Below are 230,686 nucleotides of genomic sequence, written 5' to 3' on the forward strand. Positions count from 1 at the left end.
CGGCCGCCCGGATCGCCGGGGGCACGGTGGGCGAAGTGGAGGAGCAGTCCCGTCCCCGCTCCTTCCACCTCGGGTCGGTCCTCGACCGCGCGGGCGAGACCGTCGTCCTGTGCCACGCCCACCACCCGTGGATCGCGTTCGCCCCGGAGCGCCGGAACTGGTACGACGAGGAGTTCCTGACCCCACCCCCGTGGGCCCACGCCTTCACCGACGCGGGACTCACGGTGCTCGACCGCGAGCGGCTCACCACACCGCTGTCCGCCGTGGACACCTCGGCACTGACCCGGGACGAGTGGCGCCGGATCCGCCTCTACCACCTCACCACGCTGGGCGGAGTGCTCTTCAACGCCTTCGACTGACCCGGCGCGACCGCCCCGGTCACCCCTGCGCCTCCAGCGCGCGGCTCACCGTCGCCGCCGTCCGGCACACGGCCGGGGCGAGGCGCGGGGAGCGGGCGGTCGTCGGGGCGGTCAGGGAGACGGCCGCCACGGGGGTGCCGGACCGGAACACCGGCGCCGCGAAGGACAGTTCGCCCAGGCGGTGCTCCTCGTGGGCCTCGGCCAGGCCGGTCGCGCGGACCCGGGCCAGATGGGCGGCGAGCCGGCCCGGGGCGGTGAGGGTGCGGGGGGTGTGCCGCTCGGCGGCGGCCGGGGCCGTGAGCAGGCCGTGGGCCAGCAGGACCTTGCCCGCGGCCGTGGCGTGCGGGGGCAGCCGTTGGCCGGTGACCAGGCACAGGGCCGTACCGCCGGCCGGGATCACCACGTCCGCGTGCCCGCCGGTGTGCGCGGTGAGGGCGCGCAGCGCCGGCAGGGCCGAGTCCAGCAGGCCGCGCGGGCAGGGGGCGGCGGCGCCGAGGGCACGGATCCGGGTGCCGAGGCGGTAGGAGCCGTCCGAGGCCCGCTCCAGCCCGCCCCAGGCCACCAGTTCCCGCACCATGCGCAGCGCGGTCGGCACGGGCAGCCCCGTGCGGCGGGCGATCTCCGTCAGGCGCAGCGTGACCGGCGCGTCCACGAACGCGTCCAGCACGGAGAAGACCCGCCCCGCGACGCTCTCCGCCATCCGCCCCTCCGTCCGCCCCGCCCGCGTTTTCGCCCAGTGAAAGCCGGGCGTTGCCGCCGGCCGGCCCCGCCCGCGAGGGTCAACGCATGACTCTCGCTCTCTCTTCCGACCAGCTGCTGTCCACCACCCGCGCCGTCCGCCACCGCCTGGATCTCAGCCGTCCGGTGCCGCGCCGGCTGCTGGAGGAGTGCGTGGACCTGGCCGTCCAGGCGCCGAGCGGACGCAACCGGCAGCGCTGGCACTTCGTCATCGTCACCGACCCCGAGCGGCGGGCCGCCCTGGCCGACGTGTGGCGGGCCGGGGTGGCCACGCCCGGGGCCAGTGAGCCGCTCCCGGAGCGGGACGTGCGGCGGGCGTCCGTGGCCCGGATGGACCGGGTGTACTCCGGCACCGCGCACCTGTACGCGCATCTGCACGAGGTCCCGGCGCTCGTCGTGCCGTGCGTGGAAGGGCGTACCGACCACGCCCCGGTGCTGCGCCAGGCCGGCACCTGGGGTTCCATCCTGCCGGCCGCCTGGAGCTTCATGCTCGCCGCCCGCGCCCGGGGCCTGGGCACCTGCTGGACCACCGGGAACCTGGTGGACGAGCGGGAGTCGGCCCGAGTGCTCGGCATTCCGTACGACGACGTGATGCAGGCGGCGCTGATCCCGGTCGCCTACACCCTCGGTACCGACTTCCGGCCGGCACCCCGCATCTCCCGGGACCGGGTGCTGCACTGGGACCAGTTTTGAACACGTTCAATTCCAGGCGTACGCTCCTTCCATGAGCGACAGAGCCGCCCTGCTCAAGGGCATCCGCGCCTGGTTGGTCCTCTTCGTCGTGTGCCTCGTCCTCAGCGGGGCCACCGCCTTCCCGCTGGTGCACGAACTGCGCTGGACCGAGAGCGCGTTGCGCGCACTGTCCGTGCCGGAGCACCTGCCCGGCCTGATGGCGTGGATCGTCCGGGTGCGCGAGGGCCTGGACACCGTCGACGCCGAGTACCCCTTCGTCCTGTACGGCACCGACTGGCTGGCCTTCGCCCACCTCGTCATCGCGGTCGCGTTCTACGGCCCGTACCGCGACCCCGTCCGCAACATCTGGGTGATCGAGTTCGGGATGATCGCCTGTGCCGGGATCATCCCGCTCGCCCTCGCCTGCGGACCCGTCCGCGGAATCCCCTTCTGGTGGAGCCTGATCGACATGTCCTTCGGGGTGTTCGGCGTCGTCCCGCTCCACGTCGTGCGGAAGAAGATCAAGCGGCTGGAGGCGCTCGGCACCCCGCCCGCGCCCCCGGCCGCCGCGCCCGTCAGCGGTTGAACGCGGGGAACGCGAGGCGCTGGGCGGCGGCCTGCTGGCCGTCGCCCTTGGCGTCCGTGGAGTTCGCCGAGTAGACGAGGGTGCGGGACAGGTCGCGGGTCGCGGCGATCCCCGCCGTGTAACCCGGCCGCGAACCGCCCTTGCCCCAGACCACCTTGCCGTTCACCTCGATCCGCTCCAGCGCCGCGCCGTAGTGCGGGTCGGGCACGTCGGGCAGGGTGAACATCTCGCGCAGCTGCGGCTCGGGCACCACCCGGCCGCGGAACAGCCCGACCAGGAACCGCTCCAGGTCGGCGGTGGTCGAGATGAGGTCACCGGCCGCGAAACGGTCGGTCATGTTCCACTCGGTCACATCGACCAGCTTGCCGTCGATCCAGTCGTAGCCCCGGTTGTGCGGCCCGTGGATCCCGGTGTCCCCGGCGGCGGGGAAGGAGCTGTGCCGCATGCCGAGCGGCCGGAAGATCCGCACCTGCGCCTGGTGGGCGTACGAGTCACCGGTCACCTTCTCGATGAGCAGGCCGAGCACGGTGTAGTGGATGTTGCCGTAGGTCTGCCGGGTGCCCGGGCTGTACGCCGGTCCCTGGGCGACGGACGCCGCGACGACCTGCTGGGGCGTCAGCGTCTCGAAGCGGTGCGGGTAGCCCGCCTCGACGGTGTCACCGAGGGAAGCCCCCGGCTTCAGGCCGCTGGTGTAGTTCAGCAACTGCCGTACGGTGATGGGCTCCTTGAAGTCCTCGGTGAGCAGGCCCGGCAGATACCGCTGCACGGAGCCGTCGAGGTCGATCCGGCCCTCCGCGGCCAGTTGCAGCACGATCGCGGCGGTGACCACCTTCGTCACCGAACCGGCCCGGAACCGCGCGTTCTCCAGGGCCGGCGCCCCCGTGCGGACGTCCCGCACACCCGCCGTGCCCCGCCAGTTGCCGTGGCCGCCGACCCGGACCAGCGCGGCCGTGATGTCGTGGTCGGGCAGCCCGGCGAGCGCGGCGGCCAGGGCCTCGGCGTCCGGACCGTACGTGCCCTTGGCGGACGCGGACGCGTGGGGCGCGGACGCCGGTGCGGCGAACGCCGGCGCGGCGGCCGAACCGGCGGCCAGCGCGGCGACGAGTCCGGCGGCCACGAGGGCGGTACGGCGGCGGGTACGGCTGGACGTGCTGGTACCGCGGGTGCGGCGCATGACGGGCTCCTCGAGGAGATCGGGTGCGGCTTCCTGATCATCCTCGGACGGCGGCCCGCCGCCCGGATCCTCTCCGAGGAGGGGGCGCGACCCTTGCGCGACCCCGAACAACCACCGGGGCGCGTACGGGCGTTGTCAGGGATGGCCCCTACGGGAGCGGGTCCCGGCCGTCACCGGCGTAACGCTCCTGAGCCGCCATGACCTCGTCGCCGTGCTCGAAGGCCCACGCCCCGAACGCGTCGATCGGTCCGAGCAACGTCCGCCCCAGAGAGGTGAGTTCATACTCCACGCGGGGCGGCGCGCCGCCGTACGCCCGGCGGGTCACCAGCCCGTTGAACTCCAGCCGCCGCAGCGTCTCGGTCAGCACCTTCGGACTGATCCCGCCGATACGCCCGCGCAGCGCGCCCGGCCGGCACGGGCAAGGACAGGCGGGCCCGGCAGTCGGCGAGGAAGGGCTGGTCATGGCTCACGTACCGAATGGTGCCCGAGCGGCTTCCTAATGTCGTGCCCGAATCCGAACGGACAGGCAACGGGAGGCAGTCGTGCGCATCGGAATACTCGGTACCGGAGCCATGGCACGGGCGCTGGGCGAACAGTGGGAACGCGCCGGACACGACGTGGTCGCGGGCGGCCGGACACGGGGCGGCCTGCGTGCGGCGGCGGAGCACGGCACGGACGCGGTGCTGCTCGCCGTGCCGTACGCGGCGGTCGTGGACGTCGTCGCCGGACTCGCCGGCACCCTGGCCGGACGGGTGCTGATCGACTGCACCAACCCCGTCGGCCCGGACTTCGGGCTGCTCACGGCCGGCGGCCCGGCCGCGGCCGAGCGGATCGCCGCCGCCGCGCCCGCCGCCCGGGTGGTCAAGGCGTTCAACCTGTGCCACGAGAGCGTCTGGCGGCTGACCCCGCCGGTCTTCGCCGGCCGCCCGCTCGCCGTCCCCCTGTGCGGGGACGACGCGGACGCGCTCGCCGTCGTCCGGCGGCTCGTCCGCGACCTGGGCTGCACGCCCCTGCACGCCGGCGGGCTGGACCGGGCCGGGCTGGTGGAGGCGACGGCCGCGCTGCTGATCCGGCTGTGGGTGGGCGAGGGCGCGGACGCGCAGGCGATCGCGCCGCCGCTGGAGTTCGCCGGGGTCAGCGGGAGCGCAGCGCGTGCAGGACGTCGATCCGGTTCGTCGTGATCGAGTCCACGCCCAGTTCCAGCAGCCTGCTCATGGAGCGGCGGGTGTCCGGGGTCCACACGGACAGCAGACAGCCGTCGCGGTGCACCCGGGCGGCCAGCTCCCGGCCGACCAGGGAGAAACGGTAGTTGAGCCAGCGCGGGCGCACGGCGGCGAGCAGCGCCGGGCGGGGCGGGGCCAGGGTCGTCCAGGTCATGGCGATCTCGGCGGCCGGGTCGGCGGCCCTGACGGCGAGCATCGCCTCGGCGCCCGCGCTGTAGTAGACGCGGTCCCGCGCGCCGCTCTGCCGGATCACGTCCAGTGTCCGCTCGACCGTACGGCGGCCGACCGGACCGCACAGGTCCACCATCACCCGGCTGTCACCGGTCGCGGCCAGCGCCTCGGCCAGCGTCGGCACCCCGCCCCCCGTCAGCCCGCGCAGCTCCTCGGCGGACAGCGCGGCCAGCGGCCGGTCCACCTCCCACAGCCGGCGCAGCGTCCCGTCGTGCAGCAGCACGGGCACGCCGTCCCGGGTGAGCCGTACGTCGATCTCGACGGCGTCCGCGCCCTGCCCGAGCGCGGAACGCAGCGAGGCGAGGGTGTTCTCACGGAAACGGTAGGGGTCGCCGCGGTGGGCCACGGCGGTCACGGTCTGCATGCGCCCCATTGTGGCCGTGCGGTGCCCGGGATCCGGGGGCGGGGGCGGTGGGTGAGGGGCGGGGGTTCGGCGCGGTGGCTCAGCCGGCGAGCCAGGCGCTGGTGTAGTCGTCGATCTCCCGGGTGATCCTGGCCTTGCCCGCCGCGTCCAGGAAGGAGACCTCGACGGCGTCCTTCGCGAGCGCGGCGAGGCCCCGCTCGTCCAGTTCCAGGAGCCGGGCGGCCACCGCGTACTCGTTGTTCAGGTCGGTGCCGAACATCGGCGGGTCGTCGGAGTTGATCGTCACCAGCACCCCGGCCCGCGTGAACTCCTTGATCGGGTGCTCCTCCAGGGAGCGGACCGCGCGGGTGGCGATGTTGGAGGTCGGGCAGACCTCCAGCGGGATACGGTGCTCCGCGAGGTACGCCAGCAGCTCCGGGTCCCGCGCGGAACTGGTGCCGTGCCCGATGCGCTCGGCGCGCAGGTCGCGCAGCGCGTCCCACACCGTCTCCGGGCCGGTCGTCTCCCCGGCGTGCGGGACGGAGCGCAGACCGGCGGCGACGGCCCGGTCGAAGTACGGCTTGAACTGCGGCCGGGGCACGCCGATCTCCGGCCCGCCGAGCCCGAACGACACCAGGCCCTCCGGGCGGATCCGGTCCTCGGTGGCCAGCCGCGTCGTCACCTCGGCCGCCTCCAGACCGGCCTCGCCGGGAATGTCGAAGCACCAGCGCAGCACGGTGCCGAACTCCGCCTCGGCGGCCTTGCGGGCGTCCTCGATCGCGTCCATGAAGGCCCGCTCGTCGATGCCCCGCCGGGTGGACGAGAAGGGGGTGATGGTCAGCTCCGCGTACCGCACCTGCTGCCGGGCCAGGTCGCGGGCCACCTCGTAGGTGAGCAGCCGGACGTCCTCCGGGGTGCGGATGAGGTCCACGACCGACAGATAGACCTCGATGAAGTGCGCGAAGTCCGTGAAGGTGAAGTACTCGGCGAGGGCCTCGGGGTCGGCGGGGACCTTGGAGCCGGGGTGGCGGGCGGCCAGCTCCGAGACGATGCGGGGGGAGGCGGAGCCGACGTGGTGGACGTGCAGTTCGGCCTTGGGCAGTCCCGCGATGAAGGAGCGAAGGTCGCGGTCGGCGGTGCCGGTGGCGGGTACGGCGGTGTCGGTCAAGGGGTCCTCCCCGGGAACGGCGCCCGTGGACCGCGGCGGGCGGCCCGGGCGCGGTGATCGGCTGATCGGTGGCGCGGGTTCATCGTAGGCCCCGGGGCCGCGGTGTCCCGTGCGGCCCGTAGCATGACGGGACCGTCCAGGAGAGGGGTCCCTTCACCATGTCCGACGAGGCGCCGCAGTCCACGCCGGGGGAGCGCACCGCACCCGACCGCGGGCCGGCGGAACCGGCTCCGACGTCCGGGCAGGGGGCCTCGGCAGCCCGGGCTTCCCAGGACGACGCGACACCCTTCGTCTCCCTGGACAAGGGGCCGGCACCGACGGCACCCTCTGCGGACCGGATACCGGGGCCGGTGGATCCCGGGGCGGACCGGATACCGGGAGTGGCGGAGCCCGGGGTGGACCGGATACCGGGCGCGGTGGACCCCCGGGCGGACCAGGCAGCGGCGCTCGCAGCGTCCGGAGCGGACCGGGCGCCGGCGCCTGCGGAATCCGGAGCGGACCAGGTACCGGTGTCCCAGACCTCCGGAGCTGAGGCGGCATCGGCGTCTGCGGCGTCCGGAGCTGACGCGGCGTCGGCGTCTGCGGCACCCGTAGCTGACGCCACGTCGGCATCCGTGGCTCCCGGAGCCGACCCGGCCTCCGTCCAGGACGCGCCCCCGGCCCCCGCCCCCGCCTCGGTTCACGACCGGCAGACCCTGGCCTCGCTGCCGACGGCCCCGGAGCCGACCGCCCCCGCCGACAGGACGCTCGCCGACGCCCCGCCCGCGTCCTGGGCCGGCCCCGCCGGCGGAACCGGGGCCCCGGCCCCCGCGTCACCCCTGCCCACCGCCCCGGCCCCCGCCCCGCAGCCCAACCCGTTCGCGCCGCCCGCGCCCACCCCTCAGCCGGAGTCCTTCTCCGCGCCCGCCCCGGTCCCGAACCCCTTCGCGCCGCCCGCGCCCACCCCTCAGCCGGAGTCCTTGTCCGCACCCGCGCCGGTCCCGAACCCCTTCGCGCCGCCCGCCGCCGGACCGGCGGCCCACGCCGCCTACCCCTTCCCCCACTCCGGCCCCGCCCCGGCCCCGAACCCCTACGCGCCCCCCACCTCCGGCCCGGCGGCCCAGGCCCACCCCTTCGCCCCGCCCGCGGGACCGGAACCCGTGCCTCCGCCGCCCATCGCCCCCGACGGTCCCGGGCAGGTGCCGTACGGCTACCCGGGCACCCTGCCGGCCTACGGCTACCCGGGCCCGGCGCACGCCCCGTACGGCGCCGCCCCCAATCCCGTCGGCAACGGCTACGGCTGGCCCGGCATGCAGGCGGCCCCGAGCAACGGCATGGGTACGGCCTCCCTCGTGCTCGGCATCCTCTCGGACATCGGCTTCCTGGCCTGGCCGCTCGCCCTGGTGCTGGGCATCCTGGCGATCATCTTCGGCGCGCTCGGCCGGGGGAAGGCGAAGCGGGGCGAGGCCACGAACCCCGGGGTGGCCCTGGCCGGCCTGATCTGCGGCGCGACGGGCGTCGTCCTCGTACTGATCGTGTTCGCCGTCATCATCGCGGCGTTCGGCTGACCCACGCGCCGCCACCCGCGGGCGCCGGCCCCTGCCGGCCGTCGGCGCCCGTCAGCCGGCGGCGGCCCACCCCAGCCGGCGCGCCCGCCCCCTCAGGCCCCCGCCCCCGCCAACCGCTCCCGCGCCTCCATCAGGGCGAAGCCCAGCAGGTTCAGTCCCCGCCACCGCCGCGGGTCCGACGCCGCCTCGTCGTCGGCCGCGAGGCCTATGCCCCAGACGCGGTCCACGGGGCTCGCCTCCACCAGTACCCGGTCCCCGGTGTTCAGAAGGAACTGCCGGAGGTCGTCGTCGGCGGCGAACTTGTGCACGCTGCCCTCGGTCACGATCCGGAACCGCTCCCGCTGCCAGGTCTCCTCGTCGAAGCCCCGGACCAGCCGCCCGGCCTTCTTCGCGGCGGCGGGATGCGCCGCGGCCAGCACCCGGCGCTCCGCCTCCGCGTCCCCGAACAGGCGGGCCTTGCCGGCCATCATCCAGTGCTCCGCCGTCGCGTACTCCACCCCGTCCACCACGAACGGTGACGGCCACCACTGGCTCAGACAGCTCGCGCCGATCCGCCCGTCCGGCCGCGGCCGGTGACCCCAGAAATGCAGGTACTTCACCCGGGTCCCCGCCCGGACCTCCCTGATCAGGGATTCCACCCCGTCGATCTTTCCCATGCACGCGAGTCTGGCAGGCACCACTGACAATCCGTCCGCCCTTTTGCCCCCCGACTCGACATCTGGTCGACAGATTCCGTCGCGTAACCAAAAGGCAACAACGGAATCACTTGTTGGTGCCCTATGGCTCTGTCAGGATCGGCACTCAAATCGAGCTGGAGCTACGCCACCCACCCCCGGGACGGGGCGTACGGCGGAGGAGAGCGACATGCACAACCCGGGCACCGCCACCCCGGAACGATTCCCCGCCCAGGACCGGTTCGCGGACGGCGCGCAGTTCATCGCCGGCCGGCCGGCCAAGGGCACCTCGGGCCGCCACCACGCCGTGGTCGACCCCGCCACCGGCCGGGAGGTGTACCGCTACGAACTGGCCGGTCCCGACGACGTGGACGCGGCCGTCGCCGCCGCGCGGGAGGCGTTCCCGGGCTGGGCCGCCGCCACCCCGGGCGAACGCGCGGAGGCCCTGCACCGGTTCGCCGGTGTGCTCGCCGAGCGCGCCGAGGACCTGGCCCGCGCCGAGTCCCTCCAGTGCGGCAAGCCGCTCAAGCTCACGCGCGAGTTCGACGTGCCGGGCACCGTCGACAACACCGCCTTCTTCGCGGGCGCCGCCCGGCACCTCCAGGGGCAGTCCGCCGGTGAGTACTCCGGGGACCACACGTCGTACGTCCGGCGCGAGCCCATCGGGGTGGTCGGGTCCATCGCGCCCTGGAACTACCCGCTCCAGATGGCCGCCTGGAAGATCCTCCCGGCGATCGCCGCGGGCAACACCATCGTGCTGAAGCCCGCCGAGATCACCCCGCTGACCTCGCTGATGTTCGCGCGGGCGGCCACGGACGCGGGCATCCCGGCCGGGGTCGTCAACATCGTCACCGGGACCGGGAAGGAGGCCGGCGAGCACCTGGTCGGACACCCGGACGTCGCCATGACCTCCTTCACCGGGTCCACCGCCGTCGGCCGGCGCGTCGCCGAGATCGCCACCGCCACCGTCAAGCGGCTGCACCTGGAGCTGGGCGGCAAGGCGCCGTTCGTCGTGTTCGACGACGCCGATCTGGAGGCCGCCGTGCACGGCGCGGTCGCGGGCGCGCTCATCAACAGCGGCCAGGACTGCACGGCCGCCACGCGTGCGTACGTGCAGCGTCCGCTGTACGAGGCGTTCGTGGAGCGGACGGCGGCGCTGATGGAGACCGTCCGGCTCGGCGACCCGTTCGCGCCCGGCACCGACCTCGGGCCGCTGATCTCGCACGCCCAGCGCGACCGGGTGGCCGCCTTCGTGGACCGGGCGCGCGGCTACGCACGCGTGGTCACCGGCGGCGAGGCACCCCAGGGCGAGCTGAAGGACGGCGCCTACTACCGGCCCACCCTGATCACCGGCGCGGCCCAGGACAGCGAGATCGTCCAGTCGGAGATCTTCGGCCCCGTCCTCGTCGTCCTGCCCTTCGACAGCGACGACGAGGGCCTGCGGCTGGCCAACGACACGCCGTACGGCCTGGCCGCCTCCGCGTGGACGGGCGACGTCTACCGTGCGAACCGGGCCACCCGCGAGATCAAGGCGGGCTGCGTCTGGGTCAACGACCACATTCCGATCATCAGCGAGATGCCGCACGGCGGCTACAAGGCATCGGGCTTCGGCAAGGACATGTCGGCGTACTCCTTCGAGGAGTACACGCAGATCAAGCACGTCATGTTCGACAACACCGCGGTGGCCGCCAAGGACTGGCACCGCACCGTCTTCGGGGACCGCTAGAGACCGACCAGGCCACCGACCAGGCCGATCCCTCCCGAAAGGGCACCACGCGCATGGAGCAGTACGAGCCCGAACGCCTGACCCCGCCCCAGGCGGCCGCCCTGCGGCGCGGCCTCCGCGGCGGCAGGGCCGCCCTGACCCGCCGGTCGCTGCTGCGGGCCGCCACCGGCGGCGCGCTCGCGGCCGGCGGCCTCGGGACGCTCGCCGCCTGCGGGATCCCCGCGGCGGGCAGGAACCCGGGCGGCACCTCCGCCCAGGACCACTCGGCCACGGAGAAGGTGGTCAACTTCTCCAACTGGACCGAGTACCTCGACGTCGACGACAGCGGCAAGCACCACCCCACCCTGGAGACCTTCCGAGAGCGGACCGGGATCACGGTCCACTACACCGAGGACATCAACGACAACAACGAGTTCTTCGGCAAGATCAAGCCCCAGCTCGCCGCGGGCCAGGACACCGGCCGGGACCTCATCGTCCTCACCGACTGGCTGGCCGCCCGGATGATCCGCCTCGGCTGGGTGCAGAAGCTGGACCCGTCCCACCTGCCGCACGCCTACACCAACCTCTCGGCCCAGTTCCGCGACCCGGACTGGGACCCCGGGCGGGCGTACTCGTACCCCTGGCAGGGCATCTCCACCGTCATCGCCTTCAACAGGAAGGCGCTGGACGGCATCGAGGTGCGCTCGGTCTCCGACCTGCTGGACAACCCGAAGCTCAAGGGACGCGTCGGCTTCCTGTCGGAGATGCGCGACAGCGTGGGCATGACCCTGCTCGACATGGGCAAGGACCCGGCGCGGTTCACCGACGACGACTACGACGCGGCGATCGCCCGCCTCCAGAAGGCCGTCGACAAGGGCCAGATCCGCCGCTTCACCGGCAACGACTACACCTCCGACCTGTCCAAGGGCGACTTCGCCGCCTGTATCGCCTGGGCCGGAGACGTCGTCCAGCTCAAATCGGACAACCCGCACATCGACTTCGTCATCCCCGACAGCGGCTATGTGACGTCGACCGACAACCTGTGCGTCCCCAACAAGGCCCGCCACAAGACGAACGCCGAACGGCTGATCGACTTCTACTACGAGCCCGCGCAGGCCGCCGCGCTCGCCGCGTACATCAACTACGTGACACCGGTCGACGGGGTGAAGCCCTACCTTGCGAAGATCGACCAGGACGCGGCGGACAATCCGCTGATCGTCCCCGACAAGGCCATGCAGGCGAAGTCCCATGCCTTCCGCTCCCTGAGCCAGAAGGAAGAGACGGCCTACGAAGGAAAGTTCGCGAAGCTCACAGGGGCGTGACGACGATGAAGACGACACCAGACAACAGCGGCGACGTCCGCCTCTCCGGAATCTCCAAGACCTACGGCTCCTTCACCGCCGTACACCCGCTGGACCTGACCGTGCCCGAGGGCTCCTTCTTCGCCCTGCTCGGCGCCTCCGGCTGCGGCAAGACCACCACCCTGCGCATGATCGCCGGCCTGGAGGAGCCCACCACGGGCACGGTCCGGCTCGGTGACCAGGACGTCACCCACCTGCCGCCGTACAAGCGCCCGGTCAACACGGTCTTCCAGTCCTACGCCCTCTTCCCGCACCTCGACATCTTCGAGAACGTCGCCTTCGGCCTGCGCCGGCGGGGCATCAAGAGCGTGAAGAAGCAGGTCGAGGAAATGCTGGAGCTGGTCCAGCTCGGCGAGCAGGCGCGCAAGAAGCCGCACCAGCTCTCCGGCGGCCAGCAGCAGCGGGTCGCCGTGGCCCGCGCCCTGATCAACCACCCCAGGGTGCTGCTGCTGGACGAGCCGCTCGGCGCCCTCGACCTGAAGCTGCGCCGCCAGATGCAGCTGGAGCTCAAGCGCATCCAGACCGAGGTCGGCATCACCTTCGTCCATGTCACGCACGACCAGGAGGAGGCCATGACCATGGCCGACACGGTCGCCGTGATGAACGGCGGCCGGGTCGAGCAGCTCGGCGCGCCGGCCGACCTGTACGAGAACCCGCGGACCACGTTCGTCGCGAACTTCCTCGGCACCTCCAACCTGATCGAGGCCGAGGTCGGCACCCGCAGCGGCGACGACATCGTGCTGAAGGCGGGCGACGGCAAGCTGGTGCTGCCCGGCGCCCGGTGCGCCGCCCCGACGACGGCCGGCGGCAAGGTGCTGGTGGGCATCCGCCCGGAGAAGATCGCGCTCACGCACGCCGACGACGCGGGGGAGATCCCGGCCGGCCGCAACCGCCTCACCGGGAAGATCGCCGACGCCAGCTTCATCGGCGTCTCCACGCAGTACGTCATCGACAGCCCGGTCTGCGCCGGCCTGTCGGTGTACGTGCAGAACGTCGAGCGCGACGGCCGGCTGGTGCCCGGCGCCGACGTGGTCCTGCACTGGAGCCCGGCCCACACCTTCGCCCTGGACGCGGCCCAGGCCATCGACGCGGGCACCGGGGAAGAGGTCGCCGCCTGATGTCCACGCTCACCGAGGCGCCCCCGCCGCTCGGCCCCGCCGCACCCGAGGAGAAGCCCCCGCGCCGGCGCGGCCGGTTCACCCCGTACTGGCTGCTGCTGCCCGGCATGCTGTGGCTGATCGTCTTCTTCGCGCTGCCGATGGTCTACCAGGCCTCCACCTCCGTGCAGCAGGGCTCCCTGGAGCAGGGCTACAAGGTCACCTGGCACTTCGCGACCTACTGGGACGCGCTGCACGCGTACTGGCCGCAGTTCCTGCGCTCCGTGTGCTACGCCGCCGCCGCGACCGTGCTGTGCCTGCTGCTCGGCTACCCGCTGGCGTACCTCATCGCCTTCCGCGCCGGCCGCTGGCGCAACCTGATCATGATCCTGGTGATCGCGCCGTTCTTCACCAGCTTCCTGATCCGCACCCTGGCCTGGAAGACGATCCTCGCCGACAACGGCCCCGTCGTGCACGCCCTGAACACGCTGCACGTCCTGGACGTGACCGGCTGGCTCGGCTGGACGGCCGGCGACCGGGTGCTGGCCACCCCGCTGGCCGTGGTGTGCGGACTGACGTACAACTTCCTGCCGTTCATGATCCTGCCGCTGTACACCTCGCTGGAGCGGATCGACGGGCGGCTGCACGAGGCGGCCGGCGATCTGTACGCCCGGCCCTGGACCACCTTCCGCAAGGTCACCTTCCCGCTGTCCATGCCGGGTGTGGTCTCCGGGACGCTGCTGACCTTCATCCCGGCCGCCGGCGACTACGTCAACGCCGAACTCCTCGGCTCCACCGACACCCGCATGATCGGCAATGTCATCCAGACGCAGTTCCTGCGCGTCCTGGACTATCCGACGGCCGCCGCGCTCTCCTTCATCCTCATGGCCGCCATCCTGGCCATGGTCACCCTCTACATCCGCCGGTCGGGGACGGAGGACCTGGTCTAAATGCCCTTCCTGAACTGGCTCAAGCGCCGGCTCGTCGTCATCGCCGGCCTGCTGACGCTCGCCTATCTGCTGCTGCCGAACATCATCGTCACGGTGTTCTCCTTCAACAAACCGAAGGGGCGCTTCAATTACGAATGGCAGCGGTTCTCCGCGGACGCGTGGAAGGACCCGTGCGGGGTCGCCGACATGTGCGGCTCGCTCTCCCTCAGCCTCCAGATCGCCGTCTGGGCGACGGTCGGCGCCACCGTCCTCGGCACGATGATCTCCTTCGCGCTGGTCCGCTACCGCTTCCGCGCGCGCGGCGCCGTCAACTCGCTGATCTTCCTGCCGATGGCCATGCCCGAGGTGGTCATGGCCGCCTCGCTGCTCACCCTGTTCCTCAACATGGGCGCACAGCTGGGCTTCTGGACGATTCTGATCGCCCACATCATGTTCTGCCTGAGTTTCGTCGTCACCGCCGTCAAGGCGCGCGTGATGTCGATGGACCCGCGTCTGGAGGAGGCCGCCCGGGACCTGTACGCCGGTCCCGTGCAGACCTTCCTTCGGGTCACCCTGCCCATCGCGGCACCCGGAATCGCCGCGGGCGCGCTGCTGTCGTTCGCGCTCTCCTTCGACGATTTCATCATCACCAATTTCAACGCCGGCTCGACGGTCACCTTCCCGATGTTCGTATGGGGCTCGGCGCAGCGCGGAACGCCCGTGCAGATCAATGTGATCGGCACCGCCATGTTCCTCCTCGCCGTCCTGTTCGTCCTCGTCGCGATGGTCCTCGGAAACCGCCGGAACAAGCAGAAGGCATAGGCCTTTTCACGGGCCTTGCCGGACATCCTCTGTAGGGAGTTGAAATCATGGCCCCAAGCGCCATGAGCCGTGGGAAAGACAACTGGATCGCCTCTCTCTCCGAAGCCCAGCCGGTCCCGTACTGGCTGGAAGACCCCGGCAAGCCGGCCGCCGAGCCCGCCCTCACCACCGCCGAGACCTGCGACCTGCTGGTGGTCGGCGGCGGCTACAGCGGGCTGTGGACCGCGCTGAACGCCAAGGAGCGCGACCCCGGGCGCGACGTCGTCCTGCTGGAAGGCCGCGAGGTGGGCTGGGCCGCCTCCGGCCGCAACGGCGGCTTCTGCGCCGCCTCCCTCACGCACGGCCTGCCCAACGGCCTCACCCGCTGGCCCGGCGAGATCCACACGCTGGAGGAGCTGGGCCGGCGCAACCTCGACGAGATCGAGGCCGCGATCGCCCGGCACGGCATCGACTGCGACTTCGAACGCACCGGCGAGATCGACGTGGCCACCGAGACCTACCAGGCCTGGGAGCTGAAGGACTGGCACCGGGAACTCCAGGAGAAGGGCCTCGCCGACGGCATCGAGTACCTGGACGCCGACGCCGTGCGCGCCGAAGTCGACTCGCCCACCTTCCAGGCGGGCCTGTGGGACCGCCGGGGCGTGGCCATGCTGCACCCGGCCAAGCTCGCCTGGGGCCTGAAGCGGGCCTGCCTCCGGCTCGGGGTGCGGGTGTACGAGCGCACGCCCGCCCTCACCCTGAGGACCTACGGCGCCGGGATGGCCGTACGCACCCCCTACGGCGCCGTCCGCGCCCGCAAGGTCGCGCTCGGCACCAACATCTTCCCCAGCCTCGTGCGGCGCGTGCGGTCGTACACCGTCCCGGTCTACGACTACGCCCTGATGACCGAGCCGCTGACCGCCGATCAGCTCGCGTCCATCGGCTGGAAGAACAGACAGGGACTGGGGGATTCGGCGAACCAGTTCCACTACTTCCGGCTCTCCGCCGACAACCGCGTGCTGTGGGGCGGCTACGACGCGATCTACCCCTACGGCGGCCGGGTGCGCGCCGAGTACGACGACCGGCCCGAGACGTACGCCAAGCTCGCCGGCCACTTCTTCACCTGCTTCCCGCAGCTGGAGGGCGTCCGCTTCACCCACGCCTGGGGCGGCGCGATCGACACCTGCTCCCGGTTCTCCGCGTTCTTCGGCACCGCCCACCAGGGCCGGGTGGCCTACGCGGCCGGCTACACGGGCCTCGGGGTCGGCGCCACCCGGTTCGGCGCGGACGTGATGCTGGACCTGCTGGACGGGGAGCGCACCGAGCGGACCGAGCTGGAGATGGTCCGCAAGAAGCCGCTGCCGTTCCCGCCGGAGCCGTTCGCCTGGACCGGCATCGCCCTCACCAAGTGGTCCCTGGCCCGCGCCGACGCGCACGGCGGCCGGCGGAACCTGTGGCTGCGGACGATGGACCGGCTGGGACTGGGCTTCGACAGCTGAGGTGACCCACCTCACCCCACGGGCTTCGTGAAGTCGCGTAATGCCCCGGGGCCGCCTCCCTCTCACCTCTCGACGCATCCGCGTCCATGACCGAGAGGGAGGCTTTTTCGATGACTGGGACGAAGACGGCCGTCGCGTGGCTGGCATCCGTCGCACCGGACCCCGAGGCCTGCCGCCGGGAGTGGGAGCGCAACCCCCACGGGGTCGCCCTGCTGCCCGCCGGCAAGGCCTGGGACGTCCTGATCCTGCCGGGTGACCTCGGCCACCCGACCCTGGACGTGCTCACCCGCCTGCTCGACCGGCCCGGCCCGGTGCTCGCCGGCTTCGGCGACAGCCGGATCGGGTTCCTCGTGCCCGCGGGCACCGCGGCCCGCTGGGTCGGCACCGGCGTCCGCACCGCGGGGGCCGGCACCTGGATCGTCGTGCCGTATCCGGGCCGGGTGGCCCGGGGCGTGCGCTGGCTGGTGCCGCCGGACGGCTCCGGCACGCTGACCGACCCGGCGCTGCTGGAACTGGCGATGCACGAGGCGGCGGCGGAGCGGGCCCGGCGCGGTGATGCGGACCGGTAACGCCCGGACACCTTGACAGCGGGATTGGTCTGGACCAAATTGTGTGCGCTCCGCTCCTCCAACTCCCCCGGCCCCGGAGGCCCTCGTGGAACGCACCAGACGTCGCAGATCCGTCCTCGCCGCGCTCACGGCCGTAGCCCTGGCCGTGCCCGGCATCACCGCGCTCTCGTCGGCCGCCCGTGCGGCCGACGCGGACGTCGCCGTCAACGGCGGGTTCGAGTCCGGCCTGACCAGCTGGACCTGCACCGCCGGAACGACGGTCAACTCACCCGTGCACAGCGGAAGTTCGGCACTCCAGGCCACCCCGGCCGGCGGCGACAACGCCCAGTGCGCCCAGACGGTGACCGTCCAGCCCAATGCCCAGTACACCCTGTCCGGATACGTCCGCGGCTCCTACGTCTACCTCGGCGCGAGCGGCACCGGCACCACCGACGTCTCCGCCTGGACCCAGTCCGCCCCCGACTGGCAGAAACTGAGCACCACCTTCCGCACCGGGGCCGCCACCACCAAGGTCACGATCTACACCCACGGCTGGTACGGCACCGGCGCCTACCAGGCCGACGACATCACCCTCGTCGGCCCCGGCGGCAGCGGCACCACCCAGCCGCCCGCCGCCCCGGCCGGCCTGAAGACCACCACCGTGACCTCCTCCTCCGTCGGACTGTCCTGGTCGGCGGTGACCGGCGCGACGGGTTACGCGGTCTACCGTGACGGCGTCAAGGTGCAGACGGTGACCGGGACTTCGGCGACCGTCTCCGGACTCGCCGCCTCCACGGCGTACGGCTTCCAGGTCACCGCGGTCAACGAGGCCGGCGAGTCCGCGAAGTCCGCGGTCGTCACCGCCACGACCAGCCCCGGCACGGGTGGCGGGGGCGGCGGAGGCTCGTCCGACCTGCCCGCCCACGCCCTCGTCGGCTATCTGCACGCCAGCTTCGCCAACGGCGCCAGCTACACCCGGCTCGCTGACGTCCCCGACAGCTGGGACGTCATCGACCTGGCCTTCGGCGAGCCCACCTCGGTCACCTCCGGGGACATCCGCTTCAACCGCTGCCCCGTCACCGAGTGCCCGAACGTGGAGAGCGACGCCGAGTTCAAGGCGGCGATCAAGGCCAAGCAGGCGGCCGGCAAGAAGGTGCTCATCTCCATCGGCGGCCAGAACGGCCAGGTCCAGCTGACCACGACCGCGGCCCGCGACACCTTCGTCTCCTCGGTCTCGAACATCATCGACACCTACGGCCTGGACGGCCTCGACATCGACTTCGAGGGCCACTCGCTGTCGCTGAACGCGGGCGACACGGACTTCAAGAACCCGACCACACCCGTGATCGTCAACCTGATCTCGGCGCTGAAGACCCTGAAGGCCAAGTACGGCGCCAAGTTCGTCCTCACCATGGCCCCGGAGACGTTCTTCGTGCAGAACGGCTACCAATTCTACGGCTCCGGCAAGTGGGGCGGCCAGGACCCGCGCTGCGGCGCCTACCTCCCGGTGATCCACGCCCTGCGCGACGACCTGACCCTGCTGCACGTCCAGGACTACAACTCGGGTCCGATCATGGGCCTGGACAACCAGTACCACTCCATGGGCGGCGCCGACTTCCACATCGCCATGACCGACATGCTCCTGACCGGCTTCCCGGTCGCCGGCGACCAGAACAACGTCTTCCCGCCGCTGCGCCCCGACCAGGTCGCCATCGGCATGCCGGCGTCCACGAACGCGGGCAACGGCCATGTCTCCCCGGCCGAGGTCACCAAGACCCTGGACTGCCTCACGAAGAAGACGAACTGCGGCTCCTACACCACCCACGGGACCTGGCCGGCCCTGCGCGGCCTGATGACCTGGTCGGTGAACTGGGACCGGTACGCGAACTGGGAGTTCCAGAAGACGTTCGACGCCTACTTCGGCTGACCGCCTCTACTTCGGCTGATCCGCCTGCTTCGGCTGACCGTGCCCGCTCCGGCTGGTGACGCGGGCGAGGAGGGCCAGCGGCACGGCGCCCAGGCACCAGCCGGCCAGCACGTCCAGCGGCCAGTGGTAGCCGTGCCGGACCAGGCCGTAGGACACCCCGAGGACCAGGACCCCGCAGCCGGCCGCCAGCGCGCGGCGGGCGGCGGGGGAGCGGAGCCAGGGCAGCAGGAGCAGGGCCGCCGAGCCGTAGGCCACCACCGCCGTCGCGGTGTGACCGGACGGGAAGTAGCCCGTCGCCGGGGGCACCACCGGTGTCCCCGGCCGGTCGGTCCACTCCTTCAGCGGTACGACGACCGCCGGGACCAGCGCCATCAGCACGACGGCGGTCAGTGGCGGCAGCCACCAGCGGGGGGCGCCCCGGACCCGGCCGAGCCACAGGGCGGCGGCGAGGGCGAGGGCCAGCACCGGGACGGCGACCTGGACGTTGCCGAGGTCGGAGAGGAACTGGGAGAACCCGTCCGGATGGGCCAGGGCCCGGCTCGCCTCGGCGTCCGGCCGCAGCAGCGGCCCGTCGGTGAGCACCTGCCAGGTGATCAGGGCGAGGAGGACCACCGGAAGGACCAGGAGCAGCATGGGCCCAGCTTGGCAGGTCGAATCCGGCGGGGCGGAAGGAGGTCGGCCGCCCCGGAACAGGGGGGATGGTTCCGAGGCGGCCGTCCGGACCGGTGTGCCGCGCGCCCCGGGGGGTTTGGGGCGGCGACCGTCCGATCGGTGAGGAGATCCCGGAGCCGGGAGGCACCGGATGTGTGCGCGAGGGCACGACCGGATCGAAGCTGGGGAGGCCTCGGCCCGGATCCGTCCACGGTCCCCCGTGGGCGGGGTGTATCTCTCATCGGGAGAGAACCTACGGCAGGCGGGGGCGGTTGGGCAGACGGAATCCCTTCCTCTCATCCACCCCGCACACCTTCTTCACACGGCCTGCCGCAGGCACCTCCACAGGTCCGGACCTCTCGGCCCGACGCGCGGGTCAGATGCGCGCGAAGGCCTGCTCGATGATGTCGAGGCCCTCGTTCAGCAGGTCCTCGCCGATGACCAGCGGGGGCAGGAAACGCAGCACGTTGCCGTAGGTGCCGCAGGTCAGGACCAGCAGGCCCTCGGCGTGGCAGGCCTTGGCGAGCGCGGCGGTGGCCTCCGGGTTCGGCTCCTTGGTGGTGCGGTCCTTGACCAGCTCGATGGCGATCATCGCGCCGCGCCCGCGCACGTCGCCGATGATGTCGAACTTCTCGGCCATGGCGGTGAGGCGGCCCTTCATGACCTCCTCGATGCGCTTGGCCTTGCCGTTGAGGTCCAGCTCCTTCATCGTCTCGATCGCGCCGAGCGCACCGGCGCAGGCGACGGGGTTGCCGCCGTAGGTGCCACCGAGGCCACCGGCGTGCGCGGCGTCCATGATCTCCGCGCGCCCGGTCACGGCGGCGAGCGGCAGACCGCCGGCGATGCCCTTGGCGGTCGTGATCAGGTCCGGGACGATGCCCTCGTCCTCACACGCGAACCACTGGCCGGTCCGGCAGAAACCGCTCTGGATCTCGTCGGCGACGAAGACGATGCCGTTGTCGGCGGCGAACTGGCGGATCGCGGGCAGGAAGCCCTTGGCGGGCTCGATGAAGCCGCCCTCGCCCAGCACCGGCTCGATGATGATCGCGGCGACGTTGTCCGGGCCGACCTGCTTGGTGATCTGCTCGATGGCCTGCTTGGCGGCCTCCGGGCCGGCGTTCTCCGGGCCGGTCGGCCAGCGGTAGCCGTACGCCACCGGCACGCGGTAGACCTCGGGGGCGAACGGACCGAAGCCGTGCTTGTACGGCATGTTCTTCGCGGTCAGCGCCATCGTCAGGTTGGTCCGGCCGTGGTAACCGTGGTCGAACACGACGACGGCCTGCCGCTTGGTGTAGGCGCGGGCGATCTTGACGGCGTTCTCGACGGCCTCCGCGCCGGAGTTGAACAGCGCGGACTTCTTGGCGTGGTCGCCCGGGGTCAGCTCGGCGAGGGCCTCCGCGACCGCCACGTAGCCCTCGTAGGGGGTGACCATGAAACAGGTGTGGGTGAAGTCGGCGAGCTGGGCGCTCGCGCGGCGCACCACGGCCTCGGCGGAGGCGCCGACGGAGGTCACGGCGATACCGGAGCCGAAGTCGATGAGGCTGTTGCCGTCCACGTCCTCGATGACACCGCCGCCGGCGCGGGTGACGAAGACCGGCAGCGTGGAACCCACACCCTGGGCGACCACGGCGGTACGGCGGGCCTGAAGCTCCTGCGACTTCGGGCCGGGGATGGCGGTGACGACGCGGCGCTCCTGCGGAAGTGCGGTCATGGGGGCTCCCTGATGATCTTGCGTACCGGGCGGTCCCGGGCGGTTCCGGGCGGTGCGTTTACGGACGCATACCTTCTTTTCTCGCAGGCTAAGACCGGTTCCGGGGGGTGGGCATGCTCCATGTGGGCGTTGTCGGCGCGTCCCCTTGTCCGCGGTGGACATAGCCCGCCCGGACGGCTGTGGCCCGCTTCCGCCGTGTAAGCGGTGAACTCCCCTTGCCGGGGCGTTAGATTGGCTCGCTGATGGCGGACGGAACGGCTGGTCAGGGGGCAGGGTCGATGGACACCGACGGCACACGGGACGCACGCGAAACGCCTGCGACACCGGTACCGCACCCACCGGCACCACGGGAGGCGCCCGCGACACCGCTGGTGGGGGCGGGGGTGCCGCCCATGCCGCCAGGGCTGCCGCCGGCGCCCCTCGTGCCCCCCGGCGCGCCTCCGAAGCCGGAGACCTCTCCCTTTCTGACCTGGCTGCGGACCCCCCGCCCGGAGGCGGCGCCCGGCATCTGGCGCTTCGGGCACCGGCCACGGCCCCAACAGGAGCCCGAGCAGATTTCGACCCGGCAGCTGCTCAGCGGAGCCCTGATCTCCTTCCTCGTGGGCTGGCTGGTGTGGTCCCTGCTGTGGAACGGCTACTTCGGCACCTGGTGGGTGCTGCCGCTGGACCTGTTCACCCCCGACTCCTGGCGCCGGAGCAACGACCGCGTCGGCAACGCGATCCTCTGGTACTCGTACTACGCCGTCATCGCCCTCGCCATCCTGCTGGTGGTCGGCCGGCTCGGCCGGTGGGGTGAGGTCTGGCGCCGTTTCGGACCGCGCACCTGGGGTGCCACCGCCCAGGCGGCCGCGCCCCCGCCCGCCCCCGACCAGGATCCCGCCGAATGGCCCCAGCTCCGGCAGGCCGGGGCCTACGAGGCCGCGGAGCGGCTTGCCGCCGAGGCGAAGGCCGGGCTCATGCGGGACGTGGACCATGCCCGGCTCAGCCGTGCCTGGCAGGGCGTACGGACCGGCCGGCACAGCCTCGCCACCTTCACCGGTGCCGTGCTGAAGGACGGCGCCGCCGCCTGCCCGCACCCCTCGGGCGCCCGCGACCTGCCCGCCCGGTACGCCCGGCACGACCTGCTCACCGGCCAGGTCCGGCTCGGCACCACGGCCGACGACCCCCGCAACCCGTACCACTACCGCGGCGCCGGCCTCGCCCTCGGCCCGGACCTGCTGGGCACCTCCCTGCTCGCCGTCGGCCCGGCCGGCTCCGGCAAGACCGGCGCCCTGGTGCGCCCGCTCGCCGAGTCGCTGTGCCTGCAGGCCCTGGCCGGCCGGGCGTCCGTCGTGGTGGTCGGCGCGGCGGGCGCCGGACTCGGCCCGGCGGAGTCCTATGACGTCGTCGTACGCATCGGCCACCCCGACTCCGTGTACGACCTCGATCTCTACGGCGGTACCACCGACCCCGACGAGGCCGCCGCCATACTCGCCGAGGCCCTCGTCGGTGACCTCGCCGACCCGCACCCCGGCAGCGACAGCCGCCGCTCCACCACCGTCCTCGCCCAGCTGCTCGGCCCCTTCCGCGCAGTCCACGGCCGCTTCCCCTCCGTGCCGGAGCTGCGGCAGCTGCTCGACGGTGCCCCGGGGCCGCTGGCCGCGCTGCGCAAGGCGCTGACCGACGCCGGACACGCCTCCCTGCTCAGGGAACTCGACGCCCGGGAGCGGCAGCTGGCCCACCCGGGGGACGTCGGCTCGGTCCTGGCCGACCGGATCGCCCTGCTCGACCGACCCGCCTTCGCCTCCTTCTTCGACACCTCCGGCCAGAGCCGGCCGTTCTCGCTGCGGTCCCTCGACCACCCGGTCCGGGTCCGCATCGACCTGCCCCAGCGCGGCCACGCCGACGCCTCCCGGATCCTGTCCCGGCTGGTGCTCGCCCAGTTCACCGCCTCCGTGACGGTGCGGGAGGACCGCTCGCTCTTCGCCTGCCTGTTGCTCGACGACGCCTCGGGGGTCGTCACCCCGGAGGCCGTACGCGGCATCCAGCGGCTGCGCAGCGCCAACGCCGGTACCGTGCTCACCCTGCGCACCCTGGACGACGTACCCCGGCCGCTGCGCGGCCCGCTGCTCGGCGCCACGGGCTGCAGGATGGCGCTGTCCGGGCTCACCCCCTGGGACGGTCAGGACTTCGCCGAGGTGTGGGGCAAGGAGTGGATCGAGGCCCGGGACGTCACCGACCGCCAGATCATCGCCGAGACCCCGGCCGGCAAGGCCGTGCACATGCTGCGCCGGGTCATCACCGGCCAGGCGCCCACCGCTCGTGCCGTCACCGTCCGTCAAGTAGAGCGGGAGCGCTGGTCCGCGTCCGAGTTGGCTCATGGGGTGCCGCCGGGGCACGCGGTGTTGTCGTTGACCACCGTGCAGGGCGAGCACGCGCCGCCGTTGCTGGTCGATCTGCGGGGGTGAGCGGTCGTACGGTGAGGCAGAATCGGGATGGGCCGTTCATACACCGCGGCCAAAAGATCACCGGATCCCTCACCGTGAAGGCCCCATGCCCCCGACTCTTGCCTCGCTCGTCAACCACTCCGCGCTCAAGCTGACCGTGCGCGCGGGCGAGGACCACCTCGACGTGCCCGTCCGCTGGGCGCACGTCAGCGAGCTGGCCGACCCCGTGCCCTACATGGAGGGCGGCGAGCTGCTGCTGATCACCGCGCTCAAGCTGGACGCCGAGGACCGGGAGGCCATGCGGCGCTACGTGCGCCGGCTGGTCGGCGCCGGCGTCGTCGGGCTCGGGTTCGCCGTCGGCGTGAACTACGACGAGACGCCCGAGCCGCTCGTCGACGCCTGCGCGCAGGAGGGCCTGCCGCTGCTGGAGGTGCCCCGCCGCACCCCGTTCCTCGCCATCAGCAAGGCCGTCTCCGCGGCCATCGCCGCCGACCAGTACCGCGCCGTGACGGCCGGTTTCGCCGCCCAGCGGGAGCTGACCAAGCAAGCCCTCGGCGCCGGCCCCGAGGGCGTCCTCGGGGCGCTCGCCGCCCAGGTCGACGGCTGGGCGGCGCTGTACGACGCCTCGGGCGCCGTCGTCGCCGCCGCCCCGGACTGGGCCGGCCGCCGCGCCGCCCGGCTCACCGCCGAGGTGGAGCGGCTGCGCGAACGCCCCGCCCCCGCCTCCTCCGTGGTCGGCGGACCGGACCACGAGGACCGGGTGGAGCTGCACAGCCTCGGCACCGGCCGCCGCCCCCGCGCCGCGCTCGCCGTCGGCACCGCCGCCGCCCTCGGCACCGCCGAACGGTACGCCGTCCACTCCGCCATCGCCCTGCTCACCCTCACCACCGAGCGCTCCCGCTCCCTGCACGCGGCCGAGCAGCGCGTGGGCACGGCGGTGCTGCGCATGCTGCTCGCCGGGGAGCCGGACCACGCCCGGGCCGTCGCCGGCGACCTGTACGGCGCGCTGCTGGACGCCCCGTTCCGGATGATCGTCGCCGAGTCCGCGTCCGGCCCGGCGGGCGAACACCTCGACGAGCTCGCGGAGACCGTGGAGTCCGCCGCGGCCCGGGCCGGGGAGGCCGTACTGGTGGTGCCCGAGGGGGAGCGGCTGGTGGTGCTGGCCGCCGACGAGGGCGCGGCGGTGGCCGCGTGCACCGCCTACGCCGCCGCGCGCGAGACCGAGCGGGCGCGGCCCGAGCAGGGGCGGGCGGACGAGGACGGCCTGGTCGTGGGCCTGTCCGCGCCCACCGGGCCCACCGCGGCGTCGGCCGCGTACAAGCAGGCCGAACAGGCGCTGTCGGTGGCGCGGCGGCGGGGCCGGGTGTTCGTGGAGCACGAGCAGCTGGCGGCCGGGTCCGTGCTGCCGCTGCTGGCCGACGACGCGGTGAAGGCGTTCGCCGACGGGCTGCTGCGGGCGCTGCACGAGCACGACGCCACCGGGCGGGGGGACCTGGTCGCCTCGCTGCGGGCGTGGCTGTCCCGGCACGGGCAGTGGGACGCCGCCGCGGCCGACCTGGGGGTCCACCGGCACACCCTGCGGTACCGGATGCGGCGGGTCGAGGAGATCCTCGGGCGCAGCCTGGACGATCCCGACGTCCGCATGGAGCTGTGGCTGGCGCTGAAGGCGACGGCGACGGAGTGACCGAGGGGGCCCTGTCCCGCCGCCCCCGCGCCGATTACCTCGCCAAACCGGCGTACCCCTCGCATCGACTGCTACGACTCGGACAAACGACCCCCGGCCGCCCCCGCCCTACCGTGGACCTCGCAAGCCAAGCACACCCCCAACGCGGAAGGGCCGGGACTCGTACATGACTTCCACCCATGCCTTCTGGCTCGCCGGCCGCCAGGTCACCGGCGAGGACAGCTTCGACGTCACCTCCCCGTGGGACGGCCGGCTCGTCGGCTCGGTCAGCGTGCCGAGCGAGGCCCAGGTCGAGGAGGCCGTGGCCGCCGCGTACGCCGTGCGGGACGAGTTCGCCGCCACCCCGGCGCACGTACGCGCCGCCGCCCTGGACCACGTCAGCAAGCGGCTGGCCGAGCGCACCGAGGAGATCGCCCAGCTGATCTCCGCCGAGAACGGCAAGCCGATCAAGTGGGCCCGGGGCGAGGTCGGCCGCGCGGTCTCGGTGTTCCGGTTCGCCGCCGAGGAGGCCCGCCGGTTCAACGGCGGCGAGGCCCAGCGGCTCGACACGGACGCCGGCGGCCAGGGCCGGCTCGCGCTCACCCGCCGCTTCCCCAAGGGTGTCGTGCTCGGCATCGCGCCGTTCAACTTCCCGCTGAACCTGTGCGCCCACAAGGTCGCCCCGGCCATCGCCGCCGGCGCCCCGATCATCCTGAAGCCGGCCCCGGCCACCCCGCTGTCCGGCCTGATCCTCGGTGATCTGCTCGCCGAGACCGAGCTGCCGGCCGGCTCCTGGTCGATCCTGCCGGTCCCGAACGACCGCATGCCCGCCCTGGTCCAGGACGAGCGCCTGCCGGTCATCTCCTTCACCGGGTCCGACAAGGTCGGCTACGCGATCATGGACTCGGTGCCGCGCAAGCACTGCACGCTGGAACTGGGCGGCAACGGCGCCGCGGTCGTCCTCGGCGACTTCTCCTCCGACGCCGACCTGGACTGGGCCGCGACCCGCATCGCGACCTTCTCCAACTACCAGGGCGGCCAGTCCTGCATCTCGGTGCAGCGGGTGATCGCCGACGCGTCGGTGTACGACCGGCTGCTGCCGCGCATCGTCGCCGCCGTGGAGGCCCAGGTCACCGGCGACCCGTCCGACCCCAAGACCGATGTCGGCCCGCTGGTCAGCGAGGACGCCGCCAAGCGCGTGGAGTCCTGGGTGGACGAGGCGGTCGCGGCCGGCGCCACGCTGCTCACCGGCGGCAAGCGGGACGGTGCCTCCTACGCGCCGACCGTCCTCGCCGACGTGCCGGCGGACGTCACGATCGCCTGCGAGGAGGTCTTCGGCCCCGTCCTCACCGTGCACAAGGTGAACGGCGAGGAGGAGGCGTTCGCCGCGGTCAACGACTCCAAGTTCGGCCTCCAGGCGGGCGTGTTCACCCACGACCTCCAGGTCGCCTTCCGTGCCCACCGCGCCCTCGAGGTCGGCGGTGTGGTGATCGGCGACGTCCCGTCCTACCGCGCCGACCAGATGCCGTACGGCGGCGCCAAGCAGTCCGGCGTGGGCCGCGAGGGCGTCCGGTACGCGATGGAGGACTACACCTACGAGCGCGTACTGGTCCTGACCGGTCTCGCGCTCTGACCTGCCACGGACAGGTCGGAAAACCGAACGGCCGCAGCCCACTGTGCGGGGGCTGCGGCCGTTCGTCTGATGGGCCGGCTTCGCCTGGAGCGTGTGGAACTGCTGGACATCGGGGACGACGCATGGCCTTCGGTGATTACGGACATGTGACCCCGTCCACCAGCAACTTCGCGTCTGACTGCCTTCGGAAGAACAGGTTGTCCCGCCGCGAGGCGACAGCACTTCCCGAGTAGGGTGATCGATGTGCGGTGAGCCGATCGTGATGGCGCCTTCGGGGTGGAACGGCTGAAGACGAACTCTGCGCATTACAGCTTCCACACGGGCCGATACTGGCTCCGGCCTGTTCGTGTCACGCCTCGCGCGCCGCGCGATCGGCTTCCAGCCGCACCGCGATGCCCTCGAGGACGCTGTCCAGCCCGATTTCGAACTGCCACTGGATGTCGTCTTTGCGGGCGGCCTCGCGCAGATAGCGCTCGTACATCGGGTAACGCCCCGTCTTGATCAGCCACTGCATCTGGGGGGCCAGCTCCAGGCGCGCCTCCTCGTGGCTGGACCAGCCCCTCGTCCTCAGCATCTGCTTCAGGCCGGTCTCGGAGTCGACAGCGCCTCGTACGTAGGACGTGACGGTGCTGTACATCGACATGGAGGTGTCGGCATCGAGCCGGTTGTCGGCGAGCGCCGCCAGCGCGTTCTCCAGCAGGGCGAGCTGATTCGGCGTCGGCCCGCACCAATCGGCCCGGGAAACCCACGGGTGCCGCAGCAGCATGTCCCGCAGTCGCAGGGCGAGGACCCGGGTGATCTGCCGCCAATCGGCAGCCTCCATGGCGGGGAGCTCCAGCTCCCCGTACACGTGGTCGACCATCAGCTCCAGAAGCTCGTCCTTGCCGTTGACGTAACGGTATGCGGCCATGGGTGCGACGCCCAGCGCGGAGGCCAGGCGCCGCATGGTGACGGCGTCGAGGCCCTCGGTGTCGGCGATCCGCACGGCGGCCTCGGCGATTCTCTCGGGACTCAGTGGCGTGCGAGGAGCCCGCGCCGGGCGCTCGAGTCTCTGCCACAGGGGCGTGCTGTCCTGCTCCTCGCTCCTGTCCCGCCTGTCCTGAACGGCCATCGGTTGGACTCCTTCTGCTGCGTGTACAACGTACGCTAGTGTACGACGTACTGTCAGTGGACGGCGTACAGCCATCTGTGTACATTGTACGCGCCCAGGGTGCCGCGCGTACCTCAACGGAGGTTTCCCGTAATGACCGATCCCGAGAACGCACGCCTGCAGGTCGCCGTGATCATCGGAAGCATCAGGAACGGCAGGTTCGGCCCGGTGGTCGCGGACTGGGTCATCTCCCACATCGCCCAGCGCGAGGACATGGCGGTGGACCGGGTCGACCTGCTGGAGACGCCTCTGCCCGTGCACATGCCGGCTTTCGGTGAGGTGCCGTCCGACGAGGTCCGGGAAAAGGTCGGCGCCCTGTCGTCCCGGCTCGCCGCGGCCGACGCGTTCGTCATCGTCACGCCGGAGTACAACCACAGTTATCCCGCTTCGCTCAAGAACGCCATCGACTGGCACAACGAGCAGTGGCACGCCAAGCCGGTCGGCTTCGTCTCCTACGGGGGTGTGTCCGGCGGCCTGCGGGCCGTCGAGCATCTGCGGGTCGTACTCGCCGAGGTGCACGCCGTGACGGTCCGTAACACTGTCAGCTTCGCCAACTACGGTCAGCTCTTCGACGCCGAGGGCAAGACGACCGATCCCGCGTCCGACGTCGCGGCCAAGGCCATGCTCGACCAATTGGCGTGGTGGGGCCAGGCGCTGCGGGATGCCAAGAAGACCCGCCCGTACACCGTCTGACCTTCCGCCGAGCGCGCCCCGGAGGCAGCCATGAACGACCCGACAGCCGAGACACCCGCACCCGCCCGTCCGCCCTTACCACGCTTGGGCGTCTTCGGGCTGATGCTCGGCATCGTGCTGGCGACTCTCGATGGACAGATCATCAGCACCGCACTCCCCACGGTCGTCGGCGATCTCGGCGGCATGGACCACTTCTCGTGGGTGGTGACGGTGTATCTCCTGGCGATGTCGGCCACTACACCGATCTGGGGGAAAACAGGGGACCTGTACGGCCGTAAGGGCGCCTACATGTCCTCCATCGGGCTCTTCCTCGCCGGGTCGGTCCTGTGCGGCCTGGCACAGAACATGGTTCAGCTCATCACGTTCCGCGCTCTCCAGGGCCTCGGTGCCGGCGGTCTGATGGTGGGGGCGCTGTCGGTCCTCGGAGTGCTGGTCGCCCCGCAGGACAGGGGCCGCGTTCAGTCGGTCGTCGGTGTGATGCTCCCGGTGGCTTTCGTCGGCGGGCCCCTGCTCGGCGGGTTCATCACCGACTACATGAACTGGCGCTGGACCTTCTATGTGAACGTCCCGGTGGGCATCGTCGCGCTGGTGGCCGTAGCGCGCGGGGTGAAGCTGCACACCGAACGTGTCAAGGGCCGGATCGACTACCTTGGCGCGCTGCTGCTCACCGTGGCCGTCATGGCCCTGACCCTGATGGCCACCTGGGCGGGGAACAGGTACTCCTGGCTGTCCCAGCCGATCACCGGACTCGGCTTGGTCGCCGTCGTGTCGCTGGCCTGGTTCGTCCGGGTGGAACGGCGGGCCCAGGAACCCGTCATGCCGCCGGGGTTGTTCCGCAGCCGGGAATTCTCCCTCGCCCAGGTACTCAGTTTTCTGGCCGGCGCCGTCATGGTCTCCACCATCAACTATCTGCCGCAGTACATGCAGTTCGTCCAGGGCGCTTCGTCCACGGTCAGCGGCATGCTGATCCTGCCGATGATGCTCGGGATGCTCACGGCGCAACTGACCGCGGGGCGCTTGACGGACCGGGGCGGACTGGACCGCGTCATGCCCATCAGCGGCAGCGCCGTCATGGTGGTCGGCGCGTTGGTCCTCCTCCTTCTCGGCACGGGCACTCCCGTGGCCCTGGCCTCGGCGCTCACCGTGGTCATGGGGCTCGGCGTCGGCATCCTGATGCAGAGCACCCTGCTCACCACGTTGAACAACGCCACGCACAAGGACATGGGCGCCGCGTCCGGAACGGTGACCCTGACCCGCACCATCGGCGGCTCCCTGGGTGTCGCCGTCCTCGGAGCCGTACAGAGCGGCCGCATGCACGAGACGCTGGTGGGGCGGCTCGGCTCGGGGACCGAGGAACGCCTCACGGCCGGCGGCGAGTTCACTCCCGCCGTGCTCAAGAACATGCCTCCTGCCGTCCGCGACGCCGCCGAGGCGGCGGTGACCAGCGGTCTGCGCGGGGTCGTCATCGGCGCCACCTTCCTGTCCGCCGTCGCATTCGTCACCACCTGGTTCATCCGGGCGGCCCCCCGGGCCGGGTCCCCGCTCGCCGACGGCGCGGCCGGCGGGGAGGGCGGCGGTTCGGACGCCACCTACACCGACCACAGCCGAACGGAAGGCGAGGACAGGCCGGCCACGCCATCGCTTCGGGCAACCGAGCAGAAGCAGCCCGGTGCCGGGGCCCACGCCACCTTCCCCCGCGAACCCTCTCAGTACTCCCCGGTACCCGATGCCGGGGCGCCGGACCCTGGCTAATGGCAACCGTTTTCAGATAACCTGGGGACGGACCGCCGATCCGAAGGGGCCCGGCACCGCTGCCTTCCGGTGCCGGGCCCCTTCCTGGTGCCGGGCTTCTCCGGACCCTCAACCGGAGAAGCCGACGTGCGCGAGCCGGACGGGGCCGCGCAGTCCGAGGCGGACGTCGTGGACGCCCTCGGCGGTGAGGCCGGCCGAGAGGGTGGTGTAGGTGTACGGGCCCGCCGTGGGGGACTCCAGGGTGAGCGCCGCCAGGGCCGGGCCGCCGTCCAGGGAGATCTCCACCGTGCCCCGGCCCGCCACCCGCACGGTCACCTCGCGCACACCGGTGCCGAAGTCGCAGTCCTGGTAGACCAGTTCGGCCGTCGTGCCGTGGGCCGGGGTCACCGCGTCGCCCGCCGTCTTCGTACGGTCCACGATCGCGGCGCCGGACTGCTCGTCGAAGTCCGCGGCCGGCAGGCCGTGTTCGCGTACCGTGCGCGGGGCCGGCGGCTCGCCGTCGAGGTGCACGGTCGTCCGCAGCCGCACATCCTCGCTGGACGCGCCCAGCAGCAGTTCGTACGGGCCCTCCTCCAGCCGCCACGCGCCCCGCCGGACGTCCCAGAACCCCAGTTCCTCCAGCGGGACTTCGAAGGAGACGGCGGCCGTCTCGCCGGGGGTGAGCGTGATCCTGCGGTGCGCCAGCAGCTCGCGGCGCGGGCGCGGCACCGACGCCTGGACCGCCCGGCCGTAGAGCTGGACCACCTCGTCCGCCGCACGGTCCCCGGTGTTGGTGACCACGCACTCCACCAGCACCGCGCCGGCCGTCACCCGGGCGGCCGGGCCGGCGTAGGCGAAGGACGCGTACGACAGGCCGTGGCCGAAGGGGAAGAGCGGGGTGCCCTCGAAGTACAGGTAGGTCTGGCGGCTGCCGATCACGTCGTAGTCGAGCAGGTCGGGCAGGTCGGCGTCGGCCGCGTACCAGGTCTGGGGCAGCCGGCCGGCCGGACTGACGTCACCGGCCAGCACCCGGGCCAGCGCCGTGCCCGCCGCCTGCCCGCCGTGCGCCGTCCAGAGCGCGGCCGGCAGCCGGGTGGTGTCCACCGCGTACGGGTACGCCGACACCAGCGCCAGCACCGTGCGCGGGTTGGCGGCGCGGGCCGCGTCCAGCAGCCGCCGCTGGTGCTCCGGCAGCAGCAGGGTCGTACGGTCCTCCGTCTCCCGGCCGTTGATGTGCGGGTCGTTGCCCGCCACCACCACGACGACGTCCGCCCCGGCCGCCACCCTGGCCACGGCCTCCTCGCCCCGCTCGACCGTGACCACCTCGAAGACATCGCCCTCGTCGGCAACCTTCACCCCGTCGGCGGCGACCCGTACCCGGCGGCCCGTGCCCAGATGCTCGAGGAGGTGACCACCGGCGTGCGGTTCCAGGCGGAACGTCTCCTGCACGACCCAGCCGCCGGGCTGGTCGGCGGAGGCGCGCACGAAGCCGTCCTCGGCGACCGAGAGGTAGCGGCCGTCGGGGGCGCGCAGGGTCAGCACCCCCTCGCCCCAGTCGACCAGCGCGAACTCGCTGCCGGTCGCGTCGGTGGTGAGCGGCGGCAGATCGGTGCGCCCGGACAGCTGTGCCGGGTCCAGCGCGCCCTCGGCGCCGCGCGCCCGGTCCGGGGCGTCCGCAGCCGGCACCGCCAGGTACGCGCCGGACGCCGTCCGCAGCCGGACGCGGTCCACGCCCTCCGCGAACTCCACCCGCTGCGCCCCGAACCGCTCGTACAGGCCCTCCAGCGGGGTGGAGCGGCGCAGCAGACTGCCGCTGTACCAGTCGAGCTTGCACTCGTCGGCGAGCGGCCCGACGACCGCGATCCGGGTGTCCGGGGCCAGCGGCAGCAGGCCGCCGTCGTTCTTCAGCAGGACGATCGCCTGCTCGGCGGCCTCCTGGGCGAGCGCCCGGTGCTCCGGGGTGTCGAACGCGCCGGTGGCCGCGTGCGGATCACGGTCCGGGTCGAACTCGCCGAGCCGGAACCGGACGGACAGCTGGCGGCGCACGGCGGCGTCGATGTCCGCCTCGGTCAGCAGACCTCGTTCCACGGCCCCCTTGACCCGGGCCGTGATCAGCGAGCCGTCCGTGCCGTGGTCGGTGAAGCTGTCCACCCCGGCCAGCAGGGCCGCCGCGGTGGCCTCCTCGTGGGTGTCGAAGTAGTGCTCGGCGTCGACCAGGTTGGACGGCGCGCCCGCGTCCGAGCAGACCAGCAGCTCCTCGTCGGTCCAGGTGCGCAGGTGTTCGCGCAGATACGGGGAGACGTGGTTGGGGCGGCCGTTGACCAGGTTGTAGGCGGGCATCACCCCGGCCACCGCGCCCGCCTCCACCGTCCCCCGGAAGGCGCGCAGGTCGTACTCGTGCAGCACCCGCGGGCGCACGGAGGCCGACGAAGTGGCCCGGTCCGTCTCGTTGTTGTGCGCCAGCCAGTGCTTGAGCACGGGTGCGGTGCGCCAGTACAGGGGGTGGTCGCCGCGCAGGCCCCGGGTGTACGCCGTGGCGATGGCGCTGGTCAGCTTCGGATCCTCCGCGTAGCCCTCCTCGTTGCGGCCCCACAACGGGTGGCGCAGCAGGTTGACCGTCGGGGCCCAGACGTTCAGGCCGACGCGGTCGTCCCGGGCGCGCATCGCGCGGATCTCCTTGCCGACGGCCTCGCCGACCCGCCGGACCAGCTCCGGGTTCCAGGTCGCGCCGAGGCCGACGGCCTGCGGGAACACGGTCGCCGGGCCCATCCACGCCACCCCGTGCAGGGCCTCCTGACCGGTGCGCCAGGCGGCGACGCCGAGGCGCTCCACGGCGGGCACGAACTGGTGCAGGAAGGAGATCTTCTCATCCAGGGTGAGCCGCCCCAGCAGGTCGTCGACGCGCTTCGCGAACGGCAGCCGCGGATCGCGGAAAGGCGGTGTGGACGGCGAGTCAACGGTCACGAGTGGTTCCCCTTGCGCATGGAGCGGCTGACGCTTTCGAAGCGCTTCGATGCTCAGTGTGCGGGAGCCGGAGTGTCAAGGTGCCGGTCCGAAACAGGGCCGACAACTCTCCGACTGTGCAAGGAGCTACGCGGGCCCGGAGGCCCCCCGCGCATCCGAGGAAACTTGGGATCGACCCTTGTGCGCCCCCAGGTGTTCACTTAACCTCGCAGCAACATCGAAGCGCTTCGACTGCTGCCCACGCACCCCCAGCGCTTCCGCTCAGCCGATCCACTGAAGACACCGCAACCGACGGCCCACCGCCGGGTGTCTGGTGCGCCATGAAGGGTTGACGCAATGACGCCGAACGCCGCCCCCTCCGCCCCCAGCAGGAGAAGCTTCCTCGCCTCCACCGCGGTCGCCGCCGCGGCGGTGGCCGGCGGACTCCCGCTGCTCACCGCCTGCGGCGGCGGGCAGGAGGGCCGCAAGGAAGGCACCACCTCCGGCAAGGCGGCCCGGAAGATCCTCCCCGCGTACGTGGCATCGAGCGTCGTCGCCCCCGACATCCCCGCGAAGAACGGCTCCTCCGCCGGCTTCACCAAGGCCATCGCCCTCGACCGGCTCAAGACCTCCGTGCCGAAGAAGCTCGGCAGCGGCGGCGAGCTGACGATCATGGCACCGCTGTGGGGCACCCCGCCGGACAACGACAACCCGTACTACAAGGCCATGAACGAGGCCATCGGCGTCCGGACCAGGTGGCAGAACCAGGACGGCAACACCTACGACGAGAAGCTCGGCGCGATCCTCGCCTCCAGCGACATCCCGGACGTCGTGGTCGTCCCCGGCTGGAACCTGAACGGCAAGATCCCCAACGCCGTCAACGCCAAGTTCGCCGACCTCGGCCCCTACCTGTCCGGCGACAAGGTCAAGGACTACCCCAACCTCGCCGCCGTCCCCACCGACGCCTGGCAGCGCTGCATCTTCGGCGGTCAGCTGCGCGCGATCCCGCTGCCCGGCTCGTACGTCCCCAACATCGCGCCCTTCTACCGCAAGGACGTCTTCGACGAGCGCGGCTGGCAACCGCCCAAGAGCACCGACGAGTTCCTCGCCTGGGCGAAGGAGGCCACCGACGCCAAGGGCGGGGTGTGGGCCTGCTCCGACATGAAGTGGACCGCGTTCAACGCCTTCGGCGTCCTCAACGGCGGCGACAAGGCGCTGTGGTGGAACCTCCAGGGCGGCAAGCTGATCAACCGCATCGAGACCGAGGAGTACCTCGAAGCCCTCGAGTGGGCCCGCAAGCTGTTCGCCGCCGGAGTGGTCCACCCCGACGACAAGGCAGGCAAGACGACCAACCCGGCCGGCACCCGCTTCACCGCGGGCAAGCTCCTCGTCTACAACAACGACCTGTCCGACTGGTTCGGCAAGACCTCCGAACAGCACGCCCAGAACCCGGACTTCGAGATGGCCGCGATGGACATCTTCACCCACGACGGCGGCGACCCCGTGCTGTGGGCGGGCCAGCCCTGCAACATCTTCACCTTCGTCAACAGGAAGGCGTCCGAGCAGAAGATCAAGGACTTCCTCGCCATCGCCAACTTCTGCGCCGCCCCCTACGGCACGAAGGAGCGCCTGCTCGCCGAGTACGGCGTCGAGGGCACCGACTTCACCCTGGACAAGAAGGGCGTGCCCACCAAGACCACGAAGGGCGTCAACGAGGTCCTCGGCGCCTTCGACTACACCGGCAAGCCCGCCGCCTACGTCGCCCACCCCGACTTCCCCGAGGTCACCCGGGGCATGATCGAGTGGCAGCAGCGCATGGGCGCCTTCACCAAGAAGTCCTCCTTCTACGGACTGACGATCACCGAACCCGGCCGCTGGTCCAACCTCGCCGACGACTTCGAGCAGCTCGAGGACGACGTCGTCCGCGGCCGGAAGAAGATCGGCGACGTGCAGCAGGCGGTCTCCGAGTGGAGGAAGCAGGGCGGCGACGACCTGCGCGACTGGTACCGCAAGCTGCTCGACACCACCGGTTCGGCGCGGTGACCAGCACGGTGCCCCGCAGCAGCGCCGGGGCGAAGCGGAAACCGGCGGCGTCCGGCGGCGCCACCGGCCGCCGGGAGCGCGCCCGGGGGCACGGCCTGCGCACCAGGTTCCGGCGCGACCGCACCCTGATCCTGATGACCCTGCCCGTGGTGCTGCTGCTCCTGGTCTTCAACTACGTCCCGATCCTCGGCAACGTCGTCGCCTTCCAGGACTACGACCCCTACCTCAGCGACAACGGCTTCATCGCCGTCTTCCAGAGCCCCTGGGTCGGCCTGGAGCAGTTCCAGCGGGTCTTCGAGGACGCCGGGTTCTGGCACGCCGTGCAGAACACGTTCGTCCTGTTCCTGCTCCAGCTGGTGCTGTTCTTCCCGATCCCGATCGCGCTGGCCCTGCTCATCAACAGCGTGATCCGGCCCCGGGTCCGCGCCGTCGCCCAGGCGGTCATGTACCTGCCGCACTTCTTCTCCTGGGTGCTGGTCGTCACCGTCTTCCAGCAGATCTTCGGCGGCGCCGGCGTCCTCGCGCAGACCCTGCGCGAGCACGGTCACCCGGGCTTCGACATCATGACCGACCCGGCGGTCTTCAAGTACCTGGTGACCGCCGAGATGGTCTGGAAGGACGCGGGCTGGGGCATCATCGTCTTCCTCGCGGCCCTCGCCGCCGTCCCCCACGACCTGTACGAGGCCGCCGCGATGGACGGCGCCGGGCGCTGGCGCCGCATGTGGCACATCACGCTGCCCGCGCTGCGGCCGGTGATCGCCCTGCTGCTCGTGCTGCGCGTCGGTGACGCCCTGACCGTCGGCTTCGAGCAGTTCCTGCTCCAGCGGCAGGCGGTCGGCCCCGACGCCTCCGAGGTGCTCGACACCTACGTGTGGTGGAACGGCATCCGCAACCAGGACTTCAGCTACGCGGCGGCGGCCGGCCTGATCAAGGGCGTCGTCGGACTGTCCCTCGTCCTCGTGGCGAACAAGGCGGCCCACCTGATGGGCGAGCAGGGGGTGTACAAGAAGTGAGCGCCGTGGTCGACCGGCCGGTGCCGGAGGGCGTGCGCGAGCGGAGCCGGTGGGCCGCGCCGCCCCGGCCGGTCTGGGAGGAGGAGCCGGCGAAGGCCGGGCTCGCCGCGAAGGGACTGGTCCTCGGGATCGCGTGCTTCGCCGTGCTCTTCCCGCTGTGGATCGTGATCGTCACCAGCCTGTCCCCGAAGAAGGTCATCGACGACACCGGCGGGCTGGTGGTGATCCCCAAGGGCATCACGTTCGTCGCCTACCAGGAGCTGCTCGGCGGCGGCCAGGTCCAGCGGGCCGCGCTGGTCAGCCTCGGGGTGACCCTCGTGGGCACGCTGTTCAGCATGACGGTGTCGGTGCTGTGCGCCTACGGCCTGTCCCGCCGGGACTCGCTGGGCCACCGCTGGATCCTGATGACGCTGCTCGCCACGATGTTCTTCGGCGCCGGGCTCATCCCTACGTACCTGCTGGTGCAGGCGCTCGGCCTCACCGACACCTACCTGGCGCTGATCCTGCCGAGCGCGGTGAGCGTGTTCAACATCCTCGTGCTGCGCGGGTTCTTCATGGGCATCTCGCCCGAACTCGTCGACAGCGCGCGGATCGACGGGGCGGGGGACTGGCGGATCCTGTGGCGGATCGTGCTGCCGCTGTCCCGGGCCGTGCTCGCGGTGATCACGCTGTTCTACGCGGTCGGGTACTGGAGCGCGTGGTTCAACGCGTCGATCTATCTGACCGACCAGAAGATGATGCCGTTGCAGAACGTGATGATCCAGTTGGTGCAGAAGCAGGAACGGCCGGTGGGGCTGGCGGCCCAGATCAACACCGGGCAACTGTCGCCGCTGGCCGTCCAGATGGCCGTGATGGTCCTGGCCCTGCTGCCGGTCGCCGTCCTCTCGCCGTTCGTCCAGAAGCATTTCCGCAAGGGGATGCTGACGGGAGCGGTGAAGGGGTGACGGGGGCGCCTGATCAAAGGGGCGGTGCGGATCGTCGGCGACTGCGGCCCTGAGCGGGTTGCTCGCGCAGTTCCCCGCGCCCCTTTCGGGGCGCTGCCCCCGCCGCCGCGCCCTGCGGGCCGCCGTACCCACTTAGCTGCGGGCAGTCGTGCCGCTAGGGGCGGCACGGGTGGGCGCAGCGGCACCCTGCCAGCGCGGGTGAGCGTCCCCACCCCCACCCCGGCCCCCGTACCGGACCACCCACCAAGACTCCCCAGCCGAGGTACCCCATGCCCACCCGCAGAACCGTTCTCGCAGGAACCGTAGCCGCCGCCGCACTGGCCACCCTGCCCACCCAAGTACACGCTGCCGAACCCAAGAGGCACACATACCGCTGGCGCACCGTCGTCATCGGCGGTACCGGATTCGTCACCGGTCTCCTCTTCCACCCCACCACCCCCGGCCTGGCCTACGCCCGCACCGACATCGGCGGCGCCTACCGCTGGGACCGGGACACCGACCGCTGGACCCCGCTGACCGACCACCTCGGCTGGGACGACTGGAACCTGCTCGGCGTGGAGGCCCTGGCGGTCGACCCGGCCCACCCCGGCCGGCTGTACCTGGCGCTCGGCACGTACACCCAGCCCTGGGCCGGCAACGGAGCCCTCCTGCGCTCGGAGGACCGCGGCCGCACCTGGCAGCGCACCGACCTCCCCGTGCCGCTCGGCGCCAACGAGGACGGCCGCGGCACCGGCGAACGGCTCCTCGTGGACCCCCGCGACAGCGACACCCTGTGGCTGGGCACCCGCCACGACGGGCTGCTCAAGTCCACGGACAGGGGCAGCACTTGGCAGAGGCAGACCGGGTTCCCGGGCACCCCGGGCGGCACCGGCCAAGGCGTCACCCTGCTCGTCGCCGCCGGCCGTACGCTCTACGCCGGCTGGGGCGACGGCGACGGCACGGGCGCGCACCCGAACCTGTACCGCACCACCGACGGCACCACCTGGGAGGCGGTCCCGGGACAGCCGGCCGGCGCCTCCGCCAGGGTTCCGATACGGGCCGCCCACGACCCCCGCGCCCACGCGCTGTACGTCACGTACGCCGACGCGCCCGGCCCGAACGGGCAGAGCACCGGCAGCGTGCACAAGCTGGACACGGTCACCGGTGCCTGGAGTGAGGTCACCCCGGTCGTCCCGGGCGGCGCCGACACCTTCGGGTACGGCGGGGTCGCCGTGGCCGCCCGCCGTCCGGGCACGGTCGTGGTGTCCACCAACAACCGCTGGTCGGCGGTCGACACCCTGTACCGCAGCACCGACGGCGGCCGCAGCTGGGTCTCCCTGAAGGACACCGCCGTCCTCGACGTGTCCGAGACGCCATACCTCAACTGGGGCGCGGAGACGCCCAAGTTCGGCTGGTGGATCCAGGCCGTCGCCGTGGACCCGTACGACAGCGCGCACATCCTCTACGGCACCGGCGCCACCGTCTACGGCACCCGCGACCTCGTCCACTGGGCGCCCCGGGTCCGCGGCCTGGAGGAGACCTCGGTCCGGCAGCTGATCTCACCGCCCGCCGGACAGGCCCACCTGATCAGCGCCAACGGGGACATCGGCGTGCTGTACCACGAGCGGCTGACGGCCTCCCCGAAGCCCGGCATGGCCGCGAACCCCGTCTTCGGCACGGCGACCGGTCTGGCGCTGGCCGCGGCGAAACCGTCGTACGTCGTGCGCACCGGCTGGGGCGACCACGGCAACGGCGCCTTCTCCACCGACGGCGGACGCACCTGGACGCCCTTCCCGGCCCAGCCGGCCCTCGCCGAGGACGCCCCCGGACCCATCGCCGTCAGCGCCGACGGCAGCGTGCTGCTGTGGACGTTCACGCACTGGGACGGCACCGAATACCCCGCCCACCGCTCGGCGGACGGCGGGCGCACCTGGGCCGAGGTGCCGTCCTTCCCCAAGGGCGCCACCCCGGTCGCCGACCCCGTCGACCCGGCGGTCTTCTACGCCTACGACACCGGCACCGGGACCCTGTACGGCAGTACCGACCACGGCCGTACCTTCGCCGCCCGGTTCTCCCGACTGCCGTCCGGTGACGGCCAGTTCCAGCTGGCCGCGGCCCCGGGGCGGACGGGTGACCTGTGGGTGAGCGCCAAGGAGAACGGGCTGTACCGGTCCACTGACGCGGGGGCGGGGTTCACCAGGGCCGACGGAATCCGGGCCTCGTACACCGTCGGGTTCGGCAAGGCCGCTCCCGGCGCCCGCTACCCGGCCGTCTACCACGTGGGCGCGCTCACCGGCTCCGGCGTGGCCGTCCTGCGCTCCGACGACGGTGGCCGCACCTGGGTCCGCATCAACGACGACGCCCACCAGTGGGGCTGGACCGGGCAGACCGTCACCGGCGACCCGCGCCGGTACGGCCGCGTCTACCTCGGCACCAACGGGCGGGGCATCCAGTACGGGGAGCCCGCATGAGCCCGGCCCTCGACGATGTCACCCGGGGCCGCATCCTCTTCGGCGGCGACTACAACCCCGAGCAGTGGCCGGAGGAGACCTGGCACGAGGACGTCCGGCTGATGCGGGAGGCCGGGGTCAACTCCGTGACGCTCGGCGTCTTCTCCTGGTCCCGGCTCGAACCGGAGCCGGGCGCGAGGGATTTCGGCTGGCTGGACCGGCTGATGGACCTGCTGCACGAGCACGGCGTCGGGGTCGTCCTGGCCACGCCCACCTCCTCCCCGCCGCCCTGGATGGGCCGCCTGCACCCGGACACCCTGCCCCGGGACGCCGACGGGCGGATCGAGTGGTGGGGCGGGCGGCAGCACTTCTCGCACTCCAGCGCCACCTACCGCCGCTACGCCGCCGCCATCACCGAGGACCTGGCCGCCCGTTACGCCGGCCACCCGGCGCTGACCATGTGGCACATCAACAACGAGTACTGCACCTTCGACTACGGCGACGAGGCCGCAGCCGCCTTCCGCCGCTGGCTGCGGGAGAAGTACGGCACCCTGGACGCCCTCAACTCCGCCTGGGGGACGGCCTTCTGGAGCCAGGGGTACGACACCTGGGACGGCATCCTGCCGCCGCGCCGCCCGCACTACATGAGGAACCCCGGCCAGGTGCTGGACTTCCGCCGGTTCAGCTCCGACATGCTCCTGGAGTGCTGCACCGCCGAACGGGACATCGTCCGACGGCACACCCCGCACCTGCCGGTGACCACCAACTTCATGCCGCTGTGGACCGGGCAGGACGGCTGGCGCTGGGCCCGCGAGGAGGACGTCGTCTCCGTCGACCTGTATCCCGACCCGCGCGACCCGCTCGGCGGACAGCGCGGCGCGCTGGTGCAGGACCTCACCCGGTCGCAGGCGCGCGGGCCGTGGATGCTGATGGAACAGGCGGCCGGCCCGGTCAACTGGCGCGGGGTGAACCACCCCAAGCCGCGCGGACTGAACCGGCTGTGGTCCCTCCAGGCCGTCGCCCGCGGCGCCGACGCCGTCTGCTACTTCCAGTGGCGCCAGTCCCGGCAGGGCGCCGAGAAGTTCCACTCCGGGATGGTCAGCCACGCGGGACCCGAGGGGCGCACGTTCCAGGAGGTCAAGCGGCTCGGCGCCGACCTCGCCCGGATCGCGGACCAGGTGTCCGGCACCCGGATCACCGCCGATGTGGCCATCCTGCACGACTGGCACTCCTGGTGGGCCGGGGACCACGAAGGGCGCCCGTCGACGCTGGTCGACTACCCCGAGGTGCTCACCGCCTGGCACCGCGCCCTGTGGGAGGCCCACCTCACCGCCGACTTCGCCCACCCGGAGGACGACCTGTCCGGCTACCGGCTCGTCGTCGCCCCGCAGCTGTACCTCCTCACCGACTCCGCCGCCGCCAATCTCCTCGCGTACACCCGTAAGGGCGGCACCCTCGTCTGCGGCTTCCTCACCGGCGTCGTCGACGAGGACGACCGGGTCCGCCCCGGCGGCATGGACGCCCGGCTGCGCGAGCTGTTCGGCATCCGCACCCTGCACGAGTGGTGGCCGCTGGACGCGGGGGAGACCGTCGACTGCGAGGGGTTCCGCGGCACGCTGTGGTCGGAGGAGATCGAGCCGGAGCCCGGGGCCGCCGAGACCGTGCCCTACCGGGGCGGGGAACTGGACGGGCTGCCCGCCGTACTGCGCCGGGACCGCGCCTGGTACCTGTCCACGCTGCCCGAACCGGACGCGCTGCGCTCCCTGCTGGCAGGCATCGCCGCCGGGGCCGGGATCCGGCCGGTGCTGGACGGGCTGCCCCAGACGGTGGAGGCGGTGCGCCGGGGCGACCTGCTGTTCCTGTTGAACCACGGGCGGGAGCCGGTCACCGTCCCCGTCCCGGGCACCCACCGCGAGCTGCTCGGCGGCGCGGACGTCACGGACACGGTCACCCTCGGCCGCCACGGCGTGGCGGTGCTGCGGTCATGAGCGCCACGCCGGTCCACGGCACCTGGGAGCCGGCCCCGGCCGCGCGCTGGGAGGACGCCTTCCTGAGCGGCAACGGCCACCATGGCGCCCTCGTGTTCGGTGACCCGGACGACGAGCGGGTCATCGTCACCCAGCACACCCTCGTCCGGCCCAACGGCGCCGAACACGCCCGGCCGCCCCGGCTGGCCGCCGCCCTGCCCCAGGTCCAGGACCGGCTGCTCGCCGGCGACCTCACCGCCGCCGAGCGCTTCACCGACGGCCGCCCGCTCCAGTGGGTGCAGCCCTTCCACCCCGCCTTCCAGGTCCGGGTGCGCCGGCCGGCGGGCGGCGGGCGGGAGGTGCGCCGGGCCGTCGACTTCACCAGCGGCGAGGTCACCGTGGCCGGCCGCGGCGCCGCCGGCCGGGTGTTCGTCTCCCGCGCGGACGACGTGATCGCGCACGAGGTCACCGCCGGCGACCTGGCCGTCACCCTGGACCACCGGCTGCCCGGCGCCCCGGCCGGGCTGCGCGTCGGACACGGCGCGCTCCTCACCTCCGAGGGCGCCCTGCTGAGCCTGCGCGTGCGCTACCCGGACAGCGACCGCGCCTACACCGGCGTCACCCTCGTCGCCGTCACCGGCGGCCGGACGGAACTCACCCCGCCGGGCGTCCGCGTCACAGGCTGCCGCTCGGCGCTGCTGCTCACCCGGGTGCTGAGGCACACCGGCGAGGCGGATGTCATCGCCGAGTCCCGGCACCTCCAGAACCTGCTCGACGGCACCGAACGCCCCTACGACAGCCTGCTCGCCCGCCACCTCGACCAGCACCGCCCCGCCTATCTGCGGGTCACCCTCGACCTCGGCGCCGACCCGGCCGAGCGCGCCCTGCCCGGCTCCGAGCTGCTCAACCGCCCGCACAGCCCGGCCCTGCTGGAACGGCTGTTCGCGGCCGGCCGCTACCACCTGCTCTCCAGCAGCGGCCACCACCCGCCCCGGCTCACCGGACTGTGGACCGGCGACTGGGACACCGCCTGGTCCGGGGCGTTCACCACCAACGCCAACCTCAACCTCCAGACCGCCGCCGCGCCCGCCGCCGCCCTGCCCGAGGTCACCGAGGCGCTGGCCGGCTTCGTCACCCGGCAGCTGCCGCACTGGCGGGCCAACGCCCGCGCGGTCTTCGGCACCCGGGGCGCGGTCGCGCCCTCGCACAGCGACGGCGAGTCCGGACTGACGTACCACTTCAGCCGCGAGTACCCGCTGCACCTGTGGACCGCGGGCGCCGACTGGTTGCTCAAACCGCTCGTCGACCACGACGAGATCCGCGGCGAGCAGGACCCGCGCACCGCCGCCGCCCTCACCGAAGCGGCCCTCTTCTACGAGGACTTCCTCACCCGCACCGACGCCGACGGCCACCTCGTGGTCGTGCCCTCCTACTCCCCGGAGAACCGCCCCGCGAACGGCAGCTGGGGAGCGCTCAACGCGGCCATGGACCTCTCCGCCGCCCGGCACACCCTGCTCACCGCCGCCCGCTACCACCCCGAACACGCCGACAAGTGGCGCGCGTTGGCCGAGCGGCTGCCCCCGCACCGGATCAACTCCGACGGCGCCCTCGCCGAATGGGCCTGGCCCGGCCTCCACGACACCTACGACCACCGCCACCTCAGCCACCTCTACGGCGTCTGGCCCCTGGAGGAGATCACTCCGTACGACACCCCGCGCCTGGCCGCCGCCGCCCACCGGGCTCTGGAACTGCGCGGCGCCGAGAACGACTCCGCCCACGGCCATCTGCACCACGCCCTGATCGCCGCCCGGCTCGGCGACGGGGACCGGGCCGGGCGTGCCCTGCGCCGGGTCCTCGACGGCGACTTCTTCCACACCTCCCTGATGAGCGCCCACTACCCCCACCGCGACGTCTACAACGCGGACGCCGCGCACACCCTCCCCGGCGTGCTCATCGAGACGCTCCTCCAGTCCACCCCGGACCGCCTGGTCCTGCTCCCCGCCGTCCCGGACGCCTGCCCGCGCGGCGAACTGCGCGGCATCCGCACCCGGTTCGGCTCCGAGGTCGACCTCGCCTGGGGCCCGGACGGCGCCCGGGCGGTCGTACGACCCGGCCGCACCCACCGCGTCGAACTGCGGACTTCCTCCGGCACCGAACCCCTCGAACTGGTCGCCGGGGAAGACCGCGTCCTCACCCTGAGGGCGCGGTGAACACTCCCCACCACCCCCACCCATGGAAGGGACGCCATGGCAACGAGCACCATCAGCAGGGTCGCCAAGGCCCTGCTCGCCCCCGCACTGGCCCTCGGCGCCACCGTCGGCCTCGCCTCGGCACCGGCCTCCGCCGCCGTCTGGAGCACCTGCGACCAGTGGGGCAACACCACCCTGAACGGCTACACCCTCTACAACAACATCTGGGGCTCCGGCGCCGGCAGCCAGTGCGTCTGGGCCAACTCCGGCACCAACTGGGGCGTGCACGCCGACCACCCCAACACCGGCGGCATCAAGTCCTACCCCGACGCCAAGAAGGTGATCAACAAGCCGATCACCTCCCTGACCTCGCTCACCAGCAACTACAACGTCACCGTCCCGTCGTCCGGCGCGTACAACACGTCGTACGACATCTGGGACACGGACTACGACTACGAGATCATGCTCTGGGTCAACAAGACCGGACCCGTCGGACCGCTCGGCACCTCGCAGGGCAACGTCACCCTGGGCGGGCACACCTGGACCGTCTACAAGGGCAGCAACGGCGCCAACGAGGTCTTCTCCTTCATCCGCACCTCCAACTCCACTTCCGGCACGGTGAACATCCTGCCGATCCTGAAGTGGATCAAGGACACCAAGCACTGGTTCGGCAACGAGACCATCGGCGACGTCCAGTTCGGCTACGAGATCACGTCCTCGTCCGGCGGCCTGGACTTCACCACCAACAACCTGACCGTCAGCAGTAGCTGACCGACCGGGACCGGCCCCGCGCCGTCAGGAGGCGGCCGGCGCCGGTCCCGAACTCGCCCGCCGGGTCAGCCCGGGCGCGAGCAGGACGACCTCGTCGCCGCCGCGGCCGTCCAGCTTGGCCACCAGGCGCTCCACGGCCCGCCGGCCCATCTCCTGGGCCGGGATGGCGACCGAGGTCAGCCGCACCGAGGCCTGCACGGCGACCTGGTCCGGGCAGATCGCGACCACGGAGACGTCCTCGGGCACCGCCCGGCCCTGCTGGCGCAGCAGCGCGAGCAGCGGCTCCACCGCCGACTCGTTCTGCACCACGAACCCGGTCGTCGCCGGGCGCTCGTCGAAGACCCGGGCCAGGGTGAGGGCCATCGCGTCGTACCCGCCCTCGCACGGCCGGTGCAGCAGCCGCACACCGGTCTCGCGGGCCGCGGAGCGCAGCCCGTCCAGGGTGCGCTCGGCGAAGCCGGTGTGCCGTTCGTAGACCGCGGGGGCCTCGCCGATGACGGCGATGTCGCGGTGTCCGAGCCCGGCCAGATGCTCCACGCACAGCGCGCCGGTCGCGCTCCAGTCCAGGTCCACGCAGGTCAGTCCGTCGGTGTCGGCGGGCAGCCCGATCAGTACGGAGGGCTGGTCGGTGCCCCGCAGCAGCGGCAGCCGCTCGTCCTCCAGCTCGACGTCCATCAGGATCATCGCGTCGGCCAGCCCGCTGCCGGTGACCCGGCGCACCGCGTCGGGCCCCTCCTCGCCGGTGAGCAGCAGCACGTCGTAGCCGTGCGTGCGGGCGGTGGTGGCCACGGCGATGGCGATCTCCATCATCACCGGCACGTACAGGTCGGTGCGCAGCGGGATCATCAGCGCGATGATGTTCGACCGTTTGCCGGCCAGGGCGCGGGCGCCCGCGTTCGGGTGATAGCCCAGTTCCCGGATGCTCTGCTCGACCCGCTGCCGGGTGCCGGCGGAGATGGACCGCTTGCCGCTGAGGACATAGCTCACCGTGCTCGCCGAGACTCCGGCGTGCTGGGCGACCTCGGCGAGGGTGACCATCCAGCTCTCCAAGCTTTGTGAAGCGCTTCGACACTGCGCGTTTCCGACAGGGTGGGGTGAGGGTGAAAATGACCCTAACTCCAAGGGAGGCGGGGTGTCCATAGGCTGTCGAAGCGCTTCGACAGTGAATTCCCCGCACGGCACGGCAACTCCGCGTCGGACGGCCGCCACGGGGCTCCACGCTAGACCCGGCCGGCTCCGCCCGGGTGGTGGGCCCCGCCCGTTTCGGGTACCAACGATCCAGTAGCACCGGTCGGTGCCGATCGGTCCCGGTCGTCCTTACTCAGTGGCGAGGTGAGCCTCGATGTCCGCCACCACCACCCCACGCACCGCCGTCACCGAGCGCGAGGCCCGCCGGGTGGCGGAGGCCGCGCGGCAGCGGGACTGGCACAAGCCGAGCTTCGCCAAGGAGCTGTTCCTCGGACGCTTCCGGCTCGACCTCATCCACCCGCACCCGCTGCCCGACGAGGAGTCCGTCCGGCGCGGCGAGGAGTTCCTGGCGAAGCTGCGCGCCTTCTGCGAGACGGAGATCGACCCCGCCCGCATCGAGCGCGAGGCCCGCATCCCCGACGAGGTGGTGGCGGGCCTGAAGGAACTGGGTGCCCTCGGCATGAAGATCGACCCCCGGTACGGCGGCCTCGGCCTCACCCAGCTCTACTACAACAAGGCCCTCGCCCTGGTCGGCTCCGTCAGCCCCGCCGTCGGCGCGCTGCTCTCCGCCCACCAGTCGATCGGCGTGCCACAGCCGCTGAAGCTGTTCGGCACCCAGGAGCAGAAGGACGCCTTCCTGCCCCGCTGTGCCCGCACCGACATCTCCGCGTTCCTGCTCACCGAGCCGGACGTGGGCTCCGACCCCGCCCGGCTGGCCACCACGGCCGTGCCCGAGGGCGACGAGTACGTCCTGGACGGGGTGAAGCTGTGGACCACCAACGGCGTGGTCGCCGACCTGCTGGTGGTCATGGCGCGGGTGCCGGAGTCCGAGGGGCACCCGGGCGGCATCACCGCGTTCGTGGTGGAGGCCGCCTCCGAGGGCATCACCGTGGAGAACCGCAACGCCTTCATGGGCCTGCGCGGCATCGAGAACGGCGTCACCCGCTTCCACCGGGTCAGGGTCCCGGCGGCGAACCGGATCGGCCCCGAGGGCGCCGGCCTGAAGATCGCGCTCACCACGCTGAACACCGGCCGGCTGTCGCTGCCCGCGATGTGCGCGGGCGCCGGCAAATGGTGTCTGAAAATCGCCCGCGAGTGGGCGGCGGAGCGCGAGCAGTGGGGCAAGCCGGTCGCGCTGCACGAGGCCGTCGGCTCGAAGATCGCGTTCATCGCGGCGACGACCTTCGCCCTGGAGGCCGTGCTCGACCTGTCCTCCCAGATGGCCGACGAGGACCGCCACGACATCCGCATCGAGGCCGCCCTCGCCAAGCTCTACGGCTCGGAGATGGCCTGGAAGATGGCCGACGAGCTGGTCCAGATCCGCGGCGGACGCGGCTACGAGACGGCCGAGTCCCTCCGGGCCCGCGGCGAACGCCCGGTCCCGGCCGAGCAGATCCTGCGCGACCTGCGCATCAACCGCATCTTCGAGGGCTCGACGGAGATCATGCACCTGCTGATCGCCCGGGAGGCCGTGGACGCCCACCTGTCGGTCGCCGGCGATCTGATCGACCCCGACAAGTCCCTGGCCGACAAGGCGAGGGCGGGCGCGAACGCGGGCGTCTTCTACGCCAAGTGGCTCCCGAAACTCCTCGCGGGCCCCGGCCAGATCCCCACGTCGTACGGCGAGTTCCGGCACGGCACCGACCTCTCCGGGCACCTGCGCTACGTCGAGCGCACCTCCCGCAGACTCGCCCGCTGCACCTTCTACGCCATGTCCCGCTGGCAGGGCCGGATGGAGTCCAAGCAGGGCTTCCTCGGCCGGGTCGTGGACATCGGCGCGGAACTGTTCGCGATGAGCGCGGCCTGCGTACGCGCCGAGCGGCTGCGTGCCGAGGGCCGCCACGGCCGCGAGGCCTACCAGCTCGCCGACGCCTTCTGCCGCCAGGCCCGCATCCGCGCGGACGAACTGTTCGCGCGCCTGTGGACCAACACCGACGACCTGGACCGGCGGCTGGTCAAGGCGGTCCTGGCCGGCTCCCACACCTGGCTGGAGGAGGGCGTCCTCGACCCGTCGGGGCAGGGCCCGTGGATCGCCGACGCGACCCCCGGACCCTCGGCGTGCGAGAACGCCCGCCGTCCCTACGGGAGTTACTAGCAGTACTTGTCGCTCGGGTCCCGCGTCGTCCAGGAGCAGGAGGCGACCTTGCCGCCGCCCGCCTTGGTCAGGGTGGCCGTGTCCTTGTCGTTGTTCCAGACGTAGGCGCGGCGGCCCTGGTAACGGTCGGAGGCGGTGTTCGTGCCGCTGCCGGTGTGGATCTTGAGGTACTTCCCGGCGCCGATCTTGATGTTCGGGAAGACGTACTTGTGGTTGGAGGCGTCCTTCAGCACCCAGCCCTTGAGCGAGACGGCCTGGCTACTGGTGTTCTTCAGCTGGACCCACTCGCCGTTCAGGCTCTTGTTGGAGCGGTTGTCCGTGCCGGGGCTGTCGAACCACACGTGGTGGATCTTCACACCGCCGGCGGCCTGGGCCGGGGTGCTGAGCAGGGTGCCGGTGAGCAGGGCCGCACCCGCGAGCGCGGGCAGGGCGGCGCGGAGGCGCACAGGGCGCATGGAGATATCCCCCCAGGATGTCGTCCGTGAATCATGCGGAACGAAGTGTTTATCACAAGATCTTCATGCCGGTTTCACAGGAGGAATTCCGGCCACCGCACCCACCCGGGGGACGCACTGTCCGGCCCGCCGCCGCTTGCCGCAACAATGGGAGGATGACCGACAGTCCCGCCCATCCGGCACCCCTCGCCGATCCGCACCTCGTCTACGACCCCGTCGCCGCCGACGGACCCAAGGACGTGGTGATCCTCGGCTCCACCGGATCCATCGGCACCCAGGCCATCGACCTCGTGCTGCGCAACCCCGACCGCTTCCGGGTCACCGCCCTGTCCGCGAACGGCGGCCGGGTGGCCCTCCTCGCCGAGCAGGCCCACCGGCTGCGGGTGCGGACCGTGGCGGTCGCCCGCGAGGACGTCGTACCCGCGCTGCGCGAGGCGCTCGCCGCCGCGTACGGCACCGAGCCGCTGCCCGAGATCCTCGCCGGGCCCGACGCGGCCACCCAGGTCGCCGCCTCCGACTGCCACACCGTCCTGAACGGCATCACCGGCTCCATCGGCCTCGCCCCGACCCTGGCCGCCCTGGAGGCGGGCCGCACCCTCGCGCTCGCCAACAAGGAGTCGCTGATCGTCGGCGGCCCGCTGGTCACCGCGCTCGCCAAGCCCGGCCAGATCATCCCGGTGGACTCCGAGCACGCGGCCCTCTTCCAGGCCCTCGCCGCCGGCACCCGCGCCGATGTGCGCAAGCTCGTCGTCACCGCCTCCGGCGGCCCCTTCCGCGGCCGGACCAAGGCCGAGCTGGCCGGCGTCACCGTCCAGGACGCCCTCGCCCACCCCACCTGGGCGATGGGCCCGGTGATCACGGTGAACTCCGCGACGCTGGTCAACAAGGGACTGGAGGTCATCGAGGCACACCTGCTGTACGACATCCCGTTCGACCGCATCGAGGTCGTCGTGCACCCCCAGTCGTACGTCCACTCGATGGTCGAGTTCACCGACGGCTCCACGATCGCCCAGGCGACGCCCCCCGACATGCGCGGGCCCATCGCCATCGGCCTCGGCTGGCCCGAACGCGTCCCCGACGCCGCGCCCGCCTTCGACTGGAGCAAGGCGTCCACCTGGGAATTCTTCCCGCTGGACAACGAGGCCTTCCCCTCCGTGAACCTCGCCCGGCACGTGGGGCGGCTCGCGGGCACGGCCCCGGCGGTGTTCAATGCGGCCAACGAGGAGTGCGTCGCGGCCTTCCTGGACGGCGCGCTGCCCTTCAACGGGATCATGGAGACCGTCACCCGGGTGGTCGAGGAGCACGGCACCCCGGCCACGGGAACCTCACTCACCGTGTCGGACGTCCTCGAAGCGGAGACCTGGGCCCGCGCCCGGGCCCGCGAACTCACAGCCACGACGGCGACCGCGGAGGCGCGTGCATGACGACCTTGATGTTCATCCTCGGCATAGTGGTCTTCGTGATCGGCCTGCTCGTCTCCATCGCCTGGCACGAGCTGGGACACCTGTCCACGGCCAAGCTCTTCGGCATCCGCGTGCCCCAGTACATGGTCGGCTTCGGCCCGACCATCTGGTCACGCAAGAAGGGCGAGACCGAGTACGGCATCAAGGCCATCCCGGCCGGCGGCTACATCCGCATGATCGGCATGTTCCCGCCCGACAACCAGGGCCGGGTCGCCGCCCGCTCCACCTCACCGTGGCGCGGCATGATCGAGGACGCCCGCTCGGCGGCCTTCGAGGAACTCCAGCCCGGCGACGAGACGCGCATGTTCTACACGCGCAAACCGTGGAAACGGGTCATCGTCATGTTCGCCGGGCCCTTCATGAACCTGGTCCTCGCGATCGGCCTGTTCTTCTCCGTGCTCATGGGCTTCGGCGTCCAGCAGCAGACCACCACCGTCGCCTCCGTCTCGCCCTGCGTCATCGCCCAGAGCGAGAACCGCGACACCTGCGAGAAGACCGACAAGCCCTCCCCGGCCCAGGCCGCGGGCATCCACACCCGCGACAAGATCGTCTCCTTCGACGGCAAGCCCACCAAGGACTGGGACACCCTCTCGGACCTCATCCGGGACAGCGCCGGCAAGGACGTGCCGATCGTCGTGGAGCGCGACGGCAAGCGGCTGACCCTGCACGCCAAGATCGCCACCAACCTGGTCGCCAAGAAGGACTCCAACGGCGGCTACGTCCAGGGCAAGTACGTCGAAGCGGGCTTCCTCGGCTTCGGTGCCGCCACCGGCGTGGTCAAGATGGACTTCGACGACTCCGTGTCGTGGATGACCGACCGGGTCGGCGACGCCGTCGACTCCCTCGCCGCCCTGCCCGGCAAGATCCCCGCGCTGTGGGACGCCGCCTTCGGTGACGGCCCGCGCGAACCGGACTCCCCGGTCGGCATCGTCGGCGCCGCCCGCATCACCGGCGACATCGCCACCCTGGACATCCCCGCCTCCCAGCAGGTGGCGATGTTCGTGATGATGCTCGGGATGTTCAACCTCTCCCTGTTCCTGTTCAACATGCTCCCGCTGCTCCCGCTGGACGGCGGGCACATCGCGGGCGCCCTGTGGGAGGCCCTCAGGCGCAACCTGGCCAGGGTGCTGCGCCGCCCGGACCCGGGCCCGTTCGACGTCGCCAAGCTGATGCCGGTGGCGTACGTGGTGGCCGGGATCTTCGTCTGCTTCACCGTCCTGGTGCTCATCGCGGACGTCGTCAACCCGGTGAAGATCTCCTAGCCACCCGGTGTTCACGCGGCCCGGAACCCCCGGGGTTCCGGGCCGCGCGGGAGCGCGCCGGATTCACGGGTGTGATGTGTGGCGCGCGGCCCGGTGCCGTAATCTCGGACCCTGGAGCCCGCCGTTCACGGGACCCGGATCCTGAACCACGACTTGGGGTTGCACAGCAGATGACTGCGATTTCTCTCGGCATGCCGTCCGTTCCGACCAGGCTCGCCGAGCGCCGGAAGAGCCGGCAGATCCAGGTCGGAAGCGTGGCGGTCGGCGGGGACGCGCCGGTGTCGGTCCAGTCGATGACCACGACCCGTACGTCCGACATCGGCGCCACGCTCCAGCAGATCGCCGAGCTGACCGCCTCCGGCTGCCAGATCGTGCGTGTGGCGTGCCCCACGCAGGACGACGCGGACGCGCTGGCGACCATCGCGAAGAAGTCGCAGATCCCGGTCATCGCCGACATCCACTTCCAGCCCAAGTACGTCTTCGCCGCCATCGAGGCCGGCTGCGCCGCGGTCCGCGTCAACCCCGGCAACATCAAGCAGTTCGACGACAAGGTCAAGGAGATCGCCAAGGCCGCCAAGGACCACGGCACCCCGATCCGGATCGGCGTCAACGCCGGCTCCCTGGACCGGCGCCTGCTCCAGAAGTACGGCAAGGCGACCCCCGAGGCGCTGGTCGAGTCCGCCCTGTGGGAGGCGTCCCTCTTCGAGGAGCACGACTTCCGGGACATCAAGATCTCCGTCAAGCACAACGACCCGGTCGTCATGATCGAGGCCTACCGCCAGCTCGCCGAGCAGTGCGACTACCCGCTGCACCTCGGCGTGACCGAGGCCGGCCCCGCCTTCCAGGGCACGATCAAGTCGGCGGTCGCCTTCGGCGCGCTGCTCAGCCAGGGCATCGGCGACACCATCCGCGTGTCCCTCTCCGCCCCGCCCGTGGAGGAGATCAAGGTCGGCATCCAGATCCTGGAGTCCCTGAACCTGCGCCAGCGCGGCCTGGAGATCGTCTCCTGCCCGTCCTGCGGCCGGGCCCAGGTGGACGTCTACAAGCTGGCCGAAGAGGTCACCGCCGGCCTGACCGGCATGGAGGTCCCGCTCCGCGTCGCCGTCATGGGCTGCGTCGTCAACGGCCCCGGCGAGGCCCGCGAGGCCGACCTCGGCGTGGCCTCCGGCAACGGCAAGGGCCAGATCTTCGTCAAGGGCGAGGTCATCAAGACCGTCCCCGAGTCCAAGATCGTGGAGACCCTCATCGAGGAGGCCATGAAGCTGGCCGAGCAGATGGAGAAGGACGGCGTGACCTCCGGCGAGCCGTCGGTGTCGGTCGCGGGCTGACCGACCCCGTACGCGCCCCTGTTCCTGTGAGTCCCGTCACCGCTGGGTGGCGGGACTCAGCCATACCTCGGCCCATACGGTCTTGCCCGGCTGCCTAGGCGCGACGCCCCACTTGTCGGCGAGCGCCCCGACCAGCATCAGCCCACGCCCGGACTCGCCGGACGGCTCCCGCACCTCCGGCAGCCGCTCGCTCCGCGTGTCCGACACCTCCAGCCGCAGCGCGTCGTCCGACGAGGTGAGCCGGAGCAGGAAGTCCCGCCCGGGTACGTGCCCGTGCCGGACCGCGTTCGACGCCAGCTCGGCCGCGATCAGCGTCACGGCTTCATTGGCGGGACTGTCGTACGGGTGCCCCCACTCGTCCAGCCGCTGCGAGACGAGCCGCCGGGCGAGCCGTGCGCCGCGCGGGGTGGAGGTGAACCGCATCGAGAATTCCTGGGTGGAGATTTCCGACTTCATACCGCTAACGCTCCCGCACGCTCAGTAACGTTGAACAGCGGCCGCACCATGACTGTTCAGCGTTGTACGAGGGTGTGCCGCCGCTGTACGCGGGCGCGCCGTGACCGCGGTGGCGCCGGAACAATGGGGTGCACATGAGCGAGGAAGTACAGGAACTGGACGACCAGCCCCAGCCGGACTCGGTCGTCCCACTCATCTTCGGACGGCTGTTGAAGCGGCTACGGGCACAGGCGGGCGTCGAGCGTGCCGAACTGGGCCGCGTCACCGGCTACTCGGCGGCGACCATCGCGTCGTTCGAACAGGGGAGGCGCATCCCGAACGCGAAGTTCATCATGCAGGCCGACGAGACGCTGGACGCGAAGGGGGCGCTGACCGACTTCGTAGAGGAGATGGAGAAGGCTCAGTATCCGGCGTTCTTCCAGGACGCGGCGGCGTTGGAGAAGAAGGCGGTCGCGGTGCACTTCTTCGGCGTGCAGACGGTGCCTGGTCTGCTCCAGACGGAGGACTACGCGCGGGCGGTGTTCGCCATGCGTCGTCCTCCGCTGGACGTGGCGACGATCGAGCAGCGCGTGGCGGCCCGACTGGCTCGTCAGGAGATCTTCGAGCGAAAACCGGCCCCCACGGTGACCTTCGTGATGGAGGAAGCGATTTTACGGCAGCGGCTGGGCGGACCGGCAGTCATGCGGGGCCAGTTGGAGCAGATCCTGCTCGTCGGCCAGCGGCCCAATGTGCAGATCCAAGTCATGCCGCACGAGGCTGAGGAGCACCCGGCGCTGTCCGGCCGTTTCACCTTGATCGAGACGATGCAGGGGCGCAGGATGGCCTACGTGGAGGCGTACAAGAACAGTCGCCTCTTCACCGATCGTTCGACTGTCAGGGAACTCGAAGAGCGATACGGTCTCGTACGTGCTGAGGCATTGTCGTCACGGGAGTCGCTGGCCCTCGTAGAGAAAATGCTGGGAGAGGTATGAACGAGTTGACGTGGTTCAAGGCCAGTTACAGCGATGGCGAGGGCGGCGAGTGCGTAGAGGTAGCCCTCAACTGGCGCAAGTCCAGCTACAGCAGTGGCGAGGGCGGCGAATGTGTAGAGGTAGCCGCCTGCCCCACCACCATCCACGTCCGTGACTCCAAGCAGAACCCCGCCACCGCCCCCACCCTCGCCGTGCCCGCGACCGCATGGCACGCCTTCCTCGGGCTTGCGCGATCCTGAACGGATCTTTACCAGCCCTTGGGTGCCGCTCCCGATAGCGAACTCGTCTTGATCACTGGCGTTTTCCAGCCGGTGTACAGAAGGACGAGGAGGGGCGCGGCACCATGGGTGACCAGGGCGGCAGCGGCGACGGCAAGATACTCGACATCAAGATCGCCGACCTGAAGCAGACGGCTCCGCGTTTCCACACGCACAGCCAGGACCTCACCAAGGCGCTCACCAAGCTCAAGACGGCGCTCGCCGCGGCCGGTTCACCCTGGGGTGACGACAAGCAGGGCAAGGAGTTCCACCAGGCGTACGGTCCGAACGTCACGAAGATCGAGAACGCGGCGAAGATCCTCGCCGAGGGCTTGGCCAGCATCCACGTGGCGATGAGCGACATGGCGGACGGCCACGTCGACAACGAGCAGCTCGTCCGGTCGATGTTCAGCAAGATCCGGGTGCCGGGCCACGACAAGGGCGAGGGCGCCAAGTGAGCGCGGCCGACAAGGCGAAGGAGATCGTCCAGGACCTCACCGGCATGTGGTGGCCGGACGCCGACGAGGACGGGCTGCGGGACGCGGCCAAGGCGTGGCGGGACTTCGCCGACGACGTCGAGGAGGTGATGGTCGCCGCCAACAAGACGGCGCGCGGCATCATCGAGGACAACAAGGGCGAGGCGATCTCCGCCTTCGACGACCCGTTCTGGCGCCGCTACTACCACGACGGCCACGGCTGGCTGAAGGACATGGCCGACGCCGCCCGGGACATGGCGAAGGCGCTCGACAAGTACGCCGACGCCGTGCACAAGGTGGTCAAGAGCCTGGAACACGAGCTGGAGATCGTCGGCGCGGGCACGGCGCTGGCCATCTTCACGGCCGGTATCTCCGAGGCCGCCGCGGCCGCCGCCACCGCGAGCATCGTGGAGCTGGCCGGCAGCCTGGGCATCACGGTGTCCACGGAGATCGCGACGATCGCGGGCACCACCCTGGCCACGGCCGCGATCGGCGGCGTCGAGTCGGTCACCGTCGACCTGGCCGTCACCCAGCCTGTCGCCATGGTCACCGGCGAGAGCAAGGGCCTCAGCCTGGACGAGGCGAGCGACGCGGCGCTGTACGGGATGGCGTTCGGCGGCGCCTTCGGCGGCGGTGGCGCGATGGCCAAGGCGGCGGGGGAGGCGGGCGGTCTCGGCGCGCTCTTCGACGGAATCTCCCTCCCCGGCGTCCGCAGCCTGCCAGGCGAGCTCGACGGTCTGGGCGGCGCGGCCTCGAACGACACCCGGAGCGCGGCCCGCCGGGCGGCCGCCGAGGACCCGCAGGGCACCGCGGAGAACCCGAAGAACAAGGTCCAGGACGACAACACGGACCCGGTCGACCTGGTCACCGGCAAGATGTACCTGCCGCAGACCGATGTCGTCCTCCCCGGCACGCTGCCCCTGGTCTTCACCCGCCGCGTCGAGTCCGGCTACCGCCTGGGCCACTGGTTCGGCCCGTCCTGGTCCTCCACGGTCGACCAGCACCTGGCCATCGACGCCGAGGGCGTCGTCTTCGTCACCGAGGACGGCCTGCTCCTGACCTACCCCCACCCGCGGCCGGACGCCCCGACCCTCCCCACCCACGGCAGCAACCGGTGGCCGCTGGCCCGCGTGGACGGTGGCTACACGATCACCGACCCCCGCTCCGGCCGCGTCCGGCACTTCGCCGACGGGCCCGGGGGCCGGGCCCTGCTGGAACAGATCGACGACCGCAACGGCAACTGGCTGACCTTCGAGTACGACACCGAAGGCACCCCGCTGGCGATCACCTCCTCGGCCGGTCACCGGCTGAGGATCACGACGGCCGGCGACCGGATCACGGCCCTCCACCTCGCGGGCGCGGCCCCCGACGGCACCGACGTCGAGATCAAGCGGTACGGCTACTCACCCGAGGGCAACCTGACCGAGGTCTTCAACTCCTCGGGTCTGCCCCTCCGCTTCGGCTACGACAACCGGGGCCGCGTGACGTCCTGGACGGATACGAACGACCGCGGCTACACCTACGAGTACGACGACCGGGACCGCTGCATCGCCGAGAGCGGCTCGCACGGACACATGGCGCTGCGCCTGTCGTACGACGACACGGACCCGGCGACCGGCCACCGCGTCACCACCACGGTCACCGGCGAGGGCCACACCCGCCGCTACCTGATCAACGCGGACAGCCAGGTCGTCACGGAGATCGACCCGCTGGGCGCCGCGACCCACTTCACCCGCGACCGCCACAACCGCCCGTTGTCCGTCACCGACCCCCTGGGCCGCACGACGACGTTCCGCTACGACGACGACGGCAACCTCGTCTCGGTCGTCCGCCCCGACGGCCGCGAGACGACGGCGGAGTACGGCGCCCCGGGCCTGCCGGTCAAGGTGACCGGCACGGACGGCAACACCCACCGGATCACCTACGACGACCGGGGCAACCGCACGTCGGTAACAGATCCGGCCGGCCAGACGACCCGCTTCACCTACACGGAGGCCGGCCACCTGACCTCCGTGACGGACCCCCTGGGCCACACGTCCAGGGTGACCTGCGACCGCGCGGGCCTTCCGGTCGAGGTCACCGACCCCCTCGGCGCGGTCACCCGCTACACCAGGGACGCCTTCGGCCGCCCGATCGCGATCACGGACCCCACCGGCGCGACGACCCGCCTGGAATGGACGGTGGAAGGCCACCTGGCCCGCCGTACCGCCCCCGACGGCACGACGGAGTCCTGGACGTACGACGGCGAGGGCAACTGCACCACCCACACCGACCCCCTCGGCGGCGTCACCCGCTTCGAGTACACCCACTTCGACCTGCTGTCGGCCCGCACGGGCCCCGACGGCGTCCGCTACGAATTCACCCACGACACCGAACTGCGCCTGACCAAGGTCACCAACCCACAGGGCCTGACGTGGGAGTACACCTACGACCCGGTGGGCCGTCTGCTCTCCGAGACGGACTTCGACGGCCGCACCCTGACGTACGAGCACGACGCGGCCGGCCGTCTGACCGCCCGCCGCAACGCCCTCGGCGAGGTGACGACGTTCGAGCGTGACGCGCAGGACCAGGTGATCCGCAAGACCGTGGCGGGCCGTGTCACGACGTACGCCTACGACCTGACCGACCAACTCGCCCACGCGGTAGGCCCGGACGGCACGACTCTCACCCTGCTCCGCGACCGCCACGGCAACCTGCGCTCGGAGACCGTGAACGACCGCACGGTGAGGTACACCTACGACACCCTGGGCCGCCGCACGAGCCGGGTGACCCCGACCGGGGCGAAGACCACCTGGTCCTACGACGAGGCGGGCCGCGTCACGGGCATGGTCGCGTCCGGCCGCGCGATCGACTTCACGTACGACGAGACGGGCCGTGAACGGACCCGCCACATCGGCGGGGCGGTCACCCTGGAGCACGCCTTCGACGCGCTGGGCCGCCTGACGACCCAGTCGGTGACCAGCGCTGGCGGTCAGAGGGTCCAGCACCGGACGTACACCTACCGGGCCGACGGCAACGTGACCGCCATCGAGGACCACCTGTCGGGCCCCCGCCGCTTCGACCTGGACGCCACGGGCCGCGTGACGGCGGTCCACGCGGCAGGCTGGACGGAACGCTACGCCTACGACGAGGCAGGCAACCAAACCCAGGCGTCTTGGCCGACGACCCACCCGGGAGCGGAGTCGACGGGCCCCCGCACCTACACCGGCACCCGCATCACCCGGGCCGGCAACGTCCGCTACGAACACGACGCCCTGGGCCGCATCACCCTCCGGCAGAAGACCCGCCTGTCGAGGAAGCCGGACACCTGGCACTACGAATGGGACGCCGAAGACCGCCTGACCTCAGTGGTCACCCCCGACGGCACCCGCTGGCGCTACACCTACGACCCCCTGGGCCGCCGCACCGCCAAACTCCGCCTGGCCGAAGACGGCGAAACGGTCATGGAACGGGTGGACTTCACCTGGGACGGCACAACCCTCTGCGAACAGACAACAACATCCGAAGCCTTCCCCCACCCGGTCACCCTCACCTGGGACCACCAGGGCCTACGCCCCCTCGCCCAAACAGAACGCATCACGGCAGCCGAAGCGTCCCAGGAGGAGATCGACTCCCGCTTCTTCGCCATCATCACCGACCTGGTCGGCACCCCGAGCGAACTGATCGACGCCCAGGGCGACATCGCCTGGCACACCCGCAGCACCCTCTGGGGCACAACGGCCTGGTCGACAAACAGCACCACCTACACCCCCCTACGCTTCCCAGGCCAGTACTACGACCCGGAAACCGGCCTCCACTACAACTACTTCCGCCACTACGACCCGGAAACGGCCCGCTACCTCACACCCGACCCGCTCGGACTGGCACCTGCTCCCAACCCGGCCACTTACGTATCCAATCCCGGGGTGTGGGTCGACCCGTACGGACTGTCTCCCTGCCCGCCGGGACAGGATCGACGGGCGCAGCCCACCTTCGGTCAAGGAGAGGGGCACGAGTGGGCGAAGAGTGTGACCCAGAAGGGGCGGACGGACAACTCCAAGGTCATCTCCGGGCACGGGTATTACGAATTCGGTGCGGGCGATATGACCGTGCCGGGTGGAACGTGGCTCAAGTTCTACGTGGAAGACGGTAAACGCCTGAAAGACGCTCTCGCGTACGAAATCGAAACCGGTGCGAACCATCCGCCCGTGGAAACCTTCGGCCCCGGAAAGCAAGTGCTCGACTATACTGTCGACACGCCGAAGAATCTGATGATCAGCAGCAAGTCCATCACCGTGAACGCTCCGACGAAGCTCAGTGAGATCGTCACTGAAGGCATGGGCGCGGTCCATGTGCTGGTCTGCCGCGAACACGTGAAACCCTGGTGATGCAATGGCGTACTACCCTGACCTCAGCCCCTATTCCTACGATGCCGACGACCGGGAAATGCTCAATGTGGGCTGGCTTTCCCGGGATCACCCGTACGCCACGGGGGTTGCGCCGGAGGGTCTGGTCGAGGCCCTCGAGGAACTGGCTCGCCGCGCGGAGAACGTCCAGCGAGGAATGCATTTCTGTGAGCTCTGCCCTGACTTTCCGACGGCCAGGCAGAATACGTCCAGGGGGAACATCTTCATCGGCAGCGGAGAGATCTACGTGCCGAACGGCGAGGGAATCACGTATGCGTCTCCCGCCATGATTGTCCATTATGTGGCAGATCATTCATATCTGCCCCCGGAAGACTATTGCAGGTCCGTCCTGGACAAATCCTCCTGAGAGCGGTCGCAGACCGGTGGGGAGCGCTTCACGGGCACCCGGGGTACAGTGCCGGGACCAGCAGAACCCCACCGTGAGGCCCCGTAGTGTTGACCCAGACCACCACCCGGGTCCTGGAACCGAACGACCTGGACGCGGCGCTCGCCGTGCTCGACCGTGAGCCGGTCGCCAATGCCTTCGTGACGTCCAGGGTCCGGGTCGCAGGACTGGACCCCTGGCGGCTCGGCGGCGAGATGTGGGGCTGGTACGAGGACGGCATGCTCACGTCCCTCTGCTACGCGGGCGCGAACCTCGTCCCCATCTGCGCCACCCCGCGCGCCGTGCGCGCCTTCGCCGACCGCGCCCGCCGGGCCGGCCGCCGCTGTTCCTCCATCGTCGGCCCCGCCGAGGCCACCGCGGAGCTGTGGCGGCTGCTGGAGCCGCACTGGGGCCCGGCCCGCGACGTCCGCGCCCACCAGCCGCTGATGGTCACCGACCGCATGCCCGACGACATCGCCCCGGACCCCTACGTCCGCCGCGTCCGCAAGGACGAGATGGAAACGATCATGCCGGCGTGCGTGGCGATGTTCACCGAGGAGGTCGGCGTCTCCCCGCTGTCCGGCGACGGCGGCCTGCTCTACCAGGCCCGCGTCGCCGAACTCGTCGGCTCCGGCCGCTCCTTCGCCCGCGTCGACGAACACGGCCGCGTCGTGTTCAAGGCGGAGATCGGCGCCGCCACCCCGCAGGCCTGCCAGATCCAGGGCGTATGGGTGGCCCCCGAGTACCGGGGGAGGGGCCTGGCGGCGCCCGGCATGGCCGCCGTGCTGCGCTACGCCCTCGCCGACTTCGCCCCCGTCGCGAGCCTCTACGTCAACGACTTCAACACCGCGGCGAGAAGGACGTACCGGCGGGTGGGGTTCGAAGAGGTCGGCGCCTTCATGAGTGTGCTCTTCTGACCGCCCTGTACGCTCCCCGCATGGACCCAGAGATCGGCCCCCTGGACCTCACCGCCCACGTGGACGAGGCGTTGGCTGTCCAAGCCGTCGCCTTCGGCCTGGGCCCCGAGGAGGTCGCCGTACGCCGGCAGATCGTCCAGCGCCACATGCAGTACCAGGGCGCCCGGGCCTACGGCGCGACCGCCGGCGGCCGGCTCGTCGGCTTCGTGTACGGCATGCCCAACAGCCGCACCCACTGGTGGTCCACCGTCGTGGAGCCCTACCTGCGCGCGAACGGCAACGACTCCTGGCTGGACGACTCCTTCGTCATCACCGAGCTGCACGTCCACCCCGACCACCAGAACCGTGGCCTCGGCCGGAAGCTGATCACCACCATCACCGACACCGCCGACGAACCCCGCTCGATCCTCTCCGCGATCGACATCGACAGCCCCGCCCGCGGCCTGTACCGCTCCCTCGGCTACACCGACCTCGCCCGCCAGGTGCACTTCCCGAGCGCGCCCCGCCCCTACGCCGTGATGGGCGCCCCGCTGCCACTGCGTCGGCGTTAACCGATTTCCGCCGGTGCGGGCGGCCCGGATAACCTCCATGCCACCACCTTTACCCGGCAGGAGTACGAGAACCATGGCCAAGGCACCGGTCCAGCGCATGTCCCAGTTGATGGCGAAGACGCTGCGCGACGACCCGGCGGACGCCGAGGTCCTCAGCCACAAGCTCCTCGTCCGCGCCGGCTACGTCCGCCGCACGGCGGCCGGCATCTGGAGCTGGCTGCCCCTCGGCAAGAAGGTCCTCGCCAACGTCGAGCGCGTCGTCCGCGAGGAGATGGACGCCATCGGCGCCCAGGAGGTCACCCTCCCCGCCCTGCTGCCCCGCGAGCCGTACGAGGCGACCGGCCGCTGGGACGAGTACGGCCAGGAGCTGTTCCGGCTCAAGGACCGCAAGGGCGGCGACTACCTCCTCGGCCCCACCCACGAGGAGATCTTCACCCTCCTGGTCAAGGACCAGTGCACGTCCTACAAGGACCTGCCGGTGATCCTGTACCAGATCCAGACCAAGTTCCGCGACGAGGCCCGCCCCCGCGCCGGCATCCTGCGCGGCCGCGAGTTCCTCATGAAGGACTCGTACTCCTTCGACCTGGACGACGAGGGCCTGGGCGCCTCCTACGCCCTGCACCGCGAGGCATACCAGCGGATCTTCGCCCGCCTCGGCCTCGACTACCGCATCTGCGCGGCCACCGCCGGCGCCATGGGCGGCTCCAAGTCCGAGGAGTTCCTCGCCCCGGCCGAGGCCGGCGAGGACACCTTCGCCGACTGCCCGAACTGCGACTTCGCCGCCAACACCGAGGCGATCACCTACCAGCTCACGCCGGTCGACGGCTCCGCCGTGCCCGCTCTGGAGGAGATCCCCACCCCCGACACCCCGACCATCGAGACGCTGGCCGCCTCGCTCGGCGTCCCCGCCTCCGCCACGCTGAAGAACCTGCTGGTCAAGGTGGACGGCGAGATCGTCGCCGTGGGCGTGCCCGGCGACCGCGAGGTGGACCTGGACAAGGTCGAGGCGCACTTCGCCCCGGCCGCCGTCGAGATGGTCACCGAGACCGACTTCGCCGCCCACCCCGAGCTGGTCCGCGGCTACGTCGGCCCGCAGGGGCTGGGCGAGAAGGTGAAGTACATCGCCGACCCGCGTGTCGCCCCCGGCACCGCCTGGATCACCGGCGCCAACAAGGAGCACACGCACGCGAAGAACGTCGTCGCCGGCCGTGACTTCGAGGTCGACGAGTACGTGGACGTCGTCGTGGTCCAGGACGGCGACCCCTGCCCGAAGTGCGGCACCGGCCTGCAGCTGGACCGCGCCATCGAGATCGGCCACATCTTCCAGCTGGGCCGCAAGTACGCCGACGCCCTCAAGCTGGACGTCCTCGGCCAGAACGGCAAGCCGGTCCGCGTCACCATGGGCTCCTACGGCATCGGCGTCTCCCGCGCCGTCGCCGCGCTCGCCGAGCAGACCGCCGACGACAAGGGCCTGGTGTGGCCCAAGGAGGTCGCCCCGGCCGACGTACACGTGGTCGCCGCCGGCAAGGCGCTCCAGACCGAGCTGGCGCTGGACGTCGCCGGGAAGCTCGCCGACGCGGGCGTCCGCGTCCTGGTGGACGACCGGGCCGGGGTCTCCCCGGGCGTGAAGTTCACCGACTCCGAGCTGATCGGCATCCCCCAGATCCTGGTCGCCGGCCGCCGCGCCGCCGAGGGCGTCCTGGAACTGAAGGACCGCAAGACCGGGGAACGCGAGGAACTCACGGTCGAGGAAGCCCTCGCCCGCCTGACGGCCTGACCCCAGGCCCACCGCCGACGCCCCCGGGGACTTCCCCGGGGGCGTCGTCACAGCCGGCCCCCGCTAAAGCCAGCCCGCGAACTCGAGCAACAGCTCCGCGTCTGTCGGGCGGCCCACGCGGAGGGCTCGGGCGCCGGACTCCACCGCGCGGAACAGGGTCCAGCCGCGCAGGCGGTCCTGGTCGACTTCGAGGGACTCCGCGAGCCGCTTGATCCGGCGGCGGGTGGTGGCCGGGCCGGACGGCTGGGCGATCAGGTCCTCCACCCGGTCCCGGACCAGCCGCGCCAGGTCGAAGGCGCTCTCGCCGACCACCGGGTCCGGGCCCACCGCGAGCCACGGCATCCGCTCGCCCGACAGCACCTTGCTCTGCCGGAACGTGCCGTGCAGCAGCCGCTCCTCGGGCGGCGCGGCCAGCAGCTCCTCGCGGGCGGCCAACGCCGACTCCACCAGCGGGGCCACCTCGGGGTCGGTCCCGGCGCCGGCCCGCATGGCCGCCGCCTGCCGCCCGGTGCGCTCGGCGACGGTCTCGAAGGCGTGCCCGGCCGGCGGTTCCACCCACAACCTGCGCAGCGTCCCCGCCGCCTCCAGCAGCGCCTTGGCCTCCGGCAGCGAACGCACCGACACATCCGGGTGCAGTCGCTCCAGCAGCAGCGCCCCGTCCTGCGCGCCGTCCTCCAGCAGCTGTACGGCGCCCAGCCCGGCCCAGTGCGCCAGCGCGGCCCGCTCGCTCTCCGGGCGGGCCCGGGGCGGCGCGAGCTTCAGTACGGCGGGGGTGCCGTCCGGCAGCCGTACCAGCAGCACCAGGCTGCTGCGCCCGCCGGGCACCTGCACCCGCTCCACGGTCAACCCGCGCCGGGCGACGGCCTCCTCGGCCGCCGCGGGCAGCCGCGCCAGCCAGTCGTCCCCGGCCGGTGCCGTCTCACCGAGCGCCCGTACCAGGCGCGGCGGCGCTTCCCAAGCCATGCGCGAGTCGTTCCCTTCCTGTGGGTCCTTGTCGGCTCCCGGTCCGTCCTCCGACGGGCGTACGGGCCTCCTGCCGGTGCCTCAGCGCCTCGCCGGAGCCGTGGCGGACGTGGCGGACGCGGTGGCCGTCGCAGTCGTGCCGGCCGCGCCGGTCCGCTCGTCGGTCCGGTCGCCGGACCGCTCGGCGAGCCCAGGGAAGGCTACGCTCTGCCCGCTCCAGCGCACCGCCCGCACCGCGGTCTCCCGCAGCGCCCCGGCCGCGTCGGCCCGCCGATCCCCGGTCGCCGCCCGCACCAGGTCCGAGTAGACCCCGGCCAGCCGCTCCTCCAGCCGCGCGGCCAGCCGCACCGCCGCCGCCCCGTCCCCGACCGGGAACGGAAGCTCGTACGCGGCGCTCGCGGCGACCGGGGCGGCGCCCAGGTCACGCACCGCGCGCACCAGCGCGTCCCGGCGCGCCCGGTGGGCGTCGTACGCCGCCCGCGCCTCCCCCCGGCGCCGCTCGCCGATCCGCCCGCCGACGACCCCGTAGCCGTACACCGCCGCGTGCTCCGCCGCCAGTGCCGCCTGGAGCGCGGTCACCTCGGCCTGCCGTGCCTCCTCGCTCACTTGGCCACCTCCGTCAGCAGGTACGCGTGCGCGGCCCCGGCCGCCGCGACCGACGCCAGCAGCCGCGCCAGCTCGCCCGGCACCTGGAGCAGCTCCTTGGCCCGCCGGTCGGCCAGCGCGCGCTCGGCGGCGGCCAGCTGGGCCACGGCGTCCTTCTCGGCGGCGGGCACGGGCGCGGGCGCGGCGGCGGACTTCGACGCCGCCGGCGAGGGCTTCGTACCGTCCTCGAACACCGCCGCGTGCGCCGCGACCTGGGCGCGCAGCGGGCGCAGCCGGTCCGTCAGGGCGGGATGCGCGGCCAGCACGGCGTCGTAGCGCGCCAGCAGCCCCCGGCTGTCCCGCGCCGCACGCGCGCGTGCCCGCGCGTCGGCCGACGGGCCGTCGTCGCCGGAGTCCGCTCCGGCCGAGCAGCCCGCCAGCAGGGCGGCGCCGGCGGCCGAGGCCAGCAGGGTTCTTCTGCGCGGCCCCGAGGGGGTGCGCGACGGCGGGGGGTACGGCACGGCTGACGTCCTCGGGGGGCTCGTACGAACACACGGGCGGGACGGCGCCCGCCGTTGATCACGGTACCCGCGCATCCGCCCCCCGCATGTCACCGGCTCAGCGGTGCCACCCGTGGGCACGCGGCCGTACCGGCACGCGGCCCCGGGCTCCGCTGCGAAGCACCCCCCGCCGGAGGCAGTACCCTTTGACCAGACACGCGACCCATCCCACAACAGCACACGCGGCCGAGGAGTCACCCGGATGAGCACCACCCAGAGCGAGAGGCTGCGAGAGCTGCTGGAACCGCTCGTCACCTCCCATGGGCTGGATCTCGAAGAGATCGCCGTGGACTCCGTAGGACGCAAGCGGGTGCTGCGCGTCGTGGTCGACTCCGACACCGGAGCGGACCTGGACCGGATCGCCGATGTGAGCCGCGCGCTCTCGGCGCGGCTGGACGAGACGAACGCGATGGGCGAGGGCGCGTACGACCTGGAGGTCGGAACCCCCGGCGCGGAGCGCCTCCTCACCGAGCACCGGCACTTCGTGCGCGCCGTCGACCGGCTCGTGAAGTTCCAGCTCACGGAGGGCGGCGAGCTGGTCGCGCGGATCCTGGACGTCGACGACGAGGGCATCGACGTGGAGGTGCCCGGGGTGAAGGGCCGCAAGGCCACCACCCGCAGACTCGGCTTCCCCGAGATCGCCAAGGCGCGCGTGCAGGTCGAGTTCAACCGCAAGGACAGCAAGAAGGACATGAAGGAAGAGGAGGAGGCGTAGCCGTGGACATCGACATGAGCGCCCTGCGGGGTTTGGTCCGGGAGAAGGAGATCTCCTTCGACCTGCTGGTCGAGGCGATCGAGTCGGCCCTCCTCATCGCCTACCACCGCACCGAGGGAAGCCGCCGACACGCGCGCGTGGAGCTCAACCGGGAGACCGGGCATGTGACCGTGTGGGCGAAGGAGGACCCCGAGGACCTCGCCGAGGGCCAGGCGCCCCGTGAGTTCGACGACACCCCGTCCGGTTTCGGCCGTATCGCCGCCACCACCGCCAAGCAGGTGATCCTGCAGCGGCTGCGCGACGCCGAGGACGACGCGACGCTCGGCGAGTACGCCGGCCGCGAGGGCGACATCGTCACCGGCGTGGTCCAGCAGGGCCGCGACCCGAAGAACGTGCTCGTGGACATCGGCAAGCTGGAGGCCATCCTGCCGGTGCAGGAGCAGGTGCCCGGCGAGACCTACCCGCACGGCATGCGCCTGCGGTCGTACGTGGTCCGCGTGGCCAAGGGCGTGCGCGGCCCGTCCGTGACGCTCTCCCGCACCCACCCGAACCTGGTGAAGAAGCTCTTCGCCCTGGAGGTGCCGGAGATCGCCGACGGCTCGGTGGAGATCGCCGCGATCGCCCGTGAGGCCGGTCACCGCACCAAGATCGCCGTACGGTCCACCCGTTCGGGCCTGAACGCCAAGGGTGCCTGCATCGGCCCCATGGGCGGCCGGGTGCGCAACGTGATGGGCGAGCTGAACGGCGAGAAGATCGACATCGTCGACTGGTCGGACGATCCGGCGGAGATGGTCGCGAACGCCCTGTCACCCGCCCGGGTGAGCAAGGTGGAGGTCGTGGACATGGCCGCCCGCTCCGCACGGGTGACCGTGCCGGACTACCAGCTGTCGCTGGCGATCGGCAAGGAGGGCCAGAACGCCCGCCTCGCCGCCCGCCTCACCGGCTGGAGGATCGATATCCGGCCAGACACCGAGCAGGCCGGCGCGTAGCCGCGACACGCACCGAGGGCGCCCGGACCAGCCCTGGAGCCGCACGGCGGCCCCGGGGCCGGGGAATAGATCCCGGCCGCCCGACGCTGAGATCACGACAACAGCCGTTCGATTCTTGCCCCAAAGGGGTGAGGTCGGTACGGGGAGGTAGACTTAACTGTGTCTGGCCGGACGCACACCCGAGCATGCCCTGAACGCACCTGTGTGGGGTGCCGGGAGCGGGCGGCCAAGAACGATCTCCTGCGGATCGTGGGAATCGAGGATGCATGCGTCCCCGATCCTCGCGGTACGCTGCCCGGCCGGGGTGTCTATGTGCACCCCGCCCTGGTCTGTCTCGACCAGGCGGTACGCCGCCGGGCGTTCCCGCGGGCACTGCGCGTCCCGGGACCGCTCGACACAAAGGCGTTGCGTCGATACGTCGAGCAGACAACAGTTGCCGAGCAGGCAACGCCGTAAGACGTGCCGTACGGAACCCCGTACGGCCTGGTACCTCGCGAGTCGAAAGCAGGTCGAGATTGCGATGAGCACTCGATGAGTACGCGATGAGTACGCCCATGAACTAGCGACGGTCCGGCTTCAACCCGGACCTCAAAGGAGCGAAGTGGCTAAGGTCCGGGTATACGAACTCGCCAAGGAGTTCGGTGTCGAGAGCAAGGTCGTCATGGCCAAGCTCCAGGAACTCGGTGAATTCGTCCGTTCGGCGTCTTCGACCATCGAAGCGCCGGTTGTACGTAAGCTGACCGACGCCTTCCAGGGCGGTGGCAGCGGCAAGTCCGCGAAGCCCGCCCCGCGCAAGGCCTCCCCCAAGCCCGCCGCGCCCTCTCCGGCGCAGGCGGCACGTCCCGCTGCCCCGGCCCCGCGGCCGGCTGCGGCTCCCAAGCCCCCGACGGCGCCCGCTGCCCAGCAGCCGGCCGCCCCGTCGGCTCCCGCGGCGCCCGCGCCGGCTCCGGGTCCGCGCCCGGTGCCCGGTCCCAAGCCCGCGCCGCGCCCGGCCCCGGCCGCCCCGGAGTTCACCGCTCCGCCGGCCGCTCCGGCCGCGCAGACCCCGCAGGCCCCGGCCGCCCAGGGTCCGCGTCCCGGCGGCGCCCGTCCCGGCGCCCCGAAGCCCGGCGGTGCCCGTCCCGCTTCCGGCCAGGGCCAGGCGCCCCGTCCGGGCCAGGGCGGTCAGCGTCCCGGCGGCCAGGCCCCGCGTCCGGGTGCCCGTCCGTCCGGTCCGCGCCCGGGCAACAACCCCTTCACGTCCGGCGGCAACGCCGGCATGGCCCGCCCGCAGGCCCCGCGCCCGCAGGGCGGCCCGCGTCCCGGCCCCGGCGGTCCCGGCGGCGCCCCCCGTCCCCAGGCGCCCGGCGCCCAGGGCGGCGGTCCGCGTCCGCAGGCTCCCGGCGGTCCCCGGCCGACCCCGGCCGGCATGCCCCGCCCGCAGGGCGGCCCGCGTCCCGGCCCGGCCGGTCCGCGCCCGAACCCGGGCATGATGCCGCAGCGTCCCGCTGCCGGCCCGCGTCCCGGCCCCGGTGGCGGCGGTCGCGGTCCCGGTGCCGGTGGTCGTCCCGGTGGCGGCGGCTGTCGGCCCGGCGGCGGCTTCGCCGGTCGTCCCGGTGGTGGCGGCGGCTTCGCCGGCCGTCCGGCCGGGCCCGGTGGCGGCGGCGGTGGCTTCGCCGGCCGTCCGGGTGGTCCCGGCGGTGGCGGCGGTGGCCGTCCCGGCTTCGGCGGTCGTCCCGGCGGTCCCGGTGGCCGTGGTGGCACGCAGGGCGCCTTCGGCCGTCCCGGCGGTCCGGCGCGTCGTGGCCGCAAGTCGAAGCGGCAGCGGCGCCAGGAGTACGAGGCCATGCAGGCCCCGAGCGTCGGCGGCGTGATGCTGCCGCGCGGCAACGGCGAGACCATCCGTCTCTCCCGCGGCGCGTCGCTCACCGACTTCGCGGAGAAGATCAACGCCAACCCGGCGTCCCTCGTCGCGGTCATGATGAACCTCGGCGAGATGGTCACCGCGACCCAGTCCGTCTCCGACGAGACCCTCCAGCTCCTCGCCGACGAGATGAACTACTCGGTTCAGATCGTCAGCCCGGAGGAGGAGGACCGCGAGCTGCTCGAGTCCTTCGACATCGAGTTCGGCGAGGACGAGGGCTCCGAGGAGGACCTGGTCGTCCGTCCGCCGGTGGTGACCGTCATGGGTCACGTCGACCACGGTAAGACCCGACTGCTCGACGCGATCCGCAAGACGAACGTCATCGCGGGCGAGGCCGGCGGCATCACCCAGCACATCGGTGCCTACCAGGTCGCGACCGAGGTCAACGGCGAAGAGCGCAAGATCACCTTCATCGACACCCCGGGTCACGAGGCGTTCACCGCCATGCGTGCCCGTGGTGCGAAGTCGACCGACATCGCGATCCTGGTCGTCGCGGCCAACGACGGCGTCATGCCGCAGACGGTCGAGGCGCTCAACCACGCCAAGGCGGCCGACGTGCCGATCGTGGTCGCGGTCAACAAGATCGACGTCGAGGGTGCCGACCCGACCAAGGTGCGCGGTCAGCTGACCGAGTACGGCCTCGTGGCCGAGGAGTACGGCGGCGACACCATGTTCGTCGACATCTCCGCCAAGCAGGGTCTGCACATCGACTCGCTGCTGGAGGCCGTGATCCTCACGGCCGACGCCTCGCTCGACCTGCGGGCCAACCCGAACCAGGACGCGCAGGGCATCTCGATCGAGTCCCGTCTCGACCGCGGCCGCGGTGCCGTGGCGACGGTCCTCGTCCAGCGAGGCACGCTGCGGGTCGGCGACACGATGGTGGTCGGCGACGCCTACGGCCGAGTCCGCGCCATGCTCGACGACAACGGCAACAACGTCGCCGAAGCCGGCCCGTCGACGCCGGTCCAGGTCCTCGGCCTGACCAACGTCCCGGGTGCGGGCGACAACTTCCTGGTGGTCGACGAGGACCGTACGGCCCGTCAGATCGCCGAGAAGCGCGCCGCCCGCGAGCGCAACGCGGCCTTCGCCAAGCGCACGCGCCGTGTGTCGCTGGAGGACCTGGACAAGGTGCTCAAGGCCGGCGAGGTCCAGCAGCTGAACCTGATCATCAAGGGTGACGCCTCTGGTTCCGTCGAGGCCCTGGAGTCCTCCCTGCTCCAGCTGGACGTCGGCGAAGAGGTCGACATCCGCGTCCTGCACCGCGGCGTCGGTGCGGTCACGGAGTCCGACATCGACCTGGCGATGGGCTCCGACGCCATCGTCATCGGCTTCAACGTCCGTGCGGCCGGCCGTGCCGCGCAGATGGCCGAGCGCGAGGGCGTGGACGTCCGGTACTACTCGGTCATCTACCAGGCGATCGAGGAGATCGAGGCGGCCCTCAAGGGCATGCTCAAGCCGGAGTACGAAGAGGTCGAGCTCGGTACGGCGGAGATCCGCGAGGTCTTCAAGTCGTCCAAGCTGGGCAACATCGCCGGTGTGCTCATCCGGTCGGGCGAGGTGCGCCGCAACACCAAGGCCCGCCTCATCCGCGACGGCAAGGTCGTCGCGGAGAACCTCAACATCGAGGGCCTGCGTCGCTTCAAGGACGACGTCACCGAGATCCGCGAAGGCTACGAGGGTGGTATCAACCTCGGAAACTTCAACGACATCAAGGTCGACGACGTCATCGCGACGTACGAGATGCGCGAGAAGCCGCGGGCGTAACGGCCCACGGCATCCGAAGCTGGCCGGCGGGATCTCGGTCCCGCCGGCCAGCGCGCCGTTTTCCGGGCGGCACGGCGGCTCCGGGCGCCGGAAAACCCGGTCGAGCCGTCGCCGGGCACGGGGTAACGTGGCTCCAGGCCATCGATCCCGTACCGGCGGGTAAACCCGGAACGAACATGTACGTGGGGACTCTGTCCTTCGACCTCCTCCTCGGCGACGTCCACTCGCTGAAGGAGAAGCGCTCCGTCGTCCGCCCGATCGTCGCCGAGCTCCAGCGGAAGTACGCCGTGAGCGCGGCCGAGGTGGACCACATGAACCTCCATCGGCGGGCGGTCATCGGCCTCGCCCTGGTCTCCGGCGACGCGGCGCACCTCACCGACGTACTGGACCGGTGCGAACGGCTGGTCGCCGCCCGCCCCGAGGTGGAGCTGCTGTCGGTCCGACGCCGCTTCCACGGCGAAGACGACTGACGACGACCAGACCACAGAACGCAAGCAAGAAGAAAGAACGGGAGACGGACCAGTGGCCGACAACGCGCGGGCGAAAAGGCTGGCGGACCTCATCCGGGAGGTGGTGGCCCAGAAGCTGCAGCGCGGGATCAAGGACCCGCGGCTCGGCTCGCACGTCACCATCACGGACACCCGGGTCACGGGTGACCTGCGGGAGGCGACCGTCTTCTACACGGTCTACGGCGACGACGAGGAGCGGAAGGCCGCCGCGGCGGGCCTGGAGAGCGCCAAGGGCATCCTGCGCTCCGAGGTGGGCCGGGCGGCCCAGGTGAAGTTCACCCCCACCCTGACCTTCGTGGCGGACGCCCTGCCGGACACCGCCCGGACCATCGAGGACCTCCTCGACAAGGCCCGGCAGTCCGACCAGAAGGTGCGCGAGACGGCCACCGGCGCGACGTACGCCGCCGGTGCCGACCCCTACCGCAAGCCGGCGGACGACGAGACCGACACGGACGGCGACGCCACCGAATGACCCAGAAGCACACCACGCCCGACGGCCTCGTCATCGTCGACAAGCCGTCGGGCTTCACTTCGCACGACGTGGTCGCCAAGATGCGCGGGATCGCCAGGACCCGACGCGTCGGCCACGCCGGCACCCTCGACCCCATGGCGACCGGCGTCCTGGTCCTCGGGGTCGAGCGCGCCACCAAGCTCCTCGGGCACCTCGCGCTCACCGAGAAGGAGTACCTGGGCACCATCCGCCTGGGCCAGACCACCCTCACCGACGACGCCGAGGGCGAGATCACCTCGTCCACCGACGCCTCCAAGGTGACCCGGGACGCCATCGACGCCGGCATCGCCAAGCTCACCGGCGACATCATGCAGGTGCCGTCCAAGGTCAGCGCCATCAAGATCAACGGCGTACGGTCCTACAAGCGGGCCCGCGAGGGCGAGGAGTTCGAGATCCCCGCCCGGCCGGTGACCATCTCCTCCTTCGCGGTCTACGACGTCCGGGACGCGGTCGCCGAGGACGGCACCCCGGTGCTCGACCTGGTCGTGTCGGTGGTCTGCTCCTCCGGCACCTACATCCGTGCCCTCGCCCGCGACCTGGGCGCCGGTCTCGGCGTCGGCGGCCACCTCACCGCGCTGCGCCGCACCCGGGTCGGCCCCTACAAGCTGGACGCGGCCAAGACGCTGGACCAGCTCCAGCAGGAGCTGACCGTGATGCCGATCGCCGAGGCCGCCACCGCCGCGTTCCCGCGCTGGCAGGTCGACGCCAAGCGGGCCCGGCTGCTGCTCAACGGCGTCCGGCTGGAGATCCCCGAGGAGTACGCGGGCGCCGGTCCGGTGGCCGTGTTCGACCACGAGGGCCGTTTCCTCGCGCTCGTCGAAGAGCAGCGGGGCAAGGCCAAGAGCCTGGCCGTCTTCGGCTGAGGGGGGGCGGGACGCCGTAGCGGCCCTGCCCTGGCAGCGTGCCGTGGCCGTCTTCCGCGGCCGTCTGCCGTGGAGCGGCGGCCCGCCCGGGCCGGGCCCTGCCGCCGCTCCACGGTCCCCCCTCTTCCCCCTCCCTAAGGTTCTCCAACAGCCCCCGCGTATTCACCCGACCGGCCGGGCGCTCGGAGCGAACCGGGGGAGCGGAAGGGGGCGCGTTCAGGCGAGAACAGCCCCGCCGTGCCGCGCGTGCCTACCGTCGGGTCAGGGCACAGGGACGGGCGGGGAGGTACGGCCATGGCGGAACGGGGCCCGCGCACCGAAGGCGGGCGCCGGGAGCGGGAGGGACACGGGCGGCCGGAACCCGGCGCACCGGCCCGGACGGGCGGCTTGCCCGACGTCGTCCGGCCCACCGGCACCGACCCCGCCCTCGTACGCATCCACGACCCGGCCGGCCGCCCCCTCGGCCTCGGCTTCCTCGCCGACCACGAGGGCACCCTCCTCACCAGCCACGAGACCGTCGACGGCCGCCCCCGGCTGCTGCTGCACGCCCCTGGGGAGCGCACCCGCACGGTCACCGCCGACGCGGTCACCCCGCTGCCCCGCCTGGGCCTCGCCCTGATCCGCACCGAGGGCCTCGGCGCGGACCCGCTGCCGCTGACCGTACGGGACCGGATCGACGCGGGCACCTACGTACAGGTCGCCGCCGGCTGCTGGCGCCAGGCGCGGGTGCTGGCCGCCACCCGGGCCACGTACACCGCCGGGGACGGCCCTCACCTTCTCGAGGACGTACTGGAGCTGGCCATCGGCACGGCCGGCCGGGACGCGCTCAGGCCCGGTGGCGGCGCGGCCGGGGGACCGGTGTGCGACGCCCGCACCGGCGCGGTCGTCGGCGTCCTCGGCACCACCCTGAGCGCCGGCGGACGCGAGGCGGGCTTCGCCGTCCCGCTGCGGCCCGCCGCCGACGCCCTGGCCGCGCTCCTCGCCCGCAACGCGGCCACCGTGCCCGCCTACGGCGCCGACCTCAACCTCGCCGGCATCCTCCAGCTGACCACGACCTCCGTGGGCCAGGACGGCCCCCCGGGCGCCGCCGACCCGGTGGAGCGTCCCGGCATCGCGCGGGAGCTGACCGCCTTCACCGCCGGCGACCGGCCCGTACTCGGCCTGGTCGGCGCCCCGGGCAGCGGCAGTACGACGCAGCTCGCGGCCCTCGCCGCCCGCCGTGCCCGGGGTGAGCGGCCCGCGCCCACCCTGTGGCTGCGCGGCGCCGACCTGGCGGCCACCGACGGCTCGGTGGCCGACGCCGCGCGCCGCGCCCTGGCCCGCGCCACCCGGATCGTCGCCGCGTCCCGCGCCGTCCGCCCCGAGGACCTGGGCGACGTCACCCCGGAGCACCTGGCCCGGCTCGCCGCCCGGGCCGGCCGCCCGCTGCTGCTCCTCCTCGACGGCCCCGAGGAGATGCCCCCGGCCCTCGCCCACCGCCTGCCCGAGTGGACCCGCGGCACGGCCGACTGGCTCCACGACACCGGGGCCCGCCTGCTGGTCGCCTGCCGCGAGGAACACTGGGAACGCGCGGGGCGGGCGTTCCCCGAAGACCTGCTCCACACGCCCACGCTCGAGGAAGGCCCCGCTCCCGCCGCCCCCTTGCCCCCCTGCCTCCCCATCGGCGACTTCACCGCCGACGAGGCGCGCCGGGCCCGCGCCCGGTACCTCCTCGCGGACGGCGTCCTCGCCGAGCGGGACGCCCGGCATCCGCTCACCCTCCGGCTGCTGTCCGAGGTCCGGGCCGCCGCCCCGGCCGCCCCGCTCGCCGGGCCCCTGGACCGCTACGACGTCTTCGCCGCCTACCTCGACCTGGTGTGCCTGCGCGTCGCGGTCCGGCTCGCCGTCGCCGGCGGGCTGCGCGGTACGGCCGTACGACGGCTCGCCGCGCGGGTGGCCGGGCAGGTGCACGAGGCGGCCCGGCGCAGCCTCGGCCCGGGGCAGGGCGAACTGGACCGGGAGTCGTTCGAGGCCGTGTTCCCCTGGGGACCCGCCCCGGCCCGCCTCGGCGCGGGCACCGGCTGGGCCTCCGCCGTCCTCGCCGAGGGCCTCCTCGTGCCGGCCGGCGGCGGCTACCGCTTCGCCCACGAGGACCTGGCCGACTGGCTGCACGGCATGCACCTGGACCTCGACGAGGCCCTGCGCGCCCTGGTGCACTCACCCGGCGAGCGGCCCGAGGGGGCTCGCCCGGTCCCGGTGCCGCACCACCGTACCGGCCCCGTCGTCCAGGCTCTGCTGCTCCTCGCCCGCCAGCACGGCAGCCGCCAATTGGGCGCGCGGTTACGGGAGTTGGCGGACGCCTTGGAGTACGACACCGGCTCCTGGTGGGCCGCCCGGCTGCTCGCCCGTACCCTGCTCCAGGTCCCGGACGCGACGCCGTACACCGACGTGCTGCGGCTGCTCGCCGACCGGGTCGCCGCCTGGCGCCAGGACCGGCGGCCGGCACCGGCCGAGTTCGGCCCCGCCTTCTGGACCGCGCTGCCCCTCCCCGGCACCGAGCGCCTGGACCTGCTGCGCCGTCTCCTGCCGGCCGACCCCGCACCGTCCGCGTCGGCCCCCCGCTACCTGGACGCCGTCGCCGGACTCCTCGCCGCCGCACCGGAGGCCGTACAACCCCTGCTGACCCGCTGGTTCACCGACGAGCGCCCGCTGCCCGCGACCCCGCACGCCACCGTGGCCACGGCCGCGCAGGCGCTGCTGCACACCCACCGGCACCGCGCCCCGGACGACCTCACCGAGGTCCTGGTGGACTGCCCCCACCCCCGCGCGGAGGAACTGCTCGGCGCCCTCGCCGAGGACGAGCCGTCGGCCGTCTGCCGGGCCGTGGACCGCTGGGCGCACGACGAGCGCCCCGCCCGCCGGGCCGCGGCCGTCACCCACGGACTGCGCCCCGCCCCCCACGTCCGTACGGCGGCGGACCGCGCGCTGCTCGGCCGCGCCGCCCTCGCCGTGCTCGCCCGCCCCGCCGACCACGCCCTGCACGGCGCCGCCCGCGCCGTCCTGGTCCACGACCCGGACACCCGCGACCGCCATCTGCCCGCGGCCCTGCGCCACTTCGCCGACGGCGACCCGCGCATCCCGCCCGGCGCCCTCCTCCCGGCCCTGACCACCCACCCCGAACCGGTCCTGGACGCCTTCCGCGCCCGGCTGCGCGCCCCCGAGGACGCCGACCTGCGCACCCTCACCGAGATCACCTCCCCGGCCCTCGCCCGGCCGGTCGCCGCGCTGCTCCAGGAGGCGGTGCGGCTGCGCCCGGAGACCGCCGGGCGCCTCGCCCGCCCCGTCGACCCCCGGCTCGGCCTCGGCGCCGCCGCGCGCCCCGTCCTGCTGCCGCTGGTCACCGCCCTGCTCGACGGCGGCCCGGAACCCCTCCGGGCCTGCGTCGCCACCGTCCTGGCCGGCGCCGGCACGCCCGCCTCCCGTCCGCTCCGCCGCGAGCTGCTGGAGTTCCTGCTCGAGCGGGAGCGGGACCCGGCCGTCCTGGACGCCGTCCTGCGCGCGGCGGTGGCCCGGGACGACGCCGGGGCGGGGCCGGGGGAGGAGGCCCGGGACCTGGTCCACCGCATCGGCCTGCTCCTCGTCCGCACGCCCGAGGGTGCCGCCCGCTGCGACCGGGGCCTGTCCGACCTCGTCCGGCACGTGCCCGGCTTCGCCACCCGCCTGGCCCGCTGGCTGACCGACGCCCCGGACGACTGGGCCGCGCTGACCGGCCCCGGCACCCGCCGCATGATCGAGAACCTGGCGGGCGTGCGCGTACCGGCGTGAGGAGCGAACCCGTACCGGCCTGGGCGGATACGGGGCATACGCGCACCGCCCGGGCGCCGCCGCGACGTGCGCCCCGTCACAGCCCCCATGCCGATGCTGGCGCGGAGCACCCGGCATGGCACCCTTAGACCTGCACAACGAGGTCAGGACAGACACGGACAAGGGTTCGAGGAGCGGTCACAGTGCAGCGCTGGCGTGGCTTGGAGGACATCCCCCAGGACTGGGGGCGCAGCGTCGTCACCATCGGTTCCTACGACGGCGTCCACCGCGGCCACCAGCTGATCATCAAGCACGCCGTCGACCGCGCCCGCGAACTGGGCGTGCCCGCCGTCGTCGTCACCTTCGACCCGCACCCCAGCGAGGTGGTCCGCCCCGGCAGCCACCCCCCGCTGCTCGCCCCGCACCACCGCCGCGCCGAGCTGATGGCCGAGCTGGGCGTCGACGCGGTCCTCGTCCTGCCGTTCACCACCGAGTTCTCCAAGCTGTCGCCCGCCGACTTCGTGGTGAAGGTGCTGGTGGACAAGCTGCACGCCAAGGCGGTCGTGGAGGGCCCCAACTTCCGCTTCGGCCACAAGGCCGCCGGCAACGTCGAGTTCCTCACCGAGCAGGGCAAGACCTACGACTTCGAGGTGGACGTCGTCGACCTCTACGTCACCGGCGAGGCGGGCGGCGGCGAGCCGTTCTCCTCCACGCTGACCCGCCGCCTGGTCGCCGAGGGCGATGTGGCGGGCGCCCGCGAGATCCTGGGCCGCCCGCACCGCGTGGAGGGCGTCGTCGTCCGCGGCGCCCAGCGCGGCCGCGAACTGGGCTTCCCGACGGCCAACGTCGAGACGCTCCCGCACACCGCCATCCCCGCCGACGGCGTGTACGCGGGCTTCCTGCACGCCCAGGGCGAGGCCATGCCGGCCGCCGTCTCCGTGGGCACCAACCCGCAGTTCGACGGCACCGAGCGCACGGTGGAGGCGTACGCCATCGACCGCGTCGGCCTCGATCTGTACGGGCTGCACGTCGCCGTCGACTTCCTCGCCTATGTGCGCGGCCAGGCGAAGTTCGAGTCGCTGGAGGCCCTGCTGGAGCAGATGGCCGTGGACGTGCAGCGCTGCCGGGAGATCGTGGCGGCGGAGCGGTAGTCCGCCGGCTCGCCGACGGTTCCGGCGACGGTTCTACGGCGCGAAAGGGCGGCCGGTGCGATGCGCACCGGCCGCCCTTTCACTTGCCCCTGCCCGCTACTGCTGGGGCGGAGCCTGCGGCGGCTGCTGGCCCTGGCCCGGGGCCTGGCCCGGGTACGGCTGAGGCTGGGCCTGCGGCTGCGGCTGCGGCTGTCCGGGCTGCGGGTAGCCGCCCGGCTGGGGCTGGCCCGGGTACGGCGGCTGCTGGCCCTGCTGCGGCGGGTAGGGCTGCTGCGCCGGGGCGTACGGCTGACCGGGCGCCTGCGGGTACGGCTGACCGGGTGCCTGCGGGTAGGGCTGGCCCGGTGCTTGCGGGTACGGCTGGTCCGGTGCCTGAGGCGGCTGGCCCGTGCCGTACAGCTGCTGGCCCGGCACGGCCTGGCCCGGCATCGGCGGGGCGGCCACCGGCGGCGGGTTGCCGTCGCTCGTCCACAGTCCCTGTGCCTGCTGGTGCCGGGTGAAGTCCTCGGCGACCATCGCGGCCAGGTTGAAGTACGCCTCGCGGGTCTTCGGCCGCATCATGTCCAGGTCGACCTCGGCGCCGGCGGCCAGGTGCTCGTCGAAGGGCACGACGATGACCCCGCGCGTACGGGTCTCGAAGTGCGCCACGATGTCCTCGACCTTGATCATCTTGCCGGTCTCGCGGACCCCGGAGATCACGGTCAGGGACCGGGAGACCAGGTCGGAGTACCCGTGCGCGGACAGCCAGTCCAGCGTCGTACTGGCACTGCTCGCGCCGTCCACCGAGGGCGTGGAGATGATGATCAGCTGGTCGGCGAGGTCCAGCACCCCGCGCATGGCGCTGTACAGCAGACCGGTGCCCGAGTCGGTCAGGATGACCGGGTACTGCCGGCCGAGGACGTCGATCGCCCGCCGGTAGTCCTCGTCGTTGAACGTGGTCGAGACGGCCGGGTCCACGTCGTTGGCGATGATCTCCAGGCCGGAGGGCGCCTGGGAGGTGAACCGCCGGATGTCCATGTACGAGTTCAGGTACGGGATGGCCTGGACGAGGTCACGGATGGTGGCCCCGGTCTCCCGGCGCACCCGGCGCCCGAGCGTGCCCGCGTCCGGGTTGGCGTCGATGGCCAGGATCTTGTCCTGCCGCTCGGTGGCCAGGGTGGAGCCGAGCGCGGTCGTCGTGGTCGTCTTGCCCACACCGCCCTTGAGGCTGATCACCGCGATCCGGTAGCAGGACAGCACCGGCGTGCGGATCAGCTCCAGCTTCCGCTGCCGCTCGGCCTCCTCCTTCTTCCCGCCCAGCTTGAACCGGCCGCCGCCCGCGGCGGGCCGGCCGCTCTTCGCCTTCTGCCTCTTGTTGTTGAGCAGCCGGTCCGAGGACAGCTCCACGGCGGCGGTGTAACCGAGCGGCGCGGCACCGGGGTTGGTCGGCTGCCGCTGGTCGTGCTGCACGGGCTGCGGCCACGCCGCGCCGGACCGCGGATCGACCGGAGCCTGCGGCGCCCCGGACTCCGGGCCCTGCGGAGGCTGGGGGAAGCCGTAACCGCCGGGCTGGGCCGGCGGGTTGGGCATACCGGGCTGCGGGAAGCCGTAGCCGTTGGGCGGGGTGGGGCCGTTGGGGTTCGGCGGGGTCGGGCCGCCGGGGGCCGGCTGGGGTGCCGGGGGCTGGGGGAAGCCGTAACCGCCAGGCTGGGCCGGGGAGTTGGGCGCCCCGGGCTGCGGGAAGCCGTAGCCGCCGGGCGGAGTGGGACCGTTGGGGACCGGCTGGGGACCGGCGGCCGGCGCGGCGGGCTGGTTCGGCTGGCCGGGGTGGCCGGGCTGACCTTGGTTGCCGGGCTGACCGGGGGTGTGGGGCTGGTCGGGGTTGTTCGGCTGCTGCCACGCGGCGGGCGCGGGCTGCGGGGCCTGCGGCTGGAACGGCGGCTGCGCACCGGGCGCACCGGCCGGGCCCTGCCCTGTCCGCCGGCTGCGGCTGCTGACCCGGCATCGGACCGGGCTGCTGCGGCCACTGGGCGGCGGGCGCGGGAGCGGCGGGCTGGTACGCGGGCGGCAGCGGGGGCACCCCGTTCTGCGGCGCGGGCGGCGGCGTCCAGCCGGGCTGGGCCCCCTGCGGAGCCGGGGGAGCGGGCGGCGCGGCGGCGTACGGGGCACCGGGGGCGGGCTGGGGGGCGCCGGGCTGCGGGTTAGCCGGGGGCGGCGGGAAGCCGTAACCCCCGGGCTGGGGCACACCGGGCTGCTGGGGCGCGGGGGACGGCGGGAAGCCGTAGCCGCTGGGCTGCGGGGTCACCGGGGGCTGGGGGAAGCCGTAGCCGCCGGGCTGGGGAGCGGCGGGCGACTGGGCGTCCGTGAGCTGCTGGGAGGCGTCACTCGAGGCATCGGCGGCCGAGGCGCCGTCACTAGCGGTGCCGTCGCCCGGGGTGCTGTCCTTCGGCGTGCCGTCCTCGGGAGTGCTCTGCTGCTCGGTGGTGCCCTGGGCCGTACCGTCCGCCGGTACGGCGTCCGAGGGCGCCGAGGCTTCGGTCCGCTCGGAGTCGGCGGCGCCCTCTCCGGCGCCCCCCTCCTGGGCGGCCGCCTCGGCGGGCTTTCCGTCCGTGTCCTCCTCCGTCACGGAACCGTCGGCGGCGGACTCCGAGTCCCCCTGACCGGTCTCGCCTTCCTCGGACGGGGAATCACCCGAGACACCAGCGTCCGCCGACGCACCAGCGCCCGACGTCCCACCGGCGTCGGAGGCGTCGGAGTCCGACGCTACGGTCTCCGAGCCGGCGGTCCCTGCCGCCACGCCCTCGCCGTCCTTCCGGTCCCCGGAATCCCCGGCACCCGCCCCCTCGGCCGAACCGCCGGCGCCGTCGGCCGGCTTGACCTCGGCCGCCACGCGCTCGGCGAACTCGGCCATCTCGCGCTTGAGGGCGGCCGCGGAGAACCGCATGGTCGCCCCGCTCTCCAGGTCCCCGTTGTCCGTCTCCGGCTCGACCGAGGAGGGGGCGGCCGACGCCTCCTGCCCGGCCGACTGCGGCTGCTGCGGCTCGAAGCCCTCGGGCAGCCGCGGCATCGGAACCGGGCTGCCGGCCGGCGGCGCGGGCTGCGCGGGCGGGGCGTACGACGCACCCTCAGGGGCGTAAGGCGCCCCCTGCGGAGGCGTGCCCGAAGGCCCCTGCGCGGGAGCGGGCGGCGGATACGCGGTCCCCTGCGGCGGACCGAACGGAGCGCCCGACGGCGGAGCGAACGGAGTGCCCTGCGCGGGCGTGCCCGCCGGCTGGGCGGCCGGCGGCGTGGCACCAGGGGCAGGAGCCGGGGCAGGGGCAGGAGCCGGCGGGCTCGTCGGGAACGACGGCACCGCGGAGCCGGCCGGAGCGCCCGGATCCGCGGAACCGGTGAACCCGCTCGCGCCCCCCGACGTACCGGAGGCGTTCTGCGTGTACCAGGCGGGGGGAGCGTAGTCGATGGTGAACTCGCCGGTGGTCTCGACGGCCTCCGCGTCGGGCTGGTCATCGCCGGGTGTGTCCCAGCCCCCGCGCATCCCGTCCCGATCGCTGCTCACAATTCCTCCTGGTGTGGTCGAGCACCCTCATGCCGTGCCGGGGCGACCATGTCGTGTCGTACCGAGTCGTCCGTAGTCGTTCGGGGCGGTCCGACTCACCGGACCTCCCCCCGGGACACCGACGCCCGGCCCACGGGTCCTGCCATCGCGCCCGCTCCCAGCCTAATCACCGGACGCCGCACCTCGGCAGGCCCGCCCGCCTCTCCGCGCCCGCCCGGCGGGCCGGTGCCCGCCCGAAGACGCCTCAACCGTCCCACCGGTCCACCAGGCCACCCGAACAAAAGGGACGGGCAAGGGCAGTTCAGTCCATCCTGCGCGGTGTGCCCAACAATCCGATCTCGGCGTCCGTGGGTTGCGTCAGCACGTACTGCCGGTCACGGTCGGTGCACCACAGGGTGACCCCGTCGGGCAGCGCGGGCAGGGACTCCACCTCGGTGCGCGACAGCCCCATCGTGCGCCCGAGTTCGGCCGCCTCGTCCGGCGAGACCCGCTGGATGCCGGCGAGCCGAGCCTGCCGCAGCAGCCGGGGCGCGACCGGGCTGAGATACGGCAGCAGTGTCAGCACCGACTGCCAGGGGCCGGAGACCACCCGGCCGCGCGGGGGCCGCATACCGCAGTCCCGCACCACCAGCACCGGCGTACCGGCGGAGGCACCCTGCGGCGGCACCCGCCCGACGTCGTACACGGACAGGCCGTTCTGCCCGCCGCCCATCGCGTGCACCATCTGCATCCAGGCCTGCGGCCGGCCGGTCTCCACGGCGACCCGGGCGCCGGTGGCGGCCGAGCGCAGCGCCAGTACCTGCGCGGTCCACAGGCCGCCGATCAGGACGACGTCGTAGGGCGTGGGCCGGTTGATGCCCAGCACGGCCGGCTGTCCCTCGGCGTCGACACCGGCCACCACCCCGTCGTCCCCGATGGGCAGGGCGAGCGCGTCCAGTTGCTGTACGGGCAGCCCGTGCCGGCCGTGCCGGGGCCCGATCAGGCCCAGCCCGTGCCGCAGCCGGTCCACCGTCCGCCGCAGCCCGGACGGCTCCTGGGTTCCGGGCGCCGCCTGGCCCGCCACCGGGGCGGTCGTCGGAATCGTCGTCACCGCGCACCTCCGAGGGGCAGAGTGGCCAGCATGCCGGGCAGCTGCTCGCGGTCGAGCCGGGCCAGCCCCGCACCGGACTGCCGGGCGGCGGCCTCCAGCGCGCGCCGCGCCGCCACGAGTTCGTCGTCACTGCGCCCGGTCACCCGCAGGTGCCCGCACAGCGACACCTCCTGCCGCTCCCCGGGCGCGAGCGTCAGACTGAAGGTGGTCGCCAGGGCCGGTATCGCCGTGACCCGGGCGACGAACTGGGGCAGGGACTCGGCCCGGCCGCCGCCCAGCGGGGGCCAGCGCCGCACCCAGTACGTGGTGTGCCGCCGGTTGTCACAGCGCCAGCTGCGCCCCGACTCCTCCGTGCGCCGCTCCCGGGTCTCGCTGCGCCCCGCCTCCGCGGTGACCAGCGGATTGGCGCAGGCCGAGGTGGCGAGGGCGGCGACCAGCTCCTCCTCGTCCAGCACCCGGGCGCGGAACCCGGCGCCGGTGAGCCGACTCGCCAGGTGGTCCGCGGCCCGTACGACGCACTTCTGCGCGCCCTCCAGCCCGCCGCCGCGCGCGGCCACGGCCTCCGCGCACAGCTCGGGATCCAGCTTCAGCGCGATCCAGGTGATGCGTACGGCCGGGGCGCCGGTCTGCTCCTGCAACGGGATGTAGTTGGCGACGGCCACCGACTGCTGGGGCAGGTGCAGCGCGGGCGCCGGCTGCGTGTGCAGCACGATCTGCGCGGACTCCAGGCGGATGCCGTCCACCTCCAGCGCGCCCCGCACCAGGCCCAGCGGCAGCGGCTGGCGGCTCCGTTCGGCGCGCAGCGCGGTCGCGTCGGCCTCCACCTGGAGCACGGCCGTGACGAACGTGCCGTCCCCGACGATGCCGACCGGCCGCCGGTCACGCGGGCCGTACGAGTACGTGCGCAGGGCCGGCTCGCACTCCACCGCCGGGACCAGTCCGGGCTCGGTGCCCGGCGGTATCGGGGTGTTCGCGGCCCGCTTCTGCCGCGCCCGCAGCTCCCGCGCGGTGGCGAGCCACTCCGGCAGGGACCGGCCCCGCCGCCGTACGAAGGCCAGCAGGAGCAGCACCAGCGCCACCACCGCCGCGGGCACCAGGGCCGCCATGCCGACGGCCCAGCCGACGAGCAGCACGGCCGCCGCCAGCTCCACCAGCACAAGCCGTTGCAAACGGAACGACCCGGCCTGGCCCGGCCGTTGCCTGAGCCCGGGCGTGACCTGCTGGCGGTCCGTGCCGCGCCGGGCGGACGCGGCGCGCGGCGCGGACCCGGACCCGGCCGCACGGCCTCGTGCCGCCGACCGGCCGCGCGCTCGCGTCCGCGTTCCGGAAGCCATCACTGCATCCCCCCGATTTGCTCACAACTCGCTGGAACCAGGCCACTGAACAAGGCCCTTGAGGGCCCAGGTACCCTACCCGCTCCACGAGACCCGCTCCGTACCAGGCATAGTAGGGGCCGGGTCCGACAACGGAGGGCGGGGGAGCGTGGTCCCCGGGCGCGCTCCGCGTGAGTCACGGGGAGAAACAGGCACAGATGGCATCTCGGCGGGACCAACTCAACGCCTACACCTTCGCGAAGCGCCGCATGCTCGCGTCGTTCGTGCAGTCGTCACCGGATGCCTCCGACGAGGGAGCGCCCCGGCCGCTGCGCGCCATCCTGCCCGGCGCGATCGTCGGCGTGGTCGTGCTCGCGGCCTTCGGTGCCTGGGGGATGTTCAAGCCGACGGCCCCGCAGGGCTGGGACACCCCCGGACAGAAGGTGATCATCGCCAGCAAGTCCACCACCCGGTACGTCGTCCTGAAGACCAAGGACAAGGTCCAGCTCCACCCGGTCCTGAACATGGCGTCGGCCAAGCTCGTCCTCGACACCCAGAGCGACGTCGACGTGGTCACCGTCGACGAGTCGGTCCTCGACAACGGCAAGATCCCGCACGGCGTCACCATCGGCATCCCCTACGCCCCCGACCGGCTGCCCTCCGGCAAGGAGGCCGGCGCGGCCAAGGAGTGGGCCGTGTGCGAGCGCCCGAGCGGCAGCGGCGGCTCCGTCCAGAAGGCCGCGTTCGTCCTCGCCGAACGGGACCGGGACAAGCTCCGCGGCGGCCGGCAGAAGCTGCGCGGCGGCGAACTCCTCTACGTCGCCACGCCGGACCAGAAGCAGTACGTGATCGACGCGCACGGCCGGGCCTACCCCGTGGACGCCGGCGACAGCCTGCTGCTCCAGACCATCGTGGGCGCCGACCGCACCCCGCAGCGGGTGACCAAGGAGTGGATCGACACCCTGCACCCGGGCGACCCGATCAGCTTCCCGTCGGTCACCGGGGTGCCCGGCGCCGCCGCGAACGCCCCCGGCCAGCTGGACGCCCAGGCCAACCGCGTCGGCATGGTGCTGCGGGCGCCCGTCAACGGCCAGGAGCAGTACTTCGTCGTCCTGCCCGGCCGGGTCGCGCCCGTCTCCGACTTCGTCGCCCAGCTCCTGCTGGCCAGCACGGACCTGGTGAGGCTCGGCCAGGCCGGGCACGCCCAGGAGGTCAGCGCGGGCGCCATCACCCGGGGCGAGCCGTTCGCCGCCGAGCACACCTGGCCCACCGAGAAGCCCAGCGCCGTCAACAACCCGGCCACGGCCGACGGCAGCCGCAACACCGTCTGCACCATCCTCAACCACGTCGACCCCGACACCGGCGCCACCACCCTGAGCACCTGGGCCGGCACCGACTTCCCCGCGGTGCTGCCCACCGGCTCCTCCAGCGCCTACGTCACCGCCGGCTCCGGCCAGCTCTACCGCCAGTTCCAGGGCCGGGAGACCAAGGCCGGCCCGGTCTTCCTGGTCACCGACACCGGCCTGCGCTACGCGCTGCAGTCCAACGACGACAGCGCCGGCGTGGACAAGGGCATCGGCGTCAGCGACAAGCAGCGCAAGCAGCTCCAGCAGGAGGCCAAGCTCGCGCAGACCCGCCTCGGCTACGCCGACGTGAACCCCGCGCCCATCCCCGCGCCCTGGTCCAAGTTCCTGCCGACCGGCCCCCGCCTGTCGACCGCGGCCGCCCGCCAGCCGCAGGGCTCCTGAGGGGTACGCCGATGACGTCCACGTCCCGTACCCGTACGACTCTCCTGGTGGCGAGCGCAGCGGTGACCGCCACCCTCCTGACGGCACCCGCGGCCACGGCGGACTCCGCCTCCGACCAGTGCACGTTCGACAAGACCAACCACAAGTACGCCGGCACGCCCTGGTCCCTGCAACGCGTCAACCTGGACGAGCTGTGGAACCAGTCCAAGGGCAAGAACGTCAGGGTCGCCGTCATCGACACCGGCGTGGACACGGCCAACCCCCAGCTCGCGCACGCCGTCGACGCGTCCTCGGGCGCCAACTTCCTGCCCACCAAGGACAAGAAGGGCCAGCCCCTCGACCGCGGCAACAACAAGGGCACGACCGACACCGTCGGGCACGGCACACGGGTGGCGGGCATCATCGCGGCCCGCCCCGTGAAGGGCACCGGCTTCGTCGGCCTCGCCCCCGAGGCCACCATCATCCCGATCAAGCAGAACGACGCGGACGGCAACGGCACGGCCGCCACCCTCGCCCAGGCGATCCGGCACGCGATCCGGGTCAAGGCCGACGTCATCAACATCTCCCAGGACACCGCCAACGCGGCCTCCCCGGACCCCGACCTCCAGCGCTCGGTGAACGAGGCCCTGGCGGCCGGCATCGTCGTGGTCGCCTCGGCGGGCAACGACGGCCTGGGCGGCAACCGGAAGAAGACGTACCCGGCGTCGTACCCGGGAGTCCTCGCGGTGGCGGCCTCGGACCGCAACAACGAACGCGCGGCCTTCTCCCAGTCCGGCGACTTCGTCGGCGTGGCGGCCCCGGGCGTCGACATGATCTCCACCGTCCCCAAGGGCGGCCACTGCCCGGACAACGGTACGAGTTTCTCCGCGCCCTACGTGGCCGGTGTGGCCGCGCTGATCAAGGCCAAGCACCAGAACTGGACGCCCCGGCAGATCGTGGCCCAGATCGAGCAGACCGCCGAACGCTCCATCGCCGGCCACGATCCCCTGGTCGGCTGGGGCGTGGTGGACCCGGTCCGCGCCCTCACCGAGGACGACCACCCGATAGAGACCCCGCACCCCGACGCGGGCCTCACCCACGCGGAGGCACCCACCCCCGCCAAACTCACCCTCGGCGAGACCCCACGCGAACGCACGGCCCGCATCGCGACCTACGTCGCCGTGGCCGTGGCGGTCCTGGTGGCGGGCCTGAGCGGCGGAGCGGTGGCGGTACGCGACGCCCGCCGCAGGCGCCGCGCCCTCCGGGAAGGCACCTGATGGGCACACTGGACGAACTGAACGTGCTGAGCCTCGTCCTGTCCGCCGTGCTGGTGGCCATGGCCTGCGTGAAGTCGGACCGGGTGCGCTCCTGGCGCGCGAACATCAACCCGTCGGCACCCGACCTGCCCGACTCCGCCTTCGTCGCCGCCCGAGTCCTCTTCCTGACCCTGGCGGGCATCGGCGTCTACACGGCCGTCCAGGGCTTCGGCGTCTCCGACGACGCCTCCTGGAGCGACGGCGAACTGACCAGCGCGGTCCGGCAGACGACCGACGACCTGAACGGCTACACCTTCCAGGCCGACGACGCGGGCACCCCGCTCGCGTTCCCCGACTACGCGTCCCTGATCGAGGACAAGGTCCTCGAGTACGGCGGCGGCGACGCCCCCGGCTACGGGGTGGCGGTGGACCCGGCCGACACCAACACGCCCGCGAAGGCATCCTTCACCGTCACCGCCGACGGCACGGACACCGCCTTCTGCACCCACCTCACCCGCATCCGCTCCAAGAAGGACGACTACACCCCACCGGGCATCACAGGCGGCGAGGGAACCCTGACCTACCAGGGCTACCGCCTCACCACATCCCTGGAAAAGGGCGAGTGCTGACGAAGACGGCTTCCACATGCCACCCGAAAGAGTGAGGGCACGGACGGGAGTCGCGTGCGAGGGCACCGGTGGGAACGGACCCTCTTCACGTGGCCTTCGGTGACTTCCGCCGGTGAAGTCGTGCCGGTCGTTACCGGGGCGATGTCCCTGACCGCGAGTTCCCCCTAGCGCGCGGATGCCGTCATTCCCGCCGACGGCCTCTCGCCTGCCTCCGCCTGCCCGGCCCGCTGCGCGAAGACGTCGGCGAACCGGTTCATGTAGGAGTCGGCCATGCCGGTGTGCGGTCCGGCCTCGGCCATGGACATCATGATGACGCTGCCCACCCGCGTCTGGATCATCAGGCCCTTCGACCCCTTGACGATCGAGGAGCTGAGCCCGGCCACGGCATCCCGCTGGTCACCGATGTTCCCGGCCGACACGGTTCGGGCCTCCGGCACCCACCGCTTCCACGCTTTCCAGACGGTCCCGTACGCGGCCCGCGCCGTGTCCTCGTCGCGATAGGTCTGGACGATGAAAGAGATGTCCGGCTCGTTCTCCTGGTGAAAGGCGGCGACACCGAAGAATCGGACCTGCGCACAGGAGTCCTGCCCGGCCGCGTCATGGCACTCACCGACACCCATCTCCTTGGCCTTCTTCAGCGTATAGGCGACCGGCTCCAGGGAGGCCTTCCATCCCGGCAAGGCCGCAGCGTCCGGCAACACCGCTTCCGCCTGACCGGCGTCGAGAGGGGAAGCCCCTCCCGAGTTCCCGCCCCCGCAACCGCTCAGCAGTACAAGACAGCCTGCGACCACCATGGCCGCGTCACGCACGCGCACAAGACCCCCTACAGACTTGGTACACGGGGCCGCCGCCCCGGCCGGCCTGAGCACATTTACCCTGTCACCTTGGACGGCGCATCACACTTCGCCTGCTGATGCGCGAACCGCGCGGCGTTCCCGGCGAGCGTGATCAGGCCCTCACGCACCTCCGCGGCTGTGACCCGGCCCCGCTGCCTGAGCTCCACGGCGACGCTCAGATGCTCCCGGGGCCTTCGCCACGGCACGGGACGTAAATGGCGGCGAGCTTCTCCGAAGCGACCGCCTTGTCACCGGCCTGGAACGATGTCACATCCGAGGGCGCCGAGGCATTGGCGACCACGTCCTCCACCCACTCCTCGGCCGTGTCGTAGCCCACCATCTCGACCGTCGCCACGAGCAGCATCTTCCCGTCACCGTTGACGAAGCAGAACGCGTCGTGCGTGCGGTCCGTGTCATCGATGCGGCGATGCATGATCTGGTCGTCGAAGGAGTACGAGGACTTGTCGGGCAGGATCCTCCGCAAGACGTCGGCCGACCCGGACGAGGAACCCAAGGTCTTGCAGACGGCCGAGGCCCCTATCTCGCCCCTCTCCTCGTCGAACGGGGGAGCGCCGCATGCGTAGGCCAGCCCGAAACCAAGACCCGCCACACCTACGACCCCACCGGCGAGCGAAAGCAGCGATCGATTACGCATGGCCGTGGGTGGACAGTGCACGGCAAGCGTCACTCTTGCCGAGAGCCGTTGCGTACCCCTTGATGAAATCGCGCATCGACGACGCCTTCACGTCGTGCGAGGTCCGCACAGTGGCCCAGAGAGTGCTGTTCGCCGAGGCGGAGCCGGGACACTCGACGAGACTGACGGCTCCGGTCTTCGAGTAGATGGTTCGGCCCCCGTCTGCCCGGGTGTCGGTCGGTTCCACGCCGTAGGCGGACGAAGCGACATCACCGACGCTGGTGTTCGCATCGTGCTTCTCGATGCTGGTGGACAGGACAACCTTTCCGTCCACCAGCATCCGGCAGCGCTCGACGCCGACCGACGATGTCGGCTGGGCGCTGACCTTCTCTCCGGGGGGCAGCAGCGGCTCCAACAGAGAACGGGCCACATGGGTGCCGCAGACATCGCTCGGTACGGCGTACTCACGCGTGGGCGACGAAGACGAGCAGGAGGTTGTCAACCCGACCAGCAGCCCTGCCCCCAGAAGAGCGACCACGGAGCGGACCCCGCGCCCGGAGATGTTGTGCATATCGCCTTCCAACGCAGTGAGTGAGAGCACGTTCAGCCGGCCCCGGCTCAGTCCGGGATCTCGGTATCCATGTCCTTGGCCATCGCGTGAATGTCGGTATTGGCGTCGTTGAAGCCGGTGGCCGTCCCTTCGCTGACCCACGTATCGATCTGGTCCGTGTAGTCGGCGTGGTGAGCCTTGGCCGCTTCGTGAGCCGCTTTGTAGTTGATGTTGGTGGTCGAGTCCTTGATGGTTTCCCACCGAGTGGCGATGTCCTCGCCGGCCTCGGCACGGTACTGGCCGGAGTCGTCCTTGTAGAAGGCCTCCAGGACCGTGGACGTCACGGTACCCGCCGCGCCACCCACGCCCGCGCCGACCGCGGGGCTGGCGATGAAGCTCGTTCCCACGCCGACCCCCGTGCCGACGAGCCCCGAGATGAGATTCTTTTTCTGGCTGACGGCGTAGTCGTAGTCGCTGTCCTTCTCGCCGGCGGGACCGAGAACGGCCTCCTGCCGCCCCTGGGCGAGCAGACCGCTGAACTCGCCGGCTTTACGGGAAATACTCGTGATGGTGTCCTGCGCATCATGGGGATAGCGCTGGTCTGCGGGCAGGTCCGGGTTCAGGTGGAGGTCCATCAGGCTTGCCGTGTACGCCTTCTCACCGACGCTGAGCGCGGCGTAGCCCTCGGGATTCTGGCTGACCGTGACCAGGAACCGGGTCACGGCACTGTGGTCCAGCTTGGCGTCCGTACCGGCGAGCGGATACAGCAGGTCCCAGCCGGACTTGCCGTCCTTGACCGTAGGACCGTCGGCCATGGCGCGATGGATGTCGGGCAGGTACTCGGCACCGATCTGGCCGAGGCTGTCCGACATGTACGAGTGATCCTTCACACGGCTGGGGTCGTCCGAGACGGAATTGACGATCGCCCGCATCAGTTTCGCCTGATCGGCCGAGTGAGGAGGCGTGTCGTCGGTGGGCATCTCACCCGCCGGATGCCCCGTAGTGGCGGCTTCCAGGGCCAGGGCGAGGTTGTTCCGGCCGGTGAAGAGGTCGTCCCCGTGGGAGTCCGTCTCCGGGGGCCAGTCGCGCTCCTCGAACAGGTACTGGAAGTTGGACAAGGACACCTTGCCCTTCTTGCCGTTGCCGTCCGTGTCCCGTTCGAAGGGGTTGTCCGGGTCGTCCTTGGAGACGTACTGCTGGTTGAAGAAGTCGGTGGCCGCGTCCGGGCTGTTGGACAGACCCTTGAGGTAGCCGGTGAGCGGGTCGTTGCCGCTGTCGTCGCCGATCCGGTTCAGCCACGAACTTGCACCGGAGAGCCGCCACATCAGGTTCTCGTGGTCACCGTTGCCGGTGAGCTTCCGTTCCGTGGCCATCAGCTTGGTGCCGTAGTCCTTCAGGAACTGGTCGTCGTAGTCACCGGTTCGCATGAGGTTGCTCATGACCTGGAAGCCCATGGGGCCGCCGCCCCGCTCGCCGTGCAGCGGCTTGTCGCCGATGTCGATCATCTGGCGCTTCCACTCGGTCATGGCAGCGGAATCGCTCTGCGTCGCGTGGGCGAGGGTCAGGCCCAGGTTCCGCTGAAGGTCGTCGAACTGGTCGAGGCGCTTGCGCCCCAGCTCGTAGTTGCCGCTGTGCGGATCGCTGATCCCGGTCCAGAACTCCAGGGTCTTCTGCGGCCCGAGGTCGGTGGCGAAGCGCTCGGCGAACAGCGGATCGTTCGCGTACTTCTTCAAGCCGTCGTTGATCTTGTCGAAGTCCTCGACCGACAGCTTGGACGGGTCCTTCTTCGCGAGCTTCGCCAGCTCGTCGGCCTCCTTGATGGCCTGCGCAGCCGTGTCCCGGTCCTTGTAGCTGACGTCGGAGAAGCCCATCGAGCTCTGATCGGCGATGGCCATCAACACCGTCTTGGCCGAATTGTCGCTCTCCGTGGCCTTGCTGAGGATGCCCTGGATCTCGTCGCGGAGGTCGTCGACGTCCTTCTGATTGGTCGCGCTCTTGTTGCCGCTCGGGTCCGAGCCCCAGTCGGGCCGTGTGTTGCCCATGACCGTGAACTTGCCGCCGCCCGCGTCGACAACGGTCAGGTTCTTCTTCTGACCACGCGAGACGGCGTCCGTCAGCTGCTGGTGGAACGTCTTCAGCTCGTCCCGGGTGTCGAGAAGGATCTTGTGGATGGTGGTGGCCTGCGTGTGGGCGTCGCCGAACTCACCGGCCGTCTTGCCCACGAACTCCCGGGAGACCTGGGCGTTCACTCCGGCCCAGTCGGCTTTGATGGCGGCCTTGTGCAGATCGTCCTCGGCGTCCTTCTTCAGGTCCGCGAGGTGCTTCACGAGCGTCGACCAGTCACTGACGGCGTCGTCGAGGAGCTTGAAGTTGGCGTGGTAGAGAGCGTTGAAGTCCATGCGGTGTCGTCATCCTCTGAAGTAGCGGTGCCGGTAGTGGTGCCGGCCGGCCGGTGCGGAGGGAGGCCGCGCGGTCGCCTCCCGGGTCCGCTACTCCTTCTTCTCGCCCTTGCTCTTCTCGCCGTAGACGGAATTCTTCTCGCCCGGCGCCCCCACCCGCTCGTCGAACCCGTCGTCCAGGGCGTCGATGCTGCTCATCTGGCGCTGGATGTAGTGTTCGTCGTTCGCGTGCACAGCCTTGGTGGTCTGCATGTGGTTGGAGATCTGGGCGCAGGCGTCCATCAGGGACTTCAACTGCTCTTCCCAGCGGTTCGACACGTGCTGGAGGCCGGCACCGAGGGCGAAGCCCTGCTTGGTGAGGTCGCCGGCCGCGGAGTCGCTGCTCGGGGTCGCCACACGAGCCTTGTCCCACAACTGGTCGTACAGGTGGTGGGCGGCGCTGCCGATCTTCTCCAGATCCTTGTGACCCACCTTGAGGTCACCGGTCTTGCTGGGGATGACATAGGGGCCGTACGTACCACCGCCCCCGTCGACATGGTTGAGCTGCATCTGTGCCGACTGCCCCTGGGCAGCCTGTGCCTTGAGCTGCTCCCATTCGTCCCATGCCATGGAAGGGCCCCTTCCCCCGCGGTTAGTCCGGTGCCGGCACAACCTAGCAACCAACACCATGGAAAATTTGCGCCATGTCCGCCATGTGTGATCTGTCGGACGTGAAAATTCGGCGGAGGGTGCTGCTCAGGGGCGCGGTGCTGGGATTGCGATGTCCCGGTCCAGGCCATTCGGCCAGCTCCGGCCGCCGTAGGCATGTGAAGCTTCTGCGTAGAAAACGAAACCCTTCTGTCGTTATTGACCGCCTTGTCGGTATCTGACGGTTCATGAGTCGGTCACTTCGGGACAGCTTCGCAACTGAACCGTCGCATAGTTCAGTTGGCCGCCATTTCCGCAGTGACTACAGTGGTCGGCGACGGACCGGTGGTGCGGCCGGGTGCCGGCCCGGTCCGTCCAGCTCTACCAACGGGGAAACGGGGAAGGGGTCGCGGTGGGCGACGGTGGCGGCTCTGGCATGAGGCGCGGCATCGATGCGCTGCAGGAGTTCAAGAACAAGCTCGACGGCGCGCTGAAGGACTTCGAGGGCGGGCAAGGAGGTCCGTCCCAGATCGCGCAGCAGACGCTCAGCCGGTCGTCGTTCGGAGGCACGAATGCCCCGTTCGACGAGGCGACCGATCTGCACACGGCCTACGAGACCGTGCACTCACGCCTCACTCACCTTTCGAAGACCCTGGGAATGCACATCGAGGCCCTGAAGCTGGCCTCGCACGCGGCGGATGCCACCTATGACGGGACCGAGGCCGAGGTCCACCGTCGATTCTGGAAGATCCGTACGGAACTCGACGCGCAGTACCAGGACGAGGTGCAGAAGGCCGCCGGCAAGCAGAGGGCGGAAGGCAAGTCGACGGGGAAGACGGACCTCACGTGAGCGACGACTGGAAGAAGCAACCGGAGTACAAGTCCGCTGCGCAGCAGGTCGACAAGGAGGTCGGCCAGCAGGTCAGGCCCATCACGACCGCGCAGAACATGCTGGCGAACATGCCGTTCTTCGGCGGTGTCCGGGTCAACCTCGTCGGATCGACGAACTTCGAGGGTCACAAGCTCAACGACATGATCGACCTGGTTGAGCATGCCAATCCGGAGCACCTCGAACTGACCAGCAAGTCCCTGTTCGACGCCGGCAAGGACATCCGCAAGGCCGCGTCGGACCTGGAGCAGCACCTCAGGGTCGACTGGGAGGGCGAGGGTGCCGAGGCCTTCCACAAGTACACCCAGCAGCTCATCCACTACACCAACAGCCTCGCGGGATACGCCGAAGCGGCCGGCACCCACCTCTCCGTAGCGGCCACGGGGCTCGCCTCCGCCCGCAGCTCCATGCCGCCCAGGGACACCCGTCCGGCGTCCGAGCAGAAGCTGCCCACCGAGCTGCCCAAGGCCAAGCAGGTCGACAGCAACCCGGACTACGCGGCCGCGCTGAAGGTCGAGAAGAACCGGCAAGAGGCCATCAACCAGATGAACCGGCTGGCCTCGTACTACAAGGTCGCGGCGATAGACCTCAGCAAGGAGAAGGAACCGGAGCCGATCCAGCCCATTCCGAGCCTTGGAGTGCCCAGGCCTTTTACTGACGAAGGTAGGGAAGGGTACGGCTCTGGCCCGGCGTCGTCCGCGTCGACACCGAGGAGTGCAATCCGGGGCGATGGCGGTGAAGGTTACGCTGATACGGCCACGTCGAACGGGACAACCGCCCACGGCCACGTGAGCGTTCCGCCGCTCAAGGAAGTCCACGAGCCCGGCGCGCCCTCCGGCCACGATGTCGGCACGGAGATCAACACCACGACCACCCTGCCCCCGCAGGTACCCACCGCTCCGTCACCCACCTCGCCGACGCCCACTCTGCCGACGACCAGCGGCGGCGGTCCGATGCCGCCACTGCCCACCGGGCCGATGGCGCCTCCGGTCGCGCCGACCGGTCGTACCCCCGGCTACGGGCCGGGCGGTCGGCCCCCGATGACCGCGCAGGGACGTACCGGCCCTGTGGGTACCGGAACCGGCCGAGTGCCGCAGGGGCCGGCGGGCCAGCCGGGGCGTACCGTCTCCACCGGCCGTGTCCCGCAGGGACCGGTGGGTCAGGCAGGACGTTCCGTACCGGGCAACCGGGTGCCGCAGGGACCGATGGGCCAGGCCGCTCGTGCGATGGGACGCACGACCCCCGCGGGCCAGCCGGGTGCACGGGGGCCCGTTCAGTCCGGGCGCACCCCGGTAGGCCGCCCCGTCACCGGCGGTACGCCGAGGACGACCGGCGTCCCTGGGGGGCGTCAGGGAGCGACCGGCCCCACGGGCCCGGCGCGCAACGGCGTCGTGGGCGGCAAACCCGTCACGGGCCGTACGTCCGGATCCACGGCCAATCCCCGTGTCCCGCGCGGTATGGTCGTCGGCGCCGAGGAACCGGCCTCCACCACACCGGCGAAGGGCGCTTTCGGCCAGCGTGGAGTCGTGGGCGGCCCCGCGGCCAAGCCGGAACCCGGTGCGGGTCAAGCGGTGCTGCGGTCGGCGAGCAATCCCGAGGGTGTCATCGGCGCGGCGCGCAACACCACCGCTTCTCAGCCCAAGGGCGCCGAGCCCGGCGCCACCGGGCTGGGCCGCGGGGCGGTGGGCGGTCGACAGGCTCCGGCCGGTGAGAACGGCCGCGTCGGCGGATCCACCTCGGCGGACCAGCACCGCTCGTCGCAGCAGCGGCGCGATGCGCCTCGGCAGAGCGACTGAACAGCGAGCGAGGACGTACACAGGCATGAAGCCAGGGACCAGCCGAAGCGGCCCGAGGAGGGCCATCCTGACAAGGCCCAACGTACGGCGACTGTCCGCCGTGTGTTCGGCACTTGGAGCGCTCGTCGTGATGTCCGCGACGCTTGCTCCGGAGGCTGCCGCCGTCGATATCCAGTCCAAGGAGTGGTACCTGGACTTCATGGGTGCTGACGACATCTGGAAGATCAGCACGGGCAAGGGGGTGAAAGTCGCTGTGATCGACAGTGGGGTCAATCCGGCGACTCCCTCCCTCAAGGGGCAGGTACTCGTGGACGAAGTACCCAAGTCCGTTTCCTACCACGTCACCCATGACAGGGACGGACACGGTACTTCCATGGCTGAAATCATCGCGGGCACGGGAGCCGGCGGCGGTATCAAGGGTCTCGCTCCGGGCGCCAAAATCATTCCCTTCCGCATTGACGGTGGAGGACTGGTAGGCGAGGAAATCGCCAGGACACCCAGCGTGCCAAAAGCGATTCGAGCGGCCGCTGACAGCGATGCGAAAATCATCAACATGTCTTTCGGGGGCGGGGACGTCCACGATGGCACGGACACCGCTATTAAGTACGCGGTTTCAAAGGGGAAATTGCTTTTCGCCGCCATCGGTAACGACGGCGACAAGGGAAACATGCCTTCCTATCCGGCCAACTACCCGGGTGTAATCGGTGTCTCCGCTCTCGACAAAACCGGCACCGTCGCCAAGTTCTCCACGTACGGAAACTACGTGGATCTCTCGGCCCCGGGCCTGCACGTCCCTTCCTGGTGCGACGGTACGTTCACCGAGTACTGCGACACCCGGGGCACCAGCCCCGCCTCCGCCATCGCCTCCGCTTCCGCCGCGCTGATCTGGTCGGCTCACCCGGACTGGACGGCCAACCAGGTCCTGCGGTCCCTCGTCGACACGGCCGCCCGTGACTGGCCGAAGGACACGCCCAGCAAGTACCTCGGCTACGGCGGTGTCCGTCCTCGCCGGGTGTTGATCAACAAGAACATCGATCCCGGACCGCCCGATGTCGACCCGCTTGCCGCTGAGAACGGCACGTTGTCGGCGTCCCCGAGCCCCTCGGTCAAGAGTCCGTCCGGTAAGCCGAGCAAGGAGGCTGGTTCCGCCAACGGTCCCACCGCCGCTGCCGCCGCGGAGGACACCGATTCCGGTAGCGGAACGCAGACCTGGGTGATCATCGGCGCCGTAGCCGCCGTACTCGTCATCGGAGGCGCTGGTTTCGCCGTGCTGCGCGCACGCCGTAACGCCTGAGCGGTCTCCCGCATACCTGCTCATTCGCCGAGGGAGCAGAGACCCGCTTGCCGTCGGTGCTGACGTCCGTCAAGTGACTCAGCGCTCGGCAAGGTCAGTTCACACAGAAAGGCATGGAAATGGCGACGCAGCGCCAGAAGGTAAGTGACAAGGACATCATTGTCCTCGAAAAGGAGCTTCTGCACCGTTTCGAGGGCATCAAGGGTCAGCTGAAGGAGCTGCAGGCCCTCATCGACAGCCTGGAAGGCAACTGGAAGGGTATCGGCGCGGGCGCGTTCAACGCGAAGCAGACCGAGATCAACGAGCGCATGGTCCGTATCGGCAACATCCTCGCCAAGTTCATCGAGGCCATGAGCACCACCCGGAAGATCAAGGACGGCACGGAGGACGAGGTCCGCGCGCAGGTCCAGAGCATCGACGTCAGCGTCGGCGGCTCGACTTCGGCCCTGTCCAGCTACTGATCCCCGCCAGGTCACCACTTCTCAGCAACGGAGCAATCATGGGCGTCAACAACAGCGGCGAGCTCGAAGTTTCCTACGGCAGCCTCGACGAGACCGCCACCCAGCTGGCCAACCACGCACGGAGGCTCGAAGAGGGCCTCGAGGCCATCAAGCAGAAGGTCGCCGGCGTCGCCAGCATGTGGGAGGGCGAGGCCCACAACGCGTACACCGAGCAGCAGGCCGCCTGGGACCGCGAGGCCCAGGGCATCCACGAGGCCCTGGTCCAGATCGGCAAGGTCGTGCACGCGGCCGGCGGTGACTACCAGGGCGGCGACCGCAAGGCCGCCAGCTACTTCATGTAGGCAGGCCACACCGGCACGGCAGGCGGAAGGGGTGGGCACGCACGGGAGGTGCCCACCCTCTGTCGTACCGGACGAACCAGCGTGTCCGTTTCTCAGCGGGCGGAAACCACCGCCGGTAAATCGGCCTCCGCAGCGCACCCCGCCGTTTGGGCCAGTTTCCGGGAGATGGAATTGAGGATCACCATGCGGTCGTGATCTTTGGTGTCGCCGCGCATTTGCCCGAGGGGTGCGAAAAGCTCCGCCTTCACATACTTCGTGTCACCGATGTAGGCGCCCTCGGTGGGAGCCTTGGTGGAGCACTGGAAGAAGAGGTCGGCCCCGTTGGGGCCCACCTGGGCAAAACGGCCCACCGGATACGTGACTTTGTCGGTACCGGATTCCTTGTGGGTGCCCGAAGGGTAGCCCTGGGACGCTGAGAACCGGATCTCGAGGAGCGGTTCCCCGGTGTCGTCACCGGTCTTGTACACCCAGCACGCGCTTCGTCGGCGGTATGTGTCGTGCAGGCCCTCGACCGCCTTCGGCAGGGAGAACGCGGCGGCTTCACCCGTCTTGCCCGCGCCAGCGGATTCGTCGAACCTGTCCGTTCCGGCAAGGCGCCGCAACGCTTCCGCTGCCGGAGCGTCGAATGCTCCGTCACACACCTTGCTCGCGGCCACCGGCGTACCTGGCTCTTCTGCCGCCTTCTTGTCGGAGTTACCGACGCACGCCCCGGTGAACAGCACCGCGACTGTGAGCGAAAGCGCCGTACCACACGTACGACATGCTCTGTCTCGCCGCACCCTCATCCCCACTCAGTCCTTGTACGGAGGCCGGCCTCGGTAGTCGTTCTCATGGGACCCGGTGCCCAGGTAGCTGCTTTTCGTTTCCTGGATCCATTGTTGTTCGTCGGCCACCTCCCTCGCCTTTGGATGATCCTTGAAGTACGAGTCGTAGACCGATCCGATGTCGTCGACACCGCGGCCGTAGAACTGCCGACTGGTCATTTGGGAGGGCACCAGCGCGTCGGACTCCGCGTCGTCGGTCGCCTTGTCGATCGCGTGTCCGAGCAGGGTGTTCGCCGCGTTCGTGATCGTGTCCGCGGCGACGGGGGCGATGACGACCGCGGCCGCGGTGGAGCCGGGCAGCGGCAGGGAGGCGACACCGCCGGCTACGACCGAACCCACCAGTAGCTTCTTCCAGTCGGCCGACCGCCCGAGGGCCTTGTTGGCTTCCTCGGAGTTCTCGCCGTAGGTGGTCGCCGCCTGTTCGACGCGCGAATTGTCAAGGATTCCGCGGGCTTCGGCACCCACCGACATGATGTCCCGCGCCTGGTTCATGTGGGCATCGCTGGTTGGCGGATGAGCATCCAGCATGCTCAAGGTGTAGAGGTGCTGTGCCGTTGTGACGGCCTTGTGCGAGTGCTCGTCCTGCCCCAGGACGCTCAGGAAATCGATCGCGCCTTGGTTCCCGAACCGTGCGCGCTCGCTGTAGCGAGCGGGAAAATCGCCCGCGTCCTTGCCGTGATCACCGATTCCGGACAGCTCATAATCGAGGTCGTCGATGTACGCGCCGGCCATCTTGCCGAGGCTGTCGGCGAGTTCTGGTTGATCGTGCAGCATCTTCGGCCCGTTCTCGCCACCGTAGAGGTGGGCGACCTGTTCCATGACACCTGCCGTGGCCGGCGTACGACGATCACCGGCTGCGATCTCCTTCGGCGAGGCGTCGGCGGAGTAGCCGGTGGTGGCCGCCTCCAGGGCGCGCCCGAGCGCATCGCGTCCGGCGACATGGTCGTGACCGCCGCCGAACGAGGCGTCCGACACCCAGACGCGTTGTGTGGTCAGGTACTTCAGGTGTTCGTTGACCTCGGAGTCCTTGTCGTCGGTGGCGCCCGTACCACCGGGCTGGGCGAAGAACTGCGTGGACGCGTCCGGGTTGTGTCCGAGAGCTTCCAGGAACCCGGTGACAGGGTCGCGGCCGCGGTCTTTCTCATGACCCCAGTAGTTGAGGTCACCTTGGTTGACGTTGTTGATCCAGGCGTTGATGCCCTGCCCGTTCATCTTTTTGTCGTATGCGAGGAGCTTGTCACCGTATGCGTTCAGGAACTGGTCGTCGTAGTCACCGAAACGCATGAGGTTGCTCATGACGGCATAACCGGTCGGGTTGTTCGCGTCGTCGGTGCCGAGTTGACCGGGGCCGAAGCCGATCAACTGCTTCTTCCAGCTCCGCATCCGGTCGCTGTCGGAGTGCGTGGCCCGGCCGATGACGACGCCGAGGTTCCTCTGCAGCCGCTTGGCCTGCTCGGCCCGGTCCGGGGAGTAAGTGCTCTGGTAGGGGTCGGCGATGCCGGCCCAGAAGGTGAGCACTTTCTTGGGGCCGACCTGTGTGGCGAACTCTTCGGCGAAGAGCGGATCGTTCTTGTACCTGGCCAGGGTGGTGTTGAGCGCGGCGAGTTCCGTGTTCGTCACCGAGTGGGGATTCTTGGCGAGAATCTTCGCCATCCGGTCGGCGTCCGCGACCGCCCTGGCAGCGTCGTCCCGGTTCTCGTAGTGGGCGCCGGAGAATCCGTACGCGGACTGATCGACGAGCAGTCTGAGTGCCTTGGCGGCGGTGCTGTCGCTCTCGGTGGCCTTGCTCAGGATGCGCTGGATCTCGTCGCGGAGATCGTTGACGACCTGTTGGCTGACGGGGCTCGTGTCACCGTTGGGACCTGTCGCCCAGTCGGGCCGGGGGTTCCCCGTGACGCTAAATGTGCCGTGGCCGGTGTCGATCACTGTGCAGTACTTGTACGGGTCGCGCCCGAGGACCTCGTTCAGCTGGTCTCGGTAGCCGAGGAGTTCGTCGTGGGTGTCCTTGAGAATCTTCGTGATGGAGTCCGCCTGGACGTGGGCGTCCGCGAACTCCTTCGCTGTCTTGTCGATGAACTCGCGACCGACCTGGGCATTCACGCCGGCCCAGTGCGCCTTGTCCGCGCGGGCCTTGAGGCCGTTCCGGGCGTCCTCGCGGAGAGTGGCGAGCTTCTTGGTCATCTCCTCCCAGTCGGCGATGGCCTCGCCGAGCTGGGCGAACCGTCCGTGGCGTAACGCGTCGAGGTCCATCGTGCTCAGCTGCCGTTCCGCTCGTCGAAGCCGTGATCCAGCTCGGTGATGCCGCTGAGCGTGCCGGCGATGTGGGACTCGTCGGCGGCGTGCTGGTTCTTCGTGTACCGCAGGTGGTTCGAGATGTGGGCGCAGGCATCGAGCAGCGTCTGCGCCTGGCCGATCCAGCGCTCCGCGACATGGTCGAGGGCGGCCCCGAGGACGAAGCCCTGACTCTTCAGTCCTCCGGCCGCCGTCATGGACGAGAGGCGGGCGTGGTCGCTGAACCGGCCGAAGTCCTGGAACAGCTCGTGTGCCGCGGAGCCGATCACGGCGAGGTCGTTCTGGTGGACGGTGAGGTCACCGCGCGGACTGCCTGCGCCTCCTGCGCCGGGAGCCAGTTGATCGAGGCGCAGGCGCGTCGACCGGCCCTGCGCCGCCTCGGCCTTCAACCGCTCCCATTCGTCCCAGCCCATGCGCGGCTTCCTTCCGTCTCCTCGGTGCTCCGCCCGAACGCTTGGTTCTCCAAGCTACCGACGGCGGAGCGCCTCAGTACTCCACTTCCACCAACCCCGTCTGAACCAGCGGCTTGCCCCGCTTGCGGGAGACGAAGACGCCGCGGCCCGGGGGCATCGGGCGGTGGCGGACGCCGCCGAGGATGTCGCCCTCGGCCGGGTCGCCGGCCAGGATCAGGCCCTGGGCGCCGAGTTCCTTCATGCGCTGCATGAACGGCTCGTACGAGGCCCGGCCCGCGCCCGCGGAGGAGCGGGCGATGATGAAGCGGACGCCGACGTCGCGGGCGAACGGCAGCATCTCCGTCAGTCCGCTGAGCGGGTTGCCGCTGGAGGTGGAGACCAGGTCGTAGTCGTCGATGACGACGAACACCTGCGGCCCCCGCCACCAGCTGCGGTCCCGCAGCTGCTGCGGCGTGACGTCCGCCGTCGGCGTGCGGCGCTGCATCAGGTCGGCCAGCGCCGCCATGTGGTGGTCCATCTGGCTGGACATCGGGATGTACTCCGCCAGGTGGGACGCGGGGGTCACGTCCAGCAGGGCGCGGCGGTTGTCGACGACGAAGAACTTCGCCTCGTCGCCGCCGTACCGCAGCGACAGCTGCCTGATCAGCAGCCGCAGCAGGTTGGACTTGCCGGACTCGCTCTCGCCGAAGATCAGGAAGAACGGGTCCTGGTCGAAGTCGACGAACACCGGCTCCAGGTTCTCCTCGTCCAGCGCGAACGCGACGCCCCGCCGCGGGAACCGGTCGCCCGGAGGCAGCTCGGCCGCGTCGAGCCGGCGCGGCAGCAGCCGTACCTTGGGCGCGCCCGGCGCCTGCCAGTGCCGTCCGACCTCGGTGGTCAGCGCGGCCGTGGCCTCGGCCAGGTCCGTGTCGGAGGTGAGGCCGTCGATCCGCGGCACCGCCGCCATGAAGTGCAGCTTCTGCGGGGACAGACCGCGGCCGGGGACGCCCGCGGGCACGTTCGCCGCCACCTTGCGGTCGATCTCCGAGTCCATGACGTCGCCCAGGCGCAGCTCCAGGCGGTTCATCAGATGGTCCTTGAGGTTGGCGCGGACCTCCATCGAGCGGGACGCCGTGATGACGAGGTGGATGCCGTAGCCGAGGCCGCGCGTGGCGATGTCCAGGACCGCCGGCTCCAGGCCCTCGTAGTCCGTACGGAAGTTGCCCCAGCCGTCGATGACCAGGAACACGTCACCCCAGGGCTGGTCGGTGACCGAGATGTCACCGCGGGCGCGCCGCGCGCGGTAGTCGGCGATCGAGGCGATGCCGGCCGTGCGGAAGTACTCCTCGCGGCGGGTCAGGACGCCGTACACCTCGGAGACCGTACGGCGCACCCGCTCCGGGTCCAGGCGGGAGGCGATCCCGCCGACGTGCGGCAGGCCGTCCACCGCGGCCATACCGCCGCCACCGAAGTCGAGGCCGTAGAACTGCACCTCGTGCGGGGTGTGGGTGAGCGCGAAGGCGCAGATCAGGGTGCGCAGCAGGGTGGACTTGCCGGACTGCGGGCCGCCGATGATCTGCATGTGGCCGGCCGCGCCCGAGAAGTCCAGCATGAGCCGGTCACGGCGCTGCTCGTACGGCTTGTCGACCAGGCCGGCCGGGACCACCAGGCGGCCCGCGCCCTCGTAGTTCGGCTGGGTCAGGCCGCGGCCCGGCACCGCCGCCAGGCCCGGCAGCAGCGCGTCCAGCGCGGGCGGGCTCTCCAGCGGCGGCAGCCACACCTGGTGGGCCGCCGGGCCCTGCGCCTCCAGCCGGCGCACGATCACGTCGAGGACGGTGTCGGCCAGCGCCTCGTCCACCTCGGGCTCGGACTCGGTGCGCTGCTGCGGGATCGCGGTGTACTGCACCGGCACCTCGGTGGCCGTGAACAGCACCGGGCGGCGGTCCACCGGGAGCCGCCCGCCGGACAGGGCCGTCTGCCGGCCCCCGGAGCGGTACACGCCCGAGACGTAGGCGGCCTTGAACCGGACCATCTCGTCCGTGCCGTACTTCAGGAAGCCGGAGCCGGGGACGTTCGGCAGCTCGTAGGCGTCGGGGACGCCGAGCGCGGCGCGGGACTCGGCCGCGGAGAAGGTGCGCAGACCGATCCGGTACGACAGGTAGGTCTCCAGGCCGCGCAGCCGGCCCTCCTCCAGGCGCTGCGAGGCCAGCAGCAGGTGCACGCCCAGCGAACGGCCGATGCGGCCGATCTGCACGAACATCTCGATGAAGTCCGGTTTGGCGGTCAGCAGCTCGCTGAACTCGTCGATCACCAGCACCAGGGACGGGATCGGCTGGAGCGGGGCGCCGGCCGCGCGGGCCTTCTCGTAGTCGTGGATGTTGGCGTAGTTGCCCGCGTCGCGCAGCAGCTCCTGCCGGCGGTTCAGCTCGCCGCGGATGGAGTCGCCCATGCGGTCGACCAGGGTCAGGTCGTCCGCGAGGTTGGTGATGACCGCCGCCACGTGCGGCATCTGCGCCATGCCGGCGAAGGTCGCGCCGCCCTTGAAGTCGGCGAGGACGAAGTTCAGCGTCTCCGAGGAGTGGGTGACCGCGAGACCGAGCACCAGGGTGCGCAGCAGCTCCGACTTGCCGGAACCGGTCGCGCCGACGCAGAGGCCGTGCGGGCCCATGCCCTCCTGCGCGGCCTCCTTCAGGTCCAGCATCACGGGCCGGCCGTCCTCGCCGAGACCGATCGGCACCCGCAGGCGCTCGGCGAGCGCGCGCGGGCGCCAGGTCCGCTTGGTGTCGACGGAGGCAGCGTCCCCGAGGCCCAGCAGGTCGGTGAACTCCAGGTTGGCGAGCAGCGGCTCGTCGTCGTCGCCGCCGGAGGCCATGCGCAGCGGCGCCAGCTGCCGGGCCAGCGCCTCGGCGGACTCGTACGACAGCGCGTCCGGGCTGCCCTCGTACACCTCGCCGTGCCCGGACTCCAGGCGCAGCAGGCCGGGCTGGACGACGATGGACAGGTCGCCGCCCGCCGTGGTCAGCTCGCCCGGCACCACCTCCAGGACCGTGACGCCCTGCAGGCCCTCCGGGTTCGCGAGCACCGAGTCCGGCAGCAGGGACAGGTCGTCCAGGACGAGCACGATGTGCGGCTCGTCCAGCAGCGGCGCGGCGGCGGGGTGGAAGCGCGGCCGGCCGGTCAGCCGCGTGGCCAGCAGGTCCTCCAGCTCGCGCGGGTCGGAGCCGATCAGCCTGCGGGAACCCGCGCCGTCCACCGCGCCGGGCGCCTGGGCGTGCGGCAGCCACTTCGCCCAGTCCCAGTGCGCCAGCGCCTCCCGGCCCGCGGCCACCGCGATGACCAGGTCCTGCGGGGAGTGCAGCGAGGCCAGCGAGCCGACCAGGGCGCGGGCCGAGGCCCGTACGGACTGCGCCTCGCCGCTGACCGTGACGTGGTAGAAGGCGCGCAGCGACACCGCCATCGGCAGGTCGCCGACGGTGCCGTGCGCGGCGAGGAAGCGCTGCATCGCGCCCGCGGTCAGCGGCTCCAGCTGCTCGACCGGCCCCGTCTCGGGGGCGATGAGCGGGGTGGCCAGCGGCTGCGCGCCCAGCCCGATGCGGACGTGCGCGAAGTCCTCGTCGCCGGGCCGCCGCTCCCACACCCGGCTGCCCTCGGCGACCAGCGCCCACAGCTGCTCGGGGGAGGGGTGCAGGTAGTACTGCGCGTCCCGCTGCTTGCGCGCCGTCGCCACGGCGGACCTGCGGGTCTGCGACAGATAGCTGAGGTAGTCGCGGCGCATGTCGGCCAGCTGGCCCTGTGAGCCGCGGCGGAAGCGGACCACCATCGCGATGGACATGGCCACCGTCGAGGCGATCATGATCATGCCCATGATCTTCATGAACGGCTGACCGTTCGTGAAGAAGAAGACCACCGAGCCGCCCATGCCCAGCGTGGGCAGGAGCTGCATCAGCACGCTCTCCTGATGCCCCCGCGGCAATTCGGGCGGTGGCTGGACAACGACCTCTTCCGTGGGCACTTCGGACGGAAGCGCCCTAGGGGGGCGCTTGACGACAATCTGGCTCACCGCTCACCAATTCCCTTGCCCGACCCAGGCTTTCCGCCCGCCGCCCCGTGTCCGGCGAGCGCAGGCCGCCGCGTGATCCTACTGAGTTCACGCGGGGCGGGTGGGCGGTAGGGTGCCGGGTGTTCGCGTGAGCACACGCCGAGCGGGGCGGACATACCGGGACGAACTCCTCGAGGAAGAGGCGGGAAGACCCGGGAAACCCGTCCTGCGGCACCCGGGTCGCCGCGCACCGGGCAAACCGGCACGGGACCTTCACGACATAGCCGCACCACCACCACCGAGCACGACACAGCGCCAGCACCACCGCTGAGCACGACACAGACGCATCACCACCACCACTGAGGGGGAGCAGCAGGTGAGCATGACGGCCGCCGCCACCGGCGGACCCGGGACGGGAGCCCCTTCCGGGTCCGGCACCGGACTCGGCTTCTGCCGGGTCACCATCGTCGCGCCGGACAGCCGTATCGACGTGGCCCTGCCCGACGACGTCCCGGTCGCCGACCTCTACCCGGAGATCCTCCGGCTGTCCCAGCAGAGCCCCGCGGCCGGCGCCCCGGTCGGCTACCACCTCGTCCGCACCGACGGCACCGTGCTGGACAGCGCCCGGTCCTTCGCCGCCCAGCGCATCCTCGACGGCGAACTGCTCACCCTGCGCCCGTTCGCCGAGTCCCTGCCGCCGGCCGTCTTCGACGACGTCGCCGAGGCCGTGGCCTCCTCCGTCACCAAGCAGCACAAGCTGTGGAGCGGCGACCTCACCCGGGCCGCCGGGCTCGTCGGCGGCGGTGTGCTGCCCGCGCTGCTCGCGTTCGTCGCCTGGACCGCCGACCCGCGCCACGACATGCACGGCCTGGCCGGCATCCTCGCCGCCGTCACCGGCGTCCTCCTGGTCGTGCTCTCCGCCGTCCGCGCCCGCGTCTACGACGACCGCGGCTCGGCCGTCGCCCTCGGCCTCGGCGCGCTGCCCAACATCGGCGTCGCCGGCAGCGGACTGCTGCCGCTGAGCGCCGGCGAGGGCATCGGCAGACTCCAGTTCCTGCTGGCGTGCGCGGCCGTCCTCGTCGCCGCCCTCGTCCTCGCCCTGTGCTCACCCCACGGCGACGGCCCCTTCGTCGCCTTCGTCTTCGCCTCCGCGGTCGCCCTGGTCGCCGTCTTCATCGCGACCCTCACCGACTGGGCCCCCCGGGAGACCGCCGCCCTGTGCGCCCCGGTCGCCGTCTGCGCCCTCGCCTTCCTGCCCGGCATGTCCATGCGGTTCGCCCGGTTGCCGATCGGCTTCGAGAACCCCAGCGGCGGCGGCGCCCCCCGCCCCGCCTACGGCAACGAGCCCGCCGCCCAGGAACCGGTGGACACCGAGCGCATCGAGGCGCAGGCGCGGCGCGGCCACGAACTCCTCGTCGGCATGGTCGGCGGCTGCGCGCTGCTCGCCGTCGGCGCCGCGGCCGTGCTCGGCTTCTCCGACGACGTCTGGGCCCAGCTGCTCGCCCTCGCCACCGGCATCGCCATGCTGATGCGCGCCGGCATGTTCCGCTACACCGCCCAGGTCGCCCCCGTGCTCGCCGCCGGCCTCATCTGCCTGGTCCTGCTCGGTCTCGGCCTGGCCCTCAACCCGCCGCAGCACGTCATGCGCGCCGCGCTGGCCGGCGACCGCACCGACCTCGACATCCGCACCATCTGGCTGATCGCGGCCATCGCCCTGGCCGCGGCCCTGGTGACGGCCCTCGGCCTGATCCTGCCGCGCGGCGGCCTGACCCCCTTCTGGGGCCGCTTCCTGGAGATCTGCGAGGGCTTCGTCCTGCTCACCCTGATCCCGCTCGCCCTGGCCGTCTTCGACGTGTACGCCAAGGCCCGCGCCATGACCAGCTGACGGGACCAGGACGCGAAAAGGGGCGGCACGCGCGCGTGCCGCCCCTTTTTTTCACATAGTGCCGCTCACTGCTTCCACACCGTGCCGCTCACTGCACGTCCAGGCCCCCGTTGTGCGCCATCGGCTTCAGATCGAACTCCCCGTCGCGCGCCCCGAGCACGAACGCGGTCCACTCCGCCTCCGTGTAGCGCAGCACGGTGTCCGGGTCGAGGGAGGACCGCATCGCCACCGCGCCACCGGGCAGGTACGCGATCTCCACCCGCTCCTCGTGCTCCTCCGTACCCGGCGCGCAGTGCCACTCCACGCCCGAGATGTCGAGCGCGTACAGCTCGTCCCGCTCGCGCTCCTTGCGCGCCTTCATCTCCGCTTCCGTTTCCGCCATCTGCGGCGACCCCTTCCCGAGGTAGGTACGATCCCGGGGCTCACCCTAGTGGCGCGCGCCACCGCGCCGGCGGCGTTCGCCGGCCGGGCGTAAGCCGCCCGCCATCGCCTGGTACCCTGAGTGACGGCCGTTTGTGTACGCACCCCCGGAACCGTTCGCGTTCTGGAGGCCGCGCCCAGCGGATCCCCGCCTCCCGAGTAACGGAAGCTCCCCCGAGATGTAGACCGGGGGCACTCGGTGGCCACTCACACACCATGAGGAGTACGCGTGTCGCTCGACGCCGCTACGAAGAAGCAGATCATCGCCGAGTTCGGTACCAAGGAGGGTGACACCGGCTCCCCCGAGGTCCAGGTTGCTCTGCTCTCCCGTCGGATCTCCGACCTGACGGAGCACCTCAAGACCCACAAGCACGACCACCACTCCCGCCGTGGCCTGCTGATCCTGGTCGGTCAGCGCCGCCGGCTGCTGCAGTACCTGGCGAAGAAGGACATCCAGCGCTTCCGTGCGCTGGTCGACCGCCTCGGCATCCGCCGCGGTGCGGCGGGCGGCGCCAAGTAAGTCGCCATGAGGGGAGCGGTTCCCGACGCCTCGGGGACCGCTCCCTTTGCCGTATGCGGGGCTGAGCCGCGCACACGGTGTCCACGGTCGTACACGTGGAAACGTGCGGAGTGTCACTCACGCTTTGTAGTGTGGTAGCACAACGCACCGCGTAGAAGACAGAACGAGGAGAAGCGCACCCAGTCGCCGCCGGTCCTCGGTAGTGGCCCCCGGGGAGAAGCCCCGGGTGCTTCGATCGAAGACCGGCCCGCACCGCACGGAGCGCCTCTCCACACGCCGTCCCCCTGCCACACGGGCAGGCACAGGACGAAGACGAGGAGAAAACGCTAGTGGAGAACGAGACCCACTACGCCGAAGCCGTCATCGACAACGGCCCCTTCGGCACCCGCACCATCCGCTTCGAGACGGGCCGCCTGGCCAAGCAGGCCGCCGGCTCCGCCGTGGCGTACCTGGACGACGACACCATGGTGCTGTCGGCCACCACCGCCTCCAAGAACCCCAAGGACCAGCTCGACTTCTTCCCGCTCACGGTGGACGTCGAGGAGCGGATGTACGCCGCCGGCAAGATCCCCGGCAGCTTCTTCCGCCGTGAGGGCCGGCCCTCCGAGGACGCCATCCTCACCTGCCGCCTCATCGACCGCCCGCTGCGCCCGTCCTTCAAGAAGGGCCTGCGCAACGAGATCCAGGTCGTCGCCACGATCATGGCCCTCAACCCCGACCACCTGTACGACGTCGTGGCGATCAACGCCGCGTCCGCGTCCACGCAGCTGGCCGGCCTGCCCTTCTCCGGCCCGATCGGCGGCGTCCGCGTCGCGCTGATCAGCGGCCAGTGGGTCGCCTTCCCGACCCACACCGAGCTGGAGGACGCCGTCTTCGACATGGTCGTCGCCGGCCGTGTCCTGGAGGACGGCGACGTCGCGATCATGATGGTCGAGGCCGAGGCCACCGAGAAGACCATCAAGCTGGTCGAGGGCGGCGCCGAGGCGCCGACCGAGGAGGTCGTCGCCGCCGGTCTGGAGGCCGCCAAGCCCTTCATCAAGGTGCTGTGCCGCGCCCAGGCCGACCTCGCCGCCAAGGCCGCGAAGCCGACCGCCGAGTTCCCGATCTTCCTGGACTACCAGGACGACGTGTTCGAGGCCCTGACCGCGGCCGTCCGCCCCGAGCTGGCCCAGGCGCTCACCATCGCCGGCAAGCAGGAGCGCGAGGCCGAGCTGGACCGCGTCAAGGCGCTCGCCGCCGAGAAGCTCCTGCCGGAGTTCGAGGGTCGCGAGAAGGAGATCTCCGCCGCGTACCGCTCGCTCACCAAGCAGCTGGTCCGCGAGCGCGTGATCAAGGAGAAGAAGCGCATCGACGGCCGTGGGCTGACGGACATCCGCACCCTGGCCGCCGAGGTCGAGGCCATCCCGCGGGTGCACGGCTCCGCGGTGTTCGAGCGTGGCGAGACCCAGATCCTGGGCGTCACCACCCTGAACATGCTCCGCATGGAGCAGCAGCTGGACACCCTCTCCCCGGTGACCCGCAAGCGCTACATGCACAACTACAACTTCCCGCCGTACTCCACCGGCGAGACCGGCCGTGTCGGCTCCCCGAAGCGCCGCGAGATCGGCCACGGCGCCCTCGCCGAGCGCGCCCTGGTGCCGGTGCTGCCCACCCGCGAGGAGTTCCCCTACGCGATCCGCCAGGTGTCCGAGGCGCTCAGCTCGAACGGCTCGACGTCCATGGGCTCGGTCTGCGCCTCCACCATGTCGCTGCTGAACGCCGGTGTGCCGCTCAAGGCCCCGGTCGCCGGCATCGCCATGGGCCTGATCTCCCAGGAGATCGACGGCGAGACGCACTACGTCACCCTCACCGACATCCTCGGTGCGGAGGACGCCTTCGGCGACATGGACTTCAAGGTCGCCGGCACCAAGGAGTTCGTCACCGCCCTCCAGCTCGACACCAAGCTGGACGGCATCCCGGCCTCCGTCCTGGGCGCCGCCCTCAAGCAGGCCCGCGACGCGCGTCTCCACATCCTCGACGTGATGATGGAGGCCATCGACCGGCCCGACGAGATGAGCCCGCACGCCCCGCGGATCATCACCGTCAAGATCCCGGTCGACAAGATCGGCGAGGTCATCGGTCCCAAGGGCAAGATGATCAACCAGATCCAGGAGGACACGGGCGCCGAGATCACCATCGAGGACGACGGCACCATCTACATCGGTGCCGCCGACGGTCCCTCGGCGGAGGCCGCCCGCGCCACGATCAACGGCATCGCCAACCCGACGATGCCCGAGGTCGGCGAGCGCTACCTGGGCACGGTCGTCAAGACGACCACCTTCGGCGCGTTCGTCTCCCTGCTGCCCGGCAAGGACGGTCTGCTGCACATCTCGCAGATCCGCAAGCTCGCCGGCGGCAAGCGCGTGGAGAACGTCGAGGACGTCCTCGGCGTGGGCCAGAAGGTCCAGGTCGAGATCGCCGAGATCGACTCCCGCGGCAAGCTCTCCCTCATCCCGGTGATCGAGGGCGAGGAAGGCGACGAGAACGCGAAGGACGACGCCGAGCAGTGACGTCCCGTAGCTCCAAGGCGACGGCCCGCCCCTCTTCGGAGGCGCGGGCCGTCGCCCGTACCCAAACCCTCATCCAGGGCGCCGGCGGCATCGGCACGGTCCGCAAGACCACCCTCCCGGGCGGCCTGCGCATCGTCACCGAGACGCTGCCCTCGGTCCGCTCCGCGACCTTCGGCATCTGGGCCCACGTCGGCTCCCGCGACGAGACCCGGTCCCTGAACGGCGCCACGCACTACCTGGAGCACCTGCTCTTCAAGGGCACGGCCCGCCGCAGCGCGCTCGACATCTCCGCCGCGCTCGACGCGGTCGGCGGGGAGATGAACGCGTTCACGGCCAAGGAGTACACGTGCTACTACGCGCGCGTGCTCGACACCGACCTGCCGCTGGCCATCGACGTGGTCTGCGACATGCTGACCGGCTCGCTGATCCTCGAGGAAGACGTCGACGTCGAGCGCGGCGCGATCCTCGAAGAGATCGCCATGACCGAGGACGACCCCGGCGACTGCGTGCACGACCTGTTCGCGCACACCATGTTCGGCGACAACGCCCTCGGCCGCCCGGTCCTCGGCACGGTCGACACGGTCAACGCCCTCACCGCCGACCGCATCCGCCGCTTCTACAAGAAGCACTACGACCCGACCCACCTCGTGGTCGCCTGCGCGGGCAACATCGACCACGCCAAGGTCGTCCGCCAGGTCCGCGCGGCCTTCGAGAAGGCCGGCGCCCTGAGGAACCCGGAGGCGAAGCCCATCGCCCCGCGCGACGGCCGCCGTACGATCCGCACCTCCGGCAAGGTCGAACTGCTCGGCCGCAAGACCGAGCAGGCGCACGTCGTCCTCGGCATGCCCGGCCTCGCCCGCTCCGACGACCGCCGCTGGGCCATGGGCGTGCTCAACACCGCCCTCGGCGGCGGCATGTCCTCCCGGCTCTTCCAGGAGGTCCGGGAGAAGCGCGGCCTCGCCTACAGCGTGTACTCGTACACCTCCGGCTTCGCCGACTGCGGCCTGTTCGGCGTCTACGCCGGCTGCCGGCCCAGCCAGGTCCACGACGTGCTGCGGATCTGCCGCGACGAACTCGACCAGGTCGCGCGCAACGGCCTGTCGGACGACGAGATCGCCCGCGCCATCGGCCAGCTGCGGGGCTCCACCGTCCTCGGCCTGGAGGACACCGGCGCGCTGATGAACCGCATCGGCAAGAGCGAGCTGTGCTGGGGCGAGCAGATGTCCGTGGACGACATGCTGGCGAAGATAGCCGCGGTCACCCCGGACGAGGTCCGTTCGGTCGCCCGCGACATCCTGGGACAGCGTCCGTCGCTGTCGGTCATCGGCCCGCTCAAGGACAAGCAGGCCGCCCGGCTGCACGACGCGGTCGCCTGAAACACCACCGGTTAGGAAGCAGGAACATGAGCAAGCTGCGCGTGGCGGTCCTCGGTGCCAAGGGCCGGATCGGATCCGAGGCGGTCAAGGCGGTCGAGGCCGCCGAGGACATGGAGCTGGTCGCCGCCCTCGGCCGGGGCGACAAGCTGGAGACCCTGGCCGAGACCGGCGCCCAGGTCGCGGTCGAGCTGACCACCCCGGCCTCGGTCATGGGCAACCTCGACTTCTGCGTGCGCCACGGCATCCACGCGGTCGTCGGGACCACCGGCTGGACCGACGAGCGCCTCGCGCAGCTGAGGGGCTGGCTCGACCGGTCCCCGGAGACCGGCGTGCTCATCGCGCCGAACTTCTCCATCGGGGCCGTGCTCACGATGAGGTTCGCGCAGCTCGCCGCGCCCTACTTCGAGTCGGTCGAGGTGGTCGAGCTGCACCACCCGAACAAGGTGGACGCCCCCTCCGGCACTGCCACGCGCACCGCCCAGCTCATCGCCGAGGCCCGCCGGGCGGCCGGCACGGCCCCGGCACCGGACGCCACCGCCACCGCCCTCGACGGCGCCCGGGGCGCCAGCGTCGACGGCATCCCCGTGCACGCCGTACGGCTGCGCGGCCTGCTCGCCCACCAGGAGGTGCTGCTCGGCGGCGAGGGGGAGACCCTGACCGTCCGGCACGACTCGCTGCACCACAGCAGCTTCATGCCGGGCATCCTGCTCGGCGCCCGCCGCGTGGTGACCACTCCGGGCCTCACCTTCGGCCTGGAACACTTCCTGGACCTGAGCTGAGCCCGGACACGTCATGCGCGCGAAGATCACCTACCTCGTCACGGCCGCCGTCCTGGTCTTCTACTTCGTCCTGGTCGGCAGCCGTGGCGTGATGCTCATCCAGGCCGGCTCGCTCGTCACCGTCACCTTCGGCGTGGCGGTGCTGATCCTGCCGGTCATCGGCCTGTGGTTCCTGTGGAAGAACACCGAGTTCGTCCGCAAGGCCAACCAGCTGGCCGCCGAACTGGAGGCCGAGGGCGGCCTGCCGGTGGACGAGCTGAAACGCCTGCCCAGCGGCCGGATCGACCGTGACTCGGCCGACGAGGTCTTCGCCAGGCGCAAGGCCGAGACGGAGTCGTCCCCCGGCGACTGGCGCTGCTGGTTCCGCCTCGCCGTCGCCTACCACGACGCCCGCGACACCCCGCGGGCCCGCAAGGCGATGCAGAGGGCCATCGCCCTGCACGACGGAAAGCCCGTACGGGCCTGACACCGGCCCTGCGGCGCCCTGCCGTACGCGCGGGCGCCGATGCCCGCCCCCCGAGCCGCCCCGGGCCCCTTCGCGCCTTCGGGGCGGTCAGCCGCGCCCGCACTCCGCCGCCCACGCCTCCACCGTGTCCGCCGCCCGGTCGAAAGCCATGGGCCGGCCCAGGAAGTCCAGGGTGTGCGTGGTCAGCAGCGGCGGGGTGTCGTCCGGCGGCAGATCCGTGCGGACGAGGGCCAGCGCCTGCCCCTGCACCGTGCGCGGCAGCCCCAGCCAGCGCACCGGCCGCTGTACCGTCCGCACCGACACCACCCGCTCCCACGGCAGCGTCCGCGTCCGCAGGAAGCCGGTCCGGCGCAGCCCGCGCCGGCTCACCCACACCCCCATGCGCAGCAGCCGCAGCGCGCTCGCGATGATCAGCAGGCCCACGACGAGCACCGCCGTCGCACTGGGCACCGAGCCGGTCAGCGCGATGAGCACCGTGCCGAACAGCATGAACGAGGCGATCAGCAGCCACAGCGCGGCCACACCCACCCGCCAGGGCCCGGGCCGGTAGGGGCGCCGCCAGCGGTCCGGGTCGTCATGGGGCAGCGCGCTCTCGGCTGCCGTCTCGAAGCTGCGGTCGGCCGTCAGAAAGGGCAGGGGCACGGCTGGTCCTCACTCGGTCCTCGCGGGGGCTGTGCCCGGTGAGGCTATCCGGCCGGGTGTGCGCCCACCAGCCGTGCGCGTCCGGAAGGGTCGGCGCCCCGCGCTCAGCGCCCCTGGGACGCCTGGGACTGCTGAGCCGGTGCGTCGGACGGCGTGGAGAGCGCCGGCATGCCGGCTATCAGGGCCCCCACGATCCCGGCGACGAGGGTGAGGCCCAGCAGCCAGCGCCCGGCCAGCTCACCGAAGGAGGCCCGCTGACGGGGCGGGGGAGTCACATTGCTGCGGAACCTGTCCGCCTCGGCCAGGAAGGCGAAGGGTACGGGTTCGCGCCGGCGGAACATGGCGGCTGACGCTCCTTTCGGGGATCGAAGATCGAATGGGCACGCTTCACCGGTAAAGACGTTCGAGCGACACAAAAGGTGCCCCATGTCCGGAAAAAATCGCAGCGAAGGTCACTTTCGTTCGCGGCCGGGTGCCCCCGTACAGTGGGCGCGAACCTCAAGCAGCAGTGGGAAGGACCTGTCCAACCGTGACCCGCACCCCGGATGAGCCGAAGATCGACCTGCGCAGTGACGTCACCGTCGAACTGGTCAAGCACAGCGCGACGGATTCCGACGTGCTCTTCGCTGCCCGTGTGTCGACCATCGGGGAGCAGTCCCTGGACGAGCTGAACAAGGACCCCGAGCGCTCCAAGGGCCTGATCAACTACCTGATGCGCGACCGGCACGGCAGCCCGTTCGAGCACAACTCGATGACGTTCTTCATCAGCGCCCCGATCTTCGTCTTCCGCGAGTTCATGCGGCACCGCGTCGGCTGGTCGTACAACGAGGAGTCGGGCCGCTACCGCGAGCTCCAGCCGGTCTTCTACGTCCCCGACACCGGCCGCAAGCTGGTCCAGGAGGGCCGGCCGGGCAAGTACGTCTTCGTGGAGGGGACCGAGGAGCAGCACGCCCTCGCCGGACAGGCCATGGAGGACTCCTACCGCCAGGCCTACGCCGCCTACCAGGAGATGCTCGCCCAGGGCATCGCCCGCGAGGTCGCCCGCTCGGTCCTCCCCGTCGGCCTCTACTCCTCGATGTACGCCACCTGCAACGCGCGCTCCCTGATGCACTTCCTCGGCCTGCGCACCCAGCACGAGCTGGCCAAGGTGCCCTCCTTCCCGCAGCGGGAGATCGAGATGGTGGGCGAGAAGATGGAGGCGGAGTGGGCGAAGCTCATGCCGTTGACGTACGCCGCCTTCAATGCGAACGGACGTGTGGCCCCGTGACGAAGCCTTGTTCCCGCACCGGGAACGGGCGTACGGATCAGCCTGGCGAAGTGTCCGTATTGCGGCATTTAGAGAAGTTCATCTAGCCTGATCAAACGGACCCGGCACTGCTTGAACCCCCGAGCAGGCAGTGCCGGGCTCCATCTTTGTCCTGACTTTCCCGACACCCCGCGAGCAGACCCCGCAGCGCGCACCGAGTAGCGTGTTACCCATGGCTCCGACCTCGACTCCGCAGACCCCCTTCGGGCGGGTCCTCACCGCCATGGTCACGCCTTTCACGGCGGACGGCGCACTCGACCTCGACGGCGCGCAGCGGCTCGCCGCCCACTTGGTGGACGCAGGCAACGACGGCCTGATCGTCAACGGCACCACCGGCGAGTCCCCGACCACCAGCGACGCGGAGAAATCGGACCTGGTACGAGCCGTCCTGGAGGCCGTCGGCGACCGTGCCCACGTCGTCGCCGGCGTCGGAACCAACGACACCCACCACAGCGTCGAGCTGGCCCGCGAGGCCGAGCGCGTCGGCGCCCACGGGCTGCTGGTCGTCACGCCGTACTACAACAAGCCCCCGCAGGAGGGCCTGTACCGGCACTTCACGACCGTCGCCGACGCCACCGGCCTGCCGGTCATGCTCTACGACATCCCCGGCCGCAGCGGTGTCCCGATCAACACCGAGACCCTGGTCCGGCTCGCGGAGCACCCCCGGATCGTCGCCAACAAGGACGCCAAGGGCGACCTCGGCCGCGCCAGCTGGGCCATCGCACGCTCCGGCCTCGCCTGGTACTCCGGCGACGACATGCTGAACCTCCCGCTGCTCTCGGTCGGCGCGGTCGGCTTCGTCTCGGTCGTCGGCCACCTGGTCACCCCCGACCTGCGCGCCCTGGTGGACGCGTTCGTCTCCGGTGACGTCGTCAAGGCCACCGAGATCCACCAGAAGCTGCTCCCGGTCTACACCGGCATGTTCCGCACCCAGGGCGTCATGACCACCAAGGCCGCCCTCGCGCTCCAGGGCCTGCCCGCCGGACCGCTGCGCTCGCCCATGGTCGAGTGCTCCGCCGAGGAGATCGCCCAGCTCAAGATCGATCTTGCTGCCGGCGGGGTACAGCTCTGATTAAAGACTTGGCACCACAGCACGGGCTTCACAACTGAATCGACAACCGCAGACGCAGGCCACCGGTGCCTGCACCCCATACAACAACTGCTTCTGCACGAACGTCACGCGCGCCACGTGCCCGACCGGTACGTGGCGTGTGTGGTTGAGGAGAGTCTTTTGAGTCATCCGCATCCTGAACTGGGCCCGCCCCCGCCGCTCCCCGAAGGCGGCCTGCGGGTCACCCCGCTCGGCGGCCTCGGCGAAATCGGCCGGAACATGACCGTGTTCGAGTACGGCGGCCGCCTGCTGATCGTCGACTGCGGAGTGCTCTTCCCCGAGGAGGAGCAGCCCGGAATCGACCTGATCCTGCCGGACTTCTCGTCCATCAGGGACCGCCTCGACGACATCGAGGGCATCGTCCTCACCCACGGTCACGAGGACCACATCGGCGGCGTCCCGTTCCTGCTCCGCGAGAAGCCGGACATCCCGCTGATCGGCTCCAAGCTCACGCTCGCCCTGATCGAGGCGAAGCTCCAGGAGCACCGGATCCGTCCGTACACCCTGGAGGTGGCGGAGGGAGACCGGGAGCGCGTCGGCCCCTTCGACTGCGAGTTCGTCGCCGTCAACCACTCCATCCCGGACGCCCTGGCCGTCGCCATCCGCACCCCCGCCGGCATGGTGGTGCACACCGGCGACTTCAAGATGGACCAGCTCCCGCTGGACAACCGCCTCACCGACCTGCACGCGTTCGCGCGGCTGAGCGAAGAGGGCATCGACCTCCTCCTGGCCGACTCGACGAACGCGGAGGTCCCGGGCTTCGTCCCGCCGGAGCGCGACATCTCCAACGTCCTGCGGCAGGTCTTCGCCGGCGCCCGCAAGCGGATCATCGTGGCGAGCTTCGCCAGCCACGTCCACCGCATCCAGCAGATTCTGGACGCGGCGCACGAGTACGGCCGCCGGGTCGCCTTCGTCGGCCGCTCCATGGTCCGCAACATGGGCATCGCCCGCGACCTCGGGTATCTGAGGGTCCCGGCGGGCCTGGTGGTGGACGTCCGGGCGCTGGACGACCTGCCCGACGAAGAGGTCGTGCTGGTCTGCACGGGCTCCCAGGGCGAGCCGATGGCGGCCCTGTCCCGCATGGCCAATCGCGACCACCAGATCCGCATCGTGGAGGGTGACACGGTCATCCTCGCCTCTTCGCTGATCCCGGGGAACGAGAACGCGGTCTACCGCGTGATCAACGGCCTGACCCGCTGGGGCGCCAACGTCGTCCACAAGGGCAACGCCAAGGTGCACGTGTCCGGCCACGCGTCCGCGGGCGAGCTGCTGTACTTCTACAACATCTGCCGCCCGAGAAACCTGATGCCGGTCCACGGCGAATGGCGCCACCTGCGGGCCAACGCCGAGCTGGGCGCCCTGACCGGCGTCCCGCACGACCGGATCGTCATCGCCGAGGACGGCGTGGCGGTCGACCTGGTCGGGGGCAAGGCCAAGATCTCCGGCAAGGTCCAGGCCGGTTACGTCTACGTCGACGGCCTGTCGGTCGGCGATGTCGGCGAGCCGGCGCTGAAGGACCGCAAGATCCTCGGCGACGAGGGCATCATCTCGGTCTTCGTCGTCATCGACGCCTCCACAGGCAAGATCACCGGAGGCCCGCACATCCAGGCCCGTGGCTCCGGCATCGAAGACTCCGCCTTCTCCGACGTCCTCCCGAGGATCACGGAGGTCCTGGAGCGGTCCGCCCAGGACGGCGTCGTGGAGCCCCACCAGCTCCAGCAGCTCATCCGCCGGACCCTCGGCAAGTGGGTCTCGGACACCTATCGCCGCAGGCCGATGATCCTCCCCGTGGTCGTGGAGGTCTGACGCCCCGTCGGCACTGACCTGGAGCGGGGCGCCTCGATTTGCATCGAGGCGCCCCGCTCCAGTACGTTTACGGCTCCGCCCACCCGGGAACCCCAGCACTTCACGTGCCGGACATGGTTGCCCGGAGCGGGTGGGAAAACCGGCTCAGAACTTCTGATAAAGTCGGAACCGCCGGAAAGGGAAACGCGAGAGCGGGAACCTGGAAAGCACCGAGGAAATCGGATCGAGAAAAGATCTGATAGAGTCGGAAACGCAAGACCGAAGGGAAGCGCCCGGAGGAAAGCCCGAGAGGGTGAGTACAAAGGAAGCGACCGTTCCTTGAGAACTCAACAGCGTGCCAAAAGTCAACGCCAGATATGTTGATACCCCGTCTCCAGCATCCGCTGGGACGAGGTTCCTTTGAAAAAACACAGCGAGGACGCTGTGTGCGAGAGGACTATTCCTCCTCTCGCACCGCTCTCGTGATGTGTCACCGGATTACCGGTAAACATTCACGGAGAGTTTGATCCTGGCTCAGGACGAACGCTGGCGGCGTGCTTAACACATGCAAGTCGAACGATGAACCTCCTTCGGGAGGGGATTAGTGGCGAACGGGTGAGTAACACGTGGGCAATCTGCCCTTCACTCTGGGACAAGCCCTGGAAACGGGGTCTAATACCGGATACGAGCCTCCAAGGCATCTTGGAGGTTGGAAAGCTCCGGCGGTGAAGGATGAGCCCGCGGCCTATCAGCTTGTTGGTGAGGTAACGGCTCACCAAGGCGACGACGGGTAGCCGGCCTGAGAGGGCGACCGGCCACACTGGGACTGAGACACGGCCCAGACTCCTACGGGAGGCAGCAGTGGGGAATATTGCACAATGGGCGAAAGCCTGATGCAGCGACGCCGCGTGAGGGATGACGGCCTTCGGGTTGTAAACCTCTTTCAGCAGGGAAGAAGCGAGAGTGACGGTACCTGCAGAAGAAGCGCCGGCTAACTACGTGCCAGCAGCCGCGGTAATACGTAGGGCGCAAGCGTTGTCCGGAATTATTGGGCGTAAAGAGCTCGTAGGCGGCTTGTCACGTCGGTTGTGAAAGCCCGGGGCTTAACCCCGGGTCTGCAGTCGATACGGGCAGGCTAGAGTTCGGTAGGGGAGATCGGAATTCCTGGTGTAGCGGTGAAATGCGCAGATATCAGGAGGAACACCGGTGGCGAAGGCGGATCTCTGGGCCGATACTGACGCTGAGGAGCGAAAGCGTGGGGAGCGAACAGGATTAGATACCCTGGTAGTCCACGCCGTAAACGGTGGGCACTAGGTGTGGGCAACATTCCACGTTGTCCGTGCCGCAGCTAACGCATTAAGTGCCCCGCCTGGGGAGTACGGCCGCAAGGCTAAAACTCAAAGGAATTGACGGGGGCCCGCACAAGCGGCGGAGCATGTGGCTTAATTCGACGCAACGCGAAGAACCTTACCAAGGCTTGACATACACCGGAAAGCATTAGAGATAGTGCCCCCCTTGTGGTCGGTGTACAGGTGGTGCATGGCTGTCGTCAGCTCGTGTCGTGAGATGTTGGGTTAAGTCCCGCAACGAGCGCAACCCTTGTCCCGTGTTGCCAGCAGGCCCTTGTGGTGCTGGGGACTCACGGGAGACCGCCGGGGTCAACTCGGAGGAAGGTGGGGACGACGTCAAGTCATCATGCCCCTTATGTCTTGGGCTGCACACGTGCTACAATGGCCGGTACAAAGAGCTGCGATACCGTGAGGTGGAGCGAATCTCAAAAAGCCGGTCTCAGTTCGGATTGGGGTCTGCAACTCGACCCCATGAAGTCGGAGTCGCTAGTAATCGCAGATCAGCATTGCTGCGGTGAATACGTTCCCGGGCCTTGTACACACCGCCCGTCACGTCACGAAAGTCGGTAACACCCGAAGCCGGTGGCCCAACCCCTTGTGGGAGGGAGCTGTCGAAGGTGGGACTGGCGATTGGGACGAAGTCGTAACAAGGTAGCCGTACCGGAAGGTGCGGCTGGATCACCTCCTTTCTAAGGAGCACTTCTTACCGGGCCTGGCTCGGTCAGAGGCCAGTACATCAGCGAACGTCTGATGCTGGTTGCTCATGGGTGGAACGTTGACTACTCGGCACACTTGACCTTCTGGTCTTCCTAGTACTGCTTCGGCGTGGAACGGAACGGCTGGGTGGCGAGGGTGTCGGGCACGCTGTTGGGTGTCTGAGGGAATGAACTTTCCTCAGCTGCCGGCCCCAGTGCACTCGGACCTGTTGGTTCGGGGTGATGGGTGGCTGGTCGTTGTTTGAGAACTGCACAGTGGACGCGAGCATCTGTGGCCAAGTTTTTAAGGGCGCACGGTGGATGCCTTGGCACCAGGAACCGATGAAGGACGTGGGAGGCCGCGATAGTCCCCGGGGAGTCGTCAACCAGGCTTTGATCCGGGGGTTTCCGAATGGGGAAACCCGGCAGTCGTCATGGGCTGTCACCCACTGCTGAACACATAGGCAGTGTGGAGGGAACGCGGGGAAGTGAAACATCTCAGTACCCGCAGGAAGAGAAAACAACCGTGATTCCGGGAGTAGTGGCGAGCGAAACCGGATGAGGCCAAACCGTATGCGTGTGAGACCCGGCAGGGGTTGCGCATGCGGGGTTGTGGGATCTCTCTTCCACGGTCTGCCGGCCGTGGGACGAGTCAGAAACCGTTGATGTAGGCGAAGGACATGCGAAAGGTCCGGCGTAGAGGGTAAGACCCCCGTAGTCGAAACGTCAGCGGCTCGTTTGAGAGACACCCAAGTAGCACGGGGCCCGAGAAATCCCGTGTGAATCTGGCGGGACCACCCGCTAAGCCTAAATATTCCCTGGTGACCGATAGCGGATAGTACCGTGAGGGAATGGTGAAAAGTACCGCGGGAGCGGAGTGAAATAGTACCTGAAACCGTGTGCCTACAAGCCGTGGGAGCGTCGGAACGAGGCTTGCCTTGTTCTCGTGACTGCGTGCCTTTTGAAGAATGAGCCTGCGAGTTTGCGGTGTGTTGCGAGGTTAACCCGGGTGGGGAAGCCGTAGCGAAAGCGAGTCCGAATAGGGCGATTTTAGTAGCACGCTCAAGACCCGAAGCGGAGTGATCTAGCCATGGGCAGGTTGAAGCGGAGGTAAGACTTCGTGGAGGACCGAACCCACCAGGGTTGAAAACCTGGGGGATGACCTGTGGTTAGGGGTGAAAGGCCAATCAAACTCCGTGATAGCTGGTTCTCCCCGAAATGCATTTAGGTGCAGCGTCGTGTGTTTCTTGCCGGAGGTAGAGCACTGGATAGGCGATGGGCCCTACCGGGTTACTGACCTTAGCCAAACTCCGAATGCCGGTAAGTGAGAGCGCGGCAGTGAGACTGTGGGGGATAAGCTCCATGGTCGAGAGGGAAACAGCCCAGAGCATCGACTAAGGCCCCTAAGCGTACGCTAAGTGGGAAAGGATGTGGAGTCGCAGAGACAACCAGGAGGTTGGCTTAGAAGCAGCCACCCTTGAAAGAGTGCGTAATAGCTCACTGGTCTAGTGATTCCGCGCCGACAATGTAGCGGGGCTCAAGCGTACCGCCGAAGTCGTGTCATTGCAGCATGTACTCCCAACGGAGGCTGTGATGGGTAGGGGAGCGTCGTCTGCCGGGTGAAGCGGCACTGGAAGGTAGTCGTGGACGGTTGACGAGTGAGAATGCAGGCATGAGTAGCGATACAAACGTGAGAAACGTTTGCGCCGATTGACTAAGGGTTCCTGGGTCAAGCTGATCTGCCCAGGGTAAGTCGGGACCTAAGGCGAGGCCGACAGGCGTAGTCGATGGATAACCGGTTGATATTCCGGTACCCGCTGTGAAGCGTCAAACATCGAGCATCGTGATGCTAAGGCCGTGAAGCCGTTCCGGACCCTTCGGGGAATGGAAAGTGGTGGAGCCGCCGGACCAAGCGGTTAGTAGGTGAGTGATGGGGTGACGCAGGAAGGTAGTCCATCCCGGGCGGTGGTTGTCCCGGGGTAAGGGTGTAGGACGCAAGGTAGGCAAATCCGCCTTGCACATAGTCTGAGACCTGATGCCGAGCCGATTGTGGTGAAGTGGATGATCCTATGCTGTCGAGAAAAGCCTCTAGCGAGTTTCATGGCGGCCCGTACCCTAAACCGACTCAGGTGGTCAGGTAGAGAATACCGAGGCGTTCGGGTGAACTATGGTTAAGGAACTCGGCAAAATGCCCCCGTAACTTCGGGAGAAGGGGGGCCACACCTGGTGATGAGCTTTACGCTCTGAGCTGGGGGTGGCCGCAGAGACCAGCGAGAAGCGACTGTTTACTAAAAACACAGGTCCGTGCGAAGCCGTAAGGCGATGTATACGGACTGACGCCTGCCCGGTGCTGGAACGTTAAGGGGACCGGTTAGCTCACTTTCGGGTGGGCGAAGCTGAGAACTTAAGCGCCAGTAAACGGCGGTGGTAACTATAACCATCCTAAGGTAGCGAAATTCCTTGTCGGGTAAGTTCCGACCTGCACGAATGGCGTAACGACTTCTCGACTGTCTCAACCATAGGCCCGGTGAAATTGCACTACGAGTAAAGATGCTCGTTTCGCGCAGCAGGACGGAAAGACCCCGGGACCTTTACTACAGTTTGATATTGGTGTTCGGTTCGGCTTGTGTAGGATAGCTGGGAGACTGTGAAGCTCGCACGCCAGTGTGGGTGGAGTCGTCGTTGAAATACCAGTCTGGTCGTGCTGGATGTCTAACCTGGGTCCGTGATCCGGATCAGGGACAGTGTCTGATGGGTAGTTTAACTGGGGCGGTTGCCTCCTAAAGGGTAACGGAGGCGCCCAAAGGTTCCCTCAGCCTGGTTGGCAATCAGGTGTTGAGTGTAAGTGCACAAGGGAGCTTGACTGTGAGACCGACGGGTCGAGCAGGGACGAAAGTCGGGACTAGTGATCCGGCGGTGGCTTGTGGAAGCGCCGTCGCTCAACGGATAAAAGGTACCCCGGGGATAACAGGCTGATCTTCCCCAAGAGTCCATATCGACGGGATGGTTTGGCACCTCGATGTCGGCTCGTCGCATCCTGGGGCTGGAGTCGGTCCCAAGGGTTGGGCTGTTCGCCCATTAAAGCGGTACGCGAGCTGGGTTTAGAACGTCGTGAGACAGTTCGGTCCCTATCCGCTGTGCGCGTAGGAGTCTTGAGAAGGGCTGTCCCTAGTACGAGAGGACCGGGACGGACGAACCTCTGGTGTGCCAGTTGTTCTGCCAAGGGCATGGCTGGTTGGCTACGTTCGGGAGGGATAACCGCTGAAAGCATCTAAGCGGGAAGCCTGCTTCGAGATGAGGACTCCCACCCACTTGATGGGGTAAGGCTCCCAGTAGACGACTGGGTTGATAGGCCGGATCTGGAAGCACGGTAACGTGTGGAGGTGACCGGTACTAATAGGCCGAGGGCTTGTCCTCAGTTGCTCGCGTCCACTGTGTTGGTTCTGAAACCACGAACAGCCCCGCTTTTTAAGCGGTCTGGTTGATTGTTTCATAGTGTTTCGGTGGTCATAGCGTGAGGGAAACGCCCGGTTACATTCCGAACCCGGAAGCTAAGCCTCACAGCGCCGATGGTACTGCAGGGGGGACCCTGTGGGAGAGTAGGACGCCGCCGAACAAATTTTGATAAAGGTCGGATCCTGAACTTCGGTTCGGGGTCCGATCTTTTTTTGCTGTGCGTAACGTGTCGTTCACGTTCCGCGCGCAGCATCCCCGACATGGGAACCGCAGCGTTGCTCAGGGCCGCCGGAGTCGGAGTCGGTGACGAGGTCGTCGTACCGGCCTTCGGGAACGTCGAAGTCGCCGAGGCCGTGGCCCTGGCGGGCGCGCTCCCGGTGTTCGCCGACATAGACCCGGTGACCTACTGCCTCGCCCCGGACGCGGTCGAGGCGGCCGTAACTCCCCGCACCGCGGCGGTCGTTGTCGTGCACCGCTTCGGACGGCGGGCCGACATCGGGCGGTTGCGCGCGCTCGGGCAGCGGCACGGGCTGCTGGTGCTGGAGCAGGGCGAGTCCGAGGCGCCGTACGACGAGATAGCCCGGCGCCGGCAGCGGGCCGTCTATCTCGACGCCAAACTCAAGGGCGTACGCACGCCGGACGGCGGGGACGGGCACACCTATCAGCAGTACGTCGTGCGGGTACCGGGCAACGGCCGGCCGGACCGGGACGCGTTCGCGCGGGCCCTGCGGGTCAGGGGAGTGGAGTGCAGGGTGCCGGTGAAGACGCCCGTGCACCGGCTGCCGGCCTTCCGCCGGTGCGTGTCGCTGCCGGAGACCGAGCGGGCCGCCGACGAGACGCTCGCGCTGCCCGTGGACGCCGCGCTCACCAAACGCGACATGCAGCGGACGGCCGCCGCCTGCAACGCCCTCGGCGGCCTGCTTCAGCCCGCCTTCTGAACCGGCCCCGAACGAATTTGGGAACCAAGGCCTGTTCGGGGTACAGTTTCTTTGTCGCCGCGAGGGAAACCTCGAAAACGACAGGCCCCTATAGCTCAGTCGGCAGAGCGTCTCCATGGTAAGGAGAAGGTCAACGGTTCGATTCCGTTTGGGGGCTCAGCCAAAAAGGCCCCACCCTTCCGGGTGGGGCCTTTTTCGTGCTTCCTCACGCCTCCTGGTGAATGCCCGGCACGCGCATCGCCAGAATCGCCATGTCGTCGGACGGGGCGTCCGAGGCGAACCGCTCGACCGCGCGCATGATGCGCGCCGCGACCGCACCCGCCGTCAGACCCGTGCACGTGGTGAGGACATCGGCGAGGCCGTCGTCGCCCAGCATGCGCGAGCCCTCACGGCGTTCGGTGACCCCGTCCGTGACGCAGAGCAGCACGTCCCCGGGGTCGAGGGTGACCGTCTCCTCGTACAGCTCCAGGTCCTCGATGACGCCCAGCAGCGGCTGCGGTTCGGCGGCGGCCGTCACCGTGCCGTCCTGACGCAGGCGCAGCGGCAGCGGATGGCCGGCGCAGACCACCTTCAGCTCGGCGCTGCCGTCCGCCCGCGTCCGCAACTCGCCGTAGAGAAGCGTCAGGAAGCGGCTGCGGTCCCCCTCGTCGAGGATCGCGGAGTTCAGGCGCTGCAACACCGCAGGGCCGGACAGGCCCTCGCGGGCCAGCAGGCGCAGGGCGTGCCGGGCCAGGCCGGTGACCGCCGCCGCGTTGGGGCCCGTACCGCAGACGTCGCCGATGGCGAAGCCGTACGCGCCGTTGCCGATGGGGAAGACGTCGTAGAAGTCGCCGCCGACCTCGTTGCCCTCGCCCGCCGCGCGGTAGGGGAAGACGTCGTAGAAGTCGCCGCCGACCTCGTTGCCCTCGCCCGCCGCGCGGTAGATGACCTCGACCTCGACGCCGTCGATCTGCGGCAGGCCCGGCGGGAGCAGGCTGCGCTGGAGGGACTGGCTGATGGCCGTGCGCTCCGAGTACAGGCGGGCGTTGTCCAGGGCGAGGGCGGCCCGGCGGCTCAGGTCCTCGGCGAGTTCCAGGATCTCCTGGCGGAAGTGCTCGTCGGTGGGCTTGCCGAGGGTCAGCATGCCGATGACGCGGTTGCGGGCGACCAGCGGCAGGACCACCGTCTCCCCGCCGACCGCGGACGCCGTCGCCAGCGTCGGGCCGATACCGGAGGCGACCCGGTGCGTGGGCCCGCCCGCCAGGCCCAGGCTCCGCATGGAGCTGCGCAGGGCCGCCTGGTGGGCGACCTCGCCCGGGGCCGTCCAGACCCGGGCGCCCGGGGTCGGCACCGGATCCGGCGGCGGGACCTTCGACAGCAACGACTTGATGCCGTCGATGAGTTCCTCGTCCTCGTGCAGGACGTAGGACAGATACGGTTCGGACGCCTGGTCGGCGATCGTGTACACCGCGCACCAGGTGGCCAGGGTCGGGACGGTCATCTGGGCCATCAGGGCCAGCGTCTGGTCCCGGTCCAGGGTGCCGGCCAGCAGGTCGGAGGCCTCGACCAGGAAGCTCAGCGAGCCGCGGCGCAGGCGTTCCAGCTCGCCGAGGCGGGCCGACTCCACGGCCAGGGCGATCCGGTCGGCGGCGAACTGCAGGCGCAGCGCCTCCTCGTTGGTGTACCGGCCGGGCGCCTCGGCGGCGACGCCCAGGGAGCCGGTGAGGCGGCCCTCGACCTTCAGCGGGACGGTGACGACCGAGCGCATGCCGGTGTCGGCGAGCAGCGGTACGGCCCCGGGGACGGCGGCCAGGTCGTCGTGGACGGCGGGCATGCGGGCGGAGCCGTAGCGGCCGGGGCCCGCCTCCACCGGCACGCGCGCGAAGCGCTGGCGGGCGGAGGGCAGTCCGGTGGAGGCGCGGACCTCCAGTTCCGTCTCGTCGTCGGTGGCCAGCAGCAGGAACGCGGAGTCGCCGTCGAGCATGTCGCGGGCGCGTTCCACGGTGCGCTGGAGCAGCCCGTCGAGGTCGTCCGGGGCGGGGGAGCCGATGAACACCTCGAAGGGGTCGGTGCTCTGCCCGTCGGAGGACGGGGTCTGGTCGCCGGCCGGGACGCGGGACGGCGTCTGCAGGACGGCGCGTTCGTGGTCGCGGACCAGCAGGCACACGGTCGAGGGTTCGCCGCCGGTGTCACGGACCCGCAGATGGGAGGCGTACACCTGGGCCACGCGGCCGTCGGCGCGGCGGATGCCGTACGTGCCCTCCCAGCGGGAGAGCTGGAGCGCCTCGGCGATGCCGGTGCCGGTGCCAGGGGTGTGCGGCCAGGCCGCCAGGTCGGTGAGGGGTTTGCCGATGACGTCGGAGGCCGGGTAGCCGAACAGCTCCTCGGCGTCCTCGTTCCAGGCGCTGATGCCGCCCTTGCGGTCGATCTGGAGGACGGCGACACGGACCCGGCCGTCGGCCAGCGGCAGCAGGTCGGCGGGCAGGGCGGGCCCGGCGGCGCGGGTGCCGACCGGGCGCTCGGGCAGGTTGAGCTGGAACCAGACGTTCTTGTGGGTGGGGGTGTAGTCGACGCCCCAGCGGGTGGCCAGGGCCGCGCAGAGCTGGAGGCCCCGGCCGCCCTCGCGGTCCGGGCTGCCCATGGAGACGGCGGCGCTCTGGAGGGGGACCTCGCGCTCGGGGTAGCGGTCGGAGACCTCGATGCGCACGCCGTCCTCGGTGCGCAGGCACAGCACGTCCGCGTGCGTGCCGGCGTGGACGACGGCGTTGGTGACCAGCTCGCTGGTCAGGACGACCGCGTCGTCCACGATGTCGGCGAATCCCCAGCCCTGGAGGGTGTCGCGGACGAAGGACCGGGCGGTCGCGACGGAGCGCCCGACGGGTTCGAAACTGGCGGCCGCACGCGCGGTGATCACAGAACTCCTCGGCCGGTTGTCGGCATGCAGGGCTGTCTCTGTCTCGCCGGGCGGCTCGCGCCGCTGCTGCGGCATCGGCTCGCCCGTCGGCTGTGGCTCCGGGGTCTGTTCCCCGGGGATCAGTCCGGTGGTCATGATGTCCGGCCGCCCCTCCGATGCCCGCTCGTACTCGTGCCACCGCCCAGGCCGGTCGGACCGGTGCGGCTGGACAGCCGCATGCAAGGTTACTTACCTTCGCGGTCCGAGCGGATGCCGGTCTTCGGTGTTTACGCCCCCAGGGTGTGCGGACGATGTGCGAAGCTGCCGAACTGTTATGGCCGGGTTCGGCCGGGGTGAAACACTGGGCAAGCTTCTGATGAAGGTCGCTGCGGGCCGCGTGTGCCGGGCGCACGGCGGGCAGCAGCCCCTGGTGTGGCCGGATCCCGTCCGGCGGACATACGCAGAAGTAACCGGTACGCGGACGCGATCGGTATGCCGGTGACCGGCACGCCGGGCCGAAGCGGCCGAGCACAGCAGTAACGGTCTACCCCTCCGGGAGGGACACAGTGGAGTCTGGCGCGGCGACGCGAGGCACGAAGACGCGCGCGAAAGGCGGACCGTCCCTGGGCAGGAGCGGCGGCACCACGACGGTGGACACGGCCGCCCTGAACCGGCTGCTGGCGGCCCTCGTGGCGATGCGGGACGGGAACTTCCGCAAGCGGCTGACGGTCTCCGGGGACGGCGTGATGTCGGAGATCGCGGCCGTCTTCAACGAGGTGGCCGACCGGAATCTGCATCTGACCGGTGAGCTGTCCCGGGTGCGGCGCATGGTGGGGCGTGAGGGAAAACTCACGGAACGGCTGGAGACGGGCGCCTGCGAGGGCTCCTGGGCGACCGCCATCGAGCACTCCAACGCGCTGGTGGACGACCTGGTCTGGCCCGTCTCGGAGGTCAGCCGGGTGCTGACGGCGGTCGCCGAGGGTGACCTGTCGCCGCGCATGGAGCTGCGGACGCAGGCGCCGGACGGCGGTACGGGGCATCCGCTGCGCGGGGAGTTCCTGAAGGTCGGCCGGACCGTCAACAACCTGGTGGACCAGCTGTCGACGTTCACGGACGAGGTCACGCGCGTGGCCAGCGAGGTCGGCACCGAGGGCAAGCTCGGCGGGCAGGCCCGGGTGCGCGGGATGTCGGGTTCGTGGAAGGACCTCACCGAGTCCGTCAACACGATGGCGGACCGGCTGACCGCCCAGGTGCGGGACATCGCCCTGGTGACCACGGCGGTGGCCAAGGGTGATCTGTCCCGCAAGGTGACCGTGCATGTCGCCGGCGAGATGCTGGAGCTGAAGAACACCGTCAACACGATGGTGGATCAGCTTTCGGCCTTCTCCTCCGAAGTCACGCGGGTGGCCCGGGAGGTGGGCACCGAAGGCATCCTGGGCGGCCGGGCGCAGGTGCCCGGGGTGGCCGGCGTGTGGAAGGAGCTGACCGACTCCGTCAACACGATGGCGGGCAACCTGACCGCGCAGGTGCGGGGGATCTCGCAGGTGACGACGGCCGTCGCCAGCGGTGACCTGTCGCAGAAGGTCACGGTTCCGGCGCGGGGCGAGGTGGCGCGGCTCGCCGAGACGATCAACCAGATGACCGAGACGCTGCGGATCTTCGCGGACGAGGTCACCCGGGTGGCGAACGAGGTCGGCGCGGAGGGGCGGCTCGGCGGTCAGGCCAACGTGCCGGGCGCGGCGGGTACGTGGAAGGACCTGACGGACTCCGTCAACACGGTGTTCCGGAACCTGACGACGCAGGTGCGGGACATCGCGACGGTGACGACCGCCGTGGCCAACGGTGATCTGTCGCAGAAGGTCACCGTGGACGTGGCCGGCGAGATGCTGGAGCTGAAGAACACCGTCAACGGCATGGTGGACCAGCTGTCGGCCTTCGGTGCCGAGGTGACGCGGGTGGCGCGGGAGGTCGGTGTCGAGGGTGAGCTGGGCGGCCAGGCGCAGGTGCCGGGCGCGGCGGGCACATGGAAGGACTTGACGGACTCCGTCAACACCGCGTTCCGCAACCTGACCGGTCAGGTCCGCAACATCGCCCAGGTGACGACGGCGGTGGCGAACGGTGATCTGTCGCAGAAGGTCACCGTGGACGTCTCGGGTGAGATGCTCCAGCTGAAGAACACCGTGAACACCATGGTGGACCAGCTGTCGAGCTTCGCCGACCAGGTCACGCGGATGGCCCGGGACGTGGGTACGGAGGGCCGGCTGGGCGGTCAGGCCCGGGTGGACGGCGTCTCGGGTACGTGGAAGGAGTTGACGGACTCCGTCAACTTCATGGCCGGCAACCTGACGTCGCAGGTGCGGCAGATCGCCCAGGTGACGACGGCGGTGGCGCGCGGTGATCTGTCGCAGAAGATCGACGTGGACGCGCGGGGCGAGATTCTCGAGCTGAAGAACACGATCAACACGATGGTGGACCAGCTGTCCGCCTTCGCCGACCAGGTGACCCGGGTCGCGCGGGACGTGGGTACCGAGGGGCGCCTCGGCGGTCAGGCGCAGGTGCCCGGTGTCGCCGGTGTGTGGCGGGACCTGACCGACTCCGTGAACGGCATGGCGGGCAACCTGACGGCCCAGGTGCGCAACATCGCGCAGGTCGCCACCGCCGTGGCGCGCGGCGACCTCTCCCAGAAGATCACCGTGGACGCGCGCGGGGAGATCCTGGAGCTGAAGAACACGCTGAACACGATGGTGGACCAGCTGTCGTCGTTCGCCGACCAGGTCACGCGGGTGGCCCGTGAGGTGGGTACGGAGGGCATCCTCGGCGGGCAGGCCGAGGTGCAGGGGGTCTCCGGCACCTGGAAGGACCTCACGCAGTCCGTGAACTTCATGGCGAACAACCTGACGATCCAGGTGCGCAACATCGCCGAGGTGACGACGGCGGTCGCGAAGGGCGATCTGTCGAAGAAGATCACTGTTGACGCGAAGGGCGAGATCCTCGAGCTTGTCACGACGGTCAACACCATGGTTGATCAACTCTCGAGCTTCGCCGAGCAGGTGACCCGGGTGGCCCGTGAGGTGGGCACCGAGGGCATCCTGGGCGGCCAGGCGCACGTGCCGGGGGTCACGGGCATCTGGAAGGACCTCAGCAACAACGTCAACCTGATGGCCAACAACCTGACCATGCAGGTGCGCAACATCTCGCAGGTGGCCGCGGCCGTCGCCAACGGCGATCTGACGCGGCAGGTGACGATCGAGGCGCGCGGCGAGGTGGCGCAGCTCGCCGACACCATCAATACGATGGTCAAGACGCTGAGTTCGTTCGCCGACCAGGTCACCAAGGTGGCCCGTGAGGTGGGCACGGACGGCATCCTGGGCGGTCAGGCGCATGTCCCGGGCGTGGCCGGCACCTGGAAGGACCTCACCGAGTCGGTGAACCAGATGGCGTCCAACCTGACCGGTCAGGTGCGCAACATCGCCATGGTCACCACGGCCATCGCCAAGGGTGACTTGACGAAGAAGATCGACATTGACGCCCGGGGCGAGATCCTCGAGCTGAAGACGACGATCAACACGATGGTCGACCAGCTGTCCAGTTTCGCCGAGGAGGTCACGCGCGTGGCCCGCGAGGTGGGCACGGAGGGACAGCTGGGCGGCCAGGCACGCGTGCGTGACGTGGACGGCACCTGGCGCGACCTGACCGAGTCCGTGAACGAGATGGCCGAGAACCTGACCCGGCAGGTGCGGGCCATCGCGCGCGTGGCGACCGCGGTGACCCGGGGCGACCTGAACCTGAAGATCGACGTGGACGCGGCCGGCGAGATCCAGGAGTTGCAGGACTACATCAACAAGATGATCGCCAACCTGCGCGACACCACGATCGCCAACAAGGAGCAGGACTGGCTCAAGGGCAACCTGGCCCGTATCTCCTCCCTCATGCAGGGCCGCCGGGACCTGGAGGACGTGGCCTCGCTGATCATGAGCGAGCTGACGCCGGTGGTGTCCGCGCAGCACGGCGCGTTCTTCCTGGCGATGCCGCTGATGGAGGGCAAGGGCGTCGGCAACGGCGAGGACGACTACGAGCTGCGGATGCTCGGCTCGTACGGCTACTCGATGGGCTCCATGCCGACGTCGTTCCGGCCCGGTGAGGCGCTGATCGGCACGGCCGCCCAGGAGAAGCGCACGATCCTGGTGGACAAGGCGCCCAGCGGCTATCTGAAGATCTCCTCCGGGCTCGGCGAGGCCCCGCCCGCGCAGGTGATCGTGTTGCCGGTGCTGTTCGAGGGCAAGGTGCTCGGCGTGATCGAGCTGGCGTCCTTCACGCCGTTCACGCAGATCCAGAGGGACTTCCTCAACCAGATCGCCGAAATGATCGCCACCAGCGTCAACACCATCTCGGTCAACACCAAGACCGAGAAGCTGCTCAAGCAGTCGCAGGAGCTGACCGAGCAGCTGCGGGAGCGGTCGGCAGAGCTGGAGAACCGGCAGAAGGCGCTGCAGGCCTCCAACGCCGAACTGGAGGAGAAGGCCGAGCTGCTGGCCCGGCAGAACCGGGACATCGAGGTGAAGAACACCGAGATCGAGGAGGCCCGGCAGGTCCTGGAGGAGCGCGCCGAGCAGCTCGCGGTGTCGATGCGCTACAAGAGCGAGTTCCTCGCCAACATGTCGCACGAGCTGCGCACCCCGCTCAACTCGCTGCTGATCCTGGCGAAGCTGCTCGCGGACAACGCCGAGGGCAACCTCTCGCCCAAGCAGGTGGAGTTCGCCGAGACCATCCACGGCGCGGGCTCCGACCTGCTCCAGCTGATCAACGACATCCTGGACCTGTCGAAGGTCGAGGCGGGCAAGATGGACGTCTCCCCGACCCGGATCGCGCTCGTCCAGCTCGTGGACTACGTGGAGGCCACCTTCCGGCCGCTGACCGCGGAGAAGGGCCTGGACCTGTCCGTGCGGGTCTCCCCGGAGCTGCCGGCGACCCTGCACACCGACGAGCAGCGGTTGTTGCAGGTGCTGCGCAACCTGCTGTCCAACGCGGTGAAGTTCACCGACTCCGGTTCGGTGGAGCTGGTGATCCGGCCGGCCGGCGCGGATGTGCCGGACTCCATCCGGGAGCAGTTGCTGGAGGCCGGTTCGCTGGCCGATCCGGCCGGCGAGCTGATCGCGTTCTCGGTGACGGACACCGGTATCGGCATCGCGGCCAGCAAGATGCGGGTGATCTTCGAGGCGTTCAAGCAGGCGGACGGCACCACCAGCCGCAAGTACGGCGGCACCGGCCTCGGGCTGTCGATCTCGCGGGAGATCGCGCAGTTGCTCGGCGGTGAGATCCACGCGCAGAGCGAGCCCGGGCGCGGCTCGACGTTCACGCTGTACCTGCCGCTGCACATGAGCGAACTGCCCCCGCAGGGCTACCAGCAGTCCGCGCCCGCGCTGGAGGCCGGCGACCTGGTGGCCTCCGAGGCGCACCTCTCCTCGGAGCTGTCCGCGGTGGAGATCGAGACGCCGGCCGAGGTGAAGTCGTACCAGGAGACGCAGAACGGCCCCGCGGCGCTCTTCCGGCGCCGGCGGCGCTCCTTGCCCGAGGAGACGCAGCGGGCCGAGCCGTGGACGGCCGTTCCCGAGCAGGAGCAGCCCGCTGCGCCCACCGTGCGGTTCGGCGGCGAGAAGGTGCTGATCGTCGACGACGACATCCGCAATGTGTTCGCGCTCACCAGCGTCCTGGAGCAGCACGGGCTGTCGGTGCTGTACGCCGAGAACGGCCGGGAGGGCATCGAGGTCCTGGAGCAGCACGACGATGTGGCGGTGGTGCTGATGGACATCATGATGCCCGAGATGGACGGGTACGCGACGACCACGGCGATCCGGCGGATGCCGCAGTTCGCGGGTCTGCCGATCATCGCGCTCACCGCGAAGGCGATGAAGGGCGACCGGGAGAAGGCGATCCAGTCGGGCGCCTCCGACTATGTCACCAAGCCCGTCGACCCCGATCATCTGCTGTCGGTGATGAACCAGTGGATGCGGCCGGAGTGAGCCGGGCGGTGCGGTCCGGCGGGGCGCGCCGGGAAGGGCGGGGGATCCCGCGGGGCGTGCGGGGAGTTGCTGCATGATGGGGGCCGGGGACACGCGGGAATCCCGGATTCCGGGAACCATCCGGGATCCCGCCGCGTTTCCGGTACGTGCACAGTGACATCGCGGTGACAGGGTGTGGCGACAGGCGGGGTGCGGCTACGATGACCGGCACAAGGACGGGCGGCGAAAGGGAGTCGTCCCCTGGGGCGGCGCCCGGTGTACCGCCGGGGCGAGGAGGGCGGGCCATGGTGCAGAAGGCCAAGATCCTCCTGGTCGATGACCGGCCGGAGAATCTGCTGGCGCTGGAGGCGATCCTCTCGGCGCTCGATCAGACACTGGTGCGGGCATCGTCCGGGGAGGAAGCGCTCAAGGCACTGCTCACGGACGATTTCGCGGTCATCCTGCTGGATGTCCAGATGCCGGGCATGGACGGTTTCGAGACGGCCGCGCACATCAAGCGGCGGGAGCGGACGCGGGACATCCCGATCATCTTCCTCACGGCCATCAACCACGGTCCGCATCACACCTTCCGGGGCTACGCGGCGGGCGCGGTGGACTACATCTCCAAGCCGTTCGACCCGTGGGTGCTGCGCGCGAAGGTCTCGGTGTTCGTCGAGCTGTACATGAAGAACTGCCAGCTGCGGGAGCAGGCGGCGCTGCTGCGGCTGCAGTTGGAGGGCGGCGGCAAGGGCGGGGTGGCCGGCAAGGAGTCGGCCGGGCTGCTCGCGGAGCTGTCCGCGCGGCTCGCGGCCGTCGAGGAGCAGGCGGAGGCGCTGTCCAAGCAGCTGGACGACGACTCCGCGGACGCGGCGGCGGTGGCGACGGCGGCCCATCTGGAGCGCAAACTCACCGGGTTGCGCCGTGCCCTGGACGCGCTGGAGCCGGGCACGGGCGGCAGCGGTGCCTCGGTGCCGTCGCAGAACTGACCTAGCCCGTTCCGCGGATGCGGATGAGTGTGCGTCAATTTCGCTCCCCGGCAGGCACGACACGAACGGGTGAAGCTGTGGGCACACGTGTCCGCCGTCGTCTCCCCCGGTAACCTCACACCCATGGCCTCACGTCCCTCCGCAGCCAAGAAGCAGCCCGCCAAGAAGGCCGCTGCTCCCGCGAAGGCTCCGGCGAAGAAGGCCGCCGCGAAGAAGGTCCCGGCCAAGAAGGCGCCCGCCAGGAAGGCCGTGGCGAGGAAGGCCGCGCCGCCGAGGCCGGCGCCCAGCCCCACCGGGGGCGTCTACCGGGTGGTGCGCGCCCTCTGGCTGGGCCTCGCGCACGCCGTCGGCGCCGTCTTCCGTGGCATAGGGCAGGGCGCGAGGAACCTCGACCCGGCCCACCGCAAGGACGGCGTCGCGCTGCTGCTGCTCGGCATCGCGCTGATCGTCGCCGCGGGCACCTGGGCGGACCTGCGCGGGCCGGTCGGCGACCTGGTGGAGATCCTGGTCACCGGTGCCTTCGGCCGGCTCGACCTGCTGGTGCCGATACTGCTCGCGGTGGTCGCCGTACGGTTCATCCGGCACCCGGAGAAGCCGGAGGCCAACGGACGGATCGTGATCGGCCTGTCAGCGCTCGTCGTCGGCGTGCTCGGCCAGGTCCACGTCGCCTGCGGCTCGCCCGCGCGCAGCGCCGGCATGCAGGGCATAAGGGACGCCGGCGGCCTCATCGGCTGGGCGGCGGCCACCCCGCTGACGTACGCCATGACCGAGGTGCTCGCCGTACCCCTGCTGGTGCTGCTGACGATCTTCGGGCTGCTCGTGGTGACCGCGACCCCGGTCAACGCCATCCCGCAGCGGCTGCGGCGGCTCGGCGTGGTGCTGGGCGTGCTGCACGACCACGAGGCGGACCGGTTCGCCGCCGAGGAGGAGGCGTACGAGGAGCAGTGGCGGGAGGCGGCGCCCGCGCGCCCGCGCAGGCGCTCCGGCGCTCCCCGGGCGTACGACCCCGAGGGCGCCGAGGCCGCGGCCCTGGCGCAGCGCCGCGGGCGCCCCAGGCGCTCCGCCGTGCCCCAGCCGGATCCGCAGCGGCACCCGGACGCGGTGGACGTGGCCGCGGCGGCCGCCGCCGCGCTGGACGGCGCCGTGCTGCACGGCATGCCGCCCTCCCCGCTGGTCGCCGACCTCACCCAGGGGGTGAGCGCGGGCGAGCGCGAGGACACCACCCCGGTGCCCGCTCCTGCCCCCGTACCCGCGCCGGCGCCGGTGCCCGCCGCCCGCCCGAAGCAGCAGAAGCCCGAGCCCGCGGCCGTACCCGACCTCACCAAGCCCGTACCCGACCTGACCAAGAAGGCCCCCGAGGCCCCCCGTGACCTGCCCGCGCGCGCGGAGCAGCTCCAGCTGTCGGGGGACATCACCTACGCGCTGCCCTCACTGGACCTGCTCCGGCGGGGCGGCCCCGGCAAGGCGCGCAGCGCGGCCAACGACGCGGTCGTCGCCTCGCTCACCCAGGTCTTCACCGAGTTCAAGGTCGACGCGGCCGTCACCGGCTTCACCCGCGGTCCGACGGTCACCCGCTACGAGGTGGAACTGGGCCCCGCCGTGAAGGTCGAGCGGATCACCGCGCTGACCAAGAACATCGCCTATGCGGTGGCCAGCCCGGACGTGCGGATCATCAGCCCCATCCCCGGCAAGTCCGCGGTGGGCATCGAGATCCCGAACACCGACCGGGAGATGGTGAACCTCGGCGACGTGCTGCGCCTCGCGGAGTCCGCCGAGGACGACGACCCGATGCTGGTGGCCTTCGGCAAGGACGTCGAGGGCGGGTACGTCATGCACTCGCTGGCGAAGATGCCGCACATGCTGGTCGCCGGCGCCACCGGCTCCGGCAAGTCGTCCTGCATCAACTGCCTGATCACCTCGGTGATGATGCGGGCGACCCCGGAGGACGTCCGGATGATCCTGGTCGACCCCAAGCGCGTGGAGCTGACCGCCTACGAGGGCATCCCGCACCTGATCACGCCGATCATCACCAACCCCAAGCGGGCCGCCGAGGCGCTGCAGTGGGTGGTCCGCGAGATGGACCTCAGGTATGACGACCTGGCCGCCTACGGCTACCGGCACATCGACGACTTCAACCGCGCGGTGCGCGAGGGCAAGGTCGAGCCGCCGCCGGGCAGCGAGCGCGAGCTCCAGCCGTACCCGTACCTGCTGGTGATCGTGGACGAGCTGGCCGACCTGATGATGGTCGCCCCGCGGGACGTCGAGGACGCCATCGTGCGCATCACGCAGCTCGCCCGCGCGGCCGGCATCCATCTGGTGCTCGCCACCCAGCGCCCGTCGGTCGACGTGGTCACCGGTCTGATCAAGGCCAACGTGCCCTCCCGGCTGGCCTTCGCCACCTCCTCGCTGGCCGACTCGCGGGTCATCCTCGACCAGCCGGGCGCCGAGAAGCTGATCGGCAAGGGCGACGGCCTGTTCCTGCCGATGGGCGCGAACAAGCCGACCCGTATGCAGGGCGCCTTCGTGACCGAGGAGGAGGTCGCGGCCGTCGTCCGGCACTGCAAGGAGCAGATGGCGCCCGTCTTCCGGGACGACGTCACCGTGGGCTCCAAGCAGAAGAAGGAGATCGACGAGGACATCGGCGACGACCTCGACCTGCTGTGCCAGGCCGCCGAGCTGGTCGTCTCCACCCAGTTCGGGTCGACGTCCATGCTCCAGCGCAAGCTGCGCGTCGGCTTCGCCAAGGCGGGGCGGCTGATGGACCTCATGGAGTCCCGCAACATCGTCGGACCGAGCGAGGGCTCCAAGGCGCGGGACGTCCTGGTGAAGCCGGACGAGCTGGACGGTGTGCTCGCGATGATCCGCGGGGAGACCGAGGGGTGACGCGAAGGGCCGTTCGGTCCAGCCCGGTTGCGCCGGGTGGCCGAGCGGCCGTGACCCACCCGTTAGGGGGCATGGGGCAACCGTTTGGGTTTGTCGTACGTCCAGTTGAGCGAAAGGTCAGGTAAGGGCCTCGCCCAGGGGTACCTGCTTGTCCGACCATCGGCATGTCGTGCCCATCCGTTGGCGTACAAAGTCATACCGTCCGGTTGCCCCACCCTTTCGTCACCCCCCTAGACTGAGCTTCCAGCACAGGTGGCTACACGCTCGAAAGGCGCCCCCGTGTCCCTCGGCAACTCCCCTGAAGACGAGCGTCCGTTCCGAGACGAGTCCCAGGAGGCCCGACCTTCCGTGGGCCGCGCCCTGAAGCAGGCGCGGATCGCGGCCGGGCTGACCGTGGACGACGTCAGCACCGCCACTCGGGTCCGTATCGCCATCGTGCGCGCCATCGAGGCGGACGACTTCGCCCCCTGCGGCGGCGACGTGTACGCCCGTGGGCACATCCGCACGCTGGCCAGGGCCGTCCACCTCGACCCCGAGCCGCTGATCGTCCGGTACGACGCCGAGCACGGCGGCCGTCCCGCGCCCACCCCCGCCGCACCGCTGTTCGAGGCGGAGCGGATCCGGCCCGAGCGGCGCGGCCCGAACTGGACGGCGGCGATGGTCGCCGCCATCGTCGTCGTGATCGGGTTCGTCGGGTTCACCGCGTTCAAGGGCGGCTCCGCCTCCGGCGACTCCAAGTCCCAGGTCGCCGAGGGCAGCCCGTCCAGCGCCGGCACGAGCGCCTCCGTCCCGCCGAAGAAGGACAAGCCGGCCCAGCCGACCGGCGAGCCCTCCGACAGCGCCATCGCCGCCGCCCCTCAGGACAAGGTGACCGTCCAGGTCAGCGCGCCCAACGGACGCAGCTGGATCTCCGCCAAGGACCACAACGGCCGGATGCTCTTCGACGGGCTGCTGAAGAAGGGCCAGTCGAAGACCTTCCAGGACAACTCCAAGATCAACCTCATCCTCGGCGACGCGGGCGCGATCGAGCTGTACGTCAACGGCAAGAAGATCGAGGACACCTTCCGGCCCGGCGCGGTGGAGCGCCTGACCTACACCAAGGGCGACCCCGTGGCGGGCTGACGGGCCGCGTCCCGCGGGGTGTGACGGAGTCGGCCGGGCCCGGCCAACCCCGTCGACGAGGGCTGTCGGTGAGACAAAGTAGTCTTGAGCACATGCCTGAACGCCGTACCGTCGCACTCGTCACTCTCGGCTGCGCTCGTAACGAGGTGGATTCCGAGGAGCTCGCAGGCCGTTTGGAGGCGGACGGCTGGCAGCTCGTGGACGACGCCGCGGACGCCGACGTCGCCGTGGTCAACACCTGTGGCTTCGTGGAGGCCGCGAAGAAGGACTCCGTCGACGCCCTGCTGGAGGCCAACGATCTCAAGGGCCACGGGAGAACCCAGGCCGTCGTGGCGGTGGGCTGCATGGCCGAGCGGTACGGCAAGGAACTCGCCGAGGCGCTGCCCGAGGCCGACGGCGTGCTCGGCTTCGACGACTACACGAACATCTCCGACCGCCTGCAGACCATCCTGTCCGGCGGCATCCACGCCTCCCACACCCCGCGCGACCGGCGCAAGCTGCTGCCGATCAGCCCGGCCGAGCGACAGGAATCGGCCGCGTCCGTCGCACTGCCCGGCCACGCCCCGGCCGACCTGCCGGAGGGCGTCGCCCCTGCCTCCGGGCCCCGCGCGCCGCTGCGCCGCCGCCTGGACGGCTCCCCGGTCGCCTCGGTCAAGGTCGCCTCGGGCTGCGACCGGCGCTGCTCCTTCTGCGCCATCCCGTCCTTCCGCGGCTCCTTCATCTCCCGCCGCCCCAGTGACGTCCTGAACGAGACCCGCTGGCTGGCCGAGCAGGGCGTGAAGGAGATCATGCTGGTCTCCGAGAACAACACCTCCTACGGCAAGGACCTGGGCGACATCCGCCTGCTGGAGTCCCTGCTGCCGGAGCTGGCCGCGGTGGACGGCATCGAGCGGGTCCGGGTGAGCTACCTCCAGCCGGCCGAGATGCGCCCCGGGCTGATCGACGTCCTGACGTCGACGCCCAAGGTCGCCCCGTACTTCGACCTGTCCTTCCAGCACTCCGCGCCGAACGTGCTGCGCGCCATGCGCCGCTTCGGCGACACCGACCGGTTCCTGGAGCTGCTGGACACCATCCGGAGCAAGGCCCCCGAGGCCGGCGTGCGCTCCAACTTCATCGTCGGCTTCCCCGGCGAGACCGAGTCGGACCTGGCCGAACTGGAGCGTTTCCTGAACGGCGCCCGGCTGGACGCCATCGGCGTGTTCGGCTACTCCGACGAGGAGGGCACGGAAGCGGCGACGTACGACACCAAGCTGGACGAGGACGTCGTCGCCGAGCGCCTGGCCCACATCTCCCGGCTGGCCGAGGAACTGGTCTCGCAGCGTGCCGAGGAGCGCGTCGGCGAGACCGTGCGGGTCCTGGTGGAGTCGGTGGACGAGGAGGAGGGCGTCTATGGCCGTGCCGCGCACCAGGCGCCGGAGACCGACGGCCAGGTGCTGCTCACGAGCGGCGAGGGCCTGACCGTCGGACGTATGGTCGAGGCGAAGGTGGTCGGTACGGAAGGTGTCGACCTGGTGGCCGAGCCGCTGGCCGGCTCGCTCGCGTGTAGTGAGGAGGCGGGCAGATGACCGGAGTCCCGGCATCCGCCGCGGGCGGCTCCTCCGGCGCGCACCGCGCCCGGGGCACCGCCGCCGCTGCCGACGGCGCCCGGTCCGAGGTCTCCGGTTCTGCTTCAGGTCCCGCCGACGAGGGCGGCAAGGCCGCCCGTGGCGGCAAGATCACGGCTGCGGCCGTCAACCAGGCCAGTGTCTGGAACGTCGCCAATCTGCTGACCATGCTGCGGCTGCTGCTGGTGCCCGGCTTCGTGGCGCTGATGCTCGCGGACGGCGGCTACGACCCGGCCTGGCGCTCGCTGGCCTGGGCCGCCTTCGCCATCGCCATGATCACCGACCTGTTCGACGGGCATCTGGCGCGCACGTACAACCTGGTCACCGACTTCGGGAAGATCGCCGACCCCATCGCCGACAAGGCGATCATGGGGGCGGCGCTCATCTGTCTGTCGGCCCTGGGCGACCTGCCCTGGTGGGTGACGGCCGTCATCCTCGGCCGGGAACTCGGCATCACCCTGCTGCGTTTTCTGGTCATTCGCTACGGCGTGATCCCCGCCAGCCGCGGCGGCAAGCTGAAGACCCTCACCCAGGGCGTGGCCGTGGGCATGTACGTCCTGGCGTTGACGGGGTGGCTGGCCACCCTGCGGTACTGGGTGATGGCCGCGGCGGTCGTCCTCACGGTCCTGACGGGCCTCGACTACGTAAGACAAGCCATTGTGCTGCGCCGGCGGGGAATCGCCGAGCGCGCGGCGGCGTTGGAGGAGAAGGACGCGTGAGCTCCCAGGCCACCGAACTGGTGCGACTACTGACCGTAAGGGGCGAGACCCTTGCCGTCGCCGAGTCGCTGACCGGTGGCCTGGTGGCGGCGGAGATCACCGGGGTACCCGGGGCGTCCCGGGTGTTCCGGGGCTCGGTCACCGCGTACGCCACCGAGCTCAAGCACGGACTGCTCGGGGTCGACGGCTCCCTGCTGGCCCAGCGAGGTGCGGTGGATCCCCAGGTCGCGGGGCAGATGGCGGCCGGAGTCCGGACGCTTCTCGGTGCCGACTGGGGCATCGCGACCACCGGAGTGGCAGGCCCCGATCCGCAGGACGGCAAGCCCGTCGGGACGGTCTTCGTGGCCGTGGACGGGCCCCTCACCGGCCGGTCCGGTTCTGCCGGTGGCGGAAAAGTCCGGGCGCTGCGGTTGAACGGCGGCCGTGCGGAAATTCGTATGGAGAGTGTACGGAGCGTACTCGCAGTGCTGCTGGAGCAGCTTGCGGGCGAACAGACTGGGAATGAGCGGGCACAGGATACGGAACGGAACGGGGGGTTTTGATGTTTGCAGCCCTGAGTGAACACGACATCGCTCCCCGCACGGCCGCGGCGCAAGGCGGTACGGTGGGGCGAGAAGGATGCGGCTACGCGGTCCGAGGAGGGAGCCACCGATGATTCTGCTCCGTCGCCTGCTGGGTGACGTGCTGCGTCGGCAGCGCCAACGCCAGGGCCGTACTCTGCGCGAAGTCTCCTCGTCCGCCCGAGTCTCACTCGGCTATCTCTCCGAGGTGGAGCGGGGGCAGAAGGAGGCTTCCTCCGAGCTGCTCGCCGCCATCTGCGACGCGCTGGACGTACGGATGTCGGAACTCATGCGGGAAGTGAGCGACGAGCTGGCGCTCGCCGAACTGGCCCAGTCCGCCCGCGCCACCGAGCCTGTGCCCACGCCGGTCCGGCCGATGCTGGGCTCCGTGTCGGTGACCGGTGTGCCACCGGAACGGGTGACCATCAAGGCGCCCGCGGACGTGGTCGCGGCCTGAGGTCCGCGCGCGGCCTGACAACCCCTGAACGAACGAGGCCCCGGCCGGGCCTCCCCGGATCCCTCCGGACAGCCCGGCCGGGGCTTCTTGTCTGCCCATGGCGGCTTTTCTACCGGTAGATCCCGTTTGCCGGGGTTGGGTCGTGCAGTCATCGTGGGAGGGACGTGGCGGCGCCCAAGCACCGGAGGAAGCGGATGTACGTCGTGAAGAGCCCGTTGGCCGACGCGGACCTGAAGGTCGTGTCCGAGGCGCTCCAGGGCGCCCTGATGGACCTGGTGGACCTCGCGCTGACCAGTAAGCAGATCCACTGGAACATCGTCGGCCCCCGGTTCCGCTCCATCCACCTCCAGCTGGACGAGGTAGTCGCCTCCGCCCGCGCCCACTCCGACACGGTCGCCGAGCGGGCGTCGGCGCTGGGCGTACCGCCCGACGGCCGCGCCGCCACGGTGGCCTCCGGCAGCGGCATCAAGACGGCTCCGGCCGGCTGGATCAAGGACACGGACGCGGTCTCGGCGATGGTGGAAGCGCTGGGCTCGGTGATCACCCGGATGCGGGAACGGGTGACCGCGACCGAGGCGCCCGACCCGGTCTCCCAGGACCTCCTCATCGCGATCACCGCGGATCTCGAGAAGCACCACTGGATGTTCCAGGCGGAGAACGCCTAGCGGGGGCGGCCCGGGCATTGCGCGGCTCCCCGGTGCCGAGTGGTCCGGTGGTGCATCGGTGAGCCCGTGGTGCGCCTCCCGCGCGGGGCGGGCGACGGTCTAGCGTCCGGCTGGAGGTGATGGCGGGCATGGCAGGACGCATAGTGCGCCGGGGGGCCGCGCTCGGGCTCGGGGCGCTGTGGTGGTGGGCCGTGCTGCGGCTGGCCGCGGGGGAGGACTCGGGCGTGCTGGAAGCGGCCGTCGCGGCCGGCGGCTGGGGGCTTAGCCTGCTGCCCGTGCACTGCGTGCCCAAGGCGCGTGCGACCGGGGCCGTACCGGCGGGACGCTGGCAGGCCGCCTGGCGGGCCGGGGACGTCACCAGGGCATCGTCACGCCCCCGGTCGGGCGAAGTATCTGACCCGTCGTGAACGCGGCCCCCTCGCGCCCGCCTCGGCGAGCATCGCGGCACAGGCTCGGCCGCTGCCGCTGCCGCTGCCGGCTCCGGTGACGAAGGCGGTGCGTCCGGAGAGGTCGTACGCGCTGAGGGCCATGACGGGGACGGTGCGAGCACTTCTGACGGAGCGCCAATTGGTCGGGCCGCTCAGGGGGTGCGAGGGCGGCGGGGGTACTTCTCCCGCCAGCGCTGTGGGGAGCCGGGGGCCGGGGCGGGACCCGGCTGGCAGGTGGGGCACCAGTAGGTGGGGCGTTCCTGGGAGCCGTCGCCCTGGTCGGCCACCCGGACGGAGGTGTGACAGCGCAGGCACGGCCGGGGCGCGCGGCCGTAGACGAACAGGTCGTGCCGGTGCACGCCGGTCGTCTGCCGGACCGGGCGGTCGCGGTTCGCCTCCAGCAGCCGCTTGGCCAGGCCGGGCAGCTTCTCGGCGCGGTCGGCGGGGAGCGCGCCGACGGGCAGCCACGGGGTCACACCGAGCAGGAAGCACAGCTCGCTCTTGTAGACGTTGCCGATGCCGGCCAGATTGCGCTGGTCCAGCAGGGCCTCGCCGAGCGGCCGGGCGGGATCCGCCAGGAGGTTGGCCAGGGCGCGCTCGGGGTCCCAGTCCGGGCCGAGCAGGTCGGGGCCGAGGTGGCCGACGACCCGCTCCTCGTCGGCCGTGCGCAGCAGCTCCAGGACCTGGAGGCGGTAGCCGACGGCCGCGCGGTCGGCGGTGGACAGGACGGCGCGGATCTGGTGGGCCGGCCCGCCCCGCCAGCGCTCGCCCGCGCCGAACACCTTCCACGCGCCCTCCATCCGCAGATGGGTGTGCAGGGTCAGGCCGTCCTCGAAGCGGGTCAGCAGGTGCTTGCCGCGCGGGATGGTGTTCAGCACCGCGCGGCCGGCCAGGTCGACCGTCGCGTACTTGGGCACGCGGAAATCGCTGCGGGTCAGCACCTTGCCCGCGAGGGCCTCGTGCAGCCGCCGCGCGGCCTGCCAGACCGTGTCACCTTCGGGCATGCCTCAAGCCTGCCACGTGGGTGTCAGGGGGCGCGGGTGCCGTCGTGGGGCCGGGGCGGCCTCACGGTCTCAGGCGCAGGCCGCGCGGTGTCGCCACGAACCCGGCCGACTCCAGGAGGGCGCCTATGGGGGACGTCAGGGCCTGGGTGCCGTTGATCCGCTCCACCGTGACCGTGCCGACCGAGCCCGCGCGGGCCGCCGTGGCCAGCGCCTCGGCGGCCGCGCGCAGGCGGGGGTCGTCCGTCGCGGCGGTGTCCGGGGCGGCGGGCCAGGCCAGCAGCGTCTTGCCACCGCGCTCCATGTAGAGCGTCAGCTCGCCGTCCACCAGCACCACCAGCGCACCCGCCTTCCGGCCCGGCTTGTGCCCGGCGCCGCTCGGCGGCTCCGGCCAGGGCAGCGCGGAGCCGTAGGCGTTCGCGGGGTCGGCCGCGGCGAGGACCACGGCGCGGGAGCCGGGAGCGGTGCCCGTACGGCCGTGGCCGTAGCCACCGCGGGCGCGGTGCGGGGCCGCGCCGGGCGAGCTGCCCGGGCCGAAGGCGGGGCTGCCGCCACGGGGGCCGCCGTAGCCGGGGGAGGCGAACGGGTCGGCGGGGCCGGGGGAGGAGAACGGGTCGCCGTCGGCGTCGGTGGGGTCGTCCGGCGGCCAGGTGAAGTCGCCGTCCGGACCGGGGTGGGTGAAGCCGCCGTCGGCCGCGTCGAAGGGGCCGGGGGCGGTGGCATGGTCGTGCGGGCCGCCGTCGGAGCGGTGGGTCGCGTCGGCTCCTCGGGCGCCCTGGGGTCCCCGGGGGCCGTCGAACGGGTCCGGGAAGCCCTGCCCGGCGATGCCGTTCGCGGCGCCTGGGAAGCCGAAGGCGTTCGCCGGGTCCGGGCGGCCGAAACCGTTCGAGGTTCCCGTGCCGAAGCCGTTCGCCGTGCCCGGGGTGTCGAAGCCGTACCGGCCGGCCGGGGCGGGCAGGCCCTCGGTGCGCTCGCGGGCGTTCGCCACCGCGCGCAGGCGGTCCACCGCGCCGTCCATCGCGAACTGGGCCGCGCCCAGTCCCTCCACCACGTAACCGCGCCGGGCCTGGCCGCTCTCCTCGAACACCGACAGCACCCGGTACACCGCGGAGAAGCCGCCCTCCACGCCCTCCGCGGCGACCGCGCCCCGGGTGACGACGCCGTGCCGGTCCAGGAGCGTACGAGCCAGCGCGTGCGCGCGCACGGTGGCGTCCGGCTCGGCCGCCGGCAGCAACGACCAGCGGCCTGCCACGGTCGGCGGGCCGCTGCGGGAGGCCGTGCGCGCGGCGGCCGTCAGGGAGCCGTAGCGGCCGCGCGGTACGGCGCGCTTGGCGCGGTGCGCGGTCGAGCCCGCCGTACGACCCGAGCCCAGCAGGGCGCGCATCGGGGCGAGGGTGTCGTTGGTGAGCCGGCCGGACCAGGCGAGATCCCACAGGGCGTCGGCCAGCTGCGGATCGGTGACCTCCGGGTGGGTGGTGGCGCGGACCTGATCGGCGATCTGCCGGAAGAACAGGCCGTACCCGCCGGAGAGGGCGTCCAGCACGGACTGGTGGAGCGCGGTCGGCTCCAGCGGATGCGGTGCCGGGAGCAGCAGCGGGGCCGCGTCCGCCAGATACAGCGAGACCCAGCCGTCCTTGCCGGGCAGGGCGCCCGCACCGGCCCACACCACCTCGCCCGCGGCGGTCAGCTCGTCGAGCATCGAGGGCGTGTAACCCGCCACGCGGGAGGGGAGGACCAGCTTCTCCAGCGCGGAGGCGGGCACGGAGGCGCCCTGCATCTGCTCGATGGCCCGCACCAGGCCGTCGACCCCGCGCAGTTCGTGGCCCCTGCCGATGTGCTGCCACTGCGGCAGGAACTGGGCGAGCGCGGCGGGCGGCACCGGCTCCAGCTCGTGCCGCAGGGCCGCCAGCGAGCGGCGGCGCAACCGGCGCAGTACGGCCGCGTCGCACCACTCCTGGCCGATGCCGGCCGGATGGAACTCGCCCTGGACGACCCGGCCGGCCGCGGCCAGCCGCTGCAGCGCGCCCTCGGTGACCGCGACGCCGAGCCCGAAGCGGGCCGCCGCGGTGGCCGAGGTGAACGGGCCGTGCGTACGGGCATAGCGCGCGAGGAGGTCACCCAGCGGGTCCTTGACCGGCTCGGTGAACGCCTCCGGGACACCGACCGGCAGCGCCGTGCCGAGCGCGTCGCGCAGCCGGCCCGCGTCCTCCACGGCCGCCCAGTGGTCGGCGCCCGCGATCCGCACCTTGATGGCCCGGCGCGCCCCGGCCAGCTCCCGCGCCCACTCCGGGTCCGCACCCCGCTCCACCAGCTCCGCGTCGGTCAGCGGGCCGAGCAGCCGGAGCACGTCGGCGACGCCCTCGACGTCCTTGATCCGGCGGTCCTCGGTGAGCCACTGCAGCTCCCGCTCCAGCTCGGTGAGCACGTCGGCGTCGAGCAGTTCGCGCAGCTCCGCCTGGCCCAGCAGCTCGGCCAGCAGCCGCGAGTCCAGGGACAGCGCGGCGGCGCGGCGCTCGGCCAGCGGGGAGTCGCCCTCGTACAGGAACTGGGCGACGTACCCGAAGAGCAGGGAGCGGGCGAACGGGGACGGCTCGGGGGTGGTGACCTCGACCAGGCGCACCTTGCGGGACTCGATGTCGCCCATCAGCTCGACCAGCCCGGGCACGTCGAAGACGTCCTGGAGACATTCACGGACGGCCTCCAGGACGATCGGGAACGAGCCGAACTCGCTCGCCACCTGGAGCAGCTGGGCGGCGCGCTGGCGCTGCTGCCACAGCGGGGTGCGCTTGCCGGGGTTGCGGCGGGGCAGCAGCAGCGCGCGGGCGGCGCACTCCCGGAACCGGGAGGCGAACAGCGCCGAGCCGCCGACCTGGTCGGTGACGATCTGGTCGACCTCGCCCTTGTCGAAGGCGACGTCCGCCGCGCCGACCGGGGCCTGCTCGCTGTCGTAGGCGGTGCCCGCCTTCGCCGGCTCCTGGTCGAGCAGGTCCAGGCCCAGCAGATCGGCGTCGGGCAGCCGCAGCACGATGCCGTCGTCGGCGTGCATGACCTGCGCGTCCATGCCGTACCGCTCGGACAGCCGGGCGCCGAGGGCGAGCGCCCAGGGGGCGTGGACCTGGGCCCCGAAGGGGGAGTGCACGACGACCCGCCAGTCACCCAGCTCGTCGCGGAACCGCTCCACGACGATCGTGCGGTCGTCGGGGATGTGACCGCAGGCCTCCCGCTGTTCGCTCAGGTACGACAGCACGTTGTCCGCCGCCCACGCGTCCAGGCCGGCCGCCAGCAGCCGCGGCCGCGCGTCGTCCCGGGGCAGCGAGCCGACCTCGCGCAGGAACGCGCCCACCGCGCGGCCCAGCTCCAGCGGGCGGCCCAGCTGGTCGCCCTTCCAGAAGGGCAGCCGGCCCGGCACGCCCGGCGCGGGCGAGACCAGGACCCGGTCGCGTGTGATGTCCTCGATCCGCCAGGAACTCGTGCCCAGCGTGAAGACATCGCCCACCCGGGACTCATAGACCATCTCCTCGTCCAGCTCGCCGACCCGGCCGCCACCCTTCTTGGGGTCGGAACCGGCGAGGAAGACCCCGAACAGACCGCGGTCCGGGATCGTGCCGCCGGAGGTGACGGCCAGGCGCTGGGCGCCGGGGCGGCCGGTGACCGTGCCGGCCACCCGGTCCCACACCACGCGCGGGCGCAGTTCCGCGAACGCGTCGGACGGATAGCGGCCCGCGAGCATGTCCAGCACCGCCGTGAACGCCGACTCCGGCAGCGAGGCGAACGGGGCCGCTCGGCGGACCACCGCCAGCAGGTCGTCGAACTGCCAGGTGTCCAGCGCCGTCATGGCCACCAGTTGCTGCGCGAGCACGTCCAGCGGGTTCGCGGGAACCTTCAGCGACTCGATGGCGCCCGAGCGCATCCGCTCGGTGACCACGGCCGCCTGGACCAGGTCGCCCCGGTACTTCGGGAAGACGACACCGGTCGAGACGGCACCGACCTGGTGGCCCGCGCGGCCCACCCGCTGGAGGCCGGAGGCGACCGACGGCGGGGACTCGACCTGCACCACGAGGTCGACGGCACCCATGTCGATGCCCAGTTCCAGGCTGGAGGTGGCCACCACCGCGGGCAGCCGGCCGGCCTTCAGGTCCTCCTCGACCAGGGCGCGCTGCTCCTTGGAGACCGAACCGTGGTGCGCGCGGGCGATCACCGGCGGCGCGCCCTGGGCCGCGCCCGAGCCGCCCATCAGCTGGGCGGGGGCGTGATGCTCGCCCAGGGGCTCGCCGGTCGCCCGTTCGTACGCGATCTCGTTGAGCCGGTTGCACAGCCGCTCCGCCAGGCGGCGGGAGTTGGCGAAGACGATCGTGGACCGGTGGGCCTGCACCAGGTCGGCGATCCGCTCCTCCACATGCGGCCAGATCGACGGCCGCTCCCCGCCCTCGCCGGCGTCGGCGGCCGGGGCACCCCCCAGCTCGCCCATGTCCTCGACCGGGACGACCACGGAGAGGTCGAACTCCTTGCCGGACTCCGGCTGGACGATCTCCACCTTGCGGCGCGGCGACAGATAGCGGGCCACCTCGTCCACCGGGCGCACGGTCGCCGACAGGCCGATCCGGCGGGCGGGCTTCGGCAGCAGCTCGTCCAGCCGCTCCAGGGAGAGCGCGAGATGCGCGCCGCGCTTGGTGCCCGCCACCGCGTGCACCTCGTCCAGGATCACCGTCTCCACGCCCGTGAGCGCGTCGCGCGTGGCCGAGGTCAGCATCAGGAACAGCGACTCGGGGGTGGTGATCAGGATGTCCGGCGGGCGGGTGGACAGGGCGCGGCGCTCGGCGGCCGGGGTGTCGCCGGAGCGGATGCCGACCCTGATCTCCGGCTCGGGCAGGCCCAGCCGCACCGACTCCTGGCGGATGCCGGTCAGCGGGCTGCGCAGATTGCGCTCCACGTCGACGGCCAGGGCCTTCAGCGGGGACACGTACAACACCCGGCAGCGCTTCTTGGGGTCGGCCGGGGGCGGCGTCGACGCCAGCTGGTCCAGGGCGGCGAGGAACGCGGCCAGCGTCTTGCCCGAGCCGGTCGGGGCGACCACCAGCACGTCCGAGCCCTCACGGATGGCCTGCCACGCGCCCGCCTGGGCGGCGGTGGGCGCGGAGAAGGCCCCCGTGAACCAGCCGCGGGTCGCGGGGGAGAAGCCGTCCAGGGCTCGGTGTGCGGAGCTGACCATGCGTCCATCGTGCACCCACCCACTGACAAACGCCGTGACCTGGGAAGACGGGGTGGAGGGGAGGGTGGCGTGCGGGGCGTGGGAGCCGAAAAAGAGGCGTGCGGCGGACGGGCCGGGCGGGACAATGGGCGTATGGTGGGTTCAAGCGAGCGGGCACGGCACTGGCGGTACCCGGAGCTGCCCGGTGTCGACCTGCTGCGGGCCCGCTACATCCGCAAGAACTTCATCCGGCACACCCACGAGAACTTCGTGATCGCGGCCATAGCCGACGGCGTCGAGGTCTTCCACCACCGCGGCTCGGACGTCTCCGCGGGCGCGGGCGCGCTCGCGCTGGTCAACCCGGACACCCCGCACACCGGCCGGGCGGGGGTGCCCGAAGGCTGGCGGTACGGCGCGCTCTACCCCTCGCCCGACGTGGTCGCCGAGATCGCCGCCGAGACCACCACCCTGCGGGGCACGCCCGGCTTCGTCAGCCCGGTCCTCGACGACCCCTACGCCGCCCGTCTGGTCCACCAGGTGCTGCGCGCCACCGACGAGGGCAACGCGCTGGCCGCTGACACGCTCCTGCGGGTCGCCGTGACCAGGCTGCTGCGGCTGAACGGCGGTGCGCTGCCCGAGCGGCGGGCCCGGACGGCCGGCGCGCTGATCGCCACGCGCGCGCGTGCGGTGCTGGAAGAGCGGATGGCCCGGCCGCCGACCCTGGAGCGGCTGGCCCGGGACCTGGGGACCAGCCCGTTCGCCCTGCTGCGGGCGTTCCGCGACGCCTACGGCATGCCGCCGCACACCTGGCTGACCGACGCACGGGTGCGCCGCGCCCGGCTGCTGCTGGACGCGGGGACGGCCCCCGCCGAGGCGGCCGTCGCCGTCGGCTTCACCGACCAGCCCCACCTCAACCGGCACTTCACCCGGATCGTCGGCGTGCCCCCGGGCGCGTACCAGCGGGAACACGTGAACCCGGGCGGGCGGGGGCGTGTGCCGGACGAGCGCAAGAACGTACAAGACGCCGATCGGCCGTCGTCCGTACCGTCCCGGACGTGACACAGCACATAGCACTCACGGACCAGACAGCCGACGGCACGAAGAAGCCGGACGCGGCCGTCGTACGGGACGCCCTGGGGGTCGGCGTCGCGGTGGGCCTGTCCGGATTCGCCTTCGGGGTGACCTCGGCCGGCAGCGGACTCGGGCTGCTCCAGACCTGCACGCTCAGCCTCCTGGTGTTCACCGGCGCCTCGCAGTTCGCCCTCGTCGGGGCGCTGGCCGCCGGCGGCAACCCGTTCACGGCCGCGGCCGGCGCCTTCTTCCTGGGCGTGCGCAACGCCTTCTACGGGCTGCGGCTGTCGCAGTTGCTCGCCCTGCCGCGCGCGGTACGGCCGCTGGCCGCCCAGTGGGTGATCGACGAGACCACGGCGGTGACCTTGGCGCAGCCGACCCGGCGGGCCGCCCGGATCGGCTTCACGGTCACCGGGCTCAGCCTGTACGCGCTGTGGAACCTCACCACGCTGCTCGGCGCGCTGGGCGCCGAGGCGATCGGGGACACGCGCGCGTGGGGCCTGGACGCGGCGGGACCCGCGGTGTTCCTGGCCCTGCTCGCGCCGATGCTGAAGACGGCCACCGAGCGCGCCGTGGCGGCCCTCGCGGTCCTGCTGGGTCTCGGTCTGCTGCCGGTGCTGCCGGCCGGTGTGCCGGTGCTGGTGGCGGCACTGGCGGCGCCGCTCGCCCTCGTCGCCGAGTCCCGGCGCGGCGGCCGGGCCGGCGGGGACGCGCCGGACGGTCCGCCGGGACCGGACGGCCGGCGCGCACCGCAGGACATGGGCGGGACGAGCGGCGCGGAGGAGGGCCGGTGACCATCTGGATCGCGATCATCGGGACCGCCGTCGGCTGTTACGCCGTCAAGCTCGCCGGACTGCTCGTCCCCGCGCACGCCGTCGAGCGGCCGTACGTGCGGCGGCTGGCCGCCCTGCTGCCGGTCGCGCTGCTCGCCGCGCTCACGGCCCAGCAGACGTTCGCCGACGGGCACGCGCTCATGCTGGACGCCCGGGCCGCGGGGCTCGGCGCCGCGGCCGTGGCACTGCTGCTGCGAGCGCCGTTCCTGCTGGTCGTGGCGGCGGCCGTGGTGGTGACGGCGGGGCTGCGGGCCATCGGCGGGTGAGCCGCCCCGCCCGGCCCTTCGGGGCGGGCGGGGCCCGGGGCGGTGGCTCAGCCCACGAAGCGGCCGTAGGCCCGCAGGGTGCGCAGGGCCTCGATGGTCACCACGGGGCGCGCCTCCAGCGTGGGCGCCGGGGCCCACTGCCGCCAGGTGACGGGCCAGCCCCCGTCCTCCTGCTGCCCGGCGGCCAGGTGGTCCAGGGAGCGCGCCATCTCGTCGTCCGTGAACCACGCGCGCGCGAGCGAGTCCGGGCTCCGGGCGAAGTCGTGCGGGAAGTGGTGCTCCCCGGGGGCGTAGCCGGCGGCGACCGGGAACGCGTCGAGACGGTCCGGGTCCAGCGCCGCGAGCCGCTGCTCCCGCACCAGGCGGCCCAGCCGGTCGGCGGCTGCCTGGGCGCGCGGACGGTCGGGAGCGGAGTCCAGGAAGGCCACGGCTGCCTGCACCTCGTAGGGGTGGGACTTCTCCAGGGTCTCCACCGCCTGCCAGCAGTAGTCGGTGGCCCGGAACAGCCAGGCGTGCCACACCTCGTTGCGGTGCAGCAGCCCGACCACCGGGCCGGTGGTCAGCAGCTCGCTGGGCGGGTTGTCGACGACCGTGAGGAACGGTGCCGTCGGATACCCGCGCTGGCCGGGGTGGACCGCCGGCAGGGCGCCGTCCGGGGTGGAGACGGAGGTCAGATAGCGGCACACGCGCTCCACCCGCTGCCCGCCGCAGCGCCCGACGGCGTCCAGCACGCGCAGGGCGCGCGCGGTGTGCAGGGGCTGGCTGACGGGCCCGCGCAGATCGGGCTCCAGCGCGTGCCCGTACCCGCCGTCCTCGTTGCGGTAGGCGTCCAGCGCCGTTTCCACGGCGTCCGGGCAGCCGTGCAGGAAGTGGTGGGCGAAGAGACGCTGCTCCAGCACGCGCGCGGTGAGCCACATGAACTGTTCGGCGCGGAAGAGCGGGGAGCGCGCCGGGGGCGTGGAGGGGAGTGGGGAGACTCCTGAAGCTGCCATGGGTCAGACCGTAGGGCGCGAAGCGGTCCCGGCAGGCGCTCCGGGGCAGGCCCACCCCCCGGGGGCGGGATACTGGAGTCATGCGGTTGACGGTCTTCTGGCAGCGAATGGCGGAGCACTTCGGTCCGGGGTACGCCGAGACCTTCGCGCGCGATCACGTGATGTCCGAACTGGGTGGACGCACGGTGAACGAGGCGCTGGACGCGGGCTGGGAGGCCAAGGAGGTGTGGCGCGTGGTCTGCGCGGTCATGGACGTGCCGGGCGAGAGGCGCTGACGGGCCGCTGAGGGACACAGGGTGTGCCACAGACATCGAAACGCCGGATTTGTTGCTGATGTCGGTCGGAAAATCGACAGTACGGTTCCGATCCGTCGCGAGGACCGCGTACGGGCCCGGGTTGTCGGTGGCGTGGGTGAGACTGGGCGAGTGGCACCCACTGACGAGGAATCCCTGGCACCCACCGCCGAGGACGGCGAGCCGTCCGTCCGGCAGGCAGCACCGGCCGCGACGATCCCGCCCGCCCGGCCCCCGCTGGCCGGCGCCGTCGCGCCGGGCGGCCGGATGCCGCGCTGGCTGCCCCGCGCCATGGTGCTCGCGCTCGCGCTGATCGCCGCGTTCCAGCTGGGCAGCTGGGCCTTCCACCAGCTGACCGGACTATTGATCAACATATTGATCGCGTTCTTCCTGGCCCTCGCGGTCGAGCCGGCGGTGAGCCGGATGGCGGCCCGTGGCATGCGCAGGGGGCTCGCCACCTTCCTGGTCTTCTTCGGGCTGACCATCGTCATAGCCGGGTTCGTCACCCTGCTCGGCTCGATGCTGGCCGGCCAGATCATCAAGATGATCGAGGGCTTCCCGGAGTACCTTGACTCGCTGATCAACTGGACCAACCAGACCTTCCACACCGAACTCAAGCGGGTGGACATCCAGGAGGGCCTGCTCCACTCCGACTGGCTGCGCAAATACGTGCAGAACAGCGCGGCCGGCGTCCTCGACGTGTCCGCCCAGGTGCTCGGCGGGCTCTTCCAGCTGCTCACGGTCGGCCTGTTCTCGTTCTACTTCGCCGCGGACGGCCCCCGGTTGCGCCGCTCCCTGTGCTCCGTCCTGCCGCCCGCGCGCCAGGCCGAGGTGCTGCGCGCCTGGGAGATCGCCGTCGACAAGACGGGCGGCTACCTCTACTCGCGCGGTCTCATGGCGCTCATCTCCGGGATCGCGCACTACATCCTGCTGGAGGTCATGGGCGTGCCGTACGCGCCCGTGCTCGGGGTCTGGGTGGGCCTCGTCTCCCAGTTCATCCCCACCATCGGGACCTATCTCGCGGGCGCGCTGCCGATGCTGATCGCGTTCACCGTCGACCCCTGGTACGCGGTGTGGGTGCTGGGCTTCGTCGTGATCTACCAGCAGTTCGAGAACTACATGCTCCAGCCCAAACTGACCGCCAAGACCGTCGACATCCACCCGGCGGTCGCCTTCGGCTCGGTCATCGCCGGCACCGCGCTGCTGGGCGCGGTCGGCGCGCTGATCGCCATCCCGGCGGTGGCCACCCTCCAGGCGTTCCTCGGGGCGTACGTGAAGCGGTACGCCGTCACGGACGATCCCCGGGTGCACGGGCACCGCAGCAGGACGCCGTCCGGTCCCGGCGCGCTCACACGCGCGCGACGCCTGTGGTCCGGCCGCCGCCTTGGCGGGCGGGAAAAGCCGTAGGGCGCTCGCGCGCCGGTGCCGGGGCCGCTCGCGGCAAGGCGCCGCGGGCTGCTGGCGGACGCTGTGGCGGGCTTGCTGGTCGCGGTTCTGCTCGTGGCGCGGGGGCCGGGCCGGACGGCCACCGGCTCCCTGCCCGCCGGCGCGCCGTCCGCGGACTGGGCGCCGGTGTGGTCGTTCGGTGCTCTGGCCTTGGTGGTCGGCGTGACGGGCGGCGTGCTGCTGCGGCTCGGGGAGCGTGCTCTCGGGGCGGGCCGGCTCGCACTGTGCGGTGTGCCGACGTGCTTCGCGCTGGCCTTGTGGCCCTGAGCCGGGACGGTCCGGGTCCGCTTGACACAAAAATCGAACATCCATTCTTATGGGGTCTCAGGCGAGGCTGTTGGTTGGGGTCTTTGCCCCGATATTCCGGGAAATGTCCCCTGGTTATCCACAGGCCGGGCCTGCGTCGGGGCGCATTGTCAGTGGCAGGCGTTAGCGTCTTTGACGTGAAGCGATCGACTCAAGCAAACCGGGTGGAACCCATGGCAGGAACCGACCGCGAGAAGGCGCTCGACGCCGCGCTCGCGCAGATTGAACGGCAATTCGGCAAGGGCGCGGTCATGCGCATGGGCGAGCGGTCGAAGGAGCCCATCGAGGTCATCCCGACCGGCTCGACCGCGCTCGACGTCGCCCTCGGCGTGGGTGGCCTGCCGCGCGGCCGTGTCGTGGAGATCTACGGACCGGAGTCCTCCGGTAAGACGACCCTGACCCTGCACGCCGTGGCGAACGCGCAGAAGGCCGGCGGCCAGGTCGCCTTCGTGGACGCCGAGCACGCCCTCGACCCCGAGTACGCGCGCAAGCTCGGCGTCGACATCGACAACCTGATCCTCTCCCAGCCGGACAACGGCGAGCAGGCGCTGGAGATCGTGGACATGCTGGTCCGCTCCGGCGCCCTCGACCTCATCGTCATCGACTCGGTCGCCGCGCTCGTCCCGCGCGCGGAGATCGAGGGCGAGATGGGCGACAGCCACGTCGGTCTGCAGGCCCGCCTGATGAGCCAGGCGCTGCGGAAGATCACCAGCGCGCTCAACCAGTCCAAGACCACCGCGATCTTCATCAACCAGCTCCGCGAGAAGATCGGCGTGATGTTCGGCTCCCCCGAGACCACGACCGGTGGCCGGGCGCTGAAGTTCTACGCCTCGGTGCGCATCGACATCCGCCGCATCGAGACCCTGAAGGACGGCACGGAGGCGGTCGGCAACCGCACCCGCTGCAAGGTCGTCAAGAACAAGGTCGCGCCGCCCTTCAAGCAGGCCGAGTTCGACATCCTCTACGGCCAGGGCATCAGCCGCGAGGGCGGCCTGATCGACATGGGCGTGGAGCACGGCTTCGTGCGCAAGGCAGGCGCCTGGTACACGTACGAGGGCGACCAGCTCGGCCAGGGCAAGGAGAACGCGCGCAACTTCCTCAAGGACAACCCCGACCTGGCCAACGAGATCGAGAAGAAGATCAAGGAGAAGCTGGGCGTGGGAGTCCGGCCGGAGGAGCCCGCCGCCGAGCCGGGCGCCGACGCGGCGGTCACCACCGCGGCGGCCGGGGACGCCGCCAAGTCCGCAGCCGTCCCGGCAGCCGCCAAGGCCACCAAGCCCAAGGCCGCCGCGGCCAAGAGCTGACCCGTGACGCGCCGAACCGACTGGGCCGAGTACGAGTACGCCCTCCCCGGTGCCCCACGGGGGAGGGGCACCGGGGAGGGCCCGGACTCCGCCTCGGACGGTGACGACGGGCACCTGGACGGCGAGTACGGCGAGCGTGGCGGGCCCGGGGGACGCGAGCGGTACCGAGGGCGGCGGGAGGACGAGGGCCCCGACGCCTACGGCGGATCCGGTCCCTTCGACGGCACCGGCGGGTACGGGGGCGACCGCGGGTACGGGGGCGACGGTGGCCCGGATGCAGGCGACGCGGGGGGTGAGCCGTACGGGGGCGGTTCACCCCGTGGCCGGAGCTTCGGGGGAACCGGTGGCGCGCGGGGCGGGGGCCGCGGGCGTGGCCGGCGGCGCGGTTTCGGGGACGCGCCCGGTGCGGACGAAGGCGCCCCCTCCTCGGCGAGGGACGAGCGGGGGGAGTCTTCAGGGGACCCGGCCGAGCGGGCCCGGGCGATCTGCCTGCGCCTGCTCACCGGGACCCCGCGCACCCGCAAGCAACTCGCGGACGCCCTGCGCAAACGGGAGATCCCCGAGGACGTCGCCCAGGAGGTGCTGGACCGGTTCGAGGAGGTCGGGCTCATCGACGACGGCGCCTTCGCGGACGCCTGGGTGGAGTCCCGGCACCACGGGCGGGGACTCGCCCGCCGCGCCCTCGCCCGGGAACTGCGGACCAAAGGCGTCGACTCGGCGCTGATCGAGGACGCCGTCGCCCAGCTCGACTCCGAGCAGGAGGAGGCGACCGCCCGGGAACTCGTCGCCCGCAAGCTGCGCGCCACCCGTGGCCTCGACCGTGACAAGCGGCTCCGCCGCCTCGCGGGCATGCTCGCCCGCAAGGGCTACCCCGAGGGCATGGCCCTCCGCGTCGTCCGCCAGGCGCTGGAGGAAGAGGGCGAGGACACCGAGTTCCTCGGGGACGGGGACTTCTGAGCCAGGGGACGGACCGGGCGCTCAGCGTTCAGCCGGCGTGGCTGCCGGTGCCGGGGTGGGCGTGGGGGTGGGGCTAACCCCCGCCCCCGACGGTGGGGTGCCCCCGGCCGGGACGCCAGGTCGCCGCAGTGCTCTCCCACCCCCTGACCGGCGACTCTGTTACGCGCGCCCCGTGCACGCGACCGCCGCGTGCGCGCGTACAACAGAAGAGAGCCCGTCCCCATGATGCTGCGATACGCCCTGCGGACCGTCCGGGCCCGGAAGGCCGGTTTTCTCGGCGCCTTCCTCGCCCTGATGTGCGCGGCGGCCCTGATCACCGCGTGCGGCACCCTCCTCGACACCGGCCTGCGGGGCACCATCCGTACCGAACGCTATGCCGCCGCCCCCGTCGTGGTCAGCGCGGACCAGCAGGTGCACCGGACCACCGTCAAGCACAAGCACGGCAAGACCAAGGTCAAGCACAAGGCGAAGCCCCTCGCCGAGCGCGCCTGGCTGCCCGGGCAGCTGCGCGACAGGCTCGTCCGCGTCCCCGGCGTGGCCCGGGTCGTCCCCGAGCTCACCTTCCTCGCCCAGCCGTCGACCCCGGCCGGTACCGGCGGCCGTCCCGGCTACGGCCATGCCTGGGACTCCGCCGCGCTCACCCCGTACCGGCTGACCACGGGCCGCGCGCCCACGGCCTCCGGTGACCTCGTCATCGACGCCGATCTCGCCGCCCGGGCCCGGCTCCGGCCCGGCGACCGGCTCACCGTGCAGTCCACGCGGGCCCCGCGGAGCTACCGGATCACCGGTGTCGCCACCCCGGCCACCCCCGTGCGCCACCAGACCTCCCTGTTCTTTACCGCCGCCGAGGCCCGCCGGCTGGCCGCGCACCCCGGGCAGGTCACCGCGTTCGGCGTGCTGCCGGACAAGGGGGCGGACCCCGAGCGGGTGCGCCGGGCCGTGGCGGAGGCGCTGCACGGCACCACGGCCCGGGTCGGCACCGGCGACGCCCGCGGGCCCGTCGAGTTCCTGGACGCGGCCACCGCCCGCACCCGGCTGATCAGCATGGGCGGGGCGATGGGCGGCACCTCGCTGCTGGTCGCGGTGCTCGTGGTCGTCGGCACCTTCGCGCTCACCGTCCAGCAGCGCCACCGCGAACTCGCCCTGCTCCGGGCCGTCGCCGCCACCTCCGGACAGATCCGCGGGCTGCTCGGCCGGGAGGCGCTGATCGTCGGCGCGGCCGCGGGCGCCACCGGCGCGCTGCTCGGGGTGCCGCTGGGCGGCTGGCTGTTCTCCCGGTTCGTCGCGCTGGGCGCCGTACCCGACACGCTAGAACCGGCCGTCGGTGTCTTCCCGCCGCTCGTGGCGTTCGCCGCCACCCTGCTCGCCGCCTGGGCGGCGGCCCGGATCGCCGGTCACCGGATCGCCCGGATCCGCCCGGCCGAGGCCCTGGCCGAGGCCAGGACCGAGCGCACCCGGCCCGCCCTCGGCCGGATCGCCGCCGGGCTGCTGCTCCTGGCCGGCGGAGTCGTCCTCGTCGTCGTCCTCGCCTCCCTGCGCACCGAGCCCGCCTCCACTCCCGTGACCTTCCTCGCCGTCGTCGTCCTGTCCACCTCCGTGGCCCTGCTCGGTCCGCTCCTGGTCAGGGCCGCCGTACTGCTGCTCGCCGGCCCGCTCCGGCTCACCGGGCACGGCGGCCGGCTCGCCACCGCCAACCTGCGCGGGAACGCCGCCCGCATGGCATCCGTCGTCACGCCTCTGACCCTGCTCGTCGGCATGACCTGCACCGTCCTGTTCGTCCAGGCCACGCTGGGGGACGCCGCCCGTACCCAGGTCCGCGAAGGTGTCCGGGCCGACTGGGTCGTGGCCGCCCAGGGGCCGGGCGTCCCCGGCGAGGCCGCCGAGCGGCTGCGCGCGCGGCACGACACGGTGACCGAAGTGGTCCGCACCACCGTCCGCGTCGGCTTGGACAAGTACCCCGCGCAGGGCGTCACCCCGGCGGGCCTGACCCGCACCTGGGACCCCGAGGTCACCGTCGGCTCCCTCGGCCGGCTCGGTCCCGGCACCGTCGCCGTCAGTGAAGTGGCCGCCGACCAGCAGCATCTGGCGCCGGGCAGCACCCTGAAGGTCACGCTCGGCGACGGCACGCCCGCCACGCTCACCGTCGCCGCCGTCTACGCCAAGGGGCTCGGCTTCGGCGACCTCACCTTCGACCACGACCTCGTCGCCCGCCACGTCGACAACCCGCTCGCCTCCTCCGTCCTCGTCGACACGAGCCGCACACAGGGAGAACTGACGGCTGCTCTCCGTGAGTTCCCGGGCGTGCGGGTCCTCTCACCGGCCGCCGCCGATGCCCTCCAGGCCGACCAGGAACAGACGAACGCCGAGGTCAACTACCTCGCCATGGGGCTGGTGCTGGCCTTCACCGCCATCGCCGTCGGCAACACGCTCGCCATGTCGGTCGCCGAGCGGGTACGGGAGTTCGCGCTGCTCCGCCTCGCCGGTGCGACCCGGCGGCAGGTCCTGCGCATGCTGCGCACCGAGACGCTGTCCGTGCTGTTCCTCGCCACCTCCCTCGGCAGCGGGATCGCCCTCGCCGTGCTCACCGCGTTCAGCCTCGGCATGACGGGCCGGGCCGCACCCACGGTCACCCCGCTGCTCTACGTCGGCGTGGTCGGGTTCGCCGGCGTCCTCGCGCTGGTGGCCGGCGCCGTGCCGGGACGCATGGCGCTGCGGGTGCGGGCGGTGACGGTCGCCACGGCGAAGGAGTGACACCGGCGACCGGGGCCGGCGCGTACCCGTGTCCGCACCGGCGACCGCGGCCAGCGCGTACCGGTGTCCGCACCGGCGACCGTGCCGCGTACTCACGTCCGCGGCGCCTGCCGCTGCCTTCAGGGCGTCACCGGCTCCACCGGCAGGCCCTCCGCGCGCCACGCCTGGAAACCGCCCACCAGGTCCGTCGCCCGGTGCAGGCCCAGCTGGTGGAGGGAGGCGGCGGCGAGGCTGGAGGCGTACCCCTCGTTGCAGATCACCACGATGCGCAGGTCGTGTCCGGTGGCCTCGGGCAGACGGTGGCTGCCCTGGGGGTCGAGGCGCCACTCCAGCTCGTTGCGCTCGACGACGACGGCACCCGGGATGAGTCCGTCCCGTTCGCGCAGGGCCGCGTACCGGATGTCGACCAGCAGCGCGTCACCGGCGAGAGCCGCCTGGTGCGCCTCCCGCGCCTCGATGCGCCGGTAGCCCGCGCGGACCCGCTCCAGGATCTCGTCGATGCCGGGCGGCCGTTCGCCGGCCGTTCCGGTCGCCGTCAGATGCTCGCCGGTGTCGCTCACTGCCAGTCCTCCGGGCGTTCGACCTGCTCCAGGCGCAGGACCTGGCCGCTGCGACTGTAACGACGGATGTGGGGGAGCGGTGGGTAGTAGGCGTGGACGGAGATCGCGTGCCGCTCCGTGGACTCGTTGAGGACCTCGTGCACATGGTGGCGGCCGAAGGCGCGGCCCTGTCCGGCGGGCAGCCGGCGTACGCGGTCCACGCCGTCGGTGAGTTCCAGGGTCTTCCAGCCGTCGGTGGGCAGCCGGGCGGCGAGGGAGTTCTCGGTCAGCTCGCCCGAGGCGGTGAGGAAGGCGCCGACCGAGTCGGCGTGGTCGTGCCAGCCGGTGCCGGTGCCGGGCGGCCAGCCGATCAGCCAGGCCTCGCTGCCGCCGGGCCCCTTGAGCCGCACCCAGGTGCGGCCCTCCGGGTCGAGCGGGAGGGAGGCGATCAGCTCGGCGTCGGCCGCCGTACGCCGGACGAAGTCGAGGAGGTCCGCCTGCGTGGGCGGCGTGGCGGCGGTGGACACAGGAGAGGGCAGGGAGGAGGGGACAGACACGGGCACCGTCCTGGAAGTTCGCGGAAAACGGGCGCGCGACGGCGCCCGGTGAGGAAAGAGAGGCGAATTCAGCAGGACGGACGACACACGCAGCCCGCGTAGCGGACGAGGTCCATGTGGACCCTCCGCCACAGGCGCACGTAGGTGTCGGTCACGATCGGGAGTACAGCATGCCCGTCCACCCCGGTCAACCGAGTGTCATCCCGTGGACGGAGCCCGGGAGCGCGGAATCGGCGCAGGCCGGAGGCGAACGCCACCCGCGCAGCGCCGGGCGCGGCCGGGGCTCGGGCACCTCCGTTCGCGTCTGGCGGGGCCGGGGCTCGGGCACCTCCGTTCGCGCCTGACGCGGCCCGGGTCCGGGGACCTTGTTCGCGTCAGGTCCAGGACCGGGGGACCCTTCGTTCGCGCCTGGCGCAGGTTCGGGGACCTTCCTGCGCTTTGGGGCGTCCGAGTTCGGGGACCTCCCTTCCCGCGCCCGGCGCCCGCCGGAGCCCGGGCTGCCCGGACCGGGCCCCTCCCAGCCGCCCCCGCGCGGAGCGTCAGCGCAGGCCCGAGCCCGCTTCCGCCGTCGCCGCCCGCTCACTCATCGGCTGCTCTTCCTGCTCCTGCGCCTGCCCCTGCTGCCCCTCCCGCGCCTCCTCCGCCACCGGCTCCGCCTCCGATGCCGAGCCTCCCAGCGTGGCTTCCGCCGCCGTGTACAGGTCGGCCGGGCGGACCCCGCTCAGCGCGGTGACCAGGTGACCGTCGGGGCGCACCAGCAGCACGCTGTGCGCCGGGGCGCCCGGGTAGCTCTCGGCGACCAGCAGCTCGGCGGGGTGCGGCAGCGCGGTCACGGCCGCCGCGAGCCGGGGCATCACGCCGGCGGACACCCAGTGCTTGCGGTCCCACACCCCCGTACCCGGCGCGATCAGTACGACCAGCAGCGCGCCGCGGCCGAGCCGGTCCCGCAGCCGGACGAAGGAGCCGTCCTCCGCCGTGACCCGGACGTCGGTCACCTGGGCGCCGGGCGGCGTGTCGACGGGGATCGCCGCCTCCAGGCGCGGGGGCGTGAGCGGCGAGCCGGCGTAGTCGCCGGGCGTGCCCAGCGCCCCGCGCCCCAGGTGACCGTCGGTGAACTGCGCGTCCTGCCCGCGGGCCGCGCCCGGGACGATGCCGCGCAGCCCGCCGCCGCGCAGTACCGGCAGGGCCTGGTCGGCGGCGCGCAGCCGGGCGGCGACCACCGCGCGCCGCTCGGTCTGGTAGCTGTCCAGCAGGGCCTCGTGCGGGCCGTGGTGCCAGGCCGTGGCCAGCTTCCAGGCGAGGTTGTCCGCGTCCCGCAGGCCCTCGTCGAGCCCCTGGGTGCCGAACGCGCCGAGCAGATGGGCCGCGTCCCCGGCGAGGAAGACCCGGCCGGCGCGCCACCGGCGGGCCAACCGGTGGTGCACCGTGTGGACACCGGTGTCGAGCAGGTCGTACGCCGGTGCGTCACTGCCCGTCCAGCCCGTGAGGGTCTCGTGGATGCGGGTGAGCACGACCTCGGGCGTGACCAGGTCCTTGCCCGGCGGCAGCAGCCAGTCCAGGCGCCAGGCGCCGTCCGGGAGGGGGCGGGCGGTCACCTCCCCGGCCGAGGGCCCGGACGACTTCCACGGCGGCATCCGGTGGAGCAACGCATGGCCCTCCCACGGAAGTTCCGTCCGCAGTGTGGCGACCGCGTGCCGTTCCACCGCCGTACGGCCGGGAAAGCGGATGTCCTGGAGCTTGCGCACGGTCGAGCGGGGGCCGTCGCAGCCGACCAGGTAACTGCCGCGCCACCAGGCCGCCTTCGGGGCGCGGGTGTGCGCGGTGACGCCGGTCCGCTCCTGTTCGACGGCGTCCAGGCGGCTGTCGGTGGCCACCTCGGCCAGCGGTTCGCCGGCGAGGGCCGCGCGCAGGGCGTTCGTCACGATGTGCTGGGCGATGTGCAGGGGGGCGGCGGGATCGTCCTCGGCGAAGGCGATCTCGGTCATCACCTGCTTGCGCCTGACGGACCGCCATCCGGCCCAGCGCACACCGTGCTCTTCGAGCGCCAGTCCGGTCAGCCGTTCCAGCAGGGCGGCCGTGTCCTCGCGCAGGACGACGGTGCGCGCCGGGCGGGGCTCGTCCTTGCCGGGGCCCTCGTCCAGGACGACGACGGGCACGTTCTGACGGGTCAGCAGCAGGGCGAGCGTGAGGCCGACGGGTCCCGCTCCGACGATGATCACCGGGTCCATGGTGCGACGCCCCCTGCCCGTGACGATGCCCTGACGGAGACAAGTGAACAGGAAGGAGGAGCGGGGTGCACGATCACAAAACGTATGCAACCCATTGGCAGAGTTCGCGTCAAGCGACCGGGGGCAGTGGCGATCATGCCGCTGCCCCCGGGTGGTGCGTTCGGGTCTGACCGGCCGTCAGGCCGAGGTTCCGGTGCCCGCATGGCCGGGGATGCCGGCCGTGTCGTCGACGCTCAGCATCGCGCCGGTCGACTTCTTGCGCTGCCGCAGCCGGCCCTCCAGCCAGCTCGCGAACGTGGTCAGCGAGAAGTTGATGATCAGGTAGATCACGGCGACGATCGTGAAGGAGGCGATGGTGTTGGCGCCGTAGTAGCCGCTCATCGTGTTCGCCGAGGCGAGCAGTTCCGGGAAGGTGAGGACGGCGCCGCCGAGCGCGGTGTCCTTCACGATGACCACCAGCTGGCTGACGATCGCGGGGAGCATCGCGGTGACCGCCTGCGGCAGCAGGATGGTCCGCATCACCTGCCCCTTGCGCAGGCCGATCGCCATGGCCGCCTCCGACTGGCCCTTCGGCAGCGAGAGGATGCCCGCGCGGACGATCTCGGCGAGGACGGACGCGTTGTACAGCACCAGGCCGGTGACGACCGCGTAGAGCGGACGGTCGTCCGAGCTCACGTCGGTGTACTGGGAGAAGAGCGCCAGACCGAAGATCATCAGGACCAGGACGGGGATCGCGCGGAAGAACTCCACGACGACCGCCGCCGGCACCCGCACCCAGACGTGGTCCGACAGCCGCGCTATGCCGAGGACGGCACCCAGGGGCAGCGCGATGACCATCGACAGCGCCGCCGCCTTCAGCGTGTTCTCGAGACCGGGCCATATGTACGTCGAGTACGCCTCGGTACCGCCGCCGAGATAGGGCTTCCACAGCGCCCAGTCCAGCTGGTTCTTCTCGTCCAGGGAGGTGTACACCCACCAGACGAGGGCCGCGAGCGCGACGAGGAAGACCACCGTGTAGAGGATGTTGCGCCGCTTGGCGCGCGGCCCCTGGGCGTCGTACAGGACCGAAGTCATCGCTTCACCGCCACCTTCTTGCCCACCCAGCCGAGGATCAGGCCGGTCGGCAGGGTCAGGCAGCAGAAGCCGAAGGCGATGATCGCGGAGATCAGCAGCAGCTGCGCCTCCTTCTCGACCATGTCCTTCATCAGCAGTGCCGCCTCGGCGACGCCGATCGCCGCCGCCACTGTCGTGTTCTTCGTCAACGCGATGAGTACGTTGGCCAGCGGGCCGACGGCCGCGCGGAACGCCTGCGGCAGCACGACCAGGAACAGCACCTGGGTGAAGTTCAGGCCGATGGCGCGCGCGGCCTCCGCCTGGCCGACCGGCACCGTGTTGATGCCGGAGCGGATCGCCTCGCACACGAAGGCCGACGTGTAGACGATCAGTCCGAGGACGGCCAGCCGGAAGTTGGCCGTGTCCACGATGTCGCCGGCGCCGAGAGTGATCCTCAGCGTCTGGTACAGGCCGAGCGAGGAGAACAGGATGATCACCGTGAGCGGGATGTTCCGCACGATGTTCACGTAGGCGGTGCCGAAGCCGCGCATCAACGGCACCGGGCCCACCCGCATGGCGGCCAGCAGGGTGCCCCAGATCAGGGAGCCCACGGCGGACAGCAAGGTCAGCTGCACCGTCGTCCAGAAGGCGCCCAGTACGTCGTAGTCGTCAAGAAAGTCGAACACGTTCTCCCGCGCTTCCGCGTGTAGGGATGCCCGGGTGCGCCGCCCTCACGGACGGCGCACCCGCCGGGCGTTGCCTCAGCTCTTGATGTCGCCGATCTTCGGGGCGGGCTCGTTCTTGTAGCCGGCCGGGCCGAGGTTCTTGTCCACGGCCTTCTGCCAGGAACCGTCGGAGACCATCGACTCGAGGGCCTTGTTGATCTTGTCCTTGAGGTCGCTGCCCTTCTTGACGCCGATGCCGTAGTTCTCGTTCGTCATCTTCAGGCCGCCGAGCTTGAACTTGCCCTTGAACTGGGACTGCGAGGCGTAGCCGGCGAGGATCGAGTCGTCCGTGGTCAGGGCGTCGATCGCCTTGTTCTGCAGACCGGTCAGACACGCGGAGTACGTCGGGTACTTCTGGAGCTGCGCCTTGGGGGCCAGCTTCTCCTTGACGTTCTGCGCCGAGGTCGAGCCGGTGACCGAACACAGCCGCGCCTTGTTCAGGTCCTGCGCCGACTTGATGGAGGTGTCGTCCGCGCGGACCAGCACGTCCTGGTGGGCCAGCAGGTACGGGCCGGCGAAGTCGACCAGCTTCTGGCGCTCCGGGGTGATCGAGTAGGAGGCGACGATGAAGTCGACGTCACCGCGCTGGAGCATGGTCTCGCGGTCGGCGCTCTTCGACTCCTTCCACTCGATCTGGTCCTCCTTGTAGCCGAGCTTCCCGGCGACATAGGTGGCCACGTCGACGTCGAGACCCGAGTAACCCTGCGGCGTCTTCTGCCCGATGCCCGGCTGGTCGTACTTGATGCCGATGGTGATCGTCTTGCCACCGCCGGAACCCTTGTCGTCCTTGTCGCCGCCGCACGCGGTGGCGGCCACGGACAGGGCGAGGAGGACGGCCGAGGCGGCGGTGACCTTGCGGAGCTTCATCGTGAACATCCTTCTGAGTGGTGAGGAACGAGTCCTGAGTCGCGGGCGGCGCCGGCCGTGCCGGTCAGTGGTGCAGGATCTTGGACAGGAAGTCCTTGGCCCGGTCGCTGCGCGGGTTGCTGAAGAACTGGTCGGGCGAGGATTGTTCAACGATCCGCCCGTCCGCCATGAAGACGACCCGGTTCGCGGCCGACCGCGCGAAGCCCATCTCGTGCGTGACGACGATCATCGTCATGCCCTCGCGCGCCAGCTGCTGCATGACCTCCAGGACCTCGTTGATCATCTCGGGGTCGAGCGCGGAGGTCGGCTCGTCGAACAGCATGACCTTCGGGTCCATCGCCAGCGCCCGCGCGATCGCGACCCGCTGCTGCTGACCGCCGGACAGCTGGGCGGGGTACTTGTCGGCCTGAGTGCCCACGCCGACCCGGTCCAGCAGCGACCGGGCCTTCTCCTCGGCCTTCTTCTTGTCCGCCTTGCGGACCTTGACCTGACCGAGCATCACGTTCTCGAGCACGGTCTTGTGCGCGAACAGGTTGAACGACTGGAACACCATCCCGACGTCCGCCCGCAGCCTGGCCAGCTCCCGGCCCTCGTGCGGCAGGGGCTTGCCGTCGATCGTGATCGTGCCCGAGTCGATCGTCTCCAGGCGGTTGATGGTGCGGCACAGCGTCGACTTACCGGACCCGGAGGGCCCGATGACCACGACGACCTCGCCGCGGGCGATCGTCAGGTCGATGTCCTGGAGCACGTGCAACGCGCCGAAGTGCTTGTTGACGCTCTTCAGGACGACCAGTTCGTCGGACGTGGCCACGTCTTCCTTGGCCACCGTTACTTTGGTCATCGCTCTCGGGCTCCGTCCTCCTCGGGTTTCCGAGGACAGTAGTGAGAGCCTGTGACCTGCGTCATCACATCTGAGGGAGATCTGAGCATCACGATCCGGTAGCAATCGGACACGTGTCGTAGCACTTGGGGTCCGCGCGCGTATCGGCCGGATAACGGAAGAGACGGGCAACCCGAAGCCCCTTGACTCCGTCCTCCTCCATCGGCGTCACTGCCATGGTGCACGCGCGCGTGCCAGTGATCTACAAGACCGACGGAAACCGAGACCGTACGACCGCTGAACCGGAGGGGGCCGGAATGAGACTGCTGCTCGTCGAGGACGACAACCACGTCGCCGCGGCCCTGTCCGCCGTCCTCGGGCGCCACGGCTTCCAGGTGACCCACGCGCGCAGCGGCGAGGAGGCCCTCCAGGCGCTCGTCCCCGAGGGCAACGGCTTCGGCGTCGTGCTGCTCGACCTCGGCCTGCCCGACCAGGACGGCTACGAGGTCTGCGGCAAGATCCGCAAGCGCACCAGCACCCCCGTGATCATGGTCACCGCCCGCGCCGACGTGCGCTCCCGCATCCACGGCCTCAACCTGGGCGCCGACGACTACGTGGTCAAGCCGTACGACACCGGGGAACTGCTCGCCCGGATCCACGCCGTCAGCCGGCGCACCGTCCAGGAGGACCCCGTCACCGGCGGCGAGAGCGCCCTGCTGCTGGGCCCCGTCCGGATCGAACTGCCCACCCGGCAGGTCAGCGTGGACGGCGCGGTGATCCAGCTGACCCGCAAGGAGTTCGATCTGCTCGCCCTGCTCGCGCAGCGGCCCGGCGTGGTCTTCCGGCGGGAGCAGATCATCAGCGAGGTCTGGCGCACCAGTTGGGAGGGCACCGGCCGCACCCTGGAGGTGCACGTCGCCTCCCTGCGCGCCAAACTGCGCCAGCCCGCGCTGATCGAGACCGTACGCGGCGTCGGCTACCGGCTCGTCGCCCCGGCCGCCTAGCGGGGACGGGTGCGCACACGCCTCCTTCCGCTGCTCATCGTGCTGCTGGCGGCCGTCCTGCTCGCCCTCGGCATCCCGCTCGCCGGCAGCCTCGCCGCCGCCCAGCAGCAACGGGTCGTCGTCGACCGGATGGACGACGCGGCCCGGTTCGCCGCGCTCGCCCAGTTCGTCACCGACGGGCCCGGCGGATCACGGCGCACCACCACGGACGAGCGCCGGGCGAGCCTGCGCAGCGAACTGGAGAGCTACTACGACGTCTACGGCATACGCGCGGGCGTCTTCTACCGCAACGGTACGGAGGCGATGGCCAACGCGCCCGGCGACTGGTTCGTCCCGCGCGCGGGTGAGGTACGCCGGGCGTTCGACGAGGCGCTGCTCAGCCGGCGCAGCCACGACCCGCCGCAGGCCTGGCCCTGGCAGCACAGCCGGCTCGTCGTCGCCTCACCGGTGATCCGGGACGGGGACGTCGTCGCCGTCGTGGTCACCGACTCGCCCACCGAGCAGCTGCGTTCCCGGATCCTGCGCGGCTGGCTGGTCATCGGCGCCGGAGAGATCGCGGCCATGCTGCTCGCCGTCGGCGCCGCGCTCCGGCTGACCGGCTGGGTGCTCAAGCCGGTCAGGGTCCTGGACGCCACCACACACGACATCGCCACCGGGCGGCTCAAGTCCCGGGTCGCGGTGGCCGGCGGACCGCCGGAACTCAGACGGCTGGCCCGCTCGTTCAACGAGATGGCGGACAACGTCGAGGCCGTGCTGGAGCAGCAGCGCGCCTTCGTCGCCGACGCCTCCCACCAGTTGCGCAACCCGCTCGCGGCGCTGCTGCTGCGCATCGAACTGCTCGCCCTCGAACTCCCCGAGGACAACGCGGAGATCGCCTCGGTCCGCACCGAGGGCAAGCGCCTCGCGCAGGTCCTGGACGACCTGCTCGACCTCGCACTGGCCGAGCACGCCGAGGCCGACCTGGGGCTGACCGACATCGGCGCGCTGGCCGGGGAGCGGGTGGCCGCCTGGGCACCGGCCGCCCGCGCCAAGGGAGTGAGCCTGACCGGCGACTGCCCGCCCACCACCGCCTGGGCCGACCCGATCGCCCTGTCCAGCGCCCTGGACGCGGTGATCGACAACGCCGTGAAGTTCACCCCCGAGGACGGCACGGTCGACGTCGCCGTCTTCGCCGACGGCGACACCACCACGGTCGTCGTCACGGACACCGGGCCCGGCCTCACCGACGAGGAACTCGCGCGCGTGGGCGACCGGTTCTGGCGCAGCGGCCGGCACCAGAACGTCAAGGGCTCGGGCCTGGGCCTGTCCATCACCCGCGCCCTGCTCGCGGCGGGCGGCGGCTCGGTCGACTTCGCCCACCACGAGCCGCGCGGACTACGGGTCACCGTCAGCGTGCCACGGCACCCGCCGACCGCCGAACCGACTCCAGGCGCCCGCTAGACGCGTACGGCGCGCGTAGAACCCACCCGGGCCGCCCGGCCGTACCGCGTGAGTCAGGGCTTCACCGAGCGGTAGTAACGCCGGGCGCCCTCCTGGAGCGGCAGCGGGCCGGTGTAGATGGCGGTGCGCAGGTCGACCAGCTGGGCGGAGTGGACATGGGCGCCGATGCCGTCCCGGCTCTTGATCACCGTGCGGGTCACCCACTCGGTCAGCCGGGGATCGACGTCCGTACGGGTCATCAGCACGTTGGACACGGCGATCGTCGGCACCTCGGCCCCCCGCTGCACGTTCGGATAGGCCGACTCGGGGATCTTCGTGGAGCGGTAGTAGCGCGCCCACTCGCCCTGACCGTGCAGCCGGGCGACCAGGTCGTCGTTGATCGGCACGAACCGGAAGGCACCCTTCTGTGCCAGCGGGGCCAGCCCCTTCGTGGGCAGCCCGCCGGACCAGAAGAAGGCGTCGATCTTCCCCTCCCGCAGCCGCGCCGGCCCGGTGTCGATGCCGTCCCCGGCCGGGGTGATGTCCTTGCGCGGATCGATCCCGGCGGCCCGCAGCACCCGCTCGGCTATCAGCCGCACCCCCGAATCCGGCAGTCCGATCGCCACCCGCTTGTGCCGCAGGTCCGCGACATCGCTGATGTCCGAGCCCGGAGCCACGATCAGCTGCACGTAGTCGTCGTAGAGCCGGGCCACCCCGCGCAGTCGCCCGGCGCCCTTGCCCTGCCGCAGCCCGTACGCCGCCACCGCGTCGGCCGCCGCGATGGTGAAGTCCGCCCGCCCGGACGCCACCCGCTCCACGTTCTCCTGGGAACCGGCGCTGTGGAGCAGCTTCACCGTCAGCCCCGGCATGTCCTTGCCCATCTCGGTGCGCAGCCGCTCGCCGTACTCCTGGTACACCCCGCGGGGCGTACCGGTGCTGAACACGATCGTCCCGCTCGGCGGCTTCTCGCCGAACGGCAACAGCCACCACGACAGCAGCCCGAGGACCACGACACCGACGGCCGCGCCTCGCAGCGCCGCGCGCCTGCCGACCCGGGGGAACCTCTTGGACATGCGGCGATCCTGCCAGCAGGGCCACGGCGGTGACCAGGGCCGGGGTCACAGCGACCGCGGCCGGGGAGCGTTGTCGGTGCCGCCCGTTAGAGTCGCCGCATGAGCACTTCGCCCGCCCGTCTCGTCCACGAGTTCCACCGCGCCTTCGGCCTCGACGTCCGCGACACCCCGACGGAGGTGGACCCCGGCCTGGCCGCCCACCGGGGCGAACTGCTCGCCGAGGAGGCCGCGGAGGTCGCCGAGGTCGCGGTCCGGGGCCCGCTGGACCGGCTCGCGCACGAGCTGGCCGACGTGGTGTACGTGGCCTACGGCACGGCCCTGGTGCACGGCATCGACCTCGACGAGGTGATCGCCGAGATCCACCGCGCCAACATGAGCAAGCTCGGCCCGGACGGACAGGTCGCCCGCCGGGCCGACGGCAAGGTCCTCAAGGGCGAGCACTACCGCGCCCCGGACGTCTCCGCCGTACTGCGCCGCCAGGGATGGATACCGGGTGGCGACGGCGCCTGACGCGCACGGCCGGGTGCGAGGCACCGGACCGGGCGCGCCTGCGGGGACGAGGGAGCGCCGGACCAGGTAGGCCGGTGTCCCGTCGGCGTACGCCGGCGGGTGCGGGGAGCGTCGGCCGGGGTGGACCGGTGCGCCGCGGGCGCACGCCAGCAGGGCCGGGCGGTTCGGTGTCCCGTCGGCGTATGCCTCCGGGCTGGGCGGTTCAGTGGTAGGTCGGCCCGCGCCTCCCGAGCCGGTGGTTCAGCGTCCTCGTCGGCGTACGTCCCCCGGGCCGGATGGGTCGGTGTCCCGTCGGCCCACGTCCCCGAGCCGGGTGGTTCAGCAACCCCGTCGGCGTACGACCGCCGGCCGGAGCGCGTCCCGTCGGTGCGTGTCAGGCCCCCTTCAGGCCCGTGCCGCCCAGGCGGGACAGGAGGGCCGTGAGGCGGGCGAGGTCCGCCGGGTGCCAGTCCGGGGCGGCGAAGATCTCGGCGGCCGTCTCCCGGGCCGTGGCCAGCATCTCCGTCAGCCGTCGCCGGCCCGTCCCGGTCAGCGCCGCGTACGCCACGCGCGCGTCCCGGGCGTCCGGCTCCCGGGTCACCAGCCCGATCCGCTCCAGCGGAGCGAGCCCGCGCGTGACCCCGGAGGCGGTCAGCCCCAGCGCCTCGGCCAGGTCGACCCGGCGCATCCGGGCGCCGGGTGCCTGTGCCAGCCGGAGCAGCAGCGTGAAGTCGGCGAGGCTGACGCCGTGCAGCCCGCCGAGCCGCGCGTCGAAGCGCCGTACCAGCGCCGTCTGGGCCCGTACCAGCCGCAGCGCCGCGTCCAGCGCCTCCTCGCTCATCGCGTCCGCCTTCCCTTGCCGACTCCTTGACTACTCAAGTTTATGCCCGCGCTTCAGGAGCCGGTCGCCCGGGCGGCGCGGCGCTGCCGCTTGCCCAAGGGGGCCTGGGAGAGGTCCTCGGCGGTGGACCGCAGGTGCTTGTAGCCGTAGCCGCGCTCGGTGAGCCAGGACGTGGCCGTCTCCTCGGCCCGCTCGGTCGCCTCCAGGATGTCCTCCTCCTTCTCGCCCGTGGCGGAGAAGCGGAAGACGAAGGCGGGCCGGGCGGCGATGTCGTAGGTGAGCGTTCCCTCGGGCGTGAACGCGGCGCGCAGGACGTCGTGTTCGGCGGCGTCGGCGAGGAGGGCGGCGCGCTGGGCCTCGGTGAGGCCGTCGAAGGCGCCGCGGACGGTGATGCGGAAGGTCCGTGTGGTCATCCCGCGACTGTAGGCAGGGCGGAGCCGGAACCTCCACCCGGTTTCCGGGCGCCGTAGGGCAGAGAGGGGTCACGGACTCGGACACGGCGCGAGACGCGGACCGAACCGGGCGCGTACGGAGCGGATCCGGGGCGGTGAGGGGAGCGGCCCATGGGGTGCGGCGGGGTACGGGGCTCAGCGCTTGGTGGCCGGCGACCGGGCGTCGCGCACGGGGATGACGGGATCCTGGTCGGCCAGGGCGCGCGGCCGCAGGACGGCGAGCAGCGGACCGGCCATCGCCGTCGTCACGACCGCCATCACGACCATAAGGGAGTACAAGCGCTCGTCCAGCACGCCGAGTTGCAGACCGGCGGTCAGAATGATCAGCTCGGTGAGGCCCCTGGTGTTCATGAGCGTGGCGAGCACCGCCGACTGGCGCGCCGTGACCCGGAAGGCCCGGGCGCTCAGGAACGCGCCGACGAATTTCCCGGTGACCGCGACGAGCAGAATGAACGCGAAGTCCAGCCAGCCGGACCCGCCCAGGTCCGACAGGTCGACCTTCAGGCCCACGATGATGAAGAAGACCGGTTGCAGCAACTGGCCGCTCACATCGCCGATCCGGTCGATGATGTCCGCACGCAGCCGCTCGGTGGATTCCTTCGGCATCACCACGCCGAAAAGGAAAGCGCCGAAAATGAAATGCAGGCCGATCCGTTCGGTGACCGCGCCCGAGACGAGCAGCCCCGCGAGGACGACCGTCAGCACCGCCGGGGTCAGCCGGGAGCCGCCCGCGGCGACCAGCCGGCGCAGCAGCGGACGCACCACCCACACCATCAGGCCGGCGTACGGCACGAGCAGCAGCAGGAGCCACTGGTCGCCGCCCCCACCGCTGACCAGGGCCACCACGGCGGCGAGCATGCACCAGGCGAGCACGTCACCGATCGCGGCGCAGGCCAGCGCCAGCCCGCCGATCGGGGTGTGCTGCATCTTCCGGTCCGTGAGAATCCGCGCCAACACCGGGAAGGCGGTCACCGACATCGCCGTGCCCATGAAGAGCACGAAACCCAGCCGGTGCCCCTGGGCGTGGTCGTCGGCCAGCATCAGGGCGAGCAGCGTGCCGAGTCCGAACGGCAGCAGAATGCAGGAGACCGCCACGGTGACGGCCAGCCGTCCGGTGCCGCGCAGGATCTTCCGGTCCAGTTCCAGACCCACGATGAACATGAATACGGCCATGCCCACATCGGCGAGCGCGGTGAGCATCGGTCGTACCCCGGGGGGAAACAGGAAATCCGGCACGGAATGGCCCAGGAAAGTGGGGCCGAGCAGAATTCCCGCGAGCACCTCGCCGATGACGGCGGGCTGGGAGAAGCGCTGTGCCACGGCGCCCAGTATCCGGGCGAGCACGATAATGAGGGCGAGGTCGCAAAAGAGCGCGAACAGCTGGTTCGTGGTCATCGGTACCTGCCTTGACGACGGGCCGCGTGCGCCGCCCGGAACTATTGAGGTGCCGTAGACGTGCCCAGCAATGCTTTGTGGTGCGCGCCCGGCTTGTCAATGTCCCCATCCGGCTGACCGGATCAGGACGGCCGGTACCGGTAGGCGAGTTGGCGCCACAATCCGGCCGCACACGGAAAGCGCCGCCTCCCCGGGTGCGGGCCGGGGAGGCGGCGCTCGGCGCACGTCCTCAGGAGGTGCTCTGTGCCGTGACGCAACCGATCGATCCGGCGGGCAGGTTGTTGCCGGTGGAGGTGGCGGTGAAGCCGAACGTGGTACTGCCGTCGGCCGCGACCACCCGGTTGTGGTCCGCGTTGCGGACCGTCACCGTGCCGTCGGAGGCGGTGGTCTGCGTACCGTTCCACAGGCTGCTGATCTTGGTGCCGGTGCCCGGTTTCCAGGACACGGCCCAGCCGTCGAGCGGGGCGGTGCCGTGGTTCATGACCTCGACGGACGCCTGGAAGCCGCCGTTCCACGCGCTGACCACGGAGTAGGTGGCCATGCAGGAACCGGTGTGCGGGTCCGTCGGGGTCGGGGTAGGCGTCGGCGTCGGGGTGGGCGTGGGCGTCGGGGTGGGCGTGGTGCCGGAGCCGCCGATGCCCGTCACCTCGCCGTGGCCGCCGTCGAAGACGACGTCGGAGCACGAGAAGAAGTTCTCCTGGCTGTCCGAGCGGACCCACTGGATGAACAGCAGGGCGTCACCGGAGCGCCCGGCGGGCAGCTGCATGTCCCAGTAGTAGTGGCCGCCGTCGGTGCCGACCGAGCCCTGCTGGGGCGGGTTGGTGACCGTCTGGATCAGGTCGAGGTCGGCCCAGCGCAACTGACTGGTCGGCGACCAGCCGGGCTTGGTGAGGTAGACCCGGAAGCTGCCCGGGTGCGCCGCCCAGTTGCTGTACTGCGCCTTGATCGTCGCCCCGCTGGTCAGGTGGGTGCGCGGCCAGTCCGAGCGGGCGGCGTTGTACGCGGAGAAGTCGTACGGCGACCGGTCGCCGGCGCTGCACAGGGTGCCGTCCGGGACGTAACCGGCGCCGCGGCCACCGGCGTTGGAGTCGAGCACGGCGAACCAGTTGTACAGCGAGGTCGCCCCGCTCTTGGCCACCGCGTCCTTGCAGGCGGGGTTGGTCGGGTTCATCCCGCCGGTCCCCGTGTGGCCGTCCAGGTAACACAGATAGGTACGGGAGCCGGGCAGCATCGCCACCCCGTGCGCCTTGGCGCTGCCCTGTCCCAGCAGGGCCAGGCCGAGCGCGGCCAGCAGGGTCGACAAGGCCGCCACGACCGACAGGAGCCTGCCGCGTCGGGCCACGATTCTCTCCTTCCGTTGGATCGGACGGGCGGTAGGCCCCGGGAGGGTGCCGTCCGGTGGGTGACTCATGTGCGCTCCTCGGGGTGGGTGCGTGGGGAACGGGACGCGGGGGCGGGCGTCACGCGGTGGTGCAGGCGGTTCCGTTGAGGCTGAACCGGGTGGGCTTGGCGAAGGTGCCGCTGTAGGCGCCCTGGAAGCCGAAGGCCACCCGGCCGCCGGCCGCGATCTGCCCGTTGTGGGCCAGGTTCGTGGCCGTGACCGCGCCGGACGACGGCGTGACCGTGGCGTTCCAGGCGCTGGTGACGCGCTGTCCGGAGGGCAGGGTGAAGGCGAGCCGCCAGCCGTCGACCGGGGACGCGGAGGTGTTGGCGACGGTGACGTCGGCCGTGAAGCCGCCCGGCCAGACGCTCGTCGCGTACGTCACCTCGCAGGCCGCGGGGGTGCCGGGGCCGCCCGGGCCGCTGCCGCCCGTGTTGACCGTGGAGGAGAACGAGTTCACGGCGAGCCCGGCACCGTTCTGCCAGGGCTCGAAACCGGCCTGCACGCTCGTCAGGTACCAGCTGTTCTGCGCCAGCCCCCGGGCGACGGCCTGCCGGGCGAAGTCCATGACGTCGAAGCTCCAGCTGGTGATCGCCGACGGGGCGACGAAGGACAGCACGTCGTTGGAGCCGTTGTTGCCGGACCACACCTGCCACTGACGCCCGGCCACGGTGGCGGTGCCGACCTGCGAGCCCACGGGCTGGATCGAGCCCACCTTGTTGAACCAGACCATGATCTCGGTCCGGTTGACGCCGTCGGTACGGGGCGTGGGGTCGAGCCAGATGTCGTACGCCGCGTCGTACACCGCGTTGCTCACATAGGAGTACGAGATGCTGGTGGGCGCGCTGGAGATGGTGCTGAGCTGGGCCGGAAGGCTGGTCCCGGGCGAGCAGTTGGTGTAGTGGCAGCCGTAGAAGACGGACGGGTACGACTTCGGGGCGCCGTTCGTCGGGACCGAGCCGTCGGCCTGGGTGATCCGGAAGCCGCTGTCCGTGACGTTGATGCACTGGGTCTCGCTGGTGCCCCAGCGGTTGTTCTGGACGACGTAGCGGCCCTGGATCGTCGTCGAGCCGTACTGCTCGCAGATCGCGGTGTCGGCCTGGGCCGCCGGGGCCGTGGTGAGCAGGGCCGCCAGTGCGGCGAGCGCGGCGAGCAGCGCGCCGACCAGACCACTCGCTGCACGGACGGGGTGCGTTGACGGTCGCATGCGGGTCCTCTCGGGACGGTCGGATGCGGGAGCGCTCCCGCGCAGATGGGAGCGCTCCCATTACCTCCGTTGGGCAGGGACTGTAGGGAGAGTTCATGTCCCTGACAAGGTGTTGCGCGGCAATGTGTCGAAGAGGTTTCGAAGGCGCAGGTGGGGTGGGGGTGTCGATAGTTTCGCAGGGCGGCGCTTTCTGGGAGCGCTCCCGAAAGCGGGGGTGCCGACCGGTTCCGGGGGAGTGGTGGACGGGGTTTTCCGGGCGTGGGCGGGCGGCGTTTTGGCGGGCTTTGTGCGGCGGGGGCTGGATGGGACCGGGCCGGCTGGACAGGGCCGTTGCGGCGGCTCCGCGCCGGTTTGTCCGGGGTCTACGGCGCGTGCGCGCGGCGCTGGTCGAGCGATGGCCGTGGGGCGGCCCTCGGCGGCGTCTTGGCTCTCCGCGCTCCGGCAAGGCCGGGCATCCCACAGGCACCTCGAGGCGATGGGCAGGCCGAGTCGCGGTCGCCCGCCGGTGCGTCGGGTCGGCCGGCAGGGCCGTCGGGTTGCCGTCGAGTCACCAGGTGGTGCCATCGAGCCGCCCGGCAGTGCCGTTGGGCCGCCCAGCGGTGCCGTTGGACCGCCTGGCTGTGCCGTAGGGAGGGGGACCCCGTTGCTCGGCCGGGCCCCGGTTGCCCGGTGTTGTGCTCGGACCGTGCTCCGGGGCCCGGCGGGGTCAGGCCGAGTCGCGTCGTATCAGCTCGGTGCGGAGGATGACGTGGCGCCAGGCCAGGGCCGGTTCCTCCAGTTCCTCCAGCAGGAGCCGGACCATCGCCCGGCCGATCTCCGCCAGCGGCTGGCGGACCGTGGTCAGGCGCGGCTCGGTCTGTTCGGCCAGCGGGAAGTCGTCGAAACCGATGACGGCGACGTCCTCCGGCACCCGGCGCCCCGTCGCGCGCAGCTCCCGCAGCGCGCCGGCCGCCGTGGTGTCCGACGCCGCGAGCACCGCGTCGATGTCCGGGTGCCGCTCGAGCAGCCGGGCCATGGCGCGCCGGCCGCTCTCCTCGGTGAAGTCACCCTCGGCGATCCAGGACTCGTCGGTGCTCACCCCGGCCGCGGCGAGCGCTTGGCGGTAGCCGCGCAGCCGGGACTGGGCGACGTACATGTCCCGCGGCCCGGTGATCGTCGCGATCGCCTTGTGGCCCGTGGCCAGCAGATGGGTGACCGCGCTGCGGGCGCCGCCGGCGTTGTCCGCGTCGACGTAGCTGACGTGCTCGTCGCCCGAGCGGCGGCCCAGCATGACGGTCGGCAGCCGGGCCTCGGCGAGCATGTCCGGCAGGGTGTCGTCGGCGCGCACCGAGACCAGCAGCGCGCCGTCGACCCGGCCGCCGCGCGCGTACTCCAGGAAGCGCTTGCGTTCGGTGTCCGAGCGGACCATCGTCAGCAGCAGCTGCATCCCGGTGTCGGCCAGCGCGTCGCCGAGCGAGCCGACGATCTCCGAGAAGAAGGGCTCCGCGAACAGCCGCCAGTCCGGCTCCGTCACGACCAGCGCGACCGCGTCGGCACGCCGGCCGGCCAGGGACCGGGCCGCGAGATTGGGCACGTACCCCAGTTCGGCGATGGCTTGCTGCACGGCCTGGCGCGTCGATTCCCGTACCCCCGCCGCGTTGTTGACGACGCGGGAGACCGTGCCCCGGCCCACTCCTGCGCGGGCGGCCACCTCCTCCAGCGTCGGCGTGTCAGGGCGCCGCCTGCCCATTGACCACCTCCCCCCACGAGATCCCCGATCTTACGATTCGCGGGGCATCGCGCACACGGCTTCTTCCGACGACGACCGGTATGGCGCCCACCGCCAGGAAGGCATCCGGCGGCGTCGACCGCTGCCCAGGCGCACGACGGCGCGTCCGGCGCCGCCGCGCACCCCCGGCGGTCCGGACCACCAACTCGGCGTGAACTCGCTGGTTCGGTGGTGGCGCGGGCAATTCCCGGGCCGGAGGTGGGGCCGGTCTCCGGCGGAGGGCTGCGGGCCACCGGAGGCGGTGTGCGGGGGAGGAGGGCCGGGCGGTCGTCGGACCCGGCGTCCGGCTGGTCGCCGCACGTTCGCAGGGCCGTACCGCACCGGATCCGGGCAGTCGTCCGTGACGCCGAGGTACCGGCCGGGTGCCGGCGCCGGTACCCGGAACCGGCCGTACGGAGAGGGTGTCCCGCCGCTCCCGGGGCACTGGCCGGAAGTCGTCACCTCAAGATCACCGGGCCCTAAGCTCGGACCCGCTGGGCGAACTCGTCGATCTTGGTGGAAGGGGCCGGAACTGGTGGAGGACAAGAGGGTTGTCATCGTGACCGGCGGAGGCTCGGGCATCGGACAGGCCACGGCCCGGCTGCTCGGCGAGGCCGGGCACCACGTGGTGGTCTCCGGCCGGCGGACCGAGCCCTTGGAGCGCCTCGCGAAGGAGACCGGCGCGCTGGCGCATCCGTCGGACATCGGGGACCCCGACGCGGTCGAGGGACTCGTCCGGGCCGCTCTGGACGCGTACGGACGGCTCGACGGAGTGGTGCTGAACGCGGGCATCGGGCGTGGCGGAGCCGTCGGCGACATGTCGCTGCGCGACTGGGACGACGTGATGCGCACCAACCTCACCGGCCCGCTGCTCCTGCTGCGCGCGGCGATCCCGCACCTGCTGGAGACCAAGGGCGCGGTGGTCGCCGTCGCCTCGGTGTCCGCGCTGCGCAACGGCACGAGCAACGCCCCGTACGCCACTTCCAAGGCGGCCCTGCTCCAGCTGTGCCGTTCCGTCGCGGTGGACTACGGACGGCAGGGCGTACGGGCCAACACCGTGTGCCCGGGATGGGTGCGCACCGAGATGGCCGACCGGCGCATGGCCCGCTTCGCGGAGGAGGAGCGGCTGCCCGGAGGCATGGAGGACGCCTACGCGGAGGCGACCAGGCTGCTGCCCCAGGGCCGCCCCGGCGAGCCCCGTGAGGTCGCCGAGGCGATCGCCTGGCTGCTGTCCCCGGCGGCGTCCTACGTCAACGGAGCGGTGCTCACCGTCGACGGCGGAGCCACGGCCCTCGACCCCGGGACGCTCGGGTTCGACTACCGGATCACACCACGCACCACCACCCTCGACTGAGCCCGGCGCCCCTGGAGGTGGGCCGTCGCCGGCGGGGTGCGGCCGGCCCGGGGGCGTCAGCGTGGGTCGGCCGGCGCGGGGCGCCGTCAGCGGTGTGCGGCCGTCCGAGGGCTGCGGTTCGGCCGGGCCGCGGCGGCGGCACCCCGGTCCAGCCGAGTCCCGCTGTCGTCAGCGTCGGTCCTGTCCCGCCGCCGCCCGCGTAGGTCCGTCGGGTTCCTCCGCCGTCAACGTGCCCCCGCTTCCGTCACCGCCCGCGTGGTCCCACCAACTTCCCGCCCGCGCGCTCCCGTTGACCACCGCCACCGCCCGCTGCTCAGCTCCCGTCGGCTGCTGCCGCCGCCACCGCCACCATCGGCCCCGCCGACTGCCACCCCGTCAGCGCGGTTCGGCGTGGCCGGTGGCCGGTGCGGGCTGTGTGGGGCAGGGGAGTGCGTCGGTCATGGTGGGCCACATGCGGGCGATTCCCAGCAGGGTCTCGGAGCTGCCATGTGTCACCCCGGGCAGGGGATGCGGGTCGGACGGCGGGACGCCGACGAGCACGGCACGGCGGGCCTGGCCCACGGCGCCGGCCAGCGCCGCGCAGGCGAGGCGGTCCTCCGGCACCCCGGCCCGCCGGGCGTGCCGGAGCGCCTGCTCGTAGGCGTCCGGCCGCACGTACTGCTGGAGCGTCAGCAGCGCGTCGTACGTCTCGATGGTCTGCCGGTGCGCCTGGAGCACCGGCGGGTAGCGCGGCCGGAGCACCTCCTGGAGCCGGCTGCGCCGGGGCCTGGCGAGCGCCACGTGGGGGACCGCCGACACCAGGTCCCGCCACAGCGGCCACAGCCGCCAGGAGGTCCGCAGCGCGGCGGCCGACCGGGCCAGCGCGGTGGCGGTGGGCACCAGCAGCGACGCCGCCCGCAGGAAGCCGTGCGCCCCCATCACCATGGACAGCCAGGGCAGCAGGGCCGGCGCGAGGCCGTAGAGGTGGCCGAGGTAACCGCACCAGAAGACCAGGGCGAGGACGCTGCCCACCGCGAACAGCCGCAGCGACCACACCAGGTCGCGTTCCGTGGTGCGCCGGCTGTAGCGCCAGCACACCACCAGGGCGACGGCGTCGCCGAGCAGGTGGGCGACGCTGAGGATCAGCCAGTAGGCGGCCGTCGCGGACGCGGGCCGCTGCGCGGCCGCCGTCCCGATCGGCTGACCGGCCCCCTGCAGATCCATCACGAGCAGCGCCGTCAGGGCCGCCGTCAGTCCCGCCACCACCGAGCGGCGCAGCCGCGGGGAGCGCCGGCAGTCCACCACGAAGAGCAGGACCAGTCCCGCGCTGAGGACCCCGACCAGATTGCGCACCAGCGACACCGCGTGGACGTCGATGCCGGCGGACGTGAGCGCGGTGACGACCCCCCGCTGGAAGAGCGTGATCGCGGTGGTCGTCGCCAGCACGGTGATCCACAGTCCCCGCAGCCGCGGCTCGCGCAGCGCCGGGCGGGCCCGCCAGGCGAGGGCGCACCACAGGGCGACGACGCTGGCGAGTCCGACCCGGGCCGCCAGCTCACTCACCGGCATCGGCGGTCACCCCCAGGAACGCGCCGAGGCGTCCCAGGGGGCCCGCCACCCGGCCGGTCTTCCCGGCGCTCTGGATGAGGCTGGCGATCATCTCGGCTTCTTGTTCCTCGGTGGTCGTGTAGCTGGTTCTGGCCATCAGCCGCCTGACGAGACGGGGCGTGGGAACCTCCGGGAACCGGCCGGCCGGCTGCGCACCGTCGTCCGTGAAGCTCCGGTGGTGATCGCACAGCACATGGCCGATCTCGTGCAGGATGATGTGCTCCTGGTGCAGGGGAGCCGTCCTGGTCTCGTAGAACACGTAGTCGGCGTCCTCGGTGCCCAGCCACAGCCCGCACGCCCCGGTGGCCGCCGCCTGCTCGGGCAGCTCCCGGAGCACGAGCGGACGGCCTCTCATCTCCTCGACCCGCGCGCGGAGCTCCTCCAGGGTGAGCGACCGGTCCACCCCGAGGTCCCGCAGGATCGCGGCACACCTGCGCTGCAGCGCCGCGTACTCGCTCGTTCTCCTCACCTGACGTCACCCCCGTTCGCTGTTTCTCACCGGCCGGAACGGCTGCGGCGGCTCCCCGTCCCGGACGCGTCGGGGGCGACGGCGGACTCGCTTGGGCGTCTCACTCGCTCGGAGACCTCCTCGTCGGTGAAGTGGTCCGGTGTCCCCCGGGAAGGCTTTGCCGGTACGGATACGGACCGTGTCCCGGGGGCAAGCTGCCGACCCACCTAAGCAGGTCGTCCGCCCTTTTGCACACGCCCGCCCGGGCTTTCGGACGCCCTTTGGCGGAAAACGTCTCCTGCTCTCGCGGCCTTTACGGACGTGCCTGCGGTAAACCTCTGTGACTGCCGTCACAGGGGACGGGAGCGGGTGTGTCATCGTCCCTGTCCGCCGTGCCGGGCGGCCGTGCCACCTGGGAACTCCCGGGACACCGGCCGCCCTGGACCGCCTACCCTGGAACGCATGACCAGCAGCAGCGACCGGAGCCCGGCAGTGGACGTTCCCGCCCCCAAGAGTTACGAGATCCGCACCTACGGGTGCCAGATGAACGTCCACGACTCCGAGCGATTGGCCGGGCTGCTCGAAGAGGCCGGATACGTGCGGGCCCCCGAGGACGCGGACGGGGACGCCGACGTCGTCGTCTTCAACACCTGCGCGGTCCGGGAGAACGCCGACAACCGGCTCTACGGCAACCTCGGCCGGCTCGCGCCGAGGAAGGCCTCGCGCCCCGGCATGCAGATCGCGGTCGGCGGCTGCCTCGCGCAGAAGGACCGCGACACCATCGTGAAGAAGGCGCCCTGGGTGGACGTCGTCTTCGGCACGCACAACATCGGCAAGCTGCCCGTCCTGCTGGAGCGCGCCCGCGTCCAGGAGGAGGCGCAGGTGGAGATCGCCGAGTCCCTGGAGGCGTTCCCCTCCACGCTGCCGACCCGCCGCGAGAGCGCCTACGCGGCCTGGGTGTCGATCTCCGTCGGCTGCAACAACACCTGCACCTTCTGCATCGTCCCGGCGCTGCGCGGCAAGGAGAAGGACCGCCGCCCCGGCGACATCCTCGCCGAGATCGAGACCCTGGTCGGCGAGGGCGTCTCGGAGATCACGCTGCTCGGCCAGAACGTCAACGCCTACGGCTCCGACATCGGCGACCGCGAGGCGTTCAGCAAGCTGCTGCGCGCCTGCGGGAAGATCGAGGGCCTGGAGCGGGTCCGCTTCACCTCCCCGCACCCGCGCGACTTCACGGACGACGTGATCGCGGCCATGGCCGAGACCCCGAACGTCATGCCCCAGCTGCACATGCCGCTCCAGTCCGGCTCGGACACGGTCCTGAAGGCGATGCGCCGCTCCTACCGCCAGGAGCGGTACCTGGGGATCATCGAGAAGGTGCGGGCCGCCATCCCGCACGCCGCGATCACCACCGACATCATCGTGGGCTTCCCGGGCGAGACCGAGGAGGACTTCGAGCAGACGCTGCACGTCGTCCGCGAGGCCCGGTTCGCCCAGGCGTTCACCTTCCAGTACTCCAAGCGCCCCGGCACCCCCGCCGCGACCATGGAGAACCAGATCCCCAAGGAAGTCGTCCAGGCACGTTACGAGCGGCTGGTCGCCCTCCAGGAGGAGATCTCCTGGGAGGAGAACAAGAAGCAGGTCGGCCGCACGCTGGAGCTGATGGTCGCCGAGGGCGAGGGCCGCAAGGACGGCGCCACCCACCGCCTCTCCGGCCGCGCCCCCGACAACCGCCTGGTCCACTTCACCAAGCCCGACCAGGAGGTCCGCCCCGGCGACGTCGTCACCGTCGAGGTCACCTACGCCGCCCCGCACCACCTCCTCGCCGAGGGCCCCGTACTCGCCGTGCGCCGTACGCGCGCGGGCGACGCCTGGGAGAAGCGCAACGCGGCGGAGACCGCCAAGCCCGCGGGCGTGATGCTGGGCCTGCCGAAGATCGGCGTGCCCGAGCCGCTCCCGGCGACGGCGGGCAGCGGCTGCGGCTGCGACTGACACCTGCCGACGCAAGGTCCGTACCGGGGGCCCGGGCGCCCGGAGCAGCCGTGCGGGTCTGTCGCGCGCCCGGAGTCGTACGGATCCCTGGGCGTCCGGAGTCGTACGGGTCTCAGCGCCCGGAGTCGTACGGGTACCCGGGCGGCCGACGCCCTACGGGTCTCCGGGCATCCGCGCCGTACATCCTCGGTGACCGAGGGTGGCGCCCGGCCGGTCCGCGCGGGGAGTTAACCTGCCGACCATGCTTGTCGCCGCCGCAGTCTGCCCCTGCCCTCCGCTGCTCGTGCCCGAGGTCGCCGCGGGCGCCGCACCAGAACTGGACGCCGCCCGCACGGCCTGCTCTGACGCGCTCGGCGTGCTCGCCGCCGCCCGCCCCGACCTGCTGGTGGTCGTCGGCACCGCCGAGCCGGGCGGACGCGGCCCCTTCCCGCAGGGCACCCCGGGTACGTTCCGCGGGTTCGGCGTCGACGTGGACGTACGTCTGGGCGCCGCCACCGGCACTGCCCCGGAGCGCGAGCTGCCGGCCTCACTGGCCGTCGGCGCCTGGCTGCTGGAGCGGACCGGCTGGGCGGACGCCCCCGTCGAGGGGCTCGGCGTCGCCGACACGCTGGAGCCCGAGCGGTGCGCCGGGACCGGCCGGGAGCTGGCCGGCCGGGCCGACCGGGTGGCGCTGCTGGTGATGGGCGACGCCAGCGCCTGCCGCAGCCTGAAAGCGCCCGGCTACCTGGACGTGCGCGCGGCCCCCTTCGACGCGGAGGCGGCACGGGCGCTCGGAACCGCCGACCTGGCGGCCCTGCGGGCGCTGGACCCCGCGCTCGCCCGTGAACTGAAGGCGGCCGGCCGCGCCCCCTGGCAGATCCTCGCCGGCGCGGCGCACGACACCCGCCTCACCGGCACGCTGCTGTACGAGGACGCGCCGTACGGGGTGGGGTATCTGGTCGCTACCTGGTCCTGAGCTTCTCCTGGACTTCCTCGACTTCCTCACGAAGTCGGTGGCGGTCCCTCCGGGCGGGTCGGGGTCGTCGGGTCGGGAGGCGGCGGTGTCGCCGTGGGGCCGCTCTTGTGCGCGAGGCGGTCCATGGCCTCCTTGGCCTTGCCCGTGCCCGCCTGGATCTTGTCGCTGTACTTGCCCTTGGTCCGCTCGTCGACGGCCCTGGCGGCCTTGTCGATCCCGTGCTGGACCTTGTCCCCGTGCTGCCGGGCCAGGTCCGACACCTTGTCCTTGGCCGGGCCCAGCTTGGCCTTCATGTTGTCCATCAGACCCATGGTCCACCTTCCCTCGCGGGGGTTGCCCGCGGACGTCCTCGCCGACCGCGCCGTCCGCCTGCCGGGAAACCGTGCCCGGAAACCGGGCGAATATGCCCGTATCCACTCCATACGGTACTCGTACGGGCGATTCGTCGCGTCGCCCCGTACCTACCCACCGCGCCCGGTGCCGACTCCCTCGAGGTGTCTCCCGGGCGTTTGCGAGACTGGTGCGGTGAGCAGTGCATCCGTCGCCCCCCGCGTCATCGCCGTCGTAGGACCCACCGCGGCCGGAAAGTCCGATCTCGGTGTCTTCCTGGCCCAGCAACTCGGCGGCGAGGTCGTCAACGCCGACTCCATGCAGCTGTACCGGGGGATGGACATCGGTACCGCCAAGCTGACGCCCGAGGAGCGCGGCGGCATCCCGCACCACCTGCTGGACATCTGGGACGTGACGGTCGCCGCCTCCGTCGCCGAGTACCAGAAACTGGCCCGCGCGCGGATCGACGCCCTGCTCGCCGAGGGTCGCTGGCCCATCCTGGTCGGCGGCTCCGGCCTCTACGTCCGGGGAGCCGTCGACAACCTGGAGTTCCCCGGCACCGACCCGGAGGTCCGGGCCCGGCTGGAGGAGGAGCTGGCACTGCGCGGCCCGGGCGCCCTGCACGCCCGGCTGGCCGCCGCCGACCCCGAGGCCGGCCGCGCGATCCTGCCGGGCAACGGCCGCCGGATCGTCCGCGCGCTGGAGGTCATCGAGATCACCGGCCAGCCCTTCACGGCCAATCTGCCGGGCCACGACTCGGTGTACGACACCGTCCAGATCGGCGTCGACGTCGCCCGCCCGGAACTGGACGACCGCATCGCGCGGCGCGTCGACCGGATGTGGGAGGCGGGCCTCGTGGACGAGGTGCGTGCACTGGAGGCGCAGGGCCTGCGCGAGGGGCGCACGGCCTCGCGCGCGCTCGGCTACCAGCAGGTCCTCGCGGCGCTGGCCGGGGAGTGCACCGAAGCGGAAGCGCGGGCCGAGACCGTGCGTGCCACCAAGCGCTTCGCGCGCCGCCAGGATTCGTGGTTCAGGCGGGATCCCCGGGTGCACTGGCTGAGTGGGGCCGCCGCGGATCGCGGGGAACTTCCGCAGCAGGCCCTGGCGTTGGTCGAACGACCGGTTACAGCCTGATCACGTCATGGCATCGGGATGCGCCGCCGGTCATCGCGGTCTGCGGCGCCGTGCCATCATCGAGCTTCGATCGACCAAGTGGAGCCTAGTTGGGAGGGCGCGTGGCGATGGAGGCCGGCCCTCGCGACACCGCACGAAGCACCGAGCCCGTCACCACGGAGAGTGACGACCCCGGCCCGGGCGCGGACCACCCGCACGAGTACCGCCCGCGGCCGAACGGCTCCTCCGTGGACGGGTCCCACGCCGACCGTTCGCACAGCGGCCCGCCCGGCCACGCCCCGGCGGACGACCATCCGGCCGGAAACCCCCTGGCGGCAGCCCCCCTTCCCGGTGACCCCCTCGCCGCCGACCGTCTTGCCGCCGATCCCCTGGCGGTGGACCCCCTGGCCGCGGACCCGCTGACCGACGACCGTCTCGCCGACGACGGCCCCGACGACACCCAGGGCGGCGTCACCGCCGACGGACCGGCGCCCGAGGAGATGTACCCGGGAGGCCCGGAGGTCGAGGTCGAACTGCGCCCGCAGCGCCGGCTGCGGATCTGGCAGCTGGCACCCATCGTGGGCCTCGGCGCCGTCGGCTCCCTGATGTTCGCCTTCCCGCTCGCCTTCGACTTCGGCGACAGCGGCGCGGTCATCGCCATGCTCGGCCTGCTGATCTGCTCCTGCGCCGCGGGCTGGGGCATGATGGCCGCCCGCCGGGTCGGCTACACCTGGCCGGGCCTGCCCCCGCGCGGCTCGGGCCGCCGCCCCGACTGGCGCGTCGTCCTCGGCTACGTCCTCCTGGTGGCCTTGGTGGTCGTCCTCGCCGTCTGGCGGGTCGCGAGGCTCCGCTGAGCCGCCCGGCCTGACCCGGCCCGCTGTCGGTGCCCTCCCGTACGATCGAGGAATGAGCACACGGATCGCCTTCCTCAAGGGTCACGGCACGGAGAACGACTTCGTGATCGTCCCGGACCCGGAGAACGCCCTCGACCTGTCCCCGGCCGCCGTGGCCGCGCTGTGCGACCGCCGGGCGGGCATCGGAGGCGACGGCGTGCTGCGCGTCGTACGGTCCGCGGCGCACCCGGAGGCCCGGGCGATGGCCGGCGAGGCCGAGTGGTTCATGGACTACCGCAACGGCGACGGCTCGATCGCCGAGATGTGCGGCAACGGCAGCCGTGTGTTCGCGCGCTACCTCAAGCACGCCGGACATGTGACCGAAGGCGACCTGGCGATCGCCACGCGCGCGGGCGTGAAGACCGTCCACATCGCGAAGAACGGTGACATCACGATCGGCATGGGCCGCGCCCGCCTCCCCGAAGGGGACGTCACGGTGACCGTCGGCGAGCGCAGCTGGCCCGCGCGCAACGTCAACATGGGCAACCCGCACGCGGTGGCCTTCGTGGCCGACCTGGCGCACGCCGGCGATCTGTACACCGCGCCGCCGGTCAGCCCGGCGAGCGCCTACCCGGACGGCGTGAACGTCGAGTTCGTCGTCGACCGGGGCCCCCGGCACGTCGCCATGCGCGTGCACGAGCGCGGCTCCGGCGAGACCCGCTCGTGCGGCACGGGCGCGTGCGCCGTCGCCGTGGCCACCGCCCGCCGGGACGGCGCCGACCCGGCCGTCACCGGCACCCCGGCCACGTACACCGTCGACGTGCCCGGCGGACGCCTGGTCATCACCGAGCGGCCGGACGGCGAGATCGAGATGACCGGACCCGCCGTGATCGTCGCCGAGGGCGAGGTCGACGCCGAATGGCTGGCCCAGACGTTCGGCTGACCGAAAACCTAAACCTCGATTTCGTCGCTCGAATGGGTGATCCGTTTCACGCTCGGCCGGAGGCGGTCGGTCGGGCGTGGCGGGCTCGGTAGCATCAAGCACCGGCACGGACGGGGGAATGCCGCCAACCCTGAGCCGCGTGTGCCCCGGGACTCCGTCCGCCGGTCCACGAGCCGGAGGTGCCCATGAGTGCGGAGGCCACGAACCCTGCGACCGCTGGTCCGGCGGCGCCCCCGGTGCCGCCGGCGCTCACCGCGTCCGCGGCACCCGCGGCGCCCCGCAGAAAGTCCCGGCCCCGGATCGACCTGCGCCGGCTCGGCCGAGCCGCGCTGCTCGGCTCCGCCACCCGCGACAAACTGCCCGACGCGATCGGCCATGTCGTGGAGGCGCACCGCGCCCACCACCCCGACGCCGACCTCGAACCCCTGCGCCGCGCCTACGTCCTGGCCGAGTCCTCGCACCGCGGCCAGACGCGCAAGAGCGGCGAGCCGTACATCACGCACCCGCTCGCCGTGACCCTGATCCTCGCCGAACTCGGCGCGGAGACCAAGACCCTGACGGCCTCTCTGCTGCACGACACCGTCGAGGACACCGACGTGACGCTCGAACAGGTGCGGGAGCAGTTCGGCGAGGAGGTGCGCTACCTGGTCGACGGCGTCACGAAACTGGAGAAGGTCGACTACGGAGCCGCCGCCGAACCGGAGACCTTCCGCAAGATGCTCGTCGCCACCGGCAACGACGTGCGCGTGATGTCGATCAAACTCGCCGACCGCCTGCACAACATGCGCACCCTCGGCGTGATGCGCCCCGAGAAACAGGCCCGGATCGCCAAGGTCACCCGTGACGTCCTCATCCCGCTCGCCGAGCGCCTCGGCGTGCAGGCCCTCAAGACCGAGCTGGAGGACCTGGTCTTCGCCGTCCTCCACCCCGAGGAGTACGCCCGCACCCGCGAGCTGATCGTCGAGAACGCCGCCCGCCCCGGCGACCCGCTCGCCGAGGTCGCCGAGGAGGTGCGCGGGGTGCTGCGCGAGGCCGACATCCCGGCCGAGGTCCTCATCCGCCCCCGGCACTTCGTCTCCGTCCACCGGGTGGCCCGCAAACGCGGCCGGCTGCGCGGCACCGACTTCGGCCGCCTGCTGGTGCTGGTGAACGAGGACGCGGACTGTTACGCCGTCCTCGGCGAACTGCACACCTGCATGACGCCGGTGGTCTCGGAGTTCAAGGACTTCATCGCCGTACCGAAGTTCAACCTCTACCAGTCCCTGCACACCGCGGTCGCCCGGCCCGACGGGCAGATGGTCGAGGTCCTCATCCGCACCCACCAGATGCACAAGGTCGCCGAGGCCGGTGTCGTGGCCCTCGGCAACCCGTACGCGCCCGCCCCCGAGTCCGGCGCCTCCGACGGCCCCGCCAACGACGCCTCCCCGGCCGAGGGCGAGCGCGTCGACCCCACCCGTCCCGGCTGGCTGTCCCGCCTCCTCGAGTGGCAGCGGGCCGCCCCCGACCCCGACACCTTCTGGTCCACCCTGCGCGAGGACCTCGCGCAGGACCGCGAGATCACCGTCTTCCGTCCCGACGGCGGCACGCTCGGCCTGCCCGAGGGCGCCACCTGCGTGGACGCCGCCTACGCGCAGTACGGCGAGGACGCGCACGCCTGTATCGGCGCCCGTGTCAACGGCCGGCTCGCCACCCTCAGCACGGTCCTGCGCGACGGCGACACCGTCCAGCTCCTGATGGGCCAGGACCCCGCCTCCGAGCCGTCCCGCGAATGGCTGGACCACGCCCACACACCGGCCGCCCGCATCGCCATCCAGCGCTGGCTGGCCACTCACCCCGGCGGCGGCACCGACCCGGACGACGACGCCCGCGTGACCGACCCGGACGACCGCGGCGCCGCCGCGGCGCGTGCAACGTCGGCCCGCGACGGCGAGGCCACGGCCGCCGCCCCCGCGGACGCCCCGCGCCCCCGGCGCGCCGACGTCCTCGCGGACCGGCCCGGCGCCGCCGTACGGCTCGCCGGGTGCTGTACGCCCGTACCGCCGGACGAGATCACCGGGTTCGCGGTGCGCGGGGGAGTGGTGACCGTGCACCGCGTGGAGTGCGCGGCGGTGGCGCGCATGAAGGGCCTGGGGCGCGCGGAGATCGGCGTGCGCTGGGGGGACACCGCCGAGTGCCGGGTCACCCTGGTCGCTGAATCGTTCGGCCGCCCCCATCTGCTCGCCGACCTCACCGAGGCCATCGCCCTCGCGGGCGCCGAGATCGTCTCCGCCACCGTCGAGCCGCCGAGCCAGCAGCGGGTGCGCCACACCTACACCCTCCAGCTCCCCGACGCCTCCCGCCTCCCGGCCCTCATGCGGGCCATGCGGGATGTTCCGGGGGTGTACGACGTGGGCCGGGCCCAGCACCAGGCCCCGGCCTCCTGACACCACCGCTCCGGCCTCCGGCCGCCCCGCCGTTTCCCCGCCGGAGACGGTCAGACCCGCATCCATTGCCTCCCGGCTCCGCCCACGGCCATCCGGCCCGCCTCCCGTACCTGGCCCTGCTGGTGCCGGTCAGGCCCGATCTCCTGCTTCCCGGCTCCGCCGACGGCAGGCTGGCCCGCCTCCTGTTCCCTGGCCCTGCTGGCGCCGGTCAGGCCCGCATCTCCTGGTACCCGGCTCTGACGACGGGAGCCCGGCCTGGCTCCGGTCTCCGGTCCCGGACGGCGGCTCCCGGCCCACTGCCGTCCCGGTCAGGGCGGCGGTTCCCGGTCCACGTGGTGTCCCGGCCTGTCGGCGGCGCCCGGCCCACGGGGTGTCCGGCCCCGGCGGCGGAGCCCGGCTCACCTGTCGCGCAGCCTCCAGACGACGGGGTCCGGCCCATCCGTCGCGCCACCCCCTGACCACGGCCCTGCCCATCCGTCGCACTGCCTTCTGCCTACGGCCCCCGGCTCATCCATCGCGCCGCTCCTGCCCATGGCCCTCCGCCCACCCGCCGCACCGCCCCTGACCCCGGCCACCCCCGCCGCACCGCCTCCTGACGACGGCGTCCGGTCTACCCGTTCGAGTGGGCCGGACGCGCGTCGCCGTCGCGCGGGGGGCCCGCCCTGGTAGCGGTGGTCCATGCCGCTCACCCCCCGCCTCCGCCTCCGCTCCCGGCCTCAGCCCGACCCCTCCCCGCACCAGCTCCCGCCTCAGCCGGAAAACTCCCAGCGCCCCCTCGGGAGTCAGCCGCAGATCTCCCCGTACCGCCTTCCTCCCCCGGGCGAGCCCGGCACCGCCCTCCGCCGCGCCCGGCCCGGAAGGCGCCGGTACCGCAAGGCGGCCCTGCTCGCCTCCGCCGTCTCGCTCTGTCTCGTCGCCGCCGCGGCCCCGGCCGAGCCCCTCGGGGTCGGCGACCGGCTCTACCCGTACCTGGGCAACCCCGGCTACGACGTCGCCTCGTACGCCCTGGACTTCACCTACACCGCCCAGGACAAGCCGCTGGAGGCCGTGACCACCATCGACGCCAGGGCCACCGCCGACCTGGAGCGCGTCAACCTCGACTTCACCCACGGCACCGTGCACTCGGTGGAGGTCGACGGACTCCCGGCCGGGTTCACCAGCGCCGGCGAGGACCTGGTCGTCACCCCGCGCCACCCGCCGGCCGAGGGCCGCTGGTTCCGGATCACCGTGCGGCACACCAGCGACCCCGTCTACGGCGAGGACCAGCAGGGCGGCTGGGTGCGCACCGCCGACGGGCTCGCGATGGCCAACCAGGCCGACGCCGCCCATCTGGTGTTCCCGTGCAACGACCACCCGTCCGACAAGGCGATGTTCTCCTTCCGGATCACCGCGCCCAACGCCTACACGGTCGTCGCCAACGGCCTGCCCACCGGAGCCGCCCGGCACGGTGCCACCACCACCTGGACCTACCGCAACCGGCACCCCATGGCCACCGAACTCGCCCAGGTCTCCATCGGCCGCTCCGCCGTGGTCCGCCGCGAGGGACCGCACGGGCTGCCCCTGCGCGACGTCGTCCCCGCCGCCGCCCGCGAGGCCCTCGAACCGTGGCTGGCGAAGACGCCGGAGCAGATCGCCTGGATGGAGGGCAAGGTCGGCCGGTACCCCTTCGAAACCTATGGCGTGCTCATGGCGCAGGCGTCCACGGGCTTCGAGCTGGAGACCCAGACCCTCTCCCTCTTCGAGAAGAGCCTGTTCACCGAGCCCGGCTACCCCGAGTGGTACCTGGAATCGATCATGGTGCACGAGCTGTCCCACCAGTGGTTCGGCGACAGCGTCACCCCGCGCGCCTGGTCCGACGTCTGGCTGAACGAGGGACACGCCACCTGGTACGAGGCGCTGTACAGCGAGGAGACCGCGAAGCGGCCGCTGGAGACGCGGATGAGGGACGCGTACGGCGCCTCCGACCGCTGGCGCGCGGCCGGCGGCCCGCCCGCCCGGCCCAAGCCGCCCGCGCCCGGCCAGAAGATCGACCTGTTCCGGCCCAACGTCTACGACGGCGCCGCCCTCATCCTCTACGCCCTGCGGCAGGAGATCGGCCGGCCGGCCTTCGAACGGCTGGAACGGCTCTGGGTCCAGCGGCACCGCGACGCCACCGCCGGCACCGCCGACTTCGTCCGGCTGGCCTCGGCCGTCGCCGGCCGCGACCTCGAAGGCTTCCTGCGGCCCTGGCTGTACGGCGAGAAGACCCCGCCGATGCCCGGCCACCCGGACTGGAAGCCGACCGCGGCACCCAAGGCGGCCGAGCCTCACCTGAGGCGATAACCCGGTGACGAGACGTGTCGTCCCGTGCGACCATCTACGGGTCGGCGCGCGTACGGTACACGGGAATCTCCCGGGGTACCCGTACGTTGAACAAGGCGAACGGCGGGGTAAGACCGCCGTACCGACGCCGTAACGGCAATCCCATCGACGTAAGGATCCAATGACCTCCTCTTCTTCCCCTTCCCAGGACACCAAGCGCCTCGCGCACGCCTATCCCGAGGGTCTTCGGGCCGATGCCCTGATGGAAGAGGACGTCGCCTGGAGCCACGAGATCGACGGAGAGCGGGACGGCGACCAGTTCGACCGCTCCGAGCGCGCGGCCCTGCGCCGCGTGGTGGGCCTGTCCACCGAGCTGGAGGACGTCACCGAGGTCGAGTACCGCCAGCTCCGTCTGGAGCGGGTCGTGCTTGTCGGCGTGTGGACCACCGGCACGGCGCAGGACGCCGAGAACTCCCTCGCGGAGCTGGCCGCCCTCGCGGAGACCGCGGGCGCGCTCGTGCTCGACGGCGTCATCCAGCGCCGCGACAAGCCCGACGCGGCCACCTACATCGGCTCCGGCAAGGCCGCCGAGCTGCGTGACATCGTCCTCGAAACGGGCGCCGACACCGTCATCTGCGACGGTGAGCTGAGCCCGGGCCAGCTGATCCAGCTGGAGGACGTGGTCAAGGTCAAGGTCATCGACCGTACGGCCCTGATCCTGGACATCTTCGCCCAGCACGCCAAGTCCCGCGAGGGCAAGGCGCAGGTCGCGCTCGCGCAGATGCAGTACATGCTGCCGCGACTGCGCGGCTGGGGTCAGTCGCTGTCCCGGCAGATGGGTGGCGGTCGCGGCGGCCTCGCCACGCGTGGCCCCGGTGAGACCAAGATCGAGACGGACCGGCGCCGGATCCGCGAGAAGATGGCGAAGATGCGCCGGGAGATCGCGGAGATGAAGACCGGCCGCGAGGTCAAGCGCCAGGAACGCCGGCGCAACAAGGTGCCGTCCGTGGCCATCGCGGGCTACACCAACGCCGGCAAGTCCTCCCTGCTCAACCGCCTCACGGGCGCCGGCGTCCTGGTCGAGAACGCCCTGTTCGCGACCCTGGACCCGACCGTCCGCCGGGCCGAGACCCCGGGCGGCCGGCTGTACACGCTGGCCGACACCGTCGGCTTCGTCCGGCACCTGCCGCACCACCTGGTCGAGGCGTTCCGTTCCACCATGGAGGAGGTCGGCGACTCCGACCTGATCCTGCACGTGGTGGACGGCTCGCACCCGACCCCGGAGGAGCAGCTCGCCGCCGTGCGCGAGGTGATCCGGGACGTCGGCGCCACCGACGTGCCCGAGATCGTCGTGATCAACAAGGCGGACGCGGCCGACCCGCTGGTGCTCCAGCGGCTGCTGCGGGTCGAGAAGCGCTCGATCGCCGTCTCGGCGCGCACCGGCCAGGGCATCGCGGAGCTGCTCGCCCTGATCGACGACGAGCTGCCCCGCCCCGCGGTCGAGGTCGTGGCGCTGGTGCCCTACACCCACGGCAAGCTGGTCGCCCGTGCGCACGCCGAGGGCGAGGTCCTCTCCGAGGAGCACACCGCGGAGGGCACCCTGCTCAAGGTCCGGGTGCACGAGGAACTGGCGGCGGACCTGGCGCCGTACACGCCGGTCTCCGCCTGACCCACAGCGGTACGAGGGCCCGTCACCCCACCCGGGGTGACGGGCCCTCGTACCGCTCGTCGCGGTGTCACGCTCACCGTCCGGCGAACTGCTCGCTCACCGACTCGTACACGCTCTTGGCCACCTCGCCCAGCCGGGGACCGGCCAGCCAGCCCGCGTTCACCGGGCCGATGGACGTGTTGGACACCAGCTTGGGCTTGCCGTCGGCGCCGGTCTCCACCCAGCCGCCGCCGGACGAACCGCCGGTCATCGTGCAGCCGATCCGGTACATCGTCGGGTCGGCCTGTTCGAGGGAGAGCCGGCCCGGCGTGTCCTGGCACTGGTACAGCAGCCCGCCGTCGTACGGCGCCGCCGCCGGGTAACCGGACGCCGTCACGCTGCCCACGTTCGCCACGGCCGGCGCGTCGAAGTCCACCGGCAGCGCCCCGCCGACCGTCTCCTCCAGCGACTTGCCGCCACCGCCCTGCTCCGGCGTCACATGGATGACGGCGAAGTCGTACGCGGCACCGGCACCGCCCGACTTGCCGCCCTCGCTGATCCACTGCTGCGAGGTCTTCGCCGCGTCGGCCCACCACACGCCGTACGGGGCGACCTGGGACCGGCTCGCGTTCTGCAGCGCGTCCGCCGACAGGGCCTGGTCGTTGTACGACGGCACGAAGGCGAGGTTGCGGTACCAGCCGCCCTTCTTGCCGGCGTGCACACAGTGGCCGGCCGTCCAGACCAGGTTCGACTTGCCCGGGTGCGCCGGGTCCTGCACGACCGTCGCCGAGCACACCATGGTGCCCTCGGGCGAGTCGAAGAGCAGCTTGCCCGACGTGGCCGCGTTGGTGTGGTACGGCGCGTCGACCGCCCGCGCCCTCACCGGCTGCGGCGTCGGGTCCGTCACCCCCTGGTCACCGGAGATGTCGTTGTCGTCGACGCCCTGGTCCGGCTCCTCGGCCTCCCGCATCCGGTCCGGGTCCCACAGACCGCTGATGACCGGGTTGATGAAGTCGTTGGCCTCGCGCAGCCAGTCGTCCTTGTTCCAGTCCTTCCAGGCGCCGTTCTTCCACTTGTCGATGTCGATCCCGTGTTCCTTCAGCCTGCGCTTGAGGTCGTCGGGGATACGGATCTTCCCGTCCCTGGAGCCCGCCGCGCTCGCGGTGGCGCCCGGGTTGCCGTCGTCGGTACCGCCGCTGTCACAGGCGGTGGCGGTCAGCGCCAGCGCCGAGACGAGGGCGACCGCCGTCAGCGAGGCCGAGGTGCGGCGACCGCCCCTTCCTCGCCGAGCGGTGAACGACGGCCGTATGGATCGCATGGTCTTGACTCCCCCTGCTGTGAAAGGAACTCGGCGCTTCGGCCCCGGCGCCGGCGGCGAACCCATGGACGGTTCACGCCGGTTCCGCGACCTTCTGGGAACGGCATCACACACTATGCGGTCGCCGTGGGGGAGTTCTGCCGGGACGGCAACGGTTCCGTCACAGGCTGCCTGAACAGGGCCGCACCGCGCCTGGTGCTCCACCGCGCACCCGGTGCCGCCCGCCGTCCGCCCGCTCGCGGGAAGGGCTATGGGAAGCCTGACCTCACCTTCCGGTCAAGGATCTCCGGTTCACCCCGTAACCGGCCGAACGGTCGGCGGTTGTAGCCGGTGGAACCGGCCGTCACGGTCCGGTCCCCGAGCACCGACTCGCCCTTGACCAGCCAGGAGGACAGCGCGCCGTGGCCGTAACGGAGTCGATGGCCGGAGCCACATCCGGAGAAACACGGGGCCTGCACGAGGGGATCCTCAGACGCCAGTCGGCGCGCGAGTCCTCGGCGCGCACCTACGCCCGCGCCCTGCCCATCGTTCCCGTCCGGGCCCGGGGGCTCACCATCGAGGGCGCCGACGGCCGCCGTTACCTGGACTGCCTCTCCGGCGCCGGCACCCTCGCCCTCGGCCACAACCACCCGGTCGTGCTCGAGGCGATCCGCGGGGTCCTGGACTCGGGCGCCCCGCTCTCCGTCCTCGACCTCGCGACCCCGGTCAAGGACGCCTTCGTCACCGAGCTGTTCCGCACCCTCCCGTCCGGCCTCGCCGACCGCGCCCGCGTCCAGTTCTGCGGGCCGGCCGGCACCGACGCCGTCGAGGCCGCCCTCAAACTGGTCCGGGCCGCGACCGGCCGGTCCGGCGTCCTCGCCTTCGCCGGCGCCTACCACGGCATGACCGCCGGCGCCCTGGCCGTCTCGGGCGGCGCCCCCGACGTGCAGGCGGCCCGCCTGCCCTACCCGCAGGACTACCGCTGCCCGTTCGGCATCGGCGGCCCGGCCGGCGCCGAACTCGCCGCCCGCTGGGCCGAGTCCCTCCTCGACGACCCCAAGTCCGGCGTGCCGCTGCCCGCCGGGATGATCCTCGAACCCGTCCAGGGCGAGGGCGGAGTGATCCCCGCGCCGGACGACTGGCTGCGCCGTATGCGCCGGCTCACGGCGGACCGTTCCATCCCGCTGATCGCCGACGAGATCCAGACCGGGGTCGGCCGCACGGGCGCCTTCTGGGCCGTCGACCACAGTGGCGTCACCCCCGACGTCATGGTCCTGTCCAAGGCCATCGGCGGCAGCCTTCCGCTGGCCGTGGTCGTCTACCGCGACGACCTCGACACCTGGCAGCCCGGCGCCCACGCCGGCACCTTCCGCGGCAATCAGCTCGCCATGGCCGCGGGCACCGCCACCCTCGCCTACGTCCGAGAGAACGCCCTCGCCGAACGCGCCGCCGTCCTCGGCTCCCGCATGCTGACCCGGCTCGCGGACTTCGGCCGCGAGCACGCGTGTGTCGGGGACGTACGGGGCCGTGGCCTGATGATCGGCATCGAACTGGTGACCCCGGAGCCGGAGCAGCGTGAGCCGGGGGCGCCGGAGTGCGGGGGACCGGACGGCCTTGGTGGTGCCGGTGACCCGGCCGGGTGCGGTGGTGGTCGGGGCGCCGATCCGGGGACCCGTGGAGTACCCGACGCCCGTACCGCTCCCACGGCCCCCGGTATGCCCATGGCTCCCGCCGCCCGCACGCCGTACCCGCCCGCGCCCGGGCTCGCGGCGGCGGTCCAGCGCGAGTGCCTCCGGCGCGGACTGATCGTCGAACTGGGCGGCCGGCACGCGTCCGTGGTCCGGCTGCTTCCGCCGCTGACGATCAGCGACGAACAGGCGGAGGCCGTACTCGACCGTCTGACCGACGCGATCACGGCGGCCGCCCGCGACCACGAGACCCACGGCCCCGACCGGCAACGACACCCCGGCGCCGACCGGCGCGCCGGCTGAAGACCGCGCGCGCCGCACCCGGCCACCGACTCCGGCCCCGCCCTCCCCCCGGGCACCCGGGCCGGCACCGCCGTCGGCCACACCCCACAGCCGTCCCGCACACCGTCCCGCCCGCCCGGCAAGGAGCCGGGCGCCGACCGCACCAGCCCGCCGCACCCCGCACGCCAGCCCCAGAGGAGCCGTCATGAACGCCACTCCCCACCCCGACGGCCGCTCCGGCGCCCCCGACGACCAGGGAGACACCGGCACCCCGCCCGCCGCCGTACCGCTCACCGACTCCGTCCCCCAGCAGAAGCGGCGGGCGGCGGACACCAGCCGACTGCCGCTGCCCGGCCCCGACCCGCTGGACGACCCCGACCCGCACACCGCGGCCGAGGCCGCCGCCGTGGAGAACCTCCTGCGGTGCTGGGTCCGCGAGACCGGCCTCACCGCCCCCGCCACCCCGAGCCTCACCCTCCCGCTGCCCGCCAGCGGTACCGCCCTGATCGCACCGGTGCGGTACTGGTCCCCGACCGGCTGGCACCGCTTCGACCCGCCCCGCCTCGCCTCCGCACCCGGCACCGCGCCACCCGTCGACGCCGTGACCCTCGCGGCACTGCTGGCCAGGGAAAACCCCACCCCACCCGGCCCCCGCGCGGGAGGTGAGGGCACAGCCGACGGCGCCGGCCCCGGTTCCTGCGGCGCCCCCGCCTCCCCCACCCCCGTCGCGGCCGGCGGCGATCTCGTGGCCCGGGTCGCCGACTCCGTCCGCCGCACCGCCGAGTTCATCCGGTACCGGCGCGCACACCCAGCGGACACCCCCGATCTCTTCCTCAGCGCCGAACAGGCCCTCCTCCTCGGACACCCGCTGCATCCGGCCCCCAAGAGCCGGGAGGGCCTGACCGAGGCCGAGTCCGGCCGGTACTCACCGGAGTCGCACGGCTCCTTCCCGCTGCACTGGCTCGCGGTCGCCCCCTCGCTCCTCGCGACCGACTCGGCCTGGACCGAGCGCGGCCGGCCCGTGCCCGCCGGCCGGCTCGTCCGCGACCTCGCCGGAACCGGCCTGCCGCTGCCCGACGGCTACACACCACTGCCCCTGCACCCCTGGCAGGCACGCGAGGTACGGCACCGCCCGGCCGTCGCCGCACTGCTCGACTCCGGGCTGCTCCGCGACCTCGGACCCCTCGGCGCTCCCTGGCACCCCACCTCCTCCGTACGCACCGTGCACCGCTCCGGCGCCCCCGCGATGCTCAAGCTGTCGCTGGCCCTGCGCATCACCAACTCCCGCCGCGAGAACCTGCGCAAGGAACTCCACCGGGGAGTCGAGGTGCACCGGCTGCTGCGCACCGGCCTCGCCGGCCGGTGGCACTCGGCCCACCCGGGCTTCGACATCGTCCGCGACCCGGCCTGGCTCGCCGTGGACGACCCGGACGGTCAGCCCGTGCCGGGACTCGACGTGGTGATCCGGCACAACCCCTTCACCCCGGCCGACGACGTCGGCTGCGTCGCCGGACTCGTGTCACCCCGCCCCCTCGCCGTACCGTCTCCCAACACCCCGGAGCGGCCCGGCCCTTGGCCGGTGCGGTCACGCCTGGCCCATCTCCTCGCGCGGCTCACGGCCCGTACCGGCCGGACCGTCGGCGCCGTGGCGGCGGAGTGGTTCCTGCGCTACCTGGAGCACGTCGTCCGCCCCGTCCTCTGGCTGGACGGCGAGGCCGGCATCGCCCTCGAGGCCCACCAGCAGAACACGCTGGTCCTGCTGGACGGCGACGGCTGGCCCATCGGCGGCCGCTACCGTGACAACCAGGGCTACTACTTCCGCGAGTCCCGGCGGACCGAACTGGCCGCACGGCTGCCCGGCATCGGCGACCGCAGCGACACCTTCGTCGCGGACGACGTCGCCGACGAACGCCTCGCCTACTACCTCGCCGTCAACAACGTGTTCGGCCTGATCGGCGCCTTCGGCTCCCAGCGCCTCGCCGACGAACGCCTGCTCCTCGCGGCCTTCCGCCGCTTCCTCACCACGCTGGCCTCGGGGCCCGCCCCGCTGCGCGGCTCTCTGCCCGGCCGTCTGCTCGACTCACCCGTGCTGCGCTGCAAGGCCAACCTGCTGACCCGGCTGCACGGCCTCGACGAACTCACCGGCCCGGTCGACACCCAGTCCGTCTACGTCACCATCGCCAACCCCCTTCATCCCTGAGCGACGTACGCACCCCACCCACCCCCTCCCATGACCCGCCTCGTCTCCCGAGAGGAGAGCACCGTGCCCCCGACCGACCTGACCGCCGGAACCGGTCCCGCCCCAGCCCACCCGGACAGCGCCGGTCCACGGCCCGGTACGACAGGTCCCCGGCACTCCCCGTTCGGCCCGTTCACCGTGGAGGACGACGACCCGGGCAGCGAGGACACCCTGGACCTGCGGCTGCCCGCCGAGTTCCTCGCCCTCCGCGCCGGGGCGACGACCGGCCTCCTCGGCCGGATCGCCACGTGGGGCGCGGTCCCCACCCCCGTCGGCGCCTTCCGGCTGGTGCCCGTACGCCTCGAGCAGGACCTGCCGCTCGTCCACCGCTGGATGAACGACCCGGCCGTCGCCGAATTCTGGGAACTCGCCGGACCCCCGCACCGGACGGAGAACCACCTACGGGCCCACCTGCACGGCGACGGGCGCTGCGTACCGTGCCTCGGCGTACTCGACGGCACCCCGATGAGCTACTGGGAGATCTACCGGGCGGACCTCGATCCACTGGCCCGCAGCTATCCGGCCCGTCCGCACGACACCGGCATCCATCTCCTCATCGGCGACGCGGCGGACCGGGGACGAGGAGTGGGCTCCGCCCTGCTGGGAGCCGTGGCCGGCCTGATCCTCGACCGGCGCCCCGCCTGTGCACGGGTGGTGGCGGAACCCGATCTCCGCAACACCCCCTCCGTCGCCGCGTTCCTGAGCGCGGGTTTCCGGTTCGCCGCCGAGATCGACCTGCCCGGCAAGCGGGCCGCCCTCATGATCCGGGACCGGGTCCTGCGCGACGCGCTGTAGCGCGCCGTGATCGCGCGCTCACCACCCCAGCCGACCCGACCCCACCCACCTGGAGCCCCGGCCGTGATCCCGCCCCCCGTCCCCGTCACCGCCCCCCGTTTGTCAGTGCGGGGCCGTAGGGTGGTCAGGCTATGACGAAGCCCTCCCTCTCCGAACTCCTGCATGCCGCCGTCGCCGCCGTCGGCGGCACGGAGCGCCCCGGCCAGGTGACCATGGCCGAAGCGGTCGCCGAGGCGATCGACGACGGATCCCACCTGCTGGTCCAGGCCGGCACCGGTACCGGCAAGTCGCTGGGCTATCTCGTGCCCGCGCTCGCGCACGGAGAGAGAGTGGTGGTCGCGACGGCCACGCTCGCCCTGCAACGCCAGCTCGTGGAGCGGGACCTGCCACGCACGGTCGACGCCCTGCACCCGCTGCTGCGCCGCCGTCCGGAGTTCGCCATGCTCAAGGGCCGGTCGAACTACCTGTGCCTGCACCGCCTGCACGAGGGCATGCCGCAGGACGAGGAAGAGGGCCTGTTCGACCAGTTCGAGGCCGCCGCGCCCACCAGCAAACTGGGTCAGGACCTGCTGCGGCTGCGGGACTGGGCGGACGAGACCGAGAACGGCGACCGGGACGACCTCACCCCCGGTGTCTCGGACCGCGCCTGGGCCCAGGTGTCGGTGTCCTCCCGGGAGTGCCTGGGCGCGTCGAAGTGCGCGTACGGCGCGGAGTGCTTCGCGGAGATGGCCCGTGAACGGGCGAAGCTCGCCGAGGTCGTGGTCACCAACCACGCCCTGCTGGCCATCGACGCCATCGAGGGCGCCCCGGTGCTGCCGCAGCACGAGGTACTGATCGTGGACGAGGCGCACGAACTGGTCTCCCGCGTCACCGGTGTCGCCACCGGCGAACTCACCCCCGGCCAGGTCAACCGCGCCGTGCGCCGCGCCGCCAAGCTCGTCAACGAGAAGGCCGCCGACCAGCTCCAGACCGCCGCCGAGGGCTTCGAGCGGCTCATGGAACTCGCTCTTCCCGGCCGCCTGGAGGAGATCCCGGAGGACCTCGGCTACGCCCTGATGCAGCTGCGGGACGCCGCCCGCACGGTGATCTCCGCCCTCGGCGCGACCCGCGACAAGTCCGTCCAGGACGAGGACGCGGTCCGCAAGCAGGCGCTGGCCTCCGTGGAGACGGTCCACGACGTGGCGGAACGGGTTCTGAACGGTTCGGAGTGGGACGTCGTCTGGTACGAGCGGCACGACCGGTTCGGCGCCTCCCTGCGGGTCGCCCCCATGTCGGTCTCCGGCCTGCTCAGGGAGAAGCTCTTCGCCGACCGGTCCGTCGTCCTCACCTCGGCGACGCTCAAGCTGGGCGGCGACTTCAACGGCGTCGGCGCCTCCCTGGGACTCGGCCCGGAGGGCACACAGGGCGAGGACCTGCCGCAGTGGAAGGGCATCGACGTCGGCTCGCCGTTCGACTACCGCAAGCAGGGCATCCTGTACGTCGCCACACACCTGGCGCGCCCCGCGCGTGACGGTGACCGCGCCGACATGCTGGACGAGCTGACCGAGCTGATCCAGGCGGCCGGCGGGCGCACCCTCGGCCTGTTCTCCTCCATGCGGGCCGCCCAGCTCGCGGCGGAGGAGCTGCGCTCCCGGATCCCTGAGTTCCCGATCCTGCTCCAGGGCGAGGAGACGCTCGGCGAGCTGATCAAGAACTTCGCCGCCGACCCGAAGACCTGTCTCTTCGGCACGCTGTCGCTCTGGCAGGGCGTCGACGTCCCGGGCCCCAGCTGTCAGCTGGTCGTCATGGACAAGATCCCGTTCCCGCGCCCCGACGATCCGCTGATGAGCGCGCGCCAGAAGGCGGTCGAGGACGCGGGCGGCAACGGCTTCATGGCGGTCGCCGCCACCCACGCGGCGCTGCTCATGGCACAGGGCGCCGGCCGCCTCGTCCGCGCCTCCGGGGACCGGGGTGTGGTCGCCGTACTGGACCAGCGGCTGGCGACCGCCCGCTACGGCGGTTTCCTCAAGGCGTCACTGCCGGACTTCTGGTACACCACGGACCGTAACCAGGTGCGCAAGTCGCTCGCGGCGATCGACGCGGTGGCGAAGGAGACGGAGGGGAAGTGACCGGGGCGGCCGGTTCCCGGCCACCTCATGGCAGGCGGCGCCCGGTGACGGCCTCGGGGACGGGCAGGGCCCCGGAACCGGCGCAGGGGTTCCGGGGCCCGGTCAGGGAGTGAGCCGGGTGGGGCTCGGTGTCCGCGGCGGTCAGACGCGCCGCAGTACGGCGACGACCTTGCCCAGGATGGTCGCGTCGTCGCCGGGGATCGGCTCGTAGGCCGCGTTGTGGGGGAGGAGCCAGACGTGGCCGTCCTCGCGCTTGAAGCGCTTGACGGTGGCCTCGCCGTCGAGCATGGCGGCCACGATGTCGCCGTTCTCGGCGACCGGCTGACGGCGTACGGTGACCCAGTCGCCGTCGCAGATCGCGGCCTCGATCATGGAGTCGCCGACGACCTTGAGGACGAAGAGTTCGCCGTCACCGACGAGCTGGCGGGGGAGCGGGAAGACGTCCTCGACGGACTCCTCCGCGAGGATGGGGCCGCCGGCGGCGATGCGGCCGACGAGCGGAACGTACGACGCGGCGGGCTTGCCGGCGGTGTCCGTGGGCTGCACGGTGACCGTCTGGTCCGATCCGCGGACCTCGTAGGCGCGCGGGCGGTGGGGGTCGCGGCGCAGGAAGCCCTTGCGCTCCAGGGCCATCAGCTGGTGGGCGACGGAGGAGGTGCTGGAAAGGCCGACGGCCTGGCCGATCTCCCGCATCGACGGCGGGTAACCGCGCCTCTGCACGGAGTCCCTGATGACCTCGATCACCCGGCGCTGCCGGTCGGTGAGTCCGGAGCTGTCCGCCCGGATGCCTGGAGGTCGGCCCGGCAGGGAGCGCTTGTTTCCCTCGGGATTCGTGGCTTCGTTCATCGCGTGTACCGGCTCGACTCGGCCCTGGGAGCGGTCCTGGGCGGTGATGGTGGCACTGTCTGCGGTGGTGGTCACGGCGGCCCCTCTCGATGGTCTCCCTGCTGCACAACGGTAGTTGCTTTCGAAAGGTTGCGCCAAACACACGTTCGAGTGAAAAAGTGCGTTTCACCTGACGTGATCAGGTGGCCGGGTGTATAGCTGGCGCGACACTCGACGGACAAAAGCGCCCATTGTTGTACTCTTCACCGCTGGAGTCGCTCGCCTCGTGAGCGGCGTCCCCAGTCTGCCATCCGGAATATCGCACTCCGGTATCCGGGGCCCTTTCCGTGCGGGGAGTGCCCGTGTGTGCTCCCCGCGGCGCCCACCGTATCCCCGCGCGCCCGCGTGGCGCGCCCGCGCGGGCGCGTGTCTCCGCAGGTCGCCGCCGGCCCCCGGGGCGCCGTTCCGGTGCGACACGCGTGTCTGCCTTGGTGAATGAGTCAATCCCCACATGTAGTGGTTGGATGGCTACAGCGGCCCACAAGTTGTGGTCCCCCCGGTCGGAAACGGTTCTCCGATCGCCTATGCTTAGGGCTGCTTCGCGAGGCCTGTGTGTCCAGCGAGGCTGACGAGTCTGCTGTGAGGAGGGTTGGAGAACATGCACTGCCCCTTCTGCAGGCACCCCGACAGCCGCGTGGTCGACAGCCGTACGACCGACGACGGCACGTCCATCCGCAGGCGCCGCCAGTGCCCTGACTGCTCCCGTCGTTTCACGACCGTGGAGACGTGCTCGCTCATGGTGGTGAAGCGGTCCGGAGTCACCGAACCGTTCAGCCGCACCAAGGTCATCAACGGCGTGCGCAAGGCGTGCCAGGGACGGCCGGTCACCGAGGACGCGCTCGCCCAGCTCGGGCAGCGGGTCGAGGAGGCGGTGCGCGCTACCGGAAGTGCCGAGCTGACCACCCACGACGTGGGACTGGCCATACTCGGCCCCTTGCAGGAGCTGGACCTCGTCGCCTATCTGCGGTTCGCCTCCGTCTACCGGGCGTTCGACTCGCTCGAGGACTTCGAGGCCGCCATCGCGGAGCTGAGGGAGGCGACGCGCCCCGCCGCGGACGAGGAAGACGCCGGCGCGGGGAGCCAGGAAGACCATCGCGGGCCGGCCGGGACCACGCAGGTTCCCGAGCCCGCGCACGCCGCCGACTGACCGGCGGACCGGAATCCGGACGGAGAACCGGGTTCCGGCCGTACGGCGGCGAACGAAGACCTGTCACGGGCGGCGGCTGAGGACGCCCGCGACGCAAGACAGAACCATGTGCCCACGGGAACAACGGGGGCATTTCAGGGCGTTTTCGCCCGTAGGGAGGCGGCATGACAGAGACGGCGAGCGGTCCGGCACGAGGTTCCCGCGCCAAGGGAGCCAAGGGCACCAAGGGACTGCGCATCGAGCGCATCCACACCACCCCCGGCGTGCACCCGTACGACGAGGTGACGTGGGAGCGCCGTGACGTCGTCATGACCAACTGGCGCGACGGCTCGGTCAACTTCGAGCAGCGTGGCGTCGAGTTCCCCGACTTCTGGTCGGTGAACGCGGTCAACATCGTCACCAGCAAGTACTTCCGTGGTGCCGTAGGCACCCCGCAGCGCGAGACCAGCCTCAAGCAGCTGATCGACCGCATCGTGAAGACGTACCGGAAGGCCGGTGAGGACCACAAGTACTTCGCTTCGCCCGCCGACGCCGAGATCTTCGAGCACGAGCTGGCGTACGCCCTCCTGCACCAGATCTTCAGCTTCAACAGCCCCGTCTGGTTCAACGTCGGCACCAAGCAGCCCCAGCAGGTCTCGGCCTGCTTCATCCTGTCCGTCGACGACTCCATGGAGTCGATCCTCGACTGGTACAAGGAAGAGGGCATGATCTTCAAGGGCGGCTCCGGCGCCGGCCTGAACCTCTCCCGGATCCGCTCCTCCAAGGAACTGCTCTCCTCCGGCGGCAACGCCTCCGGCCCGGTCTCCTTCATGCGCGGCGCCGACGCCTCCGCCGGCACCATCAAGTCCGGCGGTGCCACCCGCCGCGCCGCCAAGATGGTCGTGCTCGACGTCGACCACCCCGACATCGAGGACTTCATCGAGACCAAGGTCAAGGAAGAGGAGAAGATCCGCGTCCTGCGCGACGCGGGCTTCGACATGGACCTGGGCGGCGACGACATCACGTCCGTCCAGTACCAGAACGCCAACAACTCGGTCCGCGTGAACGACGAGTTCATGAAGGCGGTCGAGGAGGGCGGCAAGTTCGGCCTGCGTGCCCGTATGACCGGTGAGGTCATCGAGGAGGTCGACGCCAAGGCGCTCTTCCGCAAGATCGCCGAGGCGGCCTGGGCCTGCGCGGACCCGGGTATCCAGTACGACGACACGATCAACAACTGGCACACCTGCCCCGAGTCCGGCCGGATCACCGCGTCGAACCCGTGCAGCGAGTACATGCACCTGGACAACACGTCCTGCAACCTGGCCTCGCTGAACCTGATGAAGTTCCTGAAGGACGACGGCAAGGGCAACCAGTCCTTCGAGACCGAGCGCTTCCAGAAGGTCGTCGAGCTGGTCATCACCGCGATGGACATCTCGATCTGCTTCGCGGACTTCCCGACCCAGAAGATCGGCGAGAACACCCGCGCCTTCCGCCAGCTCGGCATCGGCTACGCCAACCTCGGCGCCCTGCTGATGGCCACCGGCCACGCCTACGACTCCGACGGCGGCCGCGCCCTGGCCGGCGCCATCACCTCCCTGATGACGGGCACGGCCTACCGCCGCTCCGCCGAGCTGGCCGAGGTCGTCGGCACCTACGACGGCTACGCCCGCAACGCCGACGCCCACAAGCGCGTCATGAAGCAGCACTCCGACGCCAACGCCACCGCCGTGCGCATGGACGACCTGGACACCCCGGTCTGGGCCGCCGCCACGGAGGCCTGGCAGGACGTGCTGCGGCTCGGCGAGAAGAACGGTTTCCGTAACTCCCAGGCGTCCGTCCTCGCGCCGACCGGCACCATCGGTCTCGCGATGTCCTGCGACACCACCGGTGTCGAGCCCGACCTCGCGCTGGTGAAGTTCAAGAAGCTCGTCGGCGGCGGCTCGATGCAGATCGTCAACGGCACCGTCCCGCAGGCCCTGCGCCGCCTGGGTTACCAGGAGGAGCAGATCGAGGCGATCGTCGCCCACATCGCCGAGCACGGCAATGTGATCGACGCCCCCGGCCTCAAGCAGGAGCACTACGAGGTCTTCGACTGCGCCATGGGCGAGCGCGCCATCTCCCCGATGGGCCACGTCCGCATGATGGCCGCGATCCAGCCGTGGATCTCCGGCGCCATCTCCAAGACGGTCAACATGCCGGAGACGGCGACCGTCGAGGAGGTCGAGGAGATCTACTTCGAGGCCTGGAAGCTGGGCGTCAAGGCGCTCGCGATCTACCGCGACAACTGCAAGGTCGGCCAGCCTCTCTCCGCCAAGAAGAAGGACCCGGCGGACGAGAAGAAGGCCGAGGAGCCCGCGGCCGCCGAGCCCAAGGTCGAGAAGGTCGTCGAGTACCGTCCGGTCCGCAAGCGCCTCCCGAAGGGACGTCCCGGCATCACCACGTCCTTCACCGTCGGCGGCGCCGAGGGTTACATGACGGCCAACTCCTACCCGGACGACGGCCTGGGCGAGGTCTTCCTGAAGATGTCCAAGCAGGGCTCCACCCTCGCGGGCATGATGGACGCCTTCTCCATCGCCGTCTCCGTCGGCCTCCAGTACGGCGTGCCCCTGGAGACGTACGTCTCGAAGTTCACCAACATGCGCTTCGAGCCGGCTGGCATGACGGACGACCCGGACGTGCGGATGGCGCAGTCGATCGTCGACTACATCTTCCGCCGCCTGGCGCTGGACTTCCTGCCCTTCGAGACCCGCTCCGCGCTCGGCATCCACTCCGCCGAGGAGCGCCAGCGGCACCTGGAGACCGGCTCCTACGAGCCGGCCGAGGACGAGGTGGACGTCGAGGGCCTGGCCCAGTCGGCGCCGCGCGCCCAGGAGCTGAAGGCGGTCGCCACGCCGAAGGCCGAGTCCGAGGCGGCCAAGCCCGCCCCGAAGCAGGCCCACACCAGCGCCGAGCTGGTGGAGATGCAGCTGGGCATCCAGGCCGACGCGCCGCTGTGCTTCTCCTGCGGTACGAAGATGCAGCGGGCCGGCTCCTGCTACATCTGCGAGGGCTGCGGCTCGACCAGCGGCTGCAGCTGATGACACGCCGTTCGTGAAGTAAGGGGCGCTGGCTATGGCCGGCGCCCCTTACGCGTGGTGCGATGAGAATGTCAGGGCCGGTACGCCCGGCCCATGACCCGGGTGAAGGTCGCCGGATCCTCGTCGAAGCCGTGCAGTCCGGGGCGGAAGGTCCACTCACCGGAGTCGTCCCGGACGAACTCGGCGAGCGCGGCGGCCGTCGCCCCCGCCACCGAGCCGAAGTCGTCCTCGGCGAGCACGGTGTAGCCCTCACGGATGCGGAGGGCGGGACTCAGCACGTCGGCGAACGTCTTGCGTCCGTACCGCTGCTGGATGGCGGCGCCCACCACCACGCGCGCGTACCGGCCGTCGAGACGGTCCAGTTCGAGCGTCATGACCTCGTCCCAGCCGAACCCCTTGCCGTCCGTGCTGTCGCGGTTGAGGGTGATCGTGCCGTCCGGTGAGCGGCTGTCGAAGTGCACCAGATAGGCCGGATCCCCGTACGCCTCACAGGAGACGAAGGTCGCGGCGATGATGTCGAGATCGGTCGGCGAGTGACCCGCCGGACTGGGGTCCCACTTGAGCGCGACCTCGACCTTGCGGATTCCCTTGCTGAAGCCGGTCACCCAGGCTTCCCCCTTCCGCTGTGACTCGACCCCAACTTCCCTGCGGCCGGGGTTTGTTGTCCATCGTGCCATGTACCGGGGCGCGCACGCGCGGGCGATCTCCGCAAAGACGTGACCGACGCCACGTCCGGTGGCCGTACGATGGCGCGGTGCTGGTCAAGTGGATTCGCTGCACCGTGGTGGACCGCCGTGGTTTCGAGCGGGGGCAGCGGAAATGGGCGGGGCTTCCCGGGGAGCCGGGATTCCGGGGGCAGGGCGGGGGCTGGAGCCGGCAGCGGCCGGGGGTGGCGCACATCTTCGCCTTCTGGGAGAGCCGTGCCTTCTACGACTCCTTCATGGCCCGCTCCCACGACCGGCTGGCCGCCGCCCAGTCCGGCACCTTCAAGGACATCCAGGTCAAGCTGTTCGAGTACCGCTTCGATGTGAAGACCGGATTCGAGCCGCGCTTCACCGACGCCGATCTGATCCGGGTGGCCCTGTGCACGGTCCGCGAGGAGCGCGTGGAGCACTTCACGCTCATGCAGGAGAAGGTCTGGAACCCCGCCATGGCCGGCTCGCCCGGCATGATCCGCGGCATGTTCGCCGAGGCGCCCGGGCACGAGTTCCTGATCCTGTCGATGTGGCGCTCGGCGGCCGAGCACGGCAAGTACCGCACCGAGCGCGTGGAGCGCCTCGCCCTGCGCGCCCAGACCGAGGCGGACATCGCGGCGCTCTCCGGCGACATCGTGGACCTGGAGCCGTCCTGGACGGTTTGAAGCGTGTGTGCGTCCGAGGCGCGTGATGGTGTGAAAAGCAAACGCGGTAGCCGTGGGCGGTCCGGGACGCCGGATTCGTGTGACCTACGCCGTATGGAGCCCGTACGAGTGCTCGACGCGCCGCCGCACGCTCTAGGGTTTTCGTCATGGCACGACCACGGCGCATCGTCCTTGTCCGGCACGGCGAGTCAACGGGCAACGTCGACGACTCCGTGTACGAGCGCGAACCCGACCACGCCCTCGCGCTGACCGAGCGCGGCCGGCGGCAGGCGGAGGAGACCGGCGAACGGCTCCGCGAGCTGTTCGGCCGGGAGCGGGTCAGCGTGTACGTCTCCCCGTACCGCCGTACCCACGAGACACTCCGCGCCTTCCACCTCGACCCCGGTCTGATACGCGTCCGGGAGGAGCCCCGGCTGCGCGAGCAGGACTGGGGCAACTGGCAGGACCGCGACGACGTGCGCCTGCAGAAGGCGTACCGGGACGCGTACGGGCACTTCTTCTTCCGGTTCCCGCAGGGCGAGTCCGGCGCGGACGTGTACGACCGGGTCGGCGGCTTCCTGGAGAGCCTGTTCCGCAGCTTCGAGGCCCCCGACCACCCTCCGAACGTCCTCCTGGTGACCCACGGGCTCGCCATGCGGCTGTTCTGCATGCGCTGGTTCCACTGGACGGTCGCGGAATTCGAGTCCCTGGCCAATCCGGGGAACGCGGAGATGCGGATGCTCGTTCTCGGGGAGGACGGCAAGTACACACTCGACCGGCCCTTCGAACGCTGGCGCGAGCCGGTGCCGCAGTGGGTCACCGGATAAAGTGGCAGGGCGATGACCGCTGACTCCTCTTCCCCCGGGCGCCTGGAGCGCGCCCTGACGAGCCTGCGCGGGCTGGCCGTGGGGGACGCGCTGGGCTCCCAGTTCTTCGTCCCCGCGCACTACCCCCTGCTCAAGCGCCGGGAGCTGCCCGCGGGGCCCTGGCAGTGGACGGACGACACCGAGATGGCCTGCTCGGTGGTCGCCGTCCTCGCCACCCACCAGCGCATCGACCAGGACGCGCTCGCCCGCTCCTTCGCCGAGCACCACGACTTCGACCGGGGCTACGGCCCCGCGGTCAACCGGCTGCTGCGCCTGGTCCGGGAGGGCGAGGACTGGCGCCGGCTGGCCGCCGGGCTCTTCAACGGCCAGGGGTCCTGGGGCAACGGCGCGGCGATGCGGATCGCACCCCTGGGCGCGTGGTACGCGGACGATCCCGAGCAGGCGACCCACCAGGCGGAGATCTCGGCCTACACCACCCACCAGCACCGGGAGGCCGTGGTCGGCGCCATGGCCGTGGCCGCCGCGGCCGCCTTCGCCGGCTCCCCGGACGGCCCGCCCGCCCCCGAGGCCCTGCTCGACGGCGTCATCGCGCTCGTACCGAAGAGCGCGGTCGGCCAGGGCCTCCGCCGGGCCCGGGACATGCTCGACTACGACGACGCGGTCACCGTGGCGGCCGTCCTGGGCTGCGGACGCCGTACGACCGCCCATGACACCGTCCCCTTCGCCCTCTGGTCCGCCGCTCGCTCCCTCGGCGATTTCCCGTCGGCGTTCTGGACCACCGCCCAGGTCGGCGGGGACGTGGACACCACCTGCGCGATCGTGGGCGGGGTGCTCGCCGCGGCCAAGGCGGGGACACCGCCCGCCGAGTGGGTCGAGCGCACCGAGGCCCTGCCGGACTGGGTGCCCACAAGCGCCTGACGCCCGTCGTCGCCACGTGAGCCCGGCCGGCCCGGCAGTGTCGAAACTCTGCGTTTCCGATGGGAACTCTCCGTGACCATCGCTCGTTGTCCCGATATCCGCTGCCTGCCCGTTGTGTCCGGGGCGGGTGTCGGGCGGGGCCGCGAGCGTGAGGGGACGGAGGGGAGGAGAGATGCCATTCGGTGCGCGGGTGCCGCCGGAGCGGGGCTGCGGACCGGCTCGGGCGCTGCTTTCCGCCGTGCTCCGGGCCCTGCTCCTGGTCCTTGTGCGCGCTCTGCCGGGCGTGGTGCGGCCGGCCGGAGCTCCGCGAGGGCCGTCTGTCGCCCGGCAGGGGCCCGGCCGGCCGCGGCACCGCGCGGCGCGTCCCGGTTCAGCCCAGGTGCGGGCCCGCCGTGCCCGCGAGGGAGTCGAGGTCGCTCTTGCGGACCCTCAGCACCAGCCAGGCGGTGACGAAGGCGAGCACGGCCATCGCGGCGGCCGGGATGAAGGCCGTGGAGATGCCGTGGGCGAGCACCTCGTTCCCCCAGGGCGCGGGCATCTGGTGCGTCTTGGCGAACTCCGCCTTCTGCTCCGGCGAGGCACCGGCGAGGAACCGGGGCAGCTGCTTCTTCCCCTCGTCGGTCGCGGCCGACCCGAAGACGGTCGTCAGGATGGACAGCCCGAGCGAACCACCGACCTGCTGCATGGCGTTGAGCAGCCCGGAAGCGGCGCCCGCCTCGTGCGGGGCCACACCGGCCACGGCGGTGACGGTGGCCGTCACGAAGGTCAGGCCCATACCGAAGCCGAACACCAGCATCGGTCCCAGCACCCCGCCCACGTAGGTGCTGTCGGGCTCGATGAAGGTCTGCCAGCCCAGCCCGACCGCCACCAGCGCGGCGCCGGTCATCATGAACGGCTTGGGGCCGAGCACCGGAAGGAAGCGCTGCGACAATCCCGCCCCGATCGCGATCGCGGCCGTCACGGGAAGGAACGCGATACCGGCCCTGATGGCGCTGTAGCCGAGCACGTTCTGGACGAACAGCACGATGTAGAAGAACATGCCGAACATCGCCGCGGCCAGGCTCAGCATGATCACGTACGTGCCCCAGCGGTTGCGGTCCGTGAACATCCGCAGCGGGGTGATCGGCTCCTTCGCCCGTGTCTCGATGAAGACGAAGGCGAGCAGCAGCACCACGGACGCGGCGAAGGACCCGATCGTGAGCCCGTCCCGCCAGCCGTCCTCCGCGGCGCGGATGAACCCGTACACCAGCGAGGCCATGCCGACCGTGGAGGTGAGCGCGCCGGCGAGGTCGAAGCGGCCCGGGTGGCGCTCGGACTCGTTGATGTACAGCGGCGCGAGCGACGCGATCAGCACGCCGATCGGCACGTTGACGAACAGCACCCACCGCCAGTCGAGCCAGTCGGTGAGCATGCCGCCCGCCAGCAGGCCGATGGCACCGCCGCCCGCGGAAACGGCGGCGAAAACACCGAAGGCCCGGTTGCGTTCCGGGCCTTCGGGGAAGGTGGTCGTTATCAGCGCCAGCGCCGTGGGGGACGCTATCGCGCCGCCCACGCCCTGGAGGGCTCGCGCGGCCAGCAGCTGCCAGGGCTCCTGGGCCAGGCCGCCCAGCAGCGAGGCGAAGGTGAACAGCAGGATGCCGGTCATGAACACCCGGCGGCGGCCGAGGATGTCACCGGCCCGCGCACCGAGCAGCAGCAGGCCGCCGAAGGTGAGCGTGTAGGCGCTGACCACCCATGTCAGATCGGTCGTGCTGAAGCTGAGCGCTTCTTGAATGTGCGGGAGCGCGATATTCACAATCGTCGCGTCGAGTACCACCATGAGCTGGCTGGCCGCGATGACGGTGAGTGCGATGCCGGGATGCCCTCCCCGACGGGCCGCGCCCGTTCTCTGATCGTCCGTGAGAAGCTGAGAGGTCGTCACTATGGGTCCCCCATACAGGCTTTAGTGAACGCTCGCGTTCACTGTCGTGCCCACCGTAGTGAGTCCCCGACAGTGAACGCAAGCGTTCACTTAAGCGCGCGCCGCGCCCGCGTCCCCCGTTGCTGCGGCGTGGCGTCACTCCCCCGGAATCACCGCTCACCTCGTATGCAGGAGAAACACAGATGGTTACCTCGCGCTGTACGGCCGCGGCCGCCGGAACGGCTTCCCCCCGCCGGCGCGGTGCGGTACTGGAGCGGGCGATCCTCGACGCCGCCCTGGAGCAGCTCAGCACGGTCGGCTGGAAGGGGCTCACCATGGAAGGCGTCGCGGCCGGCGCCCACACCGGCAAGGCGGCGGTCTACCGCCGCTGGCCCTCCAAGGAGGACCTGGTCGCGGACGCCCTGGTGACCGGACTGCCCCGGGTGGAGCGGGCACCGGACCTGGGCAGCGTGCGCGAGGACCTGCTCACCCTGTGCCGGCAGGTCCGGCAGATCATGTACTCGCGGCCCGGCACCGCTCTGCGCTCGGTCATTCACGAATGCGATCAGGCGCAGGCGGAGCGCTTCGAGGGGGTGATCCTCGGAAGTGTGGTCGAGCCGACCGTCAAGCTGGTGCGCGAGGTCATCGTCCGTGGAATAGAGCGGGGAGAGGTCCGGGAGGACGCGGCCAACAGCTATGTCTTCGACGCCATCCCGGCCATGATGATGTACCGCTCCAAGGTGTGCGCCAGTGAATGGAACGACCAGGATCTCGAAGGAATGGTCGACCGGCTGATGCTTCCGCTGCTGCGGCCCTACGGCGCCTGACGCCCCCTTCCGGCGCCCTTCGCGGCCCTCGGGAGACCGGGGTGTCGCGCGTCCGTCCCGGCGGCGTACGCTAAGGGCGCCATGCCGTACGAACCACCTACCCACACCGTCGAGCGCTCCCTGCGCGCCACGACCGGGGCGAAGGTCATTGCCGGTGTCGACGAGGTGGGACGCGGCGCCTGGGCCGGTCCCGTCACGGTCTGCGCGGCGATCACCGGACTGCGCCGCCCGCCCGAGGGCCTGACCGACTCCAAACTGCTCACGCTCAAGCGCCGTACGGAACTCGCAGAAATTCTGCGGTCATGGGTGACGGCCTACGCGCTGGGGCATGCTTCCCCCGAGGAGATCGACGACCTGGGGATGACGGCCGCGCTGCGGCTGGCCGCGGTCCGTGCCCTGGATGCCCTGCCGGTCCGCCCCGACGCCGTGATCCTCGACGGGAAGCACGACTACCTCGGCGCTCCCTGGAAGGTCCGCACGGTGATCAAGGGCGATCAGTCGTGTGTGGCCGTGGCGGCGGCGTCGGTGATCGCCAAGGTTCAGCGCGACAAAATGATGGCCGAACTGGGTGTCGACCATGCAGACTTCGGATTTGCGGACAACGCCGGGTATCCGTCGCCCGTGCACAAGGCCGCACTGGCGGAGCGGGGGCCCACCCCGCACCACCGTTTGTCGTGGGCGTATCTTGATGCGTTGCCTCAGTGGCGGCACCTCAAGAAGGTCCGCAACTGGGCGGACGGAAGCGTTCCGGAAATTGCGGGTCAGCTCGGCTTCGATTTCTGACGGTTCCGATCGCACTGATGTGCCACCCGGTCATCCGCGCCGCACCAACGTTTGATAAAAATCAGCTCATGCCTCTCATTCCCGAGGAGCCTCAGATTCACGAGAGTGCCCAGGGTCCCCGCGCCACGCCGGCCAGCGGCCGCACCGCGCCGACCCCCCGCCCCGTACCCGGCCCCCGCCCCGCGGCTCCGTCCCGCCCCGGTCGTCCCGGCCCTCTGCGGCCCACGCCGCCGGCGCAGCGCACACCGCGAGACGCGGCTCCGGCCAAGCCCGGTCCTTCCGGACCGGCCGCTCCCGCCGCCGCGGCGAGCCCGCAGATCCAGTTGATCCCGGCTTCGGCCGAGGGTGCGCTCGACGCCGCCGAGGAGGCGGTGGACCTGCTCCTGGACTCCGGCCGCGCCCCCGGCGACGTGCTCGTGCTCACCACCGGTGCCCAGCACCCGTGGGCCGAACACGAACTGTCCTTCGGCGAAGCGTCCTACTGGGCGCAGCACGACGCCGGTGACGACGTCTTCTACGCGGATGCCGCCGTCGCCTCCCGCGCCGCCACCCGCCCGGTGGTCGTCGTGGCCGTCAACGGAGGCCCCGCCTCCGCCGCGGCCACCGCCCTCCCGCTGGCCCACTCCCGTGCCGGTGCCCTGCTGATCGTCTGCGGCGACCCGCAGCAGATCAACTCGGTGCTGGGCGCCGGCGTCTGAGTCGCGTCGGCACCTCGGGACACCGGGGGGCCGAAGGAGCCGCTCCGGCGGAATCCGCACGGTGCGGCTTTTGGCGTGCCCGGACGACGGGCCTGATGCGTCCGGACGACTCTCCACGGCCATGACGCCGCCGGGTCCGTTGCCCTGGGAAGGCCCGGGAGCGCTGGCCGTCGTCGTGCCGGGGGAGTGATCCGGGCCGCCCGGGTGACGGGTGGCGCCGCCTGCCGGGCCGGACAGGCGCCCACGGGTGGTGTGGCCCGCACCGCCGACGGCCGTCTCCGAGGCGTAGCAGGAGGCGGTCCCCGCAGGTCACCGGCGCACCAGGGGCAGACCCCGCAGGTCACCCAGGGCTCTCCGCAGGGGTCCGGAAGGCGAGTCCGCCGGTGCTCCTCCGGACCGCTCTGCGCGCGCAGCGGTCGGGCCCGGCCGTCGCACGCGGGCCGGATGCGCCGTGGGAGCCACCGGTCGGTCGCGCGAGTCGTCGTACCGTCCGTGGCGCGCCGGTCAGCGAGCCGCCGCCCGGCTCAGCACCTCGGAGACCGGGCCGCCGGTGCGTGGTGCGAGCGGCGGGGCTTCGGACGTGGCGAACGGCTCCGGGGCCGAGTGCGCGTTCGGCCGGCGCCCTCCGCGTCCCTCGCCGAGCACCTGCCAGCCGTCGTGGGTCAGCGTGATGTACGCGCCGCAGCGCAGCCCGTGCAGGGTGCAGGCATCGCGCAGTCCCCACATCCAGGCGCCGTCCTCCTCGGTCCAACGTGCGTCGCCCTCACGGCAGTAGAGCAGGACGGCCGTGCGCACAGGGGTGCGGCGGCGCAGGTCGTGCGGAATCACCCGGCGCAGCTGGGCCAGCAGCGCGTTGCGGAGCATCCAGCCGTCGGCCGGCGTCGCACGGCGCGTGAACGAGGCGCTCGCCCGCAACCGCTCGTCCGGGTCGAGCACCGCCACGACCGCCGTGAGCGGCTTCGGGTGGTGGCGGGAGTGCAGACCGCTGACGATCTCACGAGGGTTGCGCAGCAAAGGGATTCCGGCGGCGGCCCACTCCGCGGGCTCGAGCAGGCGACTGGCGGAGGCGTCGGACGCCGGCGTCGACAACGAGGCCGCCGAGGACGATGCGAATCCGAAGGTCACGTTCCTCCCTTCGGCTACGCGCCCACACTGCGGGCGAGGTCGGATTCGGGGGAGCGCGCGCCGCAGCGGAGCCCAACCGGATCACGGGTGAGTCGTGCGGGTAGCGGACCTCAATTCTTCCTGTCGAACTTGGTTGCGGCAACGAGCAATTGGCGCCGCCGAGTGTTATCTGCTAGTGCGTGGCTTATATCCCTCCTACCCACAGGGTGGACCCTCGACGCCTGTGCCCTCCGCGATCCCGCCCGGCGGGCCGCCGCGAACGGCGCGCGGCAGCCCGGAACAGCGGTGACGCCGCACTCATCCCTGGACCGCGAGAACCAGTGGCAACACGCCACGCGCCCCGGACCTGCGCAGCAGACGCGCCGCCATGGCCAGGGTCCAGCCCGTCTCCGTGAAGTCGTCGACCAGGAGGACCGGTCCGTCGGCCGCGGCGAGTGCCGACGCCAGGGCGGGTGGCACCGTCAACGCCCCGTCGAGCGCTTTCAGCCGCTGCGCGCTGTTGCTGCGGGGCATCCGGGGCGTGTCCCCCGCGTATTCCACCGAGCCGAGCAGGGGCAGCCTGCCGACCTCGGCGATGCGGGCGCCCAGGGAGTGGATCAGATGGGGCCGGCTGCGCGAGGCCATGGTGACCACGCCCACCGGCCGGGCCGGGGCGTCGGACGCACCGGAGGCCCAGCCGCCGGGACCGCGGGCCCAGTCGGCCAGCACGCCGACCACGGCCTGCGCCACGTCGTCCGGCACCGTCGCGTCCGGTGCCTGCGGCGCGAACAGGGGACGCAGCCGGTTGCCCCAGCCGATGTCCGACAGCCGTCCCAGAGCCCTCCCCGGCGCGGCCTGTTCCCCTGCCGGGATACGGCCCTTGAGATTGATGCCGATGGCCGGGAGCCCGGTCGGCCACATGCGCCGGGGCTCCACCTCCACCCCGGCGCGGCCCAGGTCGCTCCGCGCGGCGTCCAGCGCCGCCGGGGACAGGTCGGAGGTGAAGCGCGGCCCCGCGCAGTTGTCGCAGCGGCCGCATGGTTTGGCGCCCTCGTCGTCCAGCTGGCGCTGGAGGAATTCCATCCGGCACTCGGTCGTGGCGGCGTACTCGCGCATCGCCTGCTGTTCGGCCGCGCGCTGCCGGGCCACCCACGCGTAGCGCTCCGCGTCGTACGACCAGGGCTGTCCAGTGGCCGTCCAGCCGCCCTTGACCCGTCGCACCGCGCCGTCCACGTCGAGGACCTTCAGCATGGTCTCCAGGCGGGAACGGCGCAGCTCCACCAGCGGTTCCAGGGCGGGCAGCGACAGGGGGCCGTCCGCCCGGGCGAGCACGTCGAGGGTGCGCCGGACCAGATCTTCGGAGGGAAAGGCCAGCGAGGAGAAGTACTCCCAGATCGCCTCGTCCTCCTTGCCCGGCAGCAGCAGCACCTCGGCGTGGGCGACGCCGCGGCCGGCCCTGCCGACCTGCTGGTAGTAGGCGATGGGGGAGGAGGGCGAGCCGAGATGGACGACGAAACCGAGATCCGGTTTGTCGAAGCCCATGCCGAGCGCCGAGGTGGCCACCAGGGCCTTGACGCGGTTGGCGAGCAGGTCCTCCTCCGCCTGCTGCCGGTCGGCGTTCTCCGTCTTGCCCGTGTAGGAGGCGACGGTGTGTCCGCGGTGCCGCAGAAAGGCGGTGACCTCCTCGGCGGCGGCGACGGTGAGGGTGTAGACGATGCCGGAGCCCGGCAGGTCGTCGAGGTGGTCGGCGAGCCAGGCCATCCGGTGCGCGGCATCCGGCAGCCGCAGCACACCGAGGCTCAGACTCTCCCGGTCCAGCGGTCCGCGCAGCACCAGCGCGTCCATCGTGCCGCCCGTGCCGAGCTGCTCGGCGACGTCGGCGGTCACCCGGGCGTTGGCCGTGGCCGTGGTGGCCAGCACCGGGACGCCGGACGGCAGGTCGCCGAGCATGGTGCGCAGCCGGCGGTAGTCGGGGCGGAAGTCATGACCCCAGTCGGAGATGCAGTGGGCCTCGTCCACCACGAGCAGACCGGTCGCGGCGGACAGCTTGGGCAGGACCTGGTCGCGGAAGTCGGGATTGTTCAGCCGCTCCGGCGACACCAGCAGCACATCGACCTCGCCCGCCGCGATCTCGGCCTGGACGGCGTCCCACTCCTCGGTGTTGGCCGAGTTGATAGTCCGGGCGTGGATACCGGCCCGGGCCGCGGCCTCCACCTGGTTGCGCATGAGCGCGAGCAACGGCGAGACGATCACCGTGGGGCCGCTTCCTCTGGCCCGCAGCAGCGAGGTCGCGACGAAGTACACCGCGGACTTGCCCCAGCCCGTGCGCTGTACGACCAGGGCCCGGCGCCGGTCGGCGACCAGCGCCTCGATCGCCCGCCACTGGTCCTCGCGCAGCCGGGCGGCGCCCGTCGCGTCCCCGACGAGCCGGGCGAGAACGGCATCGGCCTCTGCCCGGAGATCCGCGTTGCTCGTGTGTTCCATGCGTTCCATACAACAGGACCGCACCGACAACCGGGCGGCCCCGGGCCGAGTCTGTGGACAACCAGGACAGCGGGATGCCCTGTCGTGTCCCTGATCAGAGTTATCCACAGGCCCCTAAGCGGAATCTTGGAATCCGCGAGATTGTCGGCGCATGACGAATCACAGCGAAACCGCAGGACCCTTCGGAAACGACGACATCTCCGGGCACGACCCGTCGGCCGGACCGGCCGACCACACCGCGCAGGTCACCCTGCGCACGCCCGCCGAACTGGCCGACGCCCTCCCCTACCTGCTCGGCTACCGCCCCGAGGACAGCATGGTGCTCGTCGCCCTGCACGACCGGGGAGGCTGCGGCAGGTTCGGCGGCCGGGCCCGGCTCGGCATCCCGGCGAACGAGGAGGACTGGGAGGCCGCCGCCCGGCAGCTGGCCCGCGGACTGGTGGCAGGCAGCGAGCGGCGCGGCGCCCGGCCCGAGGGCATGGTGGCCTACGTCTGCCAGGAGCCGGGCCCCGGCGAGTCCGGCCGGGAGGTCAAGCAACGGCTGACGAGGCTAGCCCAGCTGATGCGCACCGAGTGCGGAAGCCTGGACGTGCCCGTCGTCGAGGCCCTGTGCGTCTCGGACGGGCGTTTCTGGTCGTACTGCTGCCCGGTCAAGGGCTGCTGCCCCGAGGACGGCTCGCCGATGGGCCTGCCCGGCACCTCCGTACTCGCCGCGGCGGCCACCTACGCCGGCCTCCAGGTGCGCGGCACACTGAAAGAACTTCGCGCCAGGCTGCAACCCTGGGAGTCCGCGGTGGCGCTGGACCAGGAGATCGCCCTCGACGCGGCGGGCATGAGCCTGGTGCCCCGCATCCTGGACGAGACGACCCGCGAGGAGGTGGCGCAGGAGACCCTCGTCCTCGCCGAGCGGATCATCCGCCGCTTCGCCGCGGCGGCACCGGTCTCCGGCACCCATCCGGCGGATGTCCGCGACGACGGCCTCCTCGATGCCGACGAGGCGGCGACCCTCGTCCTCGGACTCCAGGACCGCACGACCCGCGACCGGGCCGCCGCCTGGATGGAAGGGGACGTCGCGGGCCCGGCCCTGCGGCTCTGGCGCGCCCTGGCCCGCCGCTGCGTCGGCCCCTACAGCGAGCACGCCGCCGCACCGCTGACCCTGGCGGGCTGGGTCGCCTGGTCCACGGGCGACGAACTGGAGGCGCGCGAGGCACTGGCCATGGCACTGGGCGCGGATCCCGACTACCTCTTCGCCCGCCTGCTGCACCAGGCCTGCAACGAAGGACTCGACCCGGAAGCGGTCCGCCGCTGCCTGCGCGCCCAGGACACGCAGAAAACGCAGGACATCCAGCCCACACCGGTGCGGCAATCGAACCCGGCACCGCGGCAGGCGCCCGTCGAGAGCACGCAGAACGCGGTCCCGGCACCCCGCACCCCGGCGGACGGCCCGGCTCCAGGGCCCCGGCCGGGCGGGCAACGCAGGCGTCGCACGCGGAGCGCGGACGGTGACGACCACCGTCCCACAGCCCGGACCAAGGCAGACCGCCGTAGGCCGGCCGGCTCCCGCCCCCGGTCGACCCCGCCCGGAGCCGCCCGGCCAGGCCTTCGGGAAGCGAGCACCAGGCGCACGCGTACCACCGGCCCCGGCGACACCACGACCGGCGGTGCGCCGTCGGAGGGCGGAGGCCCGCGGACCGAGGGCGACGGATGAGCACCCGCCGGTCCGCGCCCGGACGGGCAGCGTCCCTGGCCGCGACGGCCGTGGAAACCGATCCGGGCCGTGCCCGCCGGCCGGCGACCCGCGGTCCGGCGATGCCCGGTGCGGCGACCCCCGGTCCGACGATCCCCGGTGCGGTGCTGGGAGCGACTCCCGGAGAGTCCCCTGGTCACGCCGGTCCGGGGGGCACACCGGCCGCGTGCCGTACCCCGGCTCCGGCTCGGGCGGGCCGCTGGTCCCGGGGGAGAGCGGCAGCCCGCAGTCATGGCGGCTCTCCGCGCCGATGTCTTAGTGGAGAGCCGCATCGGCGGACACCCGTCCGCCGCCCTGGCGACGGACGGCCGCCCCGTGCCCCACCTGGCCGCAACCGTCCACTTCCCCTGCCTCGGCCTGCTCGGCGCCGGCCTGTTCGACAGGGGCCGGCCCGGCGCCGGTCGGCGGCCCTGCCCTGCCCTGACCGGAGCTGTGCGGGGCGAGGCGGACGACCGCGCGCGAGCCGCCGGCCGGTGAAAGGGACCCGGCTTCGCGCGCCCCACCGGAACGAGGCAGGACAGCCACCGATGCGGCAGCCGAGGGAGTGTTTATCGTCAGGAAGACGACTATGATCGCGGCATGCCCTACGACCCGTCAGCCTTTCCGCCCTTCGCCGTCACCGTGGATCTGGTCGTGCTGACCGTGCGCCGCCATGCCCTGTGCGCGCTGGCGGTACGCAGGGGCGAGCCCCCCTTCCAGGGGCGCTGGGCACTGCCCGGAGGCTTCGTACGGGCCGACGAGGACCTGACCCAGGCGGCGGCGCGCGAACTGGCCGAGGAGACCGGTCTTTGCGCCCACGACCCCGCCGCCCCGGCCCAGGACAACGGAGCCCACCTGGAGCAGCTCGCCACCTACGGCGACCCCGAGCGTGACCCGCGTATGCGCGTGGTCAGCGTCGCGCATCTCGCGCTCGCACCCGACCTGCCCGCACCGCGCGCCGGCGGCGACGCGAGCAACGCGCGCTGGGCCCCGGTCGAGGAACTGCTCCAGCAGGACGGGTACGGCCGTGACGGCGAACCCGTGGCACCGCTCGCCTTCGACCACGCCCGGATCCTCGCGGACGGAGTGGAACGCGCCCGTTCCAAGATCGAGTACTCGTCGCTGGCCACCGCCTTCTGCCCGCCCGAGTTCACGGTCGGCGAGCTGCGCCGGGTGTACGAGGCGGTGTGGGGCGTCGCGCTCGACCCGCGCAACTTCCACCGCAAGGTGACCGGCACCCCCGGATTCCTCGTCCCCACCGGAGGGACGACCACGCGCCAGGGCGGACGTCCGGCCCAGCTCTTCCGGGCCGGCGGCGCCACGCTGCTCAACCCGCCGATGCTGCGCCCCGAGGTCTGAGACACGGCAGAGCGGCACGGGTGATCGTCTGACCCGTACCCGCTACCGGTCTGCTTGCTACTGGTCTGCTCGTTGCTCGTTGCCCGCTACCGGTCTGCCGGCTGCCCGCCGGGCTGTGCGTGTCGAGTTCGGGCTCCATCGAACGGCGGAAAAGGAAGGAAGCAGGTCGCACGCGCCTTTCCGCAAATCGCCTTATACCCGAAAAACCAGACATGTCGCGCTATCTTGCATCAGGTGATCGAGGCCTTCGGACTGACCAGCAATCCCCGCAAGGCGCATCCGCCCGCCGTCGACGATGTCTCCTTCGAGGCGCGTGCCGGGCAAGTCACCGCGCTCCTCGGACGCGCCGGCGCGGGCAAGACGACGACGCTCAGACTCATGCTCGAGCTGCAACAAGGGCGCGGCATCACCTACTTCAGAGGCCGTCCCCTGCACCGGATCGCCCATCCGGCGCGAGAAGTCGGCGTACTCCTCGGCGATGTGCCAGGCCATCCCGCCCGCTCGGTCCGCGGTCATCTGCGCATGCTGTGCGCGGCATCGGGAGTTCCCGCGCGGCGAGCCGACGAGGTGCTCGAAGTGGTCGGTCTCGTCAGCCTCCGCGAGGAACGACTCGGGACGCTGTCGCGCGGGATGGACCGCAGACTCGGTCTCGCCTGTGCCCTGCTGCCCGACCCGCACACGCTCGTCCTGGACGAACCCGCGGACGGCCTCTCCGCCCGGGAGGCCCAGTGGCTGCACGGCATGTTGCGGGCCCATGCCGACCAGGGCGGCACGGTGCTGTTCACCACGGCCGAGCCCAAGGAGGCGGCACGCACCGCCGACCGGGTCGTCACCCTCGACGGCGGCAGACTCGTCGCAGACCAGGAGGCAAGGGTGTTCGCCCGCACCCGGCTGCGTCGGCGAGTGGCCGTCCGCAGTCCCCATGCGGCACGCCTCGCGGCCCTGCTGACCAGGGACGCCCGCACCGCCCGTCGTTCCGTCGAAGTCGTACGGGAGGGCGGCAACCGCCTGACGGTGTACGGCAGCACGACCGCCGACGTCGGCGAGATCGCCTTCCGTCACGGCATCCTCGTCCACCAACTCGCCGAGGAGGTGGGTGACATGGGGCCGGGCGCCGGAACCGGGGGCGACGACGGCGCGCGCCCCGCCGGACCGCGGCCGCCCGTACCGGACTCACCGCCTGCCAACCAGTGGGCCAGGCCGGAGCAGGACCCGGCGGCGACGGGTGTCGCGTACGGGGAGCGGAAATCCGCTCAGGCCGGCCGAGTGCCGAACGAACGCGGCCGCACGGCGCCGGAATCCGCCCGCGACGGCCGCCCCGTCGGATTCAGCGGTGCACCCGAAGCCCCGGCGCGCAGCGCGCACGACGTGTCGGCGGAGCCGCGACACGCGAGGCGGTCCGGCCCACGGGAGAGCGCGCGGACCGGCTTTCCGGCGGCGGAACCACGCTCCGCGGAGCCGGTGACGGAGCCGCGCACCGCCTCATCCGACCGGGCGGCGGCCCAACTCCGCTCGACAGCCCCGGACCGGCCCACGCCGGAGCCGCACAGACCAGCGCAGGGCCTGTCGACGGGGAACGCCACGGCGTCCGGGCACCCGGCCGGGCAACGGACACGCACCCAGGCCGTACCGCCGACACCGGGCGCGGAACCAGCGGTGGCCGACGTGCCGCCGACCGCCGAAGGGCGGTGGGAGTCCGGCCGTTCGGCCTCGCAGCGGGCGGGGAGCGCCGACGGCGGGCCGACCCACGACGCCGCTCGGCGGACCCAACCGGCCCGCCCCGCGACCGCCCCCGGCGTTTCACCGCGCGACGCGGCCCCGTCCGCCGCGGCGTTCCCGGCCGACGGCACGGCGCCCACCGTCACCGCGTCCGGTGCGAACGGCACGGTCGGCGAGGCGGGGGAAAGAGCCGCGCGGCAGCCGCACCGGCACACCGACACAGGGGCCGGCACCCGGAACGGCGGCAACGACGGCCGCCCGCGGACCGAGGCCACGAGCGTCACCGGGGAGGGGGGCGGCGATGGCCGCTCCGCCGGTTCGGCGGCCGGCCCGGAGACCGGTTCCGGCGTGGACACGTCGCCCTCCGGACCGCGGACCGACGGCACGCCAGCCCCCGCGCCGACCAGCTCCGGCACTCGCCTCCTCCTCCCGGGGGCCAGGAACCCCGGCGCCCGGAAGGAGCGGGACGACCACGCCGGCCGTTCGTACGGTGACCGCGCCGCCACCGTGATCTCGCCTCTCCCGCCCCCCATCGCCGTCCGCCCCGCCCCGAGCCCCCTGCGTCCCCTCCGCTACGAGATCCGGCGCGCCGCCGGCATCGGCACCGGCTTCCTCACCTGCGGCGCCGTACTCGTCGTGTCCGCGCTGACCGCTGTCCTCCTCGCCAGGATCGGGCACACCCCGCAGGCGCGGCTGTTCGCGGCCTGGCCGCGGGAACTGCCGCTGCCGCCCGCGGCGCTCGGGTCGGGACTGCTCGGCGCGCTGGCCTTCGGCGACGAGTTCCGCCATCCCGCCCTGGCGGCCGACCGCGGCACCGTCCCCCGCCGGCTGGGGCTGCTCACCGCGAAACTGCTCGTCTCCGGAGCCACCGCGGGGCTGCTCGCCTTCCTCACCCTGGGCTGCGACGCCGAGGTGCTCTACCTCGTCTACGGACGGGAGCTGACGGAAGTTCCCGCGGACTGGCTGTCGCTGACCGCGAGTTGGTTCGGCCTGGTCGTCGGCTGTTCCTGGGCCGGGGTGCTGGCGGCCGGCGTGTTCCGGTCCACCACGGCCGGACTGGCCGCGGTCCTCGCCGTACCCGTCCTGGTCGTACCCCTCGTCCACAAGGCGCTCCAGAGCCCGGCCGTGCGCATGGCGGCGGACTTTCCGGTGCGGATGCGGGAGGTCCTTCTGCTGCAGTGGCCCTTCGGAGGGGAGCGGTACCTGCTCGCCGTCGCGCGGGTGGTCGCCCAACCGGTGGGCGGGGCACTGGCGTTGTCGCTCGCGGGTCTCCTCTGCGCGTATCTGCACACGGCGCTGCGGACCCGGCTGCGCTGACCACCCTTCGTTCACTTCCGGTCCTGCTTTGCCCACAACTCCCCGCGGAAAGCCCATTTCTTTCCGATAAGGCGTCAATTGCGACGGGGTGAGCGATCACCCTTTCGTGTGCTTTTCACCAAAGACCTCAAGGGAGTTGGAGGCGGCGCCGACAAAGGATCCGTGAGTACCCTTGCGCACACCATGATGACCGCCGCCCGCTCCACAGACTCAGGTCTGGCCGGCCCGGGCGAACTCGACCGCTACCCCTACGCGGAAGGCCCGGTGGCCGACCGCGTCGGCACGCCCGCCTGGGACGGCGGGGAACCCGAGCTGGGCCGGGTCAGCCGGCGGGCCGCGGCCAGCCGCGGACGCGGGCTGCACGGCCAACTCGTCCAGCAGCTCGGACAGATGATCGTCTCCGGCGATCTGGGCGCGGACCGACCGCTGGTGCCGGAGGAGATCGGCCAGCGCTTCGAGGTCTCCCGCACCGTCGTCCGCGAGTCGCTCCGGGTCCTGGAGGCCAAGGGCCTGGTCAGCGCCCGCCCGAACGTCGGCACGCGGGTACGCCCCGTCAGCGACTGGAACCTCCTCGACCCGGACATCATCGAGTGGCGGGCCTTCGGGCCGCAGCGCGACGACCAGCGCCGGGAGCTCAGCGAGCTGCGCTGGACGATCGAGCCGCTGGCCGCCCGCCTCGCCGCCGGACACGGGCGCGAGGAGGTGCAGCAGCGCCTGTGCGACATGGTCGAGATCATGAGCCACGCCATGGCGCAGGGCGACGCGCTCACCTATGCGCGCGCGGACACCGAGTTCCACTCGATGCTGATCCAGATCGCGGGCAACCGCATGCTGGAGCACCTCTCCGGCATCGTCTCGGCGGCACTCCAGGTCTCCGGCGGCCCGGTCACCGCCTGTGACCGCCCCAACGAGGCGTCCCTCGCCCAGCACGCGCGGATCGTCGACGCCCTCGGTACCGGCGACGGCACGGCGGCGGAGACGGCCATGCGTCAGCTGCTGACGGTCCACCCGGAGGTGGAGCGCGTGGTGCCCGCCCCGCGCGAGCACTGACCCGCGAGGGACGTGGTGCGGTCGCCGGTGTGTGACGTCCCAGTAGTGCTCGCGGCGGCGCCGGGCCCGGGTACCGGCCGCCGCCGGACCTCGCCGGACCTTCTGGAGTCCGGCGGAGTCCGGCGATGCGGCAGCCCCCTGCGTTACGGGGGGTGGCCGGGTTGGCGGCCACTGGTGATCTCATCTGCACATGTCTGACCGCTTTTGACCACTTACGGGGTGTGACTCGGGCCACGCAGAATGGGCGTAACGCTCGTGGAGACAGCGCGATGACCTAAGAGGTGATAGCCGCGGAGGGAATACGGACGCCGTGCATGGCGCTGTGCATCTTCCCGGCCCCCGCCCGCGCCGTCGGCCCATCCCCAGGCCGGTGGTCGGCTCCTGTCCGCAGTGGACGGTGCCGGAAGCCGTTTTCCAACGTTCCGAGAGGTTGTTCGTGTCGGCCAGCACATCCCGTACGCTCCCGCCGGAGATCGCCGAGTCCGTCTCTGTCATGGCGCTCATTGAGCGGGGAAAGGCTGAGGGGCAGATCGCCGGCGACGATGTGCGTCGGGCCTTCGAAGCTGACCAGATTCCGGCCACTCAGTGGAAGAACGTACTGCGCAGCCTCAACCAGATCCTTGAGGAAGAGGGTGTGACGCTGATGGTCAGTGCCGCAGAGCCCAAGCGCACCCGCAAGAGCGTCGCAGCGAAGAGCCCGGCCAAGCGCACCGCCACCAGGACGGTCGCGGCGAAGACGGTGACCACCAGGAAGGCCACCGCCACCACGGCCGCCCCCGCGGCGCCCACCGCCGCGGCCGCAGCCGATTCCGCCGAGGAAGCCGCAACCGCCAAGAAGGCCGCCGCCAAGAAGACCACGGCCGCCAAGAAGGCGACCGCCAAGAAGACCGTCGCCAAGAAGACGGCCGCCAAGAAGACCACCGCCAAGAAGGACGACGTCGAGCTTCTCGACGAAGAGGTCCTCGAGGACACCAAGGTCGCCGACGAGCCCGAGGGCACCGAGAACGCGGGCTTCGTCCTGTCCGACGAGGACGAGGACGACGCGCCCGCGCAGCAGGTCGCCGCGGCCGGCGCCACCGCCGACCCGGTCAAGGACTACCTGAAGCAGATCGGCAAGGTCCCCCTGCTCAACGCCGAGCAGGAGGTCGAGCTGGCCAAGCGCATCGAGGCGGGTCTCTTCGCCGAGGACAAGCTGGCCAACTCCGACAAGCTCGCCCCGAAGCTCAAGCGCGAGCTGGAGATCATCGCCGAGGACGGCCGCCGCGCCAAGAACCACCTCCTGGAGGCCAACCTCCGTCTGGTGGTCTCCCTGGCCAAGCGCTACACCGGCCGCGGCATGCTCTTCCTGGACCTCATCCAGGAGGGCAACCTCGGTCTGATCCGCGCGGTCGAGAAGTTCGACTACACCAAGGGCTACAAGTTCTCCACGTACGCCACCTGGTGGATCCGCCAGGCGATCACCCGCGCCATGGCCGACCAGGCCCGCACCATCCGTATCCCGGTGCACATGGTCGAGGTCATCAACAAGCTCGCGCGCGTGCAGCGCCAGATGCTCCAGGACCTGGGCCGCGAGCCCACCCCGGAGGAGCTGGCCAAGGAGCTCGACATGACCCCGGAGAAGGTCATCGAGGTCCAGAAGTACGGCCGCGAGCCCATCTCGCTGCACACCCCGCTGGGCGAGGACGGCGACAGCGAGTTCGGTGACCTCATCGAGGACTCCGAGGCCGTCGTGCCCGCCGACGCGGTCAGCTTCACGCTTCTGCAGGAGCAACTGCACTCCGTGCTCGACACCCTGTCCGAGCGCGAGGCCGGCGTCGTCTCCATGCGCTTCGGCCTCACCGACGGCCAGCCGAAGACCCTCGACGAGATCGGCAAGGTCTACGGCGTGACGCGTGAGCGCATCCGTCAGATCGAGTCCAAGACCATGTCGAAGCTGCGCCACCCGTCGCGTTCCCAGGTGCTGCGCGACTACCTGGACTAGGTCGCTACAGCTCCACCAGGTCGCACATACGACGCCGAAGGCCCGGCTCCCCTCAGGGAGGCGGGCCTTCGCGCTGCGCGATCCCGCTCGGTGGATCACTCTGGGTCCCCCAGGAAGACCTGAGAGTGAGGAGCATGCATGCGCCGTTCCCTTGCCCGGGCACTGGTCCGGCCGCTGGCACTGGCGGCCGCCATGGCCGCGATGCCGCTGATGGGTGCGGCCCCCGCAGCCGCCGGCGGCGTGGTCGTGGGAGGTTTCCCGATAGACGTCTCCGAGACCCCGTGGACGGTCGCACTGGCCAGTCGTGACCTGTTCGGCGGAGCGCGGGCGGGGCAGTTCTGCGGCGCTGTGGCCATCGGGCGGACCACGGTGCTCACAGCGGCCCACTGTCTGAGCGAGGAAGCCCTCGGGGTGCCACCGAACCGGGTGCGCGACCTCAAGGTCATCGCGGGCCGCACCGACCTGCTGTCGACGGAGGGCGAGGAGATCGCCGTACGGGAGGTCCGGCTCAACCCCCGGTTCGATCTCACGACCAACTCCGGGGACTTCGCGGTCCTCGTGCTCGCCCGGCCGCTGCCGCAGAGCGCGGTCATCACCATGGCCCGCGCGGGCGACCCGGCCTACCGGCCCGGTACGGAGGCACTGGTGTCCGGATGGGGCGACACGACCGGCGAGGGAGCCTATGCGCGGCGGCTGCGGGCCGCACGCGTACGCGTGCTCTCCGACGACGTGTGCGCCAAGGCCTACCCGGGCGGCCCCGAGGGTGCCTACCGGGCCGCCACCATGCTGTGCGCCGGGGAGGTCGCCGGAGGGCCGGACGGCTGCCAGGGGGACAGCGGAGGCCCGCTGGTGGCCGCGGGACGGCTGATCGGCCTCGTGTCGTGGGGGAGCGGCTGCGGGCGCCCGGACCACCCCGGCGTCTACACGCGCGTCTCCGAGGTCGTACGAGCGCTGGAGCCGGCCACAGGGGCCCGGAAACGGCCCTCCGGCGGCTCGTAGCGCGCTTGAGGGGGTAATGAGCACGGGCGGCCGCTCCTGGTGGGGAGCGGCCGCCCGATCACCGGCCTGTGCCGGGGCTGGCTCGTCGTGTGTGCGAGATTCAGCGCTCTTCTTCGGAAGCGGTGCCCGGAACGGACGTCAGTCGCTCGGTCTCGTCCTGTATCTCAGCGGCGATCTTCTTGAGTTCCGGCTCGAACTTGCGACCGTGGTGGGCGCAGAAGAGCAGTTCTCCGCCGCTGAGCAGGACGACGCGCAGGTATGCCTGGGCGCCGCAGCGGTCGCAGCGATCGGCGGCCGTCAGCGGGCTCGCGGGGGTCAGAACAGTAGTCACGTCGCCTCTTCTCTAGCTCGACGAGCTGTCGTACCAGGGTCAACATCCAACCAGCCCGAAAACGTTCCCGCTCGTGGCCTTTCCGCGAAAATTTTTTTCCGGGGACGGTCGTCTGCTGCCCGTTGGCGGCGAATGTGCCGTATTGCGTGTCTTGTATGCGTACGGGTTCGCGCTCTCTTGCGGTCTTGTCCTCCCGGCTGGGTTGCCGGTTGTTCATGAGGACGTGCCCGGAGCCTAAATGGTTCATGCCCCAAAGGGAACGTGATATGTGCTTCACTCCATCGAGGGATCGAACAAGCATGCGAGGCTGGACTAGGGTGAGGTGGCGACGAGGGTGGCGTTACACCGGCTCTACCAGGGCTCGGTACCCTCTGAGCGGCGACCGAAGCCGCCCCCTTACCCAGAAGGGGGCCATCTGAAATTCAGCGAGGAGCGAACCGCGTGACCGCCGAGACGTCCGTGCCGTCCACAGCGCTGCTGGCAGGAGCAGACCGCGACGGTTCCAACTACACCGCGCGGCACCTGCTCGTCCTCGAGGGCCTGGAAGCCGTGCGCAAGCGCCCCGGCATGTACATCGGCTCGACCGACAGCCGTGGTCTCATGCACTGCCTGTGGGAGATCATCGACAACTCGGTGGACGAGGCCCTCGCGGGTGTCTGCGACCGCATCGAGGTGATCCTGCACGACGACGGCTCCGTGGAGGTGCGGGACAACGGCCGCGGCATCCCCGTGGACGTCGAGCCGCGGACCGGCCTGTCCGGCGTCGAGGTCGTCATGACCAAGCTGCACGCGGGCGGCAAGTTCGGCGGCGGCTCCTACGCGGCTTCCGGCGGTCTGCACGGTGTCGGCGCCTCCGTGGTCAACGCGCTCTCCGCCCGCCTCGACGTCGAAGTGGACCGCGGCGGCCACACGCACGCCATCAGCTTCCGGCGGGGCGTGCCCGGTGCCTTCGCGGCCGACGGTGCCGAGGCGAAGTTCGAGGCCAAGAGCGGCCTGCGCAAGACCAAGAAGATCCCCAAGACGCGCACCGGCACGCGCGTGCGCTACTGGGCCGACCGCCAGATCTTCCTCAAGGACGCCAAGCTCTCCCTGGAGACCCTCCACCAGCGCGCCCGGCAGACCGCGTTCCTGGTCCCCGGCCTGACCATCGTCGTCCGCGATGAGTTCGGCCTCGGCGAGGGCGGCAGCAAGGGCGAGGAGTCCTTCCGCTTCGACGGCGGCATCAGCGAGTTCTGCGAGTACCTGGCGAACGACAAGGCGATCTGCGACGTCCTCCGCTTCTCGGGCAAGGGCACCTTCAAGGAGACCGTCCCGGTCCTGGACGAACACGGCCAGATGACCCCGACCGAGGTCACCCGCGAACTGGGCGTCGACATCGCGCTGCGCTGGGGGACCGGCTACGACACGACGGTCAGGTCGTTCGTCAACATCATCGCCACCCCCAAGGGAGGCACCCACGTCGCCGGCTTCGAACAGGCCCTCACGCAGACGCTGAACGACGTGCTGCGCGCGAAGAAGCTGCTGCGCGTGGCCGAGGACAACATCGTCAAGGACGACGCCCTGGAGGGCCTCACCGCCGTCGTCACGGTCCGCCTGGCCGAGCCGCAGTTCGAGGGACAGACCAAGGAGGTCCTCGGCACCTCGGCCGCCCGCCGCATCGTGAACAACGTGGTCAGCAGCGAGCTGAAGGCATTCCTGACGGCCACCAAGCGTGACGCCGCCGCCCAGGCCCGGGTCGTCATGGAGAAGGTGGTCGCCGCCGCCCGCACCCGGGTCGCGGCCCGCCAGCACAAGGACGCCCAGCGCCGGAAGACCGCCCTGGAGTCCTCGTCCCTGCCGGCCAAGCTCGCCGACTGCCGTAGCGACGACGTCGACCGCAGCGAGCTGTTCATCGTCGAGGGCGACTCCGCGCTCGGCACGGCCAAGCTGGCGCGCAACTCCGAGTTCCAGGCCCTGCTGCCGATCCGCGGCAAGATCCTGAACGTGCAGCGGTCGTCGGTGACCGACATGCTCAAGAACGCCGAGTGCGGGGCGATCATCCAGGTCATAGGAGCGGGCTCCGGCCGCACCTTCGACATCGACCAGGCCCGCTACGGCAAGATCATCATGATGACCGACGCCGACGTGGACGGCTCGCACATCCGCTGCCTGCTGCTCACGCTGTTCCAGCGCTATATGCGGCCCATGGTCCAGGCCGGCCGGGTCTTCGCCGCCGTGCCGCCGCTGCACCGCATCGAGCTGATCCAGCCGAAGAAGGGCCAGGAGAAGTACGTCTACACGTACTCCGACCGCGAGCTGCGCGACAAGCTCATGGAGTTCCAGAGCAAGGGCATCCGGTACAAGGACTCCATCCAGCGCTACAAGGGCCTGGGCGAGATGGACGCCGACCAGCTGGCCGAGACCACGATGGACCCGCGCCACCGCACCCTGCGCCGCATCAACCTCTCCGACCTGGAGGCCGCCGAACAGGTCTTCGACCTGCTGATGGGCAATGACGTGGCCCCCCGCAAGGAGTTCATCTCCAGCTCGGCGGCGACGCTGGACCGCTCCCGCATCGACGCGTAACCGCCGCGCCGAGCACCGGCCGACGGGGCGGAAGCCGCTGGGCCGGGGATGGAAGCGGCTCGGCCGACGGGACGGAATCGGCTGGCCGGCCGGGTGTTGGTGACCGGCCGGCCGGCGTGGTGGGCGGGACTCTGGCCGGTGGTGCCTAGGGCCCGCCTGGGGCCGCGCGGTCAGGGGCGGGGCGGTCAGGGGCGGGGCGGCGCCGGAGACCGACCGGCGAGTTCCGCGTCGGCGGACTTTTCCCGTCGAGCGCCCAGCCCCGCAGCACCGGGCCCTCGGGCGTCGTCGTCGGCTTCCGCCCCTGCGGTGCCCGCTCTGCCCTGGCCGCGCCGATCTGGTCGCTGCACCCCGCACGGCGCGCCTACGCATCGCCCCCCAGCACACCCGAGCCCCGCCCCACCCCTGTGACCCGGAGCGTTTCTCCACCCGTGGGTGGAGGCGGCCGCTCCGGGGTTCCACCCGTGATCCACCCCGGGGCCGATCAGCTGACCTGCGAATTTCCGTAGCTTTGAAGGCGTCGGGAGCGCTCGCTCCGGCCCACCGCTCACGGAGGCTTCAGATGACCGGGCTCGTCAACGCGCTGGCGATCGTGGCCGTCGTCGCCGTAGTGATCGTCAGGCAGTTCCGCGCCCGCGCGATCGACACGGACCGGCGCTGGTGGCTGCTGCCCTTGGTCCTCGTCGTCGTCGCGCTGCGCGAACCCGGCATACTCGACGCCCACCACCGCGTGGAATCCGCCGCCCTGCTCACGGCCGAACTCGTCATCGGCCTGGCCACCGGCGTCGGATGGGGCCGGACCACCCGGCTCTGGACGGCGCCGGACGGCACGGTGTGGGCCAAGAGCACCAAGGCGAGCATCGCCGTATGGACCGTGGGCATAGCCCTGCGGGCCGGTGTCTTCGCCTTCGCCGCCGCACTCGGTCTGCACCAGGACGGTTCCGCGCTGATGCTCGGCCTCGCCGGCACGCTGCTGGTCCGCGGCGAGATCCTGGCCTGGCGGGCCCAGTCCTCCGGTCCGGCGAGGCGCCCCGCCCCGGCATACGGTGGCGACAACCCGTCGGCCTGGAAGGAGCGCGTGTGACAGAGAACGCCTGGACGCGCTGGCCGTCCCGTGAAGCGCTCGGCCCCATGGGCATCAGCCGGCCCCGGCGGCTGCTCGCCTGGACGGTCCGCCTGCTGGTGCTGTCCATGCTGCTGTGGGCCGCCTTCAGCCAGCGGCACGTCGGCCCCTGGGGAGCGCTCGCGGCAGGGGCGGGAGTGGCACTCGCCGCTCTCGTCTCCTGGGCCTTCTTCCGGATGACCTACGAGCACCGGCTGGTGCCGTCCCTCACGCTCATGGGTGTGCTCCTCGGTATCGCGGCCACGGCCGAGGCGACGGGATTCAGAGGGCCGGCCCTCGTCATCTGGTGCGGCTGCGGAGTCAGCGCGCTGGAACGGCTGCCGCTCGGAGTAGGAGTCCCCGCCGCGTCGGCGGCGCTGGCCTCATACTCCGCGTTCACCGATGACGCCTGGCTGACCACGGCCGCCACCGTGGCCGGCCTGGCCCTCGCCGGGTACGTCCTGCGGCTGGACGCGGAAGCCCGGGGCAATGCGCAGCGGCTGCTCGCCCAGGAGCGTGCCGCCCGCGCGGCCGAGGCCGAGTCCGCCGCGCTCGCAGAGCGGGCCCGCATCGCACGGGAGATCCACGACGTGCTGGCACACAGCCTGTCGGCGCAGCTCGTGCACCTGGAGGCGGCACGGTTGCTGATCCAGAACGGCGCGGACCGGGAACGGATCCTGGAACGCGTGGTGGCCGCTCGGGGGATGGCCCGGGACGGACTCGCCGAGACCCGG

General features: G+C 71.6%; 175 protein-coding genes, 1 tRNA gene, 3 rRNA genes and 2 pseudogenes (2 of these 181 running past the window's edge). 121 read left to right on the forward strand and 60 right to left on the reverse strand.

What is annotated here, in order from left to right:
- Positions 1–359, forward strand: the 3' portion of a protein-coding gene (locus tag HB370_RS28515; RefSeq protein WP_030785018.1) for a hypothetical protein. Its footprint begins 130 nt before the window's first position; only the last 359 of its 489 coding nucleotides appear in the window; its start codon lies off the left edge, out of view; its stop codon occupies positions 357–359.
- A 19-nt stretch (positions 360–378) separates the two neighbouring features.
- Here the strand turns inward: HB370_RS28515 and HB370_RS28520 are convergent, their stop codons facing one another.
- Positions 379–1,059 (reverse strand): IclR family transcriptional regulator C-terminal domain-containing protein, encoded by a 681-nt coding sequence (locus HB370_RS28520; RefSeq protein WP_030785015.1) that lies wholly within the window; start codon positions 1,057–1,059, stop codon positions 379–381.
- Between the two features lie 86 nt (positions 1,060–1,145).
- Here HB370_RS28520 and HB370_RS28525 point away from each other — a divergent pair, with 86 nt between their 5' ends.
- A complete protein-coding gene (locus HB370_RS28525) occupies positions 1,146–1,790 on the forward strand; it encodes a nitroreductase family protein (RefSeq protein ID WP_030785012.1) in 645 nt (214 codons plus the stop codon).
- Positions 1,791–1,821: 31 nt separating this feature from the next.
- On the forward strand, positions 1,822–2,355 hold the full coding sequence (locus HB370_RS28530; RefSeq protein WP_030785009.1) for a hypothetical protein: 534 nt from the start codon (positions 1,822–1,824) through the stop codon (positions 2,353–2,355).
- Here HB370_RS28530 and HB370_RS28535 read toward each other — a convergent pair.
- Entirely contained in the window at positions 2,345–3,529 is a 1,185-nt protein-coding gene (locus HB370_RS28535; protein WP_030785005.1) for a serine hydrolase domain-containing protein, read from the reverse strand. The genes HB370_RS28530 and HB370_RS28535 overlap by 11 nt on opposite strands.
- 148 nt (positions 3,530–3,677) lie before the next feature.
- Positions 3,678–3,999 (reverse strand): annotated as a pseudogene (locus tag HB370_RS28540) (helix-turn-helix domain-containing protein).
- Positions 4,000–4,071: 72 nt separating this feature from the next.
- Here HB370_RS28540 and HB370_RS28545 point away from each other — a divergent pair.
- Complete coding sequence (locus HB370_RS28545; protein WP_106980690.1) at positions 4,072–4,710, forward strand: NAD(P)-binding domain-containing protein; 639 nt, start codon at positions 4,072–4,074, stop codon at positions 4,708–4,710.
- On the opposite strand, the gene HB370_RS28550 is transcribed toward HB370_RS28545, so the two are convergent.
- Positions 4,664–5,347 carry a glycerophosphodiester phosphodiesterase gene (locus HB370_RS28550; RefSeq protein ID WP_051815785.1) on the reverse strand — a complete coding sequence of 228 codons (684 nt, stop codon included), beginning with the start codon at positions 5,345–5,347 and terminating at the stop codon, positions 4,664–4,666. The two genes, HB370_RS28545 and HB370_RS28550, sit on opposite strands and share 47 nt — an antisense overlap.
- Before the next feature lie 79 nt (positions 5,348–5,426).
- Positions 5,427–6,560, reverse strand: coding sequence for an adenosine deaminase (locus HB370_RS28555; protein WP_106980689.1), 1,134 nt, complete (start codon positions 6,558–6,560; stop codon positions 5,427–5,429).
- A 548-nt stretch (positions 6,561–7,108) separates the two neighbouring features.
- Between HB370_RS28555 and HB370_RS42500 the strand changes: the two genes are divergently transcribed.
- Complete coding sequence (locus HB370_RS42500) at positions 7,109–8,041, forward strand: DUF4190 domain-containing protein (RefSeq protein WP_280117758.1); 933 nt, start codon at positions 7,109–7,111, stop codon at positions 8,039–8,041.
- Between the two features lie 92 nt (positions 8,042–8,133).
- Here HB370_RS42500 and HB370_RS28565 read toward each other — a convergent pair whose 3' ends face one another.
- On the reverse strand, positions 8,134–8,697 hold the full coding sequence (locus HB370_RS28565; RefSeq protein ID WP_037701992.1) for an NADAR family protein: 564 nt from the start codon (positions 8,695–8,697) through the stop codon (positions 8,134–8,136).
- Between the two features lie 208 nt (positions 8,698–8,905).
- Here HB370_RS28565 and HB370_RS28570 point away from each other — a divergent pair, with 208 nt between their 5' ends.
- The 8 genes from HB370_RS28570 (at position 8,906) to HB370_RS28605 (ending at position 18,582) form a co-directional block, all read left to right on the forward strand.
- Positions 8,906–10,441, forward strand: coding sequence for a gamma-aminobutyraldehyde dehydrogenase (locus tag HB370_RS28570; RefSeq protein WP_030784982.1), 1,536 nt, complete (start codon positions 8,906–8,908; stop codon positions 10,439–10,441).
- A gap of 53 nt (positions 10,442–10,494) precedes the next feature.
- Positions 10,495–11,742 carry a spermidine/putrescine ABC transporter substrate-binding protein gene (locus tag HB370_RS28575; protein ID WP_030784979.1) on the forward strand — a complete coding sequence of 416 codons (1,248 nt, stop codon included), beginning with the start codon at positions 10,495–10,497 and terminating at the stop codon, positions 11,740–11,742.
- On the forward strand, positions 11,739–12,899 hold the full coding sequence (locus HB370_RS28580; RefSeq protein ID WP_030784973.1) for an ABC transporter ATP-binding protein: 1,161 nt from the start codon (positions 11,739–11,741) through the stop codon (positions 12,897–12,899). Before HB370_RS28575 ends, HB370_RS28580 begins: the two co-directional genes overlap by 4 nt.
- A complete protein-coding gene (locus HB370_RS28585; protein WP_030784970.1) occupies positions 12,899–13,828 on the forward strand; it encodes an ABC transporter permease in 930 nt (309 codons plus the stop codon). The genes HB370_RS28580 and HB370_RS28585 overlap by 1 nt, the downstream gene beginning before the upstream one ends.
- Entirely contained in the window at positions 13,829–14,629 is an 801-nt protein-coding gene (locus tag HB370_RS28590; protein WP_030784966.1) for an ABC transporter permease, read from the forward strand.
- 47 nt (positions 14,630–14,676) lie between these two features.
- Complete coding sequence (locus HB370_RS28595; RefSeq protein WP_030784963.1) at positions 14,677–16,107, forward strand: FAD-dependent oxidoreductase; 1,431 nt, start codon at positions 14,677–14,679, stop codon at positions 16,105–16,107.
- A gap of 110 nt (positions 16,108–16,217) precedes the next feature.
- Complete coding sequence (locus tag HB370_RS28600) at positions 16,218–16,676, forward strand: hypothetical protein (RefSeq protein ID WP_030784959.1); 459 nt, start codon at positions 16,218–16,220, stop codon at positions 16,674–16,676.
- A gap of 85 nt (positions 16,677–16,761) precedes the next feature.
- Positions 16,762–18,582 carry a glycoside hydrolase family 18 protein gene (locus tag HB370_RS28605; RefSeq protein ID WP_030784956.1) on the forward strand — a complete coding sequence of 607 codons (1,821 nt, stop codon included), beginning with the start codon at positions 16,762–16,764 and terminating at the stop codon, positions 18,580–18,582.
- Between the two features lie 6 nt (positions 18,583–18,588).
- On the opposite strand, the gene HB370_RS28610 is transcribed toward HB370_RS28605, so the two are convergent.
- Together HB370_RS28610 and gabT are read right to left on the reverse strand one after the other, a co-directional pair.
- Positions 18,589–19,215 carry a phosphatase PAP2 family protein gene (locus HB370_RS28610; protein WP_037701989.1) on the reverse strand — a complete coding sequence of 209 codons (627 nt, stop codon included), beginning with the start codon at positions 19,213–19,215 and terminating at the stop codon, positions 18,589–18,591.
- A gap of 394 nt (positions 19,216–19,609) precedes the next feature.
- Positions 19,610–20,944, reverse strand: coding sequence for a 4-aminobutyrate--2-oxoglutarate transaminase (gene gabT / locus HB370_RS28615; RefSeq protein ID WP_030612955.1), 1,335 nt, complete (start codon positions 20,942–20,944; stop codon positions 19,610–19,612).
- Between the two features lie 278 nt (positions 20,945–21,222).
- Between gabT and HB370_RS28620 the strand changes: the two genes are divergently transcribed.
- From HB370_RS28620 to HB370_RS28630, 3 genes are all read left to right on the forward strand, one after another.
- Positions 21,223–23,391: a hypothetical protein gene (locus tag HB370_RS28620; RefSeq protein WP_030784952.1), complete on the forward strand. Its 2,169-nt coding sequence runs from the start codon at positions 21,223–21,225 to the stop codon at positions 23,389–23,391.
- Positions 23,392–23,476: 85 nt separating this feature from the next.
- Positions 23,477–25,054 carry a PucR family transcriptional regulator ligand-binding domain-containing protein gene (locus tag HB370_RS28625; protein ID WP_030784950.1) on the forward strand — a complete coding sequence of 526 codons (1,578 nt, stop codon included), beginning with the start codon at positions 23,477–23,479 and terminating at the stop codon, positions 25,052–25,054.
- Positions 25,055–25,220: 166 nt separating this feature from the next.
- Entirely contained in the window at positions 25,221–26,666 is a 1,446-nt protein-coding gene (locus tag HB370_RS28630; protein WP_030784948.1) for an aldehyde dehydrogenase family protein, read from the forward strand.
- Positions 26,667–27,015: 349 nt separating this feature from the next.
- Here HB370_RS28630 and HB370_RS28635 read toward each other — a convergent pair whose 3' ends face one another.
- Entirely contained in the window at positions 27,016–27,777 is a 762-nt protein-coding gene (locus HB370_RS28635) for a TetR/AcrR family transcriptional regulator (protein WP_030784946.1), read from the reverse strand.
- Between the two features lie 132 nt (positions 27,778–27,909).
- Here HB370_RS28635 and HB370_RS28640 point away from each other — a divergent pair, with 132 nt between their 5' ends.
- Both HB370_RS28640 and HB370_RS28645 read left to right on the forward strand, forming a co-directional pair.
- Positions 27,910–28,509, forward strand: coding sequence for an NAD(P)H-dependent oxidoreductase (locus tag HB370_RS28640; RefSeq protein ID WP_030784944.1), 600 nt, complete (start codon positions 27,910–27,912; stop codon positions 28,507–28,509).
- Positions 28,510–28,539: 30 nt separating this feature from the next.
- On the forward strand, positions 28,540–30,261 hold the full coding sequence (locus tag HB370_RS28645; protein WP_244405661.1) for an MDR family MFS transporter: 1,722 nt from the start codon (positions 28,540–28,542) through the stop codon (positions 30,259–30,261).
- Positions 30,262–30,369: 108 nt separating this feature from the next.
- Here HB370_RS28645 and HB370_RS28650 read toward each other — a convergent pair whose 3' ends face one another.
- Complete coding sequence (locus HB370_RS28650; protein WP_030784940.1) at positions 30,370–33,204, reverse strand: glycoside hydrolase family 3 C-terminal domain-containing protein; 2,835 nt, start codon at positions 33,202–33,204, stop codon at positions 30,370–30,372.
- A gap of 336 nt (positions 33,205–33,540) precedes the next feature.
- Between HB370_RS28650 and HB370_RS28655 the strand changes: the two genes are divergently transcribed.
- The 7 genes from HB370_RS28655 to HB370_RS28685 all read left to right on the forward strand — a co-directional run bounded on the left by HB370_RS28655 (position 33,541) and on the right by HB370_RS28685 (position 44,539).
- On the forward strand, positions 33,541–35,226 hold the full coding sequence (locus tag HB370_RS28655; protein WP_030784937.1) for an extracellular solute-binding protein: 1,686 nt from the start codon (positions 33,541–33,543) through the stop codon (positions 35,224–35,226).
- A complete protein-coding gene (locus HB370_RS28660; protein WP_030784934.1) occupies positions 35,223–36,239 on the forward strand; it encodes an ABC transporter permease subunit in 1,017 nt (338 codons plus the stop codon). Before HB370_RS28655 ends, HB370_RS28660 begins: the two co-directional genes overlap by 4 nt.
- The gene (locus tag HB370_RS28665; RefSeq protein ID WP_030784931.1) at positions 36,236–37,183 is read left to right on the forward strand and encodes a carbohydrate ABC transporter permease; all 948 of its coding nucleotides are present in this window, start codon (positions 36,236–36,238) and stop codon (positions 37,181–37,183) included. Before HB370_RS28660 ends, HB370_RS28665 begins: the two co-directional genes overlap by 4 nt.
- A gap of 269 nt (positions 37,184–37,452) precedes the next feature.
- Positions 37,453–39,633, forward strand: coding sequence for a 1,4-beta-glucanase (locus tag HB370_RS28670; RefSeq protein ID WP_030784928.1), 2,181 nt, complete (start codon positions 37,453–37,455; stop codon positions 39,631–39,633).
- The gene (locus HB370_RS28675) at positions 39,630–41,600 is read left to right on the forward strand and encodes a beta-galactosidase (protein WP_030784925.1); all 1,971 of its coding nucleotides are present in this window, start codon (positions 39,630–39,632) and stop codon (positions 41,598–41,600) included. Before HB370_RS28670 ends, HB370_RS28675 begins: the two co-directional genes overlap by 4 nt.
- A complete protein-coding gene (locus HB370_RS28680; RefSeq protein WP_030784921.1) occupies positions 41,597–43,789 on the forward strand; it encodes a glycoside hydrolase N-terminal domain-containing protein in 2,193 nt (730 codons plus the stop codon). The genes HB370_RS28675 and HB370_RS28680 overlap by 4 nt, the downstream gene beginning before the upstream one ends.
- A 36-nt stretch (positions 43,790–43,825) precedes the next feature.
- On the forward strand, positions 43,826–44,539 hold the full coding sequence (locus HB370_RS28685) for a hypothetical protein (RefSeq protein ID WP_030784918.1): 714 nt from the start codon (positions 43,826–43,828) through the stop codon (positions 44,537–44,539).
- A 24-nt stretch (positions 44,540–44,563) separates the two neighbouring features.
- Here HB370_RS28685 and HB370_RS28690 read toward each other — a convergent pair whose 3' ends face one another.
- The gene (locus HB370_RS28690; protein ID WP_030784915.1) at positions 44,564–45,577 is read right to left on the reverse strand and encodes a LacI family DNA-binding transcriptional regulator; all 1,014 of its coding nucleotides are present in this window, start codon (positions 45,575–45,577) and stop codon (positions 44,564–44,566) included.
- Between the two features lie 304 nt (positions 45,578–45,881).
- Here HB370_RS28690 and HB370_RS28695 point away from each other — a divergent pair, with 304 nt between their 5' ends.
- Entirely contained in the window at positions 45,882–47,822 is a 1,941-nt protein-coding gene (locus tag HB370_RS28695; RefSeq protein WP_030784912.1) for an acyl-CoA dehydrogenase family protein, read from the forward strand.
- Here the strand turns inward: HB370_RS28695 and HB370_RS28700 are convergent.
- Positions 47,819–48,277 carry a lamin tail domain-containing protein gene (locus HB370_RS28700; RefSeq protein WP_030784909.1) on the reverse strand — a complete coding sequence of 153 codons (459 nt, stop codon included), beginning with the start codon at positions 48,275–48,277 and terminating at the stop codon, positions 47,819–47,821. The genes HB370_RS28695 and HB370_RS28700 overlap by 4 nt on opposite strands.
- A gap of 155 nt (positions 48,278–48,432) precedes the next feature.
- On the opposite strand from HB370_RS28700, the gene dxr reads away from it, so the two are divergent.
- From dxr to ispG, 3 genes are all read left to right on the forward strand, one after another.
- Positions 48,433–49,701 carry a 1-deoxy-D-xylulose-5-phosphate reductoisomerase gene (gene dxr, locus HB370_RS28705; RefSeq protein WP_030784907.1) on the forward strand — a complete coding sequence of 423 codons (1,269 nt, stop codon included), beginning with the start codon at positions 48,433–48,435 and terminating at the stop codon, positions 49,699–49,701.
- A complete protein-coding gene (locus HB370_RS28710; RefSeq protein WP_030784905.1) occupies positions 49,698–51,002 on the forward strand; it encodes a site-2 protease family protein in 1,305 nt (434 codons plus the stop codon). Before dxr ends, HB370_RS28710 begins: the two co-directional genes overlap by 4 nt.
- A gap of 170 nt (positions 51,003–51,172) precedes the next feature.
- Positions 51,173–52,330: a flavodoxin-dependent (E)-4-hydroxy-3-methylbut-2-enyl-diphosphate synthase gene (gene ispG, locus HB370_RS28715; RefSeq protein WP_167513042.1), complete on the forward strand. Its 1,158-nt coding sequence runs from the start codon at positions 51,173–51,175 to the stop codon at positions 52,328–52,330.
- Positions 52,331–52,366: 36 nt separating this feature from the next.
- Here the strand turns inward: ispG and HB370_RS28720 are convergent, their stop codons facing one another.
- The gene (locus HB370_RS28720; RefSeq protein WP_030784901.1) at positions 52,367–52,786 is read right to left on the reverse strand and encodes an ATP-binding protein; all 420 of its coding nucleotides are present in this window, start codon (positions 52,784–52,786) and stop codon (positions 52,367–52,369) included.
- A gap of 134 nt (positions 52,787–52,920) precedes the next feature.
- Between HB370_RS28720 and HB370_RS28725 the strand changes: the two genes are divergently transcribed.
- From HB370_RS28725 to HB370_RS28760, 8 genes are all read left to right on the forward strand, one after another.
- Positions 52,921–53,757, forward strand: a complete 837-nt coding sequence (locus HB370_RS28725) for a helix-turn-helix transcriptional regulator (protein ID WP_030784890.1) — start codon at positions 52,921–52,923, stop codon at positions 53,755–53,757.
- A complete protein-coding gene (locus HB370_RS28730) occupies positions 53,754–53,996 on the forward strand; it encodes a DUF397 domain-containing protein (RefSeq protein ID WP_030784886.1) in 243 nt (80 codons plus the stop codon). Before HB370_RS28725 ends, HB370_RS28730 begins: the two co-directional genes overlap by 4 nt.
- Before the next feature lie 104 nt (positions 53,997–54,100).
- Positions 54,101–54,472, forward strand: coding sequence for a hypothetical protein (locus tag HB370_RS28735; protein ID WP_030784883.1), 372 nt, complete (start codon positions 54,101–54,103; stop codon positions 54,470–54,472).
- Positions 54,469–58,857 carry a DUF6531 domain-containing protein gene (locus HB370_RS28740; RefSeq protein ID WP_244405663.1) on the forward strand — a complete coding sequence of 1,463 codons (4,389 nt, stop codon included), beginning with the start codon at positions 54,469–54,471 and terminating at the stop codon, positions 58,855–58,857. The genes HB370_RS28735 and HB370_RS28740 overlap by 4 nt, the downstream gene beginning before the upstream one ends.
- 4 nt (positions 58,858–58,861) lie before the next feature.
- The gene (locus HB370_RS28745; protein ID WP_051815783.1) at positions 58,862–59,242 is read left to right on the forward strand and encodes a hypothetical protein; all 381 of its coding nucleotides are present in this window, start codon (positions 58,862–58,864) and stop codon (positions 59,240–59,242) included.
- A gap of 86 nt (positions 59,243–59,328) precedes the next feature.
- Positions 59,329–60,177, forward strand: a complete 849-nt coding sequence (locus HB370_RS28750) for a GNAT family N-acetyltransferase (RefSeq protein ID WP_030784875.1) — start codon at positions 59,329–59,331, stop codon at positions 60,175–60,177.
- A gap of 20 nt (positions 60,178–60,197) precedes the next feature.
- Entirely contained in the window at positions 60,198–60,728 is a 531-nt protein-coding gene (locus HB370_RS28755; protein ID WP_030784872.1) for a GNAT family N-acetyltransferase, read from the forward strand.
- 73 nt (positions 60,729–60,801) lie between these two features.
- Positions 60,802–62,505, forward strand: coding sequence for a proline--tRNA ligase (locus HB370_RS28760; protein WP_030784869.1), 1,704 nt, complete (start codon positions 60,802–60,804; stop codon positions 62,503–62,505).
- A gap of 63 nt (positions 62,506–62,568) precedes the next feature.
- Here HB370_RS28760 and HB370_RS28765 read toward each other — a convergent pair whose 3' ends face one another.
- From HB370_RS28765 to HB370_RS28775, 3 genes are all read right to left on the reverse strand, one after another.
- Positions 62,569–63,468, reverse strand: a complete 900-nt coding sequence (locus HB370_RS28765; RefSeq protein WP_030784867.1) for an aminoglycoside phosphotransferase family protein — start codon at positions 63,466–63,468, stop codon at positions 62,569–62,571.
- Between the two features lie 81 nt (positions 63,469–63,549).
- On the reverse strand, positions 63,550–64,074 hold the full coding sequence (locus HB370_RS28770) for a ferritin-like domain-containing protein (RefSeq protein ID WP_030784866.1): 525 nt from the start codon (positions 64,072–64,074) through the stop codon (positions 63,550–63,552).
- A complete protein-coding gene (locus tag HB370_RS28775; RefSeq protein ID WP_030784864.1) occupies positions 64,071–64,574 on the reverse strand; it encodes a hypothetical protein in 504 nt (167 codons plus the stop codon). Before HB370_RS28775 ends, HB370_RS28770 begins: the two co-directional genes overlap by 4 nt.
- Positions 64,575–64,815: 241 nt before the next feature.
- On the opposite strand from HB370_RS28775, the gene rimP reads away from it, so the two are divergent.
- From rimP to HB370_RS28825, 9 genes are all read left to right on the forward strand, one after another.
- On the forward strand, positions 64,816–65,328 hold the full coding sequence (gene rimP, locus HB370_RS28785; protein WP_030784862.1) for a ribosome maturation factor RimP: 513 nt from the start codon (positions 64,816–64,818) through the stop codon (positions 65,326–65,328).
- Between the two features lie 2 nt (positions 65,329–65,330).
- Positions 65,331–66,317 carry a transcription termination factor NusA gene (gene nusA, locus HB370_RS28790; RefSeq protein WP_030784860.1) on the forward strand — a complete coding sequence of 329 codons (987 nt, stop codon included), beginning with the start codon at positions 65,331–65,333 and terminating at the stop codon, positions 66,315–66,317.
- Positions 66,318–66,476: 159 nt separating this feature from the next.
- Positions 66,477–66,773: a YlxR family protein gene (locus HB370_RS28795; protein ID WP_078637567.1), complete on the forward strand. Its 297-nt coding sequence runs from the start codon at positions 66,477–66,479 to the stop codon at positions 66,771–66,773.
- Positions 66,774–66,918: 145 nt separating this feature from the next.
- Complete coding sequence (gene infB, locus HB370_RS28800) at positions 66,919–69,984, forward strand: translation initiation factor IF-2 (RefSeq protein ID WP_167513043.1); 3,066 nt, start codon at positions 66,919–66,921, stop codon at positions 69,982–69,984.
- 176 nt (positions 69,985–70,160) lie between these two features.
- Positions 70,161–70,454 carry a DUF503 domain-containing protein gene (locus tag HB370_RS28805; protein WP_030784857.1) on the forward strand — a complete coding sequence of 98 codons (294 nt, stop codon included), beginning with the start codon at positions 70,161–70,163 and terminating at the stop codon, positions 70,452–70,454.
- A 52-nt stretch (positions 70,455–70,506) separates the two neighbouring features.
- Positions 70,507–70,965 carry a 30S ribosome-binding factor RbfA gene (rbfA, locus tag HB370_RS28810; RefSeq protein WP_030784855.1) on the forward strand — a complete coding sequence of 153 codons (459 nt, stop codon included), beginning with the start codon at positions 70,507–70,509 and terminating at the stop codon, positions 70,963–70,965.
- Positions 70,962–71,867: a tRNA pseudouridine(55) synthase TruB gene (gene truB / locus HB370_RS28815; protein WP_030784853.1), complete on the forward strand. Its 906-nt coding sequence runs from the start codon at positions 70,962–70,964 to the stop codon at positions 71,865–71,867. The genes rbfA and truB overlap by 4 nt, the downstream gene beginning before the upstream one ends.
- Before the next feature lie 294 nt (positions 71,868–72,161).
- On the forward strand, positions 72,162–75,671 hold the full coding sequence (locus HB370_RS28820) for a trypsin-like peptidase domain-containing protein (protein ID WP_167513044.1): 3,510 nt from the start codon (positions 72,162–72,164) through the stop codon (positions 75,669–75,671).
- Between the two features lie 182 nt (positions 75,672–75,853).
- Positions 75,854–76,801, forward strand: a complete 948-nt coding sequence (locus tag HB370_RS28825) for a bifunctional riboflavin kinase/FAD synthetase (protein ID WP_030784849.1) — start codon at positions 75,854–75,856, stop codon at positions 76,799–76,801.
- 96 nt (positions 76,802–76,897) lie between these two features.
- On the opposite strand, the pseudogene HB370_RS28830 reads toward HB370_RS28825, so the two are convergent.
- The 3 genes and pseudogenes from HB370_RS28830 to eccE all read right to left on the reverse strand — a co-directional run bounded on the left by HB370_RS28830 (position 76,898) and on the right by eccE (position 82,760).
- Positions 76,898–80,315: pseudogene (locus HB370_RS28830) on the reverse strand (SCO5717 family growth-regulating ATPase).
- A 322-nt stretch (positions 80,316–80,637) separates the two neighbouring features.
- Positions 80,638–81,357 carry a hypothetical protein gene (locus tag HB370_RS28835; protein ID WP_244406057.1) on the reverse strand — a complete coding sequence of 240 codons (720 nt, stop codon included), beginning with the start codon at positions 81,355–81,357 and terminating at the stop codon, positions 80,638–80,640.
- Positions 81,358–81,422: 65 nt separating this feature from the next.
- Positions 81,423–82,760, reverse strand: a complete 1,338-nt coding sequence (gene eccE / locus HB370_RS28840; protein WP_078637564.1) for a type VII secretion protein EccE — start codon at positions 82,758–82,760, stop codon at positions 81,423–81,425.
- A 197-nt stretch (positions 82,761–82,957) separates the two neighbouring features.
- Here eccE and eccB point away from each other — a divergent pair, with 197 nt between their 5' ends.
- From eccB to HB370_RS28855, 3 genes are read left to right on the forward strand one after another with little or no spacing between them, the layout of a single operon-like run.
- Positions 82,958–84,487, forward strand: coding sequence for a type VII secretion protein EccB (eccB, locus tag HB370_RS28845; protein ID WP_030784841.1), 1,530 nt, complete (start codon positions 82,958–82,960; stop codon positions 84,485–84,487).
- Between the two features lie 11 nt (positions 84,488–84,498).
- Positions 84,499–85,743 carry a type VII secretion-associated serine protease mycosin gene (gene mycP / locus HB370_RS28850; protein WP_030784839.1) on the forward strand — a complete coding sequence of 415 codons (1,245 nt, stop codon included), beginning with the start codon at positions 84,499–84,501 and terminating at the stop codon, positions 85,741–85,743.
- Positions 85,743–86,351, forward strand: a complete 609-nt coding sequence (locus HB370_RS28855; protein ID WP_051815779.1) for a hypothetical protein — start codon at positions 85,743–85,745, stop codon at positions 86,349–86,351. The genes mycP and HB370_RS28855 overlap by 1 nt, the downstream gene beginning before the upstream one ends.
- Positions 86,352–86,515: 164 nt before the next feature.
- On the opposite strand, the gene HB370_RS28860 is transcribed toward HB370_RS28855, so the two are convergent.
- From HB370_RS28860 to HB370_RS28880, 5 genes are all read right to left on the reverse strand, one after another.
- Positions 86,516–87,166, reverse strand: coding sequence for a hypothetical protein (locus HB370_RS28860; RefSeq protein ID WP_167345743.1), 651 nt, complete (start codon positions 87,164–87,166; stop codon positions 86,516–86,518).
- Between the two features lie 196 nt (positions 87,167–87,362).
- Entirely contained in the window at positions 87,363–87,842 is a 480-nt protein-coding gene (locus HB370_RS28865) for a hypothetical protein (protein WP_244405665.1), read from the reverse strand.
- Positions 87,835–88,392 (reverse strand): hypothetical protein, encoded by a 558-nt coding sequence (locus tag HB370_RS28870; RefSeq protein WP_051815777.1) that lies wholly within the window; start codon positions 88,390–88,392, stop codon positions 87,835–87,837. Before HB370_RS28870 ends, HB370_RS28865 begins: the two co-directional genes overlap by 8 nt.
- Positions 88,393–88,439: 47 nt before the next feature.
- Positions 88,440–90,770, reverse strand: a complete 2,331-nt coding sequence (locus HB370_RS28875; RefSeq protein WP_030784831.1) for a hypothetical protein — start codon at positions 90,768–90,770, stop codon at positions 88,440–88,442.
- Positions 90,771–90,860: 90 nt separating this feature from the next.
- Positions 90,861–91,379, reverse strand: a complete 519-nt coding sequence (locus HB370_RS28880) for a hypothetical protein (protein ID WP_030784829.1) — start codon at positions 91,377–91,379, stop codon at positions 90,861–90,863.
- Between the two features lie 430 nt (positions 91,380–91,809).
- On the opposite strand from HB370_RS28880, the gene HB370_RS28885 reads away from it, so the two are divergent.
- The 5 genes from HB370_RS28885 to HB370_RS28905 all read left to right on the forward strand — a co-directional run bounded on the left by HB370_RS28885 (position 91,810) and on the right by HB370_RS28905 (position 96,178).
- Entirely contained in the window at positions 91,810–92,247 is a 438-nt protein-coding gene (locus HB370_RS28885) for a hypothetical protein (protein WP_051754322.1), read from the forward strand.
- Positions 92,244–94,082, forward strand: coding sequence for a hypothetical protein (locus HB370_RS28890; protein ID WP_030784828.1), 1,839 nt, complete (start codon positions 92,244–92,246; stop codon positions 94,080–94,082). Before HB370_RS28885 ends, HB370_RS28890 begins: the two co-directional genes overlap by 4 nt.
- A 130-nt stretch (positions 94,083–94,212) precedes the next feature.
- Positions 94,213–95,376 (forward strand): S8 family serine peptidase, encoded by a 1,164-nt coding sequence (locus HB370_RS28895; protein WP_030784827.1) that lies wholly within the window; start codon positions 94,213–94,215, stop codon positions 95,374–95,376.
- A 119-nt stretch (positions 95,377–95,495) separates the two neighbouring features.
- Entirely contained in the window at positions 95,496–95,837 is a 342-nt protein-coding gene (locus HB370_RS28900) for a WXG100 family type VII secretion target (RefSeq protein ID WP_030784826.1), read from the forward strand.
- Positions 95,838–95,875: 38 nt separating this feature from the next.
- Positions 95,876–96,178 (forward strand): WXG100 family type VII secretion target, encoded by a 303-nt coding sequence (locus HB370_RS28905; RefSeq protein WP_030619120.1) that lies wholly within the window; start codon positions 95,876–95,878, stop codon positions 96,176–96,178.
- 92 nt (positions 96,179–96,270) lie between these two features.
- On the opposite strand, the gene HB370_RS28910 is transcribed toward HB370_RS28905, so the two are convergent.
- The 4 genes from HB370_RS28910 to eccCa all read right to left on the reverse strand — a co-directional run bounded on the left by HB370_RS28910 (position 96,271) and on the right by eccCa (position 103,746).
- Entirely contained in the window at positions 96,271–96,900 is a 630-nt protein-coding gene (locus HB370_RS28910) for a hypothetical protein (RefSeq protein ID WP_157855583.1), read from the reverse strand.
- A 69-nt stretch (positions 96,901–96,969) separates the two neighbouring features.
- Positions 96,970–99,252, reverse strand: a complete 2,283-nt coding sequence (locus tag HB370_RS28915; RefSeq protein ID WP_030784815.1) for a DUF6571 family protein — start codon at positions 99,250–99,252, stop codon at positions 96,970–96,972.
- A gap of 5 nt (positions 99,253–99,257) precedes the next feature.
- Entirely contained in the window at positions 99,258–99,707 is a 450-nt protein-coding gene (locus HB370_RS28920) for a hypothetical protein (RefSeq protein ID WP_030784812.1), read from the reverse strand.
- A gap of 73 nt (positions 99,708–99,780) precedes the next feature.
- Complete coding sequence (gene eccCa / locus HB370_RS28925) at positions 99,781–103,746, reverse strand: type VII secretion protein EccCa (protein ID WP_030784809.1); 3,966 nt, start codon at positions 103,744–103,746, stop codon at positions 99,781–99,783.
- A 361-nt stretch (positions 103,747–104,107) separates the two neighbouring features.
- Here eccCa and eccD point away from each other — a divergent pair, with 361 nt between their 5' ends.
- Positions 104,108–105,610 carry a type VII secretion integral membrane protein EccD gene (gene eccD, locus HB370_RS28935; RefSeq protein ID WP_037701975.1) on the forward strand — a complete coding sequence of 501 codons (1,503 nt, stop codon included), beginning with the start codon at positions 104,108–104,110 and terminating at the stop codon, positions 105,608–105,610.
- Positions 105,611–105,698: 88 nt separating this feature from the next.
- Here eccD and HB370_RS28940 read toward each other — a convergent pair whose 3' ends face one another.
- Positions 105,699–105,992, reverse strand: coding sequence for a DUF397 domain-containing protein (locus HB370_RS28940; protein WP_030619136.1), 294 nt, complete (start codon positions 105,990–105,992; stop codon positions 105,699–105,701).
- Between the two features lie 267 nt (positions 105,993–106,259).
- On the opposite strand from HB370_RS28940, the gene rpsO reads away from it, so the two are divergent.
- From rpsO to HB370_RS28965, 5 genes are all read left to right on the forward strand, one after another.
- Positions 106,260–106,550: a 30S ribosomal protein S15 gene (rpsO, locus tag HB370_RS28945; RefSeq protein WP_030784803.1), complete on the forward strand. Its 291-nt coding sequence runs from the start codon at positions 106,260–106,262 to the stop codon at positions 106,548–106,550.
- Positions 106,551–106,879: 329 nt separating this feature from the next.
- Positions 106,880–109,099: a polyribonucleotide nucleotidyltransferase gene (locus tag HB370_RS28950; RefSeq protein ID WP_030784801.1), complete on the forward strand. Its 2,220-nt coding sequence runs from the start codon at positions 106,880–106,882 to the stop codon at positions 109,097–109,099.
- On the forward strand, positions 109,096–110,475 hold the full coding sequence (locus HB370_RS28955; protein ID WP_030784798.1) for a pitrilysin family protein: 1,380 nt from the start codon (positions 109,096–109,098) through the stop codon (positions 110,473–110,475). The genes HB370_RS28950 and HB370_RS28955 overlap by 4 nt, the downstream gene beginning before the upstream one ends.
- Positions 110,476–110,501: 26 nt before the next feature.
- Positions 110,502–111,254, forward strand: coding sequence for a 4-hydroxy-tetrahydrodipicolinate reductase (dapB, locus tag HB370_RS28960; protein WP_030784795.1), 753 nt, complete (start codon positions 110,502–110,504; stop codon positions 111,252–111,254).
- Positions 111,255–111,267: 13 nt separating this feature from the next.
- Positions 111,268–111,720, forward strand: coding sequence for a tetratricopeptide repeat protein (locus HB370_RS28965; protein ID WP_030784792.1), 453 nt, complete (start codon positions 111,268–111,270; stop codon positions 111,718–111,720).
- 87 nt (positions 111,721–111,807) lie between these two features.
- Here HB370_RS28965 and HB370_RS28970 read toward each other — a convergent pair whose 3' ends face one another.
- Both HB370_RS28970 and HB370_RS28975 read right to left on the reverse strand, forming a co-directional pair.
- On the reverse strand, positions 111,808–112,362 hold the full coding sequence (locus tag HB370_RS28970; protein WP_030784789.1) for a phage holin family protein: 555 nt from the start codon (positions 112,360–112,362) through the stop codon (positions 111,808–111,810).
- Between the two features lie 104 nt (positions 112,363–112,466).
- Entirely contained in the window at positions 112,467–112,703 is a 237-nt protein-coding gene (locus HB370_RS28975; RefSeq protein WP_030784786.1) for a hypothetical protein, read from the reverse strand.
- A 188-nt stretch (positions 112,704–112,891) separates the two neighbouring features.
- Between HB370_RS28975 and thyX the strand changes: the two genes are divergently transcribed.
- The 8 genes from thyX (at position 112,892) to HB370_RS29015 (ending at position 123,159) form a co-directional block, all read left to right on the forward strand.
- On the forward strand, positions 112,892–113,629 hold the full coding sequence (gene thyX, locus HB370_RS28980) for an FAD-dependent thymidylate synthase (RefSeq protein ID WP_030784784.1): 738 nt from the start codon (positions 112,892–112,894) through the stop codon (positions 113,627–113,629).
- Positions 113,630–113,840: 211 nt separating this feature from the next.
- The gene (gene dapA / locus HB370_RS28985; protein ID WP_030619160.1) at positions 113,841–114,740 is read left to right on the forward strand and encodes a 4-hydroxy-tetrahydrodipicolinate synthase; all 900 of its coding nucleotides are present in this window, start codon (positions 113,841–113,843) and stop codon (positions 114,738–114,740) included.
- Between the two features lie 159 nt (positions 114,741–114,899).
- Entirely contained in the window at positions 114,900–116,585 is a 1,686-nt protein-coding gene (locus HB370_RS28990; protein WP_030784782.1) for a ribonuclease J, read from the forward strand.
- Between the two features lie 490 nt (positions 116,586–117,075).
- Positions 117,076–118,602: ribosomal RNA gene (locus tag HB370_RS28995) — 16S ribosomal RNA — on the forward strand.
- A 300-nt stretch (positions 118,603–118,902) separates the two neighbouring features.
- Positions 118,903–122,025: ribosomal RNA gene (locus tag HB370_RS29000) — 23S ribosomal RNA — on the forward strand.
- Positions 122,026–122,107: 82 nt separating this feature from the next.
- Positions 122,108–122,224, forward strand: a 5S ribosomal RNA gene (gene rrf / locus HB370_RS29005).
- The 16S, 23S and 5S rRNA genes sit together here, the layout of an rRNA operon.
- A 115-nt stretch (positions 122,225–122,339) precedes the next feature.
- Entirely contained in the window at positions 122,340–123,002 is a 663-nt protein-coding gene (locus HB370_RS29010) for a DegT/DnrJ/EryC1/StrS family aminotransferase (protein WP_037702083.1), read from the forward strand.
- An 84-nt stretch (positions 123,003–123,086) separates the two neighbouring features.
- A tRNA-Thr gene (locus tag HB370_RS29015) sits at positions 123,087–123,159 on the forward strand.
- Positions 123,160–123,207: 48 nt separating this feature from the next.
- Here HB370_RS29015 and HB370_RS29020 read toward each other — a convergent pair.
- Positions 123,208–126,030: a SpoIIE family protein phosphatase gene (locus HB370_RS29020; protein ID WP_167513045.1), complete on the reverse strand. Its 2,823-nt coding sequence runs from the start codon at positions 126,028–126,030 to the stop codon at positions 123,208–123,210.
- A gap of 410 nt (positions 126,031–126,440) precedes the next feature.
- On the opposite strand from HB370_RS29020, the gene HB370_RS29030 reads away from it, so the two are divergent.
- The 10 genes from HB370_RS29030 to HB370_RS29075 all read left to right on the forward strand — a co-directional run bounded on the left by HB370_RS29030 (position 126,441) and on the right by HB370_RS29075 (position 141,276).
- Positions 126,441–131,894 (forward strand): HAMP domain-containing protein, encoded by a 5,454-nt coding sequence (locus HB370_RS29030; protein ID WP_106980695.1) that lies wholly within the window; start codon positions 126,441–126,443, stop codon positions 131,892–131,894.
- A 284-nt stretch (positions 131,895–132,178) separates the two neighbouring features.
- A complete protein-coding gene (locus HB370_RS29035; RefSeq protein ID WP_030785604.1) occupies positions 132,179–132,859 on the forward strand; it encodes a response regulator in 681 nt (226 codons plus the stop codon).
- Between the two features lie 123 nt (positions 132,860–132,982).
- Positions 132,983–135,742, forward strand: a complete 2,760-nt coding sequence (locus HB370_RS29040; RefSeq protein ID WP_030785602.1) for a DNA translocase FtsK — start codon at positions 132,983–132,985, stop codon at positions 135,740–135,742.
- A gap of 279 nt (positions 135,743–136,021) precedes the next feature.
- Positions 136,022–136,864 (forward strand): helix-turn-helix domain-containing protein, encoded by an 843-nt coding sequence (locus tag HB370_RS29045; RefSeq protein WP_030785599.1) that lies wholly within the window; start codon positions 136,022–136,024, stop codon positions 136,862–136,864.
- Positions 136,865–136,956: 92 nt separating this feature from the next.
- Entirely contained in the window at positions 136,957–138,429 is a 1,473-nt protein-coding gene (rimO, locus tag HB370_RS29050) for a 30S ribosomal protein S12 methylthiotransferase RimO (protein ID WP_078637585.1), read from the forward strand.
- Complete coding sequence (gene pgsA / locus HB370_RS29055; RefSeq protein WP_030785595.1) at positions 138,426–139,187, forward strand: CDP-diacylglycerol--glycerol-3-phosphate 3-phosphatidyltransferase; 762 nt, start codon at positions 138,426–138,428, stop codon at positions 139,185–139,187. Before rimO ends, pgsA begins: the two co-directional genes overlap by 4 nt.
- Positions 139,184–139,729 (forward strand): CinA family protein, encoded by a 546-nt coding sequence (locus HB370_RS29060; RefSeq protein WP_030785593.1) that lies wholly within the window; start codon positions 139,184–139,186, stop codon positions 139,727–139,729. Before pgsA ends, HB370_RS29060 begins: the two co-directional genes overlap by 4 nt.
- A gap of 109 nt (positions 139,730–139,838) precedes the next feature.
- Entirely contained in the window at positions 139,839–140,204 is a 366-nt protein-coding gene (locus HB370_RS29065; protein ID WP_030608842.1) for a helix-turn-helix transcriptional regulator, read from the forward strand.
- A 194-nt stretch (positions 140,205–140,398) separates the two neighbouring features.
- Complete coding sequence (locus tag HB370_RS29070) at positions 140,399–140,869, forward strand: DNA starvation/stationary phase protection protein (RefSeq protein WP_030785591.1); 471 nt, start codon at positions 140,399–140,401, stop codon at positions 140,867–140,869.
- Between the two features lie 128 nt (positions 140,870–140,997).
- Positions 140,998–141,276, forward strand: coding sequence for a hypothetical protein (locus HB370_RS29075; protein ID WP_030785589.1), 279 nt, complete (start codon positions 140,998–141,000; stop codon positions 141,274–141,276).
- 173 nt (positions 141,277–141,449) lie between these two features.
- Here HB370_RS29075 and HB370_RS29080 read toward each other — a convergent pair whose 3' ends face one another.
- Positions 141,450–142,301 carry a DNA-formamidopyrimidine glycosylase family protein gene (locus HB370_RS29080; protein ID WP_030785587.1) on the reverse strand — a complete coding sequence of 284 codons (852 nt, stop codon included), beginning with the start codon at positions 142,299–142,301 and terminating at the stop codon, positions 141,450–141,452.
- 61 nt (positions 142,302–142,362) lie between these two features.
- On the reverse strand, positions 142,363–147,507 hold the full coding sequence (locus tag HB370_RS29085) for an ATP-dependent helicase (RefSeq protein ID WP_030785585.1): 5,145 nt from the start codon (positions 147,505–147,507) through the stop codon (positions 142,363–142,365).
- 132 nt (positions 147,508–147,639) lie between these two features.
- Between HB370_RS29085 and HB370_RS29090 the strand changes: the two genes are divergently transcribed.
- The 3 genes from HB370_RS29090 to HB370_RS29100 are packed head-to-tail and all read left to right on the forward strand — an operon-like array spanning position 147,640 to position 149,656.
- Positions 147,640–148,545, forward strand: a complete 906-nt coding sequence (locus HB370_RS29090; RefSeq protein WP_030785583.1) for an AraC family transcriptional regulator — start codon at positions 147,640–147,642, stop codon at positions 148,543–148,545.
- Complete coding sequence (locus tag HB370_RS29095) at positions 148,542–149,351, forward strand: AzlC family ABC transporter permease (RefSeq protein ID WP_078637584.1); 810 nt, start codon at positions 148,542–148,544, stop codon at positions 149,349–149,351. Before HB370_RS29090 ends, HB370_RS29095 begins: the two co-directional genes overlap by 4 nt.
- A complete protein-coding gene (locus HB370_RS29100; RefSeq protein WP_030785577.1) occupies positions 149,348–149,656 on the forward strand; it encodes an AzlD domain-containing protein in 309 nt (102 codons plus the stop codon). Before HB370_RS29095 ends, HB370_RS29100 begins: the two co-directional genes overlap by 4 nt.
- Positions 149,657–149,703: 47 nt before the next feature.
- On the opposite strand, the gene HB370_RS29105 is transcribed toward HB370_RS29100, so the two are convergent.
- Complete coding sequence (locus HB370_RS29105) at positions 149,704–150,648, reverse strand: hypothetical protein (RefSeq protein ID WP_030785574.1); 945 nt, start codon at positions 150,646–150,648, stop codon at positions 149,704–149,706.
- An 80-nt stretch (positions 150,649–150,728) separates the two neighbouring features.
- Between HB370_RS29105 and HB370_RS29110 the strand changes: the two genes are divergently transcribed.
- From HB370_RS29110 to HB370_RS29135, 6 genes are all read left to right on the forward strand, one after another.
- Positions 150,729–150,923: a DUF3046 domain-containing protein gene (locus HB370_RS29110; RefSeq protein ID WP_030785569.1), complete on the forward strand. Its 195-nt coding sequence runs from the start codon at positions 150,729–150,731 to the stop codon at positions 150,921–150,923.
- A gap of 174 nt (positions 150,924–151,097) precedes the next feature.
- Positions 151,098–152,348, forward strand: a complete 1,251-nt coding sequence (locus HB370_RS29115; protein ID WP_208974537.1) for an AI-2E family transporter — start codon at positions 151,098–151,100, stop codon at positions 152,346–152,348.
- Between the two features lie 63 nt (positions 152,349–152,411).
- Positions 152,412–152,654, forward strand: coding sequence for an inner-membrane translocator (locus HB370_RS29120; RefSeq protein WP_244405667.1), 243 nt, complete (start codon positions 152,412–152,414; stop codon positions 152,652–152,654).
- A gap of 212 nt (positions 152,655–152,866) precedes the next feature.
- Positions 152,867–153,997, forward strand: coding sequence for a recombinase RecA (gene recA / locus HB370_RS29125; RefSeq protein WP_030608882.1), 1,131 nt, complete (start codon positions 152,867–152,869; stop codon positions 153,995–153,997).
- A 3-nt stretch (positions 153,998–154,000) separates the two neighbouring features.
- The gene (gene recX, locus HB370_RS29130; RefSeq protein ID WP_030785557.1) at positions 154,001–154,954 is read left to right on the forward strand and encodes a recombination regulator RecX; all 954 of its coding nucleotides are present in this window, start codon (positions 154,001–154,003) and stop codon (positions 154,952–154,954) included.
- Between the two features lie 222 nt (positions 154,955–155,176).
- Complete coding sequence (locus HB370_RS29135; RefSeq protein ID WP_030785554.1) at positions 155,177–157,705, forward strand: ABC transporter permease; 2,529 nt, start codon at positions 155,177–155,179, stop codon at positions 157,703–157,705.
- A gap of 119 nt (positions 157,706–157,824) precedes the next feature.
- Here HB370_RS29135 and HB370_RS29140 read toward each other — a convergent pair whose 3' ends face one another.
- From HB370_RS29140 to HB370_RS29170, 8 genes are all read right to left on the reverse strand, one after another.
- Positions 157,825–158,265 carry a rhodanese-like domain-containing protein gene (locus HB370_RS29140; protein ID WP_051815797.1) on the reverse strand — a complete coding sequence of 147 codons (441 nt, stop codon included), beginning with the start codon at positions 158,263–158,265 and terminating at the stop codon, positions 157,825–157,827.
- Positions 158,262–158,801 (reverse strand): cysteine dioxygenase, encoded by a 540-nt coding sequence (locus HB370_RS29145; RefSeq protein ID WP_078637583.1) that lies wholly within the window; start codon positions 158,799–158,801, stop codon positions 158,262–158,264. Before HB370_RS29145 ends, HB370_RS29140 begins: the two co-directional genes overlap by 4 nt.
- A 68-nt stretch (positions 158,802–158,869) precedes the next feature.
- A complete protein-coding gene (locus HB370_RS42725; RefSeq protein WP_348273510.1) occupies positions 158,870–159,058 on the reverse strand; it encodes a putative leader peptide in 189 nt (62 codons plus the stop codon).
- Between the two features lie 282 nt (positions 159,059–159,340).
- Positions 159,341–161,029: an FAD-dependent monooxygenase gene (locus tag HB370_RS29150; RefSeq protein ID WP_030785544.1), complete on the reverse strand. Its 1,689-nt coding sequence runs from the start codon at positions 161,027–161,029 to the stop codon at positions 159,341–159,343.
- Positions 161,030–161,206: 177 nt separating this feature from the next.
- Positions 161,207–162,103, reverse strand: coding sequence for an amino acid ABC transporter permease (locus HB370_RS29155; protein WP_030785539.1), 897 nt, complete (start codon positions 162,101–162,103; stop codon positions 161,207–161,209).
- Positions 162,100–162,768, reverse strand: a complete 669-nt coding sequence (locus tag HB370_RS29160; protein WP_030785537.1) for an amino acid ABC transporter permease — start codon at positions 162,766–162,768, stop codon at positions 162,100–162,102. The genes HB370_RS29155 and HB370_RS29160 overlap by 4 nt, the downstream gene beginning before the upstream one ends.
- A 75-nt stretch (positions 162,769–162,843) precedes the next feature.
- Positions 162,844–163,674, reverse strand: coding sequence for a glutamate ABC transporter substrate-binding protein (locus HB370_RS29165; protein WP_030785535.1), 831 nt, complete (start codon positions 163,672–163,674; stop codon positions 162,844–162,846).
- A gap of 64 nt (positions 163,675–163,738) precedes the next feature.
- Complete coding sequence (locus HB370_RS29170) at positions 163,739–164,515, reverse strand: amino acid ABC transporter ATP-binding protein (protein WP_030785522.1); 777 nt, start codon at positions 164,513–164,515, stop codon at positions 163,739–163,741.
- Positions 164,516–164,811: 296 nt separating this feature from the next.
- Between HB370_RS29170 and HB370_RS29175 the strand changes: the two genes are divergently transcribed.
- Positions 164,812–165,498, forward strand: a complete 687-nt coding sequence (locus HB370_RS29175; RefSeq protein ID WP_030785519.1) for a response regulator transcription factor — start codon at positions 164,812–164,814, stop codon at positions 165,496–165,498.
- A 9-nt stretch (positions 165,499–165,507) separates the two neighbouring features.
- Positions 165,508–166,938, forward strand: coding sequence for a HAMP domain-containing sensor histidine kinase (locus tag HB370_RS29180; RefSeq protein ID WP_030785516.1), 1,431 nt, complete (start codon positions 165,508–165,510; stop codon positions 166,936–166,938).
- A 53-nt stretch (positions 166,939–166,991) separates the two neighbouring features.
- Here the strand turns inward: HB370_RS29180 and HB370_RS29185 are convergent, their stop codons facing one another.
- On the reverse strand, positions 166,992–167,990 hold the full coding sequence (locus tag HB370_RS29185) for a TAXI family TRAP transporter solute-binding subunit (protein ID WP_030785512.1): 999 nt from the start codon (positions 167,988–167,990) through the stop codon (positions 166,992–166,994).
- 99 nt (positions 167,991–168,089) lie between these two features.
- Between HB370_RS29185 and HB370_RS29190 the strand changes: the two genes are divergently transcribed.
- On the forward strand, positions 168,090–168,500 hold the full coding sequence (locus tag HB370_RS29190; RefSeq protein ID WP_030785509.1) for a MazG nucleotide pyrophosphohydrolase domain-containing protein: 411 nt from the start codon (positions 168,090–168,092) through the stop codon (positions 168,498–168,500).
- A 373-nt stretch (positions 168,501–168,873) separates the two neighbouring features.
- Here HB370_RS29190 and HB370_RS29195 read toward each other — a convergent pair whose 3' ends face one another.
- From HB370_RS29195 to HB370_RS29220, 6 genes are all read right to left on the reverse strand, one after another.
- Complete coding sequence (locus tag HB370_RS29195) at positions 168,874–169,320, reverse strand: MarR family transcriptional regulator (protein WP_030785506.1); 447 nt, start codon at positions 169,318–169,320, stop codon at positions 168,874–168,876.
- Positions 169,321–169,373: 53 nt separating this feature from the next.
- Entirely contained in the window at positions 169,374–169,733 is a 360-nt protein-coding gene (locus HB370_RS29200) for a DUF6204 family protein (protein WP_030785503.1), read from the reverse strand.
- A gap of 174 nt (positions 169,734–169,907) precedes the next feature.
- Complete coding sequence (locus tag HB370_RS29205; RefSeq protein ID WP_030785500.1) at positions 169,908–171,167, reverse strand: cation:proton antiporter; 1,260 nt, start codon at positions 171,165–171,167, stop codon at positions 169,908–169,910.
- 229 nt (positions 171,168–171,396) lie between these two features.
- Entirely contained in the window at positions 171,397–172,509 is a 1,113-nt protein-coding gene (locus tag HB370_RS29210; RefSeq protein WP_030785497.1) for a lytic polysaccharide monooxygenase, read from the reverse strand.
- 118 nt (positions 172,510–172,627) lie between these two features.
- The gene (locus HB370_RS29215) at positions 172,628–173,755 is read right to left on the reverse strand and encodes a cellulose binding domain-containing protein (RefSeq protein WP_030785493.1); all 1,128 of its coding nucleotides are present in this window, start codon (positions 173,753–173,755) and stop codon (positions 172,628–172,630) included.
- A gap of 706 nt (positions 173,756–174,461) precedes the next feature.
- Positions 174,462–175,484 carry a LacI family DNA-binding transcriptional regulator gene (locus tag HB370_RS29220; RefSeq protein WP_030785490.1) on the reverse strand — a complete coding sequence of 341 codons (1,023 nt, stop codon included), beginning with the start codon at positions 175,482–175,484 and terminating at the stop codon, positions 174,462–174,464.
- Positions 175,485–176,037: 553 nt separating this feature from the next.
- Between HB370_RS29220 and HB370_RS29225 the strand changes: the two genes are divergently transcribed.
- Positions 176,038–176,856, forward strand: a complete 819-nt coding sequence (locus tag HB370_RS29225) for an SDR family oxidoreductase (RefSeq protein WP_030785489.1) — start codon at positions 176,038–176,040, stop codon at positions 176,854–176,856.
- A 375-nt stretch (positions 176,857–177,231) separates the two neighbouring features.
- On the opposite strand, the gene HB370_RS29230 is transcribed toward HB370_RS29225, so the two are convergent.
- A complete protein-coding gene (locus tag HB370_RS29230; RefSeq protein WP_244405669.1) occupies positions 177,232–178,404 on the reverse strand; it encodes an MAB_1171c family putative transporter in 1,173 nt (390 codons plus the stop codon).
- On the reverse strand, positions 178,391–178,912 hold the full coding sequence (locus tag HB370_RS29235) for a regulator component (protein WP_030785483.1): 522 nt from the start codon (positions 178,910–178,912) through the stop codon (positions 178,391–178,393). The genes HB370_RS29230 and HB370_RS29235 overlap by 14 nt, the downstream gene beginning before the upstream one ends.
- 441 nt (positions 178,913–179,353) lie before the next feature.
- Between HB370_RS29235 and miaB the strand changes: the two genes are divergently transcribed.
- Positions 179,354–180,883: a tRNA (N6-isopentenyl adenosine(37)-C2)-methylthiotransferase MiaB gene (gene miaB, locus HB370_RS29240; protein WP_030785480.1), complete on the forward strand. Its 1,530-nt coding sequence runs from the start codon at positions 179,354–179,356 to the stop codon at positions 180,881–180,883.
- A 241-nt stretch (positions 180,884–181,124) separates the two neighbouring features.
- Complete coding sequence (locus tag HB370_RS29245; protein WP_030785471.1) at positions 181,125–181,838, forward strand: class III extradiol dioxygenase subunit B-like domain-containing protein; 714 nt, start codon at positions 181,125–181,127, stop codon at positions 181,836–181,838.
- 26 nt (positions 181,839–181,864) lie between these two features.
- On the opposite strand, the gene HB370_RS29250 is transcribed toward HB370_RS29245, so the two are convergent.
- Complete coding sequence (locus tag HB370_RS29250; RefSeq protein WP_030785468.1) at positions 181,865–182,149, reverse strand: antitoxin; 285 nt, start codon at positions 182,147–182,149, stop codon at positions 181,865–181,867.
- Between the two features lie 214 nt (positions 182,150–182,363).
- Between HB370_RS29250 and miaA the strand changes: the two genes are divergently transcribed.
- The 6 genes from miaA to hflX all read left to right on the forward strand — a co-directional run bounded on the left by miaA (position 182,364) and on the right by hflX (position 191,450).
- Complete coding sequence (miaA, locus tag HB370_RS29255) at positions 182,364–183,302, forward strand: tRNA (adenosine(37)-N6)-dimethylallyltransferase MiaA (RefSeq protein WP_030785466.1); 939 nt, start codon at positions 182,364–182,366, stop codon at positions 183,300–183,302.
- A 368-nt stretch (positions 183,303–183,670) separates the two neighbouring features.
- Positions 183,671–184,135 carry a hypothetical protein gene (locus HB370_RS42050; RefSeq protein WP_030785463.1) on the forward strand — a complete coding sequence of 155 codons (465 nt, stop codon included), beginning with the start codon at positions 183,671–183,673 and terminating at the stop codon, positions 184,133–184,135.
- Between the two features lie 52 nt (positions 184,136–184,187).
- On the forward strand, positions 184,188–185,057 hold the full coding sequence (dapF, locus tag HB370_RS29265; protein ID WP_030785459.1) for a diaminopimelate epimerase: 870 nt from the start codon (positions 184,188–184,190) through the stop codon (positions 185,055–185,057).
- 185 nt (positions 185,058–185,242) lie between these two features.
- Positions 185,243–187,480: an HD domain-containing protein gene (locus tag HB370_RS29275; RefSeq protein ID WP_030785456.1), complete on the forward strand. Its 2,238-nt coding sequence runs from the start codon at positions 185,243–185,245 to the stop codon at positions 187,478–187,480.
- 678 nt (positions 187,481–188,158) lie between these two features.
- A complete protein-coding gene (locus HB370_RS29280; protein WP_078637582.1) occupies positions 188,159–189,802 on the forward strand; it encodes a M1 family metallopeptidase in 1,644 nt (547 codons plus the stop codon).
- 160 nt (positions 189,803–189,962) lie between these two features.
- On the forward strand, positions 189,963–191,450 hold the full coding sequence (hflX, locus tag HB370_RS29285) for a GTPase HflX (RefSeq protein WP_030785451.1): 1,488 nt from the start codon (positions 189,963–189,965) through the stop codon (positions 191,448–191,450).
- Positions 191,451–191,523: 73 nt separating this feature from the next.
- On the opposite strand, the gene HB370_RS29290 is transcribed toward hflX, so the two are convergent.
- Complete coding sequence (locus HB370_RS29290; protein ID WP_030785448.1) at positions 191,524–192,747, reverse strand: hypothetical protein; 1,224 nt, start codon at positions 192,745–192,747, stop codon at positions 191,524–191,526.
- 419 nt (positions 192,748–193,166) lie between these two features.
- Between HB370_RS29290 and HB370_RS29300 the strand changes: the two genes are divergently transcribed.
- From HB370_RS29300 to HB370_RS29315, 4 genes are all read left to right on the forward strand, one after another.
- Positions 193,167–194,717 carry a diaminobutyrate--2-oxoglutarate transaminase family protein gene (locus HB370_RS29300; protein WP_078637581.1) on the forward strand — a complete coding sequence of 517 codons (1,551 nt, stop codon included), beginning with the start codon at positions 193,167–193,169 and terminating at the stop codon, positions 194,715–194,717.
- Positions 194,718–194,901: 184 nt separating this feature from the next.
- Positions 194,902–196,896, forward strand: a complete 1,995-nt coding sequence (locus HB370_RS29305) for an IucA/IucC family protein (RefSeq protein WP_030785444.1) — start codon at positions 194,902–194,904, stop codon at positions 196,894–196,896.
- A gap of 63 nt (positions 196,897–196,959) precedes the next feature.
- Entirely contained in the window at positions 196,960–197,730 is a 771-nt protein-coding gene (locus HB370_RS29310; protein WP_030785441.1) for a GNAT family N-acetyltransferase, read from the forward strand.
- Between the two features lie 131 nt (positions 197,731–197,861).
- A complete protein-coding gene (locus HB370_RS29315; protein WP_030785438.1) occupies positions 197,862–199,838 on the forward strand; it encodes an ATP-dependent DNA helicase in 1,977 nt (658 codons plus the stop codon).
- A gap of 141 nt (positions 199,839–199,979) precedes the next feature.
- Here HB370_RS29315 and lexA read toward each other — a convergent pair whose 3' ends face one another.
- Positions 199,980–200,759: a transcriptional repressor LexA gene (gene lexA, locus HB370_RS29320; protein ID WP_030785435.1), complete on the reverse strand. Its 780-nt coding sequence runs from the start codon at positions 200,757–200,759 to the stop codon at positions 199,980–199,982.
- Positions 200,760–201,321: 562 nt separating this feature from the next.
- Between lexA and nrdR the strand changes: the two genes are divergently transcribed.
- Together nrdR and HB370_RS29330 are read left to right on the forward strand one after the other, a co-directional pair.
- The gene (gene nrdR, locus HB370_RS29325) at positions 201,322–201,870 is read left to right on the forward strand and encodes a transcriptional regulator NrdR (RefSeq protein WP_030785431.1); all 549 of its coding nucleotides are present in this window, start codon (positions 201,322–201,324) and stop codon (positions 201,868–201,870) included.
- A 164-nt stretch (positions 201,871–202,034) separates the two neighbouring features.
- Positions 202,035–204,926: a vitamin B12-dependent ribonucleotide reductase gene (locus HB370_RS29330; RefSeq protein ID WP_030785429.1), complete on the forward strand. Its 2,892-nt coding sequence runs from the start codon at positions 202,035–202,037 to the stop codon at positions 204,924–204,926.
- Positions 204,927–204,997: 71 nt separating this feature from the next.
- Here HB370_RS29330 and HB370_RS29335 read toward each other — a convergent pair whose 3' ends face one another.
- A complete protein-coding gene (locus HB370_RS29335; RefSeq protein ID WP_030785427.1) occupies positions 204,998–205,531 on the reverse strand; it encodes a TerD family protein in 534 nt (177 codons plus the stop codon).
- 149 nt (positions 205,532–205,680) lie between these two features.
- Between HB370_RS29335 and HB370_RS29340 the strand changes: the two genes are divergently transcribed.
- From HB370_RS29340 to HB370_RS29350, 3 genes are all read left to right on the forward strand, one after another.
- On the forward strand, positions 205,681–206,286 hold the full coding sequence (locus HB370_RS29340) for a YdbC family protein (protein WP_030785424.1): 606 nt from the start codon (positions 205,681–205,683) through the stop codon (positions 206,284–206,286).
- 146 nt (positions 206,287–206,432) lie between these two features.
- Positions 206,433–207,092 carry a histidine phosphatase family protein gene (locus HB370_RS29345; RefSeq protein ID WP_030785422.1) on the forward strand — a complete coding sequence of 220 codons (660 nt, stop codon included), beginning with the start codon at positions 206,433–206,435 and terminating at the stop codon, positions 207,090–207,092.
- Positions 207,093–207,104: 12 nt separating this feature from the next.
- Positions 207,105–208,010 carry an ADP-ribosylglycohydrolase family protein gene (locus tag HB370_RS29350; protein WP_030785419.1) on the forward strand — a complete coding sequence of 302 codons (906 nt, stop codon included), beginning with the start codon at positions 207,105–207,107 and terminating at the stop codon, positions 208,008–208,010.
- A 370-nt stretch (positions 208,011–208,380) separates the two neighbouring features.
- Here the strand turns inward: HB370_RS29350 and HB370_RS29355 are convergent, their stop codons facing one another.
- Positions 208,381–209,931: an MFS transporter gene (locus HB370_RS29355; RefSeq protein WP_030785410.1), complete on the reverse strand. Its 1,551-nt coding sequence runs from the start codon at positions 209,929–209,931 to the stop codon at positions 208,381–208,383.
- A gap of 182 nt (positions 209,932–210,113) precedes the next feature.
- On the opposite strand from HB370_RS29355, the gene HB370_RS29360 reads away from it, so the two are divergent.
- The 3 genes from HB370_RS29360 (at position 210,114) to HB370_RS29370 (ending at position 212,218) form a co-directional block, all read left to right on the forward strand.
- A complete protein-coding gene (locus HB370_RS29360; RefSeq protein ID WP_030785408.1) occupies positions 210,114–210,737 on the forward strand; it encodes a TetR/AcrR family transcriptional regulator in 624 nt (207 codons plus the stop codon).
- An 81-nt stretch (positions 210,738–210,818) separates the two neighbouring features.
- A complete protein-coding gene (locus HB370_RS29365; RefSeq protein ID WP_030785405.1) occupies positions 210,819–211,520 on the forward strand; it encodes a ribonuclease HII in 702 nt (233 codons plus the stop codon).
- 68 nt (positions 211,521–211,588) lie between these two features.
- Positions 211,589–212,218 (forward strand): hypothetical protein, encoded by a 630-nt coding sequence (locus tag HB370_RS29370; RefSeq protein ID WP_106980693.1) that lies wholly within the window; start codon positions 211,589–211,591, stop codon positions 212,216–212,218.
- A 504-nt stretch (positions 212,219–212,722) separates the two neighbouring features.
- Here the strand turns inward: HB370_RS29370 and HB370_RS29375 are convergent.
- Complete coding sequence (locus HB370_RS29375) at positions 212,723–213,343, reverse strand: hypothetical protein (RefSeq protein WP_030785401.1); 621 nt, start codon at positions 213,341–213,343, stop codon at positions 212,723–212,725.
- Positions 213,344–213,640: 297 nt separating this feature from the next.
- Positions 213,641–215,806, reverse strand: coding sequence for a RecQ family ATP-dependent DNA helicase (locus HB370_RS29380; protein ID WP_030785399.1), 2,166 nt, complete (start codon positions 215,804–215,806; stop codon positions 213,641–213,643).
- Between the two features lie 151 nt (positions 215,807–215,957).
- Between HB370_RS29380 and HB370_RS29385 the strand changes: the two genes are divergently transcribed.
- The 7 genes from HB370_RS29385 to HB370_RS29415 all read left to right on the forward strand — a co-directional run bounded on the left by HB370_RS29385 (position 215,958) and on the right by HB370_RS29415 (position 225,957).
- Complete coding sequence (locus HB370_RS29385) at positions 215,958–217,514, forward strand: DUF4192 family protein (RefSeq protein ID WP_030785396.1); 1,557 nt, start codon at positions 215,958–215,960, stop codon at positions 217,512–217,514.
- A gap of 297 nt (positions 217,515–217,811) precedes the next feature.
- The gene (locus tag HB370_RS29390) at positions 217,812–218,030 is read left to right on the forward strand and encodes a hypothetical protein (RefSeq protein WP_030785393.1); all 219 of its coding nucleotides are present in this window, start codon (positions 217,812–217,814) and stop codon (positions 218,028–218,030) included.
- A gap of 102 nt (positions 218,031–218,132) precedes the next feature.
- The gene (locus HB370_RS29395) at positions 218,133–218,891 is read left to right on the forward strand and encodes an NUDIX hydrolase (protein ID WP_030785387.1); all 759 of its coding nucleotides are present in this window, start codon (positions 218,133–218,135) and stop codon (positions 218,889–218,891) included.
- A 234-nt stretch (positions 218,892–219,125) separates the two neighbouring features.
- Entirely contained in the window at positions 219,126–221,927 is a 2,802-nt protein-coding gene (locus HB370_RS29400; protein ID WP_030785384.1) for an ABC transporter ATP-binding protein, read from the forward strand.
- Between the two features lie 162 nt (positions 221,928–222,089).
- Positions 222,090–222,977 carry a FadR/GntR family transcriptional regulator gene (locus HB370_RS29405; RefSeq protein ID WP_030785381.1) on the forward strand — a complete coding sequence of 296 codons (888 nt, stop codon included), beginning with the start codon at positions 222,090–222,092 and terminating at the stop codon, positions 222,975–222,977.
- Between the two features lie 436 nt (positions 222,978–223,413).
- Positions 223,414–224,958, forward strand: coding sequence for an RNA polymerase sigma factor (locus tag HB370_RS29410; RefSeq protein ID WP_030785378.1), 1,545 nt, complete (start codon positions 223,414–223,416; stop codon positions 224,956–224,958).
- Positions 224,959–225,096: 138 nt separating this feature from the next.
- Positions 225,097–225,957, forward strand: a complete 861-nt coding sequence (locus tag HB370_RS29415; RefSeq protein WP_030785375.1) for a serine protease — start codon at positions 225,097–225,099, stop codon at positions 225,955–225,957.
- Positions 225,958–226,057: 100 nt separating this feature from the next.
- Here HB370_RS29415 and HB370_RS29420 read toward each other — a convergent pair whose 3' ends face one another.
- On the reverse strand, positions 226,058–226,288 hold the full coding sequence (locus HB370_RS29420) for a hypothetical protein (RefSeq protein ID WP_030785372.1): 231 nt from the start codon (positions 226,286–226,288) through the stop codon (positions 226,058–226,060).
- A 441-nt stretch (positions 226,289–226,729) separates the two neighbouring features.
- On the opposite strand from HB370_RS29420, the gene HB370_RS29425 reads away from it, so the two are divergent.
- The 3 genes from HB370_RS29425 to HB370_RS29435 form a co-directional block, all read left to right on the forward strand.
- Positions 226,730–228,853: a DNA topoisomerase IV subunit B gene (locus tag HB370_RS29425; protein ID WP_030785369.1), complete on the forward strand. Its 2,124-nt coding sequence runs from the start codon at positions 226,730–226,732 to the stop codon at positions 228,851–228,853.
- Positions 228,854–229,412: 559 nt separating this feature from the next.
- Positions 229,413–229,934 carry a DUF1453 family protein gene (locus HB370_RS29430; protein WP_030785366.1) on the forward strand — a complete coding sequence of 174 codons (522 nt, stop codon included), beginning with the start codon at positions 229,413–229,415 and terminating at the stop codon, positions 229,932–229,934.
- Positions 229,931–230,686, forward strand: partial view of a histidine kinase gene (locus HB370_RS29435; RefSeq protein WP_030785363.1) — the 5' portion only. 396 nt of this gene lie beyond the right edge of the window; only the first 756 of its 1,152 coding nucleotides appear in the window; the start codon lies at positions 229,931–229,933; its stop codon lies off the right edge, out of view. Before HB370_RS29430 ends, HB370_RS29435 begins: the two co-directional genes overlap by 4 nt.

The organism is Streptomyces sp. DSM 40868, from assembly GCF_011820545.1.
Classification (GTDB): domain Bacteria; phylum Actinomycetota; class Actinomycetes; order Streptomycetales; family Streptomycetaceae; genus Streptomyces; species Streptomyces eurythermus.

Excerpts from the sequence above, each read along its gene's own strand:
- HB370_RS28520 (WP_030785015.1), bottom strand. The coding sequence starts at position 1,059 with ATGGCGGAGAGCGTCGCGGGGCGGGTCTTCTCCGTGCTGGACGCGTTC.
- HB370_RS28525 (WP_030785012.1), top strand. The coding sequence starts at position 1,146 with ATGACTCTCGCTCTCTCTTCCGACCAGCTGCTGTCCACCACCCGCGCC.
- HB370_RS28530 (WP_030785009.1), top strand. The coding sequence starts at position 1,822 with ATGAGCGACAGAGCCGCCCTGCTCAAGGGCATCCGCGCCTGGTTGGTC.
- HB370_RS28535 (WP_030785005.1), bottom strand. The coding sequence starts at position 3,529 with ATGCGCCGCACCCGCGGTACCAGCACGTCCAGCCGTACCCGCCGCCGT.
- HB370_RS28550 (WP_051815785.1), bottom strand. The coding sequence starts at position 5,347 with ATGCAGACCGTGACCGCCGTGGCCCACCGCGGCGACCCCTACCGTTTC.
- HB370_RS28565 (WP_037701992.1), bottom strand. The coding sequence starts at position 8,697 with ATGGGAAAGATCGACGGGGTGGAATCCCTGATCAGGGAGGTCCGGGCG.
- HB370_RS28570 (WP_030784982.1), top strand. The coding sequence starts at position 8,906 with ATGCACAACCCGGGCACCGCCACCCCGGAACGATTCCCCGCCCAGGAC.
- HB370_RS28575 (WP_030784979.1), top strand. The coding sequence starts at position 10,495 with ATGGAGCAGTACGAGCCCGAACGCCTGACCCCGCCCCAGGCGGCCGCC.
- HB370_RS28585 (WP_030784970.1), top strand. The coding sequence starts at position 12,899 with ATGTCCACGCTCACCGAGGCGCCCCCGCCGCTCGGCCCCGCCGCACCC.
- HB370_RS28590 (WP_030784966.1), top strand. The coding sequence starts at position 13,829 with ATGCCCTTCCTGAACTGGCTCAAGCGCCGGCTCGTCGTCATCGCCGGC.
- HB370_RS28595 (WP_030784963.1), top strand. The coding sequence starts at position 14,677 with ATGGCCCCAAGCGCCATGAGCCGTGGGAAAGACAACTGGATCGCCTCT.
- HB370_RS28600 (WP_030784959.1), top strand. The coding sequence starts at position 16,218 with ATGACTGGGACGAAGACGGCCGTCGCGTGGCTGGCATCCGTCGCACCG.
- HB370_RS28610 (WP_037701989.1), bottom strand. The coding sequence starts at position 19,215 with ATGCTGCTCCTGGTCCTTCCGGTGGTCCTCCTCGCCCTGATCACCTGG.
- gabT (WP_030612955.1), bottom strand. The coding sequence starts at position 20,944 with ATGACCGCACTTCCGCAGGAGCGCCGCGTCGTCACCGCCATCCCCGGC.
- HB370_RS28620 (WP_030784952.1), top strand. The coding sequence starts at position 21,223 with ATGGACACCGACGGCACACGGGACGCACGCGAAACGCCTGCGACACCG.
- HB370_RS28625 (WP_030784950.1), top strand. The coding sequence starts at position 23,477 with ATGCCCCCGACTCTTGCCTCGCTCGTCAACCACTCCGCGCTCAAGCTG.
- HB370_RS28630 (WP_030784948.1), top strand. The coding sequence starts at position 25,221 with ATGACTTCCACCCATGCCTTCTGGCTCGCCGGCCGCCAGGTCACCGGC.
- HB370_RS28635 (WP_030784946.1), bottom strand. The coding sequence starts at position 27,777 with ATGGCCGTTCAGGACAGGCGGGACAGGAGCGAGGAGCAGGACAGCACG.
- HB370_RS28640 (WP_030784944.1), top strand. The coding sequence starts at position 27,910 with ATGACCGATCCCGAGAACGCACGCCTGCAGGTCGCCGTGATCATCGGA.
- HB370_RS28645 (WP_244405661.1), top strand. The coding sequence starts at position 28,540 with ATGAACGACCCGACAGCCGAGACACCCGCACCCGCCCGTCCGCCCTTA.
- HB370_RS28655 (WP_030784937.1), top strand. The coding sequence starts at position 33,541 with ATGACGCCGAACGCCGCCCCCTCCGCCCCCAGCAGGAGAAGCTTCCTC.
- HB370_RS28670 (WP_030784928.1), top strand. The coding sequence starts at position 37,453 with ATGCCCACCCGCAGAACCGTTCTCGCAGGAACCGTAGCCGCCGCCGCA.
- HB370_RS28675 (WP_030784925.1), top strand. The coding sequence starts at position 39,630 with ATGAGCCCGGCCCTCGACGATGTCACCCGGGGCCGCATCCTCTTCGGC.
- HB370_RS28680 (WP_030784921.1), top strand. The coding sequence starts at position 41,597 with ATGAGCGCCACGCCGGTCCACGGCACCTGGGAGCCGGCCCCGGCCGCG.
- HB370_RS28685 (WP_030784918.1), top strand. The coding sequence starts at position 43,826 with ATGGCAACGAGCACCATCAGCAGGGTCGCCAAGGCCCTGCTCGCCCCC.
- HB370_RS28690 (WP_030784915.1), bottom strand. The coding sequence starts at position 45,577 with ATGGTCACCCTCGCCGAGGTCGCCCAGCACGCCGGAGTCTCGGCGAGC.
- HB370_RS28695 (WP_030784912.1), top strand. The coding sequence starts at position 45,882 with ATGTCCGCCACCACCACCCCACGCACCGCCGTCACCGAGCGCGAGGCC.
- HB370_RS28700 (WP_030784909.1), bottom strand. The coding sequence starts at position 48,277 with ATGCGCCCTGTGCGCCTCCGCGCCGCCCTGCCCGCGCTCGCGGGTGCG.
- dxr (WP_030784907.1), top strand. The coding sequence starts at position 48,433 with ATGACCGACAGTCCCGCCCATCCGGCACCCCTCGCCGATCCGCACCTC.
- HB370_RS28710 (WP_030784905.1), top strand. The coding sequence starts at position 49,698 with ATGACGACCTTGATGTTCATCCTCGGCATAGTGGTCTTCGTGATCGGC.
- ispG (WP_167513042.1), top strand. The coding sequence starts at position 51,173 with ATGACTGCGATTTCTCTCGGCATGCCGTCCGTTCCGACCAGGCTCGCC.
- HB370_RS28720 (WP_030784901.1), bottom strand. The coding sequence starts at position 52,786 with ATGAAGTCGGAAATCTCCACCCAGGAATTCTCGATGCGGTTCACCTCC.
- HB370_RS28725 (WP_030784890.1), top strand. The coding sequence starts at position 52,921 with ATGAGCGAGGAAGTACAGGAACTGGACGACCAGCCCCAGCCGGACTCG.
- HB370_RS28730 (WP_030784886.1), top strand. The coding sequence starts at position 53,754 with ATGAACGAGTTGACGTGGTTCAAGGCCAGTTACAGCGATGGCGAGGGC.
- HB370_RS28735 (WP_030784883.1), top strand. The coding sequence starts at position 54,101 with ATGGGTGACCAGGGCGGCAGCGGCGACGGCAAGATACTCGACATCAAG.
- HB370_RS28745 (WP_051815783.1), top strand. The coding sequence starts at position 58,862 with ATGGCGTACTACCCTGACCTCAGCCCCTATTCCTACGATGCCGACGAC.
- HB370_RS28755 (WP_030784872.1), top strand. The coding sequence starts at position 60,198 with ATGGACCCAGAGATCGGCCCCCTGGACCTCACCGCCCACGTGGACGAG.
- HB370_RS28760 (WP_030784869.1), top strand. The coding sequence starts at position 60,802 with ATGGCCAAGGCACCGGTCCAGCGCATGTCCCAGTTGATGGCGAAGACG.
- HB370_RS28765 (WP_030784867.1), bottom strand. The coding sequence starts at position 63,468 with ATGGCTTGGGAAGCGCCGCCGCGCCTGGTACGGGCGCTCGGTGAGACG.
- rimP (WP_030784862.1), top strand. The coding sequence starts at position 64,816 with ATGAGCACCACCCAGAGCGAGAGGCTGCGAGAGCTGCTGGAACCGCTC.
- HB370_RS28805 (WP_030784857.1), top strand. The coding sequence starts at position 70,161 with ATGTACGTGGGGACTCTGTCCTTCGACCTCCTCCTCGGCGACGTCCAC.
- truB (WP_030784853.1), top strand. The coding sequence starts at position 70,962 with ATGACCCAGAAGCACACCACGCCCGACGGCCTCGTCATCGTCGACAAG.
- HB370_RS28820 (WP_167513044.1), top strand. The coding sequence starts at position 72,162 with ATGGCGGAACGGGGCCCGCGCACCGAAGGCGGGCGCCGGGAGCGGGAG.
- eccE (WP_078637564.1), bottom strand. The coding sequence starts at position 82,760 with ATGGCTTCCGGAACGCGGACGCGAGCGCGCGGCCGGTCGGCGGCACGA.
- eccB (WP_030784841.1), top strand. The coding sequence starts at position 82,958 with ATGGCATCTCGGCGGGACCAACTCAACGCCTACACCTTCGCGAAGCGC.
- mycP (WP_030784839.1), top strand. The coding sequence starts at position 84,499 with ATGACGTCCACGTCCCGTACCCGTACGACTCTCCTGGTGGCGAGCGCA.
- HB370_RS28855 (WP_051815779.1), top strand. The coding sequence starts at position 85,743 with ATGGGCACACTGGACGAACTGAACGTGCTGAGCCTCGTCCTGTCCGCC.
- HB370_RS28865 (WP_244405665.1), bottom strand. The coding sequence starts at position 87,842 with ATGCGTAATCGATCGCTGCTTTCGCTCGCCGGTGGGGTCGTAGGTGTG.
- HB370_RS28870 (WP_051815777.1), bottom strand. The coding sequence starts at position 88,392 with ATGCACAACATCTCCGGGCGCGGGGTCCGCTCCGTGGTCGCTCTTCTG.
- HB370_RS28875 (WP_030784831.1), bottom strand. The coding sequence starts at position 90,770 with ATGGACTTCAACGCTCTCTACCACGCCAACTTCAAGCTCCTCGACGAC.
- HB370_RS28880 (WP_030784829.1), bottom strand. The coding sequence starts at position 91,379 with ATGGCATGGGACGAATGGGAGCAGCTCAAGGCACAGGCTGCCCAGGGG.
- HB370_RS28895 (WP_030784827.1), top strand. The coding sequence starts at position 94,213 with ATGTCCGCGACGCTTGCTCCGGAGGCTGCCGCCGTCGATATCCAGTCC.
- HB370_RS28900 (WP_030784826.1), top strand. The coding sequence starts at position 95,496 with ATGGCGACGCAGCGCCAGAAGGTAAGTGACAAGGACATCATTGTCCTC.
- HB370_RS28905 (WP_030619120.1), top strand. The coding sequence starts at position 95,876 with ATGGGCGTCAACAACAGCGGCGAGCTCGAAGTTTCCTACGGCAGCCTC.
- HB370_RS28915 (WP_030784815.1), bottom strand. The coding sequence starts at position 99,252 with ATGGACCTCGACGCGTTACGCCACGGACGGTTCGCCCAGCTCGGCGAG.
- HB370_RS28920 (WP_030784812.1), bottom strand. The coding sequence starts at position 99,707 with ATGGGCTGGGACGAATGGGAGCGGTTGAAGGCCGAGGCGGCGCAGGGC.
- eccD (WP_037701975.1), top strand. The coding sequence starts at position 104,108 with ATGACGGCCGCCGCCACCGGCGGACCCGGGACGGGAGCCCCTTCCGGG.
- HB370_RS28940 (WP_030619136.1), bottom strand. The coding sequence starts at position 105,992 with ATGGCGGAAACGGAAGCGGAGATGAAGGCGCGCAAGGAGCGCGAGCGG.
- dapB (WP_030784795.1), top strand. The coding sequence starts at position 110,502 with ATGAGCAAGCTGCGCGTGGCGGTCCTCGGTGCCAAGGGCCGGATCGGA.
- HB370_RS28965 (WP_030784792.1), top strand. The coding sequence starts at position 111,268 with ATGCGCGCGAAGATCACCTACCTCGTCACGGCCGCCGTCCTGGTCTTC.
- HB370_RS28975 (WP_030784786.1), bottom strand. The coding sequence starts at position 112,703 with ATGTTCCGCCGGCGCGAACCCGTACCCTTCGCCTTCCTGGCCGAGGCG.
- dapA (WP_030619160.1), top strand. The coding sequence starts at position 113,841 with ATGGCTCCGACCTCGACTCCGCAGACCCCCTTCGGGCGGGTCCTCACC.
- HB370_RS29020 (WP_167513045.1), bottom strand. The coding sequence starts at position 126,030 with ATGACCACCGGACTGATCCCCGGGGAACAGACCCCGGAGCCACAGCCG.
- HB370_RS29035 (WP_030785604.1), top strand. The coding sequence starts at position 132,179 with ATGGTGCAGAAGGCCAAGATCCTCCTGGTCGATGACCGGCCGGAGAAT.
- HB370_RS29040 (WP_030785602.1), top strand. The coding sequence starts at position 132,983 with ATGGCCTCACGTCCCTCCGCAGCCAAGAAGCAGCCCGCCAAGAAGGCC.
- rimO (WP_078637585.1), top strand. The coding sequence starts at position 136,957 with ATGCCTGAACGCCGTACCGTCGCACTCGTCACTCTCGGCTGCGCTCGT.
- pgsA (WP_030785595.1), top strand. The coding sequence starts at position 138,426 with ATGACCGGAGTCCCGGCATCCGCCGCGGGCGGCTCCTCCGGCGCGCAC.
- HB370_RS29065 (WP_030608842.1), top strand. The coding sequence starts at position 139,839 with ATGATTCTGCTCCGTCGCCTGCTGGGTGACGTGCTGCGTCGGCAGCGC.
- HB370_RS29070 (WP_030785591.1), top strand. The coding sequence starts at position 140,399 with ATGTACGTCGTGAAGAGCCCGTTGGCCGACGCGGACCTGAAGGTCGTG.
- HB370_RS29075 (WP_030785589.1), top strand. The coding sequence starts at position 140,998 with ATGGCAGGACGCATAGTGCGCCGGGGGGCCGCGCTCGGGCTCGGGGCG.
- HB370_RS29080 (WP_030785587.1), bottom strand. The coding sequence starts at position 142,301 with ATGCCCGAAGGTGACACGGTCTGGCAGGCCGCGCGGCGGCTGCACGAG.
- HB370_RS29085 (WP_030785585.1), bottom strand. The coding sequence starts at position 147,507 with ATGGTCAGCTCCGCACACCGAGCCCTGGACGGCTTCTCCCCCGCGACC.
- HB370_RS29090 (WP_030785583.1), top strand. The coding sequence starts at position 147,640 with ATGGTGGGTTCAAGCGAGCGGGCACGGCACTGGCGGTACCCGGAGCTG.
- HB370_RS29105 (WP_030785574.1), bottom strand. The coding sequence starts at position 150,648 with ATGGCAGCTTCAGGAGTCTCCCCACTCCCCTCCACGCCCCCGGCGCGC.
- HB370_RS29110 (WP_030785569.1), top strand. The coding sequence starts at position 150,729 with ATGCGGTTGACGGTCTTCTGGCAGCGAATGGCGGAGCACTTCGGTCCG.
- recA (WP_030608882.1), top strand. The coding sequence starts at position 152,867 with ATGGCAGGAACCGACCGCGAGAAGGCGCTCGACGCCGCGCTCGCGCAG.
- HB370_RS29135 (WP_030785554.1), top strand. The coding sequence starts at position 155,177 with ATGATGCTGCGATACGCCCTGCGGACCGTCCGGGCCCGGAAGGCCGGT.
- HB370_RS29150 (WP_030785544.1), bottom strand. The coding sequence starts at position 161,029 with ATGGACCCGGTGATCATCGTCGGAGCGGGACCCGTCGGCCTCACGCTC.
- HB370_RS29155 (WP_030785539.1), bottom strand. The coding sequence starts at position 162,103 with ATGACTTCGGTCCTGTACGACGCCCAGGGGCCGCGCGCCAAGCGGCGC.
- HB370_RS29165 (WP_030785535.1), bottom strand. The coding sequence starts at position 163,674 with ATGAAGCTCCGCAAGGTCACCGCCGCCTCGGCCGTCCTCCTCGCCCTG.
- HB370_RS29170 (WP_030785522.1), bottom strand. The coding sequence starts at position 164,515 with ATGACCAAAGTAACGGTGGCCAAGGAAGACGTGGCCACGTCCGACGAA.
- HB370_RS29175 (WP_030785519.1), top strand. The coding sequence starts at position 164,812 with ATGAGACTGCTGCTCGTCGAGGACGACAACCACGTCGCCGCGGCCCTG.
- HB370_RS29185 (WP_030785512.1), bottom strand. The coding sequence starts at position 167,990 with ATGTCCAAGAGGTTCCCCCGGGTCGGCAGGCGCGCGGCGCTGCGAGGC.
- HB370_RS29190 (WP_030785509.1), top strand. The coding sequence starts at position 168,090 with ATGAGCACTTCGCCCGCCCGTCTCGTCCACGAGTTCCACCGCGCCTTC.
- HB370_RS29195 (WP_030785506.1), bottom strand. The coding sequence starts at position 169,320 with ATGAGCGAGGAGGCGCTGGACGCGGCGCTGCGGCTGGTACGGGCCCAG.
- HB370_RS29200 (WP_030785503.1), bottom strand. The coding sequence starts at position 169,733 with ATGACCACACGGACCTTCCGCATCACCGTCCGCGGCGCCTTCGACGGC.
- HB370_RS29205 (WP_030785500.1), bottom strand. The coding sequence starts at position 171,167 with ATGACCACGAACCAGCTGTTCGCGCTCTTTTGCGACCTCGCCCTCATT.
- HB370_RS29215 (WP_030785493.1), bottom strand. The coding sequence starts at position 173,755 with ATGCGACCGTCAACGCACCCCGTCCGTGCAGCGAGTGGTCTGGTCGGC.
- HB370_RS29220 (WP_030785490.1), bottom strand. The coding sequence starts at position 175,484 with ATGGGCAGGCGGCGCCCTGACACGCCGACGCTGGAGGAGGTGGCCGCC.
- HB370_RS29230 (WP_244405669.1), bottom strand. The coding sequence starts at position 178,404 with ATGCCGGTGAGTGAGCTGGCGGCCCGGGTCGGACTCGCCAGCGTCGTC.
- miaB (WP_030785480.1), top strand. The coding sequence starts at position 179,354 with ATGACCAGCAGCAGCGACCGGAGCCCGGCAGTGGACGTTCCCGCCCCC.
- HB370_RS29245 (WP_030785471.1), top strand. The coding sequence starts at position 181,125 with ATGCTTGTCGCCGCCGCAGTCTGCCCCTGCCCTCCGCTGCTCGTGCCC.
- HB370_RS29250 (WP_030785468.1), bottom strand. The coding sequence starts at position 182,149 with ATGGGTCTGATGGACAACATGAAGGCCAAGCTGGGCCCGGCCAAGGAC.
- dapF (WP_030785459.1), top strand. The coding sequence starts at position 184,188 with ATGAGCACACGGATCGCCTTCCTCAAGGGTCACGGCACGGAGAACGAC.
- HB370_RS29275 (WP_030785456.1), top strand. The coding sequence starts at position 185,243 with ATGAGTGCGGAGGCCACGAACCCTGCGACCGCTGGTCCGGCGGCGCCC.
- HB370_RS29280 (WP_078637582.1), top strand. The coding sequence starts at position 188,159 with ATGCCGCTCACCCCCCGCCTCCGCCTCCGCTCCCGGCCTCAGCCCGAC.
- hflX (WP_030785451.1), top strand. The coding sequence starts at position 189,963 with ATGACCTCCTCTTCTTCCCCTTCCCAGGACACCAAGCGCCTCGCGCAC.
- HB370_RS29290 (WP_030785448.1), bottom strand. The coding sequence starts at position 192,747 with ATGCGATCCATACGGCCGTCGTTCACCGCTCGGCGAGGAAGGGGCGGT.
- HB370_RS29300 (WP_078637581.1), top strand. The coding sequence starts at position 193,167 with ATGGCCGGAGCCACATCCGGAGAAACACGGGGCCTGCACGAGGGGATC.
- HB370_RS29305 (WP_030785444.1), top strand. The coding sequence starts at position 194,902 with ATGAACGCCACTCCCCACCCCGACGGCCGCTCCGGCGCCCCCGACGAC.
- HB370_RS29315 (WP_030785438.1), top strand. The coding sequence starts at position 197,862 with ATGACGAAGCCCTCCCTCTCCGAACTCCTGCATGCCGCCGTCGCCGCC.
- nrdR (WP_030785431.1), top strand. The coding sequence starts at position 201,322 with ATGCACTGCCCCTTCTGCAGGCACCCCGACAGCCGCGTGGTCGACAGC.
- HB370_RS29330 (WP_030785429.1), top strand. The coding sequence starts at position 202,035 with ATGACAGAGACGGCGAGCGGTCCGGCACGAGGTTCCCGCGCCAAGGGA.
- HB370_RS29345 (WP_030785422.1), top strand. The coding sequence starts at position 206,433 with ATGGCACGACCACGGCGCATCGTCCTTGTCCGGCACGGCGAGTCAACG.
- HB370_RS29350 (WP_030785419.1), top strand. The coding sequence starts at position 207,105 with ATGACCGCTGACTCCTCTTCCCCCGGGCGCCTGGAGCGCGCCCTGACG.
- HB370_RS29360 (WP_030785408.1), top strand. The coding sequence starts at position 210,114 with ATGGTTACCTCGCGCTGTACGGCCGCGGCCGCCGGAACGGCTTCCCCC.
- HB370_RS29365 (WP_030785405.1), top strand. The coding sequence starts at position 210,819 with ATGCCGTACGAACCACCTACCCACACCGTCGAGCGCTCCCTGCGCGCC.
- HB370_RS29370 (WP_106980693.1), top strand. The coding sequence starts at position 211,589 with ATGCCTCTCATTCCCGAGGAGCCTCAGATTCACGAGAGTGCCCAGGGT.
- HB370_RS29380 (WP_030785399.1), bottom strand. The coding sequence starts at position 215,806 with ATGGAACACACGAGCAACGCGGATCTCCGGGCAGAGGCCGATGCCGTT.
- HB370_RS29385 (WP_030785396.1), top strand. The coding sequence starts at position 215,958 with ATGACGAATCACAGCGAAACCGCAGGACCCTTCGGAAACGACGACATC.
- HB370_RS29395 (WP_030785387.1), top strand. The coding sequence starts at position 218,133 with ATGCCCTACGACCCGTCAGCCTTTCCGCCCTTCGCCGTCACCGTGGAT.
- HB370_RS29415 (WP_030785375.1), top strand. The coding sequence starts at position 225,097 with ATGCGCCGTTCCCTTGCCCGGGCACTGGTCCGGCCGCTGGCACTGGCG.
- HB370_RS29430 (WP_030785366.1), top strand. The coding sequence starts at position 229,413 with ATGACCGGGCTCGTCAACGCGCTGGCGATCGTGGCCGTCGTCGCCGTA.